This is a genomic window from Janthinobacterium aestuarii, from assembly GCF_051380835.1.
GTDB lineage: Bacteria > Pseudomonadota > Gammaproteobacteria > Burkholderiales > Burkholderiaceae_D > Janthinobacterium > Janthinobacterium aestuarii.
In genome coordinates this window covers 112,575-339,632 of sequence record NZ_JBNYXU010000001.1, presented here as the reverse complement: position 1 = coordinate 339,632, position 227,058 = coordinate 112,575, and the positions used below count along the sequence as shown (strand labels likewise).

At 63.7% G+C, this 227,058-nt stretch carries 201 protein-coding genes and 2 pseudogenes (1 of these 203 cut by a window edge); 92 read left to right on the top strand and 111 right to left on the bottom strand.

All coding sequences use genetic code 11. The features are described from left to right. The first annotated feature begins 69 nt into the window (after positions 1-69). The gene (locus tag ACQ4WO_RS01530) at positions 70-408 is read left to right on the top strand and encodes a hypothetical protein (protein WP_436479938.1); all 339 of its coding nucleotides are present in this window, start codon (positions 70-72) and stop codon (positions 406-408) included. Then, positions 405-1,250 (top strand): HDOD domain-containing protein, encoded by an 846-nt coding sequence (locus tag ACQ4WO_RS01525; RefSeq protein ID WP_436479937.1) that lies wholly within the window; start codon positions 405-407, stop codon positions 1,248-1,250. The genes ACQ4WO_RS01530 and ACQ4WO_RS01525 overlap by 4 nt, the downstream gene beginning before the upstream one ends. A 152-nt stretch (positions 1,251-1,402) precedes the next feature. On the opposite strand, the gene ACQ4WO_RS01520 is transcribed toward ACQ4WO_RS01525, so the two are convergent. Continuing rightward, positions 1,403-1,729, bottom strand: a complete 327-nt coding sequence (locus ACQ4WO_RS01520; protein ID WP_034746769.1) for a hypothetical protein — start codon at positions 1,727-1,729, stop codon at positions 1,403-1,405. A 662-nt stretch (positions 1,730-2,391) separates the two neighbouring features. On the opposite strand from ACQ4WO_RS01520, the gene miaB reads away from it, so the two are divergent. From miaB to ACQ4WO_RS01460, 12 genes are all read left to right on the top strand, one after another. Next, positions 2,392-3,759, top strand: a complete 1,368-nt coding sequence (miaB, locus tag ACQ4WO_RS01515) for a tRNA (N6-isopentenyl adenosine(37)-C2)-methylthiotransferase MiaB (protein ID WP_436479936.1) — start codon at positions 2,392-2,394, stop codon at positions 3,757-3,759. Beyond that, complete coding sequence (locus ACQ4WO_RS01510; RefSeq protein WP_034746759.1) at positions 3,756-4,820, top strand: PhoH family protein; 1,065 nt, start codon at positions 3,756-3,758, stop codon at positions 4,818-4,820. Before miaB ends, ACQ4WO_RS01510 begins: the two co-directional genes overlap by 4 nt. Beyond that, entirely contained in the window at positions 4,804-5,274 is a 471-nt protein-coding gene (gene ybeY / locus ACQ4WO_RS01505; RefSeq protein WP_436479935.1) for an rRNA maturation RNase YbeY, read from the top strand. The genes ACQ4WO_RS01510 and ybeY overlap by 17 nt, the downstream gene beginning before the upstream one ends. A gap of 162 nt (positions 5,275-5,436) precedes the next feature. Beyond that, complete coding sequence (locus ACQ4WO_RS01500) at positions 5,437-5,865, top strand: DUF4259 domain-containing protein (RefSeq protein ID WP_436479934.1); 429 nt, start codon at positions 5,437-5,439, stop codon at positions 5,863-5,865. A gap of 117 nt (positions 5,866-5,982) precedes the next feature. Then, positions 5,983-6,861, top strand: a complete 879-nt coding sequence (locus ACQ4WO_RS01495; RefSeq protein ID WP_034746750.1) for a CorC family transporter — start codon at positions 5,983-5,985, stop codon at positions 6,859-6,861. A gap of 16 nt (positions 6,862-6,877) precedes the next feature. After that, positions 6,878-8,458, top strand: a complete 1,581-nt coding sequence (gene lnt, locus ACQ4WO_RS01490) for an apolipoprotein N-acyltransferase (RefSeq protein ID WP_436479933.1) — start codon at positions 6,878-6,880, stop codon at positions 8,456-8,458. A 147-nt stretch (positions 8,459-8,605) separates the two neighbouring features. After that, positions 8,606-9,538 (top strand): glycine--tRNA ligase subunit alpha, encoded by a 933-nt coding sequence (gene glyQ / locus ACQ4WO_RS01485; protein ID WP_436479932.1) that lies wholly within the window; start codon positions 8,606-8,608, stop codon positions 9,536-9,538. Between the two features lie 39 nt (positions 9,539-9,577). After that, positions 9,578-11,680, top strand: a complete 2,103-nt coding sequence (gene glyS / locus ACQ4WO_RS01480; RefSeq protein WP_436479931.1) for a glycine--tRNA ligase subunit beta — start codon at positions 9,578-9,580, stop codon at positions 11,678-11,680. Next, positions 11,680-12,267, top strand: coding sequence for a D-glycero-beta-D-manno-heptose 1,7-bisphosphate 7-phosphatase (gmhB, locus tag ACQ4WO_RS01475; protein WP_058048328.1), 588 nt, complete (start codon positions 11,680-11,682; stop codon positions 12,265-12,267). Before glyS ends, gmhB begins: the two co-directional genes overlap by 1 nt. A gap of 16 nt (positions 12,268-12,283) precedes the next feature. Beyond that, positions 12,284-13,024: a lysophospholipid acyltransferase family protein gene (locus tag ACQ4WO_RS01470; RefSeq protein ID WP_034746739.1), complete on the top strand. Its 741-nt coding sequence runs from the start codon at positions 12,284-12,286 to the stop codon at positions 13,022-13,024. Between the two features lie 44 nt (positions 13,025-13,068). Beyond that, entirely contained in the window at positions 13,069-13,992 is a 924-nt protein-coding gene (locus ACQ4WO_RS01465; protein WP_436480630.1) for a M48 family metallopeptidase, read from the top strand. 64 nt (positions 13,993-14,056) lie between these two features. Continuing rightward, positions 14,057-15,448 carry a hypothetical protein gene (locus ACQ4WO_RS01460; RefSeq protein ID WP_436479930.1) on the top strand — a complete coding sequence of 464 codons (1,392 nt, stop codon included), beginning with the start codon at positions 14,057-14,059 and terminating at the stop codon, positions 15,446-15,448. Between the two features lies 1 nt (position 15,449). On the opposite strand, the gene waaA is transcribed toward ACQ4WO_RS01460, so the two are convergent. The 4 genes from waaA to ACQ4WO_RS01440 all read right to left on the bottom strand — a co-directional run bounded on the left by waaA (position 15,450) and on the right by ACQ4WO_RS01440 (position 19,551). Next, positions 15,450-16,724, bottom strand: a complete 1,275-nt coding sequence (gene waaA, locus ACQ4WO_RS01455) for a lipid IV(A) 3-deoxy-D-manno-octulosonic acid transferase (RefSeq protein WP_436479929.1) — start codon at positions 16,722-16,724, stop codon at positions 15,450-15,452. An 18-nt stretch (positions 16,725-16,742) separates the two neighbouring features. Then, positions 16,743-17,765: a lipopolysaccharide heptosyltransferase I gene (gene waaC, locus ACQ4WO_RS01450; protein WP_436479928.1), complete on the bottom strand. Its 1,023-nt coding sequence runs from the start codon at positions 17,763-17,765 to the stop codon at positions 16,743-16,745. 4 nt (positions 17,766-17,769) lie between these two features. Then, complete coding sequence (locus tag ACQ4WO_RS01445; RefSeq protein WP_436479927.1) at positions 17,770-19,152, bottom strand: phosphomannomutase/phosphoglucomutase; 1,383 nt, start codon at positions 19,150-19,152, stop codon at positions 17,770-17,772. Positions 19,153-19,242: 90 nt separating this feature from the next. Continuing rightward, on the bottom strand, positions 19,243-19,551 hold the full coding sequence (locus tag ACQ4WO_RS01440; RefSeq protein WP_077408468.1) for an H-NS histone family protein: 309 nt from the start codon (positions 19,549-19,551) through the stop codon (positions 19,243-19,245). Positions 19,552-19,962: 411 nt separating this feature from the next. Here ACQ4WO_RS01440 and ACQ4WO_RS01435 point away from each other — a divergent pair, with 411 nt between their 5' ends. The 7 genes from ACQ4WO_RS01435 to ACQ4WO_RS01405 all read left to right on the top strand — a co-directional run bounded on the left by ACQ4WO_RS01435 (position 19,963) and on the right by ACQ4WO_RS01405 (position 26,407). After that, the gene (locus ACQ4WO_RS01435; RefSeq protein ID WP_436479926.1) at positions 19,963-20,802 is read left to right on the top strand and encodes a symmetrical bis(5'-nucleosyl)-tetraphosphatase; all 840 of its coding nucleotides are present in this window, start codon (positions 19,963-19,965) and stop codon (positions 20,800-20,802) included. Between the two features lie 93 nt (positions 20,803-20,895). Further along, positions 20,896-21,816, top strand: coding sequence for an AraC family transcriptional regulator (locus tag ACQ4WO_RS01430; RefSeq protein ID WP_436479925.1), 921 nt, complete (start codon positions 20,896-20,898; stop codon positions 21,814-21,816). Positions 21,817-21,945: 129 nt separating this feature from the next. Next, entirely contained in the window at positions 21,946-22,500 is a 555-nt protein-coding gene (locus ACQ4WO_RS01425) for a carboxymuconolactone decarboxylase family protein (protein ID WP_436479924.1), read from the top strand. A 1-nt stretch (position 22,501) separates the two neighbouring features. Continuing rightward, a complete protein-coding gene (locus ACQ4WO_RS01420; protein WP_436479923.1) occupies positions 22,502-23,587 on the top strand; it encodes an acyl-CoA dehydrogenase family protein in 1,086 nt (361 codons plus the stop codon). After that, a complete protein-coding gene (locus ACQ4WO_RS01415; protein ID WP_436479922.1) occupies positions 23,584-24,378 on the top strand; it encodes an ABC transporter ATP-binding protein in 795 nt (264 codons plus the stop codon). Before ACQ4WO_RS01420 ends, ACQ4WO_RS01415 begins: the two co-directional genes overlap by 4 nt. Before the next feature lie 17 nt (positions 24,379-24,395). Beyond that, positions 24,396-25,640, top strand: a complete 1,245-nt coding sequence (locus tag ACQ4WO_RS01410; protein WP_436479921.1) for an ABC transporter substrate-binding protein — start codon at positions 24,396-24,398, stop codon at positions 25,638-25,640. Positions 25,641-25,642: 2 nt separating this feature from the next. Further along, complete coding sequence (locus tag ACQ4WO_RS01405) at positions 25,643-26,407, top strand: ABC transporter permease (protein WP_436479920.1); 765 nt, start codon at positions 25,643-25,645, stop codon at positions 26,405-26,407. Here ACQ4WO_RS01405 and ACQ4WO_RS01400 read toward each other — a convergent pair. From ACQ4WO_RS01400 to ACQ4WO_RS01375, 6 genes are all read right to left on the bottom strand, one after another. Further along, complete coding sequence (locus ACQ4WO_RS01400; protein WP_436479919.1) at positions 26,404-27,150, bottom strand: lysophospholipid acyltransferase family protein; 747 nt, start codon at positions 27,148-27,150, stop codon at positions 26,404-26,406. The genes ACQ4WO_RS01405 and ACQ4WO_RS01400 overlap by 4 nt on opposite strands. Positions 27,151-27,289: 139 nt before the next feature. Continuing rightward, complete coding sequence (locus ACQ4WO_RS01395; protein ID WP_436479918.1) at positions 27,290-28,591, bottom strand: dihydroorotase; 1,302 nt, start codon at positions 28,589-28,591, stop codon at positions 27,290-27,292. 24 nt (positions 28,592-28,615) lie between these two features. Next, entirely contained in the window at positions 28,616-29,581 is a 966-nt protein-coding gene (locus ACQ4WO_RS01390) for an aspartate carbamoyltransferase catalytic subunit (RefSeq protein WP_034746695.1), read from the bottom strand. Beyond that, positions 29,574-30,098, bottom strand: a complete 525-nt coding sequence (pyrR, locus tag ACQ4WO_RS01385; protein ID WP_034746692.1) for a bifunctional pyr operon transcriptional regulator/uracil phosphoribosyltransferase PyrR — start codon at positions 30,096-30,098, stop codon at positions 29,574-29,576. The genes ACQ4WO_RS01390 and pyrR overlap by 8 nt, the downstream gene beginning before the upstream one ends. A gap of 39 nt (positions 30,099-30,137) precedes the next feature. After that, a complete protein-coding gene (gene ruvX / locus ACQ4WO_RS01380; RefSeq protein ID WP_034747830.1) occupies positions 30,138-30,521 on the bottom strand; it encodes a Holliday junction resolvase RuvX in 384 nt (127 codons plus the stop codon). 165 nt (positions 30,522-30,686) lie between these two features. Beyond that, positions 30,687-31,289 carry a YqgE/AlgH family protein gene (locus ACQ4WO_RS01375; protein WP_034746689.1) on the bottom strand — a complete coding sequence of 201 codons (603 nt, stop codon included), beginning with the start codon at positions 31,287-31,289 and terminating at the stop codon, positions 30,687-30,689. A gap of 386 nt (positions 31,290-31,675) precedes the next feature. Between ACQ4WO_RS01375 and ACQ4WO_RS01370 the strand changes: the two genes are divergently transcribed. Beyond that, complete coding sequence (locus ACQ4WO_RS01370; RefSeq protein WP_436479917.1) at positions 31,676-33,139, top strand: cryptochrome/photolyase family protein; 1,464 nt, start codon at positions 31,676-31,678, stop codon at positions 33,137-33,139. Between the two features lie 118 nt (positions 33,140-33,257). Here the strand turns inward: ACQ4WO_RS01370 and ACQ4WO_RS01365 are convergent, their stop codons facing one another. From ACQ4WO_RS01365 to ACQ4WO_RS01340, 6 genes are all read right to left on the bottom strand, one after another. Further along, the gene (locus ACQ4WO_RS01365) at positions 33,258-38,531 is read right to left on the bottom strand and encodes an Hpt domain-containing protein (protein WP_436479916.1); all 5,274 of its coding nucleotides are present in this window, start codon (positions 38,529-38,531) and stop codon (positions 33,258-33,260) included. A 41-nt stretch (positions 38,532-38,572) separates the two neighbouring features. After that, positions 38,573-40,810 (bottom strand): methyl-accepting chemotaxis protein, encoded by a 2,238-nt coding sequence (locus ACQ4WO_RS01360; protein WP_436479915.1) that lies wholly within the window; start codon positions 40,808-40,810, stop codon positions 38,573-38,575. Continuing rightward, positions 40,810-41,439, bottom strand: coding sequence for a chemotaxis protein CheW (locus ACQ4WO_RS01355; protein ID WP_436479914.1), 630 nt, complete (start codon positions 41,437-41,439; stop codon positions 40,810-40,812). Before ACQ4WO_RS01355 ends, ACQ4WO_RS01360 begins: the two co-directional genes overlap by 1 nt. 2 nt (positions 41,440-41,441) lie before the next feature. After that, positions 41,442-41,807, bottom strand: coding sequence for a response regulator (locus ACQ4WO_RS01350; RefSeq protein WP_034780235.1), 366 nt, complete (start codon positions 41,805-41,807; stop codon positions 41,442-41,444). A 33-nt stretch (positions 41,808-41,840) separates the two neighbouring features. Next, positions 41,841-42,263: a response regulator gene (locus ACQ4WO_RS01345; protein ID WP_436479913.1), complete on the bottom strand. Its 423-nt coding sequence runs from the start codon at positions 42,261-42,263 to the stop codon at positions 41,841-41,843. 84 nt (positions 42,264-42,347) lie between these two features. Then, complete coding sequence (locus ACQ4WO_RS01340; RefSeq protein ID WP_010401308.1) at positions 42,348-42,500, bottom strand: rubredoxin; 153 nt, start codon at positions 42,498-42,500, stop codon at positions 42,348-42,350. A gap of 96 nt (positions 42,501-42,596) precedes the next feature. Between ACQ4WO_RS01340 and thiD the strand changes: the two genes are divergently transcribed. Beyond that, positions 42,597-43,454, top strand: a complete 858-nt coding sequence (thiD, locus tag ACQ4WO_RS01335) for a bifunctional hydroxymethylpyrimidine kinase/phosphomethylpyrimidine kinase (protein ID WP_034746671.1) — start codon at positions 42,597-42,599, stop codon at positions 43,452-43,454. Positions 43,455-43,499: 45 nt separating this feature from the next. Next, positions 43,500-44,789 (top strand): glutamate-1-semialdehyde 2,1-aminomutase, encoded by a 1,290-nt coding sequence (hemL, locus tag ACQ4WO_RS01330; protein ID WP_436479912.1) that lies wholly within the window; start codon positions 43,500-43,502, stop codon positions 44,787-44,789. 5 nt (positions 44,790-44,794) lie between these two features. Here hemL and ACQ4WO_RS01325 read toward each other — a convergent pair whose 3' ends face one another. From ACQ4WO_RS01325 to mpl, 9 genes are all read right to left on the bottom strand, one after another. Next, positions 44,795-45,511 carry an HAD family hydrolase gene (locus ACQ4WO_RS01325; RefSeq protein WP_436479911.1) on the bottom strand — a complete coding sequence of 239 codons (717 nt, stop codon included), beginning with the start codon at positions 45,509-45,511 and terminating at the stop codon, positions 44,795-44,797. 274 nt (positions 45,512-45,785) lie between these two features. Then, complete coding sequence (gene corA / locus ACQ4WO_RS01320; protein ID WP_034746658.1) at positions 45,786-46,751, bottom strand: magnesium/cobalt transporter CorA; 966 nt, start codon at positions 46,749-46,751, stop codon at positions 45,786-45,788. 222 nt (positions 46,752-46,973) lie between these two features. Further along, entirely contained in the window at positions 46,974-47,699 is a 726-nt protein-coding gene (gene mtgA / locus ACQ4WO_RS01315) for a monofunctional biosynthetic peptidoglycan transglycosylase (RefSeq protein ID WP_436479910.1), read from the bottom strand. Further along, complete coding sequence (aroE, locus tag ACQ4WO_RS01310; RefSeq protein WP_436479909.1) at positions 47,696-48,523, bottom strand: shikimate dehydrogenase; 828 nt, start codon at positions 48,521-48,523, stop codon at positions 47,696-47,698. Before aroE ends, mtgA begins: the two co-directional genes overlap by 4 nt. A gap of 11 nt (positions 48,524-48,534) precedes the next feature. After that, the gene (locus tag ACQ4WO_RS01305; protein WP_128143239.1) at positions 48,535-49,392 is read right to left on the bottom strand and encodes an energy transducer TonB family protein; all 858 of its coding nucleotides are present in this window, start codon (positions 49,390-49,392) and stop codon (positions 48,535-48,537) included. 138 nt (positions 49,393-49,530) lie between these two features. Then, positions 49,531-51,618 (bottom strand): RNB domain-containing ribonuclease, encoded by a 2,088-nt coding sequence (locus ACQ4WO_RS01300; RefSeq protein ID WP_436479908.1) that lies wholly within the window; start codon positions 51,616-51,618, stop codon positions 49,531-49,533. Positions 51,619-51,620: 2 nt separating this feature from the next. Beyond that, a complete protein-coding gene (locus ACQ4WO_RS01295) occupies positions 51,621-52,235 on the bottom strand; it encodes a chorismate--pyruvate lyase family protein (protein WP_436479907.1) in 615 nt (204 codons plus the stop codon). Continuing rightward, on the bottom strand, positions 52,232-52,816 hold the full coding sequence (locus ACQ4WO_RS01290) for a YqiA/YcfP family alpha/beta fold hydrolase (protein ID WP_436479906.1): 585 nt from the start codon (positions 52,814-52,816) through the stop codon (positions 52,232-52,234). The genes ACQ4WO_RS01295 and ACQ4WO_RS01290 overlap by 4 nt, the downstream gene beginning before the upstream one ends. Further along, positions 52,813-54,189 (bottom strand): UDP-N-acetylmuramate:L-alanyl-gamma-D-glutamyl-meso-diaminopimelate ligase, encoded by a 1,377-nt coding sequence (gene mpl / locus ACQ4WO_RS01285; RefSeq protein ID WP_436479905.1) that lies wholly within the window; start codon positions 54,187-54,189, stop codon positions 52,813-52,815. The genes ACQ4WO_RS01290 and mpl overlap by 4 nt, the downstream gene beginning before the upstream one ends. A 115-nt stretch (positions 54,190-54,304) precedes the next feature. Between mpl and ACQ4WO_RS01280 the strand changes: the two genes are divergently transcribed. The 8 genes from ACQ4WO_RS01280 (at position 54,305) to ACQ4WO_RS01245 (ending at position 61,242) form a co-directional block, all read left to right on the top strand. Beyond that, entirely contained in the window at positions 54,305-54,943 is a 639-nt protein-coding gene (locus tag ACQ4WO_RS01280) for a hypothetical protein (RefSeq protein WP_128141924.1), read from the top strand. A 19-nt stretch (positions 54,944-54,962) separates the two neighbouring features. Then, positions 54,963-55,517 (top strand): TlpA family protein disulfide reductase, encoded by a 555-nt coding sequence (locus ACQ4WO_RS01275; RefSeq protein ID WP_230518879.1) that lies wholly within the window; start codon positions 54,963-54,965, stop codon positions 55,515-55,517. Between the two features lie 82 nt (positions 55,518-55,599). Beyond that, entirely contained in the window at positions 55,600-56,037 is a 438-nt protein-coding gene (aroQ, locus tag ACQ4WO_RS01270; protein WP_034746628.1) for a type II 3-dehydroquinate dehydratase, read from the top strand. Between the two features lie 91 nt (positions 56,038-56,128). Further along, positions 56,129-56,593 carry an acetyl-CoA carboxylase biotin carboxyl carrier protein gene (accB, locus tag ACQ4WO_RS01265; protein ID WP_046684231.1) on the top strand — a complete coding sequence of 155 codons (465 nt, stop codon included), beginning with the start codon at positions 56,129-56,131 and terminating at the stop codon, positions 56,591-56,593. A gap of 101 nt (positions 56,594-56,694) precedes the next feature. Next, positions 56,695-58,110: an acetyl-CoA carboxylase biotin carboxylase subunit gene (accC, locus tag ACQ4WO_RS01260; protein ID WP_034746622.1), complete on the top strand. Its 1,416-nt coding sequence runs from the start codon at positions 56,695-56,697 to the stop codon at positions 58,108-58,110. Next, entirely contained in the window at positions 58,107-59,051 is a 945-nt protein-coding gene (prmA, locus tag ACQ4WO_RS01255) for a 50S ribosomal protein L11 methyltransferase (protein WP_436479904.1), read from the top strand. The genes accC and prmA overlap by 4 nt, the downstream gene beginning before the upstream one ends. An 8-nt stretch (positions 59,052-59,059) precedes the next feature. After that, the gene (locus ACQ4WO_RS01250; protein ID WP_436479903.1) at positions 59,060-60,292 is read left to right on the top strand and encodes a DUF3426 domain-containing protein; all 1,233 of its coding nucleotides are present in this window, start codon (positions 59,060-59,062) and stop codon (positions 60,290-60,292) included. Between the two features lie 11 nt (positions 60,293-60,303). Beyond that, the gene (locus ACQ4WO_RS01245; protein WP_230518876.1) at positions 60,304-61,242 is read left to right on the top strand and encodes a carbohydrate kinase family protein; all 939 of its coding nucleotides are present in this window, start codon (positions 60,304-60,306) and stop codon (positions 61,240-61,242) included. Between the two features lie 107 nt (positions 61,243-61,349). Here ACQ4WO_RS01245 and ACQ4WO_RS01240 read toward each other — a convergent pair whose 3' ends face one another. After that, entirely contained in the window at positions 61,350-61,883 is a 534-nt protein-coding gene (locus ACQ4WO_RS01240; protein WP_034780256.1) for a YggT family protein, read from the bottom strand. A gap of 253 nt (positions 61,884-62,136) precedes the next feature. On the opposite strand from ACQ4WO_RS01240, the gene ACQ4WO_RS01235 reads away from it, so the two are divergent. Continuing rightward, positions 62,137-62,445: a hypothetical protein gene (locus ACQ4WO_RS01235; RefSeq protein WP_436479902.1), complete on the top strand. Its 309-nt coding sequence runs from the start codon at positions 62,137-62,139 to the stop codon at positions 62,443-62,445. Then, the gene (locus tag ACQ4WO_RS01230) at positions 62,446-63,132 is read left to right on the top strand and encodes a hypothetical protein (protein WP_436479901.1); all 687 of its coding nucleotides are present in this window, start codon (positions 62,446-62,448) and stop codon (positions 63,130-63,132) included. An 877-nt stretch (positions 63,133-64,009) separates the two neighbouring features. Here the strand turns inward: ACQ4WO_RS01230 and ACQ4WO_RS01225 are convergent. Further along, the gene (locus ACQ4WO_RS01225; RefSeq protein WP_436479900.1) at positions 64,010-64,930 is read right to left on the bottom strand and encodes a LysR family transcriptional regulator; all 921 of its coding nucleotides are present in this window, start codon (positions 64,928-64,930) and stop codon (positions 64,010-64,012) included. A 122-nt stretch (positions 64,931-65,052) separates the two neighbouring features. Between ACQ4WO_RS01225 and ACQ4WO_RS01220 the strand changes: the two genes are divergently transcribed. Both ACQ4WO_RS01220 and ACQ4WO_RS01215 read left to right on the top strand, forming a co-directional pair. Next, a complete protein-coding gene (locus tag ACQ4WO_RS01220; RefSeq protein WP_436479899.1) occupies positions 65,053-65,382 on the top strand; it encodes a nuclear transport factor 2 family protein in 330 nt (109 codons plus the stop codon). Further along, positions 65,379-66,155 (top strand): SDR family oxidoreductase, encoded by a 777-nt coding sequence (locus tag ACQ4WO_RS01215; RefSeq protein WP_436479898.1) that lies wholly within the window; start codon positions 65,379-65,381, stop codon positions 66,153-66,155. The genes ACQ4WO_RS01220 and ACQ4WO_RS01215 overlap by 4 nt, the downstream gene beginning before the upstream one ends. An 85-nt stretch (positions 66,156-66,240) precedes the next feature. On the opposite strand, the gene ACQ4WO_RS01210 is transcribed toward ACQ4WO_RS01215, so the two are convergent. From ACQ4WO_RS01210 to ACQ4WO_RS01185, 6 genes are all read right to left on the bottom strand, one after another. Next, the gene (locus ACQ4WO_RS01210) at positions 66,241-67,392 is read right to left on the bottom strand and encodes a ribonucleotide-diphosphate reductase subunit beta (RefSeq protein WP_034780261.1); all 1,152 of its coding nucleotides are present in this window, start codon (positions 67,390-67,392) and stop codon (positions 66,241-66,243) included. A gap of 118 nt (positions 67,393-67,510) precedes the next feature. After that, positions 67,511-70,462, bottom strand: a complete 2,952-nt coding sequence (locus ACQ4WO_RS01205) for a ribonucleoside-diphosphate reductase subunit alpha (RefSeq protein ID WP_436479897.1) — start codon at positions 70,460-70,462, stop codon at positions 67,511-67,513. 391 nt (positions 70,463-70,853) lie between these two features. Further along, on the bottom strand, positions 70,854-71,465 hold the full coding sequence (ampD, locus tag ACQ4WO_RS01200) for a 1,6-anhydro-N-acetylmuramyl-L-alanine amidase AmpD (RefSeq protein WP_436480629.1): 612 nt from the start codon (positions 71,463-71,465) through the stop codon (positions 70,854-70,856). Continuing rightward, positions 71,443-72,516, bottom strand: a complete 1,074-nt coding sequence (locus tag ACQ4WO_RS01195) for a sigma 54-interacting transcriptional regulator (RefSeq protein ID WP_436479896.1) — start codon at positions 72,514-72,516, stop codon at positions 71,443-71,445. Before ACQ4WO_RS01195 ends, ampD begins: the two co-directional genes overlap by 23 nt. A 112-nt stretch (positions 72,517-72,628) precedes the next feature. Beyond that, positions 72,629-72,889, bottom strand: a complete 261-nt coding sequence (locus tag ACQ4WO_RS01190; RefSeq protein ID WP_034746591.1) for a PP0621 family protein — start codon at positions 72,887-72,889, stop codon at positions 72,629-72,631. Next, positions 72,886-73,689, bottom strand: coding sequence for a cytochrome C assembly family protein (locus ACQ4WO_RS01185; RefSeq protein ID WP_046684240.1), 804 nt, complete (start codon positions 73,687-73,689; stop codon positions 72,886-72,888). Before ACQ4WO_RS01185 ends, ACQ4WO_RS01190 begins: the two co-directional genes overlap by 4 nt. Before the next feature lie 333 nt (positions 73,690-74,022). On the opposite strand from ACQ4WO_RS01185, the gene ACQ4WO_RS01180 reads away from it, so the two are divergent. After that, on the top strand, positions 74,023-74,562 hold the full coding sequence (locus ACQ4WO_RS01180) for a hypothetical protein (protein ID WP_128141910.1): 540 nt from the start codon (positions 74,023-74,025) through the stop codon (positions 74,560-74,562). Between the two features lie 68 nt (positions 74,563-74,630). Here ACQ4WO_RS01180 and ACQ4WO_RS01175 read toward each other — a convergent pair whose 3' ends face one another. The 10 genes from ACQ4WO_RS01175 to ACQ4WO_RS01130 form a co-directional block, all read right to left on the bottom strand. Next, a complete protein-coding gene (locus ACQ4WO_RS01175; protein WP_436480628.1) occupies positions 74,631-75,560 on the bottom strand; it encodes an ABC transporter substrate-binding protein in 930 nt (309 codons plus the stop codon). Positions 75,561-75,772: 212 nt separating this feature from the next. Continuing rightward, positions 75,773-77,767 (bottom strand): MacB family efflux pump subunit, encoded by a 1,995-nt coding sequence (locus ACQ4WO_RS01170; RefSeq protein ID WP_436479895.1) that lies wholly within the window; start codon positions 77,765-77,767, stop codon positions 75,773-75,775. A 5-nt stretch (positions 77,768-77,772) separates the two neighbouring features. Beyond that, on the bottom strand, positions 77,773-78,960 hold the full coding sequence (locus ACQ4WO_RS01165) for an efflux RND transporter periplasmic adaptor subunit (RefSeq protein ID WP_436479894.1): 1,188 nt from the start codon (positions 78,958-78,960) through the stop codon (positions 77,773-77,775). Positions 78,961-79,051: 91 nt separating this feature from the next. Beyond that, positions 79,052-79,393 (bottom strand): DUF3325 domain-containing protein, encoded by a 342-nt coding sequence (locus ACQ4WO_RS01160; protein WP_436479893.1) that lies wholly within the window; start codon positions 79,391-79,393, stop codon positions 79,052-79,054. Next, positions 79,390-81,093 carry a PepSY-associated TM helix domain-containing protein gene (locus ACQ4WO_RS01155; protein WP_436479892.1) on the bottom strand — a complete coding sequence of 568 codons (1,704 nt, stop codon included), beginning with the start codon at positions 81,091-81,093 and terminating at the stop codon, positions 79,390-79,392. The genes ACQ4WO_RS01160 and ACQ4WO_RS01155 overlap by 4 nt, the downstream gene beginning before the upstream one ends. Beyond that, positions 81,090-81,371: a hypothetical protein gene (locus ACQ4WO_RS01150; protein ID WP_436479891.1), complete on the bottom strand. Its 282-nt coding sequence runs from the start codon at positions 81,369-81,371 to the stop codon at positions 81,090-81,092. Before ACQ4WO_RS01150 ends, ACQ4WO_RS01155 begins: the two co-directional genes overlap by 4 nt. 110 nt (positions 81,372-81,481) lie before the next feature. After that, a complete protein-coding gene (locus ACQ4WO_RS01145; protein WP_436479890.1) occupies positions 81,482-83,680 on the bottom strand; it encodes a TonB-dependent siderophore receptor in 2,199 nt (732 codons plus the stop codon). A 94-nt stretch (positions 83,681-83,774) separates the two neighbouring features. After that, positions 83,775-84,473, bottom strand: coding sequence for a FecR domain-containing protein (locus tag ACQ4WO_RS01140; RefSeq protein ID WP_436479889.1), 699 nt, complete (start codon positions 84,471-84,473; stop codon positions 83,775-83,777). Then, positions 84,356-84,763: a DUF4880 domain-containing protein gene (locus tag ACQ4WO_RS01135; protein ID WP_436479888.1), complete on the bottom strand. Its 408-nt coding sequence runs from the start codon at positions 84,761-84,763 to the stop codon at positions 84,356-84,358. The genes ACQ4WO_RS01140 and ACQ4WO_RS01135 overlap by 118 nt, the downstream gene beginning before the upstream one ends. A 5-nt stretch (positions 84,764-84,768) precedes the next feature. Beyond that, positions 84,769-85,278, bottom strand: a complete 510-nt coding sequence (locus ACQ4WO_RS01130) for a sigma-70 family RNA polymerase sigma factor (protein WP_436479887.1) — start codon at positions 85,276-85,278, stop codon at positions 84,769-84,771. A gap of 239 nt (positions 85,279-85,517) precedes the next feature. Here ACQ4WO_RS01130 and ffh point away from each other — a divergent pair, with 239 nt between their 5' ends. After that, positions 85,518-86,885, top strand: coding sequence for a signal recognition particle protein (gene ffh, locus ACQ4WO_RS01125; protein ID WP_034746567.1), 1,368 nt, complete (start codon positions 85,518-85,520; stop codon positions 86,883-86,885). A gap of 430 nt (positions 86,886-87,315) precedes the next feature. Beyond that, the gene (locus ACQ4WO_RS01120) at positions 87,316-87,711 is read left to right on the top strand and encodes an SWIB/MDM2 domain-containing protein (protein ID WP_071650146.1); all 396 of its coding nucleotides are present in this window, start codon (positions 87,316-87,318) and stop codon (positions 87,709-87,711) included. A gap of 146 nt (positions 87,712-87,857) precedes the next feature. Here ACQ4WO_RS01120 and ACQ4WO_RS01115 read toward each other — a convergent pair whose 3' ends face one another. Together ACQ4WO_RS01115 and ACQ4WO_RS01110 are read right to left on the bottom strand one after the other, a co-directional pair. Continuing rightward, positions 87,858-88,475, bottom strand: a complete 618-nt coding sequence (locus tag ACQ4WO_RS01115) for a lytic transglycosylase domain-containing protein (protein WP_436479886.1) — start codon at positions 88,473-88,475, stop codon at positions 87,858-87,860. Then, complete coding sequence (locus tag ACQ4WO_RS01110; protein ID WP_436479885.1) at positions 88,472-90,211, bottom strand: proline--tRNA ligase; 1,740 nt, start codon at positions 90,209-90,211, stop codon at positions 88,472-88,474. The genes ACQ4WO_RS01115 and ACQ4WO_RS01110 overlap by 4 nt, the downstream gene beginning before the upstream one ends. 204 nt (positions 90,212-90,415) lie before the next feature. On the opposite strand from ACQ4WO_RS01110, the gene ACQ4WO_RS01105 reads away from it, so the two are divergent. Continuing rightward, the gene (locus tag ACQ4WO_RS01105) at positions 90,416-91,048 is read left to right on the top strand and encodes an RNA pyrophosphohydrolase (RefSeq protein ID WP_034746553.1); all 633 of its coding nucleotides are present in this window, start codon (positions 90,416-90,418) and stop codon (positions 91,046-91,048) included. A gap of 100 nt (positions 91,049-91,148) precedes the next feature. On the opposite strand, the gene mqo is transcribed toward ACQ4WO_RS01105, so the two are convergent. Then, the gene (gene mqo / locus ACQ4WO_RS01100) at positions 91,149-92,747 is read right to left on the bottom strand and encodes a malate dehydrogenase (quinone) (protein WP_436479884.1); all 1,599 of its coding nucleotides are present in this window, start codon (positions 92,745-92,747) and stop codon (positions 91,149-91,151) included. A 442-nt stretch (positions 92,748-93,189) separates the two neighbouring features. Between mqo and ACQ4WO_RS01095 the strand changes: the two genes are divergently transcribed. The 4 genes from ACQ4WO_RS01095 to ACQ4WO_RS01080 are packed head-to-tail and all read left to right on the top strand — an operon-like array spanning position 93,190 to position 95,624. Next, complete coding sequence (locus ACQ4WO_RS01095; RefSeq protein WP_436479883.1) at positions 93,190-93,612, top strand: DUF1841 family protein; 423 nt, start codon at positions 93,190-93,192, stop codon at positions 93,610-93,612. Between the two features lie 46 nt (positions 93,613-93,658). Further along, positions 93,659-94,777, top strand: a complete 1,119-nt coding sequence (locus tag ACQ4WO_RS01090; protein WP_436479882.1) for a saccharopine dehydrogenase family protein — start codon at positions 93,659-93,661, stop codon at positions 94,775-94,777. Beyond that, a complete protein-coding gene (locus ACQ4WO_RS01085) occupies positions 94,774-95,244 on the top strand; it encodes a DUF2269 family protein (RefSeq protein WP_436479881.1) in 471 nt (156 codons plus the stop codon). Before ACQ4WO_RS01090 ends, ACQ4WO_RS01085 begins: the two co-directional genes overlap by 4 nt. After that, a complete protein-coding gene (locus tag ACQ4WO_RS01080; RefSeq protein WP_436479880.1) occupies positions 95,241-95,624 on the top strand; it encodes a DoxX-like family protein in 384 nt (127 codons plus the stop codon). The genes ACQ4WO_RS01085 and ACQ4WO_RS01080 overlap by 4 nt, the downstream gene beginning before the upstream one ends. A 48-nt stretch (positions 95,625-95,672) precedes the next feature. Here the strand turns inward: ACQ4WO_RS01080 and ACQ4WO_RS01075 are convergent, their stop codons facing one another. Genes ACQ4WO_RS01075 through nirK form a run of 3 tightly spaced genes read right to left on the bottom strand, consistent with a single transcriptional unit; the run spans position 95,673 to position 100,155 of the window. Next, positions 95,673-97,946, bottom strand: a complete 2,274-nt coding sequence (locus ACQ4WO_RS01075; RefSeq protein ID WP_436479879.1) for a nitric-oxide reductase large subunit — start codon at positions 97,944-97,946, stop codon at positions 95,673-95,675. Between the two features lie 14 nt (positions 97,947-97,960). Then, on the bottom strand, positions 97,961-98,638 hold the full coding sequence (gene ytfE, locus ACQ4WO_RS01070; protein WP_436479878.1) for an iron-sulfur cluster repair protein YtfE: 678 nt from the start codon (positions 98,636-98,638) through the stop codon (positions 97,961-97,963). 26 nt (positions 98,639-98,664) lie between these two features. Continuing rightward, on the bottom strand, positions 98,665-100,155 hold the full coding sequence (nirK, locus tag ACQ4WO_RS01065; protein ID WP_436479877.1) for a copper-containing nitrite reductase: 1,491 nt from the start codon (positions 100,153-100,155) through the stop codon (positions 98,665-98,667). A gap of 150 nt (positions 100,156-100,305) precedes the next feature. On the opposite strand from nirK, the gene norR reads away from it, so the two are divergent. Further along, on the top strand, positions 100,306-101,862 hold the full coding sequence (gene norR, locus ACQ4WO_RS01060; RefSeq protein WP_139090737.1) for a nitric oxide reductase transcriptional regulator NorR: 1,557 nt from the start codon (positions 100,306-100,308) through the stop codon (positions 101,860-101,862). 14 nt (positions 101,863-101,876) lie between these two features. On the opposite strand, the gene ACQ4WO_RS01055 is transcribed toward norR, so the two are convergent. Beyond that, on the bottom strand, positions 101,877-102,218 hold the full coding sequence (locus ACQ4WO_RS01055; protein WP_034746527.1) for a c-type cytochrome: 342 nt from the start codon (positions 102,216-102,218) through the stop codon (positions 101,877-101,879). Between the two features lie 11 nt (positions 102,219-102,229). Next, positions 102,230-102,559, bottom strand: coding sequence for a c-type cytochrome (locus tag ACQ4WO_RS01050; protein ID WP_034746524.1), 330 nt, complete (start codon positions 102,557-102,559; stop codon positions 102,230-102,232). 233 nt (positions 102,560-102,792) lie between these two features. Here ACQ4WO_RS01050 and ACQ4WO_RS01045 point away from each other — a divergent pair, with 233 nt between their 5' ends. The 8 genes and pseudogenes from ACQ4WO_RS01045 to ACQ4WO_RS01010 all read left to right on the top strand — a co-directional run bounded on the left by ACQ4WO_RS01045 (position 102,793) and on the right by ACQ4WO_RS01010 (position 112,256). Continuing rightward, a complete protein-coding gene (locus ACQ4WO_RS01045) occupies positions 102,793-103,662 on the top strand; it encodes an AAA family ATPase (protein ID WP_436479876.1) in 870 nt (289 codons plus the stop codon). Between the two features lie 9 nt (positions 103,663-103,671). Continuing rightward, positions 103,672-104,310 carry a GNAT family N-acetyltransferase gene (locus ACQ4WO_RS01040; protein ID WP_436479875.1) on the top strand — a complete coding sequence of 213 codons (639 nt, stop codon included), beginning with the start codon at positions 103,672-103,674 and terminating at the stop codon, positions 104,308-104,310. Beyond that, on the top strand, positions 104,304-105,473 hold the full coding sequence (locus ACQ4WO_RS01035; RefSeq protein ID WP_034746518.1) for a vWA domain-containing protein: 1,170 nt from the start codon (positions 104,304-104,306) through the stop codon (positions 105,471-105,473). The genes ACQ4WO_RS01040 and ACQ4WO_RS01035 overlap by 7 nt, the downstream gene beginning before the upstream one ends. A 312-nt stretch (positions 105,474-105,785) precedes the next feature. Then, the gene (locus ACQ4WO_RS01030; protein ID WP_046684256.1) at positions 105,786-106,973 is read left to right on the top strand and encodes a cation:proton antiporter; all 1,188 of its coding nucleotides are present in this window, start codon (positions 105,786-105,788) and stop codon (positions 106,971-106,973) included. Further along, complete coding sequence (locus ACQ4WO_RS01025) at positions 106,974-108,104, top strand: YbdK family carboxylate-amine ligase (RefSeq protein ID WP_034746510.1); 1,131 nt, start codon at positions 106,974-106,976, stop codon at positions 108,102-108,104. A 268-nt stretch (positions 108,105-108,372) separates the two neighbouring features. Next, a pseudogene (locus ACQ4WO_RS01020) lies at positions 108,373-108,855 on the top strand (sigma-70 family RNA polymerase sigma factor); the annotation flags it as partial. Between the two features lie 189 nt (positions 108,856-109,044). Beyond that, positions 109,045-109,689, top strand: coding sequence for a FecR domain-containing protein (locus ACQ4WO_RS01015; protein WP_436480627.1), 645 nt, complete (start codon positions 109,045-109,047; stop codon positions 109,687-109,689). 95 nt (positions 109,690-109,784) lie between these two features. After that, positions 109,785-112,256: a TonB-dependent siderophore receptor gene (locus ACQ4WO_RS01010; RefSeq protein ID WP_436479874.1), complete on the top strand. Its 2,472-nt coding sequence runs from the start codon at positions 109,785-109,787 to the stop codon at positions 112,254-112,256. On the opposite strand, the gene ACQ4WO_RS01005 is transcribed toward ACQ4WO_RS01010, so the two are convergent. Continuing rightward, positions 112,257-113,336: an alginate lyase family protein gene (locus ACQ4WO_RS01005; protein WP_436479873.1), complete on the bottom strand. Its 1,080-nt coding sequence runs from the start codon at positions 113,334-113,336 to the stop codon at positions 112,257-112,259. After that, positions 113,333-114,340, bottom strand: a complete 1,008-nt coding sequence (locus ACQ4WO_RS01000; RefSeq protein ID WP_436479872.1) for a gamma-glutamyl-gamma-aminobutyrate hydrolase family protein — start codon at positions 114,338-114,340, stop codon at positions 113,333-113,335. Before ACQ4WO_RS01000 ends, ACQ4WO_RS01005 begins: the two co-directional genes overlap by 4 nt. 219 nt (positions 114,341-114,559) lie before the next feature. Between ACQ4WO_RS01000 and ACQ4WO_RS00995 the strand changes: the two genes are divergently transcribed. Genes ACQ4WO_RS00995 through ACQ4WO_RS00985 form a run of 3 tightly spaced genes read left to right on the top strand, consistent with a single transcriptional unit; the run spans position 114,560 to position 116,413 of the window. Further along, positions 114,560-114,859 carry a hypothetical protein gene (locus ACQ4WO_RS00995; RefSeq protein WP_230518844.1) on the top strand — a complete coding sequence of 100 codons (300 nt, stop codon included), beginning with the start codon at positions 114,560-114,562 and terminating at the stop codon, positions 114,857-114,859. Further along, positions 114,856-115,893: a 4-hydroxy-tetrahydrodipicolinate synthase gene (dapA, locus tag ACQ4WO_RS00990; RefSeq protein ID WP_436479871.1), complete on the top strand. Its 1,038-nt coding sequence runs from the start codon at positions 114,856-114,858 to the stop codon at positions 115,891-115,893. Before ACQ4WO_RS00995 ends, dapA begins: the two co-directional genes overlap by 4 nt. Next, a complete protein-coding gene (locus tag ACQ4WO_RS00985; RefSeq protein WP_436479870.1) occupies positions 115,871-116,413 on the top strand; it encodes a division plane positioning ATPase MipZ in 543 nt (180 codons plus the stop codon). The genes dapA and ACQ4WO_RS00985 overlap by 23 nt, the downstream gene beginning before the upstream one ends. 46 nt (positions 116,414-116,459) lie before the next feature. Here the strand turns inward: ACQ4WO_RS00985 and ACQ4WO_RS00980 are convergent, their stop codons facing one another. The 7 genes from ACQ4WO_RS00980 to kdpF form a co-directional block, all read right to left on the bottom strand. Then, positions 116,460-117,209, bottom strand: a complete 750-nt coding sequence (locus ACQ4WO_RS00980; RefSeq protein WP_436479869.1) for a TorF family putative porin — start codon at positions 117,207-117,209, stop codon at positions 116,460-116,462. A 146-nt stretch (positions 117,210-117,355) separates the two neighbouring features. After that, positions 117,356-118,054 carry a two-component system response regulator KdpE gene (gene kdpE / locus ACQ4WO_RS00975; RefSeq protein ID WP_436479868.1) on the bottom strand — a complete coding sequence of 233 codons (699 nt, stop codon included), beginning with the start codon at positions 118,052-118,054 and terminating at the stop codon, positions 117,356-117,358. Next, positions 118,051-120,792, bottom strand: coding sequence for a DUF4118 domain-containing protein (locus ACQ4WO_RS00970; RefSeq protein ID WP_436479867.1), 2,742 nt, complete (start codon positions 120,790-120,792; stop codon positions 118,051-118,053). The genes kdpE and ACQ4WO_RS00970 overlap by 4 nt, the downstream gene beginning before the upstream one ends. 196 nt (positions 120,793-120,988) lie before the next feature. Further along, a complete protein-coding gene (gene kdpC / locus ACQ4WO_RS00965; protein WP_436479866.1) occupies positions 120,989-121,564 on the bottom strand; it encodes a potassium-transporting ATPase subunit KdpC in 576 nt (191 codons plus the stop codon). Positions 121,565-121,574: 10 nt separating this feature from the next. Further along, positions 121,575-123,659: a potassium-transporting ATPase subunit KdpB gene (gene kdpB, locus ACQ4WO_RS00960; RefSeq protein WP_436479865.1), complete on the bottom strand. Its 2,085-nt coding sequence runs from the start codon at positions 123,657-123,659 to the stop codon at positions 121,575-121,577. Between the two features lie 9 nt (positions 123,660-123,668). Beyond that, complete coding sequence (gene kdpA, locus ACQ4WO_RS00955; protein WP_436479864.1) at positions 123,669-125,474, bottom strand: potassium-transporting ATPase subunit KdpA; 1,806 nt, start codon at positions 125,472-125,474, stop codon at positions 123,669-123,671. Beyond that, the gene (gene kdpF, locus ACQ4WO_RS00950) at positions 125,474-125,563 is read right to left on the bottom strand and encodes a K(+)-transporting ATPase subunit F (RefSeq protein ID WP_034746483.1); all 90 of its coding nucleotides are present in this window, start codon (positions 125,561-125,563) and stop codon (positions 125,474-125,476) included. Before kdpF ends, kdpA begins: the two co-directional genes overlap by 1 nt. Before the next feature lie 462 nt (positions 125,564-126,025). On the opposite strand from kdpF, the gene ACQ4WO_RS00945 reads away from it, so the two are divergent. The 5 genes from ACQ4WO_RS00945 to ACQ4WO_RS00925 all read left to right on the top strand — a co-directional run bounded on the left by ACQ4WO_RS00945 (position 126,026) and on the right by ACQ4WO_RS00925 (position 134,346). Then, a complete protein-coding gene (locus ACQ4WO_RS00945) occupies positions 126,026-128,023 on the top strand; it encodes a DNA topoisomerase IV subunit B (protein WP_436479863.1) in 1,998 nt (665 codons plus the stop codon). Further along, positions 128,023-129,732, top strand: a complete 1,710-nt coding sequence (locus ACQ4WO_RS00940; protein WP_436479862.1) for a molecular chaperone HscC — start codon at positions 128,023-128,025, stop codon at positions 129,730-129,732. The genes ACQ4WO_RS00945 and ACQ4WO_RS00940 overlap by 1 nt, the downstream gene beginning before the upstream one ends. Before the next feature lie 12 nt (positions 129,733-129,744). Then, entirely contained in the window at positions 129,745-131,565 is a 1,821-nt protein-coding gene (locus ACQ4WO_RS00935) for a J domain-containing protein (RefSeq protein WP_436479861.1), read from the top strand. 48 nt (positions 131,566-131,613) lie between these two features. Continuing rightward, positions 131,614-133,968, top strand: a complete 2,355-nt coding sequence (gene parC / locus ACQ4WO_RS00930; protein WP_436479860.1) for a DNA topoisomerase IV subunit A — start codon at positions 131,614-131,616, stop codon at positions 133,966-133,968. A gap of 189 nt (positions 133,969-134,157) precedes the next feature. Next, positions 134,158-134,346 (top strand): helix-turn-helix domain-containing protein, encoded by a 189-nt coding sequence (locus tag ACQ4WO_RS00925; RefSeq protein WP_072455022.1) that lies wholly within the window; start codon positions 134,158-134,160, stop codon positions 134,344-134,346. Here the strand turns inward: ACQ4WO_RS00925 and ACQ4WO_RS00920 are convergent. From ACQ4WO_RS00920 to ACQ4WO_RS00860, 13 genes are all read right to left on the bottom strand, one after another. Next, on the bottom strand, positions 134,343-134,690 hold the full coding sequence (locus ACQ4WO_RS00920) for a hypothetical protein (RefSeq protein WP_436479859.1): 348 nt from the start codon (positions 134,688-134,690) through the stop codon (positions 134,343-134,345). The two genes, ACQ4WO_RS00925 and ACQ4WO_RS00920, sit on opposite strands and share 4 nt — an antisense overlap. Positions 134,691-134,703: 13 nt before the next feature. After that, complete coding sequence (locus ACQ4WO_RS00915) at positions 134,704-136,995, bottom strand: DUF8189 domain-containing protein (protein ID WP_436479858.1); 2,292 nt, start codon at positions 136,993-136,995, stop codon at positions 134,704-134,706. Between the two features lie 164 nt (positions 136,996-137,159). Continuing rightward, positions 137,160-137,636, bottom strand: a complete 477-nt coding sequence (locus tag ACQ4WO_RS00910) for a hypothetical protein (RefSeq protein ID WP_128141883.1) — start codon at positions 137,634-137,636, stop codon at positions 137,160-137,162. A 214-nt stretch (positions 137,637-137,850) separates the two neighbouring features. Next, a complete protein-coding gene (locus tag ACQ4WO_RS00905) occupies positions 137,851-139,068 on the bottom strand; it encodes an acetate/propionate family kinase (protein ID WP_436479857.1) in 1,218 nt (405 codons plus the stop codon). Then, positions 139,065-140,480, bottom strand: a complete 1,416-nt coding sequence (locus tag ACQ4WO_RS00900; RefSeq protein ID WP_436479856.1) for a bifunctional enoyl-CoA hydratase/phosphate acetyltransferase — start codon at positions 140,478-140,480, stop codon at positions 139,065-139,067. Before ACQ4WO_RS00900 ends, ACQ4WO_RS00905 begins: the two co-directional genes overlap by 4 nt. Positions 140,481-140,489: 9 nt before the next feature. Continuing rightward, positions 140,490-142,754 carry a DUF3141 domain-containing protein gene (locus ACQ4WO_RS00895; RefSeq protein ID WP_436479855.1) on the bottom strand — a complete coding sequence of 755 codons (2,265 nt, stop codon included), beginning with the start codon at positions 142,752-142,754 and terminating at the stop codon, positions 140,490-140,492. Positions 142,755-142,801: 47 nt separating this feature from the next. After that, entirely contained in the window at positions 142,802-143,926 is a 1,125-nt protein-coding gene (locus ACQ4WO_RS00890) for an ABC transporter permease (RefSeq protein ID WP_436479854.1), read from the bottom strand. 1 nt (position 143,927) lies between these two features. Next, the gene (gene rbbA / locus ACQ4WO_RS00885; RefSeq protein WP_436479853.1) at positions 143,928-146,678 is read right to left on the bottom strand and encodes a ribosome-associated ATPase/putative transporter RbbA; all 2,751 of its coding nucleotides are present in this window, start codon (positions 146,676-146,678) and stop codon (positions 143,928-143,930) included. A gap of 2 nt (positions 146,679-146,680) precedes the next feature. Then, complete coding sequence (locus ACQ4WO_RS00880) at positions 146,681-147,754, bottom strand: HlyD family secretion protein (protein WP_436479852.1); 1,074 nt, start codon at positions 147,752-147,754, stop codon at positions 146,681-146,683. A gap of 18 nt (positions 147,755-147,772) precedes the next feature. Beyond that, positions 147,773-149,221, bottom strand: a complete 1,449-nt coding sequence (locus ACQ4WO_RS00875; protein WP_436480626.1) for an efflux transporter outer membrane subunit — start codon at positions 149,219-149,221, stop codon at positions 147,773-147,775. Positions 149,222-149,231: 10 nt separating this feature from the next. Continuing rightward, a complete protein-coding gene (gene fabI / locus ACQ4WO_RS00870) occupies positions 149,232-150,017 on the bottom strand; it encodes an enoyl-ACP reductase FabI (RefSeq protein ID WP_436480625.1) in 786 nt (261 codons plus the stop codon). Then, on the bottom strand, positions 150,014-150,199 hold the full coding sequence (locus ACQ4WO_RS00865; RefSeq protein ID WP_230518825.1) for a hypothetical protein: 186 nt from the start codon (positions 150,197-150,199) through the stop codon (positions 150,014-150,016). Before ACQ4WO_RS00865 ends, fabI begins: the two co-directional genes overlap by 4 nt. 428 nt (positions 150,200-150,627) lie before the next feature. Beyond that, positions 150,628-152,070, bottom strand: coding sequence for an IgA Peptidase M64 (locus ACQ4WO_RS00860; protein ID WP_436479851.1), 1,443 nt, complete (start codon positions 152,068-152,070; stop codon positions 150,628-150,630). A gap of 208 nt (positions 152,071-152,278) precedes the next feature. Here ACQ4WO_RS00860 and ACQ4WO_RS00855 point away from each other — a divergent pair, with 208 nt between their 5' ends. Then, positions 152,279-152,881, top strand: a complete 603-nt coding sequence (locus tag ACQ4WO_RS00855; RefSeq protein WP_436479850.1) for a TetR/AcrR family transcriptional regulator — start codon at positions 152,279-152,281, stop codon at positions 152,879-152,881. Beyond that, complete coding sequence (locus ACQ4WO_RS00850; RefSeq protein ID WP_436479849.1) at positions 152,878-154,074, top strand: DUF418 domain-containing protein; 1,197 nt, start codon at positions 152,878-152,880, stop codon at positions 154,072-154,074. The genes ACQ4WO_RS00855 and ACQ4WO_RS00850 overlap by 4 nt, the downstream gene beginning before the upstream one ends. Positions 154,075-154,082: 8 nt before the next feature. Here ACQ4WO_RS00850 and ACQ4WO_RS00845 read toward each other — a convergent pair whose 3' ends face one another. The 3 genes from ACQ4WO_RS00845 to ACQ4WO_RS00835 all read right to left on the bottom strand — a co-directional run bounded on the left by ACQ4WO_RS00845 (position 154,083) and on the right by ACQ4WO_RS00835 (position 159,319). Next, entirely contained in the window at positions 154,083-155,336 is a 1,254-nt protein-coding gene (locus ACQ4WO_RS00845) for a cyanophycinase (protein WP_046684279.1), read from the bottom strand. A 149-nt stretch (positions 155,337-155,485) separates the two neighbouring features. Beyond that, positions 155,486-158,284 (bottom strand): TonB-dependent receptor, encoded by a 2,799-nt coding sequence (locus ACQ4WO_RS00840; RefSeq protein WP_436479848.1) that lies wholly within the window; start codon positions 158,282-158,284, stop codon positions 155,486-155,488. 33 nt (positions 158,285-158,317) lie between these two features. Then, positions 158,318-159,319 (bottom strand): MurR/RpiR family transcriptional regulator, encoded by a 1,002-nt coding sequence (locus ACQ4WO_RS00835; RefSeq protein WP_436479847.1) that lies wholly within the window; start codon positions 159,317-159,319, stop codon positions 158,318-158,320. Positions 159,320-159,518: 199 nt separating this feature from the next. Between ACQ4WO_RS00835 and ACQ4WO_RS00830 the strand changes: the two genes are divergently transcribed. Together ACQ4WO_RS00830 and ACQ4WO_RS00825 are read left to right on the top strand one after the other, a co-directional pair. After that, entirely contained in the window at positions 159,519-160,655 is a 1,137-nt protein-coding gene (locus ACQ4WO_RS00830; RefSeq protein WP_436479846.1) for a succinylglutamate desuccinylase/aspartoacylase family protein, read from the top strand. A gap of 9 nt (positions 160,656-160,664) precedes the next feature. After that, positions 160,665-162,053: a YfcC family protein gene (locus ACQ4WO_RS00825; RefSeq protein WP_034746426.1), complete on the top strand. Its 1,389-nt coding sequence runs from the start codon at positions 160,665-160,667 to the stop codon at positions 162,051-162,053. A 195-nt stretch (positions 162,054-162,248) separates the two neighbouring features. Here the strand turns inward: ACQ4WO_RS00825 and ACQ4WO_RS00820 are convergent, their stop codons facing one another. Further along, positions 162,249-162,446: a hypothetical protein gene (locus ACQ4WO_RS00820; protein WP_092711610.1), complete on the bottom strand. Its 198-nt coding sequence runs from the start codon at positions 162,444-162,446 to the stop codon at positions 162,249-162,251. Between the two features lie 265 nt (positions 162,447-162,711). Between ACQ4WO_RS00820 and argH the strand changes: the two genes are divergently transcribed. Further along, positions 162,712-164,109 (top strand): argininosuccinate lyase, encoded by a 1,398-nt coding sequence (gene argH, locus ACQ4WO_RS00815; RefSeq protein ID WP_436479845.1) that lies wholly within the window; start codon positions 162,712-162,714, stop codon positions 164,107-164,109. 58 nt (positions 164,110-164,167) lie between these two features. Here argH and ACQ4WO_RS00810 read toward each other — a convergent pair whose 3' ends face one another. Continuing rightward, positions 164,168-165,136: an IS1595 family transposase gene (locus tag ACQ4WO_RS00810; protein ID WP_436479844.1), complete on the bottom strand. Its 969-nt coding sequence runs from the start codon at positions 165,134-165,136 to the stop codon at positions 164,168-164,170. Positions 165,137-165,228: 92 nt separating this feature from the next. Next, positions 165,229-165,885, bottom strand: a complete 657-nt coding sequence (locus tag ACQ4WO_RS00805; RefSeq protein ID WP_436479843.1) for a hypothetical protein — start codon at positions 165,883-165,885, stop codon at positions 165,229-165,231. Positions 165,886-166,561: 676 nt separating this feature from the next. On the opposite strand from ACQ4WO_RS00805, the gene ACQ4WO_RS00800 reads away from it, so the two are divergent. The 12 genes from ACQ4WO_RS00800 (at position 166,562) to ACQ4WO_RS00745 (ending at position 179,243) form a co-directional block, all read left to right on the top strand. Further along, a complete protein-coding gene (locus tag ACQ4WO_RS00800; protein WP_436479842.1) occupies positions 166,562-169,093 on the top strand; it encodes a M4 family metallopeptidase in 2,532 nt (843 codons plus the stop codon). Positions 169,094-169,343: 250 nt separating this feature from the next. Continuing rightward, positions 169,344-170,537 carry a type II secretion system F family protein gene (locus tag ACQ4WO_RS00795; protein ID WP_436479841.1) on the top strand — a complete coding sequence of 398 codons (1,194 nt, stop codon included), beginning with the start codon at positions 169,344-169,346 and terminating at the stop codon, positions 170,535-170,537. A 10-nt stretch (positions 170,538-170,547) separates the two neighbouring features. After that, on the top strand, positions 170,548-172,245 hold the full coding sequence (locus ACQ4WO_RS00790; protein ID WP_436479840.1) for a GspE/PulE family protein: 1,698 nt from the start codon (positions 170,548-170,550) through the stop codon (positions 172,243-172,245). Then, positions 172,232-173,020, top strand: a complete 789-nt coding sequence (locus tag ACQ4WO_RS00785; protein ID WP_436479839.1) for a hypothetical protein — start codon at positions 172,232-172,234, stop codon at positions 173,018-173,020. The genes ACQ4WO_RS00790 and ACQ4WO_RS00785 overlap by 14 nt, the downstream gene beginning before the upstream one ends. Beyond that, on the top strand, positions 173,011-173,553 hold the full coding sequence (locus ACQ4WO_RS00780; protein ID WP_436479838.1) for a hypothetical protein: 543 nt from the start codon (positions 173,011-173,013) through the stop codon (positions 173,551-173,553). Before ACQ4WO_RS00785 ends, ACQ4WO_RS00780 begins: the two co-directional genes overlap by 10 nt. After that, positions 173,541-174,161 (top strand): type 4a pilus biogenesis protein PilO, encoded by a 621-nt coding sequence (locus ACQ4WO_RS00775; protein WP_436479837.1) that lies wholly within the window; start codon positions 173,541-173,543, stop codon positions 174,159-174,161. Before ACQ4WO_RS00780 ends, ACQ4WO_RS00775 begins: the two co-directional genes overlap by 13 nt. Then, entirely contained in the window at positions 174,158-174,697 is a 540-nt protein-coding gene (locus ACQ4WO_RS00770; protein WP_436479836.1) for a hypothetical protein, read from the top strand. The genes ACQ4WO_RS00775 and ACQ4WO_RS00770 overlap by 4 nt, the downstream gene beginning before the upstream one ends. A gap of 17 nt (positions 174,698-174,714) precedes the next feature. Then, positions 174,715-176,595 carry a secretin GspD/PilQ domain-containing protein gene (locus ACQ4WO_RS00765; RefSeq protein ID WP_436479835.1) on the top strand — a complete coding sequence of 627 codons (1,881 nt, stop codon included), beginning with the start codon at positions 174,715-174,717 and terminating at the stop codon, positions 176,593-176,595. After that, on the top strand, positions 176,592-177,062 hold the full coding sequence (locus ACQ4WO_RS00760; protein ID WP_268747017.1) for a type II secretion system protein: 471 nt from the start codon (positions 176,592-176,594) through the stop codon (positions 177,060-177,062). The genes ACQ4WO_RS00765 and ACQ4WO_RS00760 overlap by 4 nt, the downstream gene beginning before the upstream one ends. Positions 177,063-177,067: 5 nt before the next feature. Continuing rightward, a complete protein-coding gene (locus ACQ4WO_RS00755) occupies positions 177,068-177,451 on the top strand; it encodes a type IV pilin protein (RefSeq protein WP_092712201.1) in 384 nt (127 codons plus the stop codon). Continuing rightward, entirely contained in the window at positions 177,438-177,974 is a 537-nt protein-coding gene (locus ACQ4WO_RS00750; RefSeq protein WP_223278877.1) for a type II secretion system GspH family protein, read from the top strand. Before ACQ4WO_RS00755 ends, ACQ4WO_RS00750 begins: the two co-directional genes overlap by 14 nt. 45 nt (positions 177,975-178,019) lie before the next feature. Continuing rightward, a complete protein-coding gene (locus ACQ4WO_RS00745; protein WP_436479834.1) occupies positions 178,020-179,243 on the top strand; it encodes a M24 family metallopeptidase in 1,224 nt (407 codons plus the stop codon). An 89-nt stretch (positions 179,244-179,332) separates the two neighbouring features. Here the strand turns inward: ACQ4WO_RS00745 and ACQ4WO_RS00740 are convergent, their stop codons facing one another. The 20 genes from ACQ4WO_RS00740 to paaA form a co-directional block, all read right to left on the bottom strand. Then, positions 179,333-180,907, bottom strand: coding sequence for a methyl-accepting chemotaxis protein (locus tag ACQ4WO_RS00740; RefSeq protein ID WP_436479833.1), 1,575 nt, complete (start codon positions 180,905-180,907; stop codon positions 179,333-179,335). A 59-nt stretch (positions 180,908-180,966) separates the two neighbouring features. Beyond that, positions 180,967-181,371, bottom strand: a complete 405-nt coding sequence (locus ACQ4WO_RS00735) for a type 2 periplasmic-binding domain-containing protein (protein WP_436479832.1) — start codon at positions 181,369-181,371, stop codon at positions 180,967-180,969. Between the two features lie 10 nt (positions 181,372-181,381). After that, entirely contained in the window at positions 181,382-182,644 is a 1,263-nt protein-coding gene (locus tag ACQ4WO_RS00730; RefSeq protein WP_436479831.1) for a hypothetical protein, read from the bottom strand. Between the two features lie 387 nt (positions 182,645-183,031). Beyond that, positions 183,032-185,083 carry a phenylacetic acid degradation bifunctional protein PaaZ gene (paaZ, locus tag ACQ4WO_RS00725; RefSeq protein ID WP_436479830.1) on the bottom strand — a complete coding sequence of 684 codons (2,052 nt, stop codon included), beginning with the start codon at positions 185,081-185,083 and terminating at the stop codon, positions 183,032-183,034. Between the two features lie 96 nt (positions 185,084-185,179). Beyond that, positions 185,180-185,794, bottom strand: a complete 615-nt coding sequence (gene paaY / locus ACQ4WO_RS00720) for a phenylacetic acid degradation protein PaaY (protein ID WP_436479829.1) — start codon at positions 185,792-185,794, stop codon at positions 185,180-185,182. Between the two features lie 77 nt (positions 185,795-185,871). After that, positions 185,872-186,603, bottom strand: a complete 732-nt coding sequence (locus tag ACQ4WO_RS00715; protein WP_436480624.1) for an ABC transporter ATP-binding protein — start codon at positions 186,601-186,603, stop codon at positions 185,872-185,874. Beyond that, entirely contained in the window at positions 186,603-187,358 is a 756-nt protein-coding gene (locus tag ACQ4WO_RS00710; RefSeq protein ID WP_436479828.1) for an ABC transporter ATP-binding protein, read from the bottom strand. Before ACQ4WO_RS00710 ends, ACQ4WO_RS00715 begins: the two co-directional genes overlap by 1 nt. A 1-nt stretch (position 187,359) precedes the next feature. Then, positions 187,360-188,364: a branched-chain amino acid ABC transporter permease gene (locus ACQ4WO_RS00705; RefSeq protein WP_436479827.1), complete on the bottom strand. Its 1,005-nt coding sequence runs from the start codon at positions 188,362-188,364 to the stop codon at positions 187,360-187,362. Beyond that, positions 188,361-189,239: a branched-chain amino acid ABC transporter permease gene (locus tag ACQ4WO_RS00700; RefSeq protein WP_436479826.1), complete on the bottom strand. Its 879-nt coding sequence runs from the start codon at positions 189,237-189,239 to the stop codon at positions 188,361-188,363. Before ACQ4WO_RS00700 ends, ACQ4WO_RS00705 begins: the two co-directional genes overlap by 4 nt. Before the next feature lie 84 nt (positions 189,240-189,323). Continuing rightward, positions 189,324-190,475: an ABC transporter substrate-binding protein gene (locus ACQ4WO_RS00695; protein ID WP_070301131.1), complete on the bottom strand. Its 1,152-nt coding sequence runs from the start codon at positions 190,473-190,475 to the stop codon at positions 189,324-189,326. 91 nt (positions 190,476-190,566) lie between these two features. Continuing rightward, entirely contained in the window at positions 190,567-191,772 is a 1,206-nt protein-coding gene (gene pcaF / locus ACQ4WO_RS00690; protein WP_436479825.1) for a 3-oxoadipyl-CoA thiolase, read from the bottom strand. A gap of 21 nt (positions 191,773-191,793) precedes the next feature. Beyond that, on the bottom strand, positions 191,794-193,122 hold the full coding sequence (paaK, locus tag ACQ4WO_RS00685) for a phenylacetate--CoA ligase PaaK (RefSeq protein ID WP_128143227.1): 1,329 nt from the start codon (positions 193,120-193,122) through the stop codon (positions 191,794-191,796). A 68-nt stretch (positions 193,123-193,190) separates the two neighbouring features. After that, a complete protein-coding gene (gene paaI / locus ACQ4WO_RS00680) occupies positions 193,191-193,616 on the bottom strand; it encodes a hydroxyphenylacetyl-CoA thioesterase PaaI (RefSeq protein WP_419177867.1) in 426 nt (141 codons plus the stop codon). Between the two features lie 22 nt (positions 193,617-193,638). Next, a complete protein-coding gene (paaH, locus tag ACQ4WO_RS00675; RefSeq protein ID WP_436479824.1) occupies positions 193,639-195,207 on the bottom strand; it encodes a 3-hydroxyacyl-CoA dehydrogenase PaaH in 1,569 nt (522 codons plus the stop codon). A gap of 1 nt (position 195,208) precedes the next feature. Beyond that, positions 195,209-196,000, bottom strand: coding sequence for a 2-(1,2-epoxy-1,2-dihydrophenyl)acetyl-CoA isomerase PaaG (paaG, locus tag ACQ4WO_RS00670; RefSeq protein ID WP_436479823.1), 792 nt, complete (start codon positions 195,998-196,000; stop codon positions 195,209-195,211). Positions 196,001-196,050: 50 nt separating this feature from the next. Next, complete coding sequence (gene paaE, locus ACQ4WO_RS00665; protein ID WP_436479822.1) at positions 196,051-197,130, bottom strand: 1,2-phenylacetyl-CoA epoxidase subunit PaaE; 1,080 nt, start codon at positions 197,128-197,130, stop codon at positions 196,051-196,053. 40 nt (positions 197,131-197,170) lie between these two features. Next, positions 197,171-197,698 (bottom strand): 1,2-phenylacetyl-CoA epoxidase subunit PaaD, encoded by a 528-nt coding sequence (gene paaD / locus ACQ4WO_RS00660; protein ID WP_436479821.1) that lies wholly within the window; start codon positions 197,696-197,698, stop codon positions 197,171-197,173. Then, a complete protein-coding gene (gene paaC / locus ACQ4WO_RS00655; RefSeq protein ID WP_436480623.1) occupies positions 197,698-198,450 on the bottom strand; it encodes a 1,2-phenylacetyl-CoA epoxidase subunit PaaC in 753 nt (250 codons plus the stop codon). The genes paaD and paaC overlap by 1 nt, the downstream gene beginning before the upstream one ends. Before the next feature lie 14 nt (positions 198,451-198,464). Beyond that, positions 198,465-198,749, bottom strand: a complete 285-nt coding sequence (paaB, locus tag ACQ4WO_RS00650; protein WP_034746356.1) for a 1,2-phenylacetyl-CoA epoxidase subunit PaaB — start codon at positions 198,747-198,749, stop codon at positions 198,465-198,467. 28 nt (positions 198,750-198,777) lie between these two features. Continuing rightward, the gene (gene paaA, locus ACQ4WO_RS00645; protein WP_436479820.1) at positions 198,778-199,767 is read right to left on the bottom strand and encodes a 1,2-phenylacetyl-CoA epoxidase subunit PaaA; all 990 of its coding nucleotides are present in this window, start codon (positions 199,765-199,767) and stop codon (positions 198,778-198,780) included. A 267-nt stretch (positions 199,768-200,034) separates the two neighbouring features. Between paaA and paaX the strand changes: the two genes are divergently transcribed. Beyond that, positions 200,035-200,964, top strand: coding sequence for a phenylacetic acid degradation operon negative regulatory protein PaaX (gene paaX / locus ACQ4WO_RS00640; protein WP_436479819.1), 930 nt, complete (start codon positions 200,035-200,037; stop codon positions 200,962-200,964). 97 nt (positions 200,965-201,061) lie between these two features. On the opposite strand, the gene ACQ4WO_RS00635 is transcribed toward paaX, so the two are convergent. Further along, positions 201,062-201,316 (bottom strand): hypothetical protein, encoded by a 255-nt coding sequence (locus ACQ4WO_RS00635; protein ID WP_070301125.1) that lies wholly within the window; start codon positions 201,314-201,316, stop codon positions 201,062-201,064. Positions 201,317-201,457: 141 nt separating this feature from the next. Between ACQ4WO_RS00635 and ACQ4WO_RS00630 the strand changes: the two genes are divergently transcribed. Further along, complete coding sequence (locus tag ACQ4WO_RS00630) at positions 201,458-202,582, top strand: M14 family metallopeptidase (protein ID WP_035822333.1); 1,125 nt, start codon at positions 201,458-201,460, stop codon at positions 202,580-202,582. 385 nt (positions 202,583-202,967) lie between these two features. Further along, entirely contained in the window at positions 202,968-204,677 is a 1,710-nt protein-coding gene (locus ACQ4WO_RS00625; protein ID WP_436479818.1) for a methyl-accepting chemotaxis protein, read from the top strand. A gap of 23 nt (positions 204,678-204,700) precedes the next feature. Here the strand turns inward: ACQ4WO_RS00625 and ACQ4WO_RS00620 are convergent, their stop codons facing one another. The 3 genes from ACQ4WO_RS00620 to pmbA form a co-directional block, all read right to left on the bottom strand. Continuing rightward, positions 204,701-206,011, bottom strand: a complete 1,311-nt coding sequence (locus ACQ4WO_RS00620) for an aminotransferase class V-fold PLP-dependent enzyme (protein WP_436479817.1) — start codon at positions 206,009-206,011, stop codon at positions 204,701-204,703. 12 nt (positions 206,012-206,023) lie between these two features. Beyond that, positions 206,024-208,435, bottom strand: coding sequence for a TonB-dependent receptor plug domain-containing protein (locus tag ACQ4WO_RS00615; RefSeq protein ID WP_436479816.1), 2,412 nt, complete (start codon positions 208,433-208,435; stop codon positions 206,024-206,026). A 242-nt stretch (positions 208,436-208,677) separates the two neighbouring features. After that, on the bottom strand, positions 208,678-210,030 hold the full coding sequence (gene pmbA / locus ACQ4WO_RS00610; RefSeq protein WP_436479815.1) for a metalloprotease PmbA: 1,353 nt from the start codon (positions 210,028-210,030) through the stop codon (positions 208,678-208,680). 96 nt (positions 210,031-210,126) lie between these two features. On the opposite strand from pmbA, the gene yjgA reads away from it, so the two are divergent. From yjgA to ACQ4WO_RS00595, 3 genes are all read left to right on the top strand, one after another. Continuing rightward, complete coding sequence (gene yjgA, locus ACQ4WO_RS00605; RefSeq protein ID WP_034746337.1) at positions 210,127-210,726, top strand: ribosome biogenesis factor YjgA; 600 nt, start codon at positions 210,127-210,129, stop codon at positions 210,724-210,726. Positions 210,727-210,802: 76 nt separating this feature from the next. Then, positions 210,803-211,432: a molybdopterin adenylyltransferase gene (mog, locus tag ACQ4WO_RS00600; RefSeq protein WP_058048219.1), complete on the top strand. Its 630-nt coding sequence runs from the start codon at positions 210,803-210,805 to the stop codon at positions 211,430-211,432. After that, positions 211,429-212,097, top strand: a complete 669-nt coding sequence (locus ACQ4WO_RS00595; protein ID WP_436479814.1) for an alpha/beta hydrolase — start codon at positions 211,429-211,431, stop codon at positions 212,095-212,097. Before mog ends, ACQ4WO_RS00595 begins: the two co-directional genes overlap by 4 nt. Positions 212,098-212,153: 56 nt before the next feature. Here the strand turns inward: ACQ4WO_RS00595 and ACQ4WO_RS00590 are convergent, their stop codons facing one another. The 5 genes from ACQ4WO_RS00590 to ACQ4WO_RS00570 all read right to left on the bottom strand — a co-directional run bounded on the left by ACQ4WO_RS00590 (position 212,154) and on the right by ACQ4WO_RS00570 (position 217,878). After that, positions 212,154-213,707 carry a S1C family serine protease gene (locus ACQ4WO_RS00590; protein WP_436479813.1) on the bottom strand — a complete coding sequence of 518 codons (1,554 nt, stop codon included), beginning with the start codon at positions 213,705-213,707 and terminating at the stop codon, positions 212,154-212,156. A 104-nt stretch (positions 213,708-213,811) separates the two neighbouring features. Continuing rightward, the gene (locus tag ACQ4WO_RS00585; RefSeq protein ID WP_436479812.1) at positions 213,812-214,378 is read right to left on the bottom strand and encodes a carboxymuconolactone decarboxylase family protein; all 567 of its coding nucleotides are present in this window, start codon (positions 214,376-214,378) and stop codon (positions 213,812-213,814) included. Next, positions 214,378-215,226 (bottom strand): fumarylacetoacetate hydrolase family protein, encoded by an 849-nt coding sequence (locus tag ACQ4WO_RS00580; protein WP_436479811.1) that lies wholly within the window; start codon positions 215,224-215,226, stop codon positions 214,378-214,380. Before ACQ4WO_RS00580 ends, ACQ4WO_RS00585 begins: the two co-directional genes overlap by 1 nt. After that, a complete protein-coding gene (locus ACQ4WO_RS00575) occupies positions 215,171-216,511 on the bottom strand; it encodes an MFS transporter (protein WP_436479810.1) in 1,341 nt (446 codons plus the stop codon). The genes ACQ4WO_RS00580 and ACQ4WO_RS00575 overlap by 56 nt, the downstream gene beginning before the upstream one ends. A 2-nt stretch (positions 216,512-216,513) precedes the next feature. Then, entirely contained in the window at positions 216,514-217,878 is a 1,365-nt protein-coding gene (locus tag ACQ4WO_RS00570; RefSeq protein ID WP_436479809.1) for a KamA family radical SAM protein, read from the bottom strand. A gap of 282 nt (positions 217,879-218,160) precedes the next feature. On the opposite strand from ACQ4WO_RS00570, the gene ACQ4WO_RS00565 reads away from it, so the two are divergent. Both ACQ4WO_RS00565 and ACQ4WO_RS00560 read left to right on the top strand, forming a co-directional pair. Further along, complete coding sequence (locus ACQ4WO_RS00565) at positions 218,161-218,619, top strand: cache domain-containing protein (RefSeq protein WP_128141835.1); 459 nt, start codon at positions 218,161-218,163, stop codon at positions 218,617-218,619. 68 nt (positions 218,620-218,687) lie between these two features. Further along, a pseudogene (locus ACQ4WO_RS00560) lies at positions 218,688-220,376 on the top strand (methyl-accepting chemotaxis protein); the annotation flags it as partial. A gap of 2 nt (positions 220,377-220,378) precedes the next feature. Here the strand turns inward: ACQ4WO_RS00560 and ACQ4WO_RS00555 are convergent. Further along, positions 220,379-220,957 (bottom strand): DNA-3-methyladenine glycosylase, encoded by a 579-nt coding sequence (locus ACQ4WO_RS00555; RefSeq protein ID WP_436479808.1) that lies wholly within the window; start codon positions 220,955-220,957, stop codon positions 220,379-220,381. A 289-nt stretch (positions 220,958-221,246) separates the two neighbouring features. On the opposite strand from ACQ4WO_RS00555, the gene ACQ4WO_RS00550 reads away from it, so the two are divergent. The 3 genes from ACQ4WO_RS00550 (at position 221,247) to ACQ4WO_RS00540 (ending at position 224,184) form a co-directional block, all read left to right on the top strand. Next, positions 221,247-222,113, top strand: a complete 867-nt coding sequence (locus ACQ4WO_RS00550; RefSeq protein WP_070254599.1) for an HDOD domain-containing protein — start codon at positions 221,247-221,249, stop codon at positions 222,111-222,113. Between the two features lie 107 nt (positions 222,114-222,220). Then, positions 222,221-223,429, top strand: coding sequence for a hypothetical protein (locus ACQ4WO_RS00545; protein ID WP_436479807.1), 1,209 nt, complete (start codon positions 222,221-222,223; stop codon positions 223,427-223,429). A gap of 92 nt (positions 223,430-223,521) precedes the next feature. Beyond that, positions 223,522-224,184, top strand: a complete 663-nt coding sequence (locus ACQ4WO_RS00540; protein ID WP_436479806.1) for a DUF2306 domain-containing protein — start codon at positions 223,522-223,524, stop codon at positions 224,182-224,184. A gap of 2 nt (positions 224,185-224,186) precedes the next feature. Here ACQ4WO_RS00540 and ACQ4WO_RS00535 read toward each other — a convergent pair whose 3' ends face one another. Then, entirely contained in the window at positions 224,187-224,708 is a 522-nt protein-coding gene (locus ACQ4WO_RS00535; RefSeq protein WP_436479805.1) for a DNA-deoxyinosine glycosylase, read from the bottom strand. 93 nt (positions 224,709-224,801) lie between these two features. Here ACQ4WO_RS00535 and ACQ4WO_RS00530 point away from each other — a divergent pair, with 93 nt between their 5' ends. The 3 genes from ACQ4WO_RS00530 to ACQ4WO_RS00520 all read left to right on the top strand — a co-directional run. Then, the gene (locus tag ACQ4WO_RS00530; protein WP_436479804.1) at positions 224,802-225,230 is read left to right on the top strand and encodes an Mpo1 family 2-hydroxy fatty acid dioxygenase; all 429 of its coding nucleotides are present in this window, start codon (positions 224,802-224,804) and stop codon (positions 225,228-225,230) included. Positions 225,231-225,367: 137 nt separating this feature from the next. Beyond that, a complete protein-coding gene (locus ACQ4WO_RS00525) occupies positions 225,368-225,817 on the top strand; it encodes an outer membrane lipoprotein (protein ID WP_436479803.1) in 450 nt (149 codons plus the stop codon). 319 nt (positions 225,818-226,136) lie between these two features. Beyond that, positions 226,137-227,058: the 5' portion of a DMT family transporter gene (locus tag ACQ4WO_RS00520; RefSeq protein ID WP_436479802.1), read on the top strand. 23 nt of this gene lie beyond the right edge of the window; only the first 922 of its 945 coding nucleotides appear in the window; the start codon lies at positions 226,137-226,139; its stop codon lies beyond the right edge, outside the window.

Here is a 227,058-nt window from a genome sequence, read left to right as displayed (position 1 = left end):
GACTTTGATGCAGGTTGAGACATTGCGGCATGGCAATGGTAATATCCCGCAATCATCTAAGGAGTCGTCATGGCGGTCACGCATCAACATCTACCCCTGGAACAAGTTCGTCCCGGCATGATCTTGTCGGATGTCTTGCTTGATGCGCATGGACAAGTGCTATTGCCGCAAGGCGCGGTATTGACGGAAAACATGCTGGCCCTGATGCCCCGCCACAACATCGGCATGCTGCCGATCCAGGCGCCGCCCCCTTCGCCGGAGGCAATCGCCGCGCAGCAGGCGGCCGACAGCGAACGGCTGGCCTACCTGTTCCGCAAGCATGATCCCGACGATCCCCTGGACGCGGCCACCACCTTGCTGCGCAGCTATGTCACGGCTTACCGCCTGGGCACGGGAGAGGCCGCATGAGCACCCAGCTGACGCTCGACGATATTGTCGCCCACCTCGATGACCTGCCTTCGCTGCCCGCCGTCGTCATGGAGCTGCTCAACAGCATCGACCAGGAAGACGTCGATATTTCCGTGCTGGCCAAAAAAGTGTCGTACGACCAGGCATTGACGGCGAAAACCCTGCGCCTGGCCAACTCGTCCCACTATGGCTTGCAAGTGAAGGCCACCACCATCCAGCAGGCGATCACCTACCTGGGTTTCCAGACGACGCGCAGCCTGATCACGTCGGCCGCCATCACCGGTTGCTTCCCGGAAGGACGCTGCCCCGGTTTCGACGACAAGGCCTTCTGGCGTCATTCGGTGGCGACAGCCGCCTGCGCCAAGGTGCTGGCGCGGCAGATCCGTTTCAACCAGGATTACGCGTTCACGGCCGGCTTGCTGCACAACATCGGCCGCCTGGTGCTGGTCAGCAGCTTTCCCGCGCACTACGCGCAAGCCATCGTCCACCAGGCCGCGCACGATTGCAGCCTGCTCGAAGCGGAGCAGGCCGTGCTGGGCGTGGACCACGTGCAGGCGGGCGTGGCCCTGGCCGAACACTGGAATTTTTCCGACACCATGCGCCTGGCGCTGGGCAACTACCTGCAGCCGGAAACGCCGGGGGCAGGCTTTCTCGCTTCGCTGATCCACGTGGCCAATGCGGTTGTTTGCGCGCTCGACCTGGCGCAGGCAGGCGACGACATGGTGCCGCGCGTCTCGCCGGTGGCCTGGGATGCGCTGGGCCTGGGCGAAGACGCGTATCTGCAGCTGTTCCGCGAAACGGAGCTGCGCTACGATGAAATCACCTCGGCACTGCTGAGCTAAACAATGTCCTCACAACGCCGCAAACGCAAACGGCCCTCGCTGCGAAGCGAAAGCCGTCAGGGGTACTACGGTCGGTCCATGCTGCCCGGTCCACGCCAGCCTGTTGCCGCCAGCAGCTACGCAAGCGGCACAGTCAGCGTACAACCGCCACATCAGTGCGCGTAATTCGATTCTTGCGCATCGCCGCGGTCTTCCGCTTTTGGACGGCCCTGGGCGTCGGACAGACGATACTTGGTGCGGCGGTCGCCCATCAAGTCGCGCAGGTCGCGGATGCTCATGCCCGTTACTTCGTGCATGCGGATCAGCAGCGAGGCGCCAACCGGCAAGCGGTGGTGGCGGATCTTGCTGATGACCGGTGGCGCCACCTCAAGCAGACGCGACAGGGCTGCATCGTTCTTCAGCTGCATCTTGCTCAGCAGAATATCCAGCAGGTGGTTCGGGTTGTAACTCTCTTGCGATGCTAATGCATGATGTGCCATGATTTTTCCTCGTCTGGTGAATGTAGAAAATAATGCCGATACGAACTTAAGGCTGGCTTAGAGTGTTTAAATAAACCTCTTTCCCACTGATTCAGCCTTCCCCCGCCCTTCCTCCTTATCGCACTGCCCGCACAGGACTCGCACAGCCACGCCCAGCCAACGTACGCAACTTGCCGCGTGAGTAAAAAGCACTGCAATCCACCAAAATGAATTGCATATAAGGCAATATACTAGTCCAAATACGCGGCATCTGCGCCTCGCGCAAACTTCCTGATTGTTAAATATCAATCAAGCTGCTGGTTGGCTTGGCAACGATGCTATTTCAACACATTAGGATGCCAGCGGGCGCACACAAGGCTTTGCAGCAACTTGTTACAAATCAATGGTGACGTACAGCAATAAATGCTTTTGGACATCACGACACATGGCGGCATATACAAGCGGCAATCTTGTCTGCAAGGTCAGCACGACATGGCCCGTGCCCGCGATTTACGCTAAACTATGGCCTGAACTTGCAGCGAGCCTGCCACCGGGCAGCCAGAGGCGCCCGGCCGGTCATCCACCGCCTCCCGCCCAGAGCGGCGCACGGCGCAAGCCGCCTGCCCAGCTTATTTTCCGCCACACTTATTTGCAGCCACATTTACCGATAAGCGCCCGACTCCATGCAGAAAAAAGTATTCATTAAAACCTTCGGCTGCCAGATGAACGAGTACGACTCGGACAAGATGGCCGATGTGCTGGGCGCCTCCGATGGCCTGGTACGCACCGACACGCCGGAAGATGCCGATGTGATCCTGCTCAATACCTGCTCCGTGCGCGAAAAGGCGCAGGAAAAAGTGTTTTCCGACCTGGGCCGGCTGCGCGAACTGAAACTGGCCAAGCCGCACCTGCTGATCGGCGTGGGTGGCTGCGTGGCGTCGCAGGAAGGCGATGCCATCGTCAAGCGCGCGCCGTATGTCGACATGGTCTTCGGCCCGCAAACCCTGCACCGCCTGCCGCAGATGATCGAACTGCGCCGCGCCAGCGGCGATGCGCAAGTGGACATCAGCTTCCCGGAAATCGAAAAGTTCGACCACATGCCGCCGGCCAAGGTGGAAGGCGCTTCGGCGTTTGTCTCCATCATGGAAGGCTGCAGCAAATACTGCAGCTACTGCGTCGTACCCTACACGCGCGGCGAGGAAGTGTCGCGCCGCTTCGAGGACGTGCTGACGGAAGTGGCGGGCCTGGCCGCCCAGGGCGTCAAGGAAATCACGCTGCTGGGGCAAAACGTGAACGCCTACCGGGGCGCGATGGAAGGCGGCGAGATCGCCGACTTCGCCCTGCTGCTCGAATACGTGGCCGACATTCCCGGCATCGAACGCATGCGCTTCGTCACCAGCCACCCGAAGGAATTCACGCAGCGCCTGATCGACGCCTACGCGAAGATCCCGCAGCTGGTCGACCATTTATATCTGCCCGCGCAGCATGGCTCCGACAAGGTCCTCGGCGCCATGAAGCGCGGCTACACGGGCCTCGAATACAAGTCCATCATCCGCCGCATCCGCGCCGTGCGCCCGAACATGGCCATTTCGTCCGACTTCATCGTCGGTTTCCCCGGCGAGACGCAAGCCGACTTCGACGCCATGATGAAGCTGATCGCGGACGTCGGCTTCGACAACAGCTACAGCTTCATCTTCAGCAAGCGCCCCGGCACGCCGGCCGCCAGCCTGGAAGACGACACGCCGCATGAAGTGAAACTGGCCCGTTTGCAGCAGCTGCAGGCGGCCATCGACGCCAATACGCGCAAGTACAGCCTGGCCATGGTGGGCACGGTGCAAACCATCCTCGTCGAAGGCCGCTCCAAAAAGGACACCGATGACAGCGAACTGCAAGGCCGCACGGAGAATAACCGCGTCGTCAACTTCGACGCCGGCCCGGACGCGCTGCAGCTGGTCGGCCAGCTGGTCGACGTGCACATCACCGAAAGCCATTCCTACACCCTGCGCGGCGAATTGGTCGCCAGCGCACCCGCATTGAAAAGAGCCAGTTGAAAACCAAAGCCCCGATACAGCCGCATTACTTCATCCCCGAGCCGCTCGACAACACGCGCCTGGCGCACCTGTGCGGACCGCTCGATGAAAACCTGCGCCAGATTTCCGCCGCCCTCGACGTGACGATTTTCCGCCGAGGCGAGAAATTCATCGTCGGCGGCAGCAATGCCGAACGCGCCGTGGAAATCCTCGAGCAGTTCTACGCCATCGCCAACAAGGTCGTGCCGCTCGAAGAAGTGCAGCTGGCCCTGGTGGAGCAGCGCGCGGGCCTGTCCGCCGCCTCCGAACACCATGCCAACGCGCCCGCCAGCACCTTCGTCGAGCCGGACATCGCCAGCCCCGTGCTGAAAACGCGGCGCTCCGACCTGCGCGGGCGCACGCCGCACCAGATCGCCTACCTGCGCGACATCCTTGAACACGACATCAGCTTTGGCGTCGGTCCTGCCGGCACGGGTAAAACCTATCTGGCCGTCGCCTGCGCCGTCGACGCGCTCGAACGCGATGCCGTCAAGCGCATCATTTTGACGCGCCCCGCCGTCGAAGCGGGCGAGCGCCTGGGCTTCTTGCCGGGCGACCTGGCGCAAAAGGTCGACCCGTATCTGCGTCCCCTGTACGACGCGCTGTACGATTTGCTGGGTTTTGACCGCACGCAGAAGCTATTTGAAAAACAGGTGATCGAGATCGCCCCGCTGGCCTATATGCGCGGACGCACATTGAACCACGCCTTCGTCATCCTCGATGAAGCGCAAAACACCACCGTCGAACAGATGAAGATGTTTTTGACGCGCATCGGCTTTGGCAGCAAGGCCGTGGTGACGGGCGACGTGACGCAAGTCGACCTGCACAAGAGTCAGACGAGCGGCTTGATCGACGCCGTGCACGTGTTGAAAGACGTGCGCGGCATCGGCTTCACGCAATTTAACAGCACCGATGTGGTGCGCCATCCGCTCGTCGCGCGCATCGTCGATGCCTATGAAACGGCGCAGGCGGCCAATGCCGATGCCGCCCACCTGCCCTCCTTATTGAAACCAGCTGCCGCCAAAAATGTCAGAAAAAAATAAACTGTCCCTGTCCGTACAATACCCGGACACCCGCCTGGAAGCCCTGATCACGCGCCCGAAAGTGCGCCGCTGGGTCAAGGCGGCCCTGTTCGCGCCAGCCGAATTCACCATCCGCTTCGTCGACGCGGAAGAAGGCCGCACCCTGAACCGCGACTACCGCGAAAAGGACTACGCCACCAACGTGCTGACGTTCGCCTACAACGAAGGCGAAGAACTGGGCGACGACGAGCCGACGCGCGCCGACATCATCCTGTGCACGGACGTGCTGGAAAAGGAAGCGGCGGAACAAAAGAAGAGCGTGGAAGAGCACACGGCCCATTTGATCGTCCACGGCGTGCTGCATGCGCAAGGCTACGACCACATGGATGACGAGGAAGCCACCGAGATGGAGGGCCTGGAAACGGACATCCTCGCAAAACTCGGCATCAGCGATCCCTACGCCGACCAGAAATAAACCGCACATACCGGGTAGGTCGGGTTAGCCCGCAGGGCGTAACCCGACAACACCCAACAACGTAAGCGGAGTCGTAGGTCGGGTTAGGCGGCACGCCGTAACCCGACAACACCCTACATGCCACAATAGCACCATCAACCACACACGCAACAAGGACACACTATGGGCACTTGGGCCACTGACGCCTTCGGCAACGACTACGCCATGGATTGGGCGCAGGATTTGCACGAATATAAAACCCTGGAACTGGTCGAGACGACGCTCGACAACGTCATCGACAGCCAGGAAGCGGAACTGGAAGCGCCGTTCGCCGCCGAAGCGCTGGCTGCGCTGGAAGTGATCGCGCGCCTGCAGGGCCAGCCTGGCGAGGGCGAGGACGATCCCGCCACCGCCGAGGTGGACGAATGGGTGGCCGCCTGCAAGAAGAAGGTGACGCCGCCGCTGCTGGAAAAAGCGCGCCTGGCCTTCGAGCGCATCACGGCCGAATCGTCGGAACTGCGCCAGCTGTGGCAGGACAGTGAGCATTTCGCCGACTGGCAGGCGGACGTGGCGGCCTTGCGCGCGCGCGTGCTGGGCCAGGAAGCGGCGTAAAACATCGCGCAACGGCGCACTTCAACGTATTAAATTTACATCAAAAGCGGGGAAATCCGGTATTGCCCCACTTTTGGTGTATCCTATATCCCTTCGCAACAACGGCTCACGCCTCCTATGCCCGAGCACCCTAGTGGCGTCAGAACTGACGTCAAGCCCCACCGGTCACTGTTTGAACGCCTGACCGCACTCATTTCCCCCGAGCCAGAGAACCGTGCAGAATTGCTCGAAGTTCTACACGATGCGCATGAACGCAAGCTGATCGACGCCGACGCCCTGTCGATGATCGAAGGCGTGTTCCAGGTATCGGATCTCTGCGCGCGCGACATCATGATTCCCCGTTCGCAAATGGATGTCATCGACATCAGCAAGCCGATCGAGGAATGGATGCCGGAAGTCCTGTCGACCGCCCACTCGCGCTTCCCCGCGATCGAAGGCGAGCGCGACAAGGTCATCGGCATCCTGCTGGCGAAAGACTTGCTGCGTTATTACGCAGAAGAAACTTTCGACGTGCGCGACATGCTGCGCCCCGCCATCTTCATCCCCGAATCGAAACGCCTGAATGTGCTGCTGCGCGATTTCCGCGCCAACCACAATCACATGGCCATCGTCGTCGATGAATACAGCGGCGTCGCCGGCCTGATCACCATCGAAGACGTGCTGGAACAGATCGTCGGCGACATCGAGGATGAATACGACTTCGACGAAGCCGAGGACAATATCCTCTCGCTCAAGGAAGGCCAGTTCGGCCCCCGCTGGCGTGTCAAGGCGCTGACCGAGATCGAACAGTTCAACGAAGAAGTGGGCAGCCACCTGGTCGACGACGACGTCGACACCATCGGCGGCCTCGTGTCGAAGTACCTGGGCCGCATGGCGCACAAGGGCGATATTTTCGACCTGGGTAATCTGCGCTTCGAGGTACTGCGCGCCGATGCGCGCCAGGTGCACGTGCTGCTCGTCGAGCGCCTGCCCAACGTGCCGGAACTGGAACTCTGACATGCGCGTGCTGTAAATGCGTTTCAGACGCGTCGATCCCAACGCCCCCGCCAAACCGCCCCGCAGCACGTGGGCGCGCATGCTGACTGCCGCCATCGCCGGCGCCGTCGCAGTGCTGGCGTTCGCCCCTTTCGGCTACTGGCCGCTGCAAATCCTCAGCCTGGGCGTGCTGTTCTACCAGGTGCTGCGCGCATCGAACGTCAAGGCCGGCGCGCTGATCGGCTGGGCCTACGGCTTCGGCTGGTGCGCGGCCGGCACGCACTGGCTGTATATCTCCATGCACCGCTATGGCGACATGGCCGCACCGATCGCCGCCATCGCCGTGGCCCTGCTGGCCCTCCTGATGGCCATTTACGTGGCCCTGGCCATGGGCGCGGCCGCCTGGCTGCGCCAGCGCTGGGTGCTGTCCCTGCCCGCCATGACCTTGCTGGTATTGCCCGCCACCTGGACCCTGTTCGAATGGACGCGCGGCTGGCTGTTTACGGGTTTCCCGTGGCTGGCCACCGGCTACGCCCACAATACCAGCCCGCTGGGCGGCTTTGCCCCCATCGTCGGCTCGTATGGCCTGGGCTGGCTGGCGGCGCTGTCGGCCGGCGCCCTGCTCTTGCTCACGCACCGCACGCGCTGGTTTGCGCTGGGCGGCGTCATCGCGCTGCACGCGGCCGGCATCGGCTTGCAGTATGTGGCGTGGACGCACCCTGTCGGGCGCCCGATCACGGTGCGTCTGTTGCAAGGCAACGTTCCGCAGCAGCAGAAATTCGACCCCGGCTTCGTGCTGGGCGCCCTGCAGATGTACCAGAGCGCCATCACCAGCGCGCCGGCCGACCTGATCGCCACGCCGGAAACGGCCGTCACCGTGCTGCCGCACCAGCTGCCGCCCGGCTATCTCGATAGCCTGGGCACCTATGCACAGCAGACGGGCAGCACGATTTTGGTTGGCATGCCCGTGCTCGACGAGCAGCAGCGCTTCTACAATGCGGCCGTGGGGATCACGCCCAACGCCACGCCGGGCCCCTACTACCAGTACCGCAAGCACCATCTGGTGCCGTTCGGCGAATTCGTGCCGCCCGGCCTGCACTGGTTTGTCGCCATGATGGCCATCCCGCTGGGCGACATGGGCCGCGGCGCGGAAGTACAAGCGCCTTTGCCCGTGCGCGACCAGCTGGTGCTGCCGAATATCTGCTACGAAGACTTGTTTGGCGAAGAAATCGCCGGCCAGCTGGCCAGCGCCCACCGCCATGGCAAGCAGTCGGCGTCCGTGCTGCTCAATATCTCGAACCTGGCCTGGTTTGGCGACTCGATCGCCATCCCGCAGCATTTGCAGATTTCGCAGATGCGCAGCCTGGAAACGGGCCGCCCCATGCTGCGCTCGACGAACACAGGCGCCACCGCCGTCATCGACGGCAAGGGCGTGGTGCAAAGCCTGCTCCCGCCGGAGCAGCAAGCGACCCTGGCGGCCAAGGTGCAAGGCATGGGCGGCATGACGCCATACATTCTGTACGGCAATAAACTGGTGCTGGCCCTGGCCGCGCTGGCCCTGCTGACGGCCTTCCTGCTGTCGCGTACCGCCCGCCGCGGCCGCGCCACGCAGCAATAAGCGGCCGATATCGCCCGAAGAGTCACAGTGGGCCCGTAAAAACCGCTAAAATTAGCAAAACCCCGGCCCGGACGCGCTGCCAAGCATGCGTCCGGGCTTCAAGCAAACCTTAACAAAGCGCAGCCTCCCGCGCGGCGAACTCATACGATGCTCACATTTCAACAAATTATCCTGACCTTGCAAACCTATTGGGACAAGCAAGGTTGCGCCCTGCTCCAGCCTTACGACATGGAAGTCGGCGCCGGCACTTTCCACACCGGCACCTTCCTGCGCGCGATCGGCCCGGAGCCTTGGCGCGCCGCGTATGTGCAGCCGTCGCGCCGCCCGAAAGATGGCCGCTATGGCGAAAACCCGAACCGCATGCAGCATTACTACCAGTACCAGGTGGTCTTGAAGCCGGCGCCGGAAAACATCCTCGACCTGTATCTGGGTTCGCTGGCCGCGCTGGGCCTGGACTTGAAGCAGAATGACGTGCGCTTCGTCGAAGACGACTGGGAAAGCCCGACCCTGGGTGCCTGGGGCCTGGGCTGGGAAGTCTGGCTGAACGGCATGGAAGTGACCCAATTTACCTACTTCCAGCAAGTGGGCGGCCTCGATTGCAAGCCCGTGCTGGGCGAGATCACCTACGGCATCGAACGCCTGGCCATGTATCTGCAAGGCGTGGAAAACGTGTATGACCTGGTGTGGACCGAGTGGGAAGAAAAGGGCGCGGCCGGCGAACCGGTGACGAAGAAGCTGACCTACGGCGACGTCTTCCACCAGAACGAAGTGGAGCAATCGACCTACAACTTCGAGCACGCGAATACGGACCTGCTGTTCGAACAGTTCGGCAACTACGAAGCGGAAGCGAAGCGTTTGATCGAGCTGCAACTGACCCTGCCCGCCTACGAGAAAATCATGAAGGCATCGCACAGCTTCAATATGCTCGATGCGCGCGGCGCCATCTCGGTGACGGAACGCGCCGCCTACATCGGCCGCGTGCGCACCCTGTCGCGCCTGGTGGCGCAAGCGTATTACGACTCGCGCGAACGCCTCGGTTTCCCGATGCTGCCCGCCGCAGACCAACCCGCCGCCGCTTGATCGCCTAGCTCATACACCGCCGTACCAGACAAGAACACCATGAACCAAACACTGCTCATCGAACTGCTGACCGAAGAACTGCCGCCGAAAGCGCTGGCAAAACTGGGCGCCGCCTTCACGGCCGGCATCGTCAACGGCCTGAAATCGCGCGACTTCCTCGAAGCCGACAGCGTCGCCACCAGCTACGCCTCGCCGCGTCGCCTGGCCGTCTCCATCACCAATGTGCGCGAAGTCTCGCCCGATAAGTCGATCCGCGAAAAAGTCTTGCCCGTCTCCGTCGCGCTGGACGCGAACGGCAACGGCACGCCGCCGCTGGCCAAGAAACTGGCCGCGCTGGGCTTCCCCGACCTGACGGTAGCCGACCTGGAACGGGCTGTCGACGGCAAGGCTGAAAGCTTCTTCTACACCTACACGGCGCCGGGCAGTCAGCTCGCCGCCGGCGCGCAAGCGGCCTTGACCGAATCGGCCGCCAAGCTGCCGATTCCAAAGCTGATGAGCTATCAGCGCCCGGACGGCACCACCGTGCAATTCGTGCGCCCTGCCCACAGCCTGATCGCCCTGCACGGCATCAATATCCTGCCACTGACCCTGCTGGGCTTGACGGCCGGCCGCACCACCCTGGGCCACCGCTTCCTGACCGACGGCGAACCGATCGCCATCGCGCACGCGGAAAACTACGCGCCATCGCTGATCCTCAACGCCAGCGTCATCGCCAGCAACGAGGAACGCAAGGAACGCATCCGCGCCCAGCTGCTGGACAAGGCGGGTGCCGACCAGGTGCTGATGCCCGAAGCGCTGCTCGATGAAGTGACGGCCCTGGTCGAATGGCCGGTCGTGTATGAATGCCACTTCGAGGAAGAATTCCTGGCCGTGCCGCAGGAATGCCTGATCCTCACCATGCAGACGAACCAGAAGTATTTCGCGCTGACCGACAGCGAAGGCAAGCTGCGCTCGCGCTTTTTGATCGTCTCGAACATCGAGACGGACACGCCCGAGCACATCATCGGCGGCAACGAGCGCGTCGTGCGCCCGCGCCTGTCCGACGCCAAGTTCTTCTTCGAGCAGGACAAGAAGAAAACGCTGGCATCGCGTCTGCCGCTGCTGGCTAACGTCGTCTATCACAACAAGCTGGGCACGCAAGCGGCACGCACAGAGCGCGTCAAGTCGCTGGCCGGCGCCATCGCCGCCAAGCTGCAGTACGACGTGGCACTGGCCGAACGCGGCGCCCTGCTGGCCAAGGCCGATCTGCTGACCGACATGGTCGGCGAATTCCCCGAACTGCAAGGCATCATGGGCACGTACTACGCGCGCCATGACGGCGAACCGGAAGAAGTGGCGCTGGCCGCCTCCGAACACTACCAGCCGCGCTTTGCCGGCGACAGCCTGCCATCGACTGCCACCGGCACCGCCGTGGCCCTGGCCGACAAGCTGGAAACCCTGGTCGGCATCTGGGCCATCGGCCTGGCGCCGACGGGCGACAAGGACCCGTTCGCGCTGCGCCGCCACGCGCTGGGCGTGCTGCGCATGCTGCTGGAAAAACGCCTGCCATTGTCGATCCAGGGCTTGCTGGCGGATGCGGCAGCGCAATTTGCAGCCGTGCCCGGCTTCAAGGACCCGATCGCGGATGTGACCACCTTCATGCTGGACCGCCTGCGCGGCATCCTGCGCGAGCGCGGTTTCTCGCCGAATGAAATCGAAGCCGTCGTGGCGCAAAACCCGGACCGCCTGGACGACATCGTGCAGCGCCTGGAAGCCGTGCAGGCATTTGCCGCTTTGCCGGAAAGCGCCTCGCTGGCAGCCGCCAACAAGCGCATCACGAACATCCTGAAAAAGAACGAGGAAGCCGTGAACCAGGTCGCCGCCGGCGGCGTCAACGTGGCGCTGCTGCAGGACGAAGCGGAGAAAAAACTGGCCGCCGCCGTCTCGCGCGTGCAGCCGGAAGTCGACGCGGCCTTTGCCAAGGGCGACTTCACCAGCACCCTGCAAACCCTGGCGCAGCTGCGCGACGACGTCGATGGCTTCTTCAACGACGTGATGGTGATGGCCGAGGATGTCGCCCTGCGCAACAACCGCCTGGCCTTGCTGTCGTCCCTGCACGGCATGATGAACCGCGTGGCCGACATTTCCAAGCTGGCGGCATAATGGGTACCCCGGCGCTGAAACTGATTATTCTCGACCGCGACGGCGTCATTAATCATGACTCGCCGGACTTCATCAAGTCGCCGGCCGAATGGCTGCCGATCCCCGGCTCGCTCGAAGCGATAGCCCGCCTGAACCAGGCCGGCTATCGCGTGGTGATCGCCTCGAACCAGTCGGGCATCGCGCGCGAATACTTCGACATGACGGTGCTGAACGCGATCCACCAGAAGATGCACACCCTGGCGCAGCAGGTGGGCGCCGATATCGACGCCATCTTCTTTTGCCCGCACGCGGGCGCGGACAATTGCGACTGCCGCAAGCCGAAACCGGGCATGTTCCATGAAATCTCGCAGCGCTACAACACCAGCCTGAAAGGCGTGCCCACGGTCGGCGATTCGCTGCGCGACCTGCAGGCCGGTTTCATCAGCGGCTGCGTGCCCTACCTGGTATTGACGGGCAAGGGCGAAAAAACCAACGAGACGGGTGGCCTGCCCCCTGGCACCCAGGTCTTCCCCGACCTGGCCGCCGTGGTCAGCCACCTGCTCAAGGCACCAGCGGCACCGGCGCCCACCGTAGCATTCAGTATCTAATTTTCGGAGAACCGCATTGCGTAATATTTCCCTGTTCCTGCGATCACTGCTGTTCATGATCATCATGATCGTGGCCACCATCGTCTGGGCCTGCGTGTGCTTTTTTGCCGCGCCATTGAGCTACAACAAGCGCTATTGGGTCACCTCGCGCTGGAACGTGTTTATCCTGTGGTGTGCCAAGGTCATTTGCGGCATCCGCTATGAAGTCAAGGGTGCCGAGAACTTCCCCGACGCGCCGGCCATCGTGCTGTCGAAACACCAGTCGGCATGGGAAACCATCTTCTTGCTTCCCAGCCTGCCACGCCCGCTCGTGTATGTGTTCAAGAAGGAGATTTTGTACATCCCCTTCTTCGGCTGGGCCATGGCACTGCTGCGCATGATCCCCATCGACCGCAAACAGGGCAAGCATGCGTTCAAGAGCGTCGTCGCGCATGGCAAGCGCCGGCTGGCCGATGGCCAATGGATTATCATGTTCCCTGAAGGGACCCGCATTCCCGTGGGCCAGGCGGGCAAGTACAAAAGCGGCGGCACGCGTCTGGCCATTGCCACGGGCGCCGTGGTGGTGCCGATTGCGCACAATTCAGGCGAGTGCTGGCCCAAGCAGTCATTCCTCAAACGCCCGGGACTGATCACCGTCTCGATAGGCAAACCGATTTCGCCGGAAGGGCAAACCCCGGACAGCATGATGCAACAGGTGGAAAATTGGATAGAATCAGAAATGCGCGTCATTTCGCCTCACGCCTACAACGCTGGCTAGACGGCATCAGCGCGGTCATCCAGGAGCCGACGCTGCGCCAGCAGATGAAGACCATCAAGGTCGGCGACCAGCAACTGGATTTGTTCGCGCATGACGTCTCGACCAGCACGCCCCCGGCGGTGCGCCCCACGGCACCGCCAGCGCCGCCCGTGGCGCCACCGGTAGTGGCGCCAGCGCCGCCCATCGTTCGTCCTGCCCCGCCTCCCCTGCCTTCCCCGCCACGCACCGCCGATGGCCCGCCATTGCGCCAGCTGCAGCTGGGCAGCCACCTCGTTGAATTCGCGCTGCGCCGCTCCACGCGCCGTTCCATCGGCTTCATGATCGACGATAACGGCTTGCGCGTGACAGCACCCAAGCGCGTCACCCTGGCCGAAATCGACAACGCCATCCGCGCCAAGCAAAGCTGGATCATCTCGAAGCTGCTGGAACGGGGCGAGCGCAAGGTGCAGCGCCAGCAGCGCCCGCCCGTGGCCTGGGTCGATGGCGCCGTGCTGCCCTACCTCGGTGGCGAGATCACCTTGCGATTGCACCAGGCGCCGCGCCACCGCGCCAGCTTCCAGCGCGAGACGAATGAGCTGCACGTCTGGGTCACGCCCACGGGCAGCGAGCAGCAATTGAAGGAAAAAGTGAAGGGCTGGTTCCAGCACGAAGCGCGCCAGCTGTTCGAGGCGCGCCTGGACGTATATGCGGACAAGCTGGGCGTGCGCTACGATTCGCTGTCGCTATCGTCGGCCGGCACACGCTGGGGCAGTTGCACCATCGAGCGCAAGATCCGCCTGAACTGGCGCCTGATCCACTTCGCTCTGCCGCTGATCGACTACGTGGTGGCGCACGAGCTGTCGCACCTGCTGGAAATGAACCACAGCCCCCGCTTCTGGGCCACCGTGGAATCGATTTATCCCGATTACGATGGCGCCAAGCAGGCGCTCAGAAAGCGCTCGCAGGAGTTGCCCGTTTTGTTCCAATGAGACGGCACTACCGCCTGCGCCGTAGGCATGGGATACTGGATGTTCCATCCTGCCCATTTCGTCCATGAATATTTTCAAGATGCTGTTTGGCGCCAAGGCTGCCGCCGCGCCAGCAAGCCAACCACTGCCTGCAGCGCCCAGTGACCAGCCCTCGCTGGAAGATGAACTGAACCATTATTCCGGCTATGAACGACAGGCCGCGCTGGAACGCTGTGCCGCTCTGGACAGGACAGACCTGCTGCCCTTGGTCATCGTGCGCCTCAATGACTGGGTGCCTGCCGTGCGCCATGCAGCGCGTGTCACCATGCAGCACCTATTGCCACTGGCGCCAGTCCCCCAGTTAATGCAGATACTACCGAACGTTCTGCGCCTGCGTGAAATGAGCAGGAGCGACCATGCGGACTGGCTGCTGCACTTTGAACGCACCGTACTTGAACTGCTGAGCGTGCAAGACTTGCTCGATGGCGTCTGTGGCAAGAACGTCCATGTCGCCAGGAGCTGCTTCTACATGCTGCACCAGTACGGTCTGGGCGATCGAGCACAATACATCGGTATGGCGCTTGCCACGCGCGGAGATATGGTGCTGGCAACGCAAGCGCTAAGGCTGTGCGCCAGCACCGCACCCGACGTACAAACGGCGCTATACCTCAAGGCGATGTCGTCGCCTTTCGGCCGGATACGTACCAGTGCGTTATTGTCGCTGACGCAAGCGCCTGGCGGCCAGGATATGCGCGCGCTGGCGTTGGCAAGCCTGTTGGATGCCCAAGCGTCGGTACGCTACCTGGCCGTCGCCTGCCTTCAAACAATGGGAGAGGATGCACGCATCAGCTACCGCGCCATTCTGGCCAATCCGGCATCGAACACGCAGGCCATTCGTGTCAGCCTGCTGTCGCTGGGCAGCCTGCGCGCGCCAGAAGATCTTGAGCTGATTCGTGCCTTTACGCAGTCAACGCTGCCATCCGTGCGCCTGGCGGCCTACAACGCCTGGTTCAAGGCTGCGCCATCCGATAAAGACGCGATCGCCCTGCAAGCTGCAGGCGACGTAGCGCCAGGCATGCAGAAATTTGCCTGCCAAATGGTATCGCGTCAGGGTGCGTTCATTCCCTTCGCCACACTGCGCCCCTTGCTGGAAGCGAGGGGTGAGCATTATCTGCTACTACGCTACGCTTCCGGCAACAAGTGGCAATGGCTCGCGACCATCGCGCACCTGGCCCTGGCGCACGCACCACACGGGCCACCCCAGACGTACCTGGACCATGAACTGCTGTGTTGGATCAGGGATGCTCACCGCATTACCGGTGAGCCGAATGGTCAACAGCATGACCTTCTGTCACAAGAGTGCGCACAAGCAGCGCTGCGCGCGCTGTTGACAGTGCACGACGAGCAATACAGCACGTTGCTCACGCATGAACTGGCACTGCATCAGTTGACTCCTGCCAAGACCCCGCAGCACTAAACTATCGCAGCAAAGGTTGGATGGCAGCGATAGTGCGCGGCGTGGCGCCCCGGTGCTGCGCCGCGAAGGCCAACGCCTTTTGCCCCATCGACGCCAGCTGCGCGGGATCCTGCAGCAAGGCCGACGCCTGCGCCATCAGCGCATCGGCATCGGCCACCAGCGCGGCGCCGCCGGCGGCGATCGCCTGCTCGGTGACCAGCGCGAAATTGAAGGTGTGGGGGCCGATCAGCACGGGTTTGCCCAGGGCCGCCGGCTCGATCAGGTTTTGCCCGCCCAGCGGCAGCAAGCTGCCGCCGACAAACGCGCAATCGCAGGCCGCGTAATACGCAAACATCTCGCCCATCGAATCGCCCAGCAGCACTTGCGTGCCCGCAGCAACGGCTGCATCCTGCGCCAGGCCGGACCTGCGCTGCACGGCCAGGCCCTGCGCCGCGATCAATTTTTCCACCTCGTCGAAGCGCTGCGGATGGCGCGGCACGATCAGCAGCAGCGCATTCGCCGGCAAGCTGGCACGAATATACGCATCGAGGATCAGCTGCTCTTCCCCTTCACGCGTGCTGGCGCACAGCAGCACGGGACGCTGGCCGATGGCGCTGCGCAGCGCCGCCCCCGTCGCCAGTGCCGCCTCGGGCACGACGACGTCGAACTTGATGCTGCCCGTGACGACGACGTCCTGCACACCCAGGTGGCGCACGCGATCGGCGTCGTCCTGCGTCTGCGCCGCCACCAGGGTGATGCCGCGCGCCGCATCGGCAATCAGCTTGCCCAGGCGCTGCGCCTTGCCCAGCGAGCGCTGCGACAGGCGCGCGTTGGCAAGCACCACGGGCACTTTGTAGCGATTGCATTGGTGGATCAGATTCGGCCACACTTCCGTCTCCATCAGGATGCAGATGCGCGGCGCGAAATGGCGGATGAAACGGGCCGGCATGGCGCCCGTGTCGTAGGGCAGATAACTTTGCACGAGGCGTGCACCGTGTTTGGCGAACAGGGATTTACCGGTCGCGCGCCCCGTCGGCGTCATGTGCGTGAGGACGATGCGGCACGCGGGCCAGGCGGCCAGCAGCGCATCGATCAGGGGCTCGGCCGCGCGCGTCTCGCCGACGGAGACGGCGTGCAGCCAGATGGTGTTTGTAGCAGACGCAGGCTGGCGCCCGTAAAAACCCAGGCGCTCGCCCCAGTGCTGGCGGTAGCCGGGTTCCTGGCGTCCGCGCAGCCACAGCCGCGCCAGCACCAGGGGCAAGGCCAGCCACCAGGCGAGGGTATAAAGAAGTCGCATGATGATTGAATGTTAAAGTCAGGCGGGAGGATAGTCTGCCAGCAGGCGCCGTGCCGCGGCCAGCACTTCCGGCACGCCGGGCGGCGCGCCTTTATCGCCCAGGTTGATGATTTTCGGCGACCAGTTGCCTTCCGTTTTCCACAGCGGCGAATCGGCATAGATTTCCACCGTCGGGCGCACGAAGGCGGCCGCGATGTGCGTCAGCCCCGTGTCGACGCCGACCACCAGCGCCGCGTGGCGCGCCAGCAGGGTGGCGTCGCCCATCGACAGCTTCGGCAGCACGCGCGCGTTCGGCAGGCCGGCCGCCAGTTGTTCCGCTTCCGCCTTTTCCTTGGGCGAACCCCAGGGCAGCAAAATCGGCATCGGTGCCAGCGCCTGGCCCAGGGCGATCCAGTTTTCCGGCGCCCATTTCTTGGCGTCGCGCGCCGTACCGTGGAAATACACGCAGTAGGGCGCTGCCCCCATCCAGTCCGGGCGCGGCTCGCTGCCTGACACTTCCGGCAAGCCGAAATCGGCCGGTGTGTCGACCGTGTAGCCGAGCGCCGCGGCGGCCACCAGGCGGCCGCGCGCTACCGCATGCGTGCGCGGATCGAGCGGGATGCTTTTCGTGTGAAAAATGCGCGAGATGCCTTCGTAGCCGGAACCTTCGCTGCCATTGGCCAGGCCGACCTTCTGTCCGCCCGGCGCCAGGCGCGCGGCGCCCATGATGATGCCCGTCTTGAGCAAACCCTGGGTATCGAACACATAATCGTAGTGCGTCTGGCGCAGGCTGCGGAAGAAGGCGGCGATTTCCGCGCGCGTCTCTTTCTTGCCCAGGCTCTTGCGCCAGCGCCGCAGCGCGAACGGCAAGATGGTATTCACACGCGGGTTCAGGCGCACCAGGCTGGTGTAGCCCTCTTCGACCACCCAGTCGATGGTCGCGTTCGGGAAATGGCGGGCGATGTCCGCCACCATCGGCAGGTTATGCAGCACGTCGCCCAGCGAAGACACGCGCACCAGCAGGATTTTCAAGGGCGCCTGTGCGCCAGGTTGAGCGGCCATGCTGTCAGAACGGCAGTACGGCGTCAGGTTTGGCGGCCAGGATCACGCTCTTGAACTGCCCCTGGATGCGCGCCAGCGCTGCCGGCGTTTCCGCTTCGAAGCGCATGACGATCACCGGCGTGGTGTTCGACGAGCGGGCCAGGCCGAAGCCGTCCGCGTATTCCACGCGCAAGCCGTCGATGGTGATGATCTGTTCATTGCCGGGGAAAACGGCGTCGCGGCGCAGCATGTCCATCAGCGCGACGTTCTCGCCTTCCTTCAGTTCCAGATGCAGTTCCGGCGTGCTGTCGGACTGCGGAAGGGAGTTCAGCAAAGCCGAAGGGTCGGCTTCGCGCGTGAGGATTTCCAGCAGGCGTGCGGCCGAATACATGCCGTCGTCGAAACCGTACCAGCGGTCCTTGAAGAAGATATGGCCGCTCATTTCGCCGCCCAGCGGCGCCCCTGTCTCGCGCAGCTTGGCTTTCACTAGCGAGTGGCCCGTCTTGTACATCAGCGGCAAGCCGCCATGCTTGCTGATCCACGGCGCCAGATGGCGCGTGCATTTGACGTCATACAAAATCTGCGCGCCCGGATGGCGGGTCAGCACGTCGGCGGCAAACAGCATCATCTGGCGGTCGGGGTAGATGATCTGGCCATCCTTGGTGACCACGCCCAGGCGGTCGCCGTCGCCGTCGAAGGCGATGCCGATTTCCGCATCCGTCTCGGCCAGGCAGCGGATCAGGTCTTGCAGGTTTTCCGGGTGCGCCGGATCGGGATGGTGGTTCGGGAAATTGCCATCGACTTCGCAGAACAGTTCGATGACTTCGCAGCCCATGCCGCGGAACAGGTCGCCCGCGAACGCGCCGGCCACGCCATTGCCGCAGTCGACGGCGATCTTGATCGGGCGCGCCAGCTTGACGTCGCCCAGGATGCGCTCGAGGTAGGCGGCGCGGATATCGTGCGTGGCATAGGTGCCCGGTTTGGCGCTGGCGCTGCCGTCGTGCGCGACGATGCTGTGGTACAGCGCCTGGATCGCTTCGCCGTGGATCGCTTCGCCGGCCAGCACCATCTTGAAGCCATTGTAGTCGGGTGGATTGTGGCTGCCCGTGACCATGATGCCGGAGCGCGTGTCGAGCACATTCGTGCCGAAATAAACCATCGGCGTGGCCACCACGCCCAGGTCGATCACGTCGACGCCTGCCGCTCGCAAGCCCTGCGCCAGCGCCGCCGTCAATTCCGGTCCCGACAAACGGCCATCGCGGCCGATCACGACCCGCTGCTCGCCCTTGGCCAGGGCGGCCTGGCCAAATGCCTGACCGATCTTGTGCGCCACGCTGGCATCAAGGGTTTTAGCGATGATGCCGCGAATATCGTAGGCCTTGAAGATCGTTTGGGACAATGGAAGCATGGTGTGGCCGGTATAGGTAGGGTCAATAAGGTTCCTGGCAAGGTGCAGTGCGCAGGTGACAGCTTGCTACTGCGCCAAGAGTATACCGAATTATACGCGCAGCAGATCGATCGACTTGCCCGATTCCACCCACTGCCTGACCCACAGCGGCTGGCGGCCACGGCCTGTCCATTGTTCGGTCGCATTGTCAGGATGGCGGTAACGCACCGCGACTTTGCCCGTGCGCGGGTGCAAACCATCGAGTATCAGCTGTTTCAGCGGAATGCCAGCCTGCTGCGCGATGGCCATGATCTGTTCGCGCGCCTTGTTCAAGTCTTCGCGCTCGCGGCTGTTCAATTCCTGTTTGACATTATCTTCCAGTTTGCGCAATTCCAGCATCGTCATCGTAGACAGATCCATTGATACATCCTTTATATTCATCTAAATAATAAAATCACGTGGAATATACTACATTGCATAAACATTTGCGCACCATTGCATAATCTATCGTCAATTTCATTATGCTCCCCGGTTTATTTAGCGGAGCAACATTAAGATTAAATGAAGAATATACGGGAAGCACACACGAAAAATGAATAAACATGAATAAAATGGTATTCCCGCGTGTCTGTGCGGCATGCCGACCGATTATTGCCGATATAGGACAGCGTGACATGCAGCCGAATCAACTCCCCATGCGGAATAATCGGCGCCCGTGTTTTTCTTCCCGCCGGCCATACGCGCAATCGGGCATCTGCCGGTAATGCCGCCAACACCATAGGGCAGGCATGCTTATAATGCAGGCGCGTAGTCCACTTCACCCCGGCACATATGAAAACTTATTTTATCGGCGATCTGCAAGGCTGTCACGACCAAACCGTTGAACTGATCGAACGGATCCAGGCGGCAGCGGATGGTCCTTACCGCCTGCTGTTCGCGGGCGACTTGATCAATCGCGGCCCGGCCTCGCTGGCCACCCTGCGCCACATTCACGCGCTGGCGCGGCAGGGCCTTGCCGACAGCGTCCTGGGCAACCATGACTTGCACCTGCTGGCCGTGGCCAACGGCATCCGGCCAGAGCATGCGTCCGACACCCTCGCTGAAATCCTCGATGCGCCCGACCGCGCGGAATTGATCGACTGGCTGCGCCAGCGGCCACTGGCACTGGAACACGATGGCCATGTGCTCGTGCATGCAGGCTTGCTGCCGCAATGGAGCGCGGCCCAGGCCCTGTCCCTGAGCGGGGAGGTGTCCAGCATGCTGCGCAGCGACGATTGGGTGGCGTTCCTGCGCACCATGTACGGCAACGAGCCGGCCGCCTGGAGCGACGACCTGCAGGGCGCCGACCGGCTGCGCTGCATCGTCAACGCCATGACGCGGCTGCGCTTTTGCACGCCGGACGGCGTGATGGACTTCAAGATGAAGGAAAGCGGCAGCCCGCCGTCCGGTTCCGGCCTGCTGCCCTGGTTCGACGTGCCGGGCCGGCGCAGCGCCGGCGACACCATCGTCTTCGGCCACTGGTCGGCGCTGGGACTGCAATTGCGGCCGCACCTGATCGGCCTCGATAGCGGCTGCGTGTGGGGCGGGAAACTGTCGGCCGTGTGCCTGGAAGACCGCTCGCTGCTGCAGGTCGACTGCCCCACGTTCCAGCAGCACAGCGGCAAACGCTAAGTGGCAAGCGCGGCGCGCATATGCTTAGTCGAAATCGGTCGTTGGCTGTGCCGCGCCTGGCCCGTATGATGGAGCTTTTGCCTTTGCCATCCCATGCATCCTGATACCGACAGACTGGCGCGCTGGCTGCTCGGCAGCCTGGAACTCGACACCGCCGTCCTGCATGTGGGCCAGTACTGCGGCCGCTGGCGCGCGTCCACGGCGGGCCGGGAACTGGGCAGCTTTCATCTGGTGCTCGATGGCCACTGCTATCTGCACCTCAACGGGGCGGCGCCGATCGCGCTCGGCCCGCGCGACGGCGTCTTCCTGCTGCGCGACTTGCCGCACTTTCTCAGCCCCCACAGCGACCCGCTGCAAGCGGTCAGCGCGCAAGCGATGCTGCCGCTGCAAACGCCCACGGAGCAGCCGGCGACGGCGCTGGCCTGCGGCTTCTTTCAATTTCGCGGCGCCCTCTCCGCGCTGATCGTCGACTCGTTTCCGCCGTATCTGCTGATACGCGGCGACGCGCCCGCCTTCAGCGCGGCCGCCGCGCTGTTCGACCTGATCCTGGCGGAGGCCGGCGGCGATCCGGAACAGCCGTCGCCGCTGATCGCGCGCCTGGTCGAACTGCTGTTCTTTTACCTGATCCGCCATGTGGCGCAGGGCGAGCAGGTGGCGGCCGGCCTGCTGTCGCTGCTGCACCAGCCCGCATTTTCGCCGCTGCTCGAACGCATGCTCGACGCCCCCGCCGCCGACTGGTCGATCGAGAACATGGCCAAGGCGGCGTGCATGTCGCGCGCCAGCTTCTGCAAGCATTTCGCCAGCGCCAGCGGCCACTCGCCGGCCCAGTTCCTGCTTCTGCTGCGCATGAAGATCGCCGCGCGCCGGCTGCATGACGGCGTCTCCGTCGAACGCGCGGCCGAACTGGTGGGCTACCGCTCGCACGCCGCCTTCACGCGCGCCTTCAAAAGGGTCACGGGCGAGCAGCCGGGCGCCTACCGGCGCGACCAGCGATTGCGCCAGCTGGCCAGCTAAGCGCCTGCCGAAATCAAGGATCGCACAATCGCAGACGAACGAGCACAAAAGGACGACGCTGACGTCTGTTGCCTGCACGGCATGGCCGATATAATGGCCGAGTGACTTACTAACTTAGCAAGGTACCCCATGTCCCGTCTGACGCTGCACACTCTCGATACCGCCCCGGCCGATAGCCGCCCCTTCGTGGAAAAGGCCATCGCCAACAATGGCTTCCTGCCCAACCTGATCGGCGTTCTGGCCAATGCCCCGCTGGCACTGGAAACCTATCTGACCGTATCAAGCATCAATGCGCGCGCCAGCCTGACGTTAATGGAACGCGAAGTGGTGCAGATCACGGCCGCGCGCATCCATGGCTGCGATTTCTGCATCGCCGGCCATAGCGCCATCTCGCTGAAAAAAGCAGGCCAGACGCCCGACACGGTGCGCGCCCTGCAGCGCGGCCAGCCGACGAACGATGCGAAACTGGACGCCGTCGCCGCCTTTGCCACGGCCGTCATCGCCACGCGCGGCGCCGTGGCCGACAGCGAATATCAAGCCTTCCTGGCCGCCGGCTACAACGAACAGCAGGCGCTGGAAGTCGTGCTGGGCATCAGCCTGGCCACCCTGTGCAATTTCTCCAACAGCCTGGCTGGCACGCCCGTCAATCCGCAATTGACGCCCTACCTGCCTGGCGCCGTCTGACATGGCGAACCTCACTCACTGGCTGCACATGCACGCCGACCAGCTCGACCAATCGTCGGAACTGGCTGAAACCGTTTTACCTGCCCTCGCTGGCGACAAGCTGCTGGCCATCGGCGTGCCGAAGGAATACGGCGGCGCGGGCGGCGACGTGCGCGACGCCATCGACGCCATCGCCAAAGTGGCCGAGCAATCGGTGACGGTGGCCTTTGTCTTCTGGGGCCAGCGCTGCTTCATCGAATTCCTGCTGCAAAGCGAGAACCGCGCCCTGGCCGAGCGCCGCTTGCCCGGCCTGCTGGCAGGCACGCAGGCAGGCGCCAGCGGCCTGTCGAACGCCATGAAATTCTTGTCCGGCATCGAGCAGCTGCAAATCACGGGCGCGCGCCACGATGACGGCTTGCTCGTCGACGGCGGCCTGGCCTGGGTGACGAACTTGCGCAAGGCGGGCTTTGTCGCGGCGGCCGCCGTGGCGCCGAACGACGGCGCGCCACCCGTCATCATCGCCTTCGACAGCGGCAGCGCAGGCGTCACGCGCAGCGACGACCTGGACCTGATCGCCCTGCGCGGCAGCAATACGGCATCCGTCAAGCTGGCGCAGGTGCACATCCCGGCCGCCGACATCATCAGCGACAATGCGCCAGCCTGGCTGCCGCAGGTGCGTCCATCGTTCCTCGGCATGCAGTGCGGCCTGTCGATCGGCCTGGCGCGCGCCAGCCTGGCAAAGGCGGCGCAAATTTCCGCCGGCTCGCGCAACCAGCTCACGCCACGTATCGAAGCGCTGCAAGCGACACTGGAAAGCGCCGTCGCTACCCTGCTGGCCGGCGTGCACGATGGCCGCTTCAAGACGCAGGCGCCAGCCATGTTCCGCCTGCGCATACAGCTGGCCGACGTGCTGCAGCAGGCGCTGATGCTGGAACTGCAAGCCATGGGCGGGCGCGCCTATCTGAACGCCGAACAGCAGGGCTTTGCCCGCCGCTGGCGCGAATCGTCGTTCATCCCCATCGTCACGCCCAGCCTGACGCAATTGCAGGCGGCCTTGCAGCTGTTCGACAGCCAGCAGGCCGCCAAGGCAGCGGGAGCGCAGGCATGAGCGTTGCTGATTGGGCCTTGCAGGCGCAGGATCTCAGTTACGCTTACCCCGGTACGGCGCCCGTGTTCCAGCACGTCTCGCTGGGCGTGCGCAAGCGCGAAATCGTCTGCCTGCTGGGCGGCAGCGGCTGCGGCAAATCGAGCCTGCTGCGCGTGCTGGCCGGCTTGCAACCGCCGTCCACGGGCGAGATTCAATTCCTCGACGCTCCCATGCGCGAACCGGACCCGCGCAGCGCGCTCGTCTTCCAGCAAGCCAGTTTGCTACCCTGGCTGAACGTCACGGGCAATGCAGGCTTCGGCCTGGACTTCAAGCACCAGCCGCAGCTCACGCGCGAGGCGCACCAGGCACGCGTGGCGCAAGCCATCGAAGCGGTGGGCTTGAAGGGCCGCGAAAAACTGTATCCGTCCGCGCTGTCGGGCGGCATGGCGCAGCGCGTGGCCCTGGCCCGTGCGCTGGCGCGCGAACCGGAACTGCTGTTCGCCGACGAACCGTTTTCCGCGCTCGACGCCATCACGCGCGCCGAGATGCAATCGTTGCTGGTCGACGTGGTGCACCGCTGGCACACGGCCGTGCTGCTCGTCACGCACGATATCGATGAAGCGATTCTCGTGGCCGACCGCATCTTGCTCATGGGCGGCAAGCCGGGCAACATCGTGCGCGAATGGCCCGTCTCCATCGACCAGCCGCGCATCGGCCACAGCGCCGACGTCATCGCCCTGAAGATGGACATCCTCGACGCCCTGCAGGCGCTGCAAAAGCAGGATCAAACGCCTGCCTTTGCTACCAATTAATCGACCGGAACATTCCCATGACATTCGAAGATCACAACAAACCCCTGCATATCTGCGCCTCGTCTGATTGCGACTGCGGCCTGACACGGCGCGACTTCCTGCGCATGTCGGCCCTGGCCACGGCCAGCGTCGCCTCGCCGCTGCTGTTCGCCGGCGATGCCATGGCCCAGCAAGGACCGAAAGGCGACGACCAGCCCGTGAAAATCGGCTACCTGCCGATCACCGACGCCACCCCGCTGCTCGTCGCCCACGCCCGTAAAATGTTCGAAGCGGAAGGCTTGCAGGCGGAAACGCCGCGGCTGTTCCGCAGTTGGGCGCAGATCATCGAAGCCTTCGTCGCCGGCCAGGTCAACGTGATTCACCTGCTGTCGCCGGCCACCCTGTGGGTGCGCTATGGCGCCAAGTTCCCCGCGAAAGTCGTCGCCTGGAACCACGTCAACGGCTCCGCGCTGACGGTGGCCAACGAGATCAGCAAGGTCTCCGACCTGGGCGGGCGCACGGTCGCGATCCCGTTCTGGTACTCGATCCACAACATCCTGCTGCAGCAGATCCTGTCCTCGAATGGCTTGACGCCGGTCACGCGCGCGCGCAACGCCGCCATCAAGCCGAATGAAGTCAACCTGATCGTGCTGGCGCCGGCCGAAATGGTCTCGGCCCTGGCCAGCAAGTCGATCGCCGGCTACATCGTGGCCGAACCGTTCAATGCGGCGGCGGAAAACGCCGGCATCGGCAAGATCCTGCGCTTCTCTGGCGACGTGTGGAAGAACCATGCGTGCTGCGTCACTTTCCTGTCCGAGCGCGACATCAACACGCGTCCGGAATGGGCGCAAAAGGTCACCAACGCCATCGTCAAGGCGCAGCTGTGGACGCGCTCGAACCAGGTCGACACGGCCAAGCTGCTGTCGAACGTGGGCGAGCACCGCTACACGCCGCATCCGCTGCAGGTGCTGACCAAGGTGCTGGCCACCACCGATTACGCCGGCTACGAAAAGCAGGGCCTGATCGTGCACAAGAACTGGCAGCAGCGCCGCATCGACTTCCAGCCGTATCCGTTTGCCTCGTACACGGAAGAACTGGTGCGCGCCATCGGCCGCACCAAGGTCGAAGGCGATACGCGCTTCCTGGCCAACCTCGATCCGAAGTTCGCCGCGCGCGACCTGGTCGATGACCGCTTCGTGCGCAAGGCCATCACGGCGGTCGGCGGCCCTGCCGCCTTCGGCTTGCCGGCCAACCTGCTGCGCAGCGAAACCGTGGCGGTCTGACGATGGCGAGCAAGTTGTTCACGAAGTTCGGCCTGCCCCTCGTGGGGCTGGCCTGTGCCTTGCTGCTGTGGTCCATGGGCGTAACGGCGCTGGAGAAATCCACGCCGATTGCCACCGCATTTGCGCCGCTGCCCACGGCACTGGCGTTCAGGGAGATAGTGGGCGGTGCGGATATCTGGCTGCACGTGGTATTGAGCCTGCAAAGGGTGGCCGTGGGCCTGGGACTGGCCATCGTCATCGGCGTGCCGCTCGGTGTGCTGGTGGCCATGTCGAAAAGCTTTTCCGGTGCGGCCATGCCGCTGTTCCAGCTGCTGCGCATGATTTCGCCGCTGTCGTGGATGCCGATCGCCGTGATGGTGCTCGGCGTCGGTGACGCGCCCGTGTACTTCCTGCTGGCGTTTGCGGCCGTCTGGCCGATTTTGCTCAATACGGCGGCCGGCGTGGCGCGGCTCGATCCGAACTGGCTGCTGCTGGCGCGCAGCCTGTCGGCCACGCGCAGCGAAATCGTCTTCAAGGTGATTTTGCCGGGCATCACGGCCGACATCCTGACGGGTGTGCGCCTGGCCATCGGCATCATCTGGATCGTGCTGGTGCCGGCGGAAATGCTGGGCGTGTCGGCGGGCCTCGGCTACTTCATCCTCGACACCCGCGACCGCCTCGCGTATTCGGAACTGATGGCCGCCATCGTGCTGATCGGCATACTCGGCTTCATTCTCGACTACCTGGCCCGCGCCGCGCATGCGCGCTGGCTGCACGTGAAGAATTAAGCGGCCGTCTCCAGCGGCAGCGCGGCGGCCACGGCCGCCTGCGTTGCCGCCGCCAGTTCGCGGCGGTGCGCGTCCAGCGTCGCCACCGGCGCCAGACAGGTCAGGCGCGCCGTGATGGGCGGGCCGCTCAAGATCGCCACCATGCTTTGCGCAAAACTCATGTCGCCGATAAAGTCGACGGCGTGATGCAAAGCCCCCTTGTCATCGACATACACGAGCGCGAACGGCTGCACCGGCACTTGCGCGTCGATGGCCGCCTCGAACAGATTGGCGTGAAACGGCAGGATCTGACCTTGCGCGGCGGTCGTGCCTTCGGGGAAGAACGCGATGCGTTCGCCCGCCGTCAATTTATCCACCAGACCCTGGAAGATCAAGCGCAGATCGCGCTTGCTGCCGCGCGAAATGAAGATGGTGCCCGCGCGCCCCGCCAGCCAGCCCAGGATCGGCCAGGCGCGGATTTCCGCCTTGGCGACGAAACGGCAGGGGTGGACGGCATTGATGACGAAGATGTCGAGCCACGAAACGTGGTTCGCCACCACCATCGCATGGTCGAGCGCCGGCACGCTGTCGGCGGGCTGCGCCACGTCCACGCCGCAGATGTCGAGCAGCTGCGTCGACCAGCGGCGGATGCGCCGGTTGCGTCCCTCCAGGTCCAGCCAGGGAAAGAGCACGGCGCTCTTGGCCATGCCGCAGCTCAGGTGAATGGCGATGCGCGCGAGGCGGTAGGTAAGCAGAAGTTTCAAATGACACCAGATAAAGAAGCAAACCCACAGCAAATTCCGGGGTCAGACCCGGCGGGGGAATCCGCCCCAATGGGGCGAATTCCGCTCCTGAAAGGACTGACCCCGGCAGTATGCTGGAGTTTCACTCCAGTACAAAAAATTAACGCTGAAACGCCACCTGTCCGGCAACGATGGTCGCCTTGACGATGCCGCTCAGCTCATAGCCGAGGAAAGGCGTGTGCTTGCCCTGGCTGGCCAGCGAGGCCGACGACACGGTCCAGCGCGCGGCGGGATCGAAGACGCAGATATCGGCCGCTTCGCCCACTGCCAGGCTGCCGGCCGGGATGCCTGCGACACGGGCCGCGTCGGACGTGACCTTGGCCACGGCGCGCGCCAGCGGACGTGCGCCCGCCTGCGGCTGGCCCAGCGCGTAGTCGTCGGCCCATTTCAGGGCCAGCGACAGCAGCAGCTCCAGGCCCGTGGCACCGGGCGACGCTTCGCCGAACGGCAGCAGTTTTTCATCATCGTCGACAGGCGTATGGTCCGAGCACATGGCGTCCACCGTGCCGTCAAACAGGCCGGCGCGGATCGCATCGCGGTCGCGCTGGCTGCGGAACGGCGGCGTGACCCTCGCGTTCGGGTCGAAGAAGCCGATGTCGGCGTCCGTCAGGTGCACATGGTGCACGCCCACGTCGCAGGTGACGGGCAGACCTTCAGCCTTGGCCGCGCGGATCAGTTCCAGGCCCGCCGCCGACGAAATGCGGCACAGATGCACGCGCGCGCGGCTGGCGCGCATCAATTCGAAAATCGTGTGCAGGGCGATGGTTTCGGACATCACGGGCACGCCGGACAAGCCCAGGCGCGAGGCCAGCGGGCCGCTGTGGGCGATGCCGCCGCGGCCGATGTGCGGGTCTTGCGGGCGCAGCCAGACCGTGTAGCCGAAGGTGTTCGCGTACTGCATGGCGCGCAGCAACACGGTAGTGTCTTCGATCGGCTCTTCCGCCTGCGCGAAGCCGATGCAGCCCGCTTCCGTCAGTTCCGCCATTTCCGTCAGCGACTTGCCCTTCAAGCCCATGGTCAGTGCGCCCAGCGGGTGTACGTGGGCCTTGTTCTGCGTCTTGGCGCGGTATTTCAGCATCTCCACCAGGCCCGGCTCGTCCAGCACGGGGTCCGTGTCGGGCGGGCAGACCAAGCTCGTGACGCCGCCTTGCAGCGCCGCCTGCAACTCCGATTCCAGGGTCGCCTTGTATTCGTAGCCCGGCTCGCGCAGGCGCGCGGACAGGTCGACCAGGCCGGGGGAAACCACCAGGCCGGCCGCGTCGAACGTGGTGTCAGCCTTGAAGCCGGCCGGGGCGCTGCCCACGGCCAGCACCTTGCCATCGGCGATAAACAGGTCTTGCAAGCCATCGATGCCGTTGGCAGGGTCGATCAGGTGGCCGTTCTTGATATGTAGTGTCGTCATGCTCGCTTACTCGTCCTTGGGCTATCAGCCCTGATTACCAGCCAAAATACTCATCACCGCCATGCGCACGGCGATACCGAACGTCACCTGCGGCAGGATCACCGCCTGCGGACCGTCGGCCACGGCCGAATCGATTTCCACGCCGCGGTTCATCGGGCCCGGATGCATGACGATGGCGTCCGGTTTCGCCAGCGCCAGGCGCTCGGGCGTCAAGCCGTAGCTCTTGAAATATTCCTGCGCCGACGGCAGCAGCGCGCCGCTCATGCGTTCATTTTGCAGGCGCAGCATGATGATCACGTCGACGCCTTTCAAGCCTTCATCCATGTTGGTGAAGGTGCGCACGCCCATCTGTTCCAGGCCGCCCGGCAGCAGGGTGTGTGGGCCGATGGCGCGCACTTCCGGCACGCCCAGGGTGGTCAGCGCGTGGATGTCGGAACGGGCCACGCGGCTGTGCAGGATGTCGCCCACGATGGCCACCGTCAGGTTGGTGAAATCCTTCTTGTAGTGGCGGATCGTGTACATGTCGAGCAAGCCCTGGGTCGGGTGCGCGTGGCGACCGTCGCCCGCGTTGACGACGTGGACGTGCGGCTGCTTGGTGTCGATCAGGTGCTTGGCGATCAGGTAGGGCGCGCCCGACTGCGCGTGGCGCACGACGAACATGTCGGCATGCATGGCCGACAGGTTGTCGATGGTGTCGAGCAGGGATTCGCCCTTGCTGGCCGACGAAGCCTGGATATTCAAGTTGATGACGTCGGCCGACAGGCGCTTCGAGGCGATTTCAAAGGTGGTGCGGGTGCGCGTGGAGTTTTCAAAGAACAGGTTGAAAACGCTTTTGCCGCGCATCAGCGGCACCTTTTTTACGTCGCGGTCGGAAATGCCGACGAACGAGGAAGCCGTGTCGAGGATGTGGTTGACGATAGACTTCGGCAAGCCTTCAATCGTCAGCAGATGTTGCAGTTCGCCGTGTTTATTCAGTTGCGGATTAAGCATGGTGGGTATCTATGGTGAGCGTGAATTTTCCATCGTCGGCTTGCTTCAGTACCAGGGCCTGGCCCGGCGGCACGGCAGTGAAGGCGGCCACGAAATCGGCGGCCACCGGCAACTGGCGTTCGCCGCGGTCGACCAGGGCGGCCAGCATGATCTTCGCCGGACGGCCATAGTCGAACAATTCATTGATGGCCGCGCGCGTCGTGCGGCCCGTGTACAGCACGTCGTCGACCAGCAGGATGGTGGCGCCGGCCACGTCAAAGCTGATCTGCGTCGGCTTGACGTCCGCATGCAGGCCCTTCTGGGCGAAGTCGTCGCGGTAGAAGGACACATCGAGCACGCCCAGGCGGTCGAGCAGATTCAGGTCGCGCGCCAGGCGTTCGGCCAGCCAGGCGCCGCCCGAATGGATGCCGACGATGGCCACGTTGGGGATGCCCGCCAGGCCGCTCTGCACTTGCTGCAGCAAGACCCCGTACAGGGCTTCGGCGTCGAGTTGGGATGGATTCGTAGGATGCGGCATAGAGTTCTTAATCATTCAGGGAGGGAGTCTAGGGTCAGATTAATAATTCGCGTCGAAATACTGTTGCAGGATGATGGCGGCGGCGCGGTCGTCGATGACTTCGCCGCGCTTGGCGGCGATGACGGCCGAGGAATAGCGCTCGTCGACCAGTTCCACGGGCAGGTTGAAGCGGCCATGCACCTGGTTGGCGAAACGGCGGCAGCGCGCGCTCATCTCGTGTTCCGTGCCATCGGGATGGCTGGGCAAGCCCACCACGATGCGGCTGGCGCCCCACTCCTTGATCAGGCTATCGATGGCGGCAAACTTCGGCTCGTTCGCCGTGGCCGTAATCACGCTGAGCGGCTTGGCCTGGCAAATCATGGTATTGCCGATGGCCACGCCGATGCGTTTCAAGCCGAAATCGAAGGCGAGGATGGTGTCGATGGCGTTACTCGTCACAGCATTTTTCCATAATAAAGATCAACATAGGTGGTGTCAGAAACCGTAGCGAGCAAGCTCAATGTCGGGTTGAGTAGCGGAGCTGTACGAAGGTACAGCGAGCAACGGATGCCCGAAAGTGGGCTGCGCAGTAGGTTTATGGCATCCACCTCATGCGTGGCCAGCCTCGCTTGCCAGCATGAGAGGGTCGATACCGAGCAATTTGATGGCCGCCACGTAGCGCTGCTCGATGGGGAAATCGAACAGGATGTCGGCCGAGGCGCCGACCGTCAGCCAGCCGTTGCGGCCGATCTCGTCTTCCAGCTGGCCCGGGCTCCAGCCCGAGTAGCCGATCGAGACGAGCATGCGCTCGGGACCATCGCCCTTGGCGACGGCTTCGAGCACGTCGATCGAGGTGGTAAACGCCACTTCATCGGTCACCGTCAGCGACGAGGAATAGCGCGCGCCCGGCGTATGCAGCACGAAGCCGCGGTCGTCCTGCACGGGGCCGCCGAACATGATCGGTTCGTTGATGATGGGCGTGTCGCTGCCGGCCGCCAGTTTCAGGTCGATGCGGTCGAACAGCACTTCCATGGTCATGTCGGTGGGCTTGTTGATGACGACGCCGAGCACGCCGTTTTCATTGTGTTCACACACGTACACGACCGTGCCGCCGAAGATCGGATCTTGCATGGCCGGCATCGCAATGAGGAAATGGTTGGCCAGATTCAGGGTGGAGGAACCGGTCGCGGCCGGTTCTCCCACACCCTGCATCAGACGATGTCCTGGTAGAGTCTGGTCGATTTTACTCTTTTTCATACGCGATGCTCTCTCTGTGGGCTTGCTGGCAAGTCTCGCTTACCCCGCTATCGTACGCCTGGCGCAAGCTGCCGCGAATCTTGGGCGGCGCGCACCGTGGTGCCAGGCGTTATTCTTGTTATCTTATAAATTAATGATCAATTCGCCATGCCTGCCGGCGCATTTCAATGCCAATTGTAAAATTGATTGCAAAATCGCTGTCGCACATAAAGTACCGCGAACATACCCGCTAGTTTACACTGAATTACCGCCGCAGCGACGCCAAAGGCACGACGCGAGCGGCCATAAAGCCCTGTTGGCGGCAAAAAATAGCCTATCTTTGACCCTGAACACGCGAAATAATGACAATTAAGACTTCCCTGGTGTGGTTCCGGCGCGATCTGCGCGCATTTGACCATGCTGCACTGCATCACGCCCTGCGCCAGAGCCAGGCCGTGCATTGCGTCTTCGTGTACGACACCGCCATCCTGGCTGCGCTGCCGCGCCGCGACCGGCGGGTCGACTTCATCCATGCCAGCGTGGCCGAGCTGGCGGCCGAACTGCGCCAGCTCGGCGGCGACCTGATCGTGCTGCACGCGGACGCGACCGAGGCCATCCCGCGCCTGGCCGCCGAATTGAACGCCGACGCCGTCTTTGCCAACCACGACTACGAGCCGCAAGCGATTGCCCGCGACGCCACGGTAGCGGCCGCGCTCACGCGCGACGCGCGCCTGTGGTTCAGCTTCAAGGACCAGGTGATTTTTGAAAAGGACGAAGTGCTGACGCTCTCGGCCAAGCCCTACACCGTCTACACGCCATACAAGAATGCCTGGCTGAAGAAAATGCGTGCCGAACCCGCCTGCCTGGCGCCATTCGATATCGAGCCGCATGCGGCCAGCCTGGCGCCGCCGCGCGCCGGCACGCCGGCGCCCCTGCCCACCCTGGGCGATCTCGGTTTCGAGGCCAGCAACCTGGCCGAACTGGCCATCCCCACCGGCATGTCGGGCGCCAGCCAACTGTTCGAGGATTTTCTGCCGCGCGTGGACCGCTATGACGTGGCGCGCGATTTCCCCGCCCTGAAGGGACCGTCGTATTTATCCATGCATCTGCGCTTCGGCACCGTCTCGCTACGCTACCTGGTACGCACCATCGTCGACCTGATGGACCGGGGCGGTGGCGGCGATGGCGCGCCCGTGTGGCTGGCAGAACTGATCTGGCGTGATTTCTACGCCATGATTTTGTACCAGAACCCGCATGTGGAAGGCGGCGCCTTCAAACCGGCCTACGACGCCATCGCCTGGGAAACGGGGCCTGATGCCGATGCCGCGTTTGCCGCCTGGTGCGAGGGGCGCACCGGCTATCCGCTGGTGGACGCGGCCATGGCGCAGCTGAACCAGACGGGCTATATGCACAACCGCCTGCGCATGGTCACGGCCTGCTTTCTGATCAAGGATCTGGGCATCGACTGGCGCCGTGGCGAAGCGTATTTCGCGCGGCACCTGAACGACTTCGACCTGGCCTCGAACAACGGCGGCTGGCAATGGGCTTCGTCGTCGGGCTGCGACGCGCAGCCCTACTTCCGCATCTTCAATCCCGTCACGCAGTCGGAAAAATTCGATGCCAGCGGACGCTTCATCCGCCGCTACCTGCCACAGCTGAAGGCGCTGGGCGACAAGGAAATCCACGCGCCCTGGCTCGTGCCGCGCATGCTGCTCGAGCAAAAAAACATCATGCTGGGACGCGATTATCCGGAACCGCTGGTGCAGCACGACGAGGCGCGCAAGGAGACCCTGGAGCGCTATGCCGTGGTGAAGGTGGTGGCGTAATCAGGTAATTGATTGGCATTACGGTGATGTCGGGTTACGCCGTCAGTCAACAGGCGTAGGTCGGATTAGCGGGGCAAGGCCCCGCGTAATCCGACAACATTGTTGGCATTGGCGCCGGTTACGCCACGCCGTCGCTCAACAACCGCCCCACCTCCGCCAGCAACTCCGCCTCCTGGAACGGCTTGCCGAAATACGCACTCACGCCCAGCTCGAACGCGTGCGCGCGGTGCTTGTCGGCGCTGCGCGAGGTGATCATGATGACGGGGATGGCGCGCGTCTTGTCGTCGCTGCGCACATTGCGCGTCAAATCGAAACCGTCCATGCGCGGCATTTCCACGTCGACCAGCAGCAGGGCCGGCATGGCGGCCGGTTCCAGCGCATGCAGCTGTTCCAGCGCATCGAGGCCATCCTTGGCCAGCAGCACCTGGTAGCCTTCACGCTCGAACAGGCGCTGCATCACGCGGCGCACCGTCAGCGAATCGTCGACCACCATCACGCGCACGGCTGGCGTGGCCAGCGCGCTGGAAGCGGCATGCTGCTCGCTGCTGGCCAGCGCATACTGCGACAGCAGTTCCGGATGGTGTTCCAAGTGCTGCGCCAGCGCCACCGGGTTCAGGATCAGCACGATATCGCCCGTGCCCAGCACCGTGGCGCCGGCGATACCCGGCATGCGCGCCAGTTGCGGGCCCACGTGCTTGACCACGACTTCGCGGTTGCCCACCACGTCATCGACCTGCAAAGCCAGCCTGTCATTGCCATTCCTCAGCAACAGCACGGGCGCATAACGCTGCGTGGCCTGCGCCGCCGGCGTCTCGCCCAGCATGGACGACAGGTGGTGCAGCGCCAGCGACTGTCCGTGCGACTCGATGCGCCCGGCCTCCCGCACCTGCTCCAGCTGTTCTCCTTTCAGGTGCAGCACCTGCTCCACCAGCACCGATGGCAAGGCATACGTCTTGCCGTTCGCCGCCAGCAGCACCACTTGCGTGACGGCCAGGGTCAGCGGCAAGTGGATGGTGAAGCGCATGCCCAGGCCCGCCTGCGTCAGCGTTTCCACGCGCCCGCCCAGGGCCAGCGCTTCGGAGCGCACGATGTCCATGCCAAAACCGCGACCGGCCAGTTCCGTCAGGCTGTCGGCGGTGGAAAAACCGGGCGTGAAAATCAGTTCGGCCGCCTGCGCGTCGGTCAATGGCGCGTCCGTCGCCACCAGGCCGGCGCCGTGCGCCTTGGCGCGGATGCGTTCCAGGTCCAGGCCCGCGCCATCGTCGGAAAAGGCGATCGCCACTTCATTGCCCTGCTGGCTGACCTGCACCAGCAGCTCGCCCGTCTCGCTCTTGCCTGCGGCCAGGCGCGCGTCGCGCGGCTCGACGCCATGCACGATGGCGTTGCGCAGCAAATGCTCGAAGGGCGCGGCCATGCGTTCGAGCACGCTGCGGTCGATTTCCACGCCACCGCCGCGGATGTCGAGGTTGACGCGCTTGTCGACTTCCTTGGCGCTTTGCCGTGCCACGCGGAACAGCCGTTCGGCGATGCTGGCAAACGGCACCATCCGTATCTGCATCAGGTCGCGCTGCAGCTCGCGCGTCAGGCGTGCCTGCAGCACCAGGTCGTCCGTCACCGCATCGACGCTGTGACTGAGGTTTTCATGGAACGAAGCCACGTCGTTGACGCTTTCGGCCATCATGCGCGTGAGTTCCTGCAGGCGCGTAAAGCGGTCGAATTCGAGCGGGTCGAATTCGCGCTCGCTGCCGACGGCCATGCGCGAGGCGATCTGCGATTCGGCCTGCATTTCCACTTCGCGCAGCTGGCGCCGCAAGCGCGCCAGGTTATCGGAAAACTCGGACAGCGAAGCACCGAGCACGCCCACTTCATTTTCCATTTTGGAGCGCGTGATCGACACTTCGCCGGCCTGGTTCACCAGGCGGTCGAGAATATCGGCGCGCACGCGCACCAGCGCCGCCTTCGGTTCGGCGGGCGGCGTGTCTTCCATGCCAGGCAAGGGCAGCAAGGGCTGCTGCAGCTGCTCGAACAGGTGCAGCGCATGGTCGTAATGGGCCAGCAATTCCTCGAAGGCTTGCGGCGTGGCGGTACCCGCGTGCAGCATGTTTTCGATGTGTGTCTCGATTTCATGCGCATGCTGTCCCAGGCGCATGGCGCCGGCCATGCGCGCGCTGCCCTTGACCGTATGCAGGGTGCGCAGCAGCATCTGCGCCTGGCCGCTGTCGTGCGGCTGCTGCTGCCAGCTGCGCAGCGCCTCGCCGATCTGCGGCAGCAAGTCGGCGCCCTCTTCCAGGAAAACGGACAAGAGATCGAGGTCGAGTTCATCGCTGATGCCGGCGCTGGCCGCCAGCAGCGCGGCCGCATCGGCCGGCATGATGGCAGGCGCAGGCGCTTCCGGCGCCGCATGCTCCAATGGCGGCGCGTGCTCGAAACCGGCGTCGAACAGGTCGTCGCTGGCGCCAGTGTCCTGCGCCGGCACCGGTGCCGGCACGTCGGCAGCCTCCGGCTGCAGTGCGTCGGCGACGATGCTCGCATACGTCGCCTCGAACAAGGTCTCGAGCTGCGGCAGCGGGACCTCAGCGACCGGCTCGGCGGGCTGCGCTGGCGCGCCGACGATGCTGGCGTAAGCTTCCGCGAACAGGGCGTCGAGCCGGTCTTCCTTGCTCTCGCCGGGCGGCGCCGTCAAGGCACGCCACAGGGTGTTGAGCGCTTCGATCATGTCGGGCTGCGTTGGCGCCAGGTCACCCAGCGCGAATGCCTGCAGCATTTGCCCGATGCGCTGCGTGGCCTGTTCCAGCACGTCGTGCTGTTCGGCGCGCAGGCCGGCCAGCGGCGGCACCACCGTTTCAATCACCGTTTCCAGCGCGTGCGCCAGGTCGCGCAGGGACTGAAAGCCCACCGTGCCCGACGTCCCCGCCAGGGTGTGCACGGCTTGCAGCGCCTCCGCGCTGACGGCGCGCTGTTCATGACGCCATTCGCCGAAGTCGCGCGTGAGCACGCGCAGCAATTCATCCGTCTCGGCCAGGTAGATGTTGTACAAGGGAAGGCTGATGCGCAATTCGCCCACGTGCTTGAGGTGATCGTCCGGCGCTTCGTGCAGCGTCGGCGCCGTGGCCAAGGGCAGTCCGATCACATTGCCATTGCTGGCCACCGGCGCGGCCGGGCGCGGCTTGCGCAGTTCGAACGGTCCGCCTTCGCGCACGCGCTCGGCCGCCATCAGCAGCATGCCGGCCTCGCGCTCGCGCCCCGCGCCGCCTTCCAGTTCGGCCACCCATTCGCTGAGCTGGTACCAGCCGTAATTGAGCAAGGTAAACAAGTCGTCGCTGACGGGGCGCGATTCGGCCAGCCAGGTATTCATGACGCGTTCGATGGCGCCGGCCGCTTCGGCAAACTGCGCCAGGCCGATCATGCGGCTGCTGCCTTTCAGGGTATGGAACGAGCGGCGCAGCATGGCCAGGTGGTCGCCGCTGGCGGCCTGCTCGCGCGGCAGGGCCAGGGTGGTGTCGATGAAGGCCAGCACTTCGCGCGCTTCGGCGATGAAGATGTCGAGCATCTCCGCGTCGACATCGGTCACCGCCGGCGCGGCATCGATGCCGGCAGGCGCGGCGGGCGCCAGTGCCTGGTCGAGCAAGGGCACGGGGCCGGCGGCGGCGACTTTTTCAAATGGCAGCGCGCGGAAGGTGCCGGCGGCCGCATCGAAATGGAAACGCCCGCCGGCCGCCTGCGCGTTGCGGCCCAGCATATCGGCAAAAAAGCCCAGCGCGCTGACATTTTGCGCGATCTCGTCGAGCGCCTCGGCGTGCGCCTCCGCATTGGCCCCCGCCTTGGCGTCGTCCCGGGCCAGCTGCCGCACGGCCGCATCGACCTGCAGCATGGCGGCGCGCGCATCTTCCTGTCCCAGCCCGGCCAGCTGCTGCTGCAACTGCTCCAGCACGGGCGCGACGCCATCGAGCGTCCCCGTACCCGCCGCATCCGCGTAATACGCGTTGAGCACCTTTTCCACCTGACGCAAGCCCGTCTTCATTTCCTCGGCCAGCGCGGCCACCGTCTGGCCCTGTTCGATCTGGCGCGACAGCTCGCCTGCCGTGACGGGCGGCGGCGCTTCGCCAGCCAGCAGCGCTTGCAGGCGCGCGGCGATGGTTTCCGCGTTGCCGGCGAAATCGTCGGGCAGGCGGCGCAGCTGCTCCAGGCCCGTGTCGGCAAACAGCAGCGCCATGCCGATCTCATTTTCCAGGGCCCCACTGCGCCCGCTGGCCACGGCTTGCCGCGCCACGGCCGCGCATTCGCGCAGCAGGCTGGCCAGGGCCGGCTGCTTCAGCGTATCCACATGTGCGGCCACCTGTTGCAGCGCCTCGTCGAAATCCGTGCCCAGGGCAGGATCGAGGTCGGCTTGCGCCAGGCGGCTCCAGCTGGCGCGCGCCTGCGCCAGGGCCGTGCGGGCGCCTTGCAAGGCATCCTGGTCGACCTGACCGTAGCGCCGCGCTTCCACGTCGGCGGGCAGCATGCCTTCCAGGGCGAAAGCGGCGCGCAGCTGGCGTGCCTCCGGCGTCGGCTCGCGTGCGGCGGCGATGAAGAACAGGGCGTCGCGCAGCATCGCCTCGGGCAGGCTGGCCGTCCCCTGCGCCAGGCGGCGCAACTGCAGGTTGATCAGGCCAAACAACTGCTTGACGTTGAGCGTGCCCATGCCTTCGCCGCTGGCCGCCAGCCCGGCAAACGCCTGCATGGCGAACCAGAAGGTGCGCGCCGGCGCGTCCTGCTGCGCGTCGGCCACCAGGGTCAAGGTGGCGTGCAGGTCGCCAGCATGCTGGCGCCGCGCCGCGTCATCCTGCGCCTTCAGGAAGGGCAGCAAAGACTTTTCAAAGCGCCCGCGCCAGGCCGGGTAATCGGCCACCGGCGGTGCTTCCGCCAGCGCGATGGCGTGCCCTTCCAGCGTCGACGCTGGCGGGAAAAACAGGTCGGCCGGGTGGATGCGCTCGGCGCCCAGCATGGTTTGCAGGTCGCGGTAATAAGGGAACAAACGCGCCGGCTGCGGCGGCGTGCCGGCCACCAGGTCTTCCAGGTATTCGCTCAAGGCTTGATACAGTTCGGCGACGACTTGCGCATGGTCCAGCGTGTATTCGAGGCTGCCGTCGCGAAAGCGCGCCAGTGCCTGTTCCGCGGCATCCGTCAGCAGGCTGACGCCGGCCACGTCCACCATCACCAGCGCGCCATGCGCCTGGTGCAGATGCGAGCGTGCATGCTGCAGGGCCGTGGCGCGTTCCTCGCGCTCGCGGCCACCCGCTTCGAACAGGGCTGTTTTCGAGCGGCCCAGCGCCTCGCGGATTTCCACCATCACCCACGACAAAGGCTCGCTGTCGAACGGCTTGGACTGCTGTGGACTATCTGGTGTGCTCATGCATGCCTCGGTAAAGAATTCGCCCTGGACTGGCGCGGCGTTCAGGCGGCGACGCGGAAGCGCGACACCGAATTTTTCAGTTCCTGTGCCAGCATCGACAACTTGTGGATCGACTGCGCCGTTTGCTGCGTGCCGTCCTGGGTCTGCTCCGTCACGCTCAGGATATGCTGGATATTCAAGGCCACCCCGCTGGCCGAACCGGCCTGCGTACCGGTGGCGAACGAGATACCCTGGATCAGTTCCGCCAGGTGTTTCGACACCTGGCTGATGTCGTTCAAGGCCGCGCCGGCCGCATCGGACAGGCGCGCGCCCTCGACCACGCCCTGCGTGGACGTTTCCATCGCCCGCGTCGCATCCTGGGTATCGGCCTGGATGGTGCGCACCAGCGCGCCGATCTGCTTGGCGGCGGCGGCCGAGCGTTCGGCCAGGCGCTGCACTTCCTCTGCCACGACCGAGAAGCCGCGCCCCGCCTCGCCGGCCGATGCGGCCTGGATGGCGGCGTTCAGCGCCAGCACGTTGGTCTGCTCGGTGATGTCGGAAATGAGCTCGGTGATCTCGCCGATTTCCTGCGACGATTCGCCCAGGCGCTTGATGCGCTTGGACGTATCCTGGATCTGCTCGCGGATTTCATGCATGCCCTTGATGGCGTTTTCCACCGCCGTCGAACCCTGCTGCGCCGCCGCCACCGACTGGCGCGCCACGTCGGCCGAGACGCTGGCCGACTTCGACACGTCGGTAATCGCATTGGCCATCTTGACGACGGTGGCGCTGACGCCCTGGATTTCGCGCGACTGCTGTTGCGACGCGATCAGCAGCTTGCTCGAGATGCTTTGCGCCTGCGTCGAAGCGCGGTTGACCTGTTCGGCCGTCGCCGTCACCCTCCCCACCAGGCCGCGCAATTCCTCCACCGTGTAGTTGACGGAATCGGCGATGGCGCCCGTGATGTCTTCCGACACGGTGGCCTGCACCGTCAGGTCGCCGTCGGCCACCTTCTGCAATTCGTTCATCAGGCGCAGGATGGCCGCCTGGTTCTGCTCATTCCTGGCCTTCGCCACTTCCTCTTTTTCCTGCGACTGCAGGCGCCGGATTTCCGCTTCCTGGCGCCGCCGCTCGGCGTCGCGCGTGCGGTTGACGGAGTCCTGCAGCAGCACCCTGCCGATGCCGGCCGCCGCGATCAGGGTCAGCAGCACGCCGCCGACCATCATCCAGAAAGCGATGCCCAGGGTTTCCTGGTTCACGTGGTACATCTGCTGCAGCAGGGTCAAACGCTGGCGCAGGTCTTCGTTCTCGTTGAAGATCAGCTGCTCTGCGCTTTTCGCCGAACTGAATTTGTCCAGGCGGTCGAGTATCGACGACACCAGCTTCTGGTACGTGTCGAAACTGGCTTTCAGCGCCACCATCCGGTCGCGCAGTTCGGCGTCGCGCGTGGGCGCCAGCTGCAGCGACACGCTGCCATTGAGCAGGCCTTCGACGGCGGTGCGGAAATACGTCGTGTCGCGCCCCAGCGAAAACGCCGTTTCCGAGCTGATGCTGCCCGACGAGAGGAACTCGCTGGCGCTGCGGCTCATGCGCTGGCTCAGCATCATCAAGCGGCCGATGACGGCCAGGTCGCGCGCATTGCCGCCGCGCTGCACCTTCAGGGCCGCGATTTCCTCGGTCTGCGCCAGCAGCGCCGGCGACAGCGCGTTCAACTGCTGCAAGGTCTTGTCGAATTCACCCAGCTCCGGTTTCAGGCGCAGGATGGTGCTGGCCGCGCGGTCGCTGCTGGCCCATTTTTTACGCGCGTCGGCCACCGCCGCCAGCAGGGCGGCACGCGACTCGCCGATATCGCGCCCGTGATACGTGCCGCCGCGCAGCATCAGGCGGAAATCCTGGTTCAGTTCATTGCGGCTTTCCTCGAGCTGGCGGAACGCTTCCGGATTGCCCTGCACGGCGTTCGGCGCGGCCTTGCCGATGCGCTGCGAATGCATCAGCGCATCGCTGGCCAGCTGCGTCTGCGCCGAGGCGATATTGCCGCTGCGCGTGTTCAGCCCCACGAACAGCAGGCTGGCGGCCAGGCTCAGGGCCATCACCGTCGACAGGATGCTCAATTGTTTTTGCAGCGGCAGGTGGCCGATCAGCGGCAGCTTCAAGTCGCTGACCGGCGCGCTGGCCAGCGACTTGCGCCGCCCCAGCGCATCGCGCAGGCGCAGCGGCAGGTCGGCCGCCGATGCCGGCTCGCCGGGCGCGTGCTCCGCTTCGGGCATGCTGGCCGCCAGGATGGGGGAATTGGCGCCCATCAGCACATATCCTTGTGTACGGCAAGGCCGCCAAAGCCGGCATCGAGAAAGCGTTCCGATTGCGCCAGCTGCGCCAGGTCCAGGCGCAGCCACTGCTGCCCTTCGCTGTCGCGCAGCGCCTGCGCGGCCCAGGACGGCTGCGTATCCGGCAAGGGCACGGATTGCATCGTGCGCAGCTGGCGCAAGCCCAGCACACGCTCGACCAGCAATGCGCAGTTGAGGCCCAGGCGGGGAGAAAACGTGATGATGCGGCAGTGATTGCCGCGCACGCAAGCCGGTTCGCCCATGTAACGGGCCAGGTCGACGACCCCCGTCAGGCGTCCGCGCATGGCCGCCAGGCCCAGGTACCAGTCCTGCGCCAGCGGCACGCCCTGGATCTGCACACCGGCGGCAATGACGATTTCACCGAGCTGCGTCAGGTCGAGCAGGCAAGGCCGGCCACCGAGCATCACGCCCAGTTCCTTGCGCGCCGCCAGCGCGCCGCTGCGCGCGGCCTGTATCCGTTCGATCAATTGCAGCTGATACTGGCGCAAGCGCCCCTGCCGCGCGCCCGTCTCGAAAGATGGCATGGCGGCAGCGGCGGGCGGAAAGGCCGCTGTAGGCACGCCGTGACCTGGCATCGTGTGCATGCTCAGGAAATCGCGGCGATCTTGGCCAGCAGCTCGGCTTCAACCACCGGCTTGACCAGGTAATCGCGCGCGCCCTGGCGCAAGCCCCAGATGCGGTCCGTTTCCTGGCTCTTGCTCGAGCAGATAATCACCGGCACGTCTTGCAGTTCGGGATCGCGGGCGATGGCGCGCGTGATCTGGAAGCCATTCGCACCGGGCATCACCACGTCCATCAGGATCAGGTCTGGCCTGGCCTGCTTCAGCTGCGCCAGCGCGTCGGCGCCGTCCTGCGCCGTGAGGACGGCATAACCGGCACGCACCAGCATCTCGCTCAGGTAGTAGCGTTCTGTCGGCGAGTCATCGACGATCAGAATTGTGTGTATGGCCATCTGCTTCCTTGCTGCGTTGTAATCAATAAATCACTACTCAAAATGCCCGGCCAGGTGCAGCCGCACGGCCTCCAGCAGCGCCTCGCGCGCCAGCGGCTTGACCAGGCAGGCGCTGGCGCCTGCCATGGCGCCGCGCGCGCGGTCGAACAAACCTTCCTTCGACGACAGCATCAGCACCGGCGTGGCGTGATACGCGGCGCTGGCCTTGATCAGCGCACAGGTGCGGTAGCCGTCCAGGCGCGGCATCACAATATCGCACACGATCAGCGCCGGCTGGCAATCGGCGATCTTGGCCAGGGCCTCGAAACCGTTTTCCGCCGCCACCACGCGATAACCGGCCTCGCCCAGGATCTTCGCGGCCGCGCTGCGTATCGTCGCGCTGTCGTCGATGACGAGTATCGTGACGCTCGCGCACACGGCATCGGACGGCGCCTCGGGCAAGAAGGATCGCGTCATGTGATTATTCGACAATTTTTCATACCATAGCACAGGCAGCCGCGATACCTGCGTGCGGCAGCGGCATCCCGTGGGCCTGATTGATTACAGCGCCACCATCTCGAAATCGTCCTTGCGCGCGCCGCATTCAGGGCAGGTCCAGTTCATCGGAACATCGGCCCAACGCGTGCCGGGAGCGATGTCTTCGTCGGGCAAGCCGGCCGCTTCATCATAAACCCAGCCGCAAATAAGACACATCCACGTTTGGAATTGCTGCGTTGTTTCGTTGCTACTCACGTTCTGCCACCCTTCAATCAAGTAAAATGCTGAATTAGGTATCTTAATCTACCCGCCGTGCAAAACCAAACTTCTCCCCTCATATTAAGCTTCGGCGTGTCCGATCCGGTCGGCGCGATCGGTATCCAGGCCGACCTGGCCACCTTTTCAGCCTTCGGCTGCCATGGCCTGTCCGTCACCACGGGCCTGTTGATCAGCGATACGGCCCGCGTGGAAGACGTGCAGGCGGTCGACCCGGACTGGGTTTCCGACCAGGCGCGCGTGCTGCTGGAAGACATGTCCGTGGCCGCCATCAAGATCGGCGCGCTGGGCAGCGTGGAAAACGTCACGGCCATCGCCGAAATCGTCTCCGACTATCCGGACGTGCCGCTGATCCTCGATCCCTTCATTTCGGCGCTGCCGGAACAGGGCATGGACGACGAAGACATCCTCACGGCCGTGCGCCAGCTCCTGATTCCGCAAACGACCCTGCTGGTGCTCTCGCCGGTGGAACTGGAACGCCTGGCCGAGACCTGGCGCGACGCCGATCCGGACGACACCCTGCAAAACGACGTCGACTACCTGGTGGCCCTGGGCTGCGAATACGTGCTCGTCACCGGCATGCCGGCCGACGCCAGCAAGTCCGGCACGGCCGAAGGCAAGCTGCGAGCCAATACCCTGTTCGGCGAGGACGGCGTGGTGCGCCACGACGAATGGCAGCACCTGCCCGGCATCTTCAACGGCGCCGGCAGCACCCTGTCGGCAGCGGCCACCGCCCTGCTGGCCCTGGCGGAAAACGAAGACGATGTGCCGCAGGTGGTCGTGGCGGCGCAGGAATTCACGGCCGGCGCGCTGGCCCACGCGCAGCGCCACGGCATGGGCAAGCTGGTGCCGAACCGGCTGTTCCGGCAGCAACGCCAGCGCGGCGCACAATAAGACCAGACGACACAGACAACGATCCACTTTCAAGGCACGATTATCATGACGACGACTTCACAGAACGACATCCTGTTTGCCCGCGCACAAAAAACCACGCCAGGCGGCGTCAATTCGCCCGTGCGCGCCTTCCGCTCCGTGGGCGGCACGCCGCGCTTCATCACGCGCGCCGAAGGCCCGTATTTCTGGGACGCGGACGGCAAGCGCTATATCGACTACATCGGCTCCTGGGGCCCTGCCATCGTCGGCCACGCCCATCCGGAAGTGGTGAAAGCGGTGCAGGATGCGGCCGCGCTGGGCCTGTCGTTCGGCGCGCCGACGGAAGGCGAAGTGCTGATGGCCGAGGAAATCACGCGCCTGGTGCCGTCGATCGAGCAGGTACGCCTGGTCTCGTCGGGCACGGAAGCGACCATGAGCGCCCTGCGCCTGGCGCGCGGCGCCACGGGACGCGACAAGATCGTCAAGTTCGAGGGCTGCTACCACGGCCACGCCGATTCGCTGCTGGTGAAAGCGGGCAGCGGCCTGCTCACCTTCGGCAACCCGACGTCGGCCGGCGTGCCGGAAGACTTCGTCAAGCACACCCTGGTGCTCGACTATAACAACGTCGAGCAGCTGAAAGACGCCTTCGACAGCTTCGGCGCGGAAATCGCCTGCGTCATCGTCGAACCGGTGGCCGGCAACATGAACCTGGTGAAAGCCACGCCGGAATTCCTGCAGGCGATGCGCGAACTGTGCACGCAGCACGGCGCCCTGCTCATTTTCGATGAAGTCATGTGCGGCTTGCGCGTGGCCCTGGGCGGCGCGCAGGCGCTGTACGGCATCAAGCCCGACCTCACGGCGCTGGGCAAGGTGATCGGCGGCGGCATGCCGGTGGCGGCCTTCGGCGGCAGCGCGGCGCTGATGCACAACATGGCGCCGCTGGGCGCCGTCTACCAGGCCGGTACCTTGTCGGGCAACCCGGTCGCCGTGGCTGCCGGCATGGCCACCTTGAAACTGATCCAGCAGCCGGGCTTCTACGAGCAGCTGGGCGCCACGGCCAAGCGCCTGGCCGAAGGCCTGACCGCCGCCGCCAAAGAGGCCGGCGTGGTCTTCTGCGCCGACTACATCGGCGGCATGATCGGCATTTATTTCAGCGCAACGCCACCAACCAGCTATGCGGAAATGATGGCCGGCGACCGCAGCAGGTTCAACGCCTTCTTCCACGCCATGCTGGACGAAGGCGTGTACTTCGCGCCCGCCGCCTTCGAAGCGGGCTTCGTCTCGGCGCAGCACGATGATGCCGTCATCGACGCCACCATCGCCGCCGCGCGCAAGGTATTTGCCAAACTGGCATAAGCGTTTTACACGGTCGCGGTGTCCATCACCGCGCCCACCAGCGCCGGCAGTTTGGCCATGTCATTGAACACGACATGCGCGCCGGCCGCCTTCAGGCGCGCTTCCTGGCCGGGCGCGATATGCCCGCCGCCGATGAATCCCAATACCGTCATGCCCGCCGCCACAGCGGCCGTCACGCCCGTGACGCTGTCTTCCAGCACCAGGCACTGGCTTGGCGGCACGCCAAAGGCGGCTGCCGCCGCCAGGTAGACGCCCGGATGCGGCTTGGCGTGGCCGACCAGGTCCGGCGTGAACACGCGCTTGTCGAACAGCGGCGCCATGCCAGTGCGCTCGAGCGCCGACAGCACGCGCGCGCTGACGCTGTTCGAAGCGACGGCCTTGGGCAGCGGAATGGCGGCCAGCGCCTGCGCCACGCCGGGCACGGCGCGCAATTGCGCATCGCAAGCCGCATCGACGGCATTGCCGATGGCCATGATCTCGTCGGCCGGCAATTGCGGCAAACCCAGTTCCTTGTAGATATCCTGCATCAGCGGCACCAGGCGCTGGCCCAGGCGCGGCTCGATCAAGCCTTGCAGGGTGACGCCCTCGGGCAGGTTCGGCAGGCGCGGCCCCAGCAATTCCAGCAGCGCTTGCAGGGCCACGGCTTCGCTGTCGATCAGCACGCCATCGCAGTCGCTGATCAGATGGGTAAAGCGCGGTGGGGTGGTAGCGGTATCAGGCATGGACTCTCCAGAAGACAACGGTAACGGGAAATGCGGCGGCCAGCCGGCCAAGGCCGGCATCGTAACGATCATAGGTGGAACAGACGGACGCTACCACGCAGAAAACGCCTCAATGACGATACTTTTCTGCACAGCAGGCGGCAGGCATGAATCAGCAAATACGCAATACCAATTCAATACCACACAATACCAGTGATTATCGCCGATTTTTGAAATTGCTGCGCTCGTGCTGAAACCGGGGCGCGGAAGCGCCCCGGCGATGCTGCGATACGGCTTATTTCAGCCAGCCGCGGTGGCGGAAGTACAGGAAAGGCGCGATGGCGCTGGTAATCATCAAGCCCCAGGCCCAGGGATAGCCGAACGACCATTCCAGTTCCGGCATCAGCTTGAAGTTCATGCCGTACACGCTGGCGATCAGGGTCGGCGGCAGGAAGGCTACGCTGGCCACCGAGAAGATCTTGATGATCTTGTTCTGGTTGATGTTGATGAAACCGACGGTGGCATCCATCAGGAAGTTGATCTTGTCGAACAGGAAAGAGGTGTGGCCGTCCAGCGATTCGATGTCGCGCAAAATCTGCCGCGCTTCCTCGAACTGCTCGGAATTGAGCAAGCGGCCGCGCATCAGAAAGCTCACGGCGCGGCGCGTATCCATCATGTTGCGGCGGATACGGCCGTTCAGATCTTCCTCATGGGCAATCGCGTTCAGCGCTTCGGCCGCGTGCGCATCGGTAAATTCCTTTTGCAGCACGCGCGTGCTGACTTCTTCCAGGTTCTGGTAGATGCCTTCGAGCACGTCGGCCGAATATTCGGCATCGGTGGCGTACAGGTCGAGCAGCACGTCCATGTAGTCGGCAATCGAGCCTGGCCGCGAACGGGCGCGCATGCGCACCAGGCGAAACACGGGCAAGTCGTCCGTATGCATGGAAAACAAAATCTTGCGGGCAAGGATGAAAGCCACGGTGATGACGCGCGACGGGCCGTCGTCCTCTTCGCGCAGGAAATCCGTGCGCAGGTGCAAGTCGCCGTTTTCCGCTTCGTAATAGCGGGCCGACGCTTCGATATCCTTGACTTCGTCTTCGCCCGGCAGGGTGACGTTGTAGATGGCCTTGACCCAGGCCCGTTCATCATCGGTAGGGTCGGTCAGGTCGACCCACACCGGTTCGGCATTTTCGAGGTCTGCGCGGCTGTCGATCGGCACCTGGTTGAGCCGGCCATTCTGTAATACAAAGACATTGATCATGCGCGCTCTCAGCCGGATGTGGGGTTATCGTGATGTGCTGGCGCTGGCGCCAAAAATGAAAACAGCGCAAGTGTACCCGCAAAGGCCTTTTCACGACCACCCCCGGCACCGCTTTTTCACGGAAAAAGTGCGGCGTTGCACCAAGGGGAGACGATTAAGATGCTGCGCCGCAATAGTGCCAATCAGGCAGCTTTAACTTTATGAAAAGAAAGCCCGCTGCCATCAAGGCAATTCGGCCGCCCCCATGCGGCGCAGGATCACGCCCGTGCGCCGGTTCAGGTAGCCCGTATCGCGGTGACGGTCGTAAAAGCGGGGATTCGGCAGCATCACGGCCAGTTTCGCCGCCTGTCCCGCGCTCAGGCCCGCCGCGCTGACCCGGTAATAGTGGCGCGCGGCCGCTTCGGCGCCAAAGGTGCCCGTGCCAAACTCCACCACGTTCAGATAAATCTCGAAAATGCGCTCCTTTTCCATCAGGTTTTCCAGCATGTACGTGATGATCAGTTCCTGGCCCTTGCGCACATAGCTGCGCGAACCGGACAGGAACAGATTCTTCGCCAGCTGCTGTGTGATGGTGGAGCCGCCCGCCACGACCTTCTGCTTCTTGCTGTTTTTTTCATATGCCTTTTGCAAGGCTTCCCAGTCCACCCCTTCATGCTCGGAGAAATTCGCGTCTTCCGAAGCGATGATGGCCCGTTTCAAATTGTTCGAGATGCGGTTGTACGGCACCCACGTATGCTTGATCGTGGCCTTGGGATTCTTGTCCTGCAAGACAGACAACTGTTCGCGCATGAAGGCCGTGCTGGACGGATTATGGTCGACCCACCACCAGATTTGCAGGAAGAAATACAGTTGCACAACGATAAAGGCCAGCACGGGCACGATGAACAGCCACTTGATCCAGCCGTAGCGGTTAGCGCTTTTGCGGGCGCCCTTCTTGCCGGCGCTCACAGGGCACTGCGCAGCTGCGCCAGCAAGTCCTGCGTCGGCGGCCGCACGCCGCGCCACACGTAAAACGCTTCGGCCGCCTGCTCCACCAGCATGCCCAGGCCATCGCGCACCTGCGCGCCATGCTGTGCGGCAAAGTCCATGAAGACGGTGGGCTGGGCGCCATACATCATGTCCAGCGCCAGGGTATGGCTGCCGAAGATACCGGGCGGCACGGGCGGCAAGTCGCCCGCCAGGCTGGCCGAGGTGGCATTGATGACGATATCGAAAACGCCTTCGGGCTGCGTGAAGCCGCCGGCGCGCAGCTGGCCGGGGTGGGCCAGCGCATCGGTAAACTGCGCCACCAGCGCCTCGGCCGTGGCCACGGTGCGGTTGGCAATGAAGATTTCCTGCGGTCCCTGTTCCAGCAAGGGCAGCACGACGCCGCGCGCCGCACCGCCCGCACCCAGCAGCAGGACACGCTTGCCGGAGACCTTCACGCCAGCGTTGCGCACGATGTCGGCCACCAGGCCCGCGCCATCGGTATTGTCGCCAAGAATCGTGTCGCCATCGAAACGCAGGGTGTTGACGGCGCCGGCCGCTTGCGCGCGCGGCGTCAGCTCCGTGGCCAGCGCGCACGCGTCCAGCTTGAAGGGTACCGTCACGTTCGCGCCCTTGCCGCCCTCGGCGGCAAACGTGCGGGCCGCCAGGGCAAAGCCGTCGAGCGGCGCCAGCCGGCGATCATAGACGATGGGCTCGCCAGTCTGCAGGGCAAACGCGGCGTGGATCAGGGGGGACTTGCTGTGGGCGATGGGATTGCCGAAGACACAATATTGATCGGGATTCATTGCTTGCTTGTTCAATTGCTGCCGCCAGTCAGGTTAGCTTCCATTTTTTCTTCACGCGTAAATTTGAAGCGGGTAATCACCACCCACAGGTCATCCTTGTCACTCGACAACATGTTCGGTGGGAAACGACCAAACGGCGCCGCGCGGCGCACGATGGCCAGGGCCGCCGCATCGAGTGCCGGATTGCCCGAGCTTTTCTCCACGCGGGCGCCCCCCTCTTTCTGGTAAATCGTGCCGTCCTGGAAGATGGGGATGTAGACGACCAGTTCGCCATACATCTTGCGGCCATTCTTTTGCGGAAAATTCAGGGTGCCGATTTCCTCGATGCGCTTTTGCAAGGTCTTGTAATACATGGCATAGCCGACCTCTTGCGTGCTGGGCGTAATGAACGTCTTGCGCGGACGCTTGTTCTGGTCTTCCACGGTCTGGCTGATCTCGGCCGCCATGCGGGCGATGGCCTTGCTGCTTTCCATCAAGTCCGAGCCGGTGGCCAGGGGATTGGGCTTGTCCTTTTCCGTGACGGGCGCGGCGCTGTAAGGCGTTGGCCTGGCCGCCTGCGTCAGCAGTTCCTGCTGCTTCTGCTCGAGTTCGGCGATGCGCCGGGCGCTGGCCTTGACGCTGTCGCCCTCTTCCACCTTGCGCATGTCGGGCAAGGGCGACTTGGCGCGGCCCTTGTCGGCTTGTCCGCCACCGTCGAGGTTAGCTTGCGCCAGGGCGTCGGCCTTCAGCGGCTTGTCCGCATGCTTGGCGTTGACCAGGATCACTTCCAGGCCGGGATCGGTGGCGACGGCCCGCTGCGGGGCCGGGGCGACAAAATGCATCGCCAGCAAGGCGCCGTGGGCCAGCAGCGATACCGCCACGGCTATCATCAGGAAACGATTCTCTCGGAAAGACTTCACGCGCAACCCAGTTCGCAACAAACACACCATACAAGATGGCTGAATTCTACGTCAAAGGACAGTGCCGGCAACAATTTTCAGCACCGCCTTTGCAGCCTGATTGGCGCCTTATTTGACCTCGGGCTCGCTGACCACGTCTTCACTGGCCAGTTCCGCCACTTCCGCATCGGCGTCGCTGACCTGGTTCGCCGCTTCCGGCGAGGCTTCCGCTGCCACGGCGCCTTCATCGGCCACGTCGTCGCCCGCCTCTTCTTCGTAGTCGAGCTCGGCATCGGCCGTCGCATCGGGAACGGCGGCGATTTCCAGCAGGCGCGCTTCGATGCTCAGGTCGACCTCATCCCAGCGCAGCAAGTCCAGTTTCACCTGGGCCCCACGCGCCACCGACGGCATGCCCGGCAGCTTGATGACCAGCGGAATGTCGACCAGGCGCAGGATTTCGTCTTTCAGGACGACGGCATCGACCTGGCGCGCGTTTTCCTGGTGCAGCCAGCGCAAGCACCAGTAGCGTTCCATGTTCGACTGGAAATCGCCATACGCGGCATACGCGGCGTCAAACGCCGAAACGATGGCGAACAGATTCGCATCGCGCGGCTTGAACGGGGCCACCAGCGGCGCCGTCACGCCATGCTCGGCGCAGGCGATGATTTGCCACTGGTTCACCAGATCGGTGTAGCGGCGCAGTGGCGAAGTGCTCCACGCGTATTGATCGACGCCCAGGCCCTGATGCGGCGCCGCATGGGTAACCATGCGCACCTGCATCTTTGCCGCCCAGCTATTGCCGCTGCCGCCGCCCTGGCTGCGATAGATGCCGGGCACGCCATGGTCGTGCAGCATCTTGCCCCACGTGCTGTTGGCAAAAATCATCAGCTCGGCGACGATCTTGTCGAGCGGCGCGCCACGCTTGCGGCGCGCCACGGTGACGATGTCATTTTCCACATAGAAGTTGAAATCGACGCGGTTATTCTGTTCCGGCTTCAGGCCAAACGCTTCGCGCTTCTTCATGCGGCCCTGTTCCAGCTGCTGCGCCCATTGCCACAGCACGGCAAAATCGGCCTTGTGCGGATACTCGCCCTCGCCGCTGGCCAGGGTTTCCTCGTTGACCAGGTCGTCGAGCTGGTTATGGCGCAAATTGCTGGCGATCGGCACCAGTTCGGCGCGCGTCTGCGTGCTGACCACGGCCCAGTCCGCTTTCGGATCCAGGGTCGCATACAGCGACAGGGCCGGGCACGTCGCGCCTTCCGCCAGGGTGAAGGCGTTGACGATTTCGTCCGGCAGCATGGTGATCTTGTCGCCCGGCATGTAGACGGTCGACATGCGCTGGCGCGCCATCTTGTCGATCACGTCTTCCGGACGGATGCCCAGGCCAGGCGCGGCGATGTGGATACCCACTTTCACGGTGCCATCGGGCAGCGGCTGCACGGAGAAGGCATCGTCGATCTCGGTCGTGGTCACGTCGTCGATCGAGAAGGCGGCCACGTCGGCCAGCGGCAACTTGGCCGTCACGGACGGCACGGGCACGCTCGGGAAGCCGGCGCCTTTCGGGAAATTTTCAAACAGGAACTTCGACAGGTGCAAGTCTTTCGGCGAAGCAATACCACCGACAGCCAGCATCAGCCGCGGCGGCGTCGTGTGCAATTCCGTGCACGCCGCTTCCAGCGCCTTGTATTCAATCGTGTTCTTGTCCGGCTTGAACAGCAGTTGCAGCACCATGGGCTGCATCGAAGCGGGCAAGCGGTTCTGTTTCAGCTCTTCCACATAGCCCGCCTGCACCAGCGCCTGCTGCTTTTTCTTTTCGATACCGGCCAGAGCCGCCTTCAGCGATGCTTCCGGCGCCGCCTTGTAGCGGCCACGGCCCTTCTTGTAGAAATACACGGGCGCCGAATGCAGGGCCAGGATCAGGCCGGCCGCTTCCGGCGGCAACGGTGCGTGGCCGAAATACTCGGCGCCCAGCTCGGCAAAGCCGAACTCGTCTTCGCCCGCCACTTCCCACAGGAAATCGAGGTCGATCTCGGCCGCAACCGCCTTGGCTTGCTCGAGCAGCTCGGCCGGGGCCGGCTTTTCATACTGCAGCAGCACGTCCTTGATCTTGACCTTGGTGCGCTTGCCGCTGGCCATTTCGACCTGGTACGCTTCACCCGCTTGCGACAGGACCGTGCCGACCTTGAAATCGCCGGATTCTTCAAAAAATAGATTCATTGTTATGCTTTGTTTATTAATGTGTCGGTTGCAACGGTGCGAGTGACGGACGTCAACTCCAGCACCGCCGGCAAAAATACTTCCGTTACCAGCAGCAAGCCCTGGTGACGCTGATACAGGCAGCGGCGGGCAAAAAACAGCGCCTGCCCGTCGGCGCGCCGCCCTTCGAATGCCAGCGCCGCCTGCGCCCGCTGCACCAGCGGGTGCCCAGCGCGCAGACGGGCAAATTCCAGTTCGCCGCGGCGTACCATGCGGTCGCCAAACAGGGTCGTGCCCAGCGAACGCTCGCCCAGCGCGGAAAACAAAGGCCAGTCCGTGGCCGTCGCCTGCATGGGCACGACGGTGTGGCCAAACACGGCCGGTTTATCATCACAACGCAACAGCACTTCACGTTCCCACACGCGGCCCGCGCGGTGCAAACCGATGATGGCGGCCTCGTCGCTCAAGCAACGTGCCGTTTCCTGATGCAAACATTGCACGCGAAATGCCTGGCTATGCGCTTTCAGCTTGGCCGTCAGCGAACCGCCGCCCGTGAGCCAGTGGCGCAAGGCCTTCGGCGCATTGACGGCATTTACGTGCGCATGCCATTGCGCCTGCCGCAGCGACCCCGGCCTCACTGGGCAGCGTCCGCATCGATGCCGCAAAAGGCCAGCACGGGCGCCAGGTAGTCGGCAAATCCGCTGATGCCATGGTCGCTGCCGTCGATGACCAACTGCCGCGCCCCCTGATAATGCGCCACCATGTCGCGGTAGTCGAGCACTTCATCGCCGGTGGCGGCAATCAGGAAATAGCGTTGCGGCTCAGTAATTTTCTCTACGGCAAACGTGCGCAGCTCGTCGATGTACTCGCGCTTGAACTCGAACGGCTTGTCCGAATGGAATTCCGTCGTCACGCCCACATGCTGTTCCAGGTCGATCAAGGGCACGATGGCAGGATTGAGCAATACCGCGCGGCAACCGAGCTGCTCGGCCAGCCAGGTGGCGTAATAGCCGCCCAGCGAGGAGCCGATTATCGTCAGCTCGGCCGGCGCCACATCCTTGACCAGCGACAGCGCCAGTGCTATGGCCAGTTTCGGCGAAGCCGGCAATTGCGGGCACAGCCACTGTGCTTCGCGGCCCAGCGCTTGCATCTGCGCGGCCAGCAGGCGCGACTTCATCGACAGGGGCGACGAGCGAAATCCATGCAGGTACAGAATCATCGGCCCAGGGCCTCCAGCAATTTCTGGTGCACGCCGCCAAAGCCGCCGTTGCTCATGACCACGATCTGGTCGCCGGGACGGGCGCTTGCCGCCACGGCCGCCACCAGGGTATCGATGTCTTCGTAGGCGCCGGCAATCTTGCCGAGCGGCGCCAGCGCGTCGCCCAGGCTCCAGCCCAGCGCTTGCTGGCTGCCGAAACCGAAGACGAGGTCGGCATCCTTGAGGCTGCCCGGCAGCGCATCTTTCATGGCACCCAGCTTCATCGTGTTCGAGCGCGGTTCCAGCACGGCCAGGATGCGGGCGCTGTTGCCTATCTTCTGGCGCAGGCCGCCCACGGTGGTGGCAATGGCCGTCGGGTGGTGCGCGAAATCATCGTACACGGTGATGTCGTTGACGACGCCGCGCACTTCCATGCGGCGCTTGACGCTCTCGAACGTGGCCAGCGAAGCGCACGCCTGGGCTATGGGTACACCCACGTGGCGCGCGGCGGCGATGGCCGCCAGCGCATTGCTGCGGTTGTGCTTGCCAGTAAGCGCCCACGCCACATGGCCTTCCTGCTTGCCATTGAAGAACACGTCGAAGCTGCCATCGGCCTGCTCTTGCAGTTGCCAATTGGCATCTTGACCAAAACTTTCCTTTTCACTCCAGCAACCGCGCGCCAGCACGCGCTGCAGCGACGCTTCGTCGCCGTTGAACACGAGGCGGCCGATGCCGGGCACGGTGCGCACCAGGTGGTGGAATTGCGTCTCGATCGCGTGCAGATCGGGGAAGATGTCAGCGTGATCATATTCCAAATTATTCATGATGGCCGTCTTCGCGTGGTAATGCACGAACTTGCTGCGCTTGTCGAAGAAGGCCGTGTCGTATTCGTCCGCTTCGATGACGAAGAAGTCCGATTCGGCGCTCTTGCCGTCGATTGTGCCGCTGAGGCGGGCGGAAATGCCAAAGTTCATCGGCACGCCGCCGATCAGGAAGCCCGGCGCGTAACCCACGTCTTCGAGTATCCAGGCCAGCATGGCCGACGTGGTCGTCTTGCCGTGCGTGCCAGCCACGGCCAGCACCCATTTGTCACGCAAGATGTGTTCGCCGATCCACTGCGGGCCGGACACATACGGCAGGCTGCGGTTGAGGATTTCTTCCACCAGCGGGTTGCCGCGCGAGACCACATTGCCAATCACATACAAGTCCGGGTTCAGCTTGGTCTGTTCCGGATCGAAACCCTGGATCAGTTCGATTCCCTGCGATTCCAGCTGGGTGCTCATCGGCGGATACACGTTGGCATCGCAACCGGTAACTTTATGGCCGGCTTCCTTGGCCAGGACAGCCAGGCCGCCCATGAAGGTACCGCAAATGCCGAGAATATGAATATGCATGTGATCAGTGCGAAAGGCGCACGCTTAAGTAAGTAAGACGGTGAGATAAAAAACAGCAAGTGCAGGATTTTACCTGACGCCATGACTTTTTCCGCTTCGGAGTATCATCTCGCTCATGACGAACGATGCATTTGACGATAGCGCGCAGTTGCGCCTGGAAATCGCCGCCGCTGCCGCGCGCCTCGTGGCGCAGGATGGGGCCGACTATGGCAGCGCCAAGCGCAAGGCGGCGCGGCAAGTCCTCGGCGACGCGCCGAACCGGCCCAATATCCTGCCTGACAACGACATGATCGAGGAGCAGGTGCGGCAATACAATGCCCTGTTCCTGGCCGACAGCCAGCCGGCGCGGCTGTTCCAGCTGCGCACGATCGCGCTGCAGGTCATGGAAGCGTTGCAACAATTTCATCCCCTGCTCAGCGGTCCCGTGCTCAATGGCACGGCCGGCCCGCACGACGAGATCTATTTGCAGCTGTTTGCCGAGAGCGCCAAGGAAATCCACATCTTCCTGCTGAATAAAAATGTCGTGCTCGACATGTCGGAAAGCCCGCATTTCAAGGGAGCGCGTTATGATGCGGTCGAGACAGCCAGTTTCTTGTGGAAAAACGAAGGCGTGCACGCGGCCATGTATGAGCTCGACGATATGCGCGGCGCGCTGAAAGCCAAGGCGGACGGCAAGGTGCTGCGCACCGACATTGCCGGGCTGCGCAGCCTGCTGGCCGCCAGCCTCGCCGATGGCGTGCCGGCTGCCGACTAACATTGATATAGATAAAGTTATGACAAAAAAGAATTGGATCGCCTGCGCCATCGTGGCGCTGATGTTTGGCGGCATGGGCGCTTACGTCGGTTTGAGCAAGGAAAAAGCCAAAGAAGCGGGGCCGCTGACGAGCACCATCGCGCCTGGCGCGACGGGCCCCGTCAACGAGCTGTATGCGCTGTCCCTGCCCGACGCGGCCGGCGCCACGCAAGCGTTGTCGCAATGGAAAGGCAAGAACTTGCTGGTCAATTTCTGGGCGCCGTGGTGCCCGCCATGCGTGGAAGAGATGCCGGAGTTGTCCGAAGTGCAAGGCCACTATGCAGCGAAAAATCTGCAGGTGATCGGCATCGGCATCGATTCGGCCAGCAATATTGCCACCTTTGCCAGCAAGGTCAAGATCGCCTATCCCGTGTATGTGTCCGGCATGAGCGGTACCGACCTGTCGCGCCATTTTGGCAATGCCACGGGCGGTTTGCCCTTTACGGTGCTGATCGGCGCCGATGGCGAAGTCAAAAAGACCTATCTGGGCCGCTTGAAATTTGATCAGTTGCGCGCCGATCTGGATAAATTGTAAATTCGGAGCGTGCTTTTTTCTCTTGCCAATGCGTATCTTTGGCGGCAAAATGCGGAACTTTCGCTAAAACGGTCTTCCATACATGGCAAAAAACCTCCTTCTGCTCAACGGTCCCAACCTGAATTTGCTGGGAACGCGCGAGCCTGAGGTCTACGGCGCCAGCACCTTGGCCGATATCGAGCAGGCTGCAATGGCGCAAGCCATGGCGGCCGGCGCCGACCTGGTCTGCTTTCAAAGCAACCACGAAGGCGCGCTGATCGACCGCATCCATGCCGCGCGAGCGGAAGGGATCGATGCCATCGTCATCAATCCGGGCGGCCTGACCCATACCAGCGTTGCCTTGCGCGATGCGCTGGCCGGGGTCGCCATCCCGTTCGTGGAAGTCCATATCTCGAATATTTATCAACGCGAGACGTTTCGACATCACTCATTTCTCAGCGCGATCGCGCAGGGGACGATCTGCGGGCTGGGTATCGATGGATATCGGTTTGCCATCGACTTTGCGCTTAAAAAACGTTAATCTACGCGATCTGCACGCATTTAGCGCGGCGATAGGTTCTTGGACATCACCGCATCACTCAAAAAACAAACTACATTCCTAGGGGTTTTACATGGATCTACGAAAACTCAAGACCTTGATCGACCTGGTCGCCGAATCGGATATCGCAGAGCTGGAAGTTACCGAAGGCGAAAGCAAGGTTCGCATCGTCAAATCGTCGGCCATGCCGCAAAACCAGATGGTCATGATGCAGCCGCAAGGCATGCAAGCCCAATACCAGCCAGCCGCGCCAGCCGCCGCTCCCGCTGCGGCCGCCGCCGTCGTGGTCGCCGCCGAGCCAACGGGCTATGTGGTCAAGTCGCCGATGGTCGGTACCTTCTACCGCTCGTCCGCTCCTGGCAGCGCCGCCTATGTTGAAGTGGGCTCGACCGTCAAGGAAGGTGATACCCTGTGCATCATCGAAGCGATGAAGCTCCTGAATGAAATCGACTCCGACAAAGCCGGTGTCGTGACCCAGATCCTGGTCGAAAACGGCCAACCGGTCGAATTCGGTCAACCCTTGTTTGTGATCGGCTAAAACCCAGTCCACACGGCCGGCAACGGCCGTTTGCAGTTTTAGCCCCTCACACTTGTTGTTTCGCCGGCTCGCCGGCTCTCACAGACATACGCGAACCTACCATGTTTGAAAAAATCCTGATTGCCAACCGTGGTGAAATTGCCCTCCGTATTCAGCGCGCCTGCCGCGAAATGGGCATTAAAACGGTTGTAGTCCACTCCGAAGCCGACAAGGACGCGAAATACGTCAAGCTGGCCGACGAATCCGTTTGTATCGGCCCGGCACAGTCGTCCCTGAGCTATCTGAACATGCCCGCCATCATCAGCGCCGCTGAAGTGACGGATGCGCAAGCGATTCACCCTGGCTATGGCTTCCTGTCGGAAAATGCCGACTTCGCCGAACGCGTCGAGAAATCGGGCTTCGTCTTCATCGGCCCCCGCTCCGAATCGATCCGTTTGATGGGCGATAAAGTATCGGCCAAGCAAACCATGATCAAGGCCGGCGTACCGTGCGTACCGGGCTCGGAAGGCGCGTTGCCCGACGACCCGAAAGCGATCGTGCAAATTGCCCGCAAGATCGGCTACCCGGTCATCATCAAGGCCGCCGGCGGCGGTGGCGGCCGCGGCATGCGCGTCGTGCACACGGAAGCGGCCCTGATCAACGCCGTGGCGATGACCAAGACGGAAGCCGGCACGGCTTTCGGCAACCCTGAAGTGTATATGGAGAAGTACCTGGAAAATCCGCGCCACGTGGAAATCCAGATCCTTGCCGACGAACACAAGAACGCCGTCTGGCTGGGCGAGCGCGACTGCTCCATGCAGCGCCGCCACCAGAAAGTGATCGAAGAAGCGCCAGCGCCGGGCATCCCGCGCAAGCTGATCGAGAAAATCGGCGACCGTTGCGCCGAAGCTTGCCGCAAGATCGGCTACCGCGGCGCCGGCACGTTTGAGTTCCTGTACGAAAACGGCGAGTTCTATTTCATTGAAATGAATACCCGCGTGCAGGTGGAACATCCGGTCACCGAGATGATCACCGGCATCGACATCGTGCAAGAGCAGATCCGCATCGCCGCCGGCGAAAAACTGCGTTTCCGCCAGCGCGACGTCTTGCTGTCGGGCCACGCCATCGAGTGCCGCATCAACGCCGAAGATCCATTCAAGTTCACGCCATCGCCAGGCAAGATCGTGTCGTGGCATGCACCTGGCGGCCCTGGCATCCGCGTTGACTCGCACGCCTACGCCGGCTACTACGTGCCGCCGCACTACGACTCGATGATCGGCAAAGTGATCGCTTACGGCGCCACGCGCGAGCAAGCGATCCGCCGCATGCAGATCGCCCTGTCCGAAATGGTGGTCGAAGGCATCAACACGAATATCGCCCTGCACCGCGAACTGATGATCGACGCGCGCTTCATCGAAGGCGGCACCAACATTCACTATCTGGAACAGAAGCTGGCCGACATGCCGGACCTGGGCAAGAACCTGAATGGCGGCAGCCCCAGCATCGCCAAGAAGTCCGAAATCAAGGCGGGCGCATGAGCTGGACGGAAATCGTCATCGAAATCGCCCGTGACAACGCCGAGGCCATGTCCGACGCGTTGATGGAAGCGGGCGCCCTGTCGGTGTCGGTGGAAGACGCCGATGAAGGCACGGATGCCGAGCAGCCCCTGTTTGGCGAACCCGGCATGGAACCGAAAGAAGCGGCGTGGGAACGCAGCCGCGTGGTGGCGCTGACCGACGTCGACGCCGACCAGGCCGCCATCGTGGCCGCCGCGGCCCAGGCGATCGGCATGACGGAAGTGCCCGCCTTTGCCATGCGTTCAGTGGAAGAGCAGGACTGGGTGCGCCTGACCCAATCGCAATTCGCGCCGATTCACATCGGCAAGAATATCTGGGTCGTGCCCAGCTGGCACGAGGCACCGGATCCTGACGGCCTGATCCTGGAACTGGACCCTGGCCTGGCCTTCGGCACGGGCAGCCATCCGACCACGCGTCTTTGCATGGAATGGCTGGAAGCGAACCCCGCTCCAGGCAAGACCGTGCTCGACTACGGTTGCGGTTCCGGCATCCTGGCCATGGTAGCCAAGAAGCTTGGCGCGCAAACGGTGGCCGGCGTCGATATCGACCCGCAGGCGATCGAATCGGCGCGCGACAATGCCGAACGCAACCAGTGCGAGATCGAATATTTCTTGCCGGACACGTTTGCCACTTCGGCACACGCCACGGCCAAGTTTGACATCGTCGTCGCCAACATCCTGTCGAGCCCATTGAAGCTGATGGCGCCGATGCTCTCCGGCCGTGTCGCCGATGGCGGCGCGCTGATCCTGTCCGGCGTGCTGGCACGCCAGGCGGAAGAAGTGGCCGCTGCCTACGCACCGTTCATCCAACTGGGCGTGTGGGCCGAGCAAGACGGCTGGGTGGCACTGCATGGCCGCCTGGGTGCAACGCAAGCGCCTGCGCCCCGCGCGGAAGGTACATAAGCACAGCAATGGCCCTCGCCACCAAATGCCCCCATTGCAACACGATATTTCGGGTCGCTGCTGACCAATTGAAGTTACGTGGGGGCATCGTGCGCTGTGGCACGTGCAGGGAAGTGTTTGACGGCAATGCCGCACTGGTCGATCCAGCCGCGGCATCGCCGTTTTTAACATTGGCCCCCGGCACTGCCGCCCCGCTGCCGGCCAGTTATCCGGCCGACAACAGCCTGCCGTCCGCCACGGACGACGAACCCATTTATTCCCTCGACTTCGACACCTCGCTCGACCCGTTCGGCATCTTGCCGGAAACGGCGCAGCTCAAGGCCGATGAAGACGATGGCGAGCATATCGAGCTGGACCTCGACGTGGCCCTGCCCGAAGAGCTACCGGCCGCCGCACCGCTCGATAGACCTGAACCTGAAGAAACCCCGGCAGAACTGCCCGAAGCACCGTTGCCCCAGCCGGTGGCACCCTTCAAGCGCCGCCAGGTCGATGACGTACCCGCCTTCGCCACGTATCTGCGCGACAGCCGCCGCGAACCGAATCTGGAAACTGGCGCCGCGCCGGCGCTTCCTGCGACCGAGAAAGTCAGTCTGGACAAGCCCGCGCCCGCGCGCCGGGAACCGACGCTGACCGACCACTCTTTCGAAGCGCTGCCCGCCGCACCCGTCGCGCCGGAACCAGCCGAAGAGCAGGAAGAAGCCATATTGCCGCCAGGCGACGACGAGCCGGCCTTTGTGACCTTGGGACGGCGCCGCGAACAAAGCGGCAAGGCTTTGCGCGTGGCCATGGCCGCCGGCTCGGTCGTATTGCTGCTGTTATTATTCCTGCAAGTAATGACCACCTTCCGCAATCCACTGGCGGCGCAATTCCCGCAGTGGAAGCCGACCCTCGTCGCGCTGTGCAAGCTCAGCGGCTGCCAGGTCGACTTGCCGGCGCAGATCGAGGCGCTGGCCATCGAGCAAGGCGAATTGCAAACCATCAAGGACCACACCTTTTCCTACGTCTCGCTGCTGCGCAACCAGAGCCGCAGCGTGCAAGCCTGGCCCAGCATCGAACTGATACTCAACGACGCCAACGACAAGCCCGTCGTGCGCCGCGTGATCGCGCCGCGCGACTATCTGCCAGCCAATATCGACGTGAGCAAGGGCTTTGCGCCGCGCTCGGAACAAACCATCAAACTGTATTTTGCATTAAACCAGCTCACGGCGTCTGGCTACCATATCGCCATCTTTTACCCTTAACAGACACTATCATGACCAAAACATCGCTGATCTGCGGCTCGCTTGCCACCGACACCATCATGCAATTCCCCGGCCGCTTCGGCGAATCGCTGCTGGCCGACCAGTTGCACAAGGTGAACGTGTCCTTCCTCGTGCCCACCATGCGCACGGAGTTCGGCGGCTGCTCGGGCAATATCGCCTACAGCTTGAAAATGCTGGGCGGCGACCCGCGCATCGTCGGCGTCATGGGGCAAGACAGCGCCGCCTACCTGGAGCGCCTGCAAAAGCTGGGCATTTCCACCGCCAACATCCTGATCAAGGCCGACAGCTACAACGCGCAGTGCTTCGTCACGGCCGACGCGGACAATAACCAGATCAATGCCTTCCACCCGGGCGCCATGTCGTTTGCGCATGAAAACCCGATCGCCAACGCGGGCCCCGCCAAGGTCGCCATCATTTCGCCGGACGGCGACCAGGGCATGCTCAAGCACGCCGCCGACCTGGCCGAGCTGGGCATCCCCTTCATGTTCGACCCGGGTCAGCAGTTGCCGCGCTTCAATGGTGAACAGTTGATCGACTTCATCAACAAAGCCACGTATGTGTCGGCCAACGATTATGAGATGGAAATGTTGATGGAACGCACGGGCTTGACCCTGCCGGACATCGCCGGCCGCCTGGAAGCGCTGATCGTCACGCGTGGCGAAAAAGGGTCGGAAATCTATACGGACGGCAAGCGCATCGACATTCCTGTCGTGGCCGCCAAGGAAGTGCTGGACCCGACCGGCTGCGGCGACGCCTACCGTGCCGGCTTGCTTTTCGGCATCACCAACGACCTGGGCTGGGAAACCAGCGGCCGCCTGGCCAGCCTGCTGGGCGCCATCAAGATCGCCACCCAGGGCGCGCAAAACCATGTGTTTACGCCAGAGAGCATCGCCGACCAGTTTGAAGCGGCGTTCGGTTACCGCTATTAATATGTAGCTCGGATGTGCGCGGCGAGGTCGCGCGTAATCCGACAACATCATTGGCATGGCAAGTGCTGATGTCGGGTTACGCTACGCTAACCCGACCTACGCCACCCTCATCGCACCACAATAATCATCCCCACCAGCACCTGCGCGATCTGCAACAGGATCAGCGCGACCAGCAACGACAAATCCAGGCTGCCGACCAGCGGCACGACCTTGCGGATCGGGCGCAGCAGCGGCTCATTCAGGGCCCGTACGAACGGCGCCAGCGGCGCATGCGGGTTGACCCAGCTGAAGATGGCTTCGATGATCAGCAAGGCCATGAAACCGTAGAGTATCCATTGCAGGAAGCGTTGCAGCGACTTGAGCAGCACCACTTCGACGGGATAGCCGGAAATAAACAGCACCGAGCTGGCCAGCAGCACGATCAGGAAGGCGCCGATCAGACTGGCCCAGTCATACCCGCCCACGCCCGGCACCACGCGGCGCAGAGGGCGCACCAGCCAGTCGGACAATTGAAACGTGAATTGCGCCACCGACGAGGGGGGCCGCACGCGCACCGCCTGCATCCAGAAGCGCAGCAGCAGCACGCCGCCCAGCAAGGTAGCGATGGTATCAACGATCAATGTAAGGATAACGATCAGCACGACTAATTCTCCAAAAAAAAACCGCTGTGTGATTGAGTCACACAGCGGCGTGTTGCCTCATCCAGGCACCCGTATCGTTGAAATTACGATGGGCGGGTGCTGGTTGGGAATGGCCAGGCTGCAGCCGGTGCCAACACGGTTTTTGCTACAGGTGCGATAGGTGCCGATGGTTTGGCGACAGGAGCTGCCTTCTTCGGTGCGGCCTTTTTAGGCGCGGCCTTCTTGGCGGCTGGCTTGGCGGCCACGGCGGCTGGTGCCGCTGGAGCTGCTGCCGGCGCTGCTGCTGGTGCGGCTGCCACGACTGGCGCTGCGGCTGGCTTGGCGGCAGGTTTCGCTGCTGCTTTCGCTGCCGGCTTTGCTGCGACCTTGGCGGCTGGCTTCGCTGCAGCTTTTGCTGCTGGCTTGGCTGCCGGTTTTGCTGCGACCTTGGCAGCAGGTTTCGCTGCTGGCTTGGCTGCCGCTTTGGCTGCTGGCTTCGCTGCTACCTTGGCTGCAGGCTTCGCTGCCGCTTTCGCTGCTGGCTTCGCTGCTACCTTGGCCGCTGGCTTGGCTGCCGCCTTAGTTGCTGGCTTGGCTGCCGGCTTCGCTGCTACCTTGGCCGCTGGCTTGGCTGCGGCTTTTGCTGCTGGCTTGGCTGCTGCCTTGGCCGCTGGCTTCGCTGCTGCTTTTGCTGCTGGCTTGGCTGCCGCTTTGGCTGCTGGCTTCGCTGCTGCCTTGGCGACGACTTTTTTCGCTGCTGGCTTGGCTGCCGCTTTGGCGGCCGGCTTCGCTGCTGCCTTGGCTGCAGGTTTTGCTGCGGCTTTTTTCACTGCTGGCTTGGCTGCAGCTTTTGCTGCCGGCTTCGCTGCTGCTTTGGCGACGACTTTTTTCGCTGCTGGCTTGGCTGCCGCTTTGGCTGCCGGCTTCGCTGCTGCCTTGGCTGCAGGTTTCGCTGCGGCTTTTTTCACTGCTGGCTTGGCTGCTGCTTTGGCCGCTGGTTTTGCTGCGGCTTTCGCTGCTGGCTTGGCGGCCGGTTTGGCTGCTGCTTTTTTCGCGACAGGCTTGGCTGCTGCCTTGGCGGCCGGTTTCGCTGCGGCTTTTGCTGCCGGCTTGGCGGCCGGCTTGGCTGCCGGTTTCGCTGCTGCCTTGGCCGCTGGTTTTGCTGCGGCTTTCGCTACTGGCTTGGCAGCCACTTTTGCTGCAGGCTTGGCTGCGGCTTTGGCGGCTGGTTTCGCTGCTGGTTTTGCTGCGGCTTTGGCAGCTGGTTTAGCGGCAACCGTCTTCGCTGCGGCTACCGGCTTCTTCGCGGCAGGAGCAGCCTTGGCGGCTGGTTTCTTTACTTCTGATTTCTTAGCGGCTGTTGCCATTTGTCTCTCCTTCATCTGAGATGAGAAATTTAAGCTACAAGATTTAAACCCGTCCGACCCACCACAGGGATAGGCCAGGCGAATTATTCATCGGCGCAAACGGTCGTTTGCGCTAATGAATTCGGCACCAGCTGAACTGCTGCAACTCCTCACGTTTGCAGCACTTCAGCCATCGTCGGTGCCACCCTGCTTTATCTCGCAGCTGGTGGCAAAGTCTGAATTCGGTCATTCGTTTTCGATGCCGTGCGTTTTTTCGCTCCTCGCATCGCGCTCGCCACAACACCGATGCGTCAAATAAAAAACCGCCATGCCTGAAAAAATTCGGGCACGGCGGCAGACGAAAACGGTGTGGTTTTGTGCATATCCGTGTAAATCTGTATCCCTGTTTTGCGAGGTTTTTTCGCTACCGCGCTGGTTAAAAAACCCCGCATTCTAACGCTCGCATCTGCAATCTCATAAAGTACACGAAAACCTTGTCAATGCGCAACCGGCACGACACGTTTTCGCCCGCTTTTTTGCACGATACGCGTGCTATCGCACAATCGCGCGGCAAATGCCGCCGCCAGCGTGTCCGGAAACGATATTTACACCCCGTCCCGCGCGCATTGGCGCCATCAAAAAAATGCGTCGCGGCGCGCGCGATGCGGCGAAAAAATGGTCGCACTTTTCTGCGCCACCGCGCCACTGCACCTCATGAAAAAGCAGCGCGAAAAAACGCAGCGTGCGATGCCGCAGCCGGTCCTCGGGATGATGGCGCCAGGCTGGAAAAAGCAGGCCAGGCTAGCGCGTGTCGCAGGAAGACGCGGGCCGGGAGAGCGCCAGCGCCGTATCGATGAAGGCGCGCAGTTTGGGCTGGCTCTGGGTACGGGCAGGAAAATACAGGAACAATCCGCTCGTCGGCGGAACGTAGTTTTCCAGCACCCGCAGCAAGCTGCCGCTGGCCAGGTCAGCTTCGATTTCCACATCCGGCATATACGCCAGGCCCAGACCCGAGCGCGCGAAATCGGCGATCAGCGTGGTGTCGTTGACGACCAGGGGCGCACCGGCTTCCACCAGAAATTCTTCGCCATCGCGCATGAAGCGCCAGCGGTGCAAGGCGCCGGAAGTGCGGAAGCGGTAGGCCAGCGTGTCGTGGCGCATCAGGTCTTCCGGGATCAGCGGCCGCCCTTTCCGCTCGAAGTAGCCGGGCGCGCCAACCACGGACCAGCGCAAGTCGCCCGTCAGGCGCACGGCCACCATCTCCTGCTCCACGGACTGTCCCAGGCGGATGCCCGCATCGTAACCGTGCGCCAGCAGATCGACGGCGCCATCGTCGAGCGACAGGTCGATGGTCACGTCAGGATAGCTGCTGCGAAAACGCGGTATCAATGCGCGCATCACCAGCGCGCCCAGCGCGCGCGGCACCGTCAGCCGCAAATGGCCGGCGGGCCGGTCACGAAACATGGTCAGCGCGGCGAAGGCGTCATCGATCTGCCGGGTGGCGCCGGCCAGGCTGGCGTACAGGCCAGCGCCGGCTTCGGTGAAGGCGACATTGCGCGTATTGCGCTTGAAGAGCAGCACGCCATGCTGGCGCTCCATCACCTTGACCGCCTTGCTGACGGCCGTCACCGTCACGCCAAGCTGCAGCGCCGCGGCGCTGAAACTTTTGCGCTCGGCGACCGCGAGAAAGGTACGGATGCCATCGAGAGAGTTATTTTTCATGCGCGATCACGCCGCCAATAATGAACCTGAAGTGTAAAGCCTATCACCCCTACTCTACTATTTCTCTGCAATTGAACGCCATATGATGGTCGCTCCCTACCTCTCCACCGAAAGGAAGCGCCATGTCTCTCCTCATGCCGGCCATCGTTGGCGATTACTTTAGCGCCGACAACCATCACGATAGCAACGCCGTGGCGCAATGCTTCGCCGCCGATGGCGTCGTTCACGACGAAGGCCGGTCCCACGCAGGCCATGCCGCCATCCAGGCCTGGAAAGAAGCTGGCAGCAAGCAGTACGGCGCCACCGTCAGCCCCATCTCGGCCGACACCCAGGGCGCGCGCTGCGTGATCACCGGCAGCGTCAGCGGCAGTTTCCCCGGCAGCCCGCTGGAGCTGCGCTTTGCCTTCACGCTCGCCAACAACCGCATCCAGACCCTGGAGATCGGCGCATGAATACCGACTTCAAGGACAAGAGTGTGCTGATCACGGGCGGCACGAAGGGCATGGGCGCGGCAACGCTGAAACTGATGCTTGAGCGCGGCGCGCAAATGGCGACCACGGCGCGCTCCGCCAGCAGCAGCTTGCCGGCCGGCGTGCATTTCATCGCGGCCGATCTGCGTACCCGCGCGGGAACCGACACGGTGATCAAGGAAGTGCTGGCCAGCCTGGGCGGGGTCGATATCCTGATCAATAACGTGCGCGGCTCGACGGCCGCGGGCGGCGGTGCGCTAGCCCTGGACGACGATGCCTGGGAAGGCGCGCTCAATGGCAACCTGCTTGCCGCCGTGCGCCTCGACCGCGCCCTGCTGCCGACGATGGTGGCACGCCAATACGGCGTGATCATCCACATCTCGTCTATCCAGCGCAGCCTGCCGCTGTATGACTCGACGCTGGCGTATGCGGCCGCCAAGGCTGCGCTGAGCAACGACAGCAAGGGATTATCGAAGGAATTCGGTCCGCAGGGCATCCGCATCAATACCGTCTCACCGGGCTTTATTGAAACCACGGCGGCCCACGCGATGATACGGCGCTGGGCCGACCACACGGGCATCGACGAAGAGGCGGCCCGCCAGAAGCTGATGCAGACGCTGGGCGGCATTCCCATCGGCCGCCCGGGCACGCCGGAAGAAGTGGCCGAACTGGTCGCCTTTCTGGCCTCGGACCGCGCCGCGTCGATCCACGGCGCCGAGTATGTGATCGACGGCGGCACCATTCCGACCGTGTGAGCCCGGTGCAATAAGTTCTCCAGATAGCAAAAGGCCCCGCATCCGCGAGGCCTTTGTCATATGACTTGTGACGCTATCGGCTGGCTTATTCCCAGTTCAGCGCGCCGCCGGTCTGGTATTCCGTCACGCGCGTCTCGAAGAAGTTGCGTTCCTTCTTCATGTCGATCATTTCGCTCATCCACGGGAATGGATTTTCTTCCTGGGCGAACAGCGGCTCGATGCCGATCTGCTGCGCGCGGCGGTTGGCGATGAAGCGCAAATAGCCCTTGAACATTGGTGCGTTCAGACCCAGCACGCCGCGCGGCATGGTGTCTTCGGCGTACGCGTATTCCAGTTCCACGGCCTTCATGAACAGATCCTTGATCTCTTCGCGGAAGGCGGCCGTCCACAGCTGCGGGTTTTCCATCTTGATCGTGTTGATCAAGTCGATGCCGAAGTTGCAGTGCATCGATTCGTCGCGCAGGATGTACTGGTACTGTTCCGCCGCGCCCATCATCTTGTTCTGGCGGCCCAGCGCCAGGATCTGCGTGAAGCCCACGTAGAAGAACAGGCCTTCCATCAGGCAGGCAAACACGATCAGCGATTTGAGCAGCTTCTGATCGTTTTCCACCGTGCCGGTGACGAATGCCGGGTCGGTCAGGGTGTTGATGAACGGGATCAGGAATTCATCCTTGTCGCGGATCGACTTGACTTCGTTGTAGGCGTTGAAGATCTCGCCTTCGTCCAGGCCCAGCGATTCGACGATGTACTGGTAAGCGTGCGTGTGGATCGCTTCCTCGAACGCCTGGCGCAGCAGGTACTGGCGGCACTCGGGCGCCGTGATGTGGCGGTAGGTGCCCAGCACGATGTTGTTGGCGGCCAGCGAGTCGGCCGTCACGAAGAAGCCCAGGTTGCGCTTGACCAAGCGGCGCTCGTCGTCCGTCAGGCCGTTCGGATTCTTCCACAGCTCGATATCGCGCTGCATGTTCACTTCCTGCGGCATCCAGTGGTTGGCGCAGCCGGCCAGGTATTTGTCCCATGCCCATTTGTACTTGAACGGCACCAGCTGGTTGACGTCCGTCTTGCCGTTGATGATGCGCTTGTCGTCGGCATTCACGCGGCGCGCCACTTGCTCGGCGTTCGCTTCGGACGGCTCGGCACCTGCCGGCAGGTTCAATTCGGTATTACCCAGTGGCGCTTGCTGCGCCGGACGCGGCACAGCTGCCGACGTGGTTTCATCATCCCAGGACAACGACATATTCTTCTTCCTTTCCATGCCGGCGGGCCGGCGGTCCGCAACAGGCCCGTTGAATCGGACAATGCGGACATTGACAACATTGAATCAGCCCAGACGCTCTGGGCTGACAACTAAAATCTTACTGGCAGGCTTCGCACTCTTCGAAACCGTCATCACCTGGGCGCAGGTAGCAGGCTTCGCCATCGGCGTCGTCCGCTGCCGCTGCCACTACCGGCGCCACGGCTACAGCTGCTGCCGCCACGACCGCTGCCTGGGTGCTTTGCGCGCTGGCCGACATGCCGCCATCGACTGCCACGGCGTTCAGGGCACCCGTCTTGGAGGTCGATTTCTCCATGTGGGTAGCGGCGATGGTACGCAGGTAGTAGGTGGTTTTCAGGCCACGCAGCCATGCCAGCTTGTAGGTCTCGTCCAGTTTCTTGCCCGATGCGCCAGCCATGTAGATGTTCAGCGACTGGGCCTGGTCGATCCACTTCTGGCGACGCGAAGCCGCTTCCACGAGCCAGCTTGGCGACACTTCAAAGGCGGTGGCGTAGATGTCGCGCAGGTCTTGCGGGATGCGGTCGATCTTCACCAGCGAGCCGTCGAAGTACTTCAGGTCCGAGATCATGACTTCATCCCACAGGTCGCGCGCCTTCAGGTCGCGCACCAGGTAGCCGTTGATCTCGGTGAATTCGCCCGACAGGTTCGATTTCACGTACAGGTTCTGGAACGTCGGCTCGATACAGGCCGACACGCCGATGATGTTCGAAATCGTCGCCGTCGGGGCGATCGCCACGCAGTTCGAGTTGCGCATGCCGAACTTGGCGATGCGTTCGCGCACCGGGGTCCAGTCCATGGCCGACGAGGAATCGACTTCCAGATAGCCGCCGCGCTCTTCGGCCAGCAGTTTCACCGAATCCTGCGGCAGGATGCCACGGTCCCACAGCGAACCGGCGTACGACTCATAGCGGCCGCGCTCTTCGGCCAGTTCCGTCGACGCCAGGTAGGCGTAGTAGCAGACGGCTTCCATCGAGGTGTCGGCAAACGATACGGCGGCGTCCGAGGCGAACGGGATGCGCATCATGTGCAGGCAGTCCTGGAAGCCCATCACGCCCATGCCGACCGGACGGTGGCGCATGTTCGAATTGCGCGCCTTGTCGACGGCGTAGTAATTGATGTCGATGACGTTGTCAAGCATGCGCATGGCGGTGCGCACGGTCTTGGCCAGCTTGACGTGATCGAGCTTGCCTTCCTTCATGTGCGCCGGCATGTTGACGGAACCGAGGTTGCAGACGGCGATTTCGTCAGGGCCCGTGTTCAGCGTGATTTCCGTGCACAGGTTCGAGCTGTGCACGACGCCGACGTGCGACTGCGGGCTGCGGATGTTGCAAGGATCCTTGAACGTGATCCATGGGTGGCCCGTTTCAAACAGCATCGACAGCATCTTGCGCCACAGGTCCAGCGCGGCGATCTTTTTGAAGACGCGGATTTCGCCGGCGGCGGCCTTGGCTTCGTAGCCCAGGTAAGCCTGTTCAAAAGCCTTGCCGACCTTGTCGTGCAGGTCTGGCGTGTCCGATGGCGAGAACAGGGTCCAATCGCCTTTTTCCATGACGCGCTTCATGAACATGTCGGGAATCCAGTTTGCCGTGTTCATGTCGTGCGTGCGGCGGCGGTCGTCGCCAGTGTTCTTGCGCAGGTCGAGGAATTCCTCGATATCCATGTGCCAGGTTTCCAGGTAGGCGCAGACGGCGCCCTTGCGCTTGCCGCCCTGGTTGACTGCCACGGCCGTGTCGTTGACCACTTTCAGGAACGGCACCACGCCTTGCGACTTGCCGTTGGTGCCCTTGATGTGGGCGCCCAGGGCGCGCACTGGCGTCCAGTCGTTGCCCAGGCCGCCGGCAAACTTGGCCAGCAGCGCATTGTCCTTGATGGCGTCGTAGATGCCTTCCAGGTCATCGGAGACGGTGCTCAGGTAGCACGACGACAGCTGCGAGCGCAGGGTGCCCGAGTTGAACAGGGTCGGCGTCGAGCTCATGAAGTCGAACGAGGACAGCAGGCTGTAGAACTCGATGGCGCGCGCTTCGCGGTCCGCTTCGTTCAGCGCCAGGCCCATGGCCACGCGCATGTAGAACGCTTGCGGCATTTCGATGCGCACGTCCTGGATGTGCAGGAAGTAGCGGTCGTACAGGGTTTGCAGGCCGATGTAGCCGAATTGCAAGTCGCGGTCGGCCACGATGGCTTTCGCCAGGCGCTCCAGGTCGAAACTGGCAAGGACCGGGTTCAGCAGCTCAGCGGCGATACCCTTGGCAATGTATTGCGGGAAATACGTCAGGTATTCGGCGGCAGCGGCCGCTTGCGGCACTTCCTTGCCGAACACTTCCTTGCGCACCGTATGCAGCAGGATGCGGGCCGTGACCTGGCTGTAGGCCGGATCTTTTTCCATCAGCGCGCGCGCCGCCAGGATGGCCGACTTGTGCAGCTCTTCGACAGGCACGCCGTCGTACAGGTTTTTCACGGTTTCAGCCAGGATGGCGTCGGCATCGACGTGCTTTTCCAGGCCGGCGCAGGCGGCGTTGATCAGATCGCGCACTTCCTGCATGTCCAGCAGGCGGCGCACGCCGTTGTCGGTGACGTTCAGCTGGGGCGCGGTCACTTGCGCGGACGCGCCTTGCGCTTCCTTCTGCAGGCGGCGCTCTTCCATGTGCTTGGCGCGGTACAGCACGTAGGCACGCGCCACGTCGTGCTCGCCCGAACGCATCAACGACAGTTCCACCTGGTCTTGCACGTCTTCGATATGGAAGGTGCCGCCGCCCGGATGGCGGCGCACCAGCGCGGCGACGACGCCGTCCGTCAGTTGTTCCACCAGTTCGCGGATGCGTGCCGAGGCGGCGCCCTGGCCGCCGTTAACGGCCAAAAACGCCTTGGTCATGGCGATCGCGATCTTCGAAGGCTCAAATGCCACCACTGCGCCGTTGCGGCGGATGATGCGATAGTCGCCCAATGCCGCGCCCGTGCTCGCCACGCTGTTGGCCGCGCCTGGCGCTGGCGATACTGGCGTTGGATGGATGGAAATATCTTGTGGTGATTGCATTGAAGCTCCCGTTGTCAGCTAAAGTCAGCCTGCAGTTTTGCTGCCGCGTGTGTTGTTGAATAGAACGCCCGATGGTCAGGGTTTCTTCAGGTATTTGTTGCTAAATAGTAAATTCATAGTGCATAAAACAGCTCAGTATCCATCTCGCCACACCGCACTGCCCGGCTGGCGCGAAACACGATCAAGGGTGATAAACCGCCAGTTCCAGTGCTTTATCAGCAATCCGGGTAGCTTTGACAATAATTCTGAAAACGTCTGTGATGGCACTACATATAGTCTTTACATCCAACTTCTGCACTAATTGTAGTACCCATCGGAGGGTGATGCAATAGTTTTCCGGCATCCGTCGGCGTAATTTTTTGTATTTTCATATACGATTTCGGTTGACTTTTCAGGGTGTGGATGGAAAGCCCAATCCCCGCGAAGTAAGCGCTAACGCAGGCTGCCCGCGCAAGGTTTCCAGCCAGCATTTTTGATAAAAATACCAGTCAAAAAACGGCCCCGGATCCGTCTTCCTCCCCGGCGCGATATGCTCGTGGCCGCGCACTTGCGACAGCCCGTAGCGCGCCACCAGCGCCGCCGTCAGCGACGCCAGCACATGGTATTGCCGCCGCTGGAAGGGCACATCGTCCGCGCCTTCCATTTCGATACCGATGGAATAGCCATTGCATTGAGGGCGTCCTTCGAACATGGACGCGCCCGCATGCCAGGCACGTTGATCAGTAGAAACATATTGCAGCAGCGCACCATCGCGCCGCACAAAAAAGTGCGCCGACACCTGCAAGCCACGCAGGTCGGCGAAAGAAGGATCGGCATTATAATCTACCCGGCCCGTAAACAAGTCCGACACATGCGGTCCGCCAAAGTGGCCGCCCGGCAAGCTGATGTTATGGATCACCAGCAAGTCGACTTGCGTACCGTCCGGGCGCGCATCGTGGTGCGGCGAGTCATAGCGCAGCGCGCCGTCGCACCAGCCGTCTTCATCTATCGTCCATACGCTCATCAAGTAAAGCTTCCTGTATCGTCAATTTCTGCATGCGGTAACGCAACTGGCGCACGCTCAAGCCCAGCTGGCGGGCCGCCCGTGCCCGGTGGTAGCGCGCCTGCACCAGCGCCAGCATGATCATGTCGCGCTCGGCCTGGCGCAAATACACGTCGAGCGGCAGGACGGGGGCCACGCCAGGCGCCGCCATGCCGGGCAGGCACAGTTGCCGTTCCGGCAAGGCCGGCAATGCCGGTGCCGCCCGCAAAGGCATAGTGCCCGCCGTGGATGGCAAGGCCAGCCCGTCGAGCGCGATCACGCCGCCGTCGGCAAACGCCAGTGCCCGCTCCAGCACGTTTTCCAATTCGCGCACATTGCCGGGAAACGCATACGCGGCCAGGGCCGCCAGCACGGGCGGCGCCAGGCTCACGGCCCGGCGTGGCGACAGGCGCGCGAGGATCACCTCACATAATACCTGCAGATCGCCGCGCCGCTCGCGCAGCGGCGGCAGCGCCAGCTCGATCACATGCAGGCGGTAAAACAGGTCCTGGCGAAACGTGCCGGCGGCCACGCCGCGCGCCAGGCCATGCTGGCTCGCGCACAGGATGCGCACATCGACGGCTTCGTCGGTACTGCCGCCCAGCTTGCGTACGCGGCGCTCCTGCAGCACACGCAACAGTTTTACCTGCATGGCCAGCGGCAGATCGTCCACTTCGTCGAGCAGCAGACTGCCGCCATGGGCCGCCTGGAACAAACCCTGGCGCTCGTGCAGCGCGCCCGTATAGGCGCCCGGGCGGCAGCCGAAGAATTCCGCTTCCATCAGCGCTTCGGGAATGGCGCCGCAGTTGACGGCGATAAACGGGAAGCTGGCGCGCGCGCCCTGCGCATGGATGGCACGCGCCGCCAGTTCCTTGCCCGTGCCCGATTCGCCGCGGATGGCCACCGGCGCGCCACAGCCGGCGATGCGGCCGATCTGCGCGCGCAGCGCCTGCATGGGAAGCGAATTGCCGCTCAGTTGCGGCGCCGGCGGCATATCGGCGGCAGAATGCTGGCTGGGACTGGGACGGGACATGGAAGCGCGCCTTTCCGCAATGGCGGCGGCGAACCGCCTCTTGCAGATGCTACGCCGGACGGAGGCCGGAGGACGTTACGATACGGATGAGCAACGGCGCGCCGGCCTGCCCTTACAAGGTGGCGTGCGCGTGGCTGCAGTAATCGTGGCCCTTGGCCTGCACGTTCTCCGAGGCCGGATAGTACACGCCGCAATGGGCGCAGCACAGCATCAGCTCGGCATCAGGCAATTCCTGCGGCCGGCCGGGCGGCGCAAACGGATTCGGCTGCTGTTGCTGCTGCGCGCGGGCGCGCTGCTGCATGCCACGGATCTTGCTGCGGATAGCAAACAGCACCAGGAACACCAGCGCCAGCCAGAATAAAACACGTGTCATGCGAATCCTCGGTGTAAAACCACTTCCAGTACAAAACGGCTGCCGACATAGGCCAGCAGCAAGGTGGCGAAACCGGCCAGGGTAAAACTCAGGGCCGTCTTGCCGCGCCAGCCGCGAAAGCGGCGGCCTGCCAGCAGCGAGGCAAACAGCAGCCACGACAGCATGGTAAACACGGATTTGTGATCCCAGTTGAGGGCCTTGCCGAACAGTTGCTCAGAAAACACGATGCCCGACAGCACGGTCAGGCTGAGCAAAATAAAACCCAGGCCGATCATGCGGAACAGCAGTTTTTCCATCGTCAGCAGGGCTGGCAGCTGGTCCAGCGCCGTGCCGATGAAGCCGCGGCTTTCGCTGCGCGTGTGCAGACGCGATTCCTGCAGCGCCATCAGCACGGCGTGAAAGGCGGCAATCGTCAGGGTGCTGTAGGCGAGCACGGCCACGGCAATATGCCAGCCGAAGACGGCCGACTTGCCTTCCATGCTGACCTGGCTGCCAGGAAAGGCCCAGGCCAGGCCGATGGCGAGGACGGCGCTGGGCATGACCATGCGGCGCAATCCATCCAGGCTGAAATTGCGGTTCTCTATCCAGTAGGCGCCCACGGAAACCCACAGCGCGGCCGACAGCATGGCGGAAAAACCGAAGCGCAAGGTGCCCGGCGCCATCAGGTCGAACCACAAGGTAGCGGCGTGCGCCAGCCAGGCGACGCCGGTCAGGCCGGCAATGAGCCGGGCACGGGACGAGGGAAGCACCGCGCACGCCGCATACAACAGGGCGGCGATGAAAAAGAAATAGATCTGCATAGTTTAAGTTTACACCATAGCCGGCAAGCGCGATTCAAGCGACAGTATGGGCTGCAGGCAATTCGCCGCCAGCCGATACCGCAAGCCTGCCATGATATCGCGCCTCGGGCGCGGCGGGGTGGCGCACCCTCAAGATTTCGGCAATCTTTCCTGCGGCGCACCGCCGCCGCGTCACGGCCACGTTGCCATCTGGATGAGCCAGCCCTATAATTATGTCCATAGAGCAACAATCTTTCACTTTTCGCCACTCGCCCCCCCACCGCCATGTTTTCTTTCAAAAAAATTTCCTGGACCTTTCTCCTGCTGGCCGCGTGCACCGTATTAAGCGGCTGCATGAAAGATGCGCCCTCGCAATCCACGTACGAGGAGTATTTCCGCACGTCCATCCAAAGCTATGACCTGTACAAGGAGTACTTCGACATCGCGAAGCTGGAAAAGCTGAACGGCTGGAAAGAGAACGAACAGTACGAAATCAAGGGCTCGGCCGTGCTGCGCGCCAAGGTGGGCTACCTGGAATTGCTGGCCGACGTGGCCGACAAACTCGAGGCTGAGGCGAAAACGGACGGCACCGTGGGCATGACCATGGGCCTGGGCCTGATGGCGCGCGGCATGGGCGGAGAGAACAAGGTCTTCCGCGAATTCTGGGTGCAGCAGCTGGAAAAGAAGGCGATTCCCGCGCCGCTGCTGGCGCGCCAGGCGGCGATGACGGCCGAGCGTTTCGATAACCTGATGCAATGGTCAGACCAGCTCGTGCAAGACAATTACGGCGCCATCATCAGCCGCCAGTTGAAGAAAGGCGATGAGCTGACCCGCATCTACACGCTGAGCTTCCGCCAGACGGAAAAAGGCTGGATGGGTTTTAACGCCCGCTAAGGCCATTCCTCCACAAAAAAACCTCCGCGCCATCGCTGGTGCGGAGGTTTTTTTCATGGTTGCCTGATTTACTTCACGTTCAGGCTCTTTTTCGCCTGCTCCAGCAAGTCCGTCTTGACCCAGTCCTTGGCCACGGGCGGCTTCGTCATGCGGCCCACGCCCGTTTTCACCATCACGTCCGTGGTGATCTGGATATGCTCGGGCGAGATGTCATACGAATACGGCGAATTGCTGATCGCGTCGTCGAAGTCATCCTTCGTGATCTGGCCGCGGAACACGACTTCGCGCACATATTTTTCCGCCGTCGCCTTGTTGTCGATAAAGGTCTTGGTCGCTTCGACGAAGCAGCGCATGAATTTTTCCGCCACGGGACGGCGTTCCTTGTAGAACTTTTCCGTCATCACCATGGTCCGCACGGGCTCGCCGATCGGCGTGTCGTACGGTTTGATGACCTCGGTGCCAAAACCCTTGTTGATCGCCTGCGACGATTGCGGCTCGGACTGCATCATGGCGTCGATATTCTTGCCCATCAGCGCCTGGTTCAAGTCGGCGTAGGCGAGGAACACCAGTTGCACGTCCTTGCCCTTGGTTTCCGAATACGTCAGGCCCGCCTGCGACAGTTCGGCCAGCAGCAACACTTCCTGGATGCCGCCGCGCGTCACGCCCACGCGCTTGCCCTTGAGTTCCTTGACGCTGGTGATCTTTTGCCCCGCCCCGCCCACCAGGCGCGCGCCGCCCTTGGCAAAGCCGGCCACCACGTAGATCGGCGCGCCGCCGGCGCGGCCGGAAATGGCTGCTTCGGACGCCGTCGCGCCCACGTCCAGCTCGCCCGCGATGATCGCCTGCATCACGTCGAGCCCCTTGGCGAAGATATGCTCTTCGACCTTGATGCCGCACTTGGGCGCGATTTCCTTGATGTAGGACACGGCACCGTAATGGGCGAATTTCAAATTACCCAGGCGCACGACTTCCTGCGCCTGCGCCTGGGCGGCGCCCATGCCGAAGGCCAGCACGAGGGCGGCGGCGATACCGGTCTTCAGGGTTGATTTTTTCTGCATCGGGTTCTCCTGTGGTGGTTGGTGTGTGCCCGCAAGGGCAAAACTACGCGAAACACTGCTTTTATTATCAGGAGATAGTACCGCGTGCTGGAGCCAGGGCAACATTTTTTTGCCGGCAGCCACGCTGCCGGCGTTGTTATTACTGCCTGTTATTACTGTCCCGCCAGCGCCACCACCGGATCGAGTCCCGACGCCTTGCGCGCCGGCATGAAGCCAAACACCAGCCCCGTCACCACGGCGCAGGCAAACGCGCCGGCGATGGCGCTCAGGGAAAAGATCACCGGCACGTCCCATACCAGCAGCAAGCCGGCCACCGTCACGCCGACCACGATGCCGGCCACGCCGCCCACCACCGACACCAGCACGGCTTCGGTGAGGAACTGGCGCAGGATATCGCGCCGGCGCGCGCCCGTCGCCATGCGGATGCCGATTTCGCGCGTGCGCTCGCGCACCGTCATCAGCATCACGTTCATGACGCCGATGCCGCCCACCACCAGCGAGACGGCAGCGATCAGGCTGAGCATCATGGTCATGTTGTCCTGCGTCTTGGCTTCGGCGGCGATCGACGCGGCCGCGTTGCTGATGCCGTAGTCGCGGATGCGGTGGCGCTCGAACATGGTGGCGTCGACGGCCGCCTCCACCTCCGTCACGCGCTTGACGTCGTCCACCGCCATCACCGTGTAGGTGGGCTCGCGCTGGCCGAAGACGCGGATGCCGGCCGTGGAAAACGGCAGCAGCAGCACGTCGTCTTCATCCTTCTCGCCCGTCAGCGCGCCTTTCGCGCTCATCACGCCGATCACCTGGAACGGCACGTTGCCGATCAGGATGCTCTGCCCGACGGGATTGGGCACGTCGGGCATCAGCTTTTCGGCCAGGCGCGCACCCAGCACGGCCACGGTCGCCATCTCGCGCTCGTCTTCCTCGGTAAAGAAGCCGCCCTTGGCCACGGGCCAGGTCTGGATCTGCGGCAGGGTCGGTCCCGTGCCGCGCACATAGGTCTGCACGTCGAGGTTGCCGTGGCGTATCACCTTGTTGCCCGTGACGTTAGGCAGCACGTGGGAAATGCCCGGCACGTCCTTGAGCGCATCGAGGTCGGCCAGGGTGATGCTGCGCCCGGGAATGCGCGAGCTTTCGCCGCGCGACGCCATGTACAGCAGATTCGAGCCGAACGCCCCCAGCTGCGCCATCACCTGCTGGCGCGTGCCCAGGCCGATGGCCAGCATGACGATCACGGAAGCGACGCCGATGACGATGCCCAGCAGGGTCAAGCCCGTGCGGAAGCGGTTGATCCACAGCACGCGCCATGCCGCGCGGGCCGCGTCGAGCAACTCCGTGCCCAGCGACGCGCCTGTGTCGTGGGCGGCGCGCGACATGTCCAGCGGCGGCAGGGCCGTCGACGTGGCGGGAATGGCGATGGCACCCGAATCTTCGACGATTTCGCCATCGCTGATCTCGATCACGCGGCGCGCCTGGGCCGCCACCTTGCGGTCATGCGTAATGAGGATGATGGTGTGGCCCGCGTCGGCCAGTTCGCCCAGCAGGGCCATGACTTCGGCGCCGCTGCCGCTATCTAACGCCCCCGTCGGTTCATCGGCGAGGATAATGCGCCCGCCATTCATCAGGGCGCGCGCGATCGACACACGCTGCTGCTGCCCGCCCGACAATTGATTCGGCCGATGATCCAAACGTTCACCGAGACCCAGGCGCTTGAGCAGCGCTGCGGAACGCGCATGGCGGGCCGCTGCCGGCATGCCCGCGTACAGGGCCGGCACTTCCACGTTTTCGCGCGCCGATTCCGTGGCGATCAGGTGATACCCCTGGAAGACGAAACCGAACGCTTCGCGCCGCAGCCACGCCAGTTCATCGGGGTTCAGGCTGGCCACGTCCTGGCCGGCGAAGCGGTACGTGCCGTCGCTGGGCCTGTCCAGGCATCCCAGCAAATGCATGAGGGTCGACTTGCCGGAACCGGACGCGCCGACGATGGCGACGAATTCGCCGGCGCCAATCGACAAGGTCAGGCCGCGCAGCACTTCCACGGCCGGCGCGCCATCGTGGCCGCCGTAGCGCTTGCGGATGCCGGCAAGTTCAATCAATGGCGCCGGCTGGTCAGGTTCTCCTGCTTGTCCCAGCGACCTGGCCTCGCTCATCGCGCTCACAGCTGGAACCTGCTGGCGCCGCTGTTCGATGGCTGCTCGCCCGTGACCAGCAATTCGCCTTCGCGCAAGCCTTGCAGCACTTCCGCGCTGAGGCGGTTGCGCACGCCGACGGTGACGGCGCGCGTATCGACCTTGCCGTCCGCATCCATCACGCGGGCCGTGAACTGCCCCGGCTTGGCGCCTTCTTCGGTCGACGGTTTCAGGGCCGGCAAGGGCACGGCCAGCACATTGTTCGCCGCGGCCGTGACAAACACCACCTGCGCCGTCATCTGCGGCATCAGTTCGCCATCGGCGTTATCGACGTCGAACAGCACTGTATACAAGATCACCTTGCTGGTCGACGGCGCCAGGGCCGTGCCGGCGGCGGAACCGCCGGGCACTGGCGGCGCCGGCAGCACTTGGCGCACCTTGCCGCTCCAGCGCCGCTGGTCGCCGCCCAGAGTGGTGAAGTACACGGGCATGTCCGGTCGCACGCGGCGCACGTCCGCTTCCGACACTTCCGTCCACACCGTCATGGCCGACAAATCAGCGATGCGCAGGATGTTCGGCGTCTGGTACGTGGCGTTCAGGGTCTGCCCTTCCTTCGCGTCCAGTCCCACCACCTTGCCGGACATCGGCGCATAGATGCGCGTGTAGCCGAGGCGCGCCTCGTCCGCCTTCAGGCTGGCCTGAGTCTGGTCGATCTGCGCCTTCAGGTGGTCGATCTTGGCGCCGGCCGAGGCCAGGGTGGCTTCAGCCGTTTCCAGGTCGGCCAGCGGTGTCGAATCGAACTTGGCCATCTGCTTCTGGCGCACGTGCTGCTGGCCCGCCAGCCGGTGCTGCGCCTGCTGGTCGGCCAGCTGCGCGCGCAAGCCCGCCAGCGCGGCGCGGCCCGCATCGACCGTGGCTTGCTGCACGCTGGGGTCGATCTCGGCCAGCAGCTGGCCTTTATCGACGTCGCTGCCCGGCTGCACGTGCAAGCGCGTGATCTGGCCCGACACCTGCGCGCCCACGTCGACATAGGTTTGCGGCTGCAGGGTGCCGATGGCCGTGACGCTGGCTTCGATATTGCCGCGCTTGACGGGCGCCGTGTCGAACACGGTTTTCGGGCCGCGCGTGGCCCATAGGGCGCCGGCGCCGAACAGCGCCAGCAAGACCACGCCGCCCAGGATGCGGGCGCGGCGTGAAGGCAGGCGGGCCGCCATCAGGCAGCCGCTTTCAATACATTCAAAACATCAATCGGTGTCGCCAAACGTGAAAAGTGCATCGGTCTATCCTTGAAAATGGCGGTGAATATCACCGCAGGAACGTCACAAGACCTGCCAGCGCGGCGACGGCTGCCAGCAGGGAACTACGAAACAGCAAGCGGGGCGCATACGGCAGCAGCAGGGCCACCAGCAGCGCGCCGGCCGATATGAAGCCGAGCCAGGCGACGACGCCGACGGTGGCGCTCCAGCCGGCTACGCAGGGCCAGATGGCCAGCGCCAGCAACACCGCGCCCGCCAGCTGCAGCGCGCGCCGCACGTTCGGCGCCGCGTCCCTGCCCCAGACCTGGCCATGGTGGCGGTCCATCGCCAAGGAGAGGCTGGCCATGCCCGCATACGACAGGCCCAGCGCGCACAGGATGGTATGGATCATGACTGTCCTTCCGTAGTGACGTGCAGGCTGGCCGAGGGCGCGGCGCTTTCCCTGGCGGCGGCCTTGCTGGCCGGTTTTTCCTTGCGCTTGTGGACTTTCCACGCGCCCCAGGCGGCCAGCAGGCCGAAGGCCATGCTGCACAGTTCCACGCCGGCGCTTTCCCAGTCGCCGCGCGCGACCTGCGCCGCCATGTTGTCGCCGGTGCTCAGTACATTGAGCACCGGCAGCAGCAGGCACAGGGCCGCCAGCAAGCCCAGTTGCTCGATCCACGCGCGCTTTTCCACGCGCAGGCAGGCATGCGCCAGCATCACAAACCACACGCCGAAGAAGGCGCGCAATTCCCAGCCGGCGCGGTGCTCGATGCCGACGGGAATCAGGCGGTTGGCCCACAGGAAGCCCACGCAGGCGATGGACAGGCCGGCAATCGCCGCCACGTTCAGGCATGCGACGGTGCGGTACACGCGCTGCGTGTAGGCGCCGAACTCGCCGCCGGACTTCTGGCGGCGCTTGACCATGAAGAGGATGGCGCCCGTGCCCATCATGGCCGTGCCGGCCAGGCCGCAGAAGAAATACAGCCAGCGCATCGGCGTGCCGCCGAAGCCCGCCATGTGCAGGTTCGACATGACGGCGCGCGTCAGGCCCGCGCCGCCCGTGTCCGACTCGCCGGGACGGCGCAAGGCGACCTGTTCGCCCGTGGCCAGCGCATAGCAGGCCCTGCCCGTGTTGGCGCTGATGCGTTCCATCGTGTCCGTCTCTTCATTCCAGCCGTACATGCACACGCGCATGGAGGCGTCATTCGGGTTATCCAGCACCACGGCGCGGATTTCCTGGCCGATGGCCTGCTCGGCGCGCAGCGTGAACGATTCCAGCGCGGGAATGGCCAGCGGCTGGCCTGTCTTCGCGGGCTTGCCCACATCGTTCCAGTCGGCCAGGAAGGCTTTCTTGGCGTTGTCCATGCCGTATTGCGCCACCACGGGGGCCGGCACATAGTCATCGCTGAAGAACGCCAGCCCCGTGTAGGCGATCATGAACTGGAACGGCAGCGTCAGCACGGCCACCGCGTTGTGCGCGTCGAGCCACGAACGCTGGCCCTTGGCCGGGCGGAAGGTGAAGAAATCCTTGAAGATGCGCTTGTGCGTGATGACGCCGCTCACCAGCGCCACCAGCATGATCATGGTGGTGATGGCGACGACCCACACGCCGATGCGTCCCGCGTGCAGCTCGTAGTGAAAATCGACGAAATGGTGGCCGCCGATGGTTTCGCGCTCCGTTGCCTCGCGCGCATGTTCGATGACGGCGCCCGTCAGCGGATCGAGGTCCGCCGAGCCATAGCCGCCGGCGGGCTGGAACCAGTAGGCGGACAGGCCGTGGCCGGGACGCTGCACGGGCCAGATTTCCCACATGTCCGCCTTCGGGTGTTCCTTCGCCATGAAGTCGAGCGCCAGTTCCAGGCGGTGCCCACGGTCCGTGACCTTCGGCAGCGGCGGATCGTTCGCATGCGCCGCCTCTTCCAGTGCATGTTCGGGCGTCATCCAGTGGGTGATCGGTTCGTCGAAGACGGCCAGGGTGCCGGTCAGGAAAATGGCAAACAGCAGCCAGGAAATCCACAGCCCGCTCCATGTATGCAGCCAGGCCATGGCCTGGCGCAAGCCGCCCTGCTGCGGCGTCTTGGCCACTTTGTCTACCTTGACGGCGTTCATGCGGCACCCCGCGACAGCAGCATGCCGATGCCGCCGCAGGCGAGGGCCGGCAGCAGCATGCCGAGCCAGGCGCGGCGCAGGTCCTGCACGGCAAAGACCCAGATGACGGCGCAGGTATAGACGACGAAGGCGCTCAGGGTAGCCGTCAGCACGGCTTCGGCGCGCGACAGCGGCAGCACGGCCGCCAGCAGCACGGCCACGCCGGACGTCAGTGCATAGCCGCCAAAGATGGCGGCGAGCACGCGCGAGAACAACATCATGTGGGCCGATTTCATCATCGCGGCGCTCCCTGTGGCATACGCTGGCTCACACCGTCGCGGGCCAGATTCAACTGCACTTCCATAAGCCATGCATCCTTCATCAAGATAGATCATTCAAAAGCGGTTGTTTACAGTTTGTAGTTCAAGGTCAGCATCAGGTTGCGCGGCGCGCCTACCATGTTGCCGAAGACATCGGAATAGATGCTCTGGTAATAGTGCTTGTCGAGCGCATTGTTCACGTTCAGGCGCAGCTCGGCGCGGCTGTCGATCTGCCACGCCGCGTTCAAGCCCACGATCGCGTAGCGGCCCTGGCGCAGATGGTAGGTGCCTTCCTTCGACTCGGTCGCGCCCTGCCCGTACACGGAAGCGCCGACGCGCCAGCCCTGCGCCGCGCCGGACAGGCGGTAGCTGGTGGCCAGCTTGAGCTGCTGGCGCGGATAGCGGCTGTTGAAGTCCTTGCCGACATTGGCCGGGTCGCTGTCGCGCTTGAATTGCGCCTTCACATAGGTAAAACCGGCCGACAGCTGCCAGTCGGGCGTCAGCGCGCCCGCCACGTCCAGCTCCACGCCTTCGCTGCGCACTTCGCCCGACGCGCGCTGGCAATAGCCCCAGGTGCTGCCGGGGCAGGGATCCGGGCCGGCCAGGTCGTCCACGCCCCGGTTTTGCTGGCGGATCTGGAACACGGCCGCGCTGGCATTGAGGGCGCCGCCGAAGTATTCGCCCTTCACGCCCGCTTCATAGTTGGTGCCGCTGATCGGCTTCAATGGCTGCGCATTGGCGTCGGTGGCCGCTTGCGGCTGGAAGATTTCGGTCCAGCTGGCGTACACGGAATGCTGCTTGTCGAGGTCATACACGACGCCGGCGTACGGCGTGAATTCGCGCGCCACCGAGTAGCCGGCATCGTCCTTGTACCAGCTCACGCGCCCGCCCAGCACCAGCGACAGCGGCTCGGCCAGGCGCATGCGCGTGCCCGCATACACGCCGCTTTGTTCGGTGATGCTGGCCGTGCCCCACTGCGCGTAATTGATGACGGGACGCGCCACGCTGCCCGCATCCCAGTTGAACGGGTCGAGCACCGGCGCCGCCGCGCCCCAGCTGTACGGCGCCCAGCCGCCATAGCTGTTTTTCGACGAACGGCGGTGGCTGGCGCCGACGGTCAGCTCGTGCTCGCGGCCGAACAGGCTGTAGCTGCCGCTCGCATAGGCGTCATAGCTGGTGTTGGCCAGCTCGGCGCGGTAGCTTTGCGAATTGAAGCGCAGGGTGTCGCCGCGGCGGTTGATGCCGGAAAACGTCGTGTCGATCTCGGGCGTCTTGCGCGTGGCTGCCAGCTTGGCCTTCCAGCCATTGGCAAAGCGGTGTTCCAGTTCGGCGAAGATGGTTTTATCCGTCTGGCGCCAGCCATCGAAGTCGCTGCCCAGGTAAGTCGAGCGGGGCAAATCCAAAAAGCGGCCGTCCGCGGCCGTCACCACGCCCGTCGAGACGCCGTCGTTGTCCGTCTTGCGGTAATGCGCGCCCACCGTCAAGGTGGTGTCGGGGCGCAGGTCCGCTTCGATGATGCCGTACAGCTGGTGGTTGCGGCCATGCAGCACGTCGACAAAATCCTTCTTGTCCTGCACCGTCACGACGATGCGCCCGCGCAGGGTCTTCGCTTCGTTGAGCGCGTTGGCCGCATCGGCTTCCAAGCGGTAGTTGCTCCAGCTGCCCACGCTGGCCGAGAATGACGCTTGCGGCGTGGCCGTCGGACGCTTGCGCACCATGTTGATCGCCGCGCTGGGCGTGCCGCTGCCCGTCATCAAGCCCGTGGCGCCGCGCACCACTTCGATGCGGTCGTAGATGGCCAGGTCGTCATTGTCGCCATTGAAGGTGCCGTTCGCGCCCAGGCTGGTAGGCAAGCCATCGAACAGGATGTTATCGATTGGAAAGCCGCGTGCGCTGAAACTGCCCGAATCGCCCGTGAAGTTGCCCTTTTGCATGACCAGTCCCGTGATCGACTGCACGGCGTCGTCCAGGGTCGTGATGCCCAGGTCGTCGATCTGCTGGCGCGTCAGCACGCTGACCGACTGCGGCGTTTCGCGCAGAGACAGGTTCAGCTTGGTTGCCGTATTGCTCACGCCCGTCGTATACGAGCCGCTGCCTTCCGTTGTCGCATCGCGCCCCGCCGTGACGGACACGCCGAGCATGGTCTGTTCGGCGGCGGGAGCGGCTGGCGCCTGCTGCGCGATGGCCGGCAGGCTGGCGGCCAGGCACAGGGCCGCAGCCGCTTGCGCCAGCGGACGCAGTGCGGAATGAGGAGATGGCAAACTGACAAAGTTCAAAGCGCGAGACATGCAAGTTCCTGATAGTGGTGGCGTCATCAGACGGTGAAAAACAGGCGCCCTACTCTGTAGGTGCCGCGAAAACAAAAAACGGGCAGCCGGATGGCTAAATATTTTTTAATGACATGGCCGGTTCGACCGTCACCCAGTAGCGCGTGCGGCTGCGCACCTGCACGGGCAGGGAGTTGGGCAGCATGTTCAAAATGCGCTGGGTGTCGGCCAGCGGGAACACGCCCGACAGGCGCAGCTGGGCCACTTGCGGCTCGCAGTCGATCACGCCGGGGCGGTAGCGGGCCAGGTCGGCCAGGAAATCGCCCAAGGTCACGTCGTCGACGATCAGTTGCCCGCGCGACCAGGCGTCCGCATACGCACCGAGGGCGTGCGGCGCGTCCAGCGCGTGGCGGGAAAATGCCACGCCGCGCCCGGCCGCCAGCAGCAAGGGGGCGCCGCTGCCGTCGCGGGGGCGGATTTCAACGGCGCTGTCAAACACGTCCACGGTGCTGTAGTCATCCTGCTGGCGCACGGCAAAGCGCGTGCCCAGCGCGCGCACCAGACCTTCGCGCGTGGCCACTTCCAGCGGCGCGCCGCCGCCGGCGCCATGGCCGCTGGCGACGAGGATTTCGCCAGCCAGCAGCTCGATCAGGCGGCGGCTGGCATCGAAACGCACGTTCACGGCCGATCCCGTATTCAGGCTGAGCACACTGCCATCGTCCAGCACCACCTCACGCCGCTCGCCCGTGGCCGTGCGGTAGTCGGCACGCAGGACGCGCACGCCATCCCAGGCATCCGTCTGCGCGGCCAGCATGCCGCCGCCGGCCGCCACGCCAGCAACTGGCGCCGCTTGCCGTTGACGGCTTTCTGCTGCGTGCCGGCCAGCGCCTGCGCGGCCGCACCGCGGTGCAAGCCGTTGAAGCGCTGCGACACGGCTTCGATATGCCGCCAGGCCCGCTCATGTTCCGGATCGGCCTCGCGCCAGCGCTGCCATGCGGCCTGTTGCGCCGAATCCATCTCGCCCGACATCAGCATGGTCAGCCACTCGGCCGCCTGCTGCTGCACCTCCTCGCGGATGGCCGCCGGGGCCGCAGCACTCTCCAACGTGCTCATGCCGGCAGCGAGAAAAACACCTGGCGGTTGGCGCGCGTCAGGTATTGCTTGACCGAGCTGGCCGACACGTTCAGGCGCGCGGCGATCTCGGCATAGCTGAGCCCTTCCAGTTGCGCCAGCAGGAACGCCGTGCGCACGGGCGCGGGCAAGCCAGCAAGGGCCTGATCGATTTCCTGCAAGGCTTCCAGCGCCAGCAGCCGTTCCTCCGGCGCGGGCGCCACTTCGGGCGGCAGGCAAGCCAGCGCTTCCAGATAGGCGTCTTCCAGCAGTTGCCGGCGGTGGCGGTGCGCCACCAGGCGGCGCGCGATGGTGGCCAGGAAAGGCCGCGCTTCGCGGATCCGCGGCGCGGCATCGGCCGTCAGCACGCTGACGAAGGTGTCTTGCGCCAGGTCCGCTGCCTCGCCCGCATTGCCCAGCTTATGCCGCAGCCAGCCCTGCAGCCAGCCGTGATGGCTGCTGTAGAGCGCGTGCAGGTCTTGTTGCTGTGCAAAATCGGCGGCCGACATGGCATCCCTTTCCGCCCGGGCGTACGGCACCCGAGAATGTAAATAAGAATTATTCTCATTTTAACCGCGTTCCTGCCATTCATGCAATCGCGGCATTGCCAGAAATACCAAGTAATTCAAAAGCAGGCCAACCGCCAGGCGGCGCAGCGCGGGACCGCCGACAACCCGCGATAAGGTAAAATGGCGCCCATCGTCCGGCTTGCGCCGCCCACTCCCAAGCTTTTCATTGCAGGTTCATCATGCTAGATAATCTCACCCAACGGCTTGCCAAAGTCGTCAAGACCATGCGCGGCGAGGCGCGCCTGACCGAAGCGAACACCGCCGACATGCTGCGCGAAGTGCGCCTGGCGCTGCTCGAAGCCGACGTCGCCCTGCCCGCCGTGCGCGAATTCATCGCCAAAGTCAAAGAAAAAGCCATGGGCGAGGATGTCATTTCCTCGCTCACGCCGGGCCAGGCCCTGGTGGGCGTGGTGCAGCGCGAGCTGGCCGCCCTGATGGGCGCCGACCTGGGACCGGAAGCGTCGCAGATCAGCTTTGCGCAGCAGCCGCCCGCCATCATCCTGATGGCCGGTCTGCAGGGTGTGGGTAAAACCACCACCGTCGGCAAGCTGGCGAAGTACCTGAAGGAAGAAAAGAAAAAGAAAGTACTGACCGTCTCGGCCGACGTGTACCGTCCAGCCGCGATCGCCCAGCTGCAATCGGTCACCGCCCAGGTGGGCGCCGACTTCTTCCCGTCCACCAGCACGGACAAGCCGGTCGATATCGCGCTGGCCGCGCTGGACTGGGCGAAAAAGCATTACCACGATGTGCTGATCATCGATACGGCGGGCCGTCTCGGTATCGACGAAGAGATGATGCGCGAAATCGCCGCCGTCCACGGCGCCGTGAAACCGATCGAAACCCTGTTTGTCGTCGACGCCATGCTGGGCCAGGACGCCATCAACACGGCCAAAGCCTTTAACGATGCGCTGCCGCTGACCGGTATCGTGCTGACCAAGCTCGATGGCGATGCGCGCGGCGGTGCGGCCCTGTCCGTGCGCCACATCACGGGCAAACCGATCAAGTTTGCCGGTGTCTCGGAAAAACTCGACGGCCTGGAAGCGTTCGACCCGACCCGCATGGCCAACCGCATCCTGGGCATGGGCGACATCCTCGCCCTGGTGGAAGAAGCGCGCAAGGGCGTCGACAGCAAGGCGGCGGCCGATCTGGCGCAGAAAATCAAGGTCGGCGGCAAGTTCGACATGAACGACTTCAAGGCGCAACTGGGCCAGATGAAGAAAATGGGCGGCATGGCCAACCTGATGGACAAGCTGCCGGCCCAGTTCCAGCAGGCGGCTGGCGGCAAGAACATGGATCAAGCCGACAAACAGGTGCGCCGCATGTGCGGCATCATCGACTCGATGACGCCGCAGGAACGCGCCAAGCCTGAACTGATCAAGGCCACGCGCAAGCGCCGCATCGCCGCCGGCGCCGGCGTGCAGGTGCAGGAAGTGAACCGCATGCTGACGCAATTCGAGCAAATGCAGACGATGATGAAGAAATTGTCGGGCGGCGGCATGATGAAGATGATGCGCAGTATGAAAGGCATGATGCCTGGCATGAGGTAAGGCTTCAAAATCCGCTGCGCGGTGGTCTTTGCGGCCGGCGATGCTCACCGTACTTTAGTACGGTTGCGCTTCTCGGCCACAATTACCATCCGCTCGCTGTGATTTTGAAGGCCTTTTTTACGCCGCGTGAGACGTAGTTCAAGTCAAAAAACATCGTTCTAAATAATGCCGGATTGCATTTTCATGTGTCCGGCATCCTTTCTTCCCGCCCCCGCAGCGCCCCTCCCCGCATAGCCAGCAACCATGCCATTTACGGGCAAAAACGCCGTTCTGCGCTCCCAAGCGGTGCGCCCGGGCGACAGCATTGCCATTTCCCTGCTTTTTCCTCGTGAAAACGTGAAAAACACTTGCATACTAGGTAAATCCACACCAATATTAGCCGTGCGATTAATTGCGCAATTTCCCATGTGTTTGTTAAGGAGGCTCGAAGATGGCAACAGCCAAAAAAACCCCAGTAGCAGCGCCAGCCAAAGCAGCAGCAGCCAAGCCTGCAGCCGCCAAGAAAGCAGCACCCGCAGCCAAAGCGGCAGCTAAACCTGCAGCGGCGAAGAAAGCGGCAGCACCGGCAACACCACGCAAGCCAAACGCAGCATTCATGAAAGCAATGACGCCATCGAAAGATCTGGCCGCCGTTGTTGGCGCAGCACCACTGCCGCGCACGGAAGTGACCAAAAAGGTATGGGATTACATCAAAAAACTCGATCTGCAAGATCCGGCCAACCGCCGCATGATCAATGCGGACGACAAGCTGAAAGCAGTTTTCGGCGGCAAAGCCCAAGTCTCCATGTTTGAAATGACCAAACTGATCTCCGATCATTTGAAATAATCAGATACGCACAGGGCGTTTTGCGCCGTGTGAGTGCCCCGCCGCATCCGCGAGCGGGGCATTTTTTTTGGCATTTTGGGGTCAGACCCTCGACACCGTTAACACAGAGCTCTGCGCCAACGCTGCCGGGGGTCTGACCCCAGCCTTCATTTGAATTCCCACTGCCGCCAAGCCGCCCGCACCGCATTCGGATACTCGGCCCGTCCCCGGCTGCCGTTGTAACGCCCCAGCGCCAGGTACAAATCGCCCTTTTCCATGTCCAGGTACATGCGCAGAATCGCGCAGCCGTAGCGCAGATTCGTCTGCATATGAAACAGCTTGCTGCGGTCATGATCGCCGATGACGCCAGTCCAGAATGGCATCACCTGCATGTAGCCGCGCGCGCCGGCCAGCGAGACGGCGTATTTGCGGTAGGCCGACTCGACCTGGATCAGACCCAGCACGAGGGCCGGCTCCAGGCCCGCTCGGCGCGATTCGTACCATACGGTTTCCAGGAATTCCGTGCGCAGCTGGGCGTCCGGCAGCTTGCGCTGCAGGCGCGACGACATCTGCGCCAGCCATTGCTGGTAGCGCTGCAAGTCGGCAGGCGTGGCAAATTTGGGTTGCGGCGGGCGTTCGTCGCGGATCGCATGCGACAGGGCCAGGCGGACGGAGTCGGCCAGCGCCTCCTCCTTCTGGTTGCCGGCCTGCGCCGGAGAGACGCAGGCCAGGCTGGCGGCCAGCGCGAGCGCGCCAGCCGTCTTGCTTACTGATAGACGCTTCACTGCGCCATTTGGCCCTGGATGAAGGCGACGATCTCGTCCGGCGCCACGCCAGTCGCTTCCGCGTCGCGGCGGCCCTGGTATTCCAGCTTGCCTTCTTTCAGGCCGCGCTCGCCGATGACGATGCGGTGCGGCACGCCGATCAGCTCCCAGTCGGCGAACATGGCGCCTGGACGCAAGCCACGGTCGTCGACGATGACGTCCACGCCAGCGCCTTGCAGGGCCGCGTACAGCTTCTCCGTCTCTTCCTTGACCAGTTCGCTGCGCTCCATGCCCATCGGGCACAGCACGACCTCGAACGGCGCGATCGACGCTGGCCAGATGATGCCCTTGTCATCGAAGTTCTGTTCGATGGCGGCGCCCAGGATGCGCGTCACGCCGATGCCGTAGCAACCCATCTGCAGCGGCGCAGGCTTGCCGTTTTCATCGAGGAAAGTGGCTTTCATGCTTTCCGAGTACGCCGTACCCAGCTGGAACACGTGGCCCACTTCGATGCCGCGCTCGATGGCCAGTGCGCCCTGGCCGTCCGGCGAAGCGTCGCCGGCGACGACGTTGCGCAAATCGGCCACGATGGCAGGCTCGGCCACGTCGCGGCCCCAGTTGGCGCCCGTGTAGTGGAAACCGGCGTCATTCGCGCCGCAAACGAAGTCGCTCATGTGGGCAACCGTGCGGTCCGCCACCACGGTGACCGGTGCTTTGGTGCCGATCGGGCCCAGATAGCCGGGAATCGTGCCGTAGACTTCCAGAATTTCCGCTTCCGTCGAGAAACGGTGACCGGCCAGGCCGGCAACCTTGCCCACCTTGATCTCGTTCAATTCATGGTCGCCGCGCAGCAGCAGCATGAAATGCTGTTTCGTGACTTTCTCGTCCTTGCCCGTCGTTTCCACGGTCAGGGCGATGGTTTTCACGGTGCGCGACAGCTCGATACCCAGCAGGGTAGCCACGGTTTCGCACTTGACGGTATCCGGCGTGGCCGTTTTCGTCAGTGCCTGGGCGGCAGCCGGGCGCTCGCCCGCTGGCGGCAGCGCTTCGGCCGCTTCCATGTTGGCCGCGTAGTCGGACGTCGGGCAGTACACGAGCGCGTCTTCGCCCGTGTGGGCGATGACGTGGAATTCATGCGAACCGGAACCGCCGATGGCGCCGTTATCGGCGGCCACGGCGCGGAATTTCAGGCCGAAACGCGTGAAGATGCGCGTGTAGGCGTCAAACATGACCTTGTACGACGCTTGCATGCCGGCCAGGTCGCGGTCGAACGAGTAGGCGTCCTTCATCGTAAATTCGCGGCCGCGCATCAGGCCGAAGCGTGGGCGGCGCTCGTCGCGGAACTTGGTCTGGATATGATAAAAATTCAACGGCAGCTGGCGGTAGGACTTGATTTCCGTGCGCACGACGTCCGTGATGACTTCTTCCGACGTCGGCTGGATCGCGTATTCGCGGCCGTGGCGGTCTTTCACGCGCATCAGTTCGTCGCCCATCTTGGTCCAGCGGCCCGTCTCTTGCCACAGTTCGGCCGGCTGCACGAGCGGCATCAGCAGTTCGATGGCGGCGGCTTTGTTCATCTCGTCACGGATGATGGCTTCCACCTTGCGGATCACGCGCAAGCCCATCGGCATATAGGTATAGATGCCGGAACCGAGGCGTTTGATCATGCCTGCACGCATCATCAATTGGTGACTGACGATTTCCGCGTCAGAAGGTGCATCTTTAAGTGTGGAAATAAAAAAACGGGAGGCGCGCATAACGGTGAATTCTTTTTAAAAAGAGAGGGTTATAATCAACCTAATTTTAAAGGATTAGCTGGCTGATGCGTCCATACTTTACACAAATGCGCTCAATTGGTGCGATTCCGGCGCTTTTCGCACCCCGAAAAGGTCACCGGCTTGCGAAGTTGTGGGTAATTATGTAAAAAAGGACGCTCTGTCGCAGAAAGTTTGAGGTGCATTATGCTCGACCGTGAAGGGTTTCGGCCCAACGTCGGCATCATCCTGCTAAACGCCCAGAACGAGGTGTGGTGGGGCAAGCGGGTGCGCGAGCACTCATGGCAGTTTCCGCAAGGCGGTATCAAATATGGCGAAACACCGGAACAAGCCATGTTTCGCGAACTTGAAGAGGAAATCGGACTCAGACAGGAACACGTCAAAATTGTCGGCCGCACCCGCGACTGGCTGCGCTATGAAGTGCCAGACCACTTCATCAAGCGCGAGATTCGCGGCCATTACCGTGGCCAGAAGCAGATTTGGTTTCTGCTGAGAATGTGCGCGCGCGATAACGACGTCAATCTGCGCCTGACCGACCATCCCGAGTTCGACGCCTGGCGCTGGCATGAATACTGGGTCCCGCTCGATGTCGTCATTGAATTTAAACGCGATGTGTACCAGCGCGCCTTGCAGGAGCTGTCCCGCTTCCTGACCTGGCCCGTGCATGGCAACGCACAGCAAGCGCACCGCCACACGTCGCGCTACCTGCGCCAGCCCCATGCGCCACGGGCACAGGACGGTACGGCTGTGGCCAAGCCTTGCGACGGCATTGCCGCCGAAGGGTGTACGCCGGAGCTGATTCTGCCGGGCAAGGAGTAGTCCGCCGCAATGAACGCACTCTCCCACGCAAAAGGGGCAGCCTGAACAGGCTGCCCCTTTTTTCATGCCGGCAGGAAACTCCCCTGCCGGTCAGGCTGACTTAGTTTGCTGCCGCAGCTGGCGCAGCGGCGGGAACATCCAGGGTGATGGCTTTGAGGCCCAGGATATTGCTGCTGTAGTGGCGGATTTTGTTGGCCAGGGCCGGATCGTTGTTCAGCTTTTGGCCGTACGACGGCACCATTTCCAGCATCTTCGCTTGCCACTCCGGCGTGGCCAGGCGGCTCTTGAATGCCGTTTGCAGCACCTTGATCATGATCGGCGGCGCGGTCGAAGCACCCGGCGATGCGCCCAGCAGGGCAACGATGCTGCCATCGGCGGCGCCGACGACTTCCGTGCCGAACTGCAGCAAGCCGCCTTTGACAGGGTCATCCTTGACGATCTGCACGCGCTGGCCCGCGTTTTGCAAGGTCCAGTCTTCCATCTTGGCGTTCGGCAGGTATTCGCGCAGGGTTTTCAAACGGTCTTCCGGCGTGTTCATCACTTGCTCGACCAAGTATTTCGTCAGTGGAATATTGTCGTAGCCGGCTTGCAGCATCGGTTTCACGTTGCCCGTGCCGATCGAGGCAGGCAAGTCGATCCACGAACCGTTTTTCAGGAACTTGGTCGAGAAGGTGGCAAACGGGCCAAACAGCAGGGCTTTCTTGCCATCGATGATGCGCGTGTCCAGATGCGGCACGGACATCGGCGGCGAACCGACGGACGCCTTGCCGTAGACCTTGGCCGCATGCGCCGCCACCAGTTCCGGATTGGTCGTCACCAGCCATTGGCCGCCGACCGGCACGCCGCCGTAGCCCTTGGCTTCAGGAATGCCCGATTTTTCCAGCAGCGGCAGCGAACCGCCGCCGGCGCCGATGAAGACGAACTTGGCGCGCATGATTTTTTCCTTGCCGGCGGCCAGGTCTTTCACCGTCACGTTCCACACGCCATCGGCGCCGCGCTGGATGTCTTCCACCTGGTGGCGCAGGTGCAAAGTCATGCCGTGGCTGTCCGTCAGGTATTTCACGAGACCGCGCGTGAGGTTGCCGAAATTGACGTCGGTACCGATTTCCATGCGCGTCGCGGCCACTTTCTGGCCCTTGTCACGGCCTTGCATGACGAGCGGTGCCCACTGCTCGATCTGCGCCTGGTCTTCCGAGAACAGCATGCCCTTGAACAGATTTTCCTTTTGCAGCGCGGCATAGCGCTTCTTCAAAAAGGAAATATTGTCGTCGCCCCAGACAAAGGCCATGTGCGGCACGTTGTTGATGAAGGTTTGCGGCGCGCCCAGGTGCTTGTTGGCGACCTGATAGGCCCAGAATTGCTTGGAGATTTCGAATTGCTCGTTGATGGCAACGGCTTTCTTGGTCTCGATGCTGCCATCGGCCGCTTCCGGCGTGTAGTTCAGTTCGGCAAACGCCGAGTGGCCCGTGCCAGCGTTGTTCATCGCGTCCGAGCTTTCGGCGGCCACGGAATCGAGGCGCTCGACCATTTCCATCGTCAGCGACGGGTCGAGTTCCTTGAGCATGCTGCCCAGGGTGGCGCTCATGGTGCCGGCGCCGATCAGCAGCACGTCGACCGGTTTTTCGGACGAGGCCGGAGGGGTCTTGTTACATGCCGACAGGATCAGGCACGACATCAAAAGTAATAGCGATTTACGCATACGTAACTCCGTTTATGAATACTGAAGGATGATTCTTGCGCGCCACCGTGACGGCACCATCGCTGCATGGAATGCAAACAGCCGGCCAGCCGGAACGCCAGGGCGGCCGGACAGCTCGATGTCGATGGTGATAGGCATGCTGCCGCGCTCCGGGATAAACCAGGAGCAAGATCTGGTGGCAAAGGTGCGGGCAATGGAAGCACGGAGTGACAACAAAATCGTCATCGTGTCCAGAGCAAATATCAAGAGCGGCGATTTTATCACCGTTATTTGGCGCCGCCGGGCTGTGGCGGTAGTGGATAATACTTACTGCAGGGTATTAAATTTCGGTGACTATCGGGTCACGAAAGCGGGCGTCAGACGGCAAAAAGGGCATCCTCGATGCCCTTCATTGACGTACGCGGTACAATGCCGGCTGCCCTTTAGCCATAGCCATTCAGCCATGTTCAACCCCTCTTCCGACGATGTGCGCCGCTTCTTTTGCGATACTTTGCGCAAGCACCGCGCCCATGACATCCTCACGCCGATGGAAGCCATCGCGCTCGACTGGATCCTCGAACACCCCGAGTATGAAAACGAGCTCTCCGACGTCGAAGCGGCGCTGGCGCGCGACTACTCCGTCGAAGGGGGCCAGGCCAATCCGTTCCTGCACCTGTCCATGCATCTGTCGATCACGGAGCAGGTGCAGGTGGACCAGCCGCGCGGCATCCGCCCGGCCGTCCAGCAGCTGACCCAGCGCCTCGATTCGGCCCATGCCGCCCAGCATGAAGTGATGGAATGCCTGGGCCAGATGATCTGGGCTTCGCAGCGCTCGGGCTTGCCGCCGGATACGGAAGCCTACATAGACTGCGTGTGGCGCCGCTGATCAGGTAGTATCATGTTGCCAAGAAACTCAGCCACTGAAGGATATCTTGGCCCATCACACCATTCTCGTACTCGGCGGTTACGGTTTTTTCGGCACGCGCATTTGCCAGGCGCTAGCCGGCAATCAGAATATCCATCTGCTGGTGACCGGGCGCGACGCCGCCAGGGCCCGGGCACTGGCGGCGCAATTGGGCTTGCCGCCGCGGCAAGCACTGGCGCTCGATGCCGATGCACCTGATCTGGCGCGGCGCCTGGCCGAACTGGGCGTCGATACACTGATCCATACCGCCGGCCCGTTCCAAGGCCAGGATTACCGCGTCGCCCGTGCGGCGATCGAGGCCGGCGCCAACTATATCGACCTGGCCGACGGCCGCGATTTTGTCGCCGGCATCGCCAGCCTCGACGACTTCGCGCGCCAGCGCGGCGTGTTCGTCACCAGCGGCGCCAGCTCGCTGCCAGCGCTGTCCTCGGCCGTGGTGGACCGCTACCTGCCGCGCTTTCGCCAGCTCACATCGATCCGCCACGGCATCGCCTCCGGCGCCCGCGCGCCGGGTATCGCCACCATGGCAGGCATCTTCTCGTACTGTGGCAAACCGTTCCAGCGCCTGGTTGCCGGCAGCCAGCAGACCACGCACGGCTGGCTCGACCTGAAACGCCACCGCTTTGCCGCGCCCGTGGGAGGGCGCTTGCTGGGCAGCTGCGACGTGCCCGACCTGGCGCTGTTCCCGCAACGCTATCCGGGCCTCGAGACCGTCACTTTTCACGCCGGTTTTGCCGGTGCGCCCGGCCATATGTTCGTCTGGGCCGCCGCGCAACTGGTGCGCCTGGGCCTGTTGCGCAGCCTGCTGCCACTGGTCAGGCCATTGCACGCCATCAGCCAATTGGTGGAACCGGTGGTCAGCGACAAAGGCGCGATGTTCGTGACGCTGGAAGGCACGGGACTCGATGGCCTGCCGCTGACGCTGACCTGGCAATTGCTGGCGGCGCAAAACCACGGCCCGCATATCCCGTGCGGCGCGTCGATCGCGCTGGCGAACCGGTTGGCCAGCGCCAGCACCGGTGGCGTGCCGCTACCGCGCGGCGCAATGCCCTGTGTCGGCCTGCTCACGGTGGAAAATTACCTGGCCGCGCTGCAAGGCCATGACGTGACCGAGGTACCGGCATGAGCTGGTACCTGTTCGTCAAATGGCTGCATATCCTCAGCGCCACCATCCTGTTTGGCACCGGCATCGGCATCGCTTTCTTCAAGTGGATCAACGACCGGGGTGGCGAGGTGCGTACGATCCGCCTGTCGGCCGAAAAGACCGTGCTGGCCGACTGGCTGTTCACCACGCCGGCCGTCATTGTCCAGCCGCTGTCCGGACTGGCCCTGGCGCACCTGGCCGGCTATCCGATCCTGTCCGGCTGGGTCCTCGCCTCGATGCTGCTGTATGCGGTGGCCGGCGCCTGCTGGCTACCCGTGGTATGGCTGCAGATCCGCATGCGCAGCCTGGCCCGCCTGGCTGACGACACGGGCACACCGCTGCCGCGCCTGTACTGGTTCTATGCGCGCTGCTGGTTCTGGCTTGGCGTGCCCGCATTTGCCGCACTCATGCTGGTCTACTGGCTGATGGTTGCCAAGCCCGCGCCATGACGCCAGCCAAGCTGCAAGGGCTGTACTGGGCCATGCGCCTCGGTATGGCCTTTATCTGGCTATGGACGGCGTTTGTGTCCTGGTATCTGTATCCGCATGCCGAATCGCTCGCATGGCTGCGCCGCAGCGGCATCACACTGCATACGGAACACGTGTTTGCCGCCTCCTGCCTGGCCGACCTGGCCATGGGCATCGCCTCGCTGTTCCATGCCAGGCCGTTGCTATGGTGGATGCAGTGCGCGCTGGTGGCCGGCTATACACTGGTGATCGCCGTCTTCCTGCCGGAATTCCTGATACACCCTTTCGGGCCGCTGACGAAAAATATCCCGCTGGTCGCCGGCCTCGTCTTCCTGGCCCTATATGAAAAAAGCCGTGGCTAGCACGGCTTCGGAAGATCGATCAACAACACTCGGCGGCGCAGCAACCGATCAGGCTGGCCGTACCGCCTGTGGCAGCGCGGGTGCCTTCGCCTTGTCCATCAATCCCAGCACCACCTGCAGCGCCATGGCGATGGCGCCGCCGATGAAGACCACGTCGCCGAAGGTACGTATCCAGCGCAGATTCTGCAGCAGTGGCTGCTGCATGAACGCTTCGCTGCGCGCATACCACAGGCCTTCCGTCACGCTGGCGTGGAACTGGATGATGCCTATCGGCAGCAAGCTGGTAAAGATCATCAGCACCAGGCCCACGTTCAAGCCCCAGAACGCCGTCTTCATCAAGGCAGGGCTGAAGCGGTAGTCGGGGCGCAGATAGCGCAGCACCAGCAAGGTAAAGCCCAGCGCCAGGAAACCGTACACGCCGAACAGCGCCGCATGCGCATGCACGGGGGTCGTGTTCAGGCCCTGGATGTAGTACAGGGCGACGGGCGGATTGATCATGAAGCCCAGCACGCCGGCGCCCAGCATGTTCCAGAAGGCGACGGCGACAAAGCACATGAGCGGCCAGCGCAGGTTTTCCATCCATGGCGCGCGTTCCTTCAGGCGCCAGTTTTCCCACGCTTCATGCCCCAGCACGATCAGCGGCACCACTTCCAGCGCGCTGAAGCTCGCGCCGATGGCCATCACGGGCGTGGTGGTGCCGGCGAAGTACAGGTGGTGGAAAGTGCCGGGTATCCCGCCCAGCATGAACAGCGAGGCCGACGCCAGGCTGGCCGCCGTGGCCATGCGCACCGACACCAGGCCCAGGGTCGAGAAGATGAAGGCCAGCGCCGTCGTGGCGAACACTTCAAAGAAACCTTCCACCCACAGGTGCACCACCCACCAGCGCCAGTACTCCATCACGGACAGGTGCGTGCGCTCGCCGTAGAACAGGCCGGCGCCGTAGAACAGGCCGATGGCGCCCACGGATGCGGTCAAGAGCGCCAGCAGGTTCTTGTCGCCGCCCGGCTTGCGCAGGGCCGGCACGACACCGCGCAGCATCAAGACGAGCCACAGCAAAATGCCCACGTATTTACCAATCTGCCACAAGCGTCCCAGGTCCACATATTCATAACCCTGATGGCCGAGCCAGAAATTCCACTCGGGCGGCATCACTTGCGCGATGGCCAGGTAGTTGCCGATGAAGGAGCCGACCACCACGGCGACGAGGGCCCAGAACAGCACGTCGACACCGAGGCGCTGCCACTTGGGGTCCTTGCCTCCATTGATCAGGGGCGCGAGGAACAGGCCGGCGGCCAGGAAGCCGGTGGCGATCCAGAACAGCGCGGCCTGAATATGCCAGGTGCGCGTGAGCGCATACGGGAACCAGCGCGACACGTCAATGCCGTAGAACTGCTGCCCTTCCACCGTGTAGTGCGCCGTGAAGCCGCCGATGAAGACCTGGAAGATGAACAGCGCCACCACCAGGAACAGGTACTTGCCCAGTCCCCGCTGCGAAGGCGTCAGCGCGAAAGTGGTAAGCGGGTCGCGCGGACCGGCTGCAGGCAGCGCTTCGTCATGGTCGCGCAAGAAGGCCCAGCCCCAGACGAGGAAGCCCACGCCGGCCAGCAGCACCACCACGCTGGCAACCGACCAGACGAGGTTTTCGCCGCTGGGCTGGTTGCCGATCAGCGGTTCGTGCGGCCAGTTGTTCGTATAGGTCACTTTCTGGCCAGGACGCTCGGTGGCGGCAGCCCACGCTGTCCAGAAGAAGAACTGCGTCATCTGTGCGCGCCGCTCGGCGCTGGGCAGGGTGTTTTCCTTCATGGCGAAGTGTTCGCGGCTTTTTTGCAGCGCCGGCGCATCGGAAAACAGCTGGTCGTAATAGTGCGCCGTGTTGGCAATCGCTTGCACGCGGCGCGGCGACAGGCGCAGCACTTGCGCATCATCGGCCCGGTTGCCGCGGTATTCGATTTTGAGCGCTTCGCGCAGCGCCGCCTGCGCGGGACCGTCGAGCGCCGCGTACGCCTTGCCATGCTGCTCTTGCGCGGCCAGTTCCAGCCAGGCCGTCAGTTCGCGGTGCAGCCAGTCGGCCGTCCAGTCGGGCGCCTGGTAGGCGCCGTGGCCCCAGATGGAGCCGAGCTGCATGCCGCCGACCGATTGCCAGGCCGTTTGGCCATCGAGGATGCCCTCGCGGTCGAACAGTTGCCGACCATCCTGCGCCAGCACCTGCGCGGGGATCGGCGGCGCCTGCCGGTACACTTCGGCGCCGTAGTAGCCGAGCAGCGAAAACGTCACGATCAGCACACCGATCAGGGTGAACCAGAGTTTTTTGTAGGGACCCATGGGTCTTTCCTTTGTCAGTGCACCACGGCCGGCGCAAAGCGCTCGAACAGGATATTGTTTTCAGTATGGATGTGCGCCATCAGGTCTTCGCGGAAGGTGCGCAAGCCCGTGTACAGCGCGCGCCAGGTGGTGCAGGCGCCGGCCGGCGCGGTGATGTCGTGCGTCATTTCCTCCATCGCGCGCAAGGCCACGCCATGGTCGTCGTGCTCCATGCGCATCACGTTGATGGGCGCGCCGGCCCGGGGGCCCTGGCCGCGCACGATCATGGGGAACAGCACGTCTTCTTCCTTGCGCATATGGCTTTCCAGCTCCTGCGCCATGGCCGACAGGTGTTCCGCCAGCCCGTGCGGACAGTCGGCGCGGTCGCCATGCACCTGCTCGACCTTGCGCGCCAGGCGTATCAGCTCGGGCAGCTGTTCGCGGTGCACGGCGTGGTAACGCGACAGGATGTGTTCCACCAGCTCGGTGGCCGAAGCTTCCTGCCAGTCACGCTCGCCGCTGGCGTCAGTCCGCCCTGCCAGCACTTGCAGTTCCTTGACGATGGGCGCCGTGTCCACGCCGGCCGCTTCGGCCGCCGCGCGCAGGGTCTTGTTGCCGCCGCAGCAGAAATCCAGGCGGTGGGCATCGAACAGGCGCGTGGCGCCGGGGATGCGTCGGGCCAGCTGGCCCAGGGATTGGTCGATCATTTCCATAATGGTTCCTTGATGATGAATGGGGTTTATTGACGGGCACCAGCGTGGTAGACGCCGGGTACGGGTTCGCCAGTCACTTCCAGCACGCCCACGGCGCCCTTGCCGGCGCGCGACAGCGCATGGTCGACCAGCAGATAGCTGCCAGGATGCTGTACCTTGAGTTCGACGATGGTCGCGCCGCCCGGTGCCACCAGGGTGGTTTGCACGTCGTGTTTCGGGCTGCTGATCGAGCCTTCGCTGTACACCTTGTCGAAGATCTCGCCGATGATGTGGAACGATGAAATCTTGTTCGGACCGCCGACGCCGAAATAGATGCGCACCGTTTCTCCAACTTTCGCCTGCAATTTGTGCGTCTTGCTCAGCGCGCCCACTTCGCCGTTGAAGACGTAGTAGTCGGGCAGCTCATTGGCCATTTTTTCCAGGTTCGGTTCCTGGTGCACGGGTGCGCCGTGCGGACGGCCCGTGTACATCTCGCCCTGCATCACGTAGTACTCGCGGTCGACTTTTGAGAGTCCGCCTTCCGGTTCGACCAGGATCATGCCGTACATGCCGGCCGCGATATGCTGCGGCACCAGCGGCGTGGCGCAGTGGTACACATACAGGCCCGGATTGAGCGCCTTGAAAGTGACGGTTTTTTCCTGCCCCGGTGCCACCTGCGTGTGCTGTCCGCCGCCATGGCCGCCCGTCACGGCGTGCAGGTCGATCGAGTGGATCATCTTGCTGTCCTTGGCGTTGAACAGGGTCAGCTCCACCGTGTCGCCCACCTTCGCGCGCAGCATCGGGCCGGGCACCTGGCGGTTGAAGGTCCAGTAGGTAAAACTGGTGCCGTCATCGAGCTTGCCCGGCAGTTCCACCGTCTCCATCCGGTATTTCAGGGTTTGCGGCGCGCGCGCGCCGATGGCGGTCGGCACGGAGGCCGGATTGGCCGCCACGCTGACGGCCGAGGGATCGGGGCCGCGCATCGGCGACGGCGCGGGCGTGTACAGGGCCAGCGCCGCGGCCTGGCTCGATTCGCTGGCAGCGCTGCCGGCGCCAGCGCCAGCGGCCTTCGGTGTTCCGGCTTCGGCCAGCGAGGTGCCGGTCACTTCCAGCTTGCCTTCCATGCCGATCTGGCGGTGGCCGGGGATCGAGCAGTAATAGGTGAACGTGCCGGCGCGCGTGACCTTGAAGCGCACGGTGGTGCTGCCGCTGTTGGCGCTGAACTTGGCCGAGGCCACATTCAATTCCGGGATCAGCAGATCGTGCTCGGCGCCTTCGCCGCTTTTCAGCACGAGTTCCACCGTGTCACCCACCTTGGCCGCCAGTACGGGGTTGACCTGGCCCTTGGCGTCGATGAACACCATCTTGCCGTCGACGATATTGGTTTGCAGTTCATAGCGCTTGACCGCGGCGGTGGCGGGTTTGGCGGCGGTGGCGGCGGCGCTGGCCGGCAGGCTCGCCTGGGCTTGCACGGACAGGGGCATGGCCAGTACGCAGACGGCGGCGGCAATGGCGCGGAGGGAGGGAGTCGTTTTCATCAAGCTTTCCTTGGTCTTGTATGCCGGTTCGGCACCCTTACCTAGGCAATCCGTGTGCCAGGAAAAACTTGTTTTAAATCAACGATTTGAAAAATGCAGGGTCGATATGACCCTTTTCAAGCATGGTCCGTTGTACCCTGCATGGTACTTATGACCACCACCGCCATCCACCTGCTGCTACTCACCGACCTGGTCGCCGACCTGCCCGTGGCCGTGCGCCTGCAGCGCCTCGTCGGCAGCCTGCGCGCCCACTTCGGCTGCGAGGCCGTGGCCTTGCTCAAGCTCGACGGCGAGCATTTGCGCCCCGTGGCGATGGCCGGCCTGGCCAACGACGCGCTGGGACGCCGCTTCGCCGTCGCCGACCATCCGCGCCTGGCCGCCATCCTGCAGCGGCGCGGCGTGCTGTGCTTCCACCACGACAGCTCGCTGCCCGATCCCTACGATGGCCTGATCGCCGAGCGGGCCGGCGAGCCGCTGCCCGTGCACGACTGCATGGGCATGGCGCTGGACCTGGAAGGCGAACGCTGGGGCGTGATCACGCTCGACGCGCTGCAGGTGGGCACCTTCGATACGCAAGCGCAGCGCGACCTGGGCGAACTGGCCTGCGCCATCGAGGCGGCCGTGCGCGTGACCCGCCTGGAGACGGAAATCCGCGCCCTGCGCCTGTCGGGCGGCGCCATGCTGGCCGACGCGCAAGCGCCGCGCGAGGAACACGATTTCGTGGGCCAGAGCAGCGCCATCACGCACTTGCTGCACGAATTGCAGGTGGTGGCCGATTCCGAGCTGCCCGTTCTGCTGCTGGGAGAGACGGGCGTGGGCAAGGAATTGTGCGCGCACCGCCTGCACCGGCTGTCGCGCCGCGCGGGCAAGCCTTTGATCCATGTCAATTGCGCGGCTTTGCCCGAGTCCCTGGCCGAAAGCGAATTGTTCGGCCATGTGCGCGGTGCGTTTTCCGGCGCCGTCAGCGACCGGCCCGGGCGCTTCGAGGCGGCCGAAGGAGGCACCCTGTTTCTCGATGAAGTGGGCGAATTGCCATTGTCGATACAGGCCAAGCTGCTGCGCACCTTGCAAAATGGGGAAATCCAGCGCCTGGGCGCGGACCGGCCGCGCCGGGTCAACGTGCGCGTGATCGCCGCCACCAACCGCAGCTTGCGCGAACACGTGCGCGACGGCTCGTTCCGCGCCGACCTGTATCACCGTTTATCCGTCTATCCCGTGCCGATTCCGCCGCTGCGCGAGCGGGGCAATGACGTGCTGCTGCTGGCCGGGGGATTCCTGGAACTGAACCGCGCGCGCCTGGGCTTACGCAGCCTGCGCCTGTCCGCCGCGGCGGAAAACGCCTTGTGCCACTACCGCTGGCCGGGCAATGTGCGCGAACTGGAACATGTGATCAGCCGGGCCGCGCTGAAAGCCGTGATACGCGGCGCGGACCGCAAGGACATCGTGACCCTGGAAACGGATATGCTCGACCTCGATGCGCTGGAAGCGCCGGCCGGCACGGACGCGCTGCCGCTGGCGCCAGCCGCGTGCGGCACACCGGCGGCGCCGCTGCTATCGATGCATCAGATCGTGGAAGCGAGCCAGCGCCAGGCGATCCGGCAAGCGCTGGTGCTGCATCAGGATAACTGGGCCGCTGCGGCGCGGCAGTTGGGACTCGATGCCAGCAATTTGCATAAACTTGCTCGCCGGGTGGGGCTGAAAGCCTGAGCCGGCGTTACCGCTCAGCGATGGGTCACCAGGCTGCTCGGCAAGCTGTGCAGATAAGCGGCCAGGTCCTTGATGTCCTGGTTGCTCAGCGGTTTTACCTGGCCCGTCATGATGGCGTTGTTGCGGCCGTTGGCCTTGTCGCCCCGTTTATACGCGGTCAGCGCATGTTCCAGGTAATCCTTGTGCTGGCCCGCCAGTTTCGGGTACGACGGGTCGATGGGCGAACTGTAATCCTTGCCGTGGCAGGTGGCGCAGCTGTATTTTTCGGCCAGGGCCTTGCCCGTGTTGATATTGCCGGCGGCGCTGGCGGAAAACGAGACGGTGGCGCAAACGAGGGCGGCGAGTAATTTTTTCATCGGGCTGGTCCTCAGTTCGTCTTGGCTTGTTGCGCATAATACGCGGCGACATCGGCGATATCCTGGTCCGACAGGCTGCTGGCGATGCCCTTCATGCTGGGGTGCTTGCGGTCGCCCTTCTTGTAGGCTTGCAGCGCATTCTCGATATATTTTGCCGGCTGGCCGCCGATCATCGGCACCTGGAATACTTCAGGGAAGGTTGCCTTGTAACCGGGAATGCCGTGGCAGCCGATACACATTTCCACCTTGGCAGGGGCTGCCTTGGCGTTTCCTACAATGTCAGCCGCTGTGACGGCATTTGCTATGCCGGCAAGCACGAGAAGTGCAAATATTTTTTTCATAGTGGCAATGTGAACAAAGGTAATCGGAGAAACGCCAGAGCTGGTTTTTTTTGATTTTATGTGTTGACAATTAAGGTTGCCAATTAATCTGCTGCTTGCCGATTCTAGCCAAGATATTCTTGCAAGTCCACCTATAAAACCCGCATTGTAGGCACGCAGGCACAGGCCGTCCGCGTGACGCTGGGCCACAGTTCTGTTTATACTCACCATTTCCCTACTTTGGCAGACCGCTCATGCAAGCACAGCACCCCCAGCAAGGCCAACGCTTCGAAGGTTCCGACAGCTATGTCGCCACCGCCGACCTGAAACTGGCCGTGAATGCGGCGCTGACCCTGCAACGCCCGCTGCTGATCAAGGGAGAACCGGGCACGGGCAAGACCATGCTGGCCGAGGAAGTGGCCGCCGCGCTGAACATGCCGCTGATGCAATGGCATATCAAATCGACTACCAAGGCGCAGCAGGGCCTGTACGAATACGACGCCGTCTCGCGCCTGCGCGATTCGCAGCTGGGCGACGAGCGCGTGCGCGACATCCAGAACTACATCGTCAAGGGCGTGCTGTGGCAGGCGTTCACGGCGCCCAAACCGGTGGTACTCTTGATCGATGAAATCGACAAGGCCGACATCGAATTCCCGAACGACCTGCTGCGCGAACTGGACCGCATGGAGTTCTACGTGTACGAGACGCGCGAAATGGTCACGGCGCGCCACCGCCCGCTCGTCATCATCACCTCGAACAACGAGAAGGAATTGCCGGACGCCTTTTTGCGCCGCTGCTTCTTCCACTACATCAAATTCCCGGACAAGGACACGATGGAGCAGATCGTCGCCGTCCACTACCCGCACCTGAAACAGGAATTGCTGGCGCAGGCGCTGCAAACCTTCTATGAAGTGCGCGACGTGCCGGGTCTGAAGAAAAAACCGTCGACGTCGGAATTCCTCGACTGGTTGAAACTCCTGCTGGCCGAGGACATCCCGGCCGAAGCCTTGCGCAGCAAGGACAACAAGGCCGTCGTGCCGCCGCTGCACGGGGCGCTGCTGAAAAACGAGCAGGACGTGCACCTGTTCGAGCGTCTGATGTTCATGTCGCGCACCAACCGCTAAGGAGCGCCGGTGAACGACATCAGCCCCGACAAGGTCTTCGTCCCCCTGGAACTGCACGGCATCCGCCTCGAAGCGCTGGCGCCGCACCATGCGGCCGGCCTGCGCGCGGCGGCCATGGATGGCGAACTGTGGAATCTGCGCGTCACCTCCGTGCCCGAGCCGGACCAGGTGGACCAGTACATTTTCAAGGGCGTCGAGATGCGCCCTTCGCGCTTCGCCTTTGCCGTCGTCGACGCGGCCAGCGGCGAGGTGCTCGGCACCACCAGCTACCACGACGTGGTACCGGCCATCGGGCGCCTGGAAATCGGCTACACCTGGTATGCGAAGCGCTGCCAGCGCAGCCACGTCAACACCACCTGCAAATTGCTGCTGCTGGCGCACGCCTTCGACACGCTCGGCTGCGCGCTGGTGGGCCTGCGCACCGATAATTTCAACCACGCCTCGCAGGCGGCCATCGAACGCCTGGGCGCGAAAAAGGATGGCGTGCTGCGCCACCATGCGCTACGCCGCGACGGCACCGTGCGCGACACCGTCATGTACAGCATCACGCGCGGCGAGTGGCCGGAAATCGCCGCCCACCTGCGCTACAAACTGGCGCAGCGCCCCATCGCCGCACTGCCCCGCGCGGGAGAGCGGTCGCCATGCTGATCGATTTCTTCTTCACGCTCAAGGACGCGAAGATTCCGGTCTCGATCAAGGAATTTTTGACCTTGCTTGAGGCGCTGCAAAAGAACGTCATCGACGCTTCGATGGATGATTTTTACTATCTGTCGCGCCTGACCCTGGTCAAGGATGAAGCCCATTTCGACAAGTTCGACCGCGCGTTTGCCCAGTATTTCAAGGGCGTCAACGCGGCCTTCGACACGAACGCGGCGATTCCGCTCGACTGGCTGCTCAAGCGCATGCAGCGCGAGCTGTCCGAGGAGCAGAAGGCGCAGCTGGAAAAATTCGGCTACGACAAGCTGATGGACCGCCTGAACGAACTGCTGAAGGAGCAGAAGGAGCGCCACGAGGGCGGCAGCAAGTGGATAGGCACGGGCGGCACGTCGCCGTTCGGCAACGGCGGCACGAATCCGGAAGGCATCCGCATCGGCGGCAAGGGCGGCAACCGCACGGCCGTGAAAGTATGGGAAGCGCGCAGCTACAAGGATTACGACGGCGAGCGCGAACTGGGCACGCGCAACATCAAGGTGGCGCTGCGCCGCCTGCGCAAGTTCGCGCGCGAAGGGGCGGAAGACGAACTGGCGCTGGACGCCACCATCGCCGCCACGGCGAACAATGCGGGCTACCTCGACATCAGGATGCGGCCCGAGCGCAAGAACCGCATCAAGGTGCTGATGCTGCTCGACGTGGGCGGCAGCATGGATGACCATATCGAGCGCACCGAGGAGCTGTTCTCGGCGGCGAAGACGGAATTCAAGAACATGGAGTTCTTTTACTTCCATAACTGCGTCTACGATTACCTGTGGAAGAACAACCGGCGCCGTAACGCCGAGCGTTTTCCCACCTGGGACGTGCTGCGCAAATACCCGCCCGACACCAAGCTGATCTTCGTCGGCGACGCCACCATGAGCCCCTATGAAATCCTGCAGCCGGGCGGCAGCGTCGAATACAACAACGAGGAAGCGGGATCGACGTGGCTGGCGCGCTTTACCCAGGCGTTCCCGAAATTCATCTGGCTCAATCCCGAATCGGAGGGATTGTGGCAGTACCGCCAATCGATCGGCGTGATGCGGCAGTTGATGAACAACCGCATGTTCCCTCTGTCGATCGACGGGCTGGAGCGGGGCATGCGTCTGCTCAGTAAATAAAAGCGCCCAACAAAAAGTCCATGGCGGCAGGGGGCCGCCATGCCGTACACTGCGACACGGCACTACCGTGCGGAGCATCTCCGCTGCGGGCGGGTACCATACGCTGATACCAGCCCTGCCCAACCTGCTGCATCCTGTGCGCGGCCGCCATGGCCGCGACACTGTTCGATTGCGCACATCGTGCGCGCCTTCTGCTCCGGTAGAATCGGCGCATCGCTCTGCGCAAACAATGCACCATCGCTGCACCACGACATTGCCGCGCCAGCCCCCGTGCTGCCGGCCGGTGCCAGCGCCATTTTCAAAGGAATGAGCATGCAAAGTCTGATCTCGATCGCCGCCGACCTGTCCTGGCCGTTCGCCATTACCCTGGCCTGGGTGGTGGGCGAATTCGGCCACCGCTGGACTGGCCTGCCGCGCATCAGTTTTTACGGCGTGATCGGATTCGTCCTCGCGCAGACACAGGTGGGCATCCTGCCGCAGACGGACGCCGGTCCCATGCTGGTGCTGGCCGACGTGGCCTTCGGCCTGATCCTGTTCGAGGTGGGCTACCGCATCAATCTGCGCTGGCTGAAGAACAATCCGTGGATCGCCGTCACGGGCCTGGTCGAATCCCTGCTGACCTTTGCCGTCGTCTACTTCATCGGCATCGAATTCGGCAGCACCTCGATGACGGCGCTGCTGCTGGCATCGCTGGCCATGTCCACCTCGCCGGCCACCATCATGCGCGTCATCAACGAGGAACGCAGCTCGGGCCAGGTCACGGAGCGCATCGTCCACCTCACGGCCTTGAATTGCGTGCTGGCCGTCTTCACGTTCAACATCATCGTCGGCTTCTGGATGTTCCAGAGCTCCACCGACCTGATCGAGGCGAGCAGCAGCAGCGCCGCCGTGCTGGCCGCCTCGGTGGCCGCCGGCACCGTCTTCGGCATCGTCGTGCCGGCCATGCTGCGCCGCCTGGGCAATATGGCGCAGGATGCCACCGTGGCGTTCGCGCTGTCGGTGATGCTGCTCGTCGCCCTGACCTACACCACCAGCCTGTCGCCGCTGCTGGCCACGCTCACCTTCGGCCTGGTGGCGCGCCACCGCCGTGTCGCCTTCAGCCAGGCGCAGCGCAATTTCGGCGCCATGGGCGAGCTGCTGACGGTGCTGCTGTTCGTGTATGCCGCCTCGACCCTGGAATGGGCCAGCGTGACGGCCGGCGCGGGCCTTGCCCTGGCCGTCGTCGGCGGACGCTTGCTGACGAAGGTCGCCGGCGTGGCCGCGTTTTCGCACGTGAGCGGCATTTCCTGGCGCAAGGGCGTGCTGACGGGCGTGGCGCTGACGCCCGTTTCCGTCTTCATCATCCTGCTGCTCGAACACGCGCGCCAGCACGGCGTGAACTTCGGCGACGAATTGAACGCCCTGGCCGCCATCACGCTGGGCCTGGAACTGGTCGGCCCCGTGCTGGTGCAGCGCGTGCTGATGCTGGCCAAAGAAACCCATGAAATCAAGGAGCGCTAAATGCCGCTGGAACCCTTTGGCCAATCGGCCGCGCTGACCTTCGGCGTCGAACTCGAACTGCAACTGGTGAACCTGTCGGACTACGACTTGACGGCCGCCAGCCCCGACCTGCTGCATCTGCTGAATAAAAAACCGTTCCCCGGCAACGTCACGCCGGAAATCACCGAGAGCATGATCGAGATCAACTCGAGCGTGCACACGCATCACGGCCCCCTGCTGGCGCAATTGCAGGAAATCCGCGACACATTGATCACGGCCGGCGACAAGCTCAATATCGGCATCGCGGGCGGCGGCACGCACCCGTTCCAGCAATGGTCGTCGCAAAAGATCTTTTCCAAGCCCCGCTTCCAGGAGATTTCGGAGCTGTACGGCTACCTGGCCAAGCAGTTCACCATCTTCGGCCAGCACGTGCACATCGGCTGCGCCTCGGGCGACGACGCCATGTTCCTGCTGCATTCGCTGAACCGCTACATCCCCCACTTCATCGCCCTGTCGGCTTCCTCGCCCTACGTGCAGGGCCGCGACACCCTGTTCGATTCGGCCCGCCTGAACTCCGTGTTCGCGTTTCCCATGAGCGGGCGCGCGCCGTTCACCCTGAGCTGGGACCAGTTCTCCAACGAGTATTTCGCCAAGATGGAGAACACGGGCATCATCAAGAGCATGAAGGATTTTTACTGGGATATCCGTCCCAAGCCGGAATTCGGCACCATCGAACTGCGCGTGTGCGACACGCCGCTGACGGTGGAACGGGCCGCCGCGCTGGCCGCCTACCTGCAGGCCCTGTGCCGCTACCTGCTCGAACGCAAGGAGGTGCCACCAGTCGAAGACGATTACCTCGTGTATAACTACAACCGCTTCCAGGCTTGCCGCTTCGGCCTCGACGGCGCCATCACGCATCCGAAAACCTACGAGACGATGTCGCTGCGTGAAGACATCATGACCACCCTGCGCAAGATGGAACCGCACGCCGAGGCGCTGGGCAGCACGCCGGCACTGAAACACCTGTCGGACGTGGCCAAGCAATGGAGCGACGCGCAATACCTGCGCAAGCAGCACAGCTTGCAGGGCAGCGCCGAGGGCATGGTCGATTCGGCCATCAGATGTTTTCGCGGCGAGCCGATGAACTACTAAGGCTGCTCAGCCTGGAAACGTAGGTCGGATTAGCCCGTAGGGCGTAATCCGACAACATTGTTAGCGCCAGTGCTGGCGTCGGATTACGGTCCTTCGGACCTCGGCGGCCCCACCTAGTCCGACCTACCCTCTCTTCAACCCAAAAAACCACACCGCGCCTCCCCGTCATTTACAGCGCCATCCCCTGCTTGTTACAATAAGTGAGAATGATTCTTATTATTGTTTAAAAACGCCAGCCCACCGGGTTGGCCATGCAAGGGGGAATGCGATGCCGCTGGCAAAGCCGTTACAACGCCAGGACATCGCGACACTGTATGCCAACCACCACGGCTGGCTGCAGGGCTGGCTGCGCAAGAAACTGGGCAGCACGGCGTGCGCGGCCGATGTGGCGCAGGACACCTTCATGCGCCTGCTCGACCGCGAAGACGCCGTCGCCGCGCGCGAACCGCGCGCCTTTCTCGCCACTGTCGCCCAGCGCGTGCTGTTCAACCATTACCGCCGCCAGAAACTGGAACAGGCTTACCTCGACGTGCTGGCGCAGCTGCCGCCCCTGCATGCGCCGTCGCCCGAGGATCGGGCGCTGCTGCTGGCCACCGTGTTTGAACTCGACCGCATGCTCGACGGCTTGCCGCCTCCCGTGAAACGGGCTTTTTTGCTACGCCAGTTCGACGAACTGCCGCAGGAAGACATCGCGCGCCAGCTCGGCATCTCGCTGGCCACCGTGAAACGCCATCTGCAGCGCGCCGGCAGCGCCACGCAGGCGTGGCAGCAGCTGCAAACGCAGCACGAACACCTGCCGTCCGCCGTGCACGCGACCCTGCTGCGCGCCTGCGTGCAAGCGAACGCGCCGCGCCGCCACGCCGTCAAAACCCTGGCACTGCTGCTGGCCTGCGGCGCCTCGCTGTATGCGTTCGAACGCCGCAGCCCATGGCGCGGCTGGATGGCCGACTACCGCACGGCCGTCAACCAGCGCCGCGTCGTGACCCTCGATGACGGCACGCAGCTCACGCTCAATACCAATAGCGCCGTCAATATCGCTTACGACGGCGTACAGCGCCGCATCGAACTGCTGGCCGGTGAAATCTTCATCGCCACCGGCAAGGATGCGGCGCAGCGCCCCTTCTTCGTCGGTACGCCGCACGGCAGCCTGCAGGCGCTGGGCACGCGTTTCACCGTGCGCCTGCACGAGCAATACGCCTGCGCCGGCGTGCTCGAAGGGGCCGTCGCCGTGCTGGCCGATGATGGCGCGCAGCGCCTGGTGCTGCGTCCCGGCGAAGGCGCCCATTTCGACGGCACGGGCGTGCACCGCCAGGCCCTGGCGCCGTATGGCGGCGCGTGGCTCAATGGCATGCTCGTGGCGCACGACATGCGCCTGGCCGATTTCCTCGCCGAGCTGTCGCGCTACAGCGACCATCCATTGACCTGCGCGCCCGCCATCGCCGGCCTGCGCGTCTCCGGCTCCTACCCGCTGGCCGATATCGATGCCATCCTCGACGCCGTCGGCGCCAGCCTGCAGCTGCGGCGCCATACTGTCACGCGCTTCTGGGGCCATCAAGTCGTCAGGATAGAACTGGCGGCCCGCTGAAAAATATTTTCTGCAAAGTGAGCTGTTTCTCCGTGCTTGCGTGACCTGGAAGATAGGCAGTCTCCATCTTGCGCATCCACGAAAGGTTTTATTCCATGCACCACGCTTCGCGTTCCCTCCTTACCCGCACCGTCCTCGCCTGCGCCCTGTCGCAGATCGGCATGGCACTGGCCCTGCCGGCATCGGCCCAGGCACAAACCCGGCAAGTGCGCACCTACAGCATTCCCGCCGGTGTGCTGGGCGACGTGCTGACGCGCTTCGGCAGCGACAGCGCCATTTTATTGTCGTTCTCCAGCGACGCCACGCAGGGCTTGCGCAGCGCCGGCCTGCAAGGCAGCTATGGCGTGCACGATGGTTTCCGCGTGCTGCTGGCCGGCAGCGGCCTGCAAGCCGTGCCGCAGGCGAATGGCGGCTACCTGCTGCAGAAAATCCCCGCCAGCGCCGGTGCCCCTTCGGCGGACAGCCGCGGCGTGGCCGTCATGGGCGGCGTCACGGTGGTGGCGGCGGCCGAACGCAGCGCCGCCACCAGCGGCACGGGCAGCTATACGGGCGGCCCCGCCAGCGGCGCCACGGGCCTGGCCCTGACGCAGCGCGAAACGCCACAGTCGCTGACCATCGTCACGCGCCAGCAGATGGATGACCAGAACAGCAATGCCGTCTCCGACGTCATGAAGAACGTCAATGGCGTCAACGTGCAAAACTATGACAGCGACCGCTGGAGCTTCTGGGCGCGCGGCTTTGCCGTCACCAATTTCCAGTACGACGGCGTGTCGGCCATCTATGACGGCGTCTACGACTGGGGCACGACGAACAGCGACATGGCCATCTACGACCGCATCGAAGTGCTCAAGGGTGCAACGGGCTTGATGAGCGGCTCGGGCGACCCGTCGGCCACCGTCAACATGGTGCGCAAGCGCCCCACCGCAGCCTTCGAGGGCTCGGCCACCCTGGGCGCGGGATCGTGGGACAACTACCGCGGCGAAGCCGATGTCTCCGGACCCCTCAACGACAGCAGCACGGTGCGCGGCCGACTGGTGGGCGCCTACCAGGACAAGCATTCCCACCTGGACCGCTACACGCAGCAGAAGTCCGTCGCCTACGGCATCATCGAGGCGGACCTGACACCCGTCACCCTGCTGACGGCCGGCTTCACGCACCAGGACTACAAGCCGCGCGGCTCGACCTGGACGGGCTTCCCCGTGCTGCTGGCCGACGGCTCGCGCACGGATTTTCCCACCTCGTGGAACCCGGCCACGGACTGGAGCCGCCGCGACATGCAGAACACCACGCTGTTCTCGTCGCTCGAACATACGTTCGCCAACGGGTGGAAACTGAAATTGAGCGCCAACCAGCTGCGCAGCAAGCATGACAGCGTGCTCGGTTCGGCCAGCGGCGGCAATCCCGATCCCGTCACGGGCGAAGGCGCCTACTTCTTCATGGGTAAATACAAGGGCGACCGCCGCCAGACCACCGTCAACGTGGACGCCAGCGGACCATTTACGGCCTTCGGCCGCCGCCACGAAGCGATGATCGGCTATTCCCATTCCAGCGCGAAGCAGGACGGTCCCGTCTACGAATCCGTCTACCCGCCCGTGGAAGGCAGCTACTTCGACTGGCGCGGCCAGTACGCGGAACCGGCGTTCACGCGCCTGGGCAACGACAACGACAAGACACGCCAGAGCGGCCTGTATGGCGCGCTGCGCCTGCGTCCCCTGGATGCGCTGTCCGTCATCGTCGGCGCCCGCGTGAGCAACTACAAGCAGGACCAGGACCGCAGCTTCTTCGACAGCGGCACGGCGCGCATCACCTCGCGTATCGATGAAAGCAAGGTCATCACGCCGTATGCGGGCGTCGTGTATGACCTGGACAAAACCTATTCCCTCTTCGGCAGCTACACGAGCATCTTCGCGCCGCAAAGCAACCGCGACAGGAACCGCAACTTCCTCACCCCCGTGCGTGGCAAGGGTTTCGAGGCGGGCATGAAAGCCGAATTCCTGGAAGGTAAAGTCAACGCCAGCGCCTCGCTGTACCAGATCCGCCAGAGCAACGTGGCCAACTATGTGGGCGAGGTCAATGGCGAGGAGGCGTATGAAGGCATCGACGGCGTCACCAGCCGCGGCCTGGAAATGGAAGTGACCGGCGAAGTGCTGAACGATGTGAAACTGAGCGCCGGCTATACCTATACGCGTATCCGCGACAAGGATGGGCAGGAAGTGTTTTCCACCATGCTGCAAACGACGCAGCCGCCGCACCTGCTGCGCGTGCAGGGGACATGGCGCCTGCCGGCCAGCCTGAATAAAATCACCGTGGGTGGTGGCGTCAACTGGCAAAGCGGCTACTACGGCCATATCTGGAACCCGGCCGCCAATGACTATGCGCGCATTGAACAAGGCGGCTTTGCCCTGGTCAACCTGTTGGCCCGCTACGAAATCAGCAAGAACACAACGGCCAGCCTGAACGTGAACAACCTGACGGGTAAAAAGCACTTCACGGGCCTGGGCCTGTTCCAGACGGGCTTTTACGGCGAACCGCGCAATGTCATGCTGACCTTGCGCACGAAGTTTTAATCAGTTGCCATACAGCGCCAGCGCCCAGGCTGGCGGACGCAATTCCAGCGCCAGGGACAGGTAAGCAGGATCGAAGCGCGCCGCCAGCAAATACACATTGGCGGCGCCCTTCGGTTCCCAATTCCCCGTAAAGCCCTTTTCGCCGGCCGCCACGCGCTTGCGGTCGAAGGGCACGGCGCTTTTCGCGAATTCCTCGTGCGTTTTTTTGCCCTGCGCATACGGTGACAACCAGGCCAGCGCCTCGGCAAGGCGCTTCGCTTCCGGCGCGCCATACCAGTCGTCGCCATGCGCCTGCGCCATCAGCGCCGTCGTCAGCAGCGGCTCCAGGCTGTAGGTGGTGTAGTGCAGGGCGTCGCGCTGCTCGAAGTCGAAGGGCACGCCGCCGGCGCCGATATTGCGCGGCACGTGCGCCAGGAAGCGCTCCTTCGCGCGCGCGATCAGCAAGGCGTCGCCCGTGACATACGCGGCGGCCGTGCCGATCTTGATGCGGTGGCTGTGCCAGTTGTTACGCGCCGTGGACGGGCCGCCCACCTTGATGGGATCACTCAGATACCCGTTCGCCAGGGTGCGGCAAAACGCCTGCACCTGCTCGCGTTCGACGCCGTTCAAGCGCTCCTGCACCAGGTCAAAGCCCATCAACAGGCTGGCCAGTTCCGTTTCGTCGACGGGACTGAACGAGGGCTGATAACTGCCGCTCCAGACCAGCAGCAGCTGGCGCGCCGCCTCGAAATGCGCCATCTCGCCCGACAGCCGCCAAGCCAGGGCCTGCAAGCGCGCCTGGCGCCAGTCTTCCTGCGCCTGCTGGCTGGTCTCGCGTCCGCCCTCTCCCTTCAGCAAGCCGCCCGTGCGCACTTCGGCCATCAGGTGCACGGGCCGCGCCGCATCCTTGCGCGCCGCCTTGAGCACCTGTTCCGCAATGGCCGGCGCCACCTTCGCCTTGAGCATGCGGGCCCGCGCGGCGGACGTCAGCGCAAACGCCAGCGGGCCGTCATGCGGGCGCGGCGCCGCGCGCAAGCCCGCCAGGGGCAGCGCCAGCAGGCCGACCAGTACCATGCGCCGGCGCATCAGGTGCGTACTCAAAACCGCGTCTCCCGCGCCGCGCGCAAGAAATTATCGAGGATAGGCGTGCAATCGAGCAGCTCGACACCGCCCGCCGAATGGAATTCCGGGTGCCACTGCAAGCCCATGACAAAACGCGCCCGCTGGTAGCGGATGGCTTCGACGATATTATCCCCTTGCGAATACGCTTCCACGGTGACGTCGCGCCCCAGGTCCTTGACCGACTGGTGGTGGATGGAATTGACGAGCGCCTCCCCCGCCTTCGGGAACATGCCGGCCAGCGAAGAGCCTTTCGGGAAGACGATGGTGTGGCGGTGACGGTCATACAGATCGTTGACGTGCGAGGCGGCGCCTTCCACGTCCGAAGCGATGTCCTGGTACAGGGTGCCGCCAAAGCCCACGTTGATCAATTGGCAGCCGCGGCATATGCCCAGCACGGGTTTGCCCGCATCGACGAATTCGTGCAGCAGTTCCAGTTCGTACAGGTCGCGCGCGCGGTCGCCGTTCCATTCGGGCCGCGTGGCCGCCTCGGAATACGTCTGCGGCGAAACGTCGGCGCCACCCTGCAGCACCAGGCCGTCGAGGTGGCGCGCATAGTGGCGCAGGGTGATGTTACTCGGGTGTAGCTGGCCGTTGGTATTGACGGTCGGGATCATGAACACCAGCACGTCGCGCGACATGACCCACTGCGCGATCGACTCTTCCAGGTATTGCAGGTTCTTGCTGCGCAGCCCAGTGGCGCCCGTCTCGGGGTGGAAAATGCGCGCCGAGATGCCGATGCGCAGGGTGCGCCGCATAAAATCGCGGCTGGCCTTGTCGCGCATGGAGCGGTAGCGCGACGAGATCACCCGCCAGGCTAGCGCCAGCGGCGTATCGTTATCCTTCAGGTAGCGGGGGGCGGCGTCGCGCGCGCGGTGCTCGTCATCAGGCGCCCGGCGGCCGACCCTGTCGGGCCGCGCCGGTGCTGGCTCTGGCGGCGCTGGGTCGGTGGACGGGGGCTGCTGGGGATCTTTTTCGTCTGACATGGCGGGGCTGACTGAAAGCGGAGAACGGTTTCAATATAAACCCCTGCCTTCAAAAGCACGATTCAATTTTGTAACAAAAGCATACCTGCGGGGCATCCACGCAACACGCCGGCGGCAAACGCATACGCCCCATTTACGCTGGCGGCCCCGCTTTTTAGAGAATCTTTACGCCCCCGCTGCTAATCTTGAACGTACCTCAACCACCGCTGCAAAGCCACCATGGAACCCCATTCACGCCTGTCCGCACATCAAGCCCTGCCCCACCGCCACCCGCGCCTGCCCACTTTCCTCATGCATATCACGGTCGACAAAGCCTGCCTGGCCGAGCTGCGCCAGCTGGTCGTCAGGACGTGCGGCGGCATGCTGTCGTTCATGCGCGTCGAGGCGGTCGACCACGCCGAGCGCATGAAAGTATGGCTGTGCGTGACGGAACCTGCCCTGCGCCTGACCATGGATGCCGTCATGCGCCTGCTGCCGGCGGCCGAATTTGGCCGCATCAGCCAGGGGAAATCGCTATGAACCAGTATTCCTGCGAGCAGGCGATGTCCTCGATGCGCATCACCACGCACTTTCAGGGCATCTGGGTGCCGATGATCACGCCCTTCCGGGATGGCGACGGCGACATCGACTTCGACGCGGCCCAGCAGCTCGCGTGCGAACTGGCCGCCAGCGGCATCGATGGCTTGGTGGTATGCGGCACCACGGGCGAAGCGACCATGCTGAGCGCCGCCGAACAGACCATGCTGCTCGATAGCGTGCTCGAAGCCGTCGGTCCCCGCTTCCCCGTCGTGATGGGGATAGGCGGCAGCGATACGCGCAGCGTCGTCGCCACGGTGCAGCGCTACAACGACCATCCGCTGGCGGGCCTGTTGGTCTCCGCCCCCGCCTATGTGCGCCCTTCGCAGGACGGCATCGTGCGCCACTTCCAGGCCATCGCCGCCGCCACCGACCAGTCCATCGTGCTGTACAACGTGCCGGCCCGCACGGGCGTCAATATCGAACCGCAAACGGCCGCCCTGCTGGCGTGCGACTCGCACTTCGTCGCCATCAAGGAAGCCGGCGGCAAGCTGCAGCAGCTGGGCGAACTGCTGCTCGACACGCGCCTGGACGTCTTGTGCGGCGACGATGCGCTGCTGCTGGCCAGCCTGTCCATGGGCGGCCATGGCGCCATGTCGGCCGCCGCCCAGGTGCGCCCCGACCTTTATGCGCAGTTGTACCACCTCGTCAGGCAGGGCCGCCACGGCGCCGCCGGCGCCCTGTTCAAGATCATGCTGCCCGTCATCCGCCTGCTGTTTGCCGAACCGAATCCCGCTCCCGTCAAAGCAGCGCTGGCCATGCAGGGCAAGGTGCGCAACGCCTTGCGCCTGCCGATGACGCCCATGTCGGCCGCCGGCCAGGCCACCCTGGCCGCGGCACTCGAGCCCCTGATGGAACTGCCCGTATGGACGGCCAGCGACAGGGAAGAGCCGCGCGAAGGCTGTCTGCTGCAGCTGGTTTCCCCTGCCAACATCATGCCAGCCGTGCGCCAAGATGATCATCGCCATCACGGATGAACGCGGAGGGATGGAGAAATCCATCCTGGCCGGGCGGCTGGCCGCCTCGCGCGCGCTGGCCGGACGCAAGGTCTTGCTGCTCGATGCCGATCCGCGCCAGGGCGCCATGGCGCAGGCCAGGAATATGCACGACGGCGCCATGCACGGCAGCCTGACGCGGCCGCGCCTGATGGCGCGCGCCATCAGCGCCAAGGGTTTGCAGCCGGAGCTGGAACACCTGGTGCACTGCTACCACGACATCGTCATCGACAGCGAAGGCCGCGACTCCATGGGCAGCCGTTCGGCCCTGATCGCCGCGCGCGTGCTGGTGGTGCCGCTCGACGGTGTCGTCAACGGCGCCGCACAATCAGGCCTGGCGCGCCGCATCGCACATGCGCGCAGCGTCAATCCGGGCCTGCGCGTGCTGCTGGCAACGGACACGCAAGCGGCACCCGCCCATGCGCTGGCCGCGCAGATCCCGGCCGCCCGCGTGGTCAGCCCGGGGCAGCTGTACTGCGCCGTTTTCAACCTGCCCGCCTAGAGCACGCAAAAAAGGCGGCGCATGCGCCGCCTCTCCTCTCTGTCAATTAAAACGTCTTGCTGACCGTCAGCTGCAGCGCCGTCTTGCCCATGAATTTGCCATTCACGGGCGAGGCATAGGCCGATTTTCCCGCGTTCGTGCCGATCACGGCCAGAGCGCCCGTCACCATGCCGAAGTCGCGCGTGACGCCCACTTTCCAGTCCGTGTAGCTCGATGCATCATTGTTCTTGACCTTCTGGTGGCCCGCGTGCAGATTTCCGGTCCAGCCGTTCGTCAGATCGATATTCGCGCCGATGTCCAGGTAGCCGCTGTTCTTGCTGTTGACGATGCCGAACAGGTTCGAGACGGCGTGCGAATACTTGATATAGGCGGGGCCATACGACAACTGGCCGTAGACTTCCTGCGTGTCCGCGTCGGCCAGGCCGGCGACGTGCTTCAAGCCGTTGTCCGCATACACATAGGCGAGCACGCCCACGTCATAGCCAACATCACTGCCCAACTGGCCGCGCTTGCCCGCATACAGGTCCACTTCCACGTCGCCGCTGCCGCCCGCGTCCTTGGTCCACTTGATGGTGGAGGCCCAGGCGCCCGCGTACAGGCCAGTGGGGTTGTTGACATAGTCGACGCCGCCCTGCAGCGCCGGTTTCAAGCGCGTCTGCGAGATGCCGCGGTAGCGGTAGTCGGATACGCCGGCCACGTTGAAGCTCACTTCATTATCGGGCTTGGCCTCGTCCGCGTGGGCCAGGCTGCCCGTCAAGGCTGTGGCGACGGCAAGTGCAAGTAGCATTTTGTTCATGGTTGTTCTTCTTCATCGGTGGTATGGGCCTTTGCCAACATGGCGCAGCTGGCCCGCCGCTGCAAAAAAATCGCTGCAAAAATTTCAAGTAAAGTGTCCCCCCTGGCGCGCGCGGCGCCTGTTTTCAAACAGGGGACACAAAGGTGTTAGAGCGGCGGCAGCAGCCGGTAGCCGACGGCCGTTTCCGTCAGCAGGTACTGCGGCTGGGCCGGATCGGCTTCCAGCTTCTGGCGCAGATGGCCCATGTAGATGCGCAGATAGTGGCCGTTTTCGCTGTTCGACGGCCCCCACACTTCACGCAGCAGCTGCGGATTGGTGACCACCCTGCCCGCGTTCTTCACGAGCACGGACAGCAAACGGAATTCCGTCGGCGTCATGTGCACCAGCTGCTTGTTGCGCGTGACCAGCCGGTCCTTCAGGTCGACGCGCACGTCGCCAAACTGCACCACGCCATCGTCGCTGGCGGCGGGCTGGCGCTGGCGGCGCAAGGTGGCGCGCACGCGGGCCAGCAATTCGCCCACGCCGAACGGCTTGGTCAGATAGTCATCGGCGCCCGCGTCGAGCGCGCGGATCTTGTCCTGCTCGTCAACACGCGCCGACAGCACGATGATGGGCACGGCCGACCATTTGCGGATGTCGGCGATGAAATCGATGCCATCACCATCGGGCAGTCCCAGGTCCAGCACGATCAGGTCGGGCCGCCGCGTGCCGGCATCGATCAAGCCCCGCTGCATGGTGGCGGACTCGAAAATCTGCCAGCCCTCGTCTTCCAGCGCGGCGCGCACGAAGCGGCGGATTTGCGGTTCATCCTCGACCAGCAAGGCGGTGGCGGAAGGTTCGTTCATATTGGTTTTCCTGTTTCATGGTCGTTGGCGTCATCGAGCTCGAGCTCCGGCGGCGCCGGGGGCGTGCCCAGCGGCAGGCTGAAGACGATGGCGGCGCCCTGTCCCGGCGCGTGCGGCTGCGCGTGGATGGTGCCGCCGTGGGCTTCGACGATGGCGCGGCAAATGGCCAGCCCCAGGCCGACACCCGGCTTGTTCGATTCGCGCTCGCCGCGCGTGAATTTTTCAAAGATGGCTTCTTCGCGGCCCGGCGGCAAGCCCGGGCCATCGTCAAACACCGTCACCTGCAGGAACTGGCCGTGCACCCCGGCCGCGACCGTGATGGTGCTGCCGGGCGGCGTGTACTTGGCCGCGTTTTCCAGCAGGTTGCACAGCACGCGCTCGACCAGCACGGCGTCGTAGCGCACCAGCGGCAGGTCCGGCGCCAGCTGCGTCTGCACGGCATGCTGCTGCAATTGCGGGCCGCTGGCGCGCAGCGCGCTGCCCACCACTTCTTCCAGCGCCTGCCATTGCAGGTTCAGCCGCACCTGGCCGCTCTCGATGCGCGCCATGTCCAGCAAGTTCGCCACCAGGGCGCTCATGCGCACGGTTTCGGACTGCAGCGAGCGCGCCATGTCCAGCTGCGCGGGCGACAGCGCGGGCCGCGACAGGGCCAGCGATTCGGCCAGGCCCACCAGCGACGTCAAGGGCGTGCGCAAATCGTGCGACAGGGCCGCCAGCAGCGAATTGCGCAGCCGCTCGGACTCCATCTGCAGCAGCGCGCCCTGGGCCACGTCGATGTAGTGCACGCGCTCGAGGGCGATGGCCGCCAGCGCGGCAAAGGTATCGAGGTGCTGGCGCTGTTCCGGCACCAGCAGCCAGCGCCCGCGCTGCGCGCCCTCGAGCGGCAGCAGCGCCAATACGCCCCGCGTGCGCATGGGCGCGATCAGCGGCAAGTAGAAAATGGGGGAAGCCGGCAAGGTGTCGGTGCCAGTCCCCGCCGCCTGCGCATGGTCGAAGGCCCACTGGGCGATGCCGATATCGAGCGCCTCGCCGCCGTTCGGGGCTTGCAAGCTGCCTTCGTCATCGGGCAACAGCAAGGTGGCGCGCGCGCGGAAAGCCCGTTCGATGGCGCTTTTCGTGATGTCGAAAATCTGCTCCGTCTGCAGCACGCCGGACAGCTCGCGCGAAAATTCGTACAAGGCGCGGGCGCGCGCTTCGCGGTGCGATGCCACGCGCGCCTGGAAACGCAGGCCGGCCGTCAGATGGCCCGTGATCAGGCCCACGGCCAGCATCACGCCAAACGTGATCACATACTGGAAATCGCCCACGGCAAACGAGAAACGGGGCGGCACGAAGATGAAATCGAAGCTGGCCACGCCCACCAGGCTGGCCAGCGCCGCCGGCCCGCGCCCCAGGCGCACGGCCACCAGCACCACCGTCAGCAGGGACAGCATGGCGATATTGGCCAGGTCCAGGTACGGTTGCAATGGAACCGAAGCGAGGGCCGTGGCCAGGCTGACGCCGGCGGCCACGATGTAGCGCCAATGGCGCGAGGACCGGCGCGGCGCTTCCGCATCGTCGCCGCTTGCGCGCCGGGGCGCCGCATCGGCTGGCGGCAAGCCCACCTCGATCAGATCGATATCGGGCGCCAGGCTGGCCATGCGCGCGGCCGGCGGCACATGCCACAGGCGCGCCAGCGCACTGGTTCGGCCGCGGCCCACGATGACTTTCGAGATATTCGCGCTGCGCGCATACTCGACCACGGCGCCGGCGATGTCGGCCGACGGCACAATGGCCGTGCGCGCGCCCAGGTCCTGCGCCAGTTTCAGGGTTTTCAAAATACGCTCGCGCTGGCCCGCCGGCAGGCGCTGCAAACGCGGCGTTTCCACGTACAGCGCATGCCATTCCGCATTCAGCTGGCTGGCCAGGCGCGCCGTACTGCGGATCACGTGCTCGCCCCCCGCGTGCGGCCCCACGCAGGCCAGCAGCGCGGCGCCCGTCTTCCATACGGGGTTGATCGATTTCTCGACGCGGTAAGCCTGCACATCGTCCTGTACCCGGTCCGCCGTGCGGCGCAAGGCCAGTTCGCGCAAGGCGATCAGATTGCCCTTGCGGAAAAAATGCTGCGACGCCCGCTCGGCCTGCAACGGCTGGTACACCTTGCCCTGCTTCAGACGGCGCAGCAGTTCATCGGCGGGGACATCGACCAGCACCACTTCATCGGCGCGGTCGAATACCGTGTCGGGCAGGGTTTCGGCCACGCGCACGCCCGTGATCCCCCCCACCACGTCATTGAGGCTTTCCAGATGCTGCACGTTGACGGTCGACAGCACGTCGATGCCGGCCGCCAGCAATTCCTCGACATCCTGCCAGCGCTTCGGATGGCGCGAACCGGCCACGTTCGAATGGGCCAGTTCATCCATCAGTATCAAAGGCGGCGCGCGGCGCAGCGCTTCATCGAGGTCGAACTCGTACAGGGTCTTGCCCCGGTACTCGATGGCCTTCAGGGGCAGCACGGGCAGCCCGTCAAGCTGGGCCGCCGTATCCTGGCGCCCATGCGTCTCCACCACGCCCACCAGCAAGTCCTGGCCATCGGCCAGCAATTTGCGCGCGGCCGCCAGCATCGCATAGGTCTTGCCGACGCCGGCCGAGGCGCCAAAATAAATGCGCAGCCGGCCGCGCGCGGCTTTCTTTTCCTGCGCCTGCACTTGCGCCAGCAGGGTATCAGGGTCGGGGCGTTGGCTGTCGTTGGGGAGCATGTTGTATTTTAATCTTCTTGCGTAATGCTATCTTGTTATTTTGCCGTGGCGTCAAGCAGCGACGTCACCACGTAGGTCGGATTAGCGGGGCCTCCGAGGCGCGCAAGCGCGTAATCCGACAACGTTGTTGGCCTGGCCGGGCCGGAGGTGATGTCGGCTTACGCTGCGCTAAGCCGACCTACGCGCCGTCGCCAGCTTACTTCGCCATGGCATCGAGCGCCAGGTTCAGTTCCAGCACATTCACGCGCGGTTCACCGAAAAAGCCGATATATGCGGTTTTCTGCACCTTGGCGATGGCGTTTTCCACCTGCGCCAGCGGCATGGTGCGCACGCGGGCTACGCGCGGCGCCTGGTACAGGGCGCCGGCCAGGCTGATTTCCGGATCAAGGCCGCTGCCCGACGCCGTTACCAGGTCGACGGGAATAGCGCGCGTGTTGCCGGGATCCGCTTCCTTCAGGGCGGCGATGCGCGCCTTGACGGCGTCCACCAGGGCCGGATTGGTCGGTCCCTGGTTCGAGCCGCCCGAACCGGCGCCGTTGTTCGCCATCGGCGCGGTGGCCGATGGACGGCCCCAGAAGTACTTGGGCGATGTGAAGGACTGGCCGATCAGGGTCGAGCCGACGGGTTTTCCGCCACGCTCGACGATGCTGCCGTTGACTTCATCGCTGAAAGCCAGCTGGCCGATGCCGGCCGTGGCGAATGGATAGACGACGCCGCAGATCACGGTCAGGGCGGCAAACAGGACCAGGGCGGGACGTACGATGGTGCTCATGATGGTTCCTTTAGACTAAATTGAGTGCGGACAGCAGCATGTCGATCAGCTTGATCCCGATGAAGGGCAGGACGATGCCGCCCAGGCCGTAGATCAGCAGATTGCGGCGCAACAGGCTGGCCGCGCCGATGGCCCGATATTGCACGCCTTTCAGGGCCAGCGGAATCAGCACGACGATGATCAGCGCATTGAAGATCACGGCCGACATGATGGCCGAGGCGGGGCTGGCCAGGTGCATGATGTCCAGCGCCTTCAGTTGCGGATAGGTGCCCACGAAGGCGGCCGGGATGATGGCGAAGTACTTGGCGATGTCGTTCGAAATCGAGAACGTCGTCAGCGAGCCGCGCGTCATCAGCATCTGCTTGCCGATTTCAACGATTTCCAGCAGCTTGGTCGGATTTGAATCGAGGTCGACCATATTGCCCGCTTCCTTGGCCGCCTGCGTGCCCGAATTCATGGCCACGGCCACGTCGGCCTGTGCCAGCGCCGGGGCATCGTTGGTGCCGTCGCCCGTCATCGCCACCAGGCGGCCTTCGGACTGGTAGCTGCGGATCAGTTTCAGCTTGTCTTCCGGCGTCGCTTCGGCGAGGAAATCATCCACGCCCGCCTCGGCCGCAATCGCGGCAGCCGTCAGCTTGTTGTCGCCCGTGATCATGACGGTCTTGATGCCCATGCGGCGCAATTCCGCGAAGCGCTCCTTGATGCCGCCCTTGACGATATCTTTCAGCTCCACAGCGCCCATGACACGGCCATCGTCGACCACCACCAGCGGCGTGCTGCCGCGGCGCGCGATGTCGTCGACGGCACGCGCCACTTCATCGGGATACGGTTGGCCCAGCACTTCCACATACTTTTTCATGGAATCGGCCGCGCCCTTGCGCAACTGGCGCACCTGCTGTTCGCCCGCGATATCGACGCCGCTCATGCGCGTTTGCGCCGTGAAGGGCACGAAGGTAGCGTGCAGGCTGGCCATTTCGCGTTCGCGGATGTTGAACTTCTGCTTGGCCAGCACGACGATGCTGCGCCCTTCCGGCGTTTCATCGGCCAGCGAGGCCAGCTGCGCCGCGTCGGCCAGCTGCTGCTCCGTCACGCCGGGCGCAGGCACAAAGCTCGACGCCTGGCGGTTGCCCAGGGTGATGGTGCCCGTTTTATCGAGCAGCAGCACGTCCACGTCGCCGGCCGCTTCCACGGCGCGGCCCGACGTGGCGATCACATTGGCCTGCATCATGCGGCTCATGCCTGCCACGCCGATGGCGGACAACAAACCGCCGATGGTGGTCGGAATCAAGCAGACGAGCAGCGCGATCAGCACCGTGATCGTCACGGGCGTGCCACTGCCGGCCGCCGCCACGGAAAACAGCGAGTACGGCAGCAGGGTCACGGTGACGATCAGGAAGACGATCGACAGGGCCACGAGCAGAATCGTCAGGGCGATCTCGTTCGGCGTCTTCTGGCGCTTGGCGCCTTCAACCATGGCGATCATGCGGTCGATGAAGGCTTCACCGGGGTTGACGGAGACACGCACCAGCAGCCAGTCCGACAGCACGCGGGTGCCGCCCGTCACGGCGGAAAAGTCGCCGCCCGACTCGCGGATGACTGGCGCCGATTCGCCCGTAATGGCGCTTTCATCGACGGAAGCCACGCCGGCCGTCACTTCGCCGTCGGCGGGAATCACGTCGCCGGCTTCGACCAGCACCGTCATGCCCTTGCGCAGGTCGGTGGCCGGCGTGGGCAGCCAGGAAGTGCCGTATTTCGGCGTTTGCATTTTCTTTGCCATCACCGTTTGCTTCAGGGCGCGCAGCGAGGCCGCCTGCGCCTTGCTGCGGCCTTCGGCCAGCGCTTCGGCGAAGTTCGCGAACAGCACGGTAAACCACAGCCACACGGCAACGGCGACGATGAAGCCGAATGGCGCTTCGCCCTGGCCGCCGCTGATCCCGGCCTGGGTCGCCAGCAGGGTCGTGATGATGCTGCCCACGTAGACGACGAACATCACGGGGCTGCGCCACTGCGTGCGCGGGTCGAGTTTTTTGAACGCATCGACGACGGCGGGGCCGATCAGTGCGGAATCGAACAAAGTCAGGCTTGTGCGTGACATGGTAGCCTCTTATTTGATGAAAAGTTGCAAGTGTTCGACGATCGGGCCCAGGGCCAGCGCGGGAACGTAATTCAATACACCGACGAGCACGACGACGCCGATCAGCAGGCCGATGAACATGGGGCCGTGCGTGGGCATGGTGCCGGCATTGGCCGACAGGCGCTGCTTGGCCGCCAGCGAACCGGCCACCGCCAGCACGGGCACGATCACGCCGAAGCGGCCGAACCACATGGCGATCGCCAGCATCACGTTGTAGAACGGCGTGTTGGCGGACAGGCCGGCAAACGCGCTGCCGTTGTTGTTGGCGGCCGACGTGAACGCGTACAGGATTTCGGAAAAACCATGCGCGCCCGGGTTGGCCACGCCGATCTTGCCCGGTTCGACCATCACGGCGATCGCCGTGCCCGTCAGCACCAGGGCTGGCGTGATCAGGATGGCCAGCGAGACCATCTTCATTTCATAGGCCTGGATTTTCTTGCCCAGGTATTCAGGCGTGCGGCCTATCATCAGGCCGGCGATGAAGACGGCCAGGATGGCGAACATCAGCATGCCGTACAGGCCCGTGCCCACGCCGCCGAAAATCACTTCGCCGAACTGCATCAGCAGCAGCGGCACCATGCCGCCCAAAGGCATGTACGAGTCGTGCATGGAATTGACGGCGCCGCACGATGCGGCCGTCGTCACCGCCGCGAACAGGGTCGAGGAGCTGATGCCGAAGCGCGTTTCCTTGCCTTCCATATTGCCGCCCGATTGCAGGCTGCTGGCCTGCTGGTCCACGCCCAGCGCTTGCAAGGATGGATTGGCTTGCTGCTCGGCGCTCATCACGCCGGCCGTCATGAGGACGAAGATCAGTGTCATGGCGGCCAGCACGGCCCAGCCCTGGCGCAGGTCGCCCACCATGCGGCCGAAGGTGAAGCACAGGCCGGCGGGAATGATGAAGATGGCCAGCATCTGCAGGAAGTTCGACAGCACGGTCGGGTTTTCATACGGATGCGAAGAATTGGCGTTGAAGAAGCCGCCGCCATTCGTGCCCAGCAGCTTGATCGATTCCTGCGACGCGACGGGGCCCATGGCGATCGTCTGCGTCGCAGCCACTTGCGCTTCCATCACGGGCTTGCCGGCCGCATCCAGCACGGGCTGGCCGTCGGCTGTCACCTTCGGCGTTTCATACGCCACGTGGTCGAGCAGGGTCACTTCCTTGTAGGCGGAAAAATTCTGGATCATGCCTTCGCCCATGAAGACGACGGACAGGGCCAGCGACAGCGGCAGCAGGACGTACAGGGTCGAGCGCACGAGGTCGACCCAGAAATTGCCGATCGATTTGCCCGAGCGCGAGGCGAAGCCGCGCACCAGCGCGAAGATCACGGCGATGCCGGTGGCAGCCGAAAAGAAGTTCTGGCATGCCATGCCCAGCATCTGGGTCAGGTAGCTCATGGTCTGTTCGCCGCCGTAGCCCTGCCAGTTGGTATTGGCGACGAAGCTGACGGTGGTATTGAACGAGGAATCGGGGCTGACGGCGCCCAGGCCCTGTGGATTCAACGGTAAAAAGCCCTGCAGGCGCTGCAGGCCGTAGACGAAGACGGCGCCCACGGTATTGAAGACGATCAGGGCGATGGCATAGCTTTTCCAGCCCATGGCCTTGTCGACGGGCAGGCCGGACCAGCGGTACAGCAGGTTTTCCAGCTTTTGCAGCCAGCCCAGGCCGCGCACGGGCGCATCGCCGGCCACCTTGGCCATGTACAGGCCCAGCGGATAGCCGGCGGCCAGCAGCACGGCCAGGAAAGCCACCAATAACAGTATCGATTGCGTCGTCATCACAGTTCCTCCGCCTTCAGCAGCGCCACCAGCAGGTAGACGAGCAAACCAGCCGAGACGACGGCGCCCAGCACATAAAACGCGTTCATTTGACGCTCCCTAATTTGTCGCAGGCGACGGCGAAGCCGGCCGCCAGGACGAAAAACACGGCAATCAAGCCGAGATACACGAGATCCATTCCCACCCTCATACAGGTTTGTTTTGATAGTGAGCAGATTAGCCAAAAGGGTCTAAAAAATTCGTAAAGACTGGGGAGGCGCATGTAAACAAGATGTAAAAACGGGGGCTTTACCGCATAAAATCCAGCACAATTGGCGTAAAACCACGCCTGAGGCGCACTGTTGTTGCCCTGGAGTAGCGCTATTGCTCGCGGGACAAGATAGAATGCGCGAGCGTCCGCACAAGGACGCCTGGCCTGCCGCACTGCCCTCCCCCAGTGACGCTGGACGGGATATACTGTATATTCATACAGTTATCGCCGCCGCTGTCATTGCGCCCGCAGTGCCTTGGCCTGGCGTTCCAACCACTGTCTTTACTTAGCTTGAACACGTATGGCCACTAAAAAACCAGCATCCGACTACAGCGAATCATCCATCCGTGTCCTGAAAGGACTGGAACCCGTCAAGCAGCGCCCGGGGATGTACACCCGCACTGAAAATCCGCTGCACATCATTCAGGAAGTGATCGACAATGCCTCCGACGAGGCGCTGGGCGGTCATTGCACGCATATCGCCGTCACGCAAAACACGGATGGCAGCATCACCGTCGAAGACAATGGCCGCGGCATTCCCGTCGGCCTGCACCCGGAAGAAGGCGTGCCGACCGTGGAAATCGTGTTTACACGGCTGCACGCGGGCGGCAAGTTCGACAAGGGTTCGGGCGGCGCCTACGCGTTCTCGGGCGGTCTGCACGGCGTCGGCGTGTCCGTTACCAATGCGCTGTCGACGCGCCTGGAAATCACCGTCTGGCGCAAGGAAAGCGACGGCAACGGCTTGCACCACATGGTGTTTGCGAATGGCGACGTGATCGAGCCATTGAATTCCCGCCCCGCCCCGCGCGACGGCAAGAAGTCCGGCACGCGCGTTACGGCCTGGCCCGATGCAAAATATTTTGATTCGCCGAACATCTCGCAAACGGAGCTGCAACGCCTGCTGCGCTCGAAAGCCGTACTGCTGCCGGGCGTCACCGTCACCCTCACCAACGCGAAAACGGGCGACACGCAGACGTGGCAGTACGCGGAAGGCTTGCGCGGCTACCTGACCGAAACGCTGGCGCAGGTATCGAATGGCGAAACCCTGATTCCCCTGTTCGAAGGCGCGCAATACGCGGGTCCGGACTCGGAAGGCTTTGCCGAAGGCGAAGGCGCGGCGTGGGTGGTGGCGTGGACGGAAGAAGGCGCCATCGTGCGCGAATCGTACGTCAACCTCATCCCCACCTCGAATGGCGGCACGCACGAATCGGGCTTGCGCGACGGCCTGTTCGGCGCCGTGAAAAACTTCGTCGAAATGCACTCGCTGCTGCCGAAAGGCGTGAAGCTGCTGCCGGAAGACGTGTTCGCGCGCGCCTCGTTCGTGCTGTCGGCAAAAGTGCTGGACCCGCAATTCCAGGGCCAGATCAAGGAACGCCTGAACTCGCGCGACGCCGTGCGCCTTGTCTCGACCTTCACCAAGCCGCCGCTGGAACTGTGGCTGAACCAGCACGTCGACTACGGCAAGAAGCTGGCCGAGCTGGTGATCAAGCAGGCGCAGTCGCGCCAGCGCTCGCTGCAAAAAGTGGAAAAGAAAAAATCCTCGGGCGTCGCCGTCCTGCCCGGCAAGCTGACCGACTGCGAATCGTCGGACATCGCGCGCAATGAACTGTTCCTCGTCGAGGGCGACTCGGCGGGCGGTTCGGCCAAGATGGGCCGCGACAAGGAATTCCAGGCGATTCTGCCCCTGCGCGGCAAGGTGCTGAACTCGTGGGAGACCGACCGCGACCGCCTGTTTGCCAATAACGAGATCCACGATATCGCCGTGGCCATCGGCGTCGACCCGCACAACGTGGGCGATACACCCGACCTGTCCGGCCTGCGCTACGGCAAAATCTGCATCCTGTCCGATGCGGACGTGGATGGCTCGCACATCCAGGTACTGCTGCTGACCTTATTCTTCAAGCACTTCCCCGCCCTGATCAACAAGGGCCACATCTGCATCGCCCGCCCGCCTTTGTACCGGGTCGACGCGCCCGCGCGCGGCAAGAAGCCGATCCAGAAAATCTACGCGCTCGACGACGGCGAACTGGTGGCCATCGAAGACAAGCTGCGCAAGGAAGGCGTGAAACAGGGCGCCTGGTCGATCTCGCGCTTCAAGGGCCTGGGCGAGATGAACGCCGAGCAGCTGTGGGAAACGACGATGAACCCGGACACGCGCCGTTTGCTGCCCGTCACGCTCGGTGAAGTCGACCACATGGCTTCGGCCTCGCGCTTCAATATGTTGATGGGCAAGGGCGAAGCGGCAGGACGCCGCGCCTGGATCGAAGAACACGGCAATGAGGCGGAGGCGGATATCTGATGATCATCGGCATCGACCTGGGCACCACCAACAGCCTGGTCGCCATCTGGCGCGACGGCAAGGCTTCCATCATCCCGAATGCGCTCGGCGAGCACCTGACGCCATCATGCGTGAGCATCGATGACGACGGCACCGTGCTCGTGGGCCGCGCCGCGCGCGAGCGCCTGCAGACGCACCCGCAACTGACGGCGGCCGTCTTCAAGCGCTACATGGGCAGCGAAAAGAAGATCACCCTCGGCACGCAGCAATTCCGTCCGGAAGAACTGTCGTCGATGGTGCTGCGCGCGCTGAAGGAAGATGCCGAAGCCTTCCTCGGCCACAAGGTCGAGGAAGCCATCATCACCGTGCCCGCGTATTTCAGCGACGCGCAGCGCAAAGCCACCCGCATCGCCGGCCAGCTGGCGGGCTTGCGCGTGGAGCGGTTGCTGAACGAGCCGACGGCCGCCGCGCTGGCCTACGGCATCCGCGACAAGGAACAGGAAAGCAAATTCCTCGTCTTCGACCTGGGCGGCGGCACGTTCGACGTGTCGATCCTGGAGCTGTTCGAAGGCGTGATGGAGGTGCGCGCATCAGCCGGTGACAATTTCCTCGGCGGCGAAGACTTCGTTACCGTGCTGGTCGACGCCTTCCTGGACGGCAGCGGCCTGCGCGACGCCGTCGGCAGCCGCCTGCTCGACCCGCGCCAGCAGCAGCAGCTGCGCGATGAGGCCGAGCGCGTCAAGCGCCTGCTGTCGGACCAGCCGTCCGTGCGCATGGCTACGCGCTACCAGGACAAGGAATACAGCTGGGAGATCGGCGAAGACAAGCTGGCGCAATTGTGCGAGCCCCTGCTGGCCCGCCTGCGCCTGCCAGTGGAACGGGCGCTGCGCGACGCCACCATCCGCGCCGCGGAATTGAATGAAGTGGTGCTGGCCGGCGGCGCCACGCGCATGCCGCTGGTGCGCAAACTCGTGTCGCGCATGTTCGGCCGCTTCCCCGCCATCCACCTGGACCCGGACGAAGCTGTGGCGCTGGGCGCCGCCGTGCAGGCGGGCCTGAAAATGCGCGACGCGGCCCTCGACGAAGTGGTCATGACGGACGTGGCGCCATACTCGCTGGGCATTTCCATTTCGCGCCAGGTCGGCGCGAACCAGTATGAAGGCGGGCATTACCTGCCCATCATCGAGCGCAATTCCGTGGTGCCCGTCTCGCGCACGGAAAACATCACCACCATCTACGACAACCAGAAGGAAATCAACGTGGCGATCTTCCAGGGCGAATCGCGCCTGGTGGCCGACAACGTCTTCCTCGGCAAGATCAGCTTCCCGATACCCGCGAAAAAAGCGGGCGAGATCGGCATCGACGTGCGCTTCACCTATGATATCAGCGGCGTGCTGGAAGCGGAAGTGACGGTGCTGGCCACGCAGGAACGCCACAAGATGATCATCAGCGACAACGCGGGCGTGATGACGCCGGAACAGATCGAGCAGCGCTTTGCGGAACTGGCCGACCTGAAGATCCACCCACGCGAGCAGCTGGAAAACCGCACCCTGGTCACGCGCGCCGACCGGCTGTACGAACAGTCGCTGGGCGACGTGCGCCAGTATCTGGCTGCGCACACGGCCAATTTCCAGGCCGCGCTGGAAACGCAGGACCCGAACACCATCCGCAAGGCGCGCCAGGCGCTCGACGAGGTGCTGCGCCGGGTCGAGAGCGAGAGCTTCCTGTAAATGGACGGCGGCATGGACAACGGACAGCGCAGCCTGTGGGCAATCCTGGGCACGGAGCCGACGGGCGACGAGCGCACCCTCAAGCGCGCGTATGCAAAGCGCCTGAAGGTGACGCGTCCCGACGACGATCCGGCCGCCTTCCAGGAGCTGCGCGACGCCTATGAATACGCGCTGCGCCATGCGCACCTGTTTACAGAGGAATTCCCGGAAGCGCAAGCGGCCGAGGCCAAAACGGTAGAGGCGCAAGCGCCAGAAGCGCCGCCCATGGAAGCGGCCGAGCTGTGGGGCGTGATCGACGAACCCGCGCAGGAAGCGCAGGAGCCGCCTGCAGAACTGTGGGGCGTCATTGCCCTGGAGCCCGCACCGCCGCCGGAACTATGGGGCGTGGTCGCCATCGATCCGGCACAGGAAGCGGCCAGCCTGTGGCAGGCATTCCTGGAGCAGTCGCGGCATGCGGATGCCAGCGAGGTAGTGGCCGGCATCCTGCAGGACGACGCCATGCTCAACCTCGACGTGCGCGAGGAATTCGAGCTGTGCGCGCTGCGCTACTGCGCCAGCGCCGGCTATGACCTGGCGCTGCGCCAGGCCCTGTTCGAGCAGCTGGGCTGGGACCGCGATTTTTCCTACCTGGCGCGCAGCCATGGAGATCTGGTGCGCGCTGCCGTGCAGCGCTACCGGGCCGACCGCTCATTCGCCCATTTCAGCGACAACCGCGACAGCTACCCGGGCCTGGACTGCATCATGTCGCAACAGCCGCCAAGCGCCTACGCGCGCCAGCTGTTCGACCAAAAATTTACGCTGCAGCTGCGTGAACTGCTGCACACGATACGTTGGCAGCACGGCGAGATGCTCGCTTACAAACTCGATACGGACCTGTTCGAACGGTGGGAACACGCCGTCCATGCGAAGCGCTACTTCAAGCAGACGGCGTTGGCCTCGGGCGGCCTCGGTTTCGTGCTGCACTTCATGCTCGCGGGCGTGCTCGATGCGGCCGGCTTCAAGCTCGGCGACACGGCGGCCTATGCCAGCCTGCTGGGCTTCCAGGCGCTGGCCTTTTCCCTGCTGGCCATGCATGCCTTGCGCTGGCCGGCGCCCCTGTTCGCGCGGCTCGACTCGCTGCAGGAAGCGCTGCAGGAACGCCTGCCTGTGCTGTGGCAGCGGCCCGGCTTGCGGCAACTGGGCTGGATCGCGCCCTACCTCGTACTGGCCTTGCTGCTGTTCCTGCCCGAGCACAGCGACACCATGCGCCTCGTTACCGCGGCCGGCTTATGCGCGTCGGCCCTGCTCGCGTATGCGATGAACCGCCAACTGCTGCATGGCATGCTGCTGCTCCTGTGCCTGGGCCTGTCGCTGTTCGCGGCCATGTTCATGAGCGGCAAAGGCCAGGCGGCGCTGGCCATCGGCGATGCCATGCCGCTGATGTTTTGCCTGGCGGCGCTGGCCCTGCGCTGCGCCACCGGCCTGTATGGCGATTGCGGCTTCCCCGAAGCGCTCTTGCCCCGCCTGCGCGCCGCATGGCTGTTCGGCTGCGCGGGCTTGCTGTCCTTGCTGTATGTGCAGCAGTTGCCGGCCGCCCTCGTCGGCGCCGCGCTGTATGCCTGGTCGTGCGCCGGCTTGCTGTTTTCCCCCACCGATTTCAAATGGAAGACGATCTGGCCGGTGGTGCTGGTGCCGTCCCTCGCCAGCGTCGTGCTGGCCGGCCACGCCCCGGCCATCCGCGCCATGCCGATGATGCATCACAGCGTCGAACTGGCCCTGGCCGTGCTGTATCTGACCTTGCGCTATATGTATCTGACGTACGGCAAGTCCTTTTCCAAATCCCGGCTGTCATAATCAGCCCCACGAATTCAACCGCAACCACTCAACACCGAAACAAGCGCCATGTCCACACAAACCAATTTATTTGACGATGCCCAGCCTGAGCCGATCGAGCCGGATGAACCGGTATTCGACGGCGAAGCGCTGACCCTGTCCACCTTTGCCGAGCGCGCCTATCTCGATTACGCCATCTCCGTCGTCAAGGGCCGCGCCCTGCCCGACGTGTGCGACGGCCAGAAGCCCGTGCAGCGCCGCATCCTGTATGCGATGAATGAGCTGGGCCTGAACTCCACGGCGAAGCCGCGCAAATCGGCGGCCGTTGTCGGCGACGTGCTCGGTAAATTGCATCCTCACGGCGACCAGTCCGTGTACGACGCGCTGGTGCGCATGGCGCAGGATTTCTCGCTGCGCTACCCGCTGATCGATGGCCAGGGCAACTTCGGCTCGCGCGACGGCGACGGCGCGGCGGCCATGCGTTACACGGAAGCGCGTCTGACGCCGATCGCCAAACTGCTGATGGATGAAATCGGCATGGGCACGGTGGACTTCCAGCCCAACTACGACGGTTCGACGGAAGAACCGAAGCTGCTGCCGGCCCGCCTGCCAATGGTGCTGCTGAACGGCGCCTCCGGCATCGCCGTGGGCCTGGCGACGGAAATCCCGTCGCACAATCTGGCGGAAGTGGCGAAAGCGGCTGTCGCCATGATCCGCGATCCGAAGATGACGCACGCCGAGCTGATGGCCATCATTCCCGGCCCCGACTTCCCCGGCGGCGGCCAGATCATCACGCCTCCATCGCAGATCCAGGACATGTACGCGAGCGGCCGTGGCAGCATGAAGGTGCGCGCGCGCTGGAAGATCGAAGAGCTGGCGCGCGGCCAGTGGCAAGCCGTCGTGACAGAACTGCCGCCCGGTACTTCCTCGCAAAAAGTGCTGGAAGAAATCGAGGAGCTGACAAATCCGAAGATCAAGCTGGGCAAGAAGGCGCTGTCGCCGGACCAGGTGGCATTGAAAGCACTGATCCTCAATTCGCTCGACACCATCCGCGACGAATCGGGTCGTGCCGCCCCCGTGCGCCTCGTGTTCGAGCCGAAGTCGAAGAATCAGGACCAGACGGAATTCATGCTGATGCTGCTGGCGCATACGTCGCTGGAATCGTCGACCTCGATCAACCTGGTGATGATAGGCGGCGACGGCCGTCCACGCCAGAAAGGCCTGGGCGACATCCTGCGCGAGTGGATCGACTTCCGCTTCGAGACCGTCACGCGCCGCACCGGCTACAAACTGGGCAAGGTCAAGGACCGCATCCATATCCTGGAAGGGCGCGAAGCGATCCTGCTCAATATCGACAAGGTGATCCAGATCATCCGCAATTCGGATGAACCGAAGGCGGCCCTGATCGACGCGTTCAATCTGTCCGAGCGCCAGGCCGACGACATCCTGGAAATCCGTTTGCGCCAGCTGGCGCGCCTGGAAACGATCAAGATCCAGCAGGAACTGGCCGAGCTACGCAAGGAAGAAAAGTCCCTGCAAGACCTGCTCGACAACCCGGGCTCGATGAAGCGCGCCATCATCCGCGAAATCGAAGCGGATGCCAAGCAGTTCGGCGACGCGCGCCGCACCCTGATCGAGGAAGCGCAGAAAGCCGTGGCGGAACAGAAGGTGGTCGATGAACCGGTCACCGTCATCATTTCGGAAAAAGGCTGGGTGCGCGCGCGTACCGGCATCGGCCACGACGCGGCGCAATTCACGTTCAAGGCGGGCGACAGCCTGCATGGCGCCTTCGAATGCCGCACGGTCGACACCCTGCTGGGCTTTGGCAACAACGGCAAGATTTACTCGGTTCCCGTCTCGGCGCTACCCAACGCACGTGGCGACGGCGTGCCGATCACGACCTTGTGCGACCTGAGCGGCGGCACCCCGGGCAACGCCGTGCGCATCTTGCACTACTTTGCGGGCAATGGCGCCACCAACCTGCTGCTGGCGTCGAGCGCCGGCTACGGCTTCATCGCCAAGGCGGGCGACATGGTCAGCCGCCTGAAAGGCGGCAAGGCCTTCATCACCCTGGACGGCGGCGACGTGCCGCTCGAACCGAAAGTGATCGCCGAGGCGGCCAGCGCCCTGGCCTGCCTGACGGAAGGCGCGCGCCTGCTGGTGTTCGGCCTCGATGAAATGAAAACCCTGTCCAAGGGCGGCACCGGCGTCAAGCTGATCGACCTCGATGCCAAGGACAAGCTACTGGCCGTGCAGCCGATCACCCAGCGCGGCGTGGTCGTCTCCGGCATCGGCCGGGCCTCGAAACCGCAGGATGCGTCGCTGGGCGCCACGGCCCTGGCCGACCACTTTGGCAAGCGCGCCAAGAAGGGCAAGGCGCTGGCGGCCAAGCTGAAACCGGTGTCGATGGCGGCCATCGGCTGACCGGCATCGCGCCACACGAAAAGACAGGTTCGCCTGTCTTTTTTTTCGCCTATCGCAGCAGGAAAAATAGTTTTACAGATAGTTTTGCAGATACACCTCGCTTCCCCGTTATCCCTGCAGGCATGCCACCGGCATGCCGCCCACGGACAGGAGAACAGCGATGAGAAACAACGTTTCAGGCAGGCGGCCATGCAGCGTTTGACCCCGGCCGAGCGGCTGGTCGCGGCCATGGCGGCCGAAGGCTTGCCCTACAAAAGCATCGCCAGGGAACTGGGTAAGTCGCCGGCCACCGTGCGCAACCAGCTGCATGCGATCTATCAGAAGCTGGACGTGGGCAACCGCACGGCGCTTGCGCACAAGCTGCGCGGCCAGGCTTAGCGCCGCGACAGGCGCAGCACGTCGGGCGTCGCTTCAACGATATCGATCACGTCATGCGCCCCGGCGCCGTCACCGAGTGCATAGCGGCCCATGCCCAGGGGTACGAGCCGGGTCACGGGGCCGGCGCGGGGCCGGTCGTCGGGGCCGGGCGCCATCGGCGTCAAGGTCGCCGCCCCTTGCGCCATGGCGCCGGCGGGCACGCCGAATTCCAGCACCTTGCGTCCCTTGCGGCTGGGCGGGAACGCGAACGTGGCGGTGGGCCGGTACACCTCGATGCCGTCCGCATCCTCCTCGAACGAGTGCGTCCAGCTGCCGCTGGGCAGTGCCGTTGTCATGCCGTGCATGGCGATCCCTCCCTCAGAAGCACGATACCATGCCGCCCAGGTTTTCATAGCCGCTCACGGAGGGCGACCAGGCCGTGCCGTTCCACGCCTTGTGGAACAGCGCGCCATTCGTGCCCGTGACAAACACGTCGAGGCGGTCCGGCGCCCAGGCCGTGGCGCGCGGACGCGAAGTACACACGCCGCCCAGGTTGTCAAAGCCCGTCAGGGAAGGCGACCAGGCCGTGCCATTCCAGGCCTTGTGATACAGGGCGCTGTCCGTGCCGATGACGAACAGGTCGAGCCGGTCGGGTGCCCACGACAGGGCTTCCACCTCGCCCACGCAGATACCGCCCAGGCGCTCGAAGCCGTCGATGGACGGTCCCCATTTCGCGCCGTCCCACCATTTATGGTACAGCGCGCCATCGGTGCCCGTAACGAAGACGTCGAGACGGTCCGGCCCCCACGCCACGGCCTTCGGCGACGAGGTGCAGATGCCGCCCAGGCGTTCATAGCCCGTCAGCGACGGTCCCCAGGCCGTGCCGTCCCACCACTTGTGGTACAGGGCCCGGTCCATGCCGACGACGAAGATATCGAGGCGGTTCGGCCCCCACGCCACGGCTTCCGGCTGGCCCAGGCAGATGCCGCCCATGGCTTCGTAACCGATCAGCGACGGCCCCCAGGCGGATCCGTTCCACCATTTGTGATACAGGCCGCGGTCCGTGCCGACGACAAACACGTCGAGGCGGTTCGGCCCCCAGGCGACGGCGCGCGGGTCGCCCACGCACAGGCCGCCCATCGCTTCATAGCCCGTCAGCGACGGTCCCCAGGCCGTGCCGTTCCACCACTGATGGAACAAGCCGCTGTCGGTGCCCGTGACGAACACGTCGAGCCGGTTCGGCCCCCACGACACCACCTGCGGCGCACTGGTACAGATGCCGCCCTGCCCTTCATAGCCGCTGACGGACGGCGCCCAGGCCGTGCCATTCCAGGCCTTGTGGTAAAGCGCGCGGTCCGTGCCAACGACGAAGACATCGAGGCGGCTTGCCCCCCAGGCCACGACGGGAGAGGAGCTCTGGCGCGGCGTGGCGCCCGTTCCTGCGCCCCCCGTGCCGATGCTGGCGCGCGGGCCATCGAGGCAAGCCTGCATGCGCGCCACCTGGCCTGCCGTGAACATGAACATGGCGGGATCGTCGACGTAATCCATGTAGTTCATGAACATGTCGCCATTCGGCCCGTTACTGCACGACACCTGGGGAAACGAAGGCTGGCCCATGTTCGGCCCGCCCTGGTTCGGCGTATCGGCCACGTTGTCCGTGCCCGAGCAGCCGGTGCCGTCGTCGCCCCAGATATGATTCAAATTCAGCCAGTGGCCGATTTCATGCGTGGCCGTGCGCCCCAGGTGGAACGGCGGCGCCGCCGTGCCGGTCGTGCCAAAGGCCGATTGCAGGATCACCACGCCATCGGTGGCGACCGGGCCGCCGGGAAACTGCGCGTAACCGAGCAAGCCGCCGCCCAACTGGCACACCCAGATATTCAGGTAGCTGTCGGCCGGCCAGGCATCCATGCCGCCCGTCGCCTGCGACTTGACCGCATCGTCCGCGCCAAACGAGGCCACCGTCGTCTGGCGCCGCTCGATGCCGCTGGTGGCCGCGCCATGCGGATCGGTCGTGGCCAGCGCGAACTCCACGCGCGCATCGGCCGTCAACGGCAGGAATGGCGCCGGCGTGCTGTTGACATCGGGATTGACGCGCCGGAAGTCGCGATTGAGCACATCGATCTGGCTGGCGATCTGCGCATCCGAGATATTCTGCTCGGCCGTATTCCACACCACATGCACCACCACCGGAATGTGCGTCACGCCGGAACGCCCGGCAATGCTGCCGTCGCCCTCGTAGAGCCCCGCCAGGTTTTCAATATCCGCGCGCACGTTCGCGTACGACGGATCTTCGGTGAGCAGGCGGCGATGCACGTCCATCGTGGCGCAGGTGCGCTTCTGCGGGGTGCCGCCCCCCTGCCCTCCATCACCGCCGCCGCCCATGCCGCTACCATCGCCTCCCATGCCACCGCCAACGCCCACCTGCATGCAACTGGCGCCCGCCATGCCCTGCGATGGCTGCTGCATGCCGCCGCCCGGCATGTCGCCGGCATTCACGGCGGCCGCGCCCTGGGCGAGCGCCGCCTGGTCCGCGTACGACACGCCCAGGCGCGGCCCCGGCATGGCATCCGCCGCCCGGGCATCGGCCTGCACATCGCCCTCGACCGGCATGGCAGGCATGTCTTCGGCCAAACCGGTGGCCGGCGATTTTTTCGTTTTAGCGGTGCTCATGATGTCTCCTTCGTCTATGTGCCAATTCACTATGGCACGGCGAAAAGAGGAGCACTTGCGCGAGATCAAGACTGACAAGCGGTACCAAGGAAAAGTGGCGGACGAAAAAAAAGACAGCCGAAGCTGTCTTGTGGGCTTGCAGGCCGAAGCCTGCAAACGGTGCATTACTTGGCGGCGGCGGCCTTGACTTCAGCGTCGGCCTTGGCCTTGGCTTCTTCCGTTTTGGTGGCGGCGATGGCTTTATCCTGGTTCGCTTCCACTTTTTCCTTGGCCACTTTGGCGTCCGCATTCACGCTGGCCTTGTGCGCTTTCGCATCGGCCTTGGCGGCAGCTTTGTCAGCCTTGGCTTGCGCCTTCATCTTGTCTTCCGGATCGGCGTCGACCACTTTGTCGTGGGCCTTGGCCTTGGTTTTATTTGCCTTGTGCTGGGCGTCGGCTTTCTTTTCGTCGGCCTTCATTTCGGCCTTGGCGACGTTGGCGTCAGCCTTGGCATCGACTTTGGCTTCCTTGTTGGCGGCCTTGTTGATGTCATGCTGCGCAGACGCCTGGGCGCTGGCAACGGCTGGGGTAGCTGGCGCCGTTTGCGCGATGGCAGCGGTGGCAAACAGGGTAGCGATCAGGGTGGCGAGTAATTTGTTCATGATGAGACCTTTCAATATGGTTTAATTTTATTCTTACTAAAGGCGGGCAAAATGTTCAAAATTTGCCAGGCATCGCGCTGTTTCTTGATGTAGCGCAATGGCATGACTTCATAGTAAAGATAACGGGCAAACCACACAGTGCGTTAGCGCACTCAACGGAAAATATGTGCAAATCAGCAAATTTCCCATTGGGTGCGATGCAGGTCTCATATCCTCATGTGCCCACGGCCAGCGCCGCGTGGCGGGCAGCCACCCATTCCTCGTTGGCCGGCTCCACGCCCACGACGATGCGGCTGGCATCGGTGGAGATACGGCTGGCGTTACGCGCATTGGCCTCCCCGTCGAGTACTGGGCCGATAAACCCCAGCTCGTCGCAGATGCGCAGGCGCAGCTCGGCGCTGTGCTCGCCGATACCGGCCGTAAACACCAGCATGTCCAGTCCACCGAGCACGGCCGTCAGGGCGCCGATCTCGCGCACGATGCGGCGGATATATAAAGCCAGCGCGGCGCGGATGCGCTCGCCCGTGGCATCCTGCCGGTCCTGCTGCGCCAGCAAGACCGGCGGGTCGGCCGACACGCCCGATACGCCCAGCAAGCCCGACTCGTGGTACAGCACGTGCGCCACTTTTTCCAGCGACAGTTTTTCGATCTCCATCAGATAGATCACGGCGCCCGGATCGAGCGAACCGCAGCGCGTGCCCATCATCAGGCCGTCCAACGCGGAAAAGCCCATGGTGGTGGCCACGCTGTGCAAATTGTCCATCGCGCACAGGCTGGCGCCGCTACCCAGATGGGCCACGATGACCTTGCCGCGCGCGACGGCGCCGAAGCGCTGCTCCAGCACCAGCGACTGGTATTCGTACGACAGACCGTGGAAACCGTAGCGGCGCAAGCCCCGCTCCCACGCGTCGTAAGGCAGGGCCAGCATCTGCTCGACCTGCGGCACCGTGTGGTGAAAGGCCGTGTCGAAGCACGCCACCTGGGCGATGTCGGGCCGCGATTCGAGCAGCACCTCGATCGCCTCGAGCGCGAACGGCTGGTGCAGGGGCGCGAGCGGCACATAACTTTTCAGGTCGGCCAGCACTTTGAAATCGATGCGCACGGGCGCGAAATACTTGCTGCCACCATGCACCACGCGGTGCGCCACGGCGCGCAAGGGACGCCCGTCCAGCTGCGCCACCACTTGTGCGCGGATGTATTCGAGCGCCGCGTGATGAGGCTGCTGCGGATCGAGCTGCAGAGCGACGGCCGGCAGGCCGCCGGCGCGGTAGGCGGCGTTTTCGCGGCCGATGCCTTCGACCTTGCCGCTCCATTGCGCCTGCTGCGGCAGCACGCCGCCCGTCTGCTCGAACAGGGCGAACTTGATGCTCGACGAACCGCAATTGAGCACGAGGATCAGGGTGCCATCGGCATGGGTAATTGGCGCGCTCATGGCGGCGTGCTCCGGTAATGGTTGGCCAGCATCACGGCGATGGCGCACGAGGCGATGCGGCTGGCGCGCGAGTCGGCGCGGCTGGTGAGGATGACGGGGATTTTCGCGCCCAGCACGATGCCGGCGCTGTCCGCGTCGCCCATGTATTCGAGCTGCTTGGCCAGCATATTGCCGCTTTCCAGGTCGGGCACCAGCAGGATATCGGCGCGGCCCGCCACTTCCGAGACGATGCCCTTGACGGTGGCGGCGGCGATCGACACGGCGTTATCGAAAGCCAGCGGACCGTCGAGGATGGCGCCCGTGATCTGGCCACGGTCGGCCATCTTGCACAGGGCGGCCGCGTCCAGGGTGGCCGGCATGTCCGCATTCACCGTTTCCACGGCGGCCAGGATGGCCACGCGCGGGCAGGCCACGCCGATCACGTGCGCCAGGTCGATGGCGTTGCGCACGATGTCGGCCTTCATCGCCAAGTTCGGCGCGATATTGATGGCCGCGTCAGTGATGATGAAGGGGCGCGGATACGCGGGTGTCTGCATCAGGAAACAGTGGCTGATGCGGCGCTTGGTGCGCAGGCCTGCGCTGGCCGACAGCACGGCCGACATCAGTTCATCCGTGTGCAGGCTGCCCTTCATCAAGGCTTCCACTTCGCCCTTGCCCGCCAGTTCGGCGCCGCGCGCAGCGGCCGCATGGCTATGTTCGACGTCGTCGATGGCGATGCCTTCCAGGCTCAGGCCCGCTTCGGCCGCCACCGCTTCCAGGCGCGCGCGCGGCGCCACCAGCACGGGGGTGATCAGGCCGGCCGCATAGGCGTCAAGCGCGCCGGACAGGCTCAGTTCATCGCAAGGATGGATCACGGCCACCCTGATCGGGCCCAGGGTGCGCGCATGCTCGAGCAGACGCCGCGTGCCGTCGCCGTTATGCAGGCGTACTTCGGGCAAGGTGGCGCGCGCCCGTTCGATCTGCTCGGCGGGCGCGATCACTTGCGCCTCGCCCTCAAGCACCACGGCGCCATGCTGGTTGACACAGCGACAAGCCAGGGTCACGTGGCGGCTGCGCGGTTCCAGCGCCGTGACGGTGACGCTGATGGCCAGGGTATCGCCCACGCGCACGGGCTGCAAAAAGCGCAGGGTCTGGCCCGTGTAGACGGTGCCGGCACCGGGCAGGCGCGTGCCCAGCACGGCGGAAATGAGGGACGCGCCCCACATGCCGTGCGCGATCACGCCTTGGTAGCGGGTGGCGGCGGCAAATTCCGTATCGAGGTGCTGCGGGTTGTCATCGCCCGACATCACCGCGAACAGGGCGATATCGTCCATGCTCAGGGTGCGCGTGATGCTGGCCGTGTCGCCGATGGCGATCTGGTCGAAGGTGCGGTTGCGTACGATATTCAAATCATCGTCTTGGGGAGTAGTCATCGTGGTCTTCTATACAGGGGTAATGTGTTTGGCCGGTTTGGCTTTTGGCCCGGTAGCGGATGCGCGCACGGCCGGCGTTTGTGCCTTCGTTTGATCCTTGACCGCGCGGTCGAAGACGTCCAGCATCTGCTGCAGGCTCGCTTCCTCGTCCGGCGTCGGCGCCTCGGGTACTTGCAGCACTTGCTGCAGCCACTCGGCCAGCGCACCGATGTCGTCAGGGTCGGCGCGCGACAGCAAGGCCGGCAAGGCGGCGATGGCGGCATCGAAATCATGCAGCATCAGGCGCGCCTGCTGGCGCACGATACCGCGGAACTCCTCCATGCCGACGTCCTGCCGGTATTGCGGCTTGATCAGTTTGAGGGCCAGGTTGACCCTCCGCTCGTCGGCGATCATGCGAAAGCGGTAGATATAGAACAGCGCGCGCACGGCCGCTTCCACCAGGCCGCCCCGCTGCATGTCCTCGTCCATCTTGCGCGTTTCGCAGCGCACGTATTCGCAATGCTCGGGCGAGATGCCGGGATGGGGACGCGGCGGCGTCGTATCGCCGATCGCTTGTCCCGTCAGTGCCTGCACCAGCGGCGAACCGTACACCAGGTCGAAAGTGGTTTCCTGTACCGTATCGCGCCAGTCGCGCCAGCCGTTCAAGCCGGCCGTAATGGCGCCGGAGATGGCTTCCTGCATGGCCAGCAGCGGGTTGTCGGGCGCTACCGGCTGGCGCTGGGCGCGCACTTTTTCCGCCTCCCTGGCCACCAGCCTGGCCAGCGGATTGTGGTCAGTCCAGCGCTCGTACGACACGCGCAGCGGGTGCGCCAGCTGCAAAAACCGCGCCGTCTGCGGCGTGACCATGGCGCGCACCCATGGCTGCGCAAACGTGCGGTACAGGGCCAGGTTCACTTCAGACACGCGCGCGGCGGCGGCGAACTTGCGGTCGTTTTCCACGCTCGGTTGCACGATGGCGCGCACGTCGTCGATGCCGCGGTGCTCGACCTGCAGCACGTAGTCGCCGCTGGCCAGATCCGCGTTCGGCGTATCGGGCGTCTTGTCGACGATCCTCGCTTCGTAGATACCCGCCGGCAGCAGGTTGATCAGGTCGATATTGCTGGCGAATTTCTGGTGTTCCTTGTGCCCCACCTTGGCCGAGACGAAAATGCCCAGGTGGCCGATGCTGTCATGCACGGCGTAGACGATGGTCTGGTCGTGCATCAGCACATCCTTGTCGTCGCGGTACAGGTCCGTGATCCAGCCCAGCGCCTGCGGCGGCGGCGTGATGTTGTCGCCGTTCGAGCAGAACACGACGATGGGCGAGCGGATATTGCGCAAGTCCAGGCGCACGCCGTCGGAAGTGATCAATTCGGCCGTGGCCAGGCGGTTGCCGATGAACAGATTGTCGACGATGTACTGCATCTCGACGTCGTTGAGGAAAACGTGGCCGCCCCAGTATTTTTCAAATTCCAGGTAACGGGGCGCTTCCGTATCGATGTTCGCGTACAGGTTGTACTGCTTGCTCCACAGCGTGTTGGCCGGGTTGAGCTTTTCGAAATTCTGTACCAGGCTGGCGCCGTCGAAGCGGCCGTTACCCAGGTCGCCCGCCAGCGCCGTGGCCCAGCTTCCGCCCATCAGGCCGCCCGCGTAGCGCATCGGATTGCGGCCATGCCAGCCGGCCCAGTACGACACGGGCGCGCCGGCCACGATGATGGGGCCGAACAGTTCCGGGCGCATGGCCGCCGTCATGAGGATTTGCCAGCCCGCCTGGCAATTGCCGATGACGACGGGCTTGCCCTCGCTGAGCGGATGCAGGGCGATGACTTTTTCCAGGAAGGCCGCTTCGGCGTGCATCACGTCCTCCACCGTCTGCCCCGGAACGGGATCGGGCAGGAAGCCGATGAAGTAGCACGGATGGCCGGCGCGCAGGGCCACGCCGATCTCGCTCTCGGCCTTGAAGCCGCCGATGCCGGGACCGTGTCCCGCGCGCGGATCGACGACGACGAACGGGCGTTTCGATGGATCTGGTTCGGGCGCATCGGGCGTCAGGATGCGCGCCAGGCCGTAGTTGACGGGACGCGCCAGCTCCAGGCCCGACATCACCAGTTCGGCGGGGAAGTCCAGCACGTTCGGCACTTCCTCGGCCATGTGTTCCTGGTACTGGTTGCCGCGCCGGCGCATCACGTCCGCGTACAGCACAATGCGCTGCCACGAATCGCGCGCATAGTCGCCCAGCACGCCCAGCGACGGCAAGCCGCCGGTGGAGAAAAATGGTGCAGCTTCGGTTTTCATGGCTATCCTTTTCATGCAAAAAACGCCGGACCATTCCGGCGCGGGAGCTACGCCATCTGGCTGATGGTCTTGCGAAAACGGGCAAGGGCAAACGTGAACAGGGCCGTGCCGATGGCCAGCAGGGCCAGGAACGGTTTCCACACGACGTCGATGCCGGCGCCCCGGTACAGGATCGCCTGGCTCAATTCGACGAAATGCGTGGTCGGGGCGATCAGCATGATGTTCTGCACCAGTTCAGGCATGCTTTCGCGCGGCGTGCTGCCGCCCGAGAGCATCTGCAGCGGCAGCAGCACGAGGATCAGGAGCATGCCGAACTGCGGCATGCTGCGTGCCACGGTGGCGAGGAAAATACCCATCGACGTGGTGGCGAACAGGTGCAGGGCCGCGCCGCACAGGAACAGCGCGATCGAGCCTTCGATGGGCACGTGCAGCATGCCGCGCACCACGAGGTTCAGCGACAGGGCGGCGGCCAGCAGCACCACGAGACCCATGGACCAGACCTTGCCCAGCATGATTTCGGCAGGCGTCACGGGCATCACCAGCAAGTGCTCGATGGTGCCGTGTTCGCGCTCGCGTATCAGCGCCGCGCCCGTCAAAATGATCGACAGCATCGTCACCTGGTTGATGAGCTCCATCAGCGAGCCAAACCAGGCCTGGCTCAGCGACGGGTTGAAGCGCGCGCGCATCACCAGCTCCACGGGCGAGACGGTTGCGCCCCGGTAGCGCTTGGCGAATTCCGATATCTCGCCGGCGACGATCTGCTGGATGTAGCCGCTGCCGCTGAAGGCCTGGCTCATGCGCGTGGCGTCCACGTTCAGCTGCAGTTCCGCCTGGCGTCCGCCCAGCACATCGGCCTGCAGCTTGGTTGGGATCGTCAGCACGAACGTGTACTGGCCCGCGTCCAGGCCCGCGTCGACCTGGCTCTGGTTGATCATGGCCGGCGGCGTGAACTGGGGCGGGAAGAAGGCCGAGGCGATGCGCCCGGACAGGGGCGAGCCATCTTCGTCGACGATGGCGATCGACGCCATGTGCAGGGTTTCCGGCTTGGCCGTGGCGGCCACGTAGATGGCCAAAGTGAACGTGTAGAGGATCAGGATCAGCATCATCGGGTCGCGGATCAGGCTCCAGATTTCCTTGACGCCCAGGCGGTAGATGTTTTCAAGGTGGCGCATATCAGCTCTCCTGCTTCTTCAGCAGCGCCACGGTCACGCCGAGGATCACGGGGATCGCCACGATCAGGGGCCAGAACGAGGCGTGCAGGTCGCCCAATCCCAGCGCCTTGTTGAACACGCCCCGGCTGATGTTGAGCATGTGCGTGGCCGGGTACATCAGGCCGATGGCCTTGCCCACGCCTTCCATCGACGAGACGGGATTGAGCAGGCCGGAAAACTGGATGGCCGGGATCATGGTGCCGATCATGGTCACGAACAGGGCCGCGATCTGGCTGCGCGTAAACGTCGAGGCGAACAGGCCGATGCCGGTAGCGCAGATATTGAAGATGAAGGTGGCGCCGATCAGGGTCGCCAAGCTGCCCTTGACCGGCACGCCGAAAGCGGTGACGGCCAGCAGCGCCATGAGAAGGAAGTTGAACATGGCCAGCACGACGTAGGGCACCTGCTTGCCGAGCAAGAATTCCAGGCGCGTGACGGGCGTCACGTACAGGTTGATGATGGAACCGAGTTCCTTTTCGCGCACGACGGACAGCGCCGCCAGCATGGCCGGCAGCATCAGCAGCAGCAAGGGAATCACGGCCGGCACCATCGCGGGCAGGCTTTTCACGTCCGGGTTGTAGCGATAGCGCGTCTGGATGGCGACGGGGTTGCTCATCGTGATGCCATAGCGGTGCAAGGCCTGGTCGGCCAGCCACAGCTGGTGCATGCCCTGCACGTAGCCTTGCACGGTTTCCGCGCGCATCGGCATGGCGCCGTCGATCCATGCGCCCACTTGGGCCGGCGCGCCGCGCTGCACATCGCGCGCGAAGCCGGGCGGGATCTCGATGGCCAGCGACAGTTCGCCGCTGCGCATGCGCTTGTCGATATCGGCATAGTCGCGCAGGGGCGCTCGCTCGATGAAATAGCGCGAGCCGGCCAGGTTGTTCGTGTAATTCTGGCTCAACGTGGTCTGGTCGTGGTCGAGCACCGCGTAACTCAAGTCTTCCACATCGAGGCTGATGCCGAAGCCGATGACGAACAGCAACAGCACGGAGCCGCCCAGCGCCAGGGTCAGGCGCACGGGATCGCGGCGCAATTCCAGGGTTTCGCGCCACATGTAGCTGAGCATGCGGCCCAGGCTGAAGCGGCTGCGCCGATGTTGTTCCTGCTGCGGCGGCGCGGCCGCTTCCGCCTTCTGCGCGGGCGCCTCGCTTTCCTGCGCCGCCGGCGCCGTGCCGCCGCCCGCCTCTTCCAGGTAGGCGATGAAAGCCGCTTCCAGCGAAGGCGCGCCCTTCTTGCGCACCAGTTCGGCCGGCGCATCGCTGACCAGCACTTTCCCCGCATGCATCAGCGAGATGCGGTCGCAGCGCTCGGCCTCGTTCATGAAGTGGGTGGAGATGAAAATGGTGACGCGGTCGCGCCGCGCCAGCTCGATCATCAGGCGCCAGAAATTGTCGCGCGCGATCGGGTCGACGCCGGATGTCGGTTCGTCGAGGATCAGCATTTCCGGCTTGTGCACCATGGCCACGGCCAGCGACAAGCGCTGGCGTATGCCCAGCGGCAGGCTGTCGGGCAAGTCGTCCATCACCGCGCGCAGGTCGAAGCGCTGCGCCATCTCGTCGATGCGCGCAGGTATCTCGCCTTCTGGCACGTGGAACAGGCGCGCGTGCAGCACGAGGTTCTGGCGCACCGTCAGTTCGCTGTACAGCGAGAACGCCTGCGACATGTAGCCGACCCGGCGGCGCGTGTCGATATCGCTGGAATCGACCTGCTTGCCGAACAGCCAGGCCTTGCCTTCCGTGGCCGGCAGCAAGCCCGTGAGCATCTTCATGGTGGTCGACTTGCCGCAGCCGTTCGAGCCCAGGAAGCCGAAGATTTCGCCGCGTCCGATGCGGAAATTCACGTGGTCGACGGCCGTAAAATCGCCAAAGCGCATGGTCAGGTCTTGCGCCTCGATGGCGACGTCCTGCGCGCTGGCAGCATCGAGCGGCGTGATGACGACGGGCTGGTGGCCCGCGCGCTTCGCTTCGGGCAGCAGCTTGATGAAAGCCGCTTCCAGGTTGCCGCTGTCCGTGCGCGCCAGCAGTTCGGCCGGCGTGCCCGTATCGAGCACCTTGCCGTCATCCATGGCGACCAGCCAATCGAAGCGCTGCGCCTCGTCCATGTAGGCCGTGGCCACCATCACGCTCATTTGCGGGCGCTGCACGCGGATGCCGGCGATCAGGTCCCAGAACTGGGCCCGCGCCAGCGGATCGACGCCGGTAGTCGGCTCGTCGAGAATCAGCAGGTCGGGATCGTGGATCAGCGCGCAGCACAGGCCCAGCTTCTGCTTCATGCCGCCCGACAGCTTGCCGGCCGGGCGCGCGAGGAACGATTGCAAGCCTGTGCTGCGGGTCAACTGGTCGATGCGGCGGCGGCGCTCGGCCGCGTCGTGACCGAACAGGCGCGCGAAAAACTGCAGGTTTTCCTCGACCGACAGGGTCGGATACAGGTTCTTGCCCAGCCCTTGCGGCATGTAGGCGATGCGGGGGCAAACGTCGTCGCGGTGGCGCGCATCGCGCATGTCGCCGCCGAGCGCCATCACGCTGCCCTGCTGCACGGCGCGCGCGCCCGCCACCAGCGACAGCAAACTCGATTTGCCCACGCCATCTGGACCGATCAAGCCCACCATGCGGCCGGCCGGCACATCGAGATCGATGCCGTCCAGCGCCACCGTCTTGCCGTAATGCTGGCTGACGCCGCGGATGCTGACGACGGAATTGTTCACGTCCATGGTCACTGCGGAACCTTCGCCGTCAATTCAGCGGGCCAGGCCTGCTTGGTATCGAGACGCACCCAGGCCACGCCGGGCAAGCCCACTTTGACGAGGGCCAGATGCTTTTGCAGCAGTTCGCGGCTGATCTGCGCTTTTACGCGGAACATCAGTTTCTGGCGTTCGCTGGCCGTTTCCACCGTCTTCGGCGTGAACTGCGCGCTGGCGGCGACAAACGAGATCGTCGCGGGAATCACGTACTGGGGCGCCGCGTCGAGGATGATACGCACTTCGCCGCCCAGCGCCACCTTGCCGGCCGCCGTCTCGGGCAGGAAGAAGGTCATGTAGACGTCCGACAGGTCGACCAGGTTGAGCACCTTGCCGCCGCCGGCCAGCACTTCGCCCTGCTGCGCCACCAGGTATTGCACGCGGCCGTCGCGCGGCGCCGCCAGCTGACCATCGGCCAGGTCCGCATCGATGCGCGCCGTCGTCGCCTCGGCCGCCACGACGGCGGAGCGCGAGCCGACCACCTGCGCCTTGGCCGCGTCGATGGCCGCCTGCGCCGCCGTCACCTGCGCCCTGGCCGCATTCAGGGCGGCGGCCACGCTGCGCACGCGGGCACGGTCGTCGTCGAGTTCCTGCACCGAGGACGCGCCCTCTTTCGACAGGGTGTCGGAACGGGCCAGGCGGCGCTTGGCCGCATCGAGTTCGCTTTCGCGCTGCGCCACCATGGCCAGCGCGGCCGCCTTGTCGCTCTCGCGCACGGCCACCTGCGCCTGCGCGCCCACCACGGCGTCGGATGCCTGCTGCTGGCGCGCGCGCGCCTCGTCGCGCTGGGCCGCCAGCGAGTCCACCTGCATGGTGGCCAGCGGCTGGCCCGCCTTGACGAAGTCGCCCTCGCGCACGAGGATCTCCTTGACCCGGCCGGCCAGCTTCGTGGCGACGTCGATTTCCGTCGCTTCGATGCGGCCATTGCCGCTGACAAAACCTTCGCCAGGACCCGTGGGACGCATTTTTTGCCAGACCACATAGCCCAGCACGAGAACGGCCACGACCAGCGCCGCGGGGATGAGTTTTTTCTTCAGTTGAGCATTCATGGTATCGGGGCGATCAAATTAGTGGGTGGAAACAGCGGCGGAGGCGACGGGCGCACCGCCCCCCAGGGCCGCATACAGGCTGACCTGGCTCGACAGCAGCGCGCGGCGCGTCTGCACCAGTTGCTGCTCCACCGTCAGCAAGTCGCGCTGCGCGTCGAGCACTTCCAGATAGGGCGCGGCGCCATTGTCGTAGCGCAGCTTGGCCAGGCGCGCCCGTTCGCTCTGCGCGGCCAACGTCGTCTTGCCGATGTCGACCTGCAGCGCCAGCCAGCGCCGGTTCGACAGCGCGTCGGCCACTTCGCGGAACGCGCCCTGCACGCTCTTTTCATAATTGGCCACGGCCACGTCGCGGCGCACCTCGGCCAGGTCCATATTGGCGCGCAAACGGCCCGCATCGAAAATCGGCAGCACCAGGCGCGGCGCGAGATTCCAGGCGCCGCTGCCCGAGTCGAACAAACCGTTCAATTCCGCGCTGGCCGTGCCGTAGGCGGCCGTCAGCGAAATCGTCGGGAAGAAGGCGGCGCGCGCGGCGCCGATATTGGCTTGCGCGGCGCGCAGCTGGTGTTCGGCCGCGATCAGGTCGGGACGCTGCGTGAGTAAAGCCGAGGGCAAGCCCGCATGCAGCGGCTGCAGCACGCTGGCGTCGTCGAAGCGGCGCACCTCACCAGCCACCGGCGCCAGGTCGACGGGGCCGCCCACCAATTGCGCCAGCGCGTGCGCCTGCACGGCGCGCGCCTGTTCCAGCTGGGCCGACAGCGAGAGGGCCTGGCTGAGCAGGGTTTCCACCTGCGTCAGGTCCAGCTTGGAAATCGAGCCTACCTCGAAGCGGCGCGTAAAAATGCGCAGCGATTCGGCGCGGCTGTCGACGGTGGCGCGCGCCAGTTCCACCCTTTCGTCGAGTTCACGCAAGCCCAGGTAGCCATTGGCCACCTGCGCCACCAGAGCCACGCCGACGGCGCGGCGCGCCTCGTCGCTGGCCAGCAGGGTTTGCAGCGCGCTGTCTTTCAGGCTGCGCACCCGGCCCCAGAAATCGAGTTCCCAGGCGCTCACGTTCAAGCCCGCCTGGTATTGCGCGCTCGTCATGGCGCGGCCCGTCGGACTCAGATCAGCTGGCACGCGTGCGCGGCTGCCGGAGGCGCCCAGCGCGATGGTGGGAAATTGCTCCGCGCGCTGGATGCCATACGCGGCGCGCGCCTCTTCCACGCGCAACGCGGCGATGCGGATGTCGCGGTTGCTGGCCAGCGCCTGCGCAATGAGCGCCTGCAGGCGCGGATCGGCAAAGTAGCTTTGCCAGGCGACGTCGGGCGCGTGCGCGCCGGCCGGATCGGTTTCCGGATACTGCGCCGCCACGGGCAGCGGCGGTGGCGCATACGCCGGCGCCATCGAGGCGCAGCCGGCCAGGGCCAGCGTGGCTGCCAGTGCGGCCAGCATGGCGCGGTGTGGCAAGGTAAAAACAGCCATGGTCATCATCTTCCAGTCAATTCAGAATGTTGTAGCCGCCATCGACGTACAGGGTGCCGCCCGTGATGGCGCGCGCGCCGTCGCCGGCGAGGAAGGCGCACAGCGCGCCCACGTCCTCGATGGTGGCCAGGCGGCGCATGGGCGAACGTTCGATGGCGTCGGCCATCAGGCGGTCGAAATGGGCGATGCCGGAAGCGGCCCGCGTTTCCAGTGGCCCAGGCGAAATGGCGTTGACTCTGATGCCTTGCGGGCCCAGTTCGGCGGCCAGGTAACGCACGGACGCTTCCAGCGCCGCCTTCACGGGCCCCATCAGGCCGTAGTCGGCGATGACTTCCTCGGCGCCCAGATAACTCATGGTCATCAAGCTGCCGCCGTCCGGCATCAGCGGTTCGGCCAGTTTCGCCATGCGCATGAAGGAGTGGCAGGAGACATCCATCGCCTGCGCAAAGCCGTCGGCGGAACTGTCCGTCACGCGGCCATGCAAATCGTGTTTCGGCGCATAGGCGATGGAATGGACGACGAAGTCGATGCGTCCCCATTGCCGTTCGATCTGCGCGAACAGCGCCTCCAATTGCCCCGGCACGGCCACGTCGAGCGGCGCCATGATGGACGCCTGCACTTGCTGCGCCAGCGGCTCCACGTGCGGCCTGGCCTTGTCATTGAGCCAGGTGACGGCCAGTTCCGCACCGGCCGCGCGCAGGGCGTTGGCGCAGCCCCAGGCGATGCTTTGCGCGTTGGCGATGCCCACCACCAGCCCCCGCTTGCCCTGCAAAGGCAAGGGTGGGCGCAAGCCGGCCGTCATGCCGGGACTGGACGCAGGGCGGGCCACGGCGTGGCCGCATGCACGCTACGCACGGCGCCGGCGCGCATGGCGGCAGCGCACATGGCCAGGGTAACGCCGCCGGCGCGCGCATACGGCAAGGCAATCGGAGTGTGGGGATGGAGGGTACTGCACGCGTCAGGCGCGGGGGGCTGCATCTTCATGAATCTGGCTTCCGTCACTGAAATTCGAGGCCAGCACCAGTGCATTCTCGGGGAACTGGTACAGGGCGAAAATTACTCTACAGCATTTAGATACGTGATTCGCGATGAGTCCGGTCCGCATGCTTATCGTTTTGAGCTAGGTCAACTATAAGTGCGATTGCGGCAATGCAACATTGATATACATCAAATTCTACATCAATATTATTTAAATGAACTAATTGACAAGCAAGCGAATCGCAGTGCTTGTTTGATAACTTCGTGGGGCTGGCGCACAGAAAAGCGGCCGTACAAAAAGAAGGGGGATTGCCTGGAAAACAAGCGGTGGGGCGACTTGGTGCGAGGCGCCAGGCGGGAATCGGGAAAAATCAGGGCCATGCTATTGCGATGCAACATGGCCCCCATGCACTGCTGGAATGACAGGAGCGGTCTTATTTGCCCGGCGCCGATGCCGGACGCGAATACAGGTCGATGATGGTGCTGATGCCATCCTGGCATACGGAGCAGAACGTCTCGCTGCGGTCGAACATGATGCATTGCATCTCGGGCCGGTAGTAGCCGGACGACTCGTAGTGCGCGCCTTCGAAGGCGCCCACCGCATGGCGCTGCGGCGCTTTCGAGAACAACTGCTGCGTGTACGCAAGGTCGGCCTTGAACAAGGTGCTCATTTCGCTTTCCGGGCGGTTGGCCACGCGCAGGGCCGCGCGCTGCTTCTGGTATTCGCGCGCATGGCTGTCGTACGCTTCCTTCGGCCATGGCGTCGGCAGCGGCGTGCCCGCCTTCACATGGTTATTCCATTTCAGCTTGGCCGGATCGCGCAGCGCCGTGGCGTTCGGCTCCCACGGTTCCTGGCGTTCGCCGTTCGATTGGTAGGCCACGGGCGAGGTGTAGTACTCGTCGGCCAGGCCGGCGAAATGGTGGCCGAATTCGTGCACGAACAGGTAATTGGCCCAGTCGTTGTTCGCCGCCGCCGTGCTGAACTGGCCGAAGATGCCGCCACCGCCGTAGGTATCGTTATTGACGAGGATTTCGATGAATTCATACGGCGCATACTGCGCCAGGTCGCGCAGCGCGCGGTTGTCCGTCGTCAGCACATAGCGCTCGCTGCCGAAGATGTCGTAGCGTGTACCCAAGGGCGACGCGTGGTGCACGCCCGTCGACGGACGCGACACGCCCGACTCCGGGGTCGGCGCGGCCATGGCCCACACATTGAAGTCATTGGCCCGCTCGCGAAATGGCGACACGGTAAACAGGTGCTCGGCCAGCTTGCGCGCCGTCGCTTCGAACTTGCCCATTTCGGCGGCCGTATAGCCATCGCCCATGATCAGGAGGTCGACCTTGCCGGAAGATGGGCCGCTGATGCGGATCGGGATCGGCTTGACGGGCGCCGGTGGCTGCTTGCGGATCACATCCTGCGCGGCCGGATCGACATCGGTACTCCACACAATGGAAAACAGGCCGCGCTCGTCGCGCTTGAGGATGCGCACGCGCACGGGCTGCTCGGGCTGCGGGAAGCGCACGGATTCCTGGAACGCGCGCGTGGTGGTTTTCGCTTCGTCCGTGCTGGCCCACTCGCCGAAGATGGTGGAAAAGCCGCGCGAGTACAGCACCTTGCCCGACTTGATGTCGACCACTTCCAGCATATTGTTGCCGCGGTTGCTGTCGTCGATGGGCCGCGCCAGGTTGCCCGGCCATGGCAGGGGCTCGACCAGCACGCGCTCGACCGCGTAATGCTCGCCCAGTGCATTGCCGCTGTGCTGGTAATCGAGGCGCATGGTGGCCGGCTGGGCGGCACTGGCTGCCTGCGCGGCAGGGGCGATGCCGGCGGCCAGCGCCAGCGCGCAAAGGAAGGATCGAATCGGGGTCTGCTGCATGTCATTCCTAAAACGGTAGAAAAACAGGTGAAGGGATCGGTTTTCCAAACAATCGGCGGGCCTGCCGGCAGGCGCGGGAAAAACCGCTGCGGCACATTGTAGCGACCGGAAGGGGACGTGCAAAGCGGCCATTTCACGCGATTTGCTTGACCCGGCAAGGCAATCGGCCTATATTAGATTGACTAGTCTATTAATTAAAGGGTAAAGCATGCGCACCATCGATCCCGATAAACACGCGGCGCGCCGCGACGCCATTCTCGCCGCCGCGCGCAGCTGCTTTGCGCGCAAGGGCTTTCACCAGACCAGCACCGCCGCCATCTGCGCGCAGGCGGGCATGAGTCCCGGTAACCTGTTCCATTACTTCCCCACCAAGCAAGCGATCATCGCCGCCATCGTCGACCAGGAAGGCAGCGAAACGGCCGCCTATTTCGCCGGCGTGCAAGGCAGCGCCGATGCGTACGGCGCCCTGCTCGACTGCATGGACCTGGTGCTGGCGCTGGCGGCCGACGCGGACTTTGCGGGACTGGCGCTGGACATTGCCGCCGAAGCGATGCGCGATACGGACATCGCGGCCAGGGTGGCGCGCAACGACGCCAGCCTGCGCGGCGGCCTGCAAACCTTGCTGGAAGAGGCGGCCGCGCAAGGCCAGGTTGACGCCGCGCTGGACGCCGCGCAAACGGCCGCCTGGATCGCCGCGCTGATCGATGGCATCTTCAACCGGGTTGCCGTCGATCCCGATTACGCGCCGCTGGCGCAGCGGGCCAGCCTGCATCTGTTATTGGCGCGCTTCCTGCGCCCTGCCCTGGCATGAACGCCGCCATGAAAAACCAGCCCGCGCGCATCGCCGACGTCGATGCCCTGCGCGGCTGCGCCCTGTTCGGCATTTTGGTCGTCAATATCGGCGCCTTCGCCACGCCCTGGTTCGGCCTGGGCCTGACCGATCCTGCCTTCTACGGCGGCGTGGACCGCGCCACGCACTTTCTCGTCGCCCTGCTGTTCGAGACCAAGTTCTACCTGCTGTTTTCCTTTTTGTTCGGCTACAGCTTCACCCTGCAGATGCAGGCGGCCGCGCGCGCTGGCGCACCGTTCGTGCCGCGCATGCTGCGCCGGCAAGCAGGCCTGTGGCTGATCGGCGCCCTGCACGCCGTGTTCCTGTTTCATGGCGACATACTGACCACCTACGCTCTGCTGGGTATCGTGCTGCTGGCGCTGCACCGCTGCGGCGAACGCCAGGCATTGTCCCTGGCGTTGACGCTCGTCGCCGTCTGCGTGGCGTTCTGGGCAGGCATGGCCTGGCTGCAAAGCCTGCAGCCGGCGGGCGACGCCGCGGACAACGCCGTGGCGATGGCGCAAAAAGCGGCAAGCGCGCTGGCCGCCTACCGCGCCACGCCAGCTGCCGTCGTCCATCAGCACCTGCGCGAACTCGGTGACATCTGGCTCGTCCTGCTGCTGGTGCAGGCCCCGTGCGCGCTCGCCATGTTCCTGTGCGGCCTGGCCGCCGGCAAGCGCGAAATGCTGCTGCATGCAAACGACTATCTGCCGCTGCGCCGCCGCCTGCTGTGGACCGGCGCGCTGGCGGGATTACCCGGCGCCGCCTTCTATGCGTGGACTTCCGTGTATGGCGACAGCCAGGCATGGCAGGTGGCGGGACTGGCCGTTGGCCTGGCTACCGCGCCGCTGCTGGCGGGCGCCTACCTGGCATTGGCGCTATCTCTGTTCGAGCGCCTGCGCGACGGCACGCTGTTTGCGCTGCTGGCCGACACGGGCCGCATGGCCCTGTCGAACTACCTGCTGCAGTCGGCCATCTGCGCCGTGCTGTTCCTCGCGTATGGCATGCGGCTGATGGGCAGCGTCTCGCCGCTCGGTGCCCTGGCGCTGGCCGCCATCATCTTTGGCGTGCAGCTGCCCCTGAGCCGCTGGTGGCTGCGCGGCCACGCTTACGGCCCTGTAGAGTGGCTGCTGCGGGCCCTGACGATCGCCGCGTGGCCGCGCTGGCGGAGGTAGCGCGCAGCTTACTTGTAGCGGTACAACGGCTGGCGCAGCTGGATCGGGCGAATGTCGAGGCGCAGCTTCAGCACCGAGTACGCTTCCGCCTCGGTCGAGCTGTAGCCGACGCTGTTGACGGTTTTACTGAAGCGGAACTCGAAGCCCAGGTCCGGGTACGGGTCGCGCGGGTTGCCGAAGGCGATGCCGATGGCTTCCTGCTGCGCGTTGTCGATCAAATTGCCCATCAGGTCGAGCACGGCGTTGTTGCCGAGGATATCGTTGGTAAACACGGGTTCGCGCATGTCGGGCTGGTTCGGATCGAGCTTGTTGTCGGCCTTGTCCGGCGACGGTGTAAACACGCGCGTGACGAGGTTGAATTTGTCGCCCCGGTCCAGATAGCTGATGGCCGCATTGCTGATATTGAAATTTTTCACGCCACGGTCGCTGATGGCGCCAGACAGATCGATCAGCAGCGCGCCGCTGTAGCCGATGACTTCCACATCGCGCATGGCATCGACCACCATGGCGCTGTTTTCATCGATGCCCAGTCCCAGGTGATAGCCTTTTTTCAGCATCACGGGGATCATGCGGGCGAAGCGTCCGCGCACCAGCAGATGCTGGTCGACAAAAACGTCGCTGCCGATGAAGCCCAGCCCCGGCGCGATCTCGCGGCCATCCGTGACGCCCATCTTGAGCATGTCGAGCACCGGTTTGGCGTCGTAGAACATGGTCGTGCTCATGATGGCCGCGCCGGCGCTGGAACCGGCGATCACGCCGCCGTTGCGGTAGACCGACCAGATGGCTTCCAGCGCGGCCGTACGGCTGCCGTCCGGGCGCAGCAGGGCTTGCGTGATGCGCCCCTGGTCGCCGCCGGCAAAATAGATGCCGGTGGCCGACTTGATCTGCGTGACGATGGCGGGATCTTCGGCCGCCTTGCGGTAATCGCGGTTGGCCAGCTTGACGGCCAGCGGCACGAAAAAGGCGTCGGCGCCATATTGATTGAGTTTCCTGATGATGCTTTCACCGGATTTTTCCGGGTTCATCGCGGCCGATGCCAGCACGGCGATGCGCGCGCCAGGCCCGCCCGACAGCTTGACGATGCGCTGCCAGACTTCGGCATTGTCGGCCCGCAGGCCGCCGCCAATGATGACGAGGGTGCCCTGCGGCGCGCTGCCGATGGCACTGCCTGCGGGCGCCGCCACGGCATGGACGCTGCACAATGCCAGCACGAACAGTAGCGCGGCGCGGAAGGTGTGATACAGGCTTGAAGATGATTTCATGGTGCCTTTCGAATACAAGGAAAGTGGCGCACACTTGTCGATACAGGCGCGCGCCCTTGCTGCCAACACTGCTGCTTGCAACCCAACTCCATCGAATGACGATAGTACCTGCCGCATATGACAGCGTTGTTGCGGTATCCCCGGTTTTTTTACTTGAAGCTGTAATTGGCGCTCGCATAAAAGCGCCGGCCACGCGGGTCCGTGTAGCTGGGATCATAGCCGGACAGGAAAAAGTAGGCCTGGTTCGAGTAAGGCGGACTGGTATTGAACAGATTCTGTATGCCCGCGCGCAGCTTGAACTGCTGGCTCACCGCATATGCCGCCGACATGTCCCACAAGGTGTACGCCTTCACCCGGTTCGGCTTGACCACGCTGCCGTCATCGATGTTGATGGCCGAGTTCTGATCCCGGTAGCCGCTCGAATACGTGTTCGACAGGCTGGCCGAATACGGGCCGCTGTCCCAATCGAGTGTGATCGTGTGGCGCCAGCGCTGCACCACGCCGTCCGTGACGAAGCGATTGAGATTGCTGATGAAATCGTCGCCGGGACTGGTCTGGATTTTTGAGCCCAGCACATACGTGCCGCTCAGGTGGCCGCCAAAGCGTCCCCACGCCGTTGTCACGCCATGCAGGTCAGCCGTGATATCGATGCCCGCAGCTTTTTGCGCGCCGCGGTTTTCCTTGCGCAGCTCGATATAGTCGATTTCATTGTCCTCGTTGCGGTGCACGAGGTTGCCGTACTTGGCCAGGTTGCCCAGGATGATGTCGTCGCCGATTTCGCTGATCAGGTCCGTGCGCCTGATGGTCCAGTAATCGGCACTGAAGGTCCAGTGCCGGCTCGGTTCGAGCACCAGGCCGGCCGAGAACTGGCGGCTGCGCTCCGGTTTCAGCTTGTCGTTGCTGTAGCGGCGCGTATCCCAGTTCTGCGCACAATCGGCATAATTGTTGTCCACAGTGGCGCACAGCACGGGATCGGGCAGGGTCGCCGTGCTGCTGTAGACGGTAGGACGGTGCAAGTCCGACATCGACGGCGCGCGGAAGCCCTTGCCGGCCGAAGCGCGCAACAGCACCTGCTTGCTGGGCATGTAGGTCAGGCCGACCTTGGGACTGAGGGCGCCGCCCACCTGCTCATAATGATCGTAGCGGCCAGACAGCTGCGCCTGCCATTGCCTGGTCAACGGCAGCAGCAATTCGCCGTAGACGGCTTGTACATTGCGGCTGTCGCTGGTGCCCTTGCCGCCTTCCGGCGCCGCATCGTTGTTGATATTGTCGCTCATCAGCAGTGCCGACGGACGGAACTCGGTGCGCTCGCGACGCACTTCGCCGCCCACGGCCAGCGCCATGTCGCCGCCGCCCATGGGCATCAAGGCGCGCGATACCTTGAAGTCGAGCGAGTCCATGACGCCGCGCGCATGGCGCACCTCGTCGTCGACCTGGATGCTGTCGAGCAGCGCCCGGCCTTTCGCGCTGGAGGGCCCGAAGGGATTGATGTCGCCGGCGGCGATCCCTGCCTGCAGCTTGTCGTACAGGACGTAGCCGTGGGTATCGCGGTCCTTGACGACGTTGACGCTGTGATTGAAACCCACGTCGTAATCCCAGCCGGCGAGCGTGCCGGTGGCGCCCACGACGAAGCGCTGGCTTTCGCTGGTCAGCTCGCTGGTGCGCATGCCCGCCTCGTTCAGCCGCATGCGCAGCTCCAGTTCGCGCTCCACCTGCTTGCCATCGTCATCGAGCAGCGTGTCGAAGCCCGCATTGGCCAGCTGCGGCACCTTGCTGTAATCGAGGTAGCCGATCACGCGCGCCGACGACCCCACGTAATGGCTGCGCGAACGGCTCAGCGCCACTTCCGCGTACAGCTGGTGATCGTTATTCAGTTTCAGCACGCCGCGCGTGAGCAGGTTCTGTTTGTCCGTCTTCGGATACAGCTCCGTGTCGCCCATGTAGTCGTAGGTACAGGCATCGACGCCACCCGTGCCCGCCGGCAGGTAGAGATTGGCCGGCGGCGCGCAGTTCGGAATCCCAAAATTGATCTGGCGGTTGGTGATCGGCTGGCCATTGAGCAGGAAGCCGTTGTCCTGCAGGTGATCGCGCTGGGCGCTGGACAGGCGGATATTCGCCGGGCTGGTAAAGTTCGACAGCAAATGCCCGAGGCGCTGCGGAATCTGCAGGTTCGGGATGAACTTGCGCTGCGAGGAGCGCAGACCGTCCGTTTTTTGCAGGTCGACCACGGCGAAGATATTGTAGCCATCCGCAGCCAGGTCGCCCGTGCCGGCCGTGATGCTGGCCGTGCGCTTGCCCGCGCCCCCTTCATCGGTGCGGCTGCCATAGACGTTCAGCTCCACGCCCTGGTAATCCTTGCGCGTGATGAAATTGATGACGCCGCCGATGGCATCCGTGCCGTACAGGGCCGAAGCGCCGTCGAGCAGCACTTCCACGCGCTGCAGGGCGGCGGCCGGGATGTTGTTCAAGTCCACGCCCGCATCGTCGCCGGGCGAGGCAAAGTTGGCCATGCGCCGGCCATTGAGCAGCACCAGGGTCGACGAGGTGCCCACGCCGCGCAGGTTGGCGCTGTTGAATCCGCGCTGGTCGCCGCCCACGTTGATGCTGGCGCCGTCCGTCAGGCCCCCCACGTTGGCCGACACGCGCGCCATCAACTCGGCCGCCGTCGTCACGCCTGCCTTTTCGATCTCGGCGCGCGTGATGATCTGCACGGGCAGCGCCGTTTCCGATTCCAGGCGCTTGATGGCCGAACCCGTGATCTCCACGCGCTGCATTTTTTTCGGCGCCGCTTCCGCACCTTGCTCCTGCGCCTGCTCCTGTGCCTGCGCGCCGCCGGCCAGCATGCCCAGCGCCGCCGACACGCTCAAGGCAGCCAGCGCGAGGCGCACGCCTTGTGCCAGCACCGACTCGCGTGGCAAGGAGCCGCCCTCCTGTCTTTTCATCTGCATTGTTATTCTCCCCCGGATGTTGATGCCTGATTTTTATAATGATTTCAAGACTGCCTTGCGTTGCTTTGAAGCTGCTTTGCGCGGCCCCTGCACGCCATGTTCGCCGCCATACAGATAGGCGGCGATGACTTCGCTCAAGCGGCCCGCTTTTTCTACGTTCTTCCTGTTCGATACCATCAGCGCCACGGCCAGCGCCTCGATCATGGCCAGCGCCGTGCTGGCGCTGCTAGGCAGGACGGGATGCGTGCTCTGCGCATACAGTGCGTGGTCGGCCAGTTCGGCCAGGGGCGACGCGGGCGAGTCGGTGAGCGCCACGATGCAGGCGCCGCGGTCGCGCGCGAAGCTGGTCAGGCCGATGCAGTCGAGCGTGTAGCGGGGGAACGAGATCACCACCAGCACGTCGTGCGCCGTCAGGTTGACCAGGTGGCCGGCCGCCACTTCCGAGCCGCCGATGCCCGCCACCTCCACCACATGCGGGCAAAACGGCTGCAGATGCTGCACCAGCATGCCCGCCAGGTTGGCCGACAGGCCAAAGCCCATCACATACACGACCTTGGCGCGCGTCAGGCGGCGCACCACGGCCTGCATGGCGGGCGGCGACAGGGCATCGGACGTGGCGGCGATGTTCGCGGCCGCATATTCCAGGCTTTGCGTGATGGGCGAGGTGGCGCGCGCGCGCCGTTCTATCGTGCGGCGCAGTTTGTCGACCGGCTGTAACAGCGCCTGCAAGGTCTCCGCCATGGCGCCGCGCATGGCCGAATAATTCTTCTGGCCGATATCGCGCGCGAAGCGGCTGATGGTGGCCGTCGACACCTGGCAGCTGTCGGCCAGTTCCTCGATGCCCAGCGCCGTCACGCGCATCTGGTTGCGCAGCAGGTAATCGGCGATCTGCCGCTGCGAAGCCGAGCCGCTGGCCAGCACGTGCATCAGCGCCTGCCCCAGCGGCGATTGCGCGAACGCGGCATCGGGCGACGCCAGCGTGGTGGCCACTGGCGTAGGGACGCTACTGCGGGCAGGACTGGCGGATGCTCTCATATCACTGGCGGCCTGTATTCTTGGGTACTGCGGATCACTGGCGAAAGGCGAAATCGGGTCGCTGGAACTTACTGTACTCATATCAAAAAGAAAACTCAACAAATATTTGTAAAAGGATTTTCATTGATTTACTTCGTGAAAATATTGCTACATAATCGACCGAAATCCATCAACCATACACCTTTCCGGGGCGCCTACCATGCAAGTACAACAGCATCCCATCTCCACCGCGCACGCCAGCATGTCCTGCCAATTGAGCAGCTTCCACTTCGGCACCGCGGCCGCCACTAGCCGCAGCGGCAAGAAGGTCTACATCCAGGCGGCCCTGCACGCGGACGAGGTCCCGGGCATGCTGGTGTCGCAGTTTTTGCGCCGCGAACTGCTGGCGCTGGAAGCGGCCGGCAAGATCCACGGCGAAATCATCCTGGTGCCGGCTGCCAACCCGATCGGCCTGGCGCAAGCCATCCATGGCGCACCGTTCGGCCGCTTCGACCTGACCACGGGCATCAACTTCAACCGCGCCTACCGCCACGTGGCCGATGAACTGAAAACCACGCTGGCTGGCCAGCTGGGACAGGATGCGCAAACCAACGTGGCGCTGATACGCGAGCATGCACGCGCCGCCGTCGCCGCCTGGCGGCCGGGCACGGATGCGGAAACCTTGAAGAAAACCCTGCTGGGCATGGCCATCGACGCCGACATCGTGCTCGACCTGCACTGCGATAACGAGGCGGCCCTGCACATCTATACGGGCACGCCGCTGGCGGCGCAGATCGCGCCCCTGTCCGCGCTCCTGGGCGCGCGCGCCGTGCTGCTGGAACTGGCGGCCGGAGAGGAGCCGTTCGATGAAGCGTGCAGCCGCTTGTGGTGGGACCTCGACGCGCACTTCGGCGGCCGCTATCCGATTCCCGCCGCCTGCCTGTCGACCACCGTCGAACTGCGCGGCGAAGTGGAAGTGAGCTACGCCCTGGCCGAGCGCGACGCTGCCGCCCTGCTGCGTTTTCTCGCCATCGAGGGCGTGCTGGAAATCGGCGGCGCCGGCGACAACCTGCCCGTGCCGCAATGCGAGCCGACGCCGCTGGCCGGCGTGGAACCGATCCTCGCGCCGCATCACGGCGTGCTGGTTTACCTGCGCGAAATGGGCGACGTGCTGTCCGCAGGCGACGCGGTGGCCGACCTGATCGATCCGGTCAGCGGCGAGACGACAACCTTGCGCTGCACCGTTGCCGGCGTCTTTTTTGCGCGCAGCGCCCACCGCCACGTTTTGCGCGGCATGAACGTGGGCAAGGTCGCAGGCGCCGTTGCCTACCGCGGCGGCAGCCTGCTGAGCCAATAAGTGACGCCCATGAGAAAATTCAAGCTCCCAAATACCTTCGTCCTGCTGTGCGGCATCCTGGCCATGATCGCCGTGGCGACCTGGCTGGTGCCGGGCGGGAAATTCGATACCCAGCTGGTAAACGGCAAACAGCTGATCATCCCCGGCACGTTTCACTATGTCGACAACAAGCCGCAGGGCCTCGCAGCGCTGATGATGGCGCCCATCAAGGGCTTTGTCGACGCCAGCCTGATCATCGGCTTCGTGCTGATCGTCGGCGGCGCCTTCGCCGTGCTGCAAAAAACGGAAGCCTTCGATTCGCTGATCAAGGCCATCGCCAAGGCGCACACCAGTTCGCGCTTCGTGCGCGCCGCCATCATTCCCGTCTTTTTCACCATGTTTTCGCTGGGCGGCGCCACTTTCGGCATGAACGAGGAAGCGATTCCCTTCATCCTGATCTTCGTGCCGCTGGCCCTGGCCCTGGGCTACGACACCATCACGGGCGTGTCGATTCCCTTCATCGGCTCGCAGGTGGGTTTTTCCGCCGCTTTTTTGAATCCGTTCAATGTCGGCATCGCGCAGGGCATCGCGGGCGTGCCGATCTTTTCCGGCATCGGCTACCGACTGATCGTGTGGGCCATCGCCACGGCGGTCAGCATCGTGTTCTTGATGTGGTACGCGGCGCGCATCAAGCGCCATCCGGAAAAAAGCCCGACCTACCTGCTCGACATCGAAAAACGCAGCGAGCACTCGATGGACCTCGACAGCTTTGCCGGCATGACGCGCACGCACCGTGCGGTGTTGTGGATTTTCATGGCGACCTTGCTGACGATGGTCGTCGGCGTCGTCAAGTACGACTGGTTCATCGATGAAATCGCCGCCCTGTTCCTGGTGATGGCCATCGTCGTCGGCCTGGTTGGCCGGCTCGACATGGACAGCCTGGTGGCGTCCTTCGTGCAGGGTGCGCGCGACATGGTCAGCGTGGCGCTGGTCATCGCGCTGGCGCGCGGCACCATGATCCTGGCGCGCGACGCGCAGATTATCGACACCATGCTGCATGCATTGACGCCGCTGGTGGCCTCGTCTAGCCCTGTCTTCGCCGCGCAAAAGATGTTTTTCATGCAGTCGGTGATCAACTTCTTCATCCATTCCGGCAGCGGCCAGGCGGCGCTGACCATGCCCATCATGGCGCCGCTGGCCGACCTGGTGGGCGTGACGCGCCAGACGGCCATCCTGGCTTTCCAGTTCGGCGAATTCACCACGCCGATGATCCCCACGTCCGGCATCACCGTCGGCGTGCTGGCGCTGGCGCGCGTGCCGTGGATCACGTGGGCCAAGTGGATGATCCCGCTGCAGCTGATCTACCTGGTGCTGGCGCTGCTGCTATTGATACCGCCCTGCCTGATGCACTGGCAGTAAAACGGAGCACGCCATTGACCGATGCCGATGGCAGGCTGAAAAATGCTGAGGATGGCGGGAAGCTCGCGTTCCGCCTGGGCTGAAAAGAAAACGGGGGCGCCGCCCGTTCCGATTGCCGCTGATGCTGTACTGCTTGCTGCTGGTGCGATGGTGACTACGGATGCTGCTGATTCTGCCTCGATTACATGGCCGCGCTTACAGGGCGGCTTTTTCTTCCGCGCTCAAACGCTTGGCGCTGACGTACACGGTGTGCATGGTGGCTTGATCGGCGCTGGCGGTGATGGGCGCCGGTGCGGCGCGGAACTTCGGCACGGCGGCGGTGGCCAGGCTGGTGGCGGCAGCGACGGCGATAATGGCAACGAAGATGGCTTCCATGTTTTTAGCGATGTTCATGATGGTGTCCTTTGAGTGGCTGGTTGTGTGCTGCGATGATTAAACTGTAGGCCGATCCCCCCTGACCTGCCATCGGATTGCGACAAAACGCCCGATTCGCTGGACAGAATACAAACAGCCCGGATAGAACGCGCAACAGGCCATCGCCGTGGCATTTGAGGCTTGCCAGCCCCATTCCTGGCCATTTCAGCGCCCTGCAAGCCCCTAAAAGCCCTACCGCCGGCCAACCTTGTTTATAATCGCCGTACACTAAAGGACTTCTTTCATGACTGATCAATTCTCCAAAAAGGGCGAAGCCTGGTCGGCCCGGTTTTCCGAACCGGTCTCGGACCTCGTCAAGCGCTACACAGCTTCTGTATTTTTTGACAAGCGCCTGGCGCTGTTCGACATCGAAGGTTCGCTGGCCCATGCGGAAATGCTGCATGCGCAAGCCATCATCAGCCCGGCCGACTACGCGGAAATCCAGCGCGGCATGGCGCAAATCTCGCAGGAAATCGCCAGCGGCCAGTTCGAATGGCTGCTGGACCTGGAAGACGTCCACCTGAATATTGAAAAACGCCTGACCGAACTGGTAGGCGATGCGGGCAAGCGCCTGCACACGGGCCGCTCGCGCAACGACCAGGTGGCCACCGACATCCGCCTGTACGTGCGCTCCGCCATCGACGACATCACCGCCCTGCTGGCGACCTTCCGCAGCGCGCTGACGGATCTGGCCGAGCAGCATGCCGACACCATCATGCCGGGCTTTACCCACATGCAGGTGGCACAGCCGATCACGTTCGGCCATCACATGCTGGCGTATGTCGAAATGTTCGGCCGCGATGCCGAACGCATGGCCGACTGCCGCAAGCGCGTCAACCGCCTGCCGCTGGGCGCCGCCGCCCTGGCCGGCACCACCTTCCCGATCGACCGCCTGCGCGTAGCCAAAACGCTGGGCTTTGACGACGTGTGCCACAACTCGCTCGACGCCGTCTCGGACCGCGACTTCGCCATCGAATTTTGCGCCGCCTCCGCCGTGCTGATGATGCACGTGTCGCGCATGGCCGAAGAGCTGGTGATCTGGATGAGCCCACGCATCGGTTTCATCGACATCGCCGACCGCTTCTGCACCGGCTCGTCGATCATGCCGCAAAAGAAAAATCCGGACGTGCCGGAACTGGCGCGTGGCAAGACGGGCCGCGTCTATGGCCACTTGACTGGCCTCTTGACCCTGATGAAAGGCCAGCCGCTGGCCTACAACAAGGACAACCAGGAAGACAAGGAACCGCTGTTCGACACCGTCGACACCGTCATCGACACCCTGCGCATCTTCGCCGACATGGCAGGCGGCATCACGGTGAAACCGGAAGCGATGCGCGCGGCGGCCCTGCAGGGCTACGCGACGGCAACCGACCTGGCCGACTACCTGGTCAAGAAGGGCTTGCCGTTCCGCGACGCCCATGAAGCGGTGGCCCTGGCTGTGCGCGCCTGTGTCGACGCCGCTTGCGACCTGGCCGACCTGTCGCTAGAGCAGCTGCGCGCGTTTTCCCCGTTGACGGACGAAGACGTGTTTGCCGTGCTGACCCTGGAAGGCTCCGTTGCAGCACGTGACCACGTGGGCGGCACCGCGCCACGCCAGGTACGCGCCGCGATCGCCCGCGTGCGTACGCAGCTGAAAAAATAAACGGCGCCTTCGCCTTCGGACGCCCCGCTGCATCGCTGCAGCGGGGCGTTTTTCATGGTTATGTCACCGTCAGATGTGGGAATGCTCCCATTGTTGCTTTCAATAACGTTTCAGGCGAGCGGATACGCCCGGCGTCGAGTATCCAGCGCCAGCCCAGGTAATTCAATAGGTAGCGCGTCGCCACGCCGTGAAACGGCCGTAGCCATTCCCGCAAGCGGCTGTGATAGGCGTTGACGTTCTGCACGTGAGCGGCGCCCTGCACGCGGATGCCGGCGCGCAAGTTGACGGCCTGGTGGCTGATGCCCGCTTCCCGAGCAAAAGCCCGATAGGCGGCATGGCCGTCGGTGACCAGCAGCACGTCCTTATCGATGAAGGGCAACAAACAGTGATGCAGATGCGCCTTCGTCAACACCCCTTTGCCCGTGACGAAATCGAGGGTCTGGCCCGTGCGGTCGCGCGCCACCAGGATGCAGACCTGTTCATTGGAAATGCCGCGCTTGTGGGCATGGCCGCCTCGGCGGCGCGCCGGACGCGTCATCTGCCGCGCTCCCTTTTCCGATTCCAGCAGATATAACTCGTCGGCCTCGGCGATGCCGTGCAGGCCATGCGGCCGGTCTGTCTTTGCCAACGATAAAAACCGGTGGCGCCAGCGAAACGTGGTGTTGCGGTGCACTCCTAGCTGACTGGCCGCCTTGCGCACGGAATCCGATGCCAGCAGGCAATCGGCATAGGCGAGCCACAAGTTCTTGTGACGCAGGCGCGCCAGCGGCGTGCCGGTGAGCGTATTGAAGGTGCGCCCGCACGGCACGCAACGGTATCGCTGCAACCCGTGTGCATGGCCATGCCGGTGAGCATGGTTGCTGTTGCAGGCAGGACAGTGCAATCGCTGCCGGGCCACGCTTTCGACCAGTGCCACGATTACGTCTTGCGGTGCGACCCCGCGCAGCAGGGTGATGCCCGCCAGGCGCTGGCGGCGGTTCAATTCGGCGAACTGGGCGATGAACGTTTTCCATTGGGCTGGCTGCATGGAAGGCTCCCGTTGTCTGGTATACACAGTCGGACAGCAGGGACACAGGAAGATTCCTGGACTTCCCCTACTTAGCGGAGACAGAGCCTTTTTCATTGCGCGACGATTTTCGACAGCACGGAATAAGCCGCCCCCGTCTGCGACGCCTCCAGCAGCAAGGTCAGTTCCGTATACGTGCAGATGATGTTGATCAGGTTAATCCGCTCCCACGCCAGGCGCTTGAGGATGGCGTGGTACACGCCCGGCGTATAGCAGGTTTCGGGCGCCAGGTGCAGGGTCACGGCCGTCACGCGCTCCAGGCGCGCCAGTTCCTGCTCTTCGCCGAAAACCTCTTCCACCAGCGCATGCAGCGAACGGCTGCAGATCACCATCACCTCGTTGACGCCGCGCGTCACGGTAATGAAGGTGCCCCGCTGGGGCGCGGCCAGCGCCAGCAACTGGCGCTGGCAGTCATAGGTCTGGTCGGAATAGCGGTAGGTAAAAATCATCAATTCGCTGCGTGTGGACAGCTCTCCCGCGCGGTGCGCCAGCACGATCTCGCCGCTTTTCTGCTGCGGCATCCGCTCGGCCAGGCGGCGCAGCGCCATCACCACGGCGGCCTGCCCCACCGGTTTCCACAGGTCGCTCTGCAATTGCGGTTGCAGTTGGCGCGCCAGTTCCGACAGGTTCAGCAAGCCACGGCCCAATCCCTCGCTGAGAAAGGCCGATTCCATCACGATCTGTTCCACTTTGGTCGCTATCGAAAGCATAGTTCTTCGGGCCGGTGATTCCGGTGCACGCACCAGGAGCCGGCAACCCTTCCTGAAAAAAGGATGCACTGCGCCAGCGGCCACGCCGGGCGGCGCGGGCGGACTCGCGGAAAAGAACCCCCTCGCGGGGGGGAAGAGCCGGCTGGCGGCGGCTAGGAAGGCGGATGCAGCATGAATGCCGCTCCAGAGGGGAAATGGCTGAAACCAACAGCAGAAAACAGAACTGACGTCATGTGAAACTCCCGATTTTTTTTCCCGATGCGCTGTATCTGGACGCGGTCATTGCCGCGTGCGCTTTTTTTGTCTTCGCGTGGTCCGCAGGGAACAACGCGAAGAGCTAGTGTAGATCGCAACATTTAGAAAAGGCAACAGTGTTTTTCCAACAGAACGCTCCATTAGGGGAAGTAGTCCATAACAAAAGTTGCAGCTTGTGGTAGATCAAACTTTCCAACGATGCGACGCCGGTAAATGTTCAATTCTTAACAAAAAATCGCGGAGTGACCCATTTCTTGAATTTTTTGACATGGCGATCTCGACAAGTTTAGTGTCCCCCTACCCGGCGTCATGCCACCACAAAACGGCAGGCTATCCGCCCGCCGCCAGGCACGCCGGGGTGGCCATCAGGCATCGCGGCCAGCTCATTCACCATTTCCTTAACCGATACCCTGGAGCAGAAATGAATTTACGTTTGACAATAGTTGCCGCATCCATCGCCGCCCTGCCGCTGATGGCCACCACGGCAGACGCCGCCACGCCGCTGCCACAGACCCTGATGGCTGCCCCGGTCGCCCTGGCTTCTCCACAAGAGACCGCCAGCCTGGTCAACAAACTGGCCGCGCAAGCGCGCAGCCGTGGCCTGAATACCGAACATGGCTTTGCCGTCGGCGCCCAGCATCCTGGCGTCAGCGGCACGCGCGTGAGCCGCGTACAGCACACCTACAAGGGCTTGCCCGTCTTCGGTTCCGAAACGGTCGTGGTCAGCAACAGCGCCGGCGACATCGTCAGCGAATCCGTGTCGGACCGCGCGTCCGGCCTCGGTAGCGGCGGCGTCAATTCCGTCACCCGCAGCGCCACCACCGATATCGACACCACGCCGGCCGTCAGCGCCGCCGCCGCCATCGCCGCCGCCGTGAATAACATTGGCGTGCGAGGCGTCGACCACGTGCCGCCGCATGCCCAGTTGCTGATCTACCCCGTCATGAAAACCGTGCGCGTGGCCGGTGCCGAAAATAAATCGGAAGCCGCGCTGAACGCCCTTGACGTGCAGGACGTGGTCGACCACTACGAGCTGGCCTACCTGGTGCAGACGCGCATGATCAGCGGCAGCAAGCCGGTCTACTACGACACCGTCGTCAGCGCCAAGGATGGCCGCATCCTGCGTCAATGGAAAGCCCTGAAGACCGTCGCCGGCATCGGCAACAGCCAGTACAACGGCCAGGTACCGCTCAACACCACGCTCACCGGCAGCACCTACACCATGAAGGACCCCAGCCGCGGCACGGGCGGCAGCTTCGGCGGCATGGCCATCACGAATGCCAACCACGGCACCACCTCGGGCAGCGTGTACAGCAGCACCAGCAATACCTGGGGCGACGGCCAGCAATACATCAACGGCGGCAGCACCACCAACGCCAACGGCCAGACGGCGGCCGTGAACGCGATGTGGGGCTTGATGAACACCTACGACACGCACAAGAATGTGCTGGGCTGGTCCAGCCTGGACGGCAACAACACGGCCACCCACATCGCCGCCCACGTCAATACGGCCTACGACAACGCCTACTACGACAGCAGCTGCAAGTGCATGTACATCGGCGACGGCGGCAGCTCGTTCAACAACCTCGGTTCCATCGACGTGATCGGCCATGAAATGGGCCACGGCATCACGGACGCCACCTCGGGCCTGATCTACTCGCAGGAGTCGGGCGGCTTGAACGAATCGAGCTCGGACATCGCCGGCGAAATGGTGGAAGCGTATGCGCGCGCCGGCGGCACGGGCACCACGATTCCCAACACGGGCAACGATTGGATGACGGGCAAGGAAATCGCCAAGAATGGCCAGCCGCTGCGTTGGTTGTACAAGCCGAGCAAGGATGGCAGCAGCCCGAATGCGTGGAGCAGCTCCATCAAGAACCTCGACGTCCACTACAGCAGCGGCCCGAACAACCGCATGTTCTACTTCCTGTCGCAAGGTTCGAACTCCACGTCCAGCAGCGACTACTACAGCTCCTACCTGAACAAGAGCCCGCTGGCCATGACCGGTATCGGCAGCGACAAGGCTTACCGCATCTGGTTCAAGGCAGCCACCACCAAGTTCACCTCGTCGACCAACTATGCCGACGCGCGCAACAAGGTGCTGCAGGCGGCCGAGGAATTGTATGGCGTGGGCAGCGCCGAGGCGATCGCCGTCAAGCGCGCGTATGCGGCCATCAACGTGGGCACCGACGTCGATGAATCGACGACGGGCGGCGCGGTGACGATCACCAGCCAGCCGGCCAGCATTACCGTCGCACCGGGCGCCACCGCCTCGTTCGCCGTGGGCGCGGGCGGCGGCACGGCACCCTACACCTACAAGTGGTACCGCAACGGCGCCGTGATCAGCGGCGCCACGTCGCCAGCCTACAGCTTCACGACCGTGGCGGCCGACAGCGGCGCCGTCTTCAAGGCAACGGTGACGGATTCCTCGTCGCCTGCCGTGACGGCCACGTCGAACAACGCCACCCTGACGGTCGGCACGAGCAGCGCCACCGAGCGCGTGACGAACGGCGGCTTCGAGTCCGGCGCCACGGGCTGGAGCGGCACCACGGGCGCCATCGGCACCTTCACGGGCCAAACCGCGTACGAAGGCACGAAGTACGCCTGGCTGGGCGGCAATGGCACCACGGCCAGCGAATCGCTGACGCAAAGCGTGGCCATTCCCGCCGCCGCCACGTCCGCCAGCTTGAGCTTCGCGCTGCATATCGACACGGCCGAAACGGGCAGCACCGTGTACGACAAGCTGGCCGTCACCGTGAAGAACAGCGCCGGTACGGTGCTGGGCACCCTGGCTTCGTACTCGAACGTGAACAAGGCCGCCGGCTACCAGATCCGCACCTTCGACCTGATCGCCTACAAGGGCCAGACCGTGCAGATCTCGTTTGCCGCGACCGAGGATGCATCGCTGCAAACCTCGTTCGTGATCGACAAGGTCAGCCTGGTTACCCAGTAAGCGGCTGAACATGCGGGCAAGCCATCGATACAAGGCTTGCCCGCACGGCACGATTGATTTCCTGGCAATTCCAGTCTACCCTGAGGCAGTGATTGCCTCTTGCCTGCTGCCGGTACCCGCGACGAATTGAACTTTTTTTTGGATTGTTCCTGACCGATGCCTACTTCGACCTTGTCCGCACGCGCTGTCCCCTTTTCACATCACCCCATTTTCACGCCCCAGGCCATCACCATGCTCGCCTGAGCCGACGATGCAGTTCCACCTCCAGGTGCAGGGCCCGGCGGGTAGCCAGGCGCTGGCCATCGACGCCGCCAGCGAGGCCGAGGCGATCCGCGCGGCCGTGCGTGGCGGCTGGCGCGTGCTGGCCGTCGACGCTGGCGCCGCGCAGGACGCGGGCGCCGCGCTTCGTCCCGGCAAACAGGGACTGCCCCTGCTGCAATTCAGCCAGGAGTTGCTGGCCCTGCTCGAAGCGGGCCTGAACCTGGGCGAGGCCATGGCCACCCTGCATAACAAGGAAACGCGGCCAAGCGCAAAGGCCACCCTGGCCGCCATCGTGCTCACCCTGCAACAGGGCCTAAGCTTTTCCGACACCCTGGCCGGTTTCCCCGACATCTTCCCCGACATTTACATCACCACCGTGCATGCGGCCGAACGCTCGGGCAACCTGCCCGAGGCGCTGGCGCGCTTCGTCGGCTACCAGCTGCAGTTCGACGCCATCCGCAAAAAACTCATTTCCGCCGCCATCTACCCGTGCATGCTGCTCGTCGTCGGCGGCCTGGTGACCCTGTTCCTGCTCGGCTACGTGGTGCCCAAATTCAGCGTCGTCTACGAAAGCTCGGGCCGCGAGATTCCCTGGATGTCGCAAATGCTGCTCGGCTTTGGCCAGACCCTGGCCGCGCATCCGCTGCTGTGCGCCGGCGCGCTGGCCGCCGTGGTCGGCGCCGTGGTCTTCGGCATCGCCAACCGCGCCATGCGCATGGCGCTGGTGCTGCGCCTCTTGCGCCTGCCCGTGCTGGCCGGGAAGGCGGCGGAATTTCGCCTGGCCCGCTTCTACCGCGCCCTGAGCCTGCTGCTGCACGCCGGCATCCCCCTGCACAAGGCGCTGGCCATGGTCGCGCCCATGCTGCTGCCGGCGCAGCAGGAGCAGCTGGCGCAGGCCCGCCGCTCGGTGCAGGAAGGCATGCCGTTTTCCACCGCGCTGGAACAGGCCGGCATGGCCACGCCGGTGGCCCAATCGCTGCTGAAAGTGGGAGAAAACACGGGCCGACTGGGCGACATGCTGGAACGCTCGGCCAAGTTCCACGACGAGGAATTCGCCCGCTGGGTGGACTGGGCGTCGCGCCTGCTCGAACCGCTCTTGATGACCATCATCGGCGTCGTCATCGGCGGCGTGGTGGTGCTGATGTACATGCCGATCTTTGAACTGGCCGGGAGCTTATCGTGAGGAGCATGCCATGAACGCACGCGACGAAGAACGGGCCGTGCTCGATGCCGCCATGCTGCGCCGCGCCCACGCCAGCGCGCTGGAACAGGGCCGCCCGCAGATGGCCGTGCTGCAGGAAACGGCGGCCCTGCCGCCCGAAGTCTTTTTGCGCCAGCTGGCCGCCCTGTTCCGCTACCCGGCCTGGACGATGGCCGAGCTGCAGGCCGCCTTGCCCGCATTTGACCTGCTGCCCTACACGGATTGCGCCCAACGCGACTGCGTGCTGCTGCAGCCAGGCGTTCCCGGCGCGCCGCCCGTGCTCGTCATCGGCAACCCGTTTGCCGAAGACTTGCTGCAGTGGGCCGACTTCGCCCTGTCCACGCCCTTCACGGTGGCGCTGGCGCATCCGGACGACCTGGCCGCCTATCTGCTGCAACAAGAAAGCGTGCAGCAGGCGATGCAGGAAATGCAGCATGGGGATGACATTCCAGGGCTGGACCAGAGCATCGAGGACATCTCCCTGATCCGCATCAGCGAGGACAGCAGCCCGGTGGTCAAACTGGTGAACTCCACCATCTACGACGCCCTGAAATTCCAGGCCAGCGACATCCACCTCGAATGCGACGTGGCCAGCCTGGTCATCAAATACCGCGTCGACGGCGTGCTGGTGCAGGCGGGCCAGGTACAGGGGCTGGCGATGGCCGAGCAGATCATCTCGCGCATCAAGGTCATGGCCGATCTCGACATCGCCGAGCGCCGCATCCCGCAGGATGGCCGCTTCAAGGTGCGCGTGAAAGGGGCGGAGATCGATTTCCGTGTCTCCATCATGCCCAATATCTTTGGCGAGGACGCCGTGCTGCGCCTGCTGGACCGGCGCGCGCTGACGGAAGCGGCGCAGGCGCTGCGCCTGGAAAGCCTGGGCCTGAACGAGGACGCCATCGAACAGATCCGCCGCCTGGCCGCCAAGCCGCACGGCATGCTGCTGGTGACGGGACCCACGGGTTCCGGCAAGACCACCACCCTGTACGCGGCCATCACGGAAATCAACACGGGACGCGACAAGATCGTCACCATCGAAGACCCCGTCGAATACCGCTTGCCGCGCGTGCTGCAAATTCCCGTCAACGAAAAGAAGGGGCTGACGTTTGCGCGCGGCCTGCGTTCCATCCTGCGCCATGACCCCGACAAAATCATGATCGGCGAAATCCGCGACGATGAAACGGCGCAGATCGCCGTGCAGGCCGCCCTCACGGGTCACCTGGTGTTTACCACCGTGCATGCGAACAACGTCTTCGATGTGGTCGGCCGCTTCCTGCACATGGGCGTCGATGCCTACAGCTTTGCGGCCGCGCTGAACGGCATCGTGGCGCAGCGCCTGCTGCGCCTCAATTGCGCCCATTGCGCCGTCGACGCCAGCGCCGAAGTGCTGGCCGATGCGCAGCAGCTGCGCGACAGCGGCCTGGCCCTGCACCAGGTGCAGGACTGGCAATTCATGGCCGGCAAGGGCTGCGGCCATTGCCGCGGCACCGGCTACAAGGGCCGCAAGGCCGTCGCCGAAGTCTTGATGCTCAGCGACGCGATGCGCGAAATGATCTGCACGCGCGCGCCCCTGAGCCAGATGAAGGAAGAAGCGGCGCGCAACGGTTTCCGTCTGGCGCGCGAAGCGGGCCTGGACCTGGTGCGGCGCGGCGAAACCACTTTAGCGGAGCTCAATCGTGTCACTTATTGAACGCCTTGCCCGCGCCACCGTGTGCCTGCACCTGGCGCCGCACGGGCTGCACGGCGTGCTGCGCCGTGCCGGCCGTCCCTTGCCCGACAGCGCCTTCCACCAGCCCATTGCGAATCCCGACGCCAGCTGGGAAGTGGCACTGGCGGCCCTGCGCGGCTGGCTCGAACAGGATGGCGGCAAAAAACTGCCGCTGGCCGTCAGCCTGGCCAGCCGCTGGTGCGCCATGCAAATGGTGCCATGGAGCGGGGCCCTGCTTGACAGGGCCAGCGCACAGCGCTTCCTGCACAGCCAGTTCAGCGCCGTGTATGGCGAGGGCGCACGCGCCTGGCGCCTGGCCGCCGACGACGCGCCCTATGGCAAGCCGCGCCTGGCATGCGGCATCGATGCGGCCCTGCTGCAAGGCGTGCAGGATGCGGCGGCAGCGCATGGCCGGCGCTGCCTGTCCATCGAACCGATCGCCGGACCGGCCTGGCGCAGCATCGCCAGTGCCAAGCCTGCCGCCTTAGCCCTGGTGGAAGCGGGCAGGCTGCTGCTGGCAACGACGAGCGGCGGGCGCATCACGGCCCTGCATAGCCAGCCCTGCGACGTCGCCTGGGGTGATGAACTGGACCGGGCGTGGCGGCGCTGGAACTTGCGCGCGCCGCAGCTCGACGCCATCGACCAGGTGGCGCTGATCGACTTGAGCGGCGTGCCGCAAACGAACGTGCCCGAACGCTTCGTGCCCGTCGCCGTGGCCAGCGGCGCCCACCTGATGCGGGAGGCCGCATGGGCCTGAGCCGCCTGGAATTCCTGCCACCCGGCGCAATACAAGCCTTCAAGGGCTGGCGCCTGGCCCTGTGCCTGGCGGGCGGCTTGATGCTGCTGCCGGCCGCCGTGTACTGGCTGGTGCAGGCGCAGGAAACCCGGCGCCTGGAAGCGCAACTGGCGCAGCTGCAGCCAGCGCGTCCCGTGCGCGCCCCCCTTTCGGCGAGCCAGCAGCGCGAACGCGACCTCGAACTGAAACAGGTAGCTGCCGCCGTGCGCCAGCTCAATCTGCCCGTCACCCGCCTGGTCAAAACGGTGCAGGCGCCGCGCGACGTGCGCGTGGCCCTGCTGGGACTGGATCTGAACGCACAGCAGGGACAGGATGGCGCCAGCGTCCTGAAGATCGCCGCCGAAGGGGAAACGCCGCAGGACATGCTCAATTACCTGGCCTTCCTGAACCAGCAGCCCATGTTCAGTTCCGTGTATCTGCTCAAGCACGAGATGAATGCGAACGCCCCCGAACACCCTTACCGTTTTCAGCTGGAGGCGCAATGGCGGCAATAAAACCCGTATTGAAAGCCGGCACGCCCGTGGCCCGCGCACGCCTGCAGCTGCATATGCCGCCGCGCCTGGCGTGGGAAGCGCAGCGGCTGTGGCGCATGCTGGGCTGGCCCAGTGCCATCGGCGCAGCCTGCCTGGCGCTGGCCGCTTTCGCCATGCAGCAGGGCGATGCCTTGGGCACGCGCCAGCAGCAACTGGCGGCGCAACTGGCCACTGCCGCCAGACAGGCAGTGCTGCCGCCGGCACCCGTCACGCTCGATGCGGATGCCGACAGCCTGGCCGCCTTTCACGCCTACCTGCCCGCGCATGACAGCATTCCCGACCAGTTGAAGGCCTTGCTGGAAGTGGCGCAAAAGAGCGGCGTCACCCTGGCCAAGGCCGACTACAAACCGCAGGAAGACGGCAACACGGCCTTTTTGCGCTACCAGATCACCCTGCCCGTCAAGGCCGAATACGCGCAGCTGCAAACCTTTATCGTCGACGCCCTGCAGGCGCTGCCCACTCTGACGCTCGACTCCGTGCTCTTCAAGCGCGAGCAGATCGAGGCGGGCGAGATCGACGCGCGCATCCAGTTCATCCTGCTGGTGAAGAAGGCGGAGGTGCGCCGATGAAAAAAGCCGTACTCGGAGGCGCCGCCGTGGCGACCTTGGTGGCCGCCCTGTTCGCGCCAGAGGACGAAGGCAGTATCGTGGGACCGGCCACGGCCACCACGCGCCAGGTGGAGCGGGTGGCGCCGCCCCCCCTCGTCGTCGCCACTGCCGCTCCGCAAACCAATCGCGCACTGGCCATCGAACCGCGCCGGGGCCTCGACGACGAGGAAGCGGCCACCCTGTTCGCCAAGCAAAGCTGGCAGCCGGAGACGCCGAAAAAGATCATGCTCGACCAGCAGGCGGCCCAGGCCGCGCTGCCTGCCGCCCGCGTCGACGCGAACGCGCCGCCACCGCTGCCATTTCAATTCCTGGGCCGCTTTGTCGATGAAGGCAAGGCGGCCTACTTCCTGCAAGCGGGCGAACGCAACGTAGTGGCGCGCCCCGGCGACACGCTTGAAGAGCGTTACCGCTTCGACGGCGTGGTGCAGGGCGCCCTGCAATTTACCTATCTGCCGCTCAACCAGAAACAGACACTCGCCGTAGGGGACCTCAATTGAAACGATGCGCCGCACGTATGTCTCGTAATTTCATCACCCTGCTGCCGATGCTGTCCCTGCTGGCCGCCTGCGCCGGCAACCAGGCCTACAACGATGGCCAGGCCATGCTGGGCGCGGGCCGCACGGAACAGGGCCTGGCCCTGCTGGAACAGGCGGCGCAGGCCGAACCGAGCAACGCCAAGTACCGTATCGCCGTCACGAATGGCAGGATGCGCGCGCTGAACAAGCTGAATGGCCGCGCCGAGGCGCTGCGCCAGCAGGGCAGGCTGCCCGAAGCGCTGGCACTGTACCAGCAGGCGTTGGCGCTGGACGCCAGCAACGACGTGGCGCAGCGTGGCCTGGCCGGCGTGGCGCAGGATGAACAGCACCGCAAGCTGGTGCAGGAAGCGCAGGCCAGCTACCAGCGCGGTGGCGAAGCGAATGTCGCGCAGGCGCAGGAAGCCTTGCGCCATGTGCTGCAGGAACGCCCCGCGCAGCGCGAGGCGCTGGCCCTGAAAAGCCGCATCGGCGAAGCGCAGTCGAAAAGCCTGCCGGCCGACGGCAAGCTGGCGGCCGCCTACAGGAAACCAGTCACCCTCGAGTTTCGCGACGCGCCGCTGCGCTCCGTGTTCGATTTCATCAGCAAGGTGTCGGGCCTGAACTTCGTCTTCGACAAGGAAGTCGACCCGGCCCTGCGCGCTACCATTTCCGTGCGCGACACCAGCATCGAAGAGGCGATTGCCATGCTGCTGGGCGCGAACCAGCTGGAGCAAAGCGTCACCAGCGACAAGTCGATCACGATCTACCCGAACACGCCGCAAAAGGTGAAGGATTACCAGCAGCTCGTGGTGCGCACCTTCTTTCTGGCCAATGCGGACGTCAAAACGGTGGCGTTTTCCATCAAGACCCTGCTCAAGGCCAAGGACGTCGTCACCGATGAACGCCTGGGCATCATCATGCTGCGCGATACGCCGGAAATGGTGCGCATGGCCGAGCGCATCATCAACGTGCAGGACCTGGCCGACCCGGAAGTGATGCTGGAAGTCGAGGTGCTGGAAGTCAAGCGCACGCGCCTGATGGAACTGGGCGTGCGCTGGCCGGACCAGGCCAGCCTGACCTTGGCCGGCGTCGCAGGCAGCACGGGAGGCCTGGGCGGCCTGAAGGTGGCGGACCTGCACCGCATCAATGGCGACAATATCAACCTGGGCATCGGCGGCGTCACCCTGAACGCCAACAAGACGGATAGCGACAGCAATATCCTCGCCAACCCGCGCATCCGCGTGCGCAACAAGGAAAAAGCCAAGATCCTCATCGGCGACCGCGTGCCCGTCATCACCGTCACGACGAATAACGGCGTCAGCTCCGACAGCGTCAACTACATCGACGTGGGCCTGAAACTCGACGTGGAACCGAACGTCTACCTGGACGACGAAGTAGCCATCAAGATCAACCTGGAAGTGTCGAACGTCGTCAAGGAAGTGATCAGCAAGACGGGCACGCAGGCATACCAGATCGGCACGCGCAGCGCGTCCACCGTGCTGCGCCTGAAGGATGGCGAGACCCAGGTGCTGGCCGGCCTGATCAGCGATGAAGACCGGGGCACGGCCAACAAGGTGCCGGGCGTGGGCGAACTGCCCGTGCTGAACCGCCTGTTCGGCAGCCAGAAGGACGACGCCATGCGCAGCGAGATCGTGCTGTCGATCACGCCGCGCCTGCTGCGCAGCATCCGCCGCCCGGACCTGATGACGGCCGAATTCAATTCCGGCACCGAGGCATCCGTGGGCGGCCGTGCCAGCGTGGGCGGTTCTCCCGAAGCGATCGCCGCGCCCGAGCAGGCCGCGCCACGCACCGGCTCGCCCATGACGGGCGGCGACGAAGCGCCCGCCGCCGGCGAAAAATCAGGCAAAGGTGGCCAGTGAAACCAAGGGGATTTACCTTCATCGAGCTGATGATCACCCTGGCCATCATGGCGACCCTGGCCACGGTGGCCGTGCCGATGGCGCAGGTGGCCTTGCAACGGTCCAAGGAACAGCAATTGCGCAGCGCCCTGATCGAGATGCGCGAAGCGATCGATGCCTACAAGCGCGCTTCGGACAATGGCCGCATCAAGCTGTCGCTGGGCGCCTCCGGCTATCCGAAAAAACTCGAGGAACTGGTCGAGGGCGTGCCCGACCAGCGCAGCCCGTCCAAGCAGAATATCTATTTCCTTCGCCGCTTGCCGCGCGACCCGTTCCAGCCCAGGGAAGAAGGCAGCGCGGCGGACAGCTGGAGCAAGCGCGCCTATGCCTCGCCGCCCGACAATCCCAGCGAAGGCGAAGACGTGTTCGACGTCGCCTCGCGCTCGACCAAGGTGGGCCTGAACGGCGTGCCGCTCAATCAATGGTGAACCCGATGCCTGCCTCTTCTCTACGCCGCGGCTTTACCCTGGTCGAACTGCTGGTGGTGCTGGCGATCATCTCGCTGCTGCTGACGATCGCCATCCCCCGCTATTTCGGTTCCGTGGAAAAGTCGAAGGAAGTCGCCCTGAAGGAAAACCTGCAGGTGCTCAGGAGCGGCCTCGATAAATACTATGCCGACAAGGGCGAGTATCCGGCCGCGCTGGCCGACCTGGTGACCCACCATTACTTCCGCAGCGTGCCGCTCGATCCCGTCACGGAATCCGCCGCCACCTGGCAATTGATCCCTTCGCCCAATGGCGAGATCGGCGGCGTGGCCGACGTGCGCAGCGGCGCCAAGGGCAAGACGCGCGAGGGCATCCCCTTTGAGCAGCTCTGATTTTCGGCGCCGCGCACGGGGCTTCGCGTATATCTGGACCCTGATGCTGGTGGCCTTCATGGGCGTGGGCCTGGTATTGGCCAGCGAATTGCATGCCACGGCCGCGCGACGCGACAAGGAGCGCGAGCTGCTGTTCATCGGCCATGAATTCCGCAATGCGCTGGGCCGCTACTACGACAGCACGCCGGGCGACGGGCGGCCCCGCTATCCATTGACCCTGCAGGAACTGCTGCGCGACCCCCGCTTTGCCAACGCCCGGCGGCATCTGCGCCGCGTGTATGCGGATCCCGTCACGGGCAAGGCGGAATGGGGGCTGCTGCGGCAGGAGGGACGCATCGTCGGCATCCATTCGCTGTCGCCGCAACTGCCCATCAAGCAGGACAATTTTCTCGACGAAGACGCCAGCCTGCGCCGCAAACAGCGCTACGCGGACTGGCACTTCACGTATCCGCACGACCTGGTCCTGGCCCCGCCCGATGCGGCCGGCGGCGCGCCCGGGCTCAAGCCGAAAGGCGCGAACTGATATCATGCCCGCATTCCATATTCAGCATCGAACAAAGGAGCAGGCATGAGCATAGGTGGCACTTCCATCGAACAGGCATTGGCATCGCTGTCGGACATGACGGGCGGCATGGTCGCCATCGGCAAGGACGAACATGCGCAACGCATCGCCAGGGCGCAAGCGTTCATGCGCCAGCAGGGCATCGCCGCGATCTACCTGAACGCGGGCGCCAACCTCACCTATTTCACGGGCACCAAATGGTATGCCAGCGAACGCATGGTGGGCGCCATCCTGCCGGCCAGCGGCGACATCGAATATATCGCCCCCGCGTTCGAGGAAAGCACCTTGCAAGGCTTCATGCTCATCGAAGGCCGTGTCAATTGCTGGGAAGAGCATGAAAGCCCGTATCAGCTGTTCGTCGACGTGCTGGCGCGCATGGGCGTGGCTCAGGATGCGGCTGCGCCGCCGCGCGTGGGCATCTGCGAAAGCGCCGCCTTCTTCATCTACGACGGCATCAAGCCGCTGGCCCCCGGCTATGCGCTGGAAAACGCGCGCGCCGTCACGGCCTACTGTCGCAGCCGCAAGTCCCCGGCGGAAATCGCCCTGATGCAGCGCGTGATGGACATGACCCTGGCCGTGCACGTGGCCACGGCCAGCATGCTGGTCGAAGGCATCACGACGGTGGAAGTGGAAGAATTCATCCAGCGCGCGCACCGCAAGGTGGGGGCGCCCCGCTCGTATTTCTGCATCGTGCTGTTCGGCGAGGCGACGGCTTATCCGCATGGCGTCAACTACGTGCAAACCCTGAAGGCGGGCGACACGGTGCTGATCGACACGGGTTGCCAGGTGATGAACTACATCTCCGACATCACGCGCACCTATGTGTTTGGCGCCATCAGCGAACGCCAGCGCAGCGTGTGGAACAGCGAAAAGGCCGCGCAGGCCGCCGCCTTCGCCGCCGCCCGGCTGGGCGTGCCCTGCGGCGACGTGGACCGCGCCGCCCGCGTGTCACTGGAGGCAGACGGCTACGGCCCCGGCTACAAGCTGCCAGGCCTGCCGCACCGCACGGGGCACGGCATCGGCCTCGATATCCACGAGTGGCCTTACCTGGTGGGCAATGACACCACGCCGCTAGACGTGGGCATGTGCTTCTCGAACGAACCAATGATCTGCATCCCCGGCGAATTCGGCATCCGCCACGAAGACCATTTTTACATGACGGAAACCGGTCCGCGCTGGTTCACCCAGCCGGCGCACAGCATCGACGATCCGTTCGGGCTGCAGGTTTAAGCCGGGTGTTGGATTACGCTGCGCTAATCCAACCTACGCACACACCAATGCCCGGTAGGTCGGATTAGCGCCTGGCGCGTAATCCGACATCACCGCAACGCCAGGTACGCCGCAGGAGCACCTTGCGCGTAATCCGACACAGCCCCGCCCTGCGCCAGCTTGAACACGGCCAGCGCCGTGCCCAGCTGCACGGCCTGTTCCTGCAGCGACTCTGCCGCCGCCGACGCTTCTTCCACCAGCGCGGAGTTTTGCTGCGTCATCTGGTCCATGCTGCCGATGGCCACGCCGATGTCGCCGATGCCGGCGCTTTGCGCCTGGCTGGCGGCGCTGATCTCGGCCATGATGTCGGCCACCTTTTTCACGGAATCGACGATGTGGCCCATGGTCAGCCCCGCCTCGTCGACCAGCTTCGAACCGACGTTCACCTTGGCCACCGAATCGCCGATCAGTTGCTTGATCTCGCGCGCCGCTGCCGCGCTGCGCTGCGCCAGGTTGCGCACTTCGGACGCCACCACGGCAAAGCCGCGCCCCTGTTCGCCGGCGCGCGCCGCTTCCACGGCCGCGTTCAAGGCCAGGATGTTCGTCTGGAAGGCGATGCCGTCGATGACGCCGATGATGTCGACGATGCGCTTCGAGGAATCGTTGATCTCGCCCATGGTGGTGACCACCTGGCTGACCACTTGCCCGCCCTTCACGGCCACCGACGATGCCGACACCACCAGTTCGTGCGCCTGGCCCGCGTTGGCGGCGTTGTCGCGCACGGTGGAAGTCAGGCTGTCCATGCTGCGCGCTGTCTGATCCAGGCTGCCCGCCTGCGATTCCGTGCGCGCGGCCAGATCCGCATTTCCCTGGGCGATTTCCGCGCTGGCCACCTGGATGGTTTCGGCCGACGCCTTGATACCGGACACCATGCCGGCCAGCCGGCCACGCATCTCCTTTAACGCCGCCAGCAGGCTGGCCTGGTCGCCCGCCTCGGTCACAATGTGCATCGAGAGGTCGCCATCGGCCACGGCGCGCGCGATCTGGCGCGCGTATTCGGGTTCGCCGCCCAGCTGCTGCCAGATGGCGCGCACGACGAAATGCGAGACGGCCACCAGGCAGACGATGACGGCCAGCGCCACGGCGATGCTGGTATTGAGCGCATTGCGCACATTCGCTGCGCTGCGCTCGATGCCCTGCTTGAATTGCAATTGCGCCTGTTCGTTGGTCTTTGCCAGGTCCGTGTTGAGCACCGCCAGCGCGCCCTGCATGCGCGCCACGGTCGCTTGCGGGTCGCCCTCTTCCATTTCCAGCATGATGCGCGCCGCGCTCAGTGCCGGCGCATAGTAGGCATTGAATTCCCTGGTCAGGCGCTGGCCCTGCTCGCGCTGGCCGGGAATCGCCGCAAAGGCGGCCAATTTTTCGCGCAGCTTGACGGCCTGGCCGCCGACTTGCCCGATACGCTCCTTGTCGCCTTCGCTGACGGCGTCGCGCAGGGCGTCACCGATGGCGGCCACGTCCAGGGTCAGCGACTTCGCCATGTCGAGCACGGGATAGTCGGCGCTTTCGGTAGCGTGGATGGAATTGAGCGTGGCCGTGGACAGATAGGCGCTGACGGCCAGCCCCAGCCCGAAAATCACGGCCGAGACGGCAGGCAGCGCCCATATCTTGCGTTTGATGCTCATTGCTGTCTCCTGATGGTATGTGTACCGGGCCGCCGCATGGTACGCGGCCCGGGCCGGCTTTATGGCGCCGTCAGCACCACTTTGACGCTGGCGTCGACGGCGCTCTTTTCGATATAGCCGATGGCTTTCGGATCGGCGGCCACGGCCTTCTTCACGTCGGCGCTATTGGCCACTTCCTTCGGCAAGGTGGCCTTGCCCGTGAAGACCAGCTTGGACCACAGGGCCTTTGCTTGCGACGGTTCCTTGTCCGTCACCTTCTTGTAGAACTCGGCGCGCACAGGAGCACTTTCCGGCTGGTCGATCGGCGTCATGGCCGTCGATTTGCCGAGGAAGAATTGCGCCACCTGTTCATTCGTCATGGCGCCGGCGGCACTCTTCGGATTGACCACCACGACCACTTCGGCCATGGCGGGAACAGCGGTCGACAGCGTCAGCAAGGCAGCCGCAAAAATGTAAGGTTTCATGCGGCGCTCCTTAGAAAACGAAATCGATGGCGGCGGCAGCCACCGTGACAGGGCCATGGAAGCCTGGCTTGGCTTGCACGAACAGGCCCGGGCCATTCTTCGGTCTGATGCGGTCGATCTGCACTTTCAGCGCGGCCGAACGGTGGAAATCCCAGCGCACGCCGATGCTGTCCGTCGATTGCTCGAGCTGGTTGCGCGTGGTGGCCAGGGTATCGACGCCGGCCGACAGGGCGCGCAGGGTCGGCGTGCAGGCGGCCGGATAACCGGCCGGGCAGGATGCGGGCACGGTGTTGTTCACGCGGCCATCGGCTTTCAGGCTGGCGTGGCTGTAGTAGGGCAAAAAGGCGCCGATGCGGTAGCCGCCCATCACGTACCACGAGGTGCTGTCGCTGACATAGCTGTCCGTCTTGCGCTTCGCATATTCGGACTGCAGCAGCACGTTGTTCCAGTCCAGGCCCAGCCCCACGGACGTGAATGACGCCTTCTTGTCCTTGACTTCCAGCGCATCGGCCAGGGCGCCCAGCTGGGCGATCCTGTAGCCGCTGCCGGCCGCGCGCAAGCTGCCCATCAAGGTGTTCAGGCTCGGCGAATCGTTGATCGTCAGCTTGGTCTCGGCACGGCCGAAGCGCACGGTGACGGGACCGTGCTCGGCCACCACGTTGAGGGCGACAATGGACTTGCCTTCCACCTGCACGGTCGAAGCGGGGCCCGTGGCCAGGGTGGCCTTGGTGCGGCCCAGCGCCAGCTGCGTCGTGACGCTGGTGTCGCCCGCGCTGAACTGGTAAGTGCCGTCGATGCCGTCGATGCTGTTGAGGGGAACCTGCGAATACATTTCGCCGGGTGGACGCAGCATGGTGTTGGCATAGCCGACGTTGCGGTAATCGGAAATCATGAAGACGGGCAGGCCCATGCGGCCGACGCGCACGCTGAAGCTGTCCGATACCTTGGCCTTGGCGAAGGCCCACGCCAGTTCGGCGCCGAAATCGTCCTCGCCGTCCTTGCGTGCCAGGCCCTGCACGGTGGCCGACAGCCATGGATTGACGGTGACATTGGCCTGCAGTCCCAGGTTGGAATCGACGCCCGTGCGGGCAGTGCGGCCGGCGCCGGCAGCCTGGTTCGGGCGCGCGAACTGCGCGTTATCGGTATCGGTCATGGTCAGGGCGGCAGTACCGTAACCGCTGATCTTGACCGCGGGGCCGGTGGGTTCTTCGGCATAGGCATGGCTGATGGCCAAGGGCATGGCCAACAGGAAAAGCAGGACGTGTTTATTCATAGTAATTAAATACCCGTAGCGGTGAACGTGGAGTTGGGCTCGAGGTCGATGGCTCACCGGCCGTAAAAGGCCGGGTCCGTTTTTTCGCGCCGCCATCGCTTCGAGGAGCGTGCATGGCGGCGTGACCAGTGAGTAAAACCATGCTACAGAGAAAAGGTTTTACGTTGGAAAGTTTTCTTGAGGCAATGAGCGAATTCGCCTCTTTTCACGAAAAAAGCACGCGTTCTAGAGGGGTTTATCTAAATAGCACGCCGTGCGAAACCACACTTACGCTATATTTTTCATACACTTATGGATAATTCAAGACGAAAAGAACTGGAATAAAAAAAGCGCCGCCCGCGCGAAGATCGCGGGCGGCGCCGTTCACATCAGTGCTGCAGCAGACGCTTATTCGCGCTTCGAGACCAGGGTCAGAATATCGTAGCTGGCCACCAGTTCCTCGTTCTGGTTCGTCACCTGCACGTCCCACGCGACCACGCCCTGGCCCACGCCAAAGACGTCCTTGCGGTTGCGGTCGACCTTGCGCTTGCACGTCAGGCGGGCGCGGATGGTGTCGCCAATCGCCACCGGCGCGACGAAGCGCAGGTTGTCCAGGCCATAGTTGGCCAGCACGGGACCGACGCCAGGCGAAACGAACAGGCCGGCGGCGGCCGACAGCACGAAGTAGCCGTGGGCGATGCGCTTGCCGAACTGCGATTCCTTGGCCGCGATTTCGTCGAAGTGCATGTAGAAGAAGTCGCCCGAGATGCCGCCGAAGGCGACGATGTCCGCTTCGCTGACGGTGCGGCGGTGCGTGAGCAGCGAGTCGCCCGTCTTCAAATCCTCGAAATGCTTGCGGAACGGGTGGATCGGGCTTTCGTTGACGTCCGCGCCGCGCACGTACTCGCCGGTGATGGCCGCCAGCATGGTCGGCGAGCCTTGCACGGCCGCCCGTTGCAGGTAGTGGCGCACGGCGCGCACGCCGCCCAGCTCTTCGCCGCCGCCCGCGCGGCCAGGGCCGCCGTGCTTCAGTTGCGGCAAGGGCGAGCCATGGCCCGTCGAATCGACGGAAGCCACGCGCTCGAGCACGTGCACGCGGCCATGCGTGGCCGCCACTTGCGGCACCACGCGCGCGGCGATCTTCGGATCGCGCGTCACCAGGGTGCTCACCAGGCTGCCCTTGCCGCGCGCGGCCAGAGCCAGCGCTTCGTCGATATCGTGGTAGCCCATCATGGTGCTGACGGGGCCGAACGCTTCCACATCATGCACGGCGTCGTTGCCGAAGGCGTCGCGGCACATCAGCAAGGTCGGCGAGAAGAAGCTGCCGTCAAGGGCGCCATCACCGAGGGGACTGAAACCGTCGGCCGCGCCGAACACCACCTCGTTACCCTGCGACAGGGTGGCGACACGTTCAGCCACGTCGTTCTGCTGCTCTTTCGACGCCAGCGCCCCCATGCGCACACCTTCGATGGATGGATCGCCCACCACCACCTTGGCCAGGCGCTCGCGCAGGCGCGTGCCGACGGCGTCCATCAGGTGCTCGGGCACGATGATGCGGCGAATCGCCGTGCACTTCTGGCCCGACTTGCCCGTCATCTCGCGCACGACTTCCTTGACGAACAGGTCGAATTCCACGTCGTCGGGCGTGACGTCCGGCGCCAGGATGGCGCAGTTGAGCGAATCGGCTTCGCCATTGAAAGGCACGGACTGGGCGATCAGGTTCGGATTGGTGCGCAGCTTGGCGGCCGTGGCGGCCGAACCCGTAAAGGTGACGAAATCCTGGCCATTCAGGCGGTCCAGCAAGTCGCCCGTGGAGCCGATCACCAGCTGCAAACTGCCGGCCGGCAGCAAGCCCGATTCATGCATCATGCGCACGACGGCTTGCGTCAGGTAGCTCGTTGCCGTGGCCGGCTTGGCGATGCAGGGCATGGCCGCCAGGAAGCTGGGCGCGAATTTTTCCAGCAAGCCCCAGACGGGGAAGTTGAAGGCGTTGATGTGCACGGCCAGGCCGCCGCGCGGCACCAGGATGTGCGTGCCGGCGAAACCGCCCTTCTTGCCCAGCGCGATGGCCGGGCCTTCGTGCAGCACATTCGACGACGGCAGCTCGTGGCTGCCCATGCTGGCGTAGGCAAACAGGGTACCCGTGCCGCCTTCGATGTCGACCCAGCTGTCGGCGCGCGTGGCGCCCGACAAATGCGAGATCGCATACAGCTCTTCCTTGCGCTCGACCAGGTACAGGGCCAGCGCCTTCAGGCGCGCGGCGCGCTGCTGGAAGTCCAGCGCCATCAGGCCCAGCACGCCCGTCTTGCGCGCATACGTGACGGCTTCGTCGAAGTCGATCTTTTCCGCATGCGTGTGATAGATGACGCGGTTGTTCAAGGCGCTGTGCAGGGGCACGGCGGCGCTGTCGCCCAGCCAGCGGCCGGCGATCAGGCTTTGCAGGGTGGATATTTGAGCCATGTGGTTTCTCCGTAAAACGAGGGTGTGGTGACGTTGGTGGTAGTGTCGGATTACGCGGGGCGCTGCCCCGCTAATCCGACCTACGTCCATATTGGTTTACTGCGCCGCTGCGTTCTTGTGCAAGTGCAGCGGCAATGCGGATTCGAAATTCAGGCGCTGGCGGCCGGCCTCGACTTCCGTCAGGGCTTCCACCTCGCGCATCGTCTGCATGGAGCGCACGGCCAGTTCGTGGTACTGGCCCGTGCCCGAGCTTTTCCATTGGATTTCATCATCGGTCAACGCGCGGATGATCCTGGCGGGCGTGCCCACCACCATGCTGCGCGGCGCGACGATCATGCCCGCCTTGACGAAACTCATGGCCGCGACGATGGATTCCTCGCCGATGACGGCGTTGTCCATTACCACCGCGTTCATGCCGACGAGCGCATTGCGGCCGATGCGGCAACCGTGCAGCACGGCGCCATGGCCCACATGGCCGTCGACTTCAACCACCGTGTCGCAGCCGGGAAAGCCGTGCATGACGCACGTGTCCTGCAGGTTGGCGCCTTCTTCCAGGATCAGGCGGCCAAAGTCGCCGCGGATCGAGGCCAGCGGGCCGATATAGCAGCGCGGACCGACGATCACGTCGCCGATCAGCACGGCCGACGGGTGCACATAGGCGCTGGGGTGGACGACGGGGGTGACGCCGTTGATTTCGTAGACTTTGACCATATTGCTCTCCAAAACATTATTGCCAGCCGTAGCGGCTGACGTCGGATTACGCGCAAGCGCTAATCCGACCTACGTCATCACATACCCAAGTAGGCGCTCTGCACCTGCTCGTTATGCAGCAATTCGGGACCGGGACCGGACAAGGTGATGGCCCCCGTCTCGATCACATAACCCACGTCGGCAATCGACAGGGCCGCATGCGCGTTCTGCTCGACGAGGAAGATGGTGATGCCCTGGTCGCGCAGTTCGGCCACGATGCGGAAGATTTCCGCGATCAGCAAGGGTGCCAGGCCCATGCTCGGTTCGTCGAGCAGCAGCAGTTGCGGACGGCCCATCAGCGCGCGCGCCATGGCCAGCATCTGCTGCTGTCCGCCCGATAGCGTCCCGGCCAGCAGCAAGCGCTTTTCCTTCAGGATCGGGAACAGGCCGTACATGCGCTCCATGTCACCGGCCACGTCTTGCGGCGGACGGGTAAACGCGCCCAGGCGCAGATTGTCTTCCACCGTCATGGGGCCGAATACTTGGCGCCCTTCCGGCACCTGGCAAATGCCGACGCGCACGCGCTTGTCGGCGCTCATGCGGCTGACGTCCTGGCCGGCGAAGGCGATGCTGCCGGCGCTGATCGGCTGCACGCCGGAGATGGCCCGCAGCAGGGTCGTCTTGCCGGCGCCATTCGCGCCCACCAGCGCCACCAGCTGGCCCTGGCGCACTTGCAGGTCGATGCCGTGCAAGGCCTGGATGCGGCCATAGTGGCTGGTCAGGCCGGCGATATCGAGCACCAGCGGTGTCTGAGGTTTTTCCATCTTCATCATGCCGCCACTCCCAGATATGCCGCCACCACGTCGGGGTTCGCGCGCACTTCGGCGGCGGTCCCTTCGGCCAGCTTCTTGCCATAGTCGAGTACCAGGATATGGTCCGACAGATTCATCACCAGTTTCATGTCATGCTCGACCAGCACCACCGTCACGCCCGATTGCGCCACCTTGCGGATCAGGGCTTCGATCTCGCCTGTCTCCGTGTGGTTCAAGCCGGCCGCCGGCTCATCGAGCAGCAGTACCTTCGGCTTGGCTGCCAGCGCGCGGGCGATTTCCAGGCGCTTCAATGCGCCGTACGACATCTGCCCCGCCTCGTCATCGACATGCCGGCCCACGCCGACGAATTCCATCAGGCTGGCCGCTTCATCACGGCAGGCCGCATCGGCGCGGCGCACGGACGGCAAACGCAGCATGGAGGCGAACAGGTTCTGGTTCAGCCGCAGATGCGCACCCACCATCACGTTGTCGATGGCCGTCATGTTCATGCACACCTGCAGGTTCTGGAAGGTGCGGCTCATGCCGCGCCGCGCCAGCGCATCGGGCGACATGGCGGCCACGTTCTCGCCATTGAGCAAAATCTCGCCCCTGGTCGGCGTGTAGACGCCGGTGATCAGGTTGAACAGAGTCGTCTTGCCGGCCCCGTTCGGCCCGATCACGGAGTGGATATTGCCTTCCTTGACGGTAAAGCTGACGTCCTGCACCGCGTGCACGCCGCCGAAGCTCTTGCTCAGGTTGTTAATCGTCAGCATCTCAGACCTCCTGTGCCGGTGGTTTTGCCGCGCCTTCAGGGGCTTTGGGTGCCTGCGGCACCCCTGCCCGCTTGCGCGAACGGCTGGCCAGGCTCGGTACCAGGCCCTTGGGCATGAAGATCATGGTCGCCATCAGGATCACGCCAAACACCACCGTTTCCCAGCCTTCAAAACTGGACAGCAGCTGCGGCAGAATTGTCAGCAGCGCCGCACCGATGATGGAACCGAAGATCGATGCCATGCCGCCCACCACCACCATCGTCACCAGCTCGATCGAGTGGAAGAAGCCGGCCAGGTTGGGCGTGATGAACCCGATGTAATGGGCGCTGATGCTGCCCGCGATGCTGGCAATGACGGCCGACAGCACGAACACGCGCACCTTGAAGCGGGTCGTATCGACGCCGACGACGCGGGCCGCCACTTCCGAACCGTGAATCGCTTGCAGCGCGCGGCCGACGGGCGAGTCGATCAGGTTCAGGGCCAGCCACGTGACCAGCAACAGCAGTACGGCGCACACCAGGTACCACGATTTTTCACCGGCGATTTCCAGGCCGGCGACACTGAAGGCGGAGACGCCGATGCCGTCCGGGCCACCCGTCCACTGCGTCTCGTTGTTGATGACGATGGAAATGATGATGCCCAGGCCCAGGGTGGCCATGGCCAGGGTATGGCCCTTGAGTTTCAAGACGGGGCGGGCCAGCAGCAGCGCCAGCAGTCCCGTGGCGATGGCGCCGGCGACCAGGGCGGCCAGCGGCGGCCAGCCGTAGTGCGTGGTCAGCACGGCCGACGCATACGCGCCCAGGCCATAGAAACCCGCGTGGCCGAGGCTGATCTGGCCCGTGTAGCCCATCAACAGGTTCAGGCCGATGACGACGATGGCGTTCAGCGCGATGCGGATCGCCACGTCATAGTAGAACGCGTTGGTAAGGAACAGGGGCAGGATGGCCAGGATCAGCGCCAGCACCAGCAGACCGCCGTGGCGCGAGCGGGTAAATAAATTCTTCATACACGCTCCGAATTTTTAGCGCCAAACAAGCCTTGCGGCAGGAAGAACAGGATCAACAGAATCAGCACGAAGGGCACCGCGTCTTTATACGCCGACGAGATGTAGCCGGCCGTCATGGCTTCGGCGATGCCGAGGATCAGGCCACCGGCAATCGCGCCCGCGCCGCCACCGAGGCCACCGAGAACAGCGGCGACAAAGCCTTTCAGGCCCAGCATGATGCCCGCGTCGTAGGACGTGTAAGTGATCGGTGCGACGAGGATGCCGCCGGCAGCACCCAGCAGTGCCGACAGGCCGAACGAGAACAGCAGTACCTTGCGCGTGTTGATGCCCACCAGTTGCGCGGCCAGCTTGTTGTGCGAGGTGGCAAGCATGGCCTTGCCCATCAGGGTGCGACCGAAGAACCAGCCCAGCACCAGCACGATGATGACCGTCACGCCCAGCACCCACAGGCTTTGCGGCAGCAGGCTGGCGCCCAAAAATTCGATCGGCGCGTCGCCGGAAAACGCTGGCAGCGAATGCGTATCCTTGCCCAGCCAGATTTGCACGAGGCCGCGAAGCACGAGCGAGGCGCCGATGGTGATGATCAACAGCGTGATGACCTGCGCGTTTTGCGCCGGCTCGATCACGGTTTTTTCCATCAGCAGGCCAATGATGCCGGTGGCGATGACGGCCACAATGATGGCCACTGGCAGCGGCACGCCGGCGGCCGACATCACGGCGGCCAGCATCCCGCCCAGCATGATGAATTCACCTTGTGCGAAATTGATCACGCCGCTGGTGTTGTAGATGATGGTAAAGCCCAGCGCCGCCAGCGCATAGGCGGAACCGACCGTCATCCCGGAATACAGAAATTGTAGAAATTGTGCGACTTCCATGGTGTCTCCAATATGTTCGGCGATGCGCGGGCCGCTTCGGGGGCGGCCTCGCGCAGGTACTTCTGGCTTACCTTGTTTCGAACATCACTTCGACAATTGCCATTCGCCGTTCTTCACTTCCACCATGCGGAACGCCGACAGATCCAGGCCCATGTGGTCTTTGGCCGACATGTTGAAGACACCGGTGGTGCCCACAAAACCCTTGGTCGATTCCAGCGCCGCGCGCACTTTTTCGCGGTCCGTGCCGCCGGCGCGCTTGATGGCGTCCACCGACAGGTTCAGGGCGTCGAGCGCATAGCCGCCAAAGGTCGATGGATCGATCTTGTAGCGGTCTTTATACGTCTTGTCGTAGCCGACGACGACTGCCTTCTGGGCGTCGCTGTCCGGCAGCATGGCACCGATCAAGAGGGCTGGCGTTGGCAGGCGCACGCCTTCGGCGGACTTGCCCGACAGTTTCAGGTATTCGTCGGACGCCACGCCATGCGACTGGTACAACGGCAGCGCGGCCATGCCCAGCTGGCCATAGTTCTTGGTCACGACTGCCGGCCCCTGGCCCAGGCCGAAAACGAAGACGGCTTGCACACCCTTGGTGTTCTTGATGCGGGTCAGCTGCGCCGTGATGTCCGTGTCTTTCGGGCCGTAGGTTTCGTCAGCCACCAGGGTGATGCCGTATTTCGAGGCGACGATTTGCGATTCCTTGCGGCCCGAGGCGCCAAAGCCGCTCGTTTCCGACAGCAGGCCCACCTTGCTGATGCCGCGTTTCTTCATGTCCTCGAACACCTTCTCGGCCGCCATGCGGTCCGTATGCGGTGTCTTGAAGACCCATTTCTTGACCGGGTCGATGATCACCACGGCGCCCGCCAGCGAGATGAACGGCATGCTGGCGCGCTCCACCAGCGGCGCCATTGCCATCGTCGCGCCGGTGGTCGTGCCGCCGATCAGCACATCGACTTTGTCGGACTCGATCAAACGCTTGGTAAAGCCGTTGGCCTTGGCCGCATCGCTGCCGTCGTCGTAATGCACGAGTTCCAGCTTGCGTCCCAGGACGCCGCCGGCCGCATTGATCTTCTCGATGTACAGCTGCAGGGTTTTGAGTTCAGGGTCGCCCAGGAAGGCGGCCGGTCCCGTGACGGACAGCACGGAACCGATCTTGATGTTCTCGGCCGCATACGCACCCGCTGCGGACATGGCCAGCACGCCGGCGATCAGGGTTTTCTTGAAGATATTGGCAATCATTATGGTCTCCACCAGGTTGGCACTACGGTCAATTTTGGTTGGCGCTTTTCTTACAAGCCTGCGCCTTTTGTTTTTACTTAGCTTTACGCGTTTATACGCGTTCAATCACGACAGCAATCCCCTGCCCCACGCCGATGCACATGGTGCACAGCGCATAGCGCCCGCTAGTCCGCTCCAGCTGGTTCAGGGCTGCCATCACCAGGCGCGCGCCCGATGCGCCCAGCGGGTGGCCGATGGCGATCGCGCCGCCATTCGGGTTCACGTGGGCCGCATCGTCCGCCAGGCCCAGGTCGCGCGTGACGGCCAGCGCCTGGGCCGCAAACGCTTCATTGAGTTCGATGACGTCCATCTGCTCGATAGTGAGGCCCGTTTGCGCCAACACCTTGCGCGACGCGGGCGATGGGCCAAAGCCCATGATGCGCGGCGCCAGGCCGGCCGTGGCCATGCCCAGCACTTTTGCGCGCGGCGTCAATTTGTATTTATCGACGGCGGCGGCGGACGCCAGCAAGATGGCGCAGGCGCCGTCGTTCAAGCCCGATGCATTGCCGGCCGTGACTGTGCCATCCGGCTTGACCACGCCCTTGAGCTTTGCCAGCATCTCCAGCGAGGTATCCGCACGCGGATGTTCGTCGCTGGTGACCATCTTCGGATCGCCCTTTTTTTGCGGCACGGCGACGGGCACGATTTCGCGCTCGAACACACCGGCAGCGTGGGCGGCGGCCCAGCGCTGCTGGCTGCGCAAGGCCAGGGCATCCTGGTCGGCGCGGCTGATGCCGAACTCCACGGCCACGTTTTCCGCCGTTTCCGGCATGGTGTCGATGCCGTACTGCGCCTTCATCTTGCCGTTCACAAAACGCCAGCCCAGGGTCGTGTCCTCGATTTTCGCCGCGCGCGAAAACGCGCTATCGGCCTTGCCCATCACGAAAGGCGCGCGCGTCATGCTTTCCACGCCGCCGGCAATGATCAGCTCCGCTTCGCCAGCCTTGATGGAGCGGGCAGCCATGCCCACGGCATCCAGGCTGGAACCGCACAGGCGGTTGATGGTGTTGGCCGGTACGGCCGCCGGCAAGCCGGCCAGCAGCGCGGCCATGCGGCCCACGTTGCGGTTGTCTTCGCCCGCCTGGTTGGCGCAGCCGTAAAACACGTCGTCGATGGCGGACCAGTCGACGGACGGGTTGCGGGCGATCAGCGCGGCGATCGGCAGCGCGCCCAGGTCGTCCGCGCGCACACTGGCCAGGGCGCCGCCGTAGCGGCCAAACGGGGTACGTACGACGTCACAGATAAAGGCTTCGTTCATGTTTGCTTCCTTGTCGGGCTATCAGGAGAAAATCTTCGGGCGCTGGTCGACCACGCGGCGGGCCTTGCCCGTCAAGGTGCGTTCGATGCCGGCAGCGGCCACCAGGCGCACGCGCGTGCTCACCCCCACGTGGGTCTTGATGCGGTGTTCCAGTTCGCGCGCCAGCGCGTCCGTTTCGCTGGCCGAGATGGTGGCGGTCAGGTCGATGCGCAGCTCGGCGATCACTTCCAGTTTGTCGAGGTGGCCGTCGCGCGTGACCACCAGCTGGTATTGCGGCGCCAGACGCGGCATCTTGAGGATCAGCTCTTCGATCTGCGTGGGAAAGACGTTCACGCCGCGGATGATCAGCATGTCGTCGGAACGGCCCGTGATCTTGCCGATGCGGCGCATCGAGCGCGACGTCGGCGGCAGCAAACGGGTCAGGTCGCGCGTGCGGTAGCGGATGATGGGCAGCGCTTCTTTCGACAAGGAGGTAAACACCAGTTCGCCCTCCGCGCCGTCCGGCAGCACTTCGCCCGTTTCCGGGTCGATAATCTCCGGGTAAAAATGGTCTTCCCAGATGACGGGGCCGTCCTTGCTCTCGATGCACTCGGACGCTACGCCAGGGCCCATCACTTCGGACAGGCCATAGATGTCGACGGCGTCGATGCCGGCGCGCGCCTCGATTTCAGAACGCATGGCGTCCGTCCACGGTTCGGCACCGAAGATGCCCACCTTCAGCGACGATTCCGCCGGGTCCAGGCCCTGGCGCGTGAATTCCTCGATGATGTTGAGCATGTACGATGGCGTGACCATGATGATCGATGGCTTGAAATCCTGGATCAATTGCACCTGCTTTTCCGTCTGCCCGCCCGACATCGGGATGACCGTGCAACCCAGGCGCTCGGCGCCGTAGTGCGCGCCCAGGCCACCCGTGAACAGGCCGTAGCCGTAGGAGATATGCACCATGTCACCGGCGCGCCCGCCGCCTGCACGGATCGAACGCGCTACCACGTTGGCCCAGGTATCGATGTCGTTTTGCGTGTAGCCGACCACCGTGGCCTTGCCCGTGGTGCCGCTCGACGCGTGGATGCGCACCACTTGCTCGCGCGGCACGGCGAACAGGCCGAACGGGTAATTGTCGCGCAAGACTTTTTTATCGGTGAACGGGAATTTGGCCAGGTCCGCCAGGGATTTGAGGTCGTCCGGATGCACGCCCGCTTCGTCAAAAGCGGCGCGGTAATGGGGCACGTTGTCATACGCGTGCTTGAGCGTCCATTTCATGCGTTCGAGCTGCAGCGCCTGCAGTTCATCCTTGCTGGCGCGCTCGATCGGCTCGAGGTCATTCGGGGAAGGCGTACGTTGGACCATCATTGTCTCCTGAATCGTTTCTATCACTGTGTAATTGCTACCGGCAGTTCAAACCTGCTCTTGTCACTTCAATTGCTAATCACTTCACCGGCCACGCGGATCGACTTGCCGCGGAAGAGCGCAATGGCACGGCCTTCCTGATTGCTGACCTTGACGTCATAGACGCCGCTCTTGCCCGCCAGCGCCTGCTCGACGGCGTGCGCCGTCAGCACGTCGCCCTCGCGGCCCGGCGCCAGGTAGTCGATGGTGCAGCCGGCGCCCACGGTGTTCATGTTGTAGCTGTTGCAGGCAAAGGCGAAGGCGCTGTCGGCCAGGGCGAAGATGAAACCGCCGTGGCAGGTCTGGTGGCCGTTGAGCATGTCGGCGCGCACCGTCATCGTCATGCGCGCATGGCCGGGGCCCACGTCGGCCAGAGCGATGCCCATGGCGGCGGTGGCGTTATCGCGCGACAGCATCGAGGCGGCGGCCGCTTCGGCCAGGGCTTGCGCGGTCATGTTGTGGTCCTTATTTGACATATCATTCGGCATGAAACGGTGCTCCATTGGCGAGTTTTCGGCGCAGCAGCGGCGAGACCCGGTAGCGGTCTTCGCCATAGCCCAGCGCCAGGTGCTGCAATACGGTGACGATGTGCTGGACGCCGACGGCATCGGCCCAGGCCAGCGGTCCGCGCGGATAATTGACGCCCTTCTGCATGGCGATATCGACGGCGGCCACCGTGCACACGCCCTGATTGACGGCGTCGGCCGCTTCATTGGCCAGCATGGCGACCGTGCGCATGACGGCCAGGCCAGGCACGTCGTCCAGGCGCGTGACGATGAAACCGGCCGCCTGGAACAGGCCGACGACGGCCGCGTAGGCGGCGTCGCTGCACTGGTCGGCACGGGCCACGGCGATACGTTTGGCACCGGCGTAATCGAGCGCCAGGTCGAACAGCACCGTATCCGGATGCTGGTTGTCGTGCGCGCGCTGGGTGGCGCTGCGGCCATCGGTGAGATAAATCGCGGCGCCATGGCAATGCAGGGCCGGCGCTTCGTCGTGCGCCTGGCCTTCCTGCATCACGCGGCGGCTGACGGTGATGCCGGCCTGCTCCAGCCGCTGCACCAGGCTGTGGATGATGCCGCTATGGCCACGGCCATCGCCGCCGATGGCGGCCGACAGGGCGACGAATTCCGGTGTCGGCCGCGCGCTCTCCGCCTGCGCCACAGGCGCGCTGGCGCCTTCGCCGTACGGGTAAAAGCCGCGGCCCGATTTGCGGCCGAGGAAGCCGGCGTTGACCATTTCCTGTTGCAACACGGAAGGCGTGAAGCGCGGGTCACTGAAGTAGGCGCCGAACACGGATTGCGTGACGGAGAAATTCACGTCATGGCCGATCAGGTCCATCAATTCGAAGGGCCCCATGCGGAAACCGCCCGCTTCGCGCAGCACCGCGTCGATAGTGGCGGCGTCGCCGGCTTGCTCGTTCAACAGGCGCCAGCCTTCCGCATAGAACGGACGGGCGACGCGGTTGACGATGAAGCCGGGCGTCGATTTCGCATGCACGGGGTTCTTGCCCCAGGCGATGGACGTGTCGTAGACGGTGGCGGCCACCTGCTCGCTGGTGGCCAGGCCACTGATCACTTCAACCAGCGCCATCAGGGGCACGGGATTAAAGAAATGCATGCCGACCAGGCGCTCCGGGCGGCGCAGCTTGGCGGCAATCGCCGTGACGGAAATCGACGAGGTATTCGTCGCCAGGATGCAGTCGTCGGCAACGAGTGCTTCGAGTTCGGCGAACAGGCCGCGCTTGACGTCGAGGTTTTCCACGATCGCTTCCACCACCAGGGCGCAATCGCTCACATCGGCCAGGCTGCCGGCCGCCTGCAGGCGCGCCGTGGCGGCGGCCGCATCGCCTTGCGTCATGCGGCCCTTTTCGGCCAGCTTCGAGTACATTTTCGCAATGTCGGCCAGCGCCTTGCTGACGGCTTCCGCGCGCGTGTCGTACAACTTGACGCGGTAGCCGGCAGCTGCGGCCACCTGCGCGATGCCGGCGCCCATGGCGCCGCTGCCGATGACGGCGACGATACTGTTGTTGTCCAAAGCTGCCATATCAATGTCCCTTGAATTGCGGTGCGCGCTTTTCCATGAAGGCGGCCACACCTTCGCGGTAATCGTCGCTGTTACCGAGATCGCTCATCATGCGCGCTTCCAGCGCAAGCTGCTGCGGCAGGGTATTGGCGCCACTGGCGGCCAGCGCCTGCTTGGTGCAGGCCAGACCCTTGGTCGGCGCCGTGGAAAAGTGCACGGCCAGCTTGCGCGCTTCTTCGGCCAGCTGCGCGTCGTCCACGCATTTCCAGATCAGGCCCCAGTCTTCCGCTTTTTCCGCCGTCAGTTTTTCACCGAGCATGGCCAGGCCCATGGCGCGCGCGGAACCGATCAGGCGTGGCAGGAAGAAGGTGCCGCCCGTGTCCGGGATCAGGCCCAACTTGCAAAACACTTCGACGAAACTGGCCGATTTGCCGGCGATGACGATGTCGCAGGCCAGCGCCAGATTGGCGCCCGCGCCAGCGGCCACTCCATTGACGGCGCAAATCACGGGCATGGGCAAAGCCTTCAAGGCCAGCACCAGCGGCGCATAGTTCTTTTCCACCGATTCGCCCAGATCCACGCCTTTCGAACCCGGTTCCACAGCGCGGTCGGACAAATCCTGGCCCGCGCAAAAACCGCGGCCCGCGCCCGTCAGCACGAACACGCGCACGGTGCTGTCCGCATTGACTTTCGCAATCGCGTCGCGCACTTCCTCGTGCATGGATTGCGTAAAGCTATTGAGCTTGTCGGGACGGTTCAGGGTCAGGGTGGCGATACCCTGCTCGATGGTGAAGAGGATGTTTTGGTAGGTCATGGCGTCTCGCTTTTGTAATGGGTACGGCAGGGCGCGTGCCCTGCGCCGGCTTATTCTGCCTGGTCGAAATCGACCACGACCTTGTCGGTCAGCGGAAAACTCTGGCAGCTGAGGACGAAGCCGCGCGCCACTTCGTAGTCTTCCAGCGCGTAGTTGACGTCCATTTCGACCTTGCCGTCGAGGATCTTGCAGCGGCAGGTCGAGCATACGCCGCCCTTGCACGAGTAGCGCATGTCCAGCCCGGCGCGCAGGCCCGCGTCGAGGATGGATTCCTTGTCCTTGTCCATCGTGAAGGTGGTGTGGTTGCCGTCCATGATGACGGTCACTTCCGTTTCCTGCACGGCGTCGGCGGCCAGCTGAGCGCGCGGCTTGTGGGCGTTTTTCGGGATGCTGGCCGCGAACAGTTCGATCTTGATGTTCTGCTTCGGCATGCCGGCCGCCTGCAGGGCGGCGGAGACGCCCTGCATCATGTCTTCCGGGCCGCAGATAAACGCATTGTCGTAGTCTTCCACCTTGATCCAGTGCTGCAGGAACTGTTCGCATTTTTCCTGCGTGATGCGGCCGTTGAACAATTCGATGTCCTGCTGCTCGCGGCTCATCACGTAGACGAGGTTCAGACGCTCGAGGTACACATCCTTCAAGTCCGTCAATTCTTCCTTGAAGATGACGGACGACGAGGCGCGGTTGCCGTAGAACAGGGTAAAGCGGCTCAGGGGTTCCGTCAGCAGGGTCGTCTTGATGATGGAGAGGATGGGCGTGATGCCGCTGCCGGCCGCAAAGGCCAGGTAGTGCTTGCGGTTGACACAATCGAGCGGCACGTTGAAGTGCCCCATGGGCGGCATCACCTCGATGGTGGCGCCGGCCTTTAGTGTATCGTTGGCCCAGGTGGAAAAGGCGCCGCCGGGCGTGCGCTTGATGGCCACGCGCAGCGTGCCGTCCTGCACCGCCGAACAGATCGAGTACGAGCGGCGCACGTCTTCCGCATTGATATTGGCGCGCAGGGTCAGGTGCTGGCCCTGCTGGAAACGGAACTGCTGCTGCAACTCAAATGGCACGTCGAACGTGACGGCGATGGTGTCGCGCGTTTCGTTGCGCACGTTGGCTACGCACAGCGGATAAAATTTACTCATGCTTCATCTCCAGTTTCTTCGGAACGTGTGCCTGATTTTTTTAGTGGCACTTGAAGTAGTCAAACGGTTCGCGGCAAGCCATGCATTTATACAGGGCCTTGCACGGCGTGGAGCCGAACTGGCTGGTCAGCTGCGTGTGCGTCGAGCCGCAGTTCGGGCAGGTCACGTCCAGCTTGGGCATGGCCTGGCGCTTGACGCCACCACGCAGGCCGCTGATGTCGATCACCTGCTGCTGCGGCGGGGCGATGCCATAGCCTTTCAGCTTGACCTTGCCCGCTTCGCTCATCCAGTCCGTCGTCCAGGCGGGCGCCAGCTGGTTCACCAAGGTCACCTTGGCCACGCCATGGCTGCGCAAGGCCTCCGTGACGGCGTCGGCGATCACCTGCATGGCCGGGCAGCCCGAATACGTTGGCGTGATCGTCACGATGCATTCGTCGCCAGCCACCACATCGACGGCGCGCACGATGCCCAGGTCCACCACCGAAATGACGGGGATTTCCGGGTCCGGCACGTCGCCGAGCCAGGCCCAGACCTGGGCGGCGTCCAGCGCTGCCGTGGCCGTGTTCATTACCACTCCGCCCCGGGATAGGCGCGCTGCAGGAACTGCATCTCGGCCAGAATAAAGCCCAGGTGCTCCGTGTGCGTGCCCTGCTTGCCGCCTTTTTGCATCCAGGCGTCGGGCGCAGGCATGGTCAAGGTGGCTTCGGCGAAGATCTCGGCCACGTGTTCGAGGAAAGCCCGGCGCAGCACGTCCGATGGCGGCGCGATGCCGGCGGCGACCATGGCCTGGTCGACGGCGTCGTATGTGAACATCTCGCCCGTGTACATCCACAGCTTGTCGGCGGCGGCCTGCGTTTTCGCGTGGCTGTCGGCAGTACCGTCGCCGAGGCGCACGATCAGGTCGCCGCTGCGGCGCAAGTGATAAGTCACTTCCTTGATCGACTTTTGCGCCACTTCGACGATGCGCGCGTCCGCCGATTTCGTCAGTTCCAGCAGCTGGAAGTAGTGCCAGCTGTCGAAGAAGAACTGGCGCATCATGGTGTCGGCGTAATTGCCGTTCGGCTGTTCGACCAGCAGGCAGTTCTTGAAATCGTGGGCGTCGCGCAAAAAGGCGATGTCGTCCTCGTCGCGGCCCGCGTTTTCCAGCTCGGCCGCATAGCTGAACCACAAGCGCGTCTGGCCCAGCAAGTCCAGCGCCACATTGGTCAGCGCCATGTCTTCTTCCAGCGCCGGCCCCTTGCCGCACAGCTGCGACAGCTGCTGGCTGAGGATCAGGGCGTTGTCGCCCAGGCGCAAGAGGTAATTGACCTTGTCATCCATTGCAGGCGCTCCCATCACAAATTCTTGACTTCTTCCGGCATCGGGAAGAAGGTGGGATGGCGGTACACCTTGCTGTTCGACGGTTCGAACAGGGCGCCCTTGTCGCCGGGACTGCTGGCGACGATATCGGCCGCGCGCACCACCCAGATACTCACGCCTTCATTGCGGCGCGTGTAGACGTCGCGCGCATGGTTGACCGCCATGGTGGCGTCGGAAGCGTGCAGGCTGCCCACATGCTTGTGCGCCAGGCCGTGCTGGCTGCGGATGAAAACTTCCCACAATGGCCATTCTTTGCTCATGTTGCTATCCCCTATCTGTCTTATGTATTTACGCAGCCGCTTTGTTAGCAGCTTGCTTGTCTGCATACGCGACCAAGGCATCGCGGAACCATGCGCCGTCTTCGTACGCTTTCACGCGCGTTTGCAGGCGTTCGCGGTTGCACGGGCCATTGCCCTTCAGGACGTTGTTGAACTCGGACCAGTCGATCTCGCCGAATTCATAATGGCTCGTTTCCGCATTGAACTTCAGGTCGGGATCGGGCACGGTCAAGCCCAGGTATTCGATTTGCGGCACGGTCTGGTCGACCATGCGCTGGCGCAGTTCGTCGTTCGAGAACAGCTTGATGCGCCATTGCGCCGACTGGGCGCTGTTGACGGAGGCGGCGTCGGACGGGCCGAACATCATCAAGGATGGCCACCACCAGCGGTTCAGTGCATCCTGCGCCATGGCTTTCTGCTCGGGCGTGCCCTTGCACAGCGACATCATGATGTCGTAGCCCTGGCGCGCATGGAATGATTCTTCCTTGCAGACGCGGATCATGGCGCGCGCATACGGACCATACGAGCAGCGGCACAGGGGAATCTGGTTGATGATGGCCGAGCCGTCGACGAGCCAGCCGATGGCACCCATGTCGGCCCACGACAAGGTGGGATAGTTGAAGATGCTCGAATACTTGGCTTTGCCCGAGTGCAAGGCAGCCAGCAAGTCGTCGCGCGATACGCCCAGGGTTTCCGCGGCGCTGTACAGGTACAGGCCGTGGCCCGCTTCGTCCTGAATCTTCGCCAGCAGGATGGATTTGCGTTTCAGGGTCGGGGCGCGCGTGACCCAGTTACCTTCGGGCAATTGGCCGACGATTTCCGAGTGTGCGTGCTGCGAAATCTGGCGGATCAGGGTCTTGCGGTAGGCGTCCGGCATCCAGTCCTTGGCCTCGATCTTGATACCTTCGTCGATGCGCGCCTGGAAAGCGCGCTCTTCTTGACCCATGTCGTCGAGGGAACGGACGTTCTTGAGGCCGGTTTCAACCATTTGTGCGTACATGATGTGTCTCCCATGTCTTTGATTTTGCGCAGCAACGCGGTGCGATAAACAGATAATACGATACAAAAAACGATTTGCATACACTTGATATGAATCATTTTAAAATTTCGTATCTTGTGCAGCTTTTTTGTGCGTATGATATTGCTTATGAGAAAACACCATGGAGTGCCACCAGCGCTTCCGGCAAATTATTGCCGCGCTACCCGCGCAGCCAAGTAAACTGCTGCTTTTATTGAACAGACCGCAACACGGCCAGACCGGAACCACATGAAGAACACCCGCTGCACGGCATGGATAGCCGATTTCCTGGAAAGCGACCCACCGCGCTCGAAGTCCCTGGTGATGACCATCTTTGGCGACGCCATCGTGCCGCGCGGCGGCGCCATCTGGCTGGGCAGCCTGATCGAACTGCTGGCGCCATTCGGCGTCAACGACCGCTTATTGCGTACCAGCGTGTTCCGCCTGGCGCAGGAAGGCTGGCTCAGCTCGCAGCGCGACGGCCGCCGCAGTGCCTATACGATACGTCCGGAGGCGCTGGCCCGCTTCGAACGCGCCTACCGCCGCATCTATGCGCCGCTGGTCGTGCATTGGGATGGCAGCTGGACCCTGGTGATCGGACCGGCCGGCAGCATTGGCGCCGCCGAGCGGGGGGCACTACGCAAGGAATTATTGTGGGCCGGCTATGGTTTGATTTCTCCCGGCATCTTTGGCCACCCCGCCAGCAATGCGGAAGCGCTGGAAGATATCCTCGTGCGCAACGAGGTGCAGGGCAAGCTGTACGTCTGCCACACCACGGAATTGCCGGGCGTGAGCACGCGCCCCCTGCGCGACATGGTGGGGGACTGCTGGGACTTGTCGGAAGTAATGGCCGGCTACGAAAAATTCATCGCCAGCTTCCAGCCGCTGCTGACCCTGCTGCAAGAAGAACCCGTGTTCGACGCGGAGCAGGCGTTCGTCATCCGCTCGCTGCTGACGCACGCCTACCGCCGCGTGCAGTTGCACGACCCGCAACTGCCCGTCGAACTGCTGCCCGAACCGTGGCCCGGCACGCAAGCGTATGCGCTGGCGCGCGACCTGTACCGCATCACGTATGCGGCGGCCGAGGAACATATCCTGGCCACCTTGCGGCGCGAGGATGAGCAGGCGCCGGACGTCGAGCCGTGGTTCTACGAACGATTTGGCGGTCTGACTACTTGAACGTCTGAAAAATGTTCAGGGCCAGGCGCGTGGCCGCAGGCAGTACGACTAGTACGCCAAGGCCACGCAACGCCGCCATGGGCATTTTCTCAGGCGTTCACTGTTTCACCACTACTTGCTTGGCCCCTGCCAACAAATCCTGCCCCAGCTTTTCCAGCGCATTGACCTGCACCAGCATGGTGTCGAGGATGGCGACGTTGAACGTGTATTCGGCCGGCGTCGTATAGCCGGGGAAACGTATGATGCGCAGCAATTCCTGCAAGGTCGTGCCCTTGCCCAGGTGCGCCAGGGCGTCGCTGAGGGCGCTGACTTTCTTTTCCAGTTCGCGTATGTGTTTGCCGTTGTCATCCATGATGATCTCCCCGTGTTGGAGCTTCCACGTTAGCAAAGCATGTCCGTCATCGCTTGCGCCAGCACAAAGGCCACCGCAAAACAGGTATCATCGCGCCATTGCACACGATGCAAAACCCATACGTTTTTATCAGGAACACTCATGACCATTAAAATCAGCCAGCAATTCGACGCCGGCGCGATCGAGGTGCTGCGCGCCGACGATGCCCACTCCATCGAGCTGAACATCCGCAAGGATTCCCACGCCGACATCACGCAGTGGTTTTACTTCCGCCTGCAAGGCGCGCAAGGCGAGGCGTGCACGATCCGCTTCATGAACGCAGGCAAGTCGGCCTACCCGGACGGCTGGAAAGATTACCAGGCCGTCGCCAGCTACGACCGCGAAACCTGGTTCCGCGTGCCGACCAGCTTTGACGGCACCGTGATGACGATCGAACATACGCCGGAAGAAGAAAGCGTGTACTACGCCTACTTCGAGCCGTATCCATGGGACCGCCATCTGGCCCTGATCGACAGCGCGCAAGCGTCGCCGCTGGTGCGCCTGATCGACCTGGGCAGCACCGTCGAAGGCCGCGACATGAACTTGCTGGTCGTCGGCGACGCCGATGCCGAGAAAAAAGTCTGGGTCATCGCGCGCCAGCATCCCGGTGAAACGATGGCCGAATGGTTTGTCGAAGGCATGCTCGAAGCCTTGCTGGACCAGGCCAATCCGTTTGCCCGCCAGTGCCTGCAGGACGCCGTCTTCTACGTGGTGCCGAACATGAACCCGGACGGTTCCGTGCATGGCAACCTGCGCACCAACGCGGCTGGCGCCAACCTGAACCGCGAATGGATGACGCCGACGATGGAGCGCAGCCCGGAAGTATTCCTGGTGAAACAGAAAATGCATGAAATCGGCTGCGACCTGTTCCTCGACGTGCATGGCGACGAAGGCTTGCCTTACGTCTTTGTGGCCGGCAGCGATGCGCTGGAAAATTTCACGCCTGCACAAAAGGCCGAGCAAGACCGCTTCATCGCCGACTTCAAGGTGGCCAGCCCCGACTTCCAGGATGAGCACGGCTACGAAGACGGCCCGTTCACGCCGGAAGTGCTGACCATGGGTTCGCCCCACATCACCCACGCCTTCGGCTGCCTGTCGCTGACCCTGGAATTGCCGTTCAAGGACAACGCCAACGATCCCGACCCGCAAACGGGCTGGAGCGGCGCCCGCAGCGCCGCTCTGGGCGCGGCCGTGCTGCAGCCTATCCTCTCTACCTTGCGCGCCTGAGCGCCAGGGCCACACCGGCCCGCTTGACCCCATGCCCCGCTCGCCGGGGCATTTTTTTTGCCCGCGCGGCAAGCGTTGCTGGCCCGGTAATTTTTTGCGCGAACATCTTGCTTGCCAGAAATTATCGTCCTACACTGAACAACAAAATCGGACCGTGCCATTCTGTGCGGCCCCTCAAGAATACGCCGCTGGCCCCGTCGCCGGCGCTCTGCAATGCGCATCCATGGCATTGCCCTTGACATCACGGCCCCATACCTGCCGAGCTAGCTCTCTGTAACGCAAAACTGACCGCATCAGCATCGTCGCGGACGGACGCCGCCTGTCCGCAGAACGATGCCCAGCGCACGCTTTCCGCTTTCCGCTTTCCGCCAAGGATGAATGACTTATGTCCAAGCTTAAAATCAGTACCCGCCTGGCCTTCAGTTTCGGCCTGATCATTGTCCTGCTTATCATGGTGGCATTTGTTTCCATTAGCCGCATCCGCAACATCAATGCCTCGACGGAAAAAATCCTCAATGACCGCTATGCCAAGGTCATGCTATCCAATGCGATACAGTTCGAAGTCAATGTCCAGGCCCGTATCTTGGGCATCGCCATCATCGGCGCCAACGATGCTGACGAAGTCAGCAGTTCCGTAGCCAAGGTACAGGCGTCGGTCAAAAAGAACGTGGAACTGCTGGCGCGCCTGAAAGCCCTGGTCAACACACCCAAAGGCCAGGAGCTGTTCCAGGCCGTGGCGAACGGCCACGAAGCCTATGGCAAGACGCGCGATGCGAATATCAAGCTGTTACAAGAAGGCAAATCGGAAACGGCGGGCATTTTCCTGCTGACGCAGCTGCGTTATCCGCAAGAAAAATTCCTGACTGCACTGGCGGCCATGGCCAACTTCCAGGAATTGCTGATGGAAAGCGAAGGCAAGCAAGCCGCCGCCGATGGGCGCATGGCCATCATCCTGTCCCTGTCCCTGTCGGTCGCCGCGACGGCCATTGCCATTACACTGGCCATGCTGATCAGCCGCTCGATCAGCCGCCCCATAGCCGAAGCCGTCAAGGTGGCGCAACGGGTGGCAGCCGGCGACTTGTCGGTTACCATCGACGCGCGCGGCAACGATGAAACGGGCCTGCTGCTGCGGGCCTTGAAAGAGATGAATGACAATCTGCAAGGCATCGTGGCCCGCGTGCGCCATGGCACGGATGCCATCGCCCACGGCTCGCGTGAAATCGCCTCCGGCAATATGGACCTGTCGTCGCGCACGGAACAGCAAGCCAGCTCGCTGGAAGAAACGGCATCGTCGATGGAGGAACTGACGTCGACCGTCAAGCAGAATGGCGAAAATGCGCGCCAGGCCAACCAGATGGCGCAATCGGCCTCCAGCGTGGCCAGCAAGGGCGGGCAGGTAGTGGCCGAAGTGATCACGACCATGGACTCCATCACTGCCTCGTCGAAGAAAATCGCCGACATCATCGGTGTCATCGACGGCATTGCTTTCCAGACCAATATCCTGGCCCTGAATGCGGCCGTGGAAGCGGCGAGGGCGGGCGAGCAGGGACGGGGCTTTGCCGTGGTCGCCACGGAAGTGCGCAACCTGGCCCACCGCTCCGCCTCCGCCGCGAAGGAAATCAAGATCCTCATCGACGACTCCGTGCACCAGGTCAACCTCGGCAGCAGCCTCGTGAACCAGGCGGGCAGTACCATGGAAGAGATCGTCAGCAGCGTGCGGCGCGTCACGGACATCATGGCCGAGATCACGTCCGCCAGCAACGAGCAGGAAGCGGGCATTGAACAGATCAACCAGGCCATCACGGAAATGGATGCCGTGACACAACAAAATGCGGCCCTCGTGGAAGAGGCGGCCGCCGCGTCCGAAACCCTTCAGGATCAGGCCGGCATCCTGGCCGAAGCCGTCAGCGTGTTCAAGCTCGACGGCACGCCGGCGCTGCCGCCGGCGCAGGTGCAAACCATCCGCGCTCCGGCACGCGCGCCAGCCAAGCTTGCCGCCGCGCCACGCGTCACGGCCACTGCCGTCCCCGCCAGGAAAGCAGGCAAGGCGGGGGCACTGGCCGTGGTCGCCGATACCGATTGGGAAGAGTACTGAGCCCCCCCCCTGCCGAAGCAAACTCAGCCCTTGGCCACCTTGCGCAGGGCATCGGCCAGCCGGTCCAGATGCGACTCCGGTGTAAAGATGCCTGGCGTGACGCGCACGCACGCACCACTGGCAAGACCGTCGCGCGGCACGGCAAAGATGCCGTGTTCCCGCACCAGCTTTTTCGACAGGGCATAACTGTCGGCCACGCTGGTCTTGCCTTTCAAGCGGAACGAGGCGATGGCGCTCGTCAGGCGCGGATCGCTCGATGCCAGCACCTCGATGCCATCGATGCCGTGTGCCGCTTCCACCCAGCGGTTGCGCAGCAGCCGCAGCCGCGCCTGCTTGTTGGCCACGCCGATCTGCGCATGCAAGTCCAGCGCCGCTGGCAAGCTCAGGTAGGCGGCGAAATTCACCGTGCCCGTGTGCACGCGGGTGCGGATATCGTCGCCCGCCTTTTCTCCCAGCCAGGGATCGATATCGGCCACCCTGCCCCGCTTGATGTAGGCAGCGCCCACGCCGACGGGTGCACCTATCCATTTGTGCAAGTTGATGCCGGCAAAGTCCGCCTGCAAATCGGGGATCGTCATGTCCAGCTGGCCAAAACCGTGCGCCGTATCGACGATGACATCGATACCGCGCGCGCGCGCCAGACGGCTGATCTCGGCCACGGGCAAGACCATGCCGTTACGGTGATTGACATGTGTCAGCAGCATCAGTTTCAAGGTCGGATGACGCTCCATGGCGGCAACATAGGCGGCAACGACGTTGTCATGCGTAAACGGTTCCGGCATGTCGATATGGACCACCTGGGCACCGCGCCGCTGCTGCAACCAGCGCGTGACGGTAATCATATTGTCGTAATCGATGTCCGCGTATAACACCGCATCGCCGGGCTGCAAGCGGTTATAGCCGGCGATCAAGACTTGCAGCGCTTCCGTGGCGCCCCGCGTCAGCACGATTTCATCGATAGCCACGCCCAGCGCCCTGGCCGCCGCCGCGCGCGCCGCCTCGACGTCGGCCGGAAAACGCATGCGCGCATACCAGGCGTTATCGCGGTTGACCATGGCCAGTTGCTGCTCGTAATGACGCAGCACTGGCCTGGCCATCGAACCCCAGTAAGCATTGTCGAGTTGCACGATGGCATCAGCCGTGTCGTATTGCGCGGCGACCGCCTGCCAATAAGCCTGGTTGCTGGCCAAGGCTTCCGGCGAGGTGCCGGCCGGCACCGCTGGCAAAGGTGGAGCCAAACCAGACGCAGCGGCCGCCGATCCTGCACCCACCGTCAAAGGCAGCGCCGCCGCCAGTGTACCCGCGCGCAACAGGGCGCGGCGTTGTGGATTCATCGTCATCTCCCCTTAAAATTTCACTTTGTATTCGACGTACAGATTGCGGCCGTCCGTGTCGTAAGGTGCGTTGCGCGAATAGATCAGACCGCGGCTGGCCTGGAAGCTTGCCTCATCAGGATACTTGTCCAGCACGTTGTCGACGCCAGCACGGATCGATTGCTTGTCGTTGATCTTGTAGCTGACAGCCAGGTCGAGAAATTGCATGGCGCCAAAGCGCTGGAAGATATCGCCCGTGGCATTGCCGGAATTGTCCGTCCACGCGCCGTAGTAGCGCACGCGGGCCAGCGTATTCCAGCTGCCGAGGTCATAGTTGCCGCTGATGGTGGCTTTCTGCCGCGGCAGGCGCTCTTCGAACACCTGGCGCTGGGCTGGATTGGTCACCAGGCTGGACTTGCCGCCATCGACTTTCGTCGTGTTGTAGTTATACGCCAGGGTCAGGTTCAACTTGCCGTCGCCGATACGGCTCAGGTGGCTGCCCACGATATCGATGCCGCGCGTGGTGGTATCGAAGTCATTCGTGAAATAGCTGACCGAGGTGTAACGCAAGGGATTGGCCACGCCGGCCGGCACGGCGAATGCGGCGGACGTGCTGAAGCGGTCGCTGACCTTGATGTCATACACATCGACGGAACCGGAGAAACCGGCCGGCGTCTTCCAGGTAAAACCCAGCGACAGGTTCTTCGATTTTTCCGGCTTCAGCGCCTGCGCACCGAGCAGGATGGCCAGCGGATCGTTGTTGGCCAGGCGGCCGCTGGTAAACAACAGCAGGGTCTTGGTGTCGAGGCCCTGGTTTGTGCTGTTGGTATTCGACTGGCCAGGCGTTGGCGCACGGAAACCTGTCGAGTAGGAGCCGCGCAAGGCCAGGTCTTCGCTCAGCGCGTAGCGGGCGGACAACTTGCCGTTGACGGTGCTGCCAAATTCCGAGAAATGCTCATAGCGGGCCGCGCCGCCCAGACTCAGGGTCTTCGTGACGGGCACTTCCACGTCCAGATAGGCCGCATAGCTATCCTGGCCCCAACTGCCCGCCTGGCGGTCGCTGAAACCGGGGGCGCCGTTGGCGTTCGCGTCGAGACCGATGGCCGCGCCCGGCCCCACCGTCCAGGACGCCGCATCGCCCGCCTTCACGCCATAGGTTTCGTTGCGCGCTTCCGCGCCGAAGGCGATGTTGACCGGTTGCGGCAAGGAGGTCACGGGCAATTCATAGTTGAAGTTGGCGTTGAGAATCTTTTCCGCCTGCGACAACTGGCCCAGGTAGAAGGCCGTCGGGCTGGCTGGCCCCATCGAGGCATTGATGGAATTGGCCAAGTTGTAATCGATGCGGTTGCGGCCGTAGGAAGCGCTCACATCCCAGCCGAAGCGATCATTGAAGTGACCACGCACACCGGCGACCAACTGCAAGTCGTCCTGGTCGTTCGAATAGCTGGGGCTGAAGCCGAGCGGATACAGCCTGCGCAAATCCCAGCCGGGGAACAAGCTGCTGGTTTTATAGGCGCCTGTGCTGGTGTCGGGATTCCTCCAGTTAAAGTCCGAGGTGCCGTCGCTGCGGCTGAACAGGCCGAAACCGTACAATTCCATCGTGTCGGACAGGGCCATGCCGGCATTGAAGCCGATGCGCTTGCTGTCGAGTTCAGGCTGGCCCCAGCGCTGCACGGGATTGGGCACCTTGAGTTCCGGGTGGGCGTTCTGGAAAGCGATGGCGTCGGCCCGCTGGCGCGTGCGCGAAGTAGGGTCGGACTGGGCCAGCGCGCCGAAAATCGTCACCTTGCCCGTCTCGCCAAAGGCAAAGCCCGTCTTCAGGTTGATCTCATTGCCCTTGCCATCGCCTTCCGAATATTGCGAGTGGTGCACGGAGATTTCCGTACCGGGCGTGTCGTCGAGAATGATGTTGATCACGCCGGCGATCGCGTCGGAACCGTACTGCGCCGAGGCGCCGTCGCGCAGCACTTCGATGCGCTTGATGGCGGACACGGGAATCTGCGCCAGGTCGGGCGCCTGCGCGCCGCGCGCACCCAACAGGGCGCTGCGGTGGAAACGCTTGCCGTTAATCAGCACCAAAGTCTGGTCAGGCGACAGGCCGCGCAGGGTAGCAGGACGCACGAAGACTTGCCCGTCAGCCATCGGCAAGCGCTGCACCACGTACGAGGGAACCAGTTGCGCCAGCACGTCGTTCAAGTCCGACGACTCGACGGCGCCGATATCTTCGCGGTTGAACACATCCACGGGCGCCATGGTGTCGAATTGCGTACGGTTGCTGCCGCGCGTGCCAGTGACGATCACGGCTTGCGGGGTATCAATAGCGTCGCTGGCGGAAACGGGGACAGCGAGCGCATCGCCATGGGCTTGGGCCTGATTGGCGAACACGGCGGTCATGGCACACATCAGGGCCACCGCGCGGGCGATGCGGGTACGGGAGTCGGTCATGGAGAGTTCACTATGCAGGTTGGATCAACAACAACGCGTCACGGCAAGATTCGCATCTTGTATGAAATATCACGAAGTTCGGCTTACTTACATTAAAAGCATCTAAATTGCGCAGATAACGTCCGATGGCGACATCATACGAAGGCAATATTTCATCCGTATGACGAGCTGATCACTACTAAAAAAACACATGCCCATGAAAAAAGGCGCCAGCGGCGCCTTGAGTCAAGCAAATAACAACGTCAACCGCCGGCCACCACCATGCTCTCGATGAGGATGGACCCAGTCTCTTTGGTGCCGCGGCGCAAGGCGTCGGCGCCCACGGCCACGATGTTGCGCAGCATGTCCTTCATGTTGCCGGCGATGGTGATTTCTTCCACCGGGTATTGAATGACGCCATTTTCTACCCAGAAACCGGACGCGCCGCGTGAATAGTCGCCCGTCACGTAATTGGTTCCTTGCCCCATCAGTTCCGTCACCAGCAAGCCCGTACCCAGCTTTTTCAACATGGCGACAAAATCGTCGCTGGCGCCCGTCAGCTTCGAGGTCAGGTACAGATTGTGCGAACCGCCCGCGTTGCCCGTCGTCTGCATGCCCAGCTTGCGGGCCGTGTAAGTCGACAGGAAATAGCCTTGCACCACGCCATCCTTGACGACGTCGCGGCTGACGGTTTTCACGCCCTCTTCGTCGAACGGCGCCGAACCGACGCCGCCGATCACGTGCGGGTCTTCGAATATCTGCACGTGCGACGGCAGCACTTGCGTGCCCAGCGAGTCGTTCAGGAACGTGGACTTGCGGTACAGGGCACCGCCCGAGGTCGCTTGCACATAGGTACCGAGCAAGCCGGCCGCCAGCGGTGCCTCGAACAGCACGGGGCAAGTACGCGTGCCGAGTTTACGCGCATTCAGGCGCGACAGGGCGCGCTCGGCGGCGTAACGGCCGATGGCTTCCGGGCTCGACATTTTGGCGGCGTCGCGCACGGACGAATACCAGTCGTCACGCTGCATCTTGGCGCCCTTGCCGGCGATGGGCGCCACGGACAGGGTGTGGCGCGAAAACGGGTAGCCGCCGATGAAGCCGCGCGAATTGGCGGACACAAAGTGCGATTGCTGCACGTGCACGCTGGCGCCCTCGCTGTTGGTGATGCGCGGGTCGACGGCAAACGCGGCCGCTTCGGCCCGCTGGGCCAGTGCGACGGCTTCCTCGGTGGAAATGAGCCACGGATAGAACAGTTGCAAGTCGCGGGGGGACATTTCCAGCATGTCGGCGTCGGCCAAGCCGGCACAATCGTCCTCTGCCGTGAAGCGGGCGATGTTGTAGGCGGCATCCACCGTGGCGCGCAGGGCGGACGGCGAAAAGTCGGAGGTGCTGGCATTGCCGCGCTTCTTGCCGACAAACACGGTCACGCCCATGCCCTTGTCCTTGTTTTGCTCGATCGTCTCGATCTTGCCTTTTCGTACAGAAACGGACAGGCCACCGCCTTCGCTGACTTCGACGGCAGCGTCGGTGCCGCCCGCTTCCCGCGCAAAAGACAACACATCACGGGCTAGTTGCTGCAATTGCTCTTGACTATGGGTAAATACGGAGTCGTTCATGCGCTGTTTTCTTCGGAAAGCCGCTAAAAAGGTTATCATAGCAGTCGTTTACAGTTTACAGGAGCGGTCCACAAGTCCTCTCCCGCCTTATATATCATGCCAAATCCAAACCGGGGAGCTTGCGGCTTCCAATCGACCGAATTCGAACAGGAATATGAACGTCCGTCGAAATCGGAACTCAAACGCCAGATGACCGTCCTGCAAAAGCTGGGCGAAGAACTCGTCAATGAAGCACGCGACCGCGTCAAGCGCGTCCCGATGCCGGAAGACGTGCGCGACGCTATTCTCGAATGCCAGCAAATCAAGGATCACGAAGGCCGCCGCCGCCAGCTGCAATACGTGGGCAAGAAGATGCGCACCCTGGATGAAGAAGAAGTTGCCGCCATCCAACGCACCATCGATAGCTGGAAAGGCTTGTCGAAAGCCGACACCGCCAATATGCACGCGATGGAACGCCGCCGCGACAAGCTGTTGACGGACGACAAGGCACTGACCGTCTTGCTGTCGGAAAACCCGGAACTGGACGTGCAGCACCTGCGCACCCTGATCCGCAATGCCCGCAAGGAGCAGGCCGAGAACAAGCCGCCAAAAGCCTACCGCGAAATCTTCCAGATCTTGAAAGAGATCGCCAAGAAGAAAAACGGCGGCAAGAAAGATGCCGACGAAGATGACGTTGAAGGCGAAGACGACGAGTAAAAAACTGGGGTCTGACCCCAGCATTGACGAAAAACCGGGATCAGCCCGGTTTTTTTACGACATAGACAGGTGCCCCATGACCACGATAGAAGACGAATTGATTATCGGCCTCGTGTCGATCTCGGACCGCGCCAGCGGCGGCGTATATGAAGACCTGGGCATCCCGGCCCTGGAAAGCTGGCTGTCCGCCGCCATCCGCACGCCATTCCGCCTGGAAAAACGGTTGATCCCGGATGAGCGCTCGCAAATTGAAAACACCCTGATCGACATGGTCGATCTGAGCCACTGCCATCTGATCCTGACGACGGGCGGCACAGGACCGGCGCGGCGCGACGTCACGCCGGACGCCACCTTGTCCGTCGGGACCAAGGAAATGCCCGGTTTCGGCGAACAGATGCGCCAGATCAGCCTGCAATTCGTGCCGACGGCGATCCTGTCGCGCCAGGTGGCCGTGATCCGCGAGACGCCCGAGCGCGCCGCCCTGATCATGAACTTGCCGGGCCAGCCGAAAGCCATCAAGGAAACCCTGGAAGGCTTGAAAGACGCCGCTGGCGTGCAACTGGTGAACGGCATCTTTGCCGCCGTGCCATATTGCATCGACCTCATCGGTGGCCCCTACATGGAAACCGATCCGGCCATCTGCAAGGCCTTCCGTCCCAAATCAGCGCTGCGTCCGGCGCAACCATTACCAGAGGAAAACACATGAGCAACTTGCTGGAAACCATAGAACTCGACAGCGCACCGAATCCCACCGTCTCCATCATCTGGATGCACGGCCTGGGTGCCGACGGCAACGACTTCGTGCCCCTGGTAAAAGAACTCGATTTGCGCGGCTACCCCGCCATCCGCTTCATTTTCCCCAGCGCCGGCACCATGCCCGTCACCATCAACAACGGTTATGTGATGCGCGCCTGGTATGACATCCTCGTGAACGACCTCGTGCGCCGCGAAGATGAGGCCGGCTTGCGCGCCTCGCAGGCGCAGATCGAAGCACTGATCGCGCGCGAAAAGGCGCGCGGCATTCCCGCCAGCCGCATCATCCTGGCCGGCTTCTCGCAAGGCTGCGCCATGACCTTGCAAACGGGCTTGCGCCACGCGGAACCGCTGGCCGGCCTGATGTGCCTGTCCGGCTATCTGCCGCTGGCCGACAAGACGGCAGCCGAGCGCACGCCGGCAAGCCTGCAGACGCCGGTCTTCATGGCGCACGGCACGGCCGACCCCGTGGTACCGGTCGCCCGCGCACAGCAGTCGCGCGACTTGCTCACCGGCATGGGTTACAAGGTAGAATGGCACGAATACATGATGCAGCACTCGCTGTGCCAGGAAGAGATCGACGCCATCGGCGCGTGGCTGAAAAAAGTGCTGGCATAAAATAAAACAGGCGCGGTGTGCGCCGCGCCTGTTGTCTTGCGAAACGCCGGGAACGATCAGTTCGCCGGCGTTTTTTCATTCCAGATTTTCAGCATGTCGGGCGACGCTTCCGAGCGGATGCCGTTGTCCGTCAGTATCGATTCCGTCGCTGCCAACATGTCCTTGCGGGGCACGACGACCATTTCCGCATCGCGCTGCTGGAAGCGGAATGTGAGCAAGTCATCGGTCTGGTCGCGCAGCAAGGACACCAGATGCGCCAGGCTGCGCACGCGCACGCCATTGACGGAATCGACGACCGAGAAGAAACGGGTGCTGTAGCCATTCATCAGCTTGTGCGGGAAGAAGGGTGCGGCGATCACCACCAGCTCATCGCGCTCGCTATCGGGCGCATCGCCGCGCCGCGTGGCCAGCGGATTGCCGGCAAACGCCATGCCGCCCAGGATCGCCGGGTTGCCATTTGGCGCTGCCATGAATTCCGTGGTGGCGCGCGAAAACACCATCGGACCGAAGATGAAATAGGACGGGTAATTGCCCTGCAGCCCGGCGATCAGCATCGGATGCGCGGCCGAGACGGGTACCTTGATTTTCAGGGGAGCGCCCTGGCGCACCACCGTCAACGGCAATTCGCCGTTTTTCGCCAGTTGCTGCACCCGGTACTGGAAGCGCACACGGCTGTTGGCATTCAGCTTGACCATGCCCTGGTTATCGATCGGAAAGTCGCCGATATGCGTGATGACATCCCACTCCTTGAGCGGATAAGCCGCATCCTTGCTGGCCGGCGACATCACGACGGCGCCCTCGACGCCCTTGGCCAGCTTCAAATAAGTGCGCAGCGCGGGGTTTTCCAGCGTTTGCGTCACGTCGCGCATGGCCGGCTTGCCCTTGGGCGCGCCGCTCTCCTGGTCGCGCAGGAACAGCTCGATTTCCTCGTTGGGGATGATGTAGCCGATGTTTTGCGCATTGAGCATGCCGGCAAAGGCCAGGCCGATCATCTTGTCGCCGGCAATCACGGGGCCACCGCTATTGCCCGGGTTGATGGCCGCATCGATCTGGATGCGCAGGCCGGAGACGGGGAAGTTGTAGCGCACGAATTCGATGCGCGAAACGATGCCCTTGGTGATCGACAATGACGTGCCGCCCGTCGGATAGCCATACGCGAGCACGGCATCGCGCACGTCGGGCAAGACATTGGCGCGCGGCACGGCTTTGTGGCTGGCGAAAAAACTGTCGTCGTCGATTTTCAGCAAGGCCAGGTCCATGCCGCGCGAGATGGCCAGCACGGTTGCCGGGATCTTGTCGCCGGCGCCGTTGGCCTGGATCTGCACCTGGCTGGCATAGCCGACCACGTGCGCATTGGTGAGGATGCGGCGGCCTTCGATGACGACGCCGGAGCCCGTCACCTCTTGCGGCGCGGCCTTGCTCCAGGGCTTGTACGGATCAGGCCCGCGCAGGGTGGAAAACACCTTGACGACGGAGTTTTCCAGGGCGGAAGCGCTGGCGCTGGCGGCCGTCTCGGCGGCCAGCGCACGCACCGTCATCAACGGGCAAAAAGAAAGGGCCAGCGCCAGGAAGGCGCGGCCCATCAGGGTGAAGCACGGACGAGTTTTCATTGAGCTTGTTGGCAATGGAAGGGAAGTAAAATTATATATTGAATAATTGCAACTTCATTACACTTTGTCCATCTTTGCCGAAGAACTCCTCTACACTCCTCTCATCAGGCGGGCAAGGGCGGCACGCCCAACGCCGGTACGGCCGTCTGCGCGCCATTCATCACCATGGCCAGGAAGGTGTAATAGCCATTGACACCCATCAAGTCGACCACGCCGTGCTCGCCGAACAGCGCCAGCGCCCGCGCATACGTGGCGTCGCTGATCCGCTTGTTCTGCTGCAGCTCGATGCAAAAGTCGTGCACGGCTTGCTCATCTTCCTTCAGGGCAAGCGGTACGCGCCGTTCCGCAATGGCGTCCACGGCCGCTTGCGCAATGCCGTTCTGCACGGCCAGCGGCGCGTGGATGGCCCACTCGACTTGCTGGTCGCACTGGCGCGCCGTCACCAGGATCGCCAGTTCCGACAGGCGCGTGCCGATGGCGCTGCGGTAGCGCAAGTACTCTCCCATGCGCTGCGCCGTTTCCATCAGCTCGGGGCTGCGGATCAGCGGCACGAAGGGGCCGTACAGCGCCCCGCGCGGACCGTCGATGATGGCTTGCGCGGCCGCGCGCTGCTGCGGGTCCAGCTGGTCCAGCGGCAGCGGCGGCAAACGGTCGATATCGCAACCGGCCATCAGGCGGTCCAGGCGACCACGTCCTGCTGCTGTTCGCCGAGGCCGGCAATACCCAGGCGCATGCTGTCGCCTTTTTTCAGGAAACGCTGCGGCTTGCGGCCCTGGCCCACGCCCGGCGGCGTGCCTGTGGCGATGACGTCGCCCGGTTCCAGGGTCATGAATTGCGACAAATAGCTGACGATCTGCGCCACCGTGAAGATCATGGTTTGCGTATTGCCGGTCTGCATGCGCTTGCCGTTGACTTCCAGGTACAGGTCCAGGTCCTGCTCGTCGATGACTTCATCGCGCGTCACCAGCCACGGGCCGACGGGGCCAAATGTGTCGCAGCCCTTGCCCTTGTCCCACTGGCCGCCCCGTTCCAGCTGGAACGAGCGTTCGGAAATGTCGTTGACGACGCAATAGCCGGCCACGTATTTCAAGGCGTCCTCTTCGCTCACGTATTGCGCGCGCGTGCCGATGATCACGCCCAGTTCCACTTCCCAATCCGTCTTTTTCGAGCCTTTTGGCAGCACGACATGGTCGTCCGGGCCATTCAGGCAAGTAATGGCCTTCATGAACACGATGGGTTCGGCGGGGATAGCCATGCCGGACTCGGCTGCATGATCCGCATAATTGAGGCCGATGCCGATGAACTTGCCAACTTTCGCCAGCGGCACGCCGAAGCGTGGATTGCCGCGCACCAGGGGCAAGGTCTTTTCGTCGAGCTTGGCCAGCTTGCGCAGGGCCTTGTCGGACAGTTGTGCGCCGTCAATATCGGCAATCACGCCGGACAGGTCGCGCAGTTTGCCTTCTTCATCGATCAGGCCCGGTTTTTCCTTGCCTGGACGTCCATAACGAACGAGTTTCATAGTCTTCCTTGGAGTTGATCATTGCCGCTGTGCAGGCTGCCATTTTACCGGATGGCCCGGCACGCCTGTAGCGGTCAATGAAAAACATCGCAAGTCCCGGCAGTTGCAAGGCCGCCAGCACGCCAAACGCCGCCTGGTAGGCCTGCGGCGGATACTGCTGCTGGCTGTTCAAAGGCCAGCAGCCGAGAATCAGGCCAAAGCCCGCCTGCACCAGGAAGGCGCCCGTAAAAATGAGCAAATTGAGGCAGGTGGCCGCCCTGCCCGTCAGGCTGGCCGGCATGCTTTGCGCGACGATCGCATACTCGAGGCCCGTCACCGTGCCCAGCAAGGTAAACAGCACGGACAGCAAAGGCAGGCTCGGCACCACATTGCATGCCATCGCCACTTGCACGCCGACAAACAGGACGATGCCGGCGGCCGCCACCTGCATGGGTTCAATCGCGCGCCGCCCGGCCCATTCCGTCAGCATGCCCATGCCGATGGCGCCGAAGATGACGGCCGCCATGCCCAGGTACAACAAATACGCGACGTTATCGCCAGACAAGCCGCCCACGTCGGCCAGCCAGCGGCCTATCCACAAGCCCTGCACGCCAAAGAACACCGTGTGCGGCAGCAGGATCAGCGCGATGGTGCGGCGAAAGCCGGGATCGCGGTATACGCTCCAGACGCTGACCTTGCTCTTGACCGCGGCAGGTGCGGGCAGGGCCGGCGACAGCAGGCGGATCAGCAAGCCGATGGCCAGCGCCGCCAGCGCCAGGCCCAGGAACACGCCGCGCCAATCCGTGTAGTGCAGGGCCAGCTTGACGGGCATGGTGGCCGTGGCCGCACCGAGGCCGCCCACGGCGATCAGATAGCCATGTACGGACGGCAGGCGCGATGGGGCGATGGCGCACGAGACCGCTTTCACGGCGGCCATGAAACAGCCGCCCAGGCCCGCTCCCATCAAGGCGCGCGCCCACATCAGCTCGGCAAAGCTGTGGCCCCGGCTGAACAGCCACACGCCCAGGGCGGCCAGCGCCAGCAGCCACAGTTGCAGCGCGCGGGGACCGTAGCGGTCGAGCGCCATGCCGATCGGCAGTTGCACCAGCGCAAAGGCGAGAAAAAAGGCGCTGGTCAGCAGGCCCAGCTGGGTTGGCGTCAGGGCGATGGCGCCCAGCAACTCGGCCGTCAACACGGCATTGACGCCGCGCAGCAGGCACGACAGATAATGCCCGAGCGCGAACGGCAGGAATACCAGGCAAAACACGGCCACGCCGGAGCGGGCAGGCGCAACGGCCGCGTGCATGCTCAGGCGGCCCGTGCCAGGCGGATGATTTTATGCGGCAGTTGCGGCACGGGCTCATCAATTTCAAAGAAAAACTTGTCGTGGCCGAATGCCGGCTTCAAATGATCCAGCCATGTCGCTTCCGCATCGAACTTGGCATAAAACGGCCGGCGCACCCAGTCCGGGTTACGCGCCTGCAAAAATTGCAGGGCAAACAGTTTTTCGCCATTGATGGTGACGATGCCGTCGATGACGACCTTGCCGGGGAAGGCGCTCATGGACGGTCCCCGCACCGTGCGCGACAGGCCCGACACCATCTGGTAGGCGGCCTGGAAAATCTCGTGCGCCTTTGCCAAGGGCAACTCGAAATAGCCGCGCGGACCCGTGTCCCGTTCGACGAACATGTAATACGGAATCGCCCCCAGGCGCGTGCCCGTCTGCCACAGCTCGGCCCAGCTTGCCGGGTCTTCGTTGATGTGGCGGATCAGCGGCCCCTGCATGCGCAAGGTGGCGCCCGTGGAGACGATGCGTTTCACGGCTTGCTGGGCAATGTTCTGGCGCAACTCGACGGCATGACTGTAATGGCCCATCACGGCCAGGTTCTTGCCCGCCTTGACGATGCGCTCGAACAGGCGCATCAAGTCATCCGCATCGCGGTCGGACACGAAGCGCTGCGGCCAATACGCCACCGCCTTGGTGCCGATGCGAATATTCTGGATGTGTTCCAGGCCCGGCGCCAGCAGCGGCTCCAGGTAGGCGGCCAGTTGCCGCGTATTCATGATCATCGGGTCGCCGCCCGTGATCAGCACGTCCGTCACTTCCGGATGCAGTTTCAGGTAAGCAGCCAGCTCATGCGACTCGCGCGCATCGAACTTCATGTCGTCCATGCCGACGAACTGGGGCCAGCGGAAACAGAAAGTGCAATACGCGTGGCAGGTCTGGCCCGCGCTGGGGAAGAACAGCACTGTTTGCGCATATTTATGCTGCAGGCCGCGCACGGGCGCGTCGTTGACCCGGGGCACGTTATGCGTCATCTGCCCGGCAGGATGGGGATTCATGCCCAGGCGCAAGCCATGCACATAGGCATCAATGGCCGCCTTGTCGCGCTGCACCAGCACCAAGTCGCGCAGGTGCGCGTACTGCTCGGGTGGCAGCATGTCGCGGTGGGGAAAGACGAGGCGGTAGATGGGGTCGTCAGGGATGTTGTTCCAGTCGATCAATTGATCAAGCACATATTCATTGGTGCGAAACGGCAAGACATGCGACACCACTTGCACGGCTACACGCTGCTCTTCCGGCAGCCATTCCCACTGCCGCGCCTGCTGAATGGTTTGCCGCGTATACGGCTTGAACTTGGGTGAAAACGGCTCGGTAATGAGTGCGGACACGATCGGCTCCTTGCCTGTAAATAGCGATAACTTTCATGAAATCGGCCGTATATCGGCCAATCCCAGCCTTTTTCTCCCGCATGCCAGGCCACCCCGGCATGCTGTGAAAGTCATCATAATTCTTGCCATTCGGAACCAAATTGCTGCATATCAACAAGCCGTCGATACGTTGCACGCTGCCTACAAGCAACACCTTAGTTTGTTCCAACGCAAGCTGAGACGGACTTCGGCGACGTAAATTACGTCTTGGCAACACTTCCCTCGATATCACAAGGAGCTTTCATGAAACGCTTATTCACGGGTAGCCTGCTGTGCCTGGCATTTGCCGGCGGCAGCGTCAGTGCCGCGGTCGAACCAACGGAAAAAGATGCAATCGCCATGGCCGAACGGGGCGCCGCCTTCATGAAGGTGCATGGCAAGGAAGAAATGATGAAGAAAATCACGGCGAAAGACCCGGACTTCGTGCAGGGCTCGCTGTATGTGGACATGCGCGACATCAAGACGGGCATCGTGCTGGCCCACCCCATCAATCCTTCCATCGTGGGCAAGGATTTGACGGATGTGCCCGATGCGAACGGCAAGAAATATCGCCGTGAAATCATTGAGCTGGCACAAAAGCAGGGCAAGGGCTGGGTCGATTACCAGTACAAGAATCCCGTCAGCGGCAAGATCGAGCCGAAGACCACCTACATTCTGCGCGTCAATGATGTGGTGCTGGAAGCAGGCATCTACAAAAAATAAGACGGGGGCGGCGCGCGCGCACGCCATGCGCCGCCTGCGGTTTGAACAGCCATCGCCAGGAGTCAAGCATGCTCAATCAATTACGCATCGGACCAAAATTATTGCTGGCGCCCACCCTGGTCTTGCTGCTGCTGATACTCAGCTCGAGCGGCGCCTGGTATGGCATGGTGCGGCAAAATGCCTCGCTGGAAAACATGGTGCGGGTACGCATCACGCATTTGAAGGCGACCGCCGACGTACTAGGAGATGCCAGGCAAGTACACGGCAATATGTACCAGCTGCTGTCGTGGACGAACGGCAGCTTCGCCAAGGCCCGCCTCGATACATTGGAGCAACAGATCAAGGCGCGCCACGCGGCCATCGGCGCCCAGCTGGCCACGCTGCGCGCCACGGCCACGGGCGCCGAGCGCACCCTCGTCGATGCGGCCATCACGGCACTGGCCGGCTATCGCAAGGCCGTGCTGGAAACCATGGAAATGGCGCAGATGGACCAGTCGATCGCCACCAATTCCATGCTCAAGGCGGAAACGCAATTCGTCCAGCTCAACACGCAGCTGGCGCAACTGTCGGCCCTGGAAACAAGCCTCAGCAGCGAGGCCCATGCGACGGCCAGCGCCGAGTTCCGCAGCCTGGGCTGGAGCTTGCTGCTGACGGTGCTGCTGTCTATCCTCGTTTCCATCGTCGTGACCATGCTGGTACGGCGCGCCATGCTGGTGGAAATCCGCGGCATTGCCGACGCCGTGCAAGACCTGGCGGCGGGCAAGCTGATGGCGGGCGCGCCCAAGCAGGGCAATGACGAAATCGCCGCCACGTCGCGCGTGCTGGACCAGACCATCGCCCACCTGAACCAGACCTTGCGCACCATCATGAACGCCGTGCAATCGATCGACACGGCCTCGCGCGAAATTGCCACCGGCAACCTGGACTTATCGGCGCGCACGGAAATGCAGGCAAGTTCGCTGGAAGAAACGTCGAGCGCTATGGAAGCACTGACACAAGCCGTCAATGACAATGCCGACAACGCCCAGCTGGCCTGCGAGCTGGCGGGGCAAGCATCGACCCTGGCCGTGCAAGGGGGCGCGTCGATGCAGCAAGCGGTGACGACGATGGCGACAATACGCGCCAATTCGCGTCAGATCGTGGATATTATCGGTGTGATCGACGGTATTTCCTTCCAGACCAATATCCTCGCGCTGAACGCGGCAGTGGAAGCGGCGCGCGCGGGCGAACAGGGCCGCGGCTTTGCCGTGGTCGCGTCCGAAGTGCGCACCCTGGCGCAGCGCTCGGCCCAGGCCGCCAAGGAAATCAAGACCCTGATCGCCACCTCGGTCACCACCATCGATGGCGGCAGCGTGGCCGTGCAGCAAGCGGGCGACAGCATGGGCGCCATCGTGGCATCAGTGCAGCAAGTCAATGCAATTATCCAGCGCGTGAAAGAGGCCAGTGCGGAGCAGGCGTCGGGCATCACGGAAGTGAATCAGGCCGTCACGCAAATGGATGACGTCACCCAGCAAAATGCGGCCCTCGTGGAACAGGCGGCGGCAGCGGCGGCCAGTTTGCAGGACCAGGCCGTCAAATTGTCGGCGGCCGTGGCCGTGTTCACCCTCGACCCGCTGGCGCCCGCGCAGCCCGCCTCGACTGACGAGGAAGCGTTCCGGCATCCGGCAAGAACGCCGCAGGAGCGGCGCGCACTGCATAGCCCGCTGCGCGGCATGCCCGGCTTGCATGGCGCAAACACGGCGCCACAGCGCCGGCGCAGCTAGCTGGCCGGCGCGCGCATCGGTTTGCTCAAGTGAGGCGAACCGGCAAGCACGAAGCGCCACGGCGTCTCCATCGCCTTGGAAATACCGATGCGCGGGCCAGCGTGTACCGTCACCTCTTCCTCGCGCGCCAGCAGCATGAATGGCGGCGCATCGAGCGCCAGCCGGTTGTGCATATGCGTGACACCGAGCGCCTGGCACACCTTGCCCGGCCCCGAACACAGCAGCCGCGCATCCTCGACGCCGCGCCGTTCGCGCATGGCATCGAGCCCCACGAGCGGTTCGATGGCCCGGATCAGCACGCCCGCCCCATGCCCCGCTTCGCGGCACACAAAGTTCAGGCACCAGTGGATGCCGTACGAGCGGTAGACATAGGCGTGCGCGGGCGGGCCGAACATGGCCGCATTGCGCGGCGTCATGCCGCCATACGTGTGCGAAGCTGGGTCCAGCCGGTCATACGCTTCCGTTTCCACGATGCGCCCGCCCACACCGTCGACCAGCACGGTCACGCCGATCAGCTGGCGCGCCACGCTGCTGGAATCATCCGCAAAATCGATACCCGCGAGGATTTTTTTCATCGGGCAATTGTACCGCCGCGCATCCCGCCACACGCCTCGCTTCGTCTTGAAAACAAATAAAACTTGACCTTTCCATCACAAATATCGCGATGGGCAGCGTCGTAAAATGACAAAAATCGCAGCTGGAGCAGGCCCAAACGGAGATTTTTGCGACAAAATATTGCAGAGATGAACTATTGCCGTGCATAAACAGCGATAATCGTCGGGCACTGCGCCAGACGCTCATGCAGCGGGCAGCGGCAGCGCGCACAGAATAAGCAGCGGGCACAAAAATGATGATGAAAGCGTAATGATGAGAGCGGCAGCGCAAAAGCAGGTAGTGCAGGAAGATCCGGTTGACGCCCTGATGCGCTCCATCCGTATCCCGCCGCGTCCCAGCCTGCTGGTCGACTTGCAGCGCGAACTGGCGGAACAAGACCCGTCGCCGCGCCGCATCGCGCGCATCATCGCCGATGACGTCGGCATGTCCGGCGCCCTGCTGAAATTGGCCAACTCGCCATTCTATGGCGCCGCGCGCAAGGCCAAGTCCGTCGAGCAAGGCATCAACTTTCTTGGGATCAACCAGTGCAGCGCCATGATGACGGGCTTGCTGGCACGCCAGGCGCTGGAAGCGGAAGGCGTGGAACTGACCAACTTCTGGGATGTGTCGGCCAAGCGCGCGCGCGCCTTGGTATTTACTTCGCGCAAGCTGCGCATCGCCCCGCCCGACATCGCCCACACCTTCGGCCTGTTCTGCGATATCGGCGTGCCCCTGCTGATGAACCGCTTCCCCGACTACGTCAACACGTACGCGGCGGCGGCCAACGATGCGCACAATTGTTTTACGACACTGGAAGACGCGCGCCACCAGACCAACCACGCGGCCATCGGCTGCTTGCTGGCGCGCAACTGGGGCCTGTCCTCCGACGTTTCCTGGGCGATTTTGCATCACCACGACTACACGGTGCTGGCCGACCCGTCCACGGACGACGCCATCCGCTCGCTCGTCGCCCTGTCGCTGCTGGCCGAAAAGGGCATTCAGCGCTACCATGGCAACAGTACCTCGCTCGAGTGGGACAAGGGCGGAGAACTTGCCTGCCAGCATCTCGGCCTGTCGCAGGAAGAAGCCGCCGACCTGCTCGACGAATTGCACGAGATGTTCGATACCGACCATTGAGGTATCAGGCGGCCGCGTCCGCCTGTATGATCTGTCCCGGCGCCTGGCCTGAGCCATGGCGCCCGTTTCCGTTTGCCTGACCCGTATTTCTTAACCTGTTGATCGCCATGCCCAAAAATAAGCGCCCTGTCCCCCGTAAATCCGCCAACACGCCTGAAGACAAGGATGAATCCGTCACGCGCATGCTGTGCACGATGGCCCTGAACCTGGCGGAGCAGGAAGACAGCGAATCGCAGGGCACGGTGCTGGCCGAGCAAGCCGTCGAGTTCGGACGCCTGATCCGCAAGGCCTTGAATCAAAAGAAGGATGAAATCCTGTACGACGCCATCGAGCGCGCCAAGTACGAAGACGTGGGCGCCTACCAGTACCTGCGCAGCCACATCGAGGAAGCGGCATCCATTTCCGTGATCCGCCGCGACAATGCCCCGGCCATGGAAATCAACGCCTTCGTCGTGCCCCTGCTGGTGCAAAGCACGGGCGGCCTGAAAGAAGCGGACAGCTTCCAGGACCAGGACGCTTTCGAAGCGCTGGTGAAAAGTTTCCAACAGGCAGAACTGGAAAGCGCCAAGGCCAAGGTGGTCCTGATGAGCCATGCCTACGACCTCGACGAGATCGACCGCATCACCTATAGCCATTTGCACGAGATGGTGCGCGATGCCTATAGCTCGATGACGGACAAGAAAATCGTCGCCACGCCGGGCCTGGAAAGCAGCATCGTCGGCTGGAGCGAAACGGCCTTCGGTCCGCAGGACACGGCCGTCGAACTACGTTTCCTGCTGGGCTTTGCCTTGAAACGCGTGGACGACCCGTTCTATGCGGAACCGAAGGACGAAGCGGCGCTCGACGCCTGGTTCGACGCGCGCATGGCCCGCTACCAGCAGTGGACGACGGAAGTGGGCGAGCTCGTCAAGCGCTGCCTGGCGCCGGCCGGCAGCCCCCTGGAAGTGAGCTTCCTCTACCAGGATCTGTTCCACGGCGGCAAGGAACAAGGCATGAGCGAGTACGCGATGCTGCAGATGATGTCCGGCATCAACCATGCATTGGCGGAAAACAAGGTGGACGCCGGCGACGTCTCCGTGGTCGTCGGCCCGGCCGATGAACATGGCGAAATGCTGCTGCGCGTCAACGTCAGCACGGCGGCTGGCGAACTGCTGCACAGCGCCGACAAGCCGCTGGACCTGGCCGCCGACTTGCAGGACGAAGTCGACGACATCTGCGATGCGCTGGCTACCATCGGCGTGACGCAACTGTCCGTGGCGCTGAAATTCGATGCCAAGGGACAGCCGCTGGAAGCGCAGCCGTACGCGCCGGCGTAAGCCCCTCCCCCGTCATCTCGACAAGCGGCAGTTATCAAGATACCATCTCCCGTTAGCGTGCGACCAGCCTGGCGCACCGTCCGGAGATGCGCATGCCCCAGCCGCAACTGATCAATATTGCCACCCATGTGCTGGCCGGCAGTGCCGCCATCGGCCTGGGCTTGTTTCTGCTGGCTACCGCCAAGGGCACGCCGCAGCACCGCCGCCGCGGCAGGCTGTTCGCGTGGCTGACCTTGCTGGTCTGCGCCACGGCCGCCATCGGCAATCTGCTGTTTGACTATCGCCCCGTCTTTGCCGTGCTGACGGTGCTGGTGCTGTACCAGCTGCTGAGTGGCTGGCGCGCCATCTACACGCGCGAAGCCGGTCCGCAAGCCGTCGATGGCGCGATGACGGCAGCGGCGCTGGTGGCGGGCGGGTTGATCCTGTTGCGTCTGCAGCACGATGCTTCCGGACAGCAAGCCATCGTCGTACTGTCATCGCTGGGTGGCCTGGCCACCATCCTTGCCTACGACGGCGTGCGCTGGGCCTTTCCCCGCCGCTGGCATCGCATGTTATGGCGCTATGAACATATCTACAAGCTGCTCGCCTCGCTGTTCGCCATGCTTTCAGCCGCCGCGGGCAACCTGCTGCGCATGGGCCAGCCCTGGACGCAGCTGGCGCCATCCCTGGCCGGCCTGATCTGCATCGCCTGGTTCTGGCGGCGCCAGTACCGGCAGGAACAGGCGCAGCGCCTCCTGCACAGGCTTGCCACCTGACCTCACCGGCGCAAAGCCAGCCATGCCTGCAATTTCTGCGCATACGCCAAGGTATAGGCGGGGCTGCTCGACGGCAAGCTGACGATGCGGTAGCGCTGCGCGTGTTCGCCCAGCACCTTGATGCCCAGCTTCGCGGCCGTGCCGCCGTTGAAGGCGATGGTCTGCAGCTGCGGCAGGCTGGCGGCCAGGGCCAGCAGGTCGTTGTCATCGCGGGCGCGGATGTTGCTGTCCAGGCTGCCCGTGCGCTGCGCCTGCGCCACCACGTCCCACAAGCCCACGCCGTGCGCCAGCAAGGTCGCCAGACGTTCCTCATAGGGCTGGCTCTTCAAATCCACGCCCAGCACCTCGCCCAGCAGCATCCAGAACCTGTTTTGCGGATGCGCATAGTACTGCCTGTGCGCCAGCGATTTTTCACCGGGCAGGCTGCCCAGTATCAGCAAGCGCGTACCGGCGTCGACGACGGGATCGAAACAGCGCTTGCGCGCATCTGCGGCTTGCTCTGGCAGGATGACTGGGCTATTCAATGGTCGGTCCGGAAGGGAAAACGAAGGACCATTTTACCCGGCCACGCGACGGTGTAGAATTCCCGCACAACCTTCCTGCCCACGAGACCGCCCATGCGCACCATCGACACCCTGCTGGCCCAGTATGGCGAAAGCCACCGCAATCACGTCAATGAATGGGTGCATATCGTGTGTGTGCCGCTGATCGTTTTCAGCTTGCTGGGGCTGCTGTGGAGCGTGCATCCCAGCGTGGCGCTGCTCGGCAGTGTTCTGGCCTTATACTATTATTACAAGCTGTCGCGCCCGTTTGCGGCGGGCATGCTGGCGATGCTGGCCGCCATGCTGGGCCTGCTGTTGCTCATGCCGGCGCTGACCATCCTGCCCGTGTCGCTGGCGCTGTTCGTGCTGGCCTGGATAGGCCAGTTCATCGGCCACCAGATCGAAGGCAAGAAACCGTCGTTCCTCGACGACTTGCGCTTTTTGCTGGTGGGCCCGCTGTTCGTGCTGGGATTTTTGTACCGGCGCCTGCGGCTGGCGTATTGAGCGGCAAGCGGTCACGCGGGGCCGGTAACAGATTTTTACTATTCGCAACTAGGTATCTGCAGAAAGTGTCCTTATGATAAGTCATGATCTGCCGGTCGACGCAATCGGCAACCAACTTTTGTCCAAGGGAGTCCCACATGAAAGCACCAATTATTGCAGTGGCATTGCTCGCCACCCTGATCGGCTGCGCCGTACAACCGAACTCGGCAAATGTCTACAACGCGCGCCAGGCGCAGAATGAACAATCGGTCCGCATGGGTACGGTTGAGTCCGTGCGCCAGGTAACCATCGACAAGGGCGAAACGGGCACGGGCGTGCTGGCTGGCGCGGCGCTGGGCGGCGTGGCCGGCTCGACAGTCGGTGGCGGCAAGGGCGCCATCGCGGCCAGCATCCTCGGCGCCGTCGCTGGCGGCATGGCCGGCAAGAGCATCGAAGCGAATGCCTCGAACAAGCCCGGCCTGGAAATCACCGTGCGCCTGGACAATGGCGACATGCGTGCCATCGTGCAGGACGCCGACGAGCTGTTCCGCCCGGGCGAGCGCGTGCGCCTGCTGTCGGACGGCCGCAAGACCCGCGTCACGCACTGATCCGCTTGCCGGCGCAGGCGCTCAGCCGAATGCGCCGGCAGCGAGCAAGACTGAAGGGGGCAGCCAGATGGCAATCGCAGCCGTCACGACGACATACACAAGCACGCTCCATACTTTGATCTGCAGTGAGGCTGGCATGGCACTCCCCTTTCAAAGATGCAATCCGGAAAATATTTACTTGATAATAAAGTAAATATTTTCATAAATTCAATATTTTCCAGAAGCACTGCGCTGGCTCAATCCCGGCTGTCTCCTGACGCCACAGTGAGCAAACTCGACCGCACTCGCCATCCCCGCGCGATGCCCGTATACTTGCGCGATGTCCTCTCCTCTCCTGTTCATCATTGCCTGCCTGATCTGGGGCTCCACCTTCTGGGCCATCACCTTGCAGCTGGGCGACGTCGCCCCCGCCGTTTCCGTGGTCTACCGCTTCGGCCTCGCGTCGGCCACCCTGTTTGCCTGGTGCGCCGTGCGCGGCGACCGCCTGCGCCTGCCGTGGCGCGCGCAAAAATGGATGCTGCTGCAAGGCCTGGCCTCGTTTGCCCTCAGCTATGTGTGCACCTACAGCTCGGAGCAATACCTGGTGTCGGCCCTCGTCAGCGTGCTGTTTGCGCTGATGGTGTTCTGGACGCCGTTGCTCAACCGCATCGCCTTCGGCACACCGATCACCTGGAGCACCTGCTGTGCGGCATTCGTCGCCATCTGCGGCATCGTGCTGCTGTTTTACCAGTCCATCGGTGCGGCGCTGCAAGATATTCTGGGCGGCGGCAATGGCCATTTTCTACTCGGTTTTATCCTGGCGCTGGTCGCTACCGTATCGAGCACGGCAGGCAACGCCCTCGTCATGAAAGTGCGCAAACATTCGGGCAACGTGATGCTGACCATGGCCTGGACCATGCTATGGGGCACCTTGATGGTGGCCGCCTGGGCCATCGCCACGGGCCAGTCCTGGCAGCTGCCCACGCGCCCCAGTTACTGGATGGGATTGGTGTACCTGGCCATCTTCGGCTCGGTGATCGCCTTCAGCGCGTATTTCACGTTAATCGCCCGCATCGGCACGCAAAAGACCGTGTATATCGGCGTCGTCACGCCCGTCATTTCCGTGCTGCTGTCGGTACAGTTCGAACACTACCGGCCCGCCGCCATCGAATGGGTGGGCATGGTGCTGTGCCTGTCCAGCGTGGCCTGGGCCCTGACGTCGGGCGCGCGCAAGACGAGTACCATTGCTTCCCTTTCCACCA

What these genes read in the sequence shown, in the direction of transcription:
- ACQ4WO_RS00980 (WP_436479869.1), bottom strand. Translation starts at nt 117,209, where the DNA reads ATGAACAAAATGCTACTTGCACTTGCCGTCGCCACAGCCTTGACGGGC.
- ACQ4WO_RS00945 (WP_436479863.1), top strand. Translation starts at nt 126,026, where the DNA reads ATGGCCACTAAAAAACCAGCATCCGACTACAGCGAATCATCCATCCGT.
- ACQ4WO_RS01345 (WP_436479913.1), bottom strand. Translation starts at nt 42,263, where the DNA reads ATGACGCGATCCTTCTTGCCCGAGGCGCCGTCCGATGCCGTGTGCGCG.
- nirK (WP_436479877.1), bottom strand. Translation starts at nt 100,155, where the DNA reads ATGAAAACGACTCCCTCCCTCCGCGCCATTGCCGCCGCCGTCTGCGTA.
- ACQ4WO_RS00735 (WP_436479832.1), bottom strand. Translation starts at nt 181,371, where the DNA reads ATGAAACCTTACATTTTTGCGGCTGCCTTGCTGACGCTGTCGACCGCT.
- ACQ4WO_RS01375 (WP_034746689.1), bottom strand. Translation starts at nt 31,289, where the DNA reads ATGCAGGGTGTGGGAGAACCGGCCGCGACCGGTTCCTCCACCCTGAAT.
- ACQ4WO_RS01170 (WP_436479895.1), bottom strand. Translation starts at nt 77,767, where the DNA reads ATGAGCGAGGCCAGGTCGCTGGGACAAGCAGGAGAACCTGACCAGCCG.
- ACQ4WO_RS01105 (WP_034746553.1), top strand. Translation starts at nt 90,416, where the DNA reads ATGCTCGACCGTGAAGGGTTTCGGCCCAACGTCGGCATCATCCTGCTA.
- ACQ4WO_RS01165 (WP_436479894.1), bottom strand. Translation starts at nt 78,960, where the DNA reads ATGGCGGCCCGCCTGCCTTCACGCCGCGCCCGCATCCTGGGCGGCGTG.
- ACQ4WO_RS01055 (WP_034746527.1), bottom strand. Translation starts at nt 102,218, where the DNA reads ATGAAAAAATTACTCGCCGCCCTCGTTTGCGCCACCGTCTCGTTTTCC.
- ACQ4WO_RS01225 (WP_436479900.1), bottom strand. Translation starts at nt 64,930, where the DNA reads ATGAAAAATAACTCTCTCGATGGCATCCGTACCTTTCTCGCGGTCGCC.
- ACQ4WO_RS00555 (WP_436479808.1), bottom strand. Translation starts at nt 220,957, where the DNA reads ATGAAAAAAATCCTCGCGGGTATCGATTTTGCGGATGATTCCAGCAGC.
- ACQ4WO_RS01525 (WP_436479937.1), top strand. Translation starts at nt 405, where the DNA reads ATGAGCACCCAGCTGACGCTCGACGATATTGTCGCCCACCTCGATGAC.
- ACQ4WO_RS00615 (WP_436479816.1), bottom strand. Translation starts at nt 208,435, where the DNA reads ATGACCGACTCCCGTACCCGCATCGCCCGCGCGGTGGCCCTGATGTGT.
- ACQ4WO_RS00825 (WP_034746426.1), top strand. Translation starts at nt 160,665, where the DNA reads ATGAGAAAATTCAAGCTCCCAAATACCTTCGTCCTGCTGTGCGGCATC.
- ybeY (WP_436479935.1), top strand. Translation starts at nt 4,804, where the DNA reads ATGTCAGAAAAAAATAAACTGTCCCTGTCCGTACAATACCCGGACACC.
- ACQ4WO_RS01220 (WP_436479899.1), top strand. Translation starts at nt 65,053, where the DNA reads ATGTCTCTCCTCATGCCGGCCATCGTTGGCGATTACTTTAGCGCCGAC.
- ACQ4WO_RS00865 (WP_230518825.1), bottom strand. Translation starts at nt 150,199, where the DNA reads ATGAAGATGCAGCCCCCCGCGCCTGACGCGTGCAGTACCCTCCATCCC.
- gmhB (WP_058048328.1), top strand. Translation starts at nt 11,680, where the DNA reads ATGGGTACCCCGGCGCTGAAACTGATTATTCTCGACCGCGACGGCGTC.
- ACQ4WO_RS01030 (WP_046684256.1), top strand. Translation starts at nt 105,786, where the DNA reads ATGCAAAGTCTGATCTCGATCGCCGCCGACCTGTCCTGGCCGTTCGCC.
- waaA (WP_436479929.1), bottom strand. Translation starts at nt 16,724, where the DNA reads ATGCGACTTCTTTATACCCTCGCCTGGTGGCTGGCCTTGCCCCTGGTG.
- ACQ4WO_RS01415 (WP_436479922.1), top strand. Translation starts at nt 23,584, where the DNA reads ATGAGCGTTGCTGATTGGGCCTTGCAGGCGCAGGATCTCAGTTACGCT.
- ACQ4WO_RS01190 (WP_034746591.1), bottom strand. Translation starts at nt 72,889, where the DNA reads ATGACACGTGTTTTATTCTGGCTGGCGCTGGTGTTCCTGGTGCTGTTT.
- aroQ (WP_034746628.1), top strand. Translation starts at nt 55,600, where the DNA reads ATGGCAAAAAACCTCCTTCTGCTCAACGGTCCCAACCTGAATTTGCTG.
- ACQ4WO_RS00565 (WP_128141835.1), top strand. Translation starts at nt 218,161, where the DNA reads ATGAAACGCTTATTCACGGGTAGCCTGCTGTGCCTGGCATTTGCCGGC.
- ACQ4WO_RS00940 (WP_436479862.1), top strand. Translation starts at nt 128,023, where the DNA reads ATGATCATCGGCATCGACCTGGGCACCACCAACAGCCTGGTCGCCATC.
- parC (WP_436479860.1), top strand. Translation starts at nt 131,614, where the DNA reads ATGTCCACACAAACCAATTTATTTGACGATGCCCAGCCTGAGCCGATC.
- kdpB (WP_436479865.1), bottom strand. Translation starts at nt 123,659, where the DNA reads ATGTCACGCACAAGCCTGACTTTGTTCGATTCCGCACTGATCGGCCCC.
- ACQ4WO_RS00830 (WP_436479846.1), top strand. Translation starts at nt 159,519, where the DNA reads ATGCAAGTACAACAGCATCCCATCTCCACCGCGCACGCCAGCATGTCC.
- ACQ4WO_RS01430 (WP_436479925.1), top strand. Translation starts at nt 20,896, where the DNA reads ATGCATCCTGATACCGACAGACTGGCGCGCTGGCTGCTCGGCAGCCTG.
- ACQ4WO_RS01280 (WP_128141924.1), top strand. Translation starts at nt 54,305, where the DNA reads ATGACGAACGATGCATTTGACGATAGCGCGCAGTTGCGCCTGGAAATC.
- ACQ4WO_RS00925 (WP_072455022.1), top strand. Translation starts at nt 134,158, where the DNA reads ATGCAGCGTTTGACCCCGGCCGAGCGGCTGGTCGCGGCCATGGCGGCC.
- ACQ4WO_RS01075 (WP_436479879.1), bottom strand. Translation starts at nt 97,946, where the DNA reads ATGGGTCCCTACAAAAAACTCTGGTTCACCCTGATCGGTGTGCTGATC.
- ACQ4WO_RS01360 (WP_436479915.1), bottom strand. Translation starts at nt 40,810, where the DNA reads ATGGGCGCCAATTCCCCCATCCTGGCGGCCAGCATGCCCGAAGCGGAG.
- ACQ4WO_RS01085 (WP_436479881.1), top strand. Translation starts at nt 94,774, where the DNA reads ATGAGCTGGTACCTGTTCGTCAAATGGCTGCATATCCTCAGCGCCACC.
- paaD (WP_436479821.1), bottom strand. Translation starts at nt 197,698, where the DNA reads ATGAACACGGCCACGGCAGCGCTGGACGCCGCCCAGGTCTGGGCCTGG.
- ACQ4WO_RS00850 (WP_436479849.1), top strand. Translation starts at nt 152,878, where the DNA reads ATGAACGCCGCCATGAAAAACCAGCCCGCGCGCATCGCCGACGTCGAT.
- ACQ4WO_RS00755 (WP_092712201.1), top strand. Translation starts at nt 177,068, where the DNA reads ATGCCTGCCTCTTCTCTACGCCGCGGCTTTACCCTGGTCGAACTGCTG.
- ACQ4WO_RS00585 (WP_436479812.1), bottom strand. Translation starts at nt 214,378, where the DNA reads ATGGCCGGTTGCGATATCGACCGTTTGCCGCCGCTGCCGCTGGACCAG.
- ACQ4WO_RS01180 (WP_128141910.1), top strand. Translation starts at nt 74,023, where the DNA reads ATGAAAGATGCGCCCTCGCAATCCACGTACGAGGAGTATTTCCGCACG.
- ACQ4WO_RS00910 (WP_128141883.1), bottom strand. Translation starts at nt 137,636, where the DNA reads ATGAACAAATTACTCGCCACCCTGATCGCTACCCTGTTTGCCACCGCT.
- ACQ4WO_RS01530 (WP_436479938.1), top strand. Translation starts at nt 70, where the DNA reads ATGGCGGTCACGCATCAACATCTACCCCTGGAACAAGTTCGTCCCGGC.
- ACQ4WO_RS01435 (WP_436479926.1), top strand. Translation starts at nt 19,963, where the DNA reads ATGAAAACTTATTTTATCGGCGATCTGCAAGGCTGTCACGACCAAACC.
- ACQ4WO_RS01325 (WP_436479911.1), bottom strand. Translation starts at nt 45,511, where the DNA reads ATGCCTGATACCGCTACCACCCCACCGCGCTTTACCCATCTGATCAGC.
- paaC (WP_436480623.1), bottom strand. Translation starts at nt 198,450, where the DNA reads ATGGATGACAAGGTCAATTACCTCTTGCGCCTGGGCGACAACGCCCTG.
- ACQ4WO_RS00835 (WP_436479847.1), bottom strand. Translation starts at nt 159,319, where the DNA reads ATGAGAGCATCCGCCAGTCCTGCCCGCAGTAGCGTCCCTACGCCAGTG.
- ACQ4WO_RS01250 (WP_436479903.1), top strand. Translation starts at nt 59,060, where the DNA reads ATGGCCCTCGCCACCAAATGCCCCCATTGCAACACGATATTTCGGGTC.
- kdpA (WP_436479864.1), bottom strand. Translation starts at nt 125,474, where the DNA reads ATGACGACGCAATCGATACTGTTATTGGTGGCTTTCCTGGCCGTGCTG.
- mqo (WP_436479884.1), bottom strand. Translation starts at nt 92,747, where the DNA reads ATGCGTAAATCGCTATTACTTTTGATGTCGTGCCTGATCCTGTCGGCA.
- ACQ4WO_RS00700 (WP_436479826.1), bottom strand. Translation starts at nt 189,239, where the DNA reads ATGGAAGTCGCACAATTTCTACAATTTCTGTATTCCGGGATGACGGTC.
- ACQ4WO_RS00860 (WP_436479851.1), bottom strand. Translation starts at nt 152,070, where the DNA reads ATGCAGCAGACCCCGATTCGATCCTTCCTTTGCGCGCTGGCGCTGGCC.
- ACQ4WO_RS00970 (WP_436479867.1), bottom strand. Translation starts at nt 120,792, where the DNA reads ATGCTCCCCAACGACAGCCAACGCCCCGACCCTGATACCCTGCTGGCG.
- ACQ4WO_RS00890 (WP_436479854.1), bottom strand. Translation starts at nt 143,926, where the DNA reads ATGCGCCACCTTGAAAACATCTACCGCCTGGGCGTCAAGGAAATCTGG.
- ACQ4WO_RS01210 (WP_034780261.1), bottom strand. Translation starts at nt 67,392, where the DNA reads ATGTCGTTGTCCTGGGATGATGAAACCACGTCGGCAGCTGTGCCGCGT.
- ACQ4WO_RS00540 (WP_436479806.1), top strand. Translation starts at nt 223,522, where the DNA reads ATGCCCCAGCCGCAACTGATCAATATTGCCACCCATGTGCTGGCCGGC.
- ACQ4WO_RS01370 (WP_436479917.1), top strand. Translation starts at nt 31,676, where the DNA reads ATGACAATTAAGACTTCCCTGGTGTGGTTCCGGCGCGATCTGCGCGCA.
- ACQ4WO_RS01215 (WP_436479898.1), top strand. Translation starts at nt 65,379, where the DNA reads ATGAATACCGACTTCAAGGACAAGAGTGTGCTGATCACGGGCGGCACG.
- ACQ4WO_RS00545 (WP_436479807.1), top strand. Translation starts at nt 222,221, where the DNA reads ATGCCCAAAAATAAGCGCCCTGTCCCCCGTAAATCCGCCAACACGCCT.
- ACQ4WO_RS00775 (WP_436479837.1), top strand. Translation starts at nt 173,541, where the DNA reads ATGGCGGCAATAAAACCCGTATTGAAAGCCGGCACGCCCGTGGCCCGC.
- lnt (WP_436479933.1), top strand. Translation starts at nt 6,878, where the DNA reads ATGCGTTTCAGACGCGTCGATCCCAACGCCCCCGCCAAACCGCCCCGC.
- ACQ4WO_RS00710 (WP_436479828.1), bottom strand. Translation starts at nt 187,358, where the DNA reads ATGCTGACGATTAACAACCTGAGCAAGAGCTTCGGCGGCGTGCACGCG.
- ACQ4WO_RS00590 (WP_436479813.1), bottom strand. Translation starts at nt 213,707, where the DNA reads ATGAAAACTCGTCCGTGCTTCACCCTGATGGGCCGCGCCTTCCTGGCG.
- ACQ4WO_RS01350 (WP_034780235.1), bottom strand. Translation starts at nt 41,807, where the DNA reads ATGGCCATACACACAATTCTGATCGTCGATGACTCGCCGACAGAACGC.
- ACQ4WO_RS00845 (WP_046684279.1), bottom strand. Translation starts at nt 155,336, where the DNA reads ATGAAATCATCTTCAAGCCTGTATCACACCTTCCGCGCCGCGCTACTG.
- ACQ4WO_RS01205 (WP_436479897.1), bottom strand. Translation starts at nt 70,462, where the DNA reads ATGCAATCACCACAAGATATTTCCATCCATCCAACGCCAGTATCGCCA.
- ACQ4WO_RS00795 (WP_436479841.1), top strand. Translation starts at nt 169,344, where the DNA reads ATGCAGTTCCACCTCCAGGTGCAGGGCCCGGCGGGTAGCCAGGCGCTG.
- glyQ (WP_436479932.1), top strand. Translation starts at nt 8,606, where the DNA reads ATGCTCACATTTCAACAAATTATCCTGACCTTGCAAACCTATTGGGAC.
- ACQ4WO_RS01160 (WP_436479893.1), bottom strand. Translation starts at nt 79,393, where the DNA reads ATGATCCATACCATCCTGTGCGCGCTGGGCCTGTCGTATGCGGGCATG.
- rbbA (WP_436479853.1), bottom strand. Translation starts at nt 146,678, where the DNA reads ATGGACGTGAACAATTCCGTCGTCAGCATCCGCGGCGTCAGCCAGCAT.
- ACQ4WO_RS00705 (WP_436479827.1), bottom strand. Translation starts at nt 188,364, where the DNA reads ATGAAGAATTTATTTACCCGCTCGCGCCACGGCGGTCTGCTGGTGCTG.
- ACQ4WO_RS01140 (WP_436479889.1), bottom strand. Translation starts at nt 84,473, where the DNA reads ATGCTGGCCGCGCAGACGGATGCCTGGGATGGCGTGCGCGTCCTGCGT.
- ACQ4WO_RS01500 (WP_436479934.1), top strand. Translation starts at nt 5,437, where the DNA reads ATGGGCACTTGGGCCACTGACGCCTTCGGCAACGACTACGCCATGGAT.
- ACQ4WO_RS00625 (WP_436479818.1), top strand. Translation starts at nt 202,968, where the DNA reads ATGTCCAAGCTTAAAATCAGTACCCGCCTGGCCTTCAGTTTCGGCCTG.
- paaX (WP_436479819.1), top strand. Translation starts at nt 200,035, where the DNA reads ATGAAGAACACCCGCTGCACGGCATGGATAGCCGATTTCCTGGAAAGC.
- ACQ4WO_RS00840 (WP_436479848.1), bottom strand. Translation starts at nt 158,284, where the DNA reads ATGCAGATGAAAAGACAGGAGGGCGGCTCCTTGCCACGCGAGTCGGTG.
- ACQ4WO_RS01395 (WP_436479918.1), bottom strand. Translation starts at nt 28,591, where the DNA reads ATGACGACACTACATATCAAGAACGGCCACCTGATCGACCCTGCCAAC.
- ACQ4WO_RS01405 (WP_436479920.1), top strand. Translation starts at nt 25,643, where the DNA reads ATGGCGAGCAAGTTGTTCACGAAGTTCGGCCTGCCCCTCGTGGGGCTG.
- ACQ4WO_RS01150 (WP_436479891.1), bottom strand. Translation starts at nt 81,371, where the DNA reads ATGATGAAATCGGCCCACATGATGTTGTTCTCGCGCGTGCTCGCCGCC.
- paaB (WP_034746356.1), bottom strand. Translation starts at nt 198,749, where the DNA reads ATGAGCAAAGAATGGCCATTGTGGGAAGTTTTCATCCGCAGCCAGCAC.
- ACQ4WO_RS01145 (WP_436479890.1), bottom strand. Translation starts at nt 83,680, where the DNA reads ATGTCTCGCGCTTTGAACTTTGTCAGTTTGCCATCTCCTCATTCCGCA.
- ACQ4WO_RS01010 (WP_436479874.1), top strand. Translation starts at nt 109,785, where the DNA reads ATGCACCACGCTTCGCGTTCCCTCCTTACCCGCACCGTCCTCGCCTGC.
- pyrR (WP_034746692.1), bottom strand. Translation starts at nt 30,098, where the DNA reads ATGCCGCATCCTACGAATCCATCCCAACTCGACGCCGAAGCCCTGTAC.
- ACQ4WO_RS00995 (WP_230518844.1), top strand. Translation starts at nt 114,560, where the DNA reads ATGGAACCCCATTCACGCCTGTCCGCACATCAAGCCCTGCCCCACCGC.
- paaY (WP_436479829.1), bottom strand. Translation starts at nt 185,794, where the DNA reads ATGGTCAAAGTCTACGAAATCAACGGCGTCACCCCCGTCGTCCACCCC.
- ACQ4WO_RS00800 (WP_436479842.1), top strand. Translation starts at nt 166,562, where the DNA reads ATGAATTTACGTTTGACAATAGTTGCCGCATCCATCGCCGCCCTGCCG.
- ACQ4WO_RS00915 (WP_436479858.1), bottom strand. Translation starts at nt 136,995, where the DNA reads ATGAGCACCGCTAAAACGAAAAAATCGCCGGCCACCGGTTTGGCCGAA.
- ACQ4WO_RS01365 (WP_436479916.1), bottom strand. Translation starts at nt 38,531, where the DNA reads ATGAGCACACCAGATAGTCCACAGCAGTCCAAGCCGTTCGACAGCGAG.
- ACQ4WO_RS00805 (WP_436479843.1), bottom strand. Translation starts at nt 165,885, where the DNA reads ATGCTTTCGATAGCGACCAAAGTGGAACAGATCGTGATGGAATCGGCC.
- ACQ4WO_RS00770 (WP_436479836.1), top strand. Translation starts at nt 174,158, where the DNA reads ATGAAAAAAGCCGTACTCGGAGGCGCCGCCGTGGCGACCTTGGTGGCC.
- paaI (WP_419177867.1), bottom strand. Translation starts at nt 193,616, where the DNA reads ATGACCGCGCAAGCCCTGGCCGAAGCGGCCGCCGCCTCGATGCTGTCG.
- ACQ4WO_RS01185 (WP_046684240.1), bottom strand. Translation starts at nt 73,689, where the DNA reads ATGCAGATCTATTTCTTTTTCATCGCCGCCCTGTTGTATGCGGCGTGC.
- ACQ4WO_RS01465 (WP_436480630.1), top strand. Translation starts at nt 13,069, where the DNA reads ATGAAGACCATCAAGGTCGGCGACCAGCAACTGGATTTGTTCGCGCAT.
- ACQ4WO_RS01495 (WP_034746750.1), top strand. Translation starts at nt 5,983, where the DNA reads ATGCCCGAGCACCCTAGTGGCGTCAGAACTGACGTCAAGCCCCACCGG.
- pmbA (WP_436479815.1), bottom strand. Translation starts at nt 210,030, where the DNA reads ATGAACGACTCCGTATTTACCCATAGTCAAGAGCAATTGCAGCAACTA.
- ACQ4WO_RS01000 (WP_436479872.1), bottom strand. Translation starts at nt 114,340, where the DNA reads ATGTCAGACGAAAAAGATCCCCAGCAGCCCCCGTCCACCGACCCAGCG.
- ACQ4WO_RS01275 (WP_230518879.1), top strand. Translation starts at nt 54,963, where the DNA reads ATGACAAAAAAGAATTGGATCGCCTGCGCCATCGTGGCGCTGATGTTT.
- ACQ4WO_RS01300 (WP_436479908.1), bottom strand. Translation starts at nt 51,618, where the DNA reads ATGAATCTATTTTTTGAAGAATCCGGCGATTTCAAGGTCGGCACGGTC.
- ACQ4WO_RS01355 (WP_436479914.1), bottom strand. Translation starts at nt 41,439, where the DNA reads ATGCACACGATGCCAGGTCACGGCGTGCCTACAGCGGCCTTTCCGCCC.
- ACQ4WO_RS01245 (WP_230518876.1), top strand. Translation starts at nt 60,304, where the DNA reads ATGACCAAAACATCGCTGATCTGCGGCTCGCTTGCCACCGACACCATC.
- ACQ4WO_RS01440 (WP_077408468.1), bottom strand. Translation starts at nt 19,551, where the DNA reads ATGGATCTGTCTACGATGACGATGCTGGAATTGCGCAAACTGGAAGAT.
- ACQ4WO_RS00900 (WP_436479856.1), bottom strand. Translation starts at nt 140,480, where the DNA reads ATGACTACTCCCCAAGACGATGATTTGAATATCGTACGCAACCGCACC.
- ACQ4WO_RS01175 (WP_436480628.1), bottom strand. Translation starts at nt 75,560, where the DNA reads ATGGGCGCCGCCCAGGCGCAGGCGCAGGAAGTCGTGCGCCTGGGTAAT.
- paaK (WP_128143227.1), bottom strand. Translation starts at nt 193,122, where the DNA reads ATGGTCCAACGTACGCCTTCCCCGAATGACCTCGAGCCGATCGAGCGC.
- paaA (WP_436479820.1), bottom strand. Translation starts at nt 199,767, where the DNA reads ATGTACGCACAAATGGTTGAAACCGGCCTCAAGAACGTCCGTTCCCTC.
- ACQ4WO_RS01195 (WP_436479896.1), bottom strand. Translation starts at nt 72,516, where the DNA reads ATGTCCCGTCCCAGTCCCAGCCAGCATTCTGCCGCCGATATGCCGCCG.
- mog (WP_058048219.1), top strand. Translation starts at nt 210,803, where the DNA reads ATGACCACGATAGAAGACGAATTGATTATCGGCCTCGTGTCGATCTCG.
- ACQ4WO_RS01045 (WP_436479876.1), top strand. Translation starts at nt 102,793, where the DNA reads ATGCAAGCACAGCACCCCCAGCAAGGCCAACGCTTCGAAGGTTCCGAC.
- ACQ4WO_RS01420 (WP_436479923.1), top strand. Translation starts at nt 22,502, where the DNA reads ATGGCGAACCTCACTCACTGGCTGCACATGCACGCCGACCAGCTCGAC.
- fabI (WP_436480625.1), bottom strand. Translation starts at nt 150,017, where the DNA reads ATGACGGCCGGCTTGCGCCCACCCTTGCCTTTGCAGGGCAAGCGGGGG.
- aroE (WP_436479909.1), bottom strand. Translation starts at nt 48,523, where the DNA reads ATGAATCCCGATCAATATTGTGTCTTCGGCAATCCCATCGCCCACAGC.
- prmA (WP_436479904.1), top strand. Translation starts at nt 58,107, where the DNA reads ATGAGCTGGACGGAAATCGTCATCGAAATCGCCCGTGACAACGCCGAG.
- ACQ4WO_RS01025 (WP_034746510.1), top strand. Translation starts at nt 106,974, where the DNA reads ATGCCGCTGGAACCCTTTGGCCAATCGGCCGCGCTGACCTTCGGCGTC.
- ACQ4WO_RS00550 (WP_070254599.1), top strand. Translation starts at nt 221,247, where the DNA reads ATGATGAGAGCGGCAGCGCAAAAGCAGGTAGTGCAGGAAGATCCGGTT.
- ACQ4WO_RS00580 (WP_436479811.1), bottom strand. Translation starts at nt 215,226, where the DNA reads ATGAAACTCGTTCGTTATGGACGTCCAGGCAAGGAAAAACCGGGCCTG.
- ACQ4WO_RS01095 (WP_436479883.1), top strand. Translation starts at nt 93,190, where the DNA reads ATGTTCAACCCCTCTTCCGACGATGTGCGCCGCTTCTTTTGCGATACT.
- ACQ4WO_RS00905 (WP_436479857.1), bottom strand. Translation starts at nt 139,068, where the DNA reads ATGAGCGCGCCAATTACCCATGCCGATGGCACCCTGATCCTCGTGCTC.
- ACQ4WO_RS00530 (WP_436479804.1), top strand. Translation starts at nt 224,802, where the DNA reads ATGCGCACCATCGACACCCTGCTGGCCCAGTATGGCGAAAGCCACCGC.
- paaZ (WP_436479830.1), bottom strand. Translation starts at nt 185,083, where the DNA reads ATGGCTCAAATATCCACCCTGCAAAGCCTGATCGCCGGCCGCTGGCTG.
- ACQ4WO_RS01390 (WP_034746695.1), bottom strand. Translation starts at nt 29,581, where the DNA reads ATGCTTAATCCGCAACTGAATAAACACGGCGAACTGCAACATCTGCTG.
- yjgA (WP_034746337.1), top strand. Translation starts at nt 210,127, where the DNA reads ATGCCAAATCCAAACCGGGGAGCTTGCGGCTTCCAATCGACCGAATTC.
- ACQ4WO_RS00880 (WP_436479852.1), bottom strand. Translation starts at nt 147,754, where the DNA reads ATGAATGCTCAACTGAAGAAAAAACTCATCCCCGCGGCGCTGGTCGTG.
- waaC (WP_436479928.1), bottom strand. Translation starts at nt 17,765, where the DNA reads ATGGCCGCTCAACCTGGCGCACAGGCGCCCTTGAAAATCCTGCTGGTG.
- ACQ4WO_RS01050 (WP_034746524.1), bottom strand. Translation starts at nt 102,559, where the DNA reads ATGAAAAAAATATTTGCACTTCTCGTGCTTGCCGGCATAGCAAATGCC.
- kdpE (WP_436479868.1), bottom strand. Translation starts at nt 118,054, where the DNA reads ATGAACGAACCTTCCGCCACCGCCTTGCTGGTCGAGGATGAACCGCAA.
- ACQ4WO_RS00810 (WP_436479844.1), bottom strand. Translation starts at nt 165,136, where the DNA reads ATGCAGCCAGCCCAATGGAAAACGTTCATCGCCCAGTTCGCCGAATTG.
- ACQ4WO_RS00715 (WP_436480624.1), bottom strand. Translation starts at nt 186,603, where the DNA reads ATGAAGATGGAAAAACCTCAGACACCGCTGGTGCTCGATATCGCCGGC.
- ACQ4WO_RS00745 (WP_436479834.1), top strand. Translation starts at nt 178,020, where the DNA reads ATGAGCATAGGTGGCACTTCCATCGAACAGGCATTGGCATCGCTGTCG.
- mpl (WP_436479905.1), bottom strand. Translation starts at nt 54,189, where the DNA reads ATGCATATTCATATTCTCGGCATTTGCGGTACCTTCATGGGCGGCCTG.
- ACQ4WO_RS00780 (WP_436479838.1), top strand. Translation starts at nt 173,011, where the DNA reads ATGGGCCTGAGCCGCCTGGAATTCCTGCCACCCGGCGCAATACAAGCC.
- ACQ4WO_RS00575 (WP_436479810.1), bottom strand. Translation starts at nt 216,511, where the DNA reads ATGCACGCGGCCGTTGCGCCTGCCCGCTCCGGCGTGGCCGTGTTTTGC.
- ACQ4WO_RS01035 (WP_034746518.1), top strand. Translation starts at nt 104,304, where the DNA reads ATGCTGATCGATTTCTTCTTCACGCTCAAGGACGCGAAGATTCCGGTC.
- ACQ4WO_RS01130 (WP_436479887.1), bottom strand. Translation starts at nt 85,278, where the DNA reads ATGTCGGCCGCCGATTTTGCACAGCAACAAGACCTGCACGCGCTCTAC.
- ACQ4WO_RS00740 (WP_436479833.1), bottom strand. Translation starts at nt 180,907, where the DNA reads ATGAGCATCAAACGCAAGATATGGGCGCTGCCTGCCGTCTCGGCCGTG.
- ACQ4WO_RS00855 (WP_436479850.1), top strand. Translation starts at nt 152,279, where the DNA reads ATGCGCACCATCGATCCCGATAAACACGCGGCGCGCCGCGACGCCATT.
- ACQ4WO_RS00935 (WP_436479861.1), top strand. Translation starts at nt 129,745, where the DNA reads ATGGACAACGGACAGCGCAGCCTGTGGGCAATCCTGGGCACGGAGCCG.
- corA (WP_034746658.1), bottom strand. Translation starts at nt 46,751, where the DNA reads ATGATCAATGTCTTTGTATTACAGAATGGCCGGCTCAACCAGGTGCCG.
- kdpF (WP_034746483.1), bottom strand. Translation starts at nt 125,563, where the DNA reads ATGAACGCGTTTTATGTGCTGGGCGCCGTCGTCTCGGCTGGTTTGCTC.
- ACQ4WO_RS00765 (WP_436479835.1), top strand. Translation starts at nt 174,715, where the DNA reads ATGTCTCGTAATTTCATCACCCTGCTGCCGATGCTGTCCCTGCTGGCC.
- ACQ4WO_RS01410 (WP_436479921.1), top strand. Translation starts at nt 24,396, where the DNA reads ATGACATTCGAAGATCACAACAAACCCCTGCATATCTGCGCCTCGTCT.
- ACQ4WO_RS01445 (WP_436479927.1), bottom strand. Translation starts at nt 19,152, where the DNA reads ATGCTTCCATTGTCCCAAACGATCTTCAAGGCCTACGATATTCGCGGC.
- ACQ4WO_RS01120 (WP_071650146.1), top strand. Translation starts at nt 87,316, where the DNA reads ATGGCAACAGCCAAAAAAACCCCAGTAGCAGCGCCAGCCAAAGCAGCA.
- accB (WP_046684231.1), top strand. Translation starts at nt 56,129, where the DNA reads ATGGATCTACGAAAACTCAAGACCTTGATCGACCTGGTCGCCGAATCG.
- ACQ4WO_RS01110 (WP_436479885.1), bottom strand. Translation starts at nt 90,211, where the DNA reads ATGCGCGCCTCCCGTTTTTTTATTTCCACACTTAAAGATGCACCTTCT.
- ffh (WP_034746567.1), top strand. Translation starts at nt 85,518, where the DNA reads ATGCTAGATAATCTCACCCAACGGCTTGCCAAAGTCGTCAAGACCATG.
- ACQ4WO_RS01340 (WP_010401308.1), bottom strand. Translation starts at nt 42,500, where the DNA reads ATGTGTCTTATTTGCGGCTGGGTTTATGATGAAGCGGCCGGCTTGCCC.
- ACQ4WO_RS00595 (WP_436479814.1), top strand. Translation starts at nt 211,429, where the DNA reads ATGAGCAACTTGCTGGAAACCATAGAACTCGACAGCGCACCGAATCCC.
- ACQ4WO_RS00790 (WP_436479840.1), top strand. Translation starts at nt 170,548, where the DNA reads ATGAACGCACGCGACGAAGAACGGGCCGTGCTCGATGCCGCCATGCTG.
- ACQ4WO_RS00985 (WP_436479870.1), top strand. Translation starts at nt 115,871, where the DNA reads ATGATCATCGCCATCACGGATGAACGCGGAGGGATGGAGAAATCCATC.
- ACQ4WO_RS00875 (WP_436480626.1), bottom strand. Translation starts at nt 149,221, where the DNA reads ATGACCATGGCTGTTTTTACCTTGCCACACCGCGCCATGCTGGCCGCA.
- ACQ4WO_RS00525 (WP_436479803.1), top strand. Translation starts at nt 225,368, where the DNA reads ATGAAAGCACCAATTATTGCAGTGGCATTGCTCGCCACCCTGATCGGC.
- hemL (WP_436479912.1), top strand. Translation starts at nt 43,500, where the DNA reads ATGACGACGACTTCACAGAACGACATCCTGTTTGCCCGCGCACAAAAA.
- pcaF (WP_436479825.1), bottom strand. Translation starts at nt 191,772, where the DNA reads ATGAACGAAGCCTTTATCTGTGACGTCGTACGTACCCCGTTTGGCCGC.
- ACQ4WO_RS01080 (WP_436479880.1), top strand. Translation starts at nt 95,241, where the DNA reads ATGACGCCAGCCAAGCTGCAAGGGCTGTACTGGGCCATGCGCCTCGGT.
- ACQ4WO_RS01520 (WP_034746769.1), bottom strand. Translation starts at nt 1,729, where the DNA reads ATGGCACATCATGCATTAGCATCGCAAGAGAGTTACAACCCGAACCAC.
- ACQ4WO_RS01290 (WP_436479906.1), bottom strand. Translation starts at nt 52,816, where the DNA reads ATGATTCTGTACCTGCATGGATTTCGCTCGTCGCCCCTGTCGATGAAG.
- ACQ4WO_RS00620 (WP_436479817.1), bottom strand. Translation starts at nt 206,011, where the DNA reads ATGAATCCACAACGCCGCGCCCTGTTGCGCGCGGGTACACTGGCGGCG.
- ampD (WP_436480629.1), bottom strand. Translation starts at nt 71,465, where the DNA reads ATGAGCGTATGGACGATAGATGAAGACGGCTGGTGCGACGGCGCGCTG.
- ACQ4WO_RS01155 (WP_436479892.1), bottom strand. Translation starts at nt 81,093, where the DNA reads ATGAACGCCGTCAAGGTAGACAAAGTGGCCAAGACGCCGCAGCAGGGC.
- ACQ4WO_RS01425 (WP_436479924.1), top strand. Translation starts at nt 21,946, where the DNA reads ATGTCCCGTCTGACGCTGCACACTCTCGATACCGCCCCGGCCGATAGC.
- ACQ4WO_RS00820 (WP_092711610.1), bottom strand. Translation starts at nt 162,446, where the DNA reads ATGAACATCGCTAAAAACATGGAAGCCATCTTCGTTGCCATTATCGCC.
- argH (WP_436479845.1), top strand. Translation starts at nt 162,712, where the DNA reads ATGACTGATCAATTCTCCAAAAAGGGCGAAGCCTGGTCGGCCCGGTTT.
- ACQ4WO_RS00730 (WP_436479831.1), bottom strand. Translation starts at nt 182,644, where the DNA reads ATGAATAAACACGTCCTGCTTTTCCTGTTGGCCATGCCCTTGGCCATC.
- dapA (WP_436479871.1), top strand. Translation starts at nt 114,856, where the DNA reads ATGAACCAGTATTCCTGCGAGCAGGCGATGTCCTCGATGCGCATCACC.
- ACQ4WO_RS00920 (WP_436479859.1), bottom strand. Translation starts at nt 134,690, where the DNA reads ATGCACGGCATGACAACGGCACTGCCCAGCGGCAGCTGGACGCACTCG.
- glyS (WP_436479931.1), top strand. Translation starts at nt 9,578, where the DNA reads ATGAACCAAACACTGCTCATCGAACTGCTGACCGAAGAACTGCCGCCG.
- ACQ4WO_RS00630 (WP_035822333.1), top strand. Translation starts at nt 201,458, where the DNA reads ATGACCATTAAAATCAGCCAGCAATTCGACGCCGGCGCGATCGAGGTG.
- paaG (WP_436479823.1), bottom strand. Translation starts at nt 196,000, where the DNA reads ATGACCTACCAAAACATCCTCTTCACCATCGAGCAGGGTATCGCCACC.
- ACQ4WO_RS00635 (WP_070301125.1), bottom strand. Translation starts at nt 201,316, where the DNA reads ATGGATGACAACGGCAAACACATACGCGAACTGGAAAAGAAAGTCAGC.
- accC (WP_034746622.1), top strand. Translation starts at nt 56,695, where the DNA reads ATGTTTGAAAAAATCCTGATTGCCAACCGTGGTGAAATTGCCCTCCGT.
- paaH (WP_436479824.1), bottom strand. Translation starts at nt 195,207, where the DNA reads ATGGCAGCTTTGGACAACAACAGTATCGTCGCCGTCATCGGCAGCGGC.
- miaB (WP_436479936.1), top strand. Translation starts at nt 2,392, where the DNA reads ATGCAGAAAAAAGTATTCATTAAAACCTTCGGCTGCCAGATGAACGAG.
- ACQ4WO_RS01015 (WP_436480627.1), top strand. Translation starts at nt 109,045, where the DNA reads ATGGCCGACTACCGCACGGCCGTCAACCAGCGCCGCGTCGTGACCCTC.
- ACQ4WO_RS01460 (WP_436479930.1), top strand. Translation starts at nt 14,057, where the DNA reads ATGAATATTTTCAAGATGCTGTTTGGCGCCAAGGCTGCCGCCGCGCCA.
- ACQ4WO_RS00695 (WP_070301131.1), bottom strand. Translation starts at nt 190,475, where the DNA reads ATGATTGCCAATATCTTCAAGAAAACCCTGATCGCCGGCGTGCTGGCC.
- kdpC (WP_436479866.1), bottom strand. Translation starts at nt 121,564, where the DNA reads ATGAGCACCATCGTACGTCCCGCCCTGGTCCTGTTTGCCGCCCTGACC.
- paaE (WP_436479822.1), bottom strand. Translation starts at nt 197,130, where the DNA reads ATGAGTAAATTTTATCCGCTGTGCGTAGCCAACGTGCGCAACGAAACG.
- ytfE (WP_436479878.1), bottom strand. Translation starts at nt 98,638, where the DNA reads ATGGAAATGATCGACCAATCCCTGGGCCAGCTGGCCCGACGCATCCCC.
- norR (WP_139090737.1), top strand. Translation starts at nt 100,306, where the DNA reads ATGACCACCACCGCCATCCACCTGCTGCTACTCACCGACCTGGTCGCC.
- ACQ4WO_RS00895 (WP_436479855.1), bottom strand. Translation starts at nt 142,754, where the DNA reads ATGAAAACCGAAGCTGCACCATTTTTCTCCACCGGCGGCTTGCCGTCG.
- ACQ4WO_RS01305 (WP_128143239.1), bottom strand. Translation starts at nt 49,392, where the DNA reads ATGATAGCCGTGGCGGTATCGCTGCTGGCCCACGGCGCCTTGCTGGCG.